General features: G+C 34.7%; 218 protein-coding genes, 37 pseudogenes, 3 riboswitches and 1 other annotated feature (1 of these 259 cut by a window edge). Of the genes and pseudogenes, 65 read left to right on the forward strand and 190 right to left on the reverse strand.

Annotated elements, in window-relative coordinates; translation table 11 throughout:
- The 11 genes from cuyA to QRE67_RS14325 form a co-directional block, all read right to left on the reverse strand.
- A protein-coding gene (gene cuyA, locus QRE67_RS14275; protein ID WP_286120821.1) for a D-cysteate sulfo-lyase crosses the window boundary here: on the reverse strand, nucleotides 1–368 show its beginning. Its footprint begins 628 nt before the window's first position; only the first 368 of its 996 coding nucleotides appear in the window; it begins with the start codon at nucleotides 366–368; its stop codon lies beyond the left edge, outside the window.
- Between the two features lie 339 nt (nucleotides 369–707).
- Nucleotides 708–1,286, reverse strand: a complete 579-nt coding sequence (locus QRE67_RS14280; protein WP_286120823.1) for a DUF4073 domain-containing protein — start codon at nucleotides 1,284–1,286, stop codon at nucleotides 708–710.
- Nucleotides 1,287–1,494: 208 nt separating this feature from the next.
- Nucleotides 1,495–2,166 carry an ABC transporter ATP-binding protein gene (locus QRE67_RS14285; RefSeq protein WP_286120824.1) on the reverse strand — a complete coding sequence of 224 codons (672 nt, stop codon included), beginning with the start codon at nucleotides 2,164–2,166 and terminating at the stop codon, nucleotides 1,495–1,497.
- Nucleotides 2,166–3,230, reverse strand: a complete 1,065-nt coding sequence (locus QRE67_RS14290) for an ABC transporter permease (RefSeq protein WP_286120825.1) — start codon at nucleotides 3,228–3,230, stop codon at nucleotides 2,166–2,168. The genes QRE67_RS14285 and QRE67_RS14290 overlap by 1 nt, the downstream gene beginning before the upstream one ends.
- 583 nt (nucleotides 3,231–3,813) lie before the next feature.
- Nucleotides 3,814–5,214, reverse strand: a complete 1,401-nt coding sequence (locus QRE67_RS14295) for a sensor histidine kinase (RefSeq protein WP_286120826.1) — start codon at nucleotides 5,212–5,214, stop codon at nucleotides 3,814–3,816.
- Between the two features lies 1 nt (nucleotide 5,215).
- Nucleotides 5,216–5,887: a response regulator transcription factor gene (locus tag QRE67_RS14300; protein ID WP_286120827.1), complete on the reverse strand. Its 672-nt coding sequence runs from the start codon at nucleotides 5,885–5,887 to the stop codon at nucleotides 5,216–5,218.
- Nucleotides 5,888–6,108: 221 nt separating this feature from the next.
- Nucleotides 6,109–7,356, reverse strand: coding sequence for a DUF1015 domain-containing protein (locus tag QRE67_RS14305; RefSeq protein ID WP_286120828.1), 1,248 nt, complete (start codon nucleotides 7,354–7,356; stop codon nucleotides 6,109–6,111).
- A gap of 13 nt (nucleotides 7,357–7,369) precedes the next feature.
- The gene (locus tag QRE67_RS14310) at nucleotides 7,370–8,542 is read right to left on the reverse strand and encodes a phosphoglycerate dehydrogenase (RefSeq protein WP_286120829.1); all 1,173 of its coding nucleotides are present in this window, start codon (nucleotides 8,540–8,542) and stop codon (nucleotides 7,370–7,372) included.
- Nucleotides 8,543–8,554: 12 nt separating this feature from the next.
- Nucleotides 8,555–9,637, reverse strand: coding sequence for a 3-phosphoserine/phosphohydroxythreonine transaminase (gene serC, locus QRE67_RS14315; RefSeq protein ID WP_286120831.1), 1,083 nt, complete (start codon nucleotides 9,635–9,637; stop codon nucleotides 8,555–8,557).
- Nucleotides 9,638–9,918: 281 nt separating this feature from the next.
- Nucleotides 9,919–10,110: a DUF378 domain-containing protein gene (locus QRE67_RS14320; RefSeq protein ID WP_286120832.1), complete on the reverse strand. Its 192-nt coding sequence runs from the start codon at nucleotides 10,108–10,110 to the stop codon at nucleotides 9,919–9,921.
- Complete coding sequence (locus QRE67_RS14325) at nucleotides 10,110–10,427, reverse strand: hypothetical protein (RefSeq protein ID WP_286120834.1); 318 nt, start codon at nucleotides 10,425–10,427, stop codon at nucleotides 10,110–10,112. The genes QRE67_RS14320 and QRE67_RS14325 overlap by 1 nt, the downstream gene beginning before the upstream one ends.
- A gap of 155 nt (nucleotides 10,428–10,582) precedes the next feature.
- On the opposite strand from QRE67_RS14325, the pseudogene QRE67_RS14330 reads away from it, so the two are divergent.
- Nucleotides 10,583–10,690, forward strand: a pseudogene (locus QRE67_RS14330) (IS1595 family transposase); the annotation flags it as partial.
- A 647-nt stretch (nucleotides 10,691–11,337) separates the two neighbouring features.
- Here QRE67_RS14330 and QRE67_RS14335 read toward each other — a convergent pair.
- The 35 genes and pseudogenes from QRE67_RS14335 to imm47 (QRE67_RS14505) form a co-directional block, all read right to left on the reverse strand.
- Nucleotides 11,338–11,775 (reverse strand): DoxX family protein, encoded by a 438-nt coding sequence (locus QRE67_RS14335; RefSeq protein WP_286120835.1) that lies wholly within the window; start codon nucleotides 11,773–11,775, stop codon nucleotides 11,338–11,340.
- A gap of 258 nt (nucleotides 11,776–12,033) precedes the next feature.
- Nucleotides 12,034–12,762, reverse strand: coding sequence for an endonuclease V (locus QRE67_RS14340; protein ID WP_286120836.1), 729 nt, complete (start codon nucleotides 12,760–12,762; stop codon nucleotides 12,034–12,036).
- 127 nt (nucleotides 12,763–12,889) lie between these two features.
- Nucleotides 12,890–13,330, reverse strand: a complete 441-nt coding sequence (locus tag QRE67_RS14345) for an immunity 22 family protein (RefSeq protein WP_286120837.1) — start codon at nucleotides 13,328–13,330, stop codon at nucleotides 12,890–12,892.
- Between the two features lie 65 nt (nucleotides 13,331–13,395).
- On the reverse strand, nucleotides 13,396–14,085 hold the full coding sequence (locus tag QRE67_RS14350) for an SMI1/KNR4 family protein (protein WP_286120838.1): 690 nt from the start codon (nucleotides 14,083–14,085) through the stop codon (nucleotides 13,396–13,398).
- A 26-nt stretch (nucleotides 14,086–14,111) separates the two neighbouring features.
- Nucleotides 14,112–14,630: a SecY-interacting protein Syd gene (locus QRE67_RS14355; RefSeq protein WP_286120840.1), complete on the reverse strand. Its 519-nt coding sequence runs from the start codon at nucleotides 14,628–14,630 to the stop codon at nucleotides 14,112–14,114.
- Between the two features lie 93 nt (nucleotides 14,631–14,723).
- Nucleotides 14,724–15,071, reverse strand: coding sequence for a DUF2185 domain-containing protein (locus tag QRE67_RS14360; RefSeq protein WP_286120841.1), 348 nt, complete (start codon nucleotides 15,069–15,071; stop codon nucleotides 14,724–14,726).
- A gap of 142 nt (nucleotides 15,072–15,213) precedes the next feature.
- The gene (locus tag QRE67_RS14365) at nucleotides 15,214–15,657 is read right to left on the reverse strand and encodes an SMI1/KNR4 family protein (protein WP_286120842.1); all 444 of its coding nucleotides are present in this window, start codon (nucleotides 15,655–15,657) and stop codon (nucleotides 15,214–15,216) included.
- A gap of 86 nt (nucleotides 15,658–15,743) precedes the next feature.
- Nucleotides 15,744–16,187, reverse strand: coding sequence for a hypothetical protein (locus QRE67_RS14370; RefSeq protein ID WP_286120843.1), 444 nt, complete (start codon nucleotides 16,185–16,187; stop codon nucleotides 15,744–15,746).
- Between the two features lie 181 nt (nucleotides 16,188–16,368).
- A pseudogene (locus QRE67_RS14375) lies at nucleotides 16,369–17,040 on the reverse strand (penicillin acylase family protein); the annotation flags it as partial.
- Between the two features lie 94 nt (nucleotides 17,041–17,134).
- Nucleotides 17,135–17,395: a SecY-interacting protein Syd gene (locus QRE67_RS14380; RefSeq protein WP_286120844.1), complete on the reverse strand. Its 261-nt coding sequence runs from the start codon at nucleotides 17,393–17,395 to the stop codon at nucleotides 17,135–17,137.
- A gap of 3 nt (nucleotides 17,396–17,398) precedes the next feature.
- The gene (locus tag QRE67_RS14385; RefSeq protein ID WP_483298706.1) at nucleotides 17,399–17,920 is read right to left on the reverse strand and encodes a SecY-interacting protein Syd; all 522 of its coding nucleotides are present in this window, start codon (nucleotides 17,918–17,920) and stop codon (nucleotides 17,399–17,401) included.
- Between the two features lie 99 nt (nucleotides 17,921–18,019).
- Nucleotides 18,020–18,226 carry a hypothetical protein gene (locus QRE67_RS14390; protein WP_286120847.1) on the reverse strand — a complete coding sequence of 69 codons (207 nt, stop codon included), beginning with the start codon at nucleotides 18,224–18,226 and terminating at the stop codon, nucleotides 18,020–18,022.
- A 64-nt stretch (nucleotides 18,227–18,290) separates the two neighbouring features.
- Entirely contained in the window at nucleotides 18,291–18,542 is a 252-nt protein-coding gene (locus QRE67_RS14395; protein WP_286125384.1) for a hypothetical protein, read from the reverse strand.
- Between the two features lie 135 nt (nucleotides 18,543–18,677).
- Nucleotides 18,678–19,520 (reverse strand): SDR family oxidoreductase, encoded by an 843-nt coding sequence (locus QRE67_RS14400; protein WP_286120848.1) that lies wholly within the window; start codon nucleotides 19,518–19,520, stop codon nucleotides 18,678–18,680.
- A gap of 545 nt (nucleotides 19,521–20,065) precedes the next feature.
- Nucleotides 20,066–20,464 carry an immunity 22 family protein gene (locus tag QRE67_RS14405; RefSeq protein WP_286125290.1) on the reverse strand — a complete coding sequence of 133 codons (399 nt, stop codon included), beginning with the start codon at nucleotides 20,462–20,464 and terminating at the stop codon, nucleotides 20,066–20,068.
- A 59-nt stretch (nucleotides 20,465–20,523) separates the two neighbouring features.
- Nucleotides 20,524–20,916 carry an immunity 50 family protein gene (locus QRE67_RS14410; protein ID WP_286120849.1) on the reverse strand — a complete coding sequence of 131 codons (393 nt, stop codon included), beginning with the start codon at nucleotides 20,914–20,916 and terminating at the stop codon, nucleotides 20,524–20,526.
- Between the two features lie 144 nt (nucleotides 20,917–21,060).
- Entirely contained in the window at nucleotides 21,061–21,612 is a 552-nt protein-coding gene (locus QRE67_RS14415) for an SUKH-4 family immunity protein (protein WP_286120851.1), read from the reverse strand.
- 67 nt (nucleotides 21,613–21,679) lie between these two features.
- Nucleotides 21,680–22,228 (reverse strand): SUKH-4 family immunity protein, encoded by a 549-nt coding sequence (locus QRE67_RS14420; protein WP_286125291.1) that lies wholly within the window; start codon nucleotides 22,226–22,228, stop codon nucleotides 21,680–21,682.
- Nucleotides 22,229–22,277: 49 nt separating this feature from the next.
- Nucleotides 22,278–22,634 (reverse strand): hypothetical protein, encoded by a 357-nt coding sequence (locus QRE67_RS14425; RefSeq protein WP_286120853.1) that lies wholly within the window; start codon nucleotides 22,632–22,634, stop codon nucleotides 22,278–22,280.
- Nucleotides 22,635–22,742: 108 nt separating this feature from the next.
- Nucleotides 22,743–23,099: an Imm3 family immunity protein gene (locus tag QRE67_RS14430; protein ID WP_286120854.1), complete on the reverse strand. Its 357-nt coding sequence runs from the start codon at nucleotides 23,097–23,099 to the stop codon at nucleotides 22,743–22,745.
- Nucleotides 23,100–23,189: 90 nt separating this feature from the next.
- Nucleotides 23,190–23,636 (reverse strand): SMI1/KNR4 family protein, encoded by a 447-nt coding sequence (locus QRE67_RS14435; RefSeq protein ID WP_286120855.1) that lies wholly within the window; start codon nucleotides 23,634–23,636, stop codon nucleotides 23,190–23,192.
- A gap of 151 nt (nucleotides 23,637–23,787) precedes the next feature.
- Nucleotides 23,788–24,279: an SMI1/KNR4 family protein gene (locus tag QRE67_RS14440; protein ID WP_286120856.1), complete on the reverse strand. Its 492-nt coding sequence runs from the start codon at nucleotides 24,277–24,279 to the stop codon at nucleotides 23,788–23,790.
- 157 nt (nucleotides 24,280–24,436) lie between these two features.
- On the reverse strand, nucleotides 24,437–24,922 hold the full coding sequence (locus QRE67_RS14445; RefSeq protein ID WP_286120857.1) for an Imm30 family immunity protein: 486 nt from the start codon (nucleotides 24,920–24,922) through the stop codon (nucleotides 24,437–24,439).
- Nucleotides 24,923–25,100: 178 nt separating this feature from the next.
- Nucleotides 25,101–25,466, reverse strand: a complete 366-nt coding sequence (locus QRE67_RS14450) for a hypothetical protein (protein ID WP_286120858.1) — start codon at nucleotides 25,464–25,466, stop codon at nucleotides 25,101–25,103.
- Nucleotides 25,467–25,709: 243 nt separating this feature from the next.
- Nucleotides 25,710–28,280 carry a type I pullulanase gene (pulA, locus tag QRE67_RS14455; protein ID WP_286120859.1) on the reverse strand — a complete coding sequence of 857 codons (2,571 nt, stop codon included), beginning with the start codon at nucleotides 28,278–28,280 and terminating at the stop codon, nucleotides 25,710–25,712.
- Nucleotides 28,281–28,777: 497 nt separating this feature from the next.
- On the reverse strand, nucleotides 28,778–29,473 hold the full coding sequence (locus QRE67_RS14460; protein ID WP_286120860.1) for a hypothetical protein: 696 nt from the start codon (nucleotides 29,471–29,473) through the stop codon (nucleotides 28,778–28,780).
- A 174-nt stretch (nucleotides 29,474–29,647) separates the two neighbouring features.
- Nucleotides 29,648–30,130 (reverse strand): hypothetical protein, encoded by a 483-nt coding sequence (locus QRE67_RS14465; protein WP_286120861.1) that lies wholly within the window; start codon nucleotides 30,128–30,130, stop codon nucleotides 29,648–29,650.
- Between the two features lie 72 nt (nucleotides 30,131–30,202).
- Entirely contained in the window at nucleotides 30,203–30,706 is a 504-nt protein-coding gene (locus QRE67_RS14470; protein ID WP_286120862.1) for an SMI1/KNR4 family protein, read from the reverse strand.
- A 68-nt stretch (nucleotides 30,707–30,774) separates the two neighbouring features.
- Nucleotides 30,775–31,317 (reverse strand): SecY-interacting protein Syd, encoded by a 543-nt coding sequence (locus tag QRE67_RS14475; protein WP_286120863.1) that lies wholly within the window; start codon nucleotides 31,315–31,317, stop codon nucleotides 30,775–30,777.
- A 78-nt stretch (nucleotides 31,318–31,395) separates the two neighbouring features.
- Complete coding sequence (locus tag QRE67_RS14480) at nucleotides 31,396–31,773, reverse strand: hypothetical protein (protein WP_286120864.1); 378 nt, start codon at nucleotides 31,771–31,773, stop codon at nucleotides 31,396–31,398.
- 132 nt (nucleotides 31,774–31,905) lie between these two features.
- Nucleotides 31,906–32,625, reverse strand: coding sequence for a pentapeptide repeat-containing protein (locus QRE67_RS14485; protein WP_286120865.1), 720 nt, complete (start codon nucleotides 32,623–32,625; stop codon nucleotides 31,906–31,908).
- 19 nt (nucleotides 32,626–32,644) lie between these two features.
- On the reverse strand, nucleotides 32,645–33,424 hold the full coding sequence (locus QRE67_RS14490) for a hypothetical protein (RefSeq protein WP_286120866.1): 780 nt from the start codon (nucleotides 33,422–33,424) through the stop codon (nucleotides 32,645–32,647).
- A gap of 167 nt (nucleotides 33,425–33,591) precedes the next feature.
- Entirely contained in the window at nucleotides 33,592–33,918 is a 327-nt protein-coding gene (locus tag QRE67_RS14495; RefSeq protein ID WP_286120868.1) for an Imm30 family immunity protein, read from the reverse strand.
- A 132-nt stretch (nucleotides 33,919–34,050) separates the two neighbouring features.
- On the reverse strand, nucleotides 34,051–34,548 hold the full coding sequence (locus tag QRE67_RS14500) for an Imm6 family immunity protein (protein ID WP_286120869.1): 498 nt from the start codon (nucleotides 34,546–34,548) through the stop codon (nucleotides 34,051–34,053).
- Between the two features lie 77 nt (nucleotides 34,549–34,625).
- Nucleotides 34,626–35,399, reverse strand: a complete 774-nt coding sequence (imm47, locus tag QRE67_RS14505) for an Imm47 family immunity protein (RefSeq protein ID WP_483298707.1) — start codon at nucleotides 35,397–35,399, stop codon at nucleotides 34,626–34,628.
- Nucleotides 35,400–35,653: 254 nt separating this feature from the next.
- Here imm47 (QRE67_RS14505) and QRE67_RS14510 point away from each other — a divergent pair, with 254 nt between their 5' ends.
- Genes QRE67_RS14510 through QRE67_RS14520 form a run of 3 tightly spaced genes read left to right on the forward strand, consistent with a single transcriptional unit; the run spans nucleotide 35,654 to nucleotide 36,969 of the window.
- Nucleotides 35,654–36,028: an HsmA family protein gene (locus tag QRE67_RS14510; RefSeq protein ID WP_286120871.1), complete on the forward strand. Its 375-nt coding sequence runs from the start codon at nucleotides 35,654–35,656 to the stop codon at nucleotides 36,026–36,028.
- A gap of 46 nt (nucleotides 36,029–36,074) precedes the next feature.
- Nucleotides 36,075–36,473, forward strand: coding sequence for a DUF2871 domain-containing protein (locus tag QRE67_RS14515; RefSeq protein ID WP_286120872.1), 399 nt, complete (start codon nucleotides 36,075–36,077; stop codon nucleotides 36,471–36,473).
- Between the two features lie 13 nt (nucleotides 36,474–36,486).
- Nucleotides 36,487–36,969, forward strand: a complete 483-nt coding sequence (locus QRE67_RS14520; RefSeq protein WP_286120874.1) for a CcdC family protein — start codon at nucleotides 36,487–36,489, stop codon at nucleotides 36,967–36,969.
- A 138-nt stretch (nucleotides 36,970–37,107) separates the two neighbouring features.
- Here the strand turns inward: QRE67_RS14520 and QRE67_RS14525 are convergent.
- From QRE67_RS14525 to QRE67_RS14535, 3 genes and pseudogenes are all read right to left on the reverse strand, one after another.
- Nucleotides 37,108–37,254: pseudogene (locus QRE67_RS14525) on the reverse strand (suppressor of fused domain protein); the annotation flags it as partial.
- 315 nt (nucleotides 37,255–37,569) lie between these two features.
- Nucleotides 37,570–37,818 (reverse strand): zinc ribbon domain-containing protein, encoded by a 249-nt coding sequence (locus QRE67_RS14530; protein WP_286120875.1) that lies wholly within the window; start codon nucleotides 37,816–37,818, stop codon nucleotides 37,570–37,572.
- Between the two features lie 29 nt (nucleotides 37,819–37,847).
- Nucleotides 37,848–38,864 carry a transposase gene (locus tag QRE67_RS14535; protein ID WP_286120876.1) on the reverse strand — a complete coding sequence of 339 codons (1,017 nt, stop codon included), beginning with the start codon at nucleotides 38,862–38,864 and terminating at the stop codon, nucleotides 37,848–37,850.
- 351 nt (nucleotides 38,865–39,215) lie between these two features.
- On the opposite strand from QRE67_RS14535, the gene QRE67_RS14540 reads away from it, so the two are divergent.
- Entirely contained in the window at nucleotides 39,216–40,088 is an 873-nt protein-coding gene (locus QRE67_RS14540; protein WP_286120878.1) for a YitT family protein, read from the forward strand.
- A 509-nt stretch (nucleotides 40,089–40,597) separates the two neighbouring features.
- On the opposite strand, the gene QRE67_RS14545 is transcribed toward QRE67_RS14540, so the two are convergent.
- The 19 genes and pseudogenes from QRE67_RS14545 to QRE67_RS14640 form a co-directional block, all read right to left on the reverse strand.
- The gene (locus QRE67_RS14545) at nucleotides 40,598–41,167 is read right to left on the reverse strand and encodes a suppressor of fused domain protein (RefSeq protein ID WP_286120879.1); all 570 of its coding nucleotides are present in this window, start codon (nucleotides 41,165–41,167) and stop codon (nucleotides 40,598–40,600) included.
- A 246-nt stretch (nucleotides 41,168–41,413) separates the two neighbouring features.
- Nucleotides 41,414–41,863: an SMI1/KNR4 family protein gene (locus tag QRE67_RS14550; protein WP_286120880.1), complete on the reverse strand. Its 450-nt coding sequence runs from the start codon at nucleotides 41,861–41,863 to the stop codon at nucleotides 41,414–41,416.
- A gap of 131 nt (nucleotides 41,864–41,994) precedes the next feature.
- Nucleotides 41,995–42,375, reverse strand: coding sequence for a hypothetical protein (locus QRE67_RS14555; protein WP_286120881.1), 381 nt, complete (start codon nucleotides 42,373–42,375; stop codon nucleotides 41,995–41,997).
- Nucleotides 42,376–42,460: 85 nt separating this feature from the next.
- Nucleotides 42,461–42,838, reverse strand: a complete 378-nt coding sequence (locus QRE67_RS14560) for a hypothetical protein (RefSeq protein ID WP_286120882.1) — start codon at nucleotides 42,836–42,838, stop codon at nucleotides 42,461–42,463.
- A pseudogene (locus QRE67_RS14565) lies at nucleotides 42,822–43,142 on the reverse strand (SMI1/KNR4 family protein); the annotation flags it as partial. The pseudogene QRE67_RS14565 and the gene QRE67_RS14560, both read right to left, overlap by 17 nt.
- 80 nt (nucleotides 43,143–43,222) lie before the next feature.
- Nucleotides 43,223–43,381 (reverse strand): DnaB-like helicase N-terminal domain-containing protein, encoded by a 159-nt coding sequence (locus QRE67_RS28910; RefSeq protein ID WP_483298681.1) that lies wholly within the window; start codon nucleotides 43,379–43,381, stop codon nucleotides 43,223–43,225.
- Nucleotides 43,378–44,238 (reverse strand): DnaD domain-containing protein, encoded by an 861-nt coding sequence (locus QRE67_RS14575; protein ID WP_286120883.1) that lies wholly within the window; start codon nucleotides 44,236–44,238, stop codon nucleotides 43,378–43,380. The genes QRE67_RS28910 and QRE67_RS14575 overlap by 4 nt, the downstream gene beginning before the upstream one ends.
- A gap of 293 nt (nucleotides 44,239–44,531) precedes the next feature.
- Nucleotides 44,532–44,876, reverse strand: coding sequence for a DUF2185 domain-containing protein (locus QRE67_RS14580; RefSeq protein ID WP_286120884.1), 345 nt, complete (start codon nucleotides 44,874–44,876; stop codon nucleotides 44,532–44,534).
- Nucleotides 44,877–45,043: 167 nt separating this feature from the next.
- Nucleotides 45,044–45,352: a hypothetical protein gene (locus QRE67_RS14585; protein ID WP_286120885.1), complete on the reverse strand. Its 309-nt coding sequence runs from the start codon at nucleotides 45,350–45,352 to the stop codon at nucleotides 45,044–45,046.
- 136 nt (nucleotides 45,353–45,488) lie between these two features.
- Entirely contained in the window at nucleotides 45,489–45,731 is a 243-nt protein-coding gene (locus tag QRE67_RS14590; protein ID WP_286120886.1) for a hypothetical protein, read from the reverse strand.
- Nucleotides 45,732–45,771: 40 nt separating this feature from the next.
- Nucleotides 45,772–46,578, reverse strand: a complete 807-nt coding sequence (locus tag QRE67_RS14595) for a hypothetical protein (protein WP_286120887.1) — start codon at nucleotides 46,576–46,578, stop codon at nucleotides 45,772–45,774.
- Between the two features lie 44 nt (nucleotides 46,579–46,622).
- Entirely contained in the window at nucleotides 46,623–47,231 is a 609-nt protein-coding gene (locus tag QRE67_RS14600; protein ID WP_286120888.1) for a hypothetical protein, read from the reverse strand.
- An 84-nt stretch (nucleotides 47,232–47,315) separates the two neighbouring features.
- Complete coding sequence (locus QRE67_RS14605) at nucleotides 47,316–47,603, reverse strand: hypothetical protein (RefSeq protein WP_286120890.1); 288 nt, start codon at nucleotides 47,601–47,603, stop codon at nucleotides 47,316–47,318.
- 18 nt (nucleotides 47,604–47,621) lie between these two features.
- Entirely contained in the window at nucleotides 47,622–47,864 is a 243-nt protein-coding gene (locus QRE67_RS14610; protein ID WP_286120891.1) for a hypothetical protein, read from the reverse strand.
- Between the two features lie 25 nt (nucleotides 47,865–47,889).
- Nucleotides 47,890–48,198, reverse strand: coding sequence for a hypothetical protein (locus tag QRE67_RS14615; protein ID WP_286120892.1), 309 nt, complete (start codon nucleotides 48,196–48,198; stop codon nucleotides 47,890–47,892).
- Between the two features lie 14 nt (nucleotides 48,199–48,212).
- Nucleotides 48,213–48,518: pseudogene (gene imm47 / locus QRE67_RS14620) on the reverse strand (Imm47 family immunity protein); the annotation flags it as partial.
- A gap of 481 nt (nucleotides 48,519–48,999) precedes the next feature.
- Nucleotides 49,000–49,413, reverse strand: a complete 414-nt coding sequence (locus tag QRE67_RS14625; protein ID WP_286120894.1) for a hypothetical protein — start codon at nucleotides 49,411–49,413, stop codon at nucleotides 49,000–49,002.
- 147 nt (nucleotides 49,414–49,560) lie between these two features.
- A complete protein-coding gene (locus QRE67_RS14630) occupies nucleotides 49,561–50,028 on the reverse strand; it encodes a DUF6985 domain-containing protein (RefSeq protein ID WP_286120895.1) in 468 nt (155 codons plus the stop codon).
- Between the two features lie 157 nt (nucleotides 50,029–50,185).
- Nucleotides 50,186–50,320 (reverse strand): annotated as a pseudogene (locus tag QRE67_RS14640) (DnaB-like helicase N-terminal domain-containing protein); the annotation flags it as partial.
- A gap of 38 nt (nucleotides 50,321–50,358) precedes the next feature.
- Between QRE67_RS14640 and QRE67_RS14645 the strand changes: the two are divergent.
- Nucleotides 50,359–50,580: pseudogene (locus QRE67_RS14645) on the forward strand (integrase core domain-containing protein); the annotation flags it as partial.
- 49 nt (nucleotides 50,581–50,629) lie between these two features.
- On the opposite strand, the gene QRE67_RS14650 reads toward QRE67_RS14645, so the two are convergent.
- Together QRE67_RS14650 and QRE67_RS14655 are read right to left on the reverse strand one after the other, a co-directional pair.
- Nucleotides 50,630–50,884 (reverse strand): hypothetical protein, encoded by a 255-nt coding sequence (locus QRE67_RS14650; RefSeq protein ID WP_286120897.1) that lies wholly within the window; start codon nucleotides 50,882–50,884, stop codon nucleotides 50,630–50,632.
- Nucleotides 50,885–51,055: 171 nt separating this feature from the next.
- The gene (locus tag QRE67_RS14655; protein WP_286120899.1) at nucleotides 51,056–51,727 is read right to left on the reverse strand and encodes a hypothetical protein; all 672 of its coding nucleotides are present in this window, start codon (nucleotides 51,725–51,727) and stop codon (nucleotides 51,056–51,058) included.
- 486 nt (nucleotides 51,728–52,213) lie between these two features.
- Between QRE67_RS14655 and tnpA the strand changes: the two genes are divergently transcribed.
- The 3 genes from tnpA to tnpB are packed head-to-tail and all read left to right on the forward strand — an operon-like array spanning nucleotide 52,214 to nucleotide 52,662.
- The gene (gene tnpA, locus QRE67_RS14660; RefSeq protein WP_286120901.1) at nucleotides 52,214–52,369 is read left to right on the forward strand and encodes an IS66 family insertion sequence element accessory protein TnpA; all 156 of its coding nucleotides are present in this window, start codon (nucleotides 52,214–52,216) and stop codon (nucleotides 52,367–52,369) included.
- 30 nt (nucleotides 52,370–52,399) lie between these two features.
- Complete coding sequence (locus tag QRE67_RS14665) at nucleotides 52,400–52,534, forward strand: hypothetical protein (RefSeq protein WP_286120903.1); 135 nt, start codon at nucleotides 52,400–52,402, stop codon at nucleotides 52,532–52,534.
- Nucleotides 52,531–52,662, forward strand: coding sequence for an IS66 family insertion sequence element accessory protein TnpB (gene tnpB, locus QRE67_RS14670; RefSeq protein ID WP_286120904.1), 132 nt, complete (start codon nucleotides 52,531–52,533; stop codon nucleotides 52,660–52,662). Before QRE67_RS14665 ends, tnpB begins: the two co-directional genes overlap by 4 nt.
- Here the strand turns inward: tnpB and QRE67_RS14675 are convergent.
- The 18 genes and pseudogenes from QRE67_RS14675 to QRE67_RS14760 form a co-directional block, all read right to left on the reverse strand.
- Nucleotides 52,649–52,789: pseudogene (locus QRE67_RS14675) on the reverse strand (pentapeptide repeat-containing protein); the annotation flags it as partial. The gene tnpB and the pseudogene QRE67_RS14675 sit on opposite strands and share 14 nt — an antisense overlap.
- Before the next feature lie 20 nt (nucleotides 52,790–52,809).
- A pseudogene (locus QRE67_RS14680) lies at nucleotides 52,810–53,271 on the reverse strand (hypothetical protein); the annotation flags it as partial.
- Between the two features lie 91 nt (nucleotides 53,272–53,362).
- A complete protein-coding gene (locus tag QRE67_RS14685) occupies nucleotides 53,363–54,076 on the reverse strand; it encodes a pentapeptide repeat-containing protein (protein ID WP_286120905.1) in 714 nt (237 codons plus the stop codon).
- Between the two features lie 19 nt (nucleotides 54,077–54,095).
- Nucleotides 54,096–54,875 carry a hypothetical protein gene (locus QRE67_RS14690; RefSeq protein WP_286120906.1) on the reverse strand — a complete coding sequence of 260 codons (780 nt, stop codon included), beginning with the start codon at nucleotides 54,873–54,875 and terminating at the stop codon, nucleotides 54,096–54,098.
- Between the two features lie 48 nt (nucleotides 54,876–54,923).
- Nucleotides 54,924–55,535 (reverse strand): ADP-ribosyltransferase, encoded by a 612-nt coding sequence (locus QRE67_RS14695; RefSeq protein WP_286120907.1) that lies wholly within the window; start codon nucleotides 55,533–55,535, stop codon nucleotides 54,924–54,926.
- A gap of 170 nt (nucleotides 55,536–55,705) precedes the next feature.
- Complete coding sequence (locus QRE67_RS14700) at nucleotides 55,706–57,175, reverse strand: TROVE domain-containing protein (RefSeq protein ID WP_286120909.1); 1,470 nt, start codon at nucleotides 57,173–57,175, stop codon at nucleotides 55,706–55,708.
- 869 nt (nucleotides 57,176–58,044) lie between these two features.
- Nucleotides 58,045–58,323: a hypothetical protein gene (locus QRE67_RS14705; protein ID WP_286120910.1), complete on the reverse strand. Its 279-nt coding sequence runs from the start codon at nucleotides 58,321–58,323 to the stop codon at nucleotides 58,045–58,047.
- Nucleotides 58,295–59,932 (reverse strand): SWIM zinc finger family protein, encoded by a 1,638-nt coding sequence (locus QRE67_RS14710; protein WP_286120911.1) that lies wholly within the window; start codon nucleotides 59,930–59,932, stop codon nucleotides 58,295–58,297. The genes QRE67_RS14705 and QRE67_RS14710 overlap by 29 nt, the downstream gene beginning before the upstream one ends.
- Nucleotides 59,908–61,014 (reverse strand): VWA domain-containing protein, encoded by a 1,107-nt coding sequence (locus tag QRE67_RS14715; RefSeq protein WP_286120912.1) that lies wholly within the window; start codon nucleotides 61,012–61,014, stop codon nucleotides 59,908–59,910. Before QRE67_RS14715 ends, QRE67_RS14710 begins: the two co-directional genes overlap by 25 nt.
- Nucleotides 61,004–63,310, reverse strand: coding sequence for a DUF5682 family protein (locus QRE67_RS14720; RefSeq protein WP_286120913.1), 2,307 nt, complete (start codon nucleotides 63,308–63,310; stop codon nucleotides 61,004–61,006). Before QRE67_RS14720 ends, QRE67_RS14715 begins: the two co-directional genes overlap by 11 nt.
- Nucleotides 63,271–64,377, reverse strand: a complete 1,107-nt coding sequence (locus tag QRE67_RS14725; protein ID WP_286120914.1) for an ATP-binding protein — start codon at nucleotides 64,375–64,377, stop codon at nucleotides 63,271–63,273. The genes QRE67_RS14720 and QRE67_RS14725 overlap by 40 nt, the downstream gene beginning before the upstream one ends.
- A gap of 15 nt (nucleotides 64,378–64,392) precedes the next feature.
- Nucleotides 64,393–67,821, reverse strand: coding sequence for a DUF4132 domain-containing protein (locus QRE67_RS14730; RefSeq protein ID WP_286120915.1), 3,429 nt, complete (start codon nucleotides 67,819–67,821; stop codon nucleotides 64,393–64,395).
- A gap of 387 nt (nucleotides 67,822–68,208) precedes the next feature.
- Entirely contained in the window at nucleotides 68,209–68,637 is a 429-nt protein-coding gene (locus QRE67_RS14735; protein WP_286120916.1) for an SMI1/KNR4 family protein, read from the reverse strand.
- 71 nt (nucleotides 68,638–68,708) lie between these two features.
- On the reverse strand, nucleotides 68,709–69,089 hold the full coding sequence (locus QRE67_RS14740) for a DUF2004 domain-containing protein (RefSeq protein WP_286120917.1): 381 nt from the start codon (nucleotides 69,087–69,089) through the stop codon (nucleotides 68,709–68,711).
- Nucleotides 69,090–69,384: 295 nt separating this feature from the next.
- The gene (locus QRE67_RS14745; protein ID WP_286120918.1) at nucleotides 69,385–69,741 is read right to left on the reverse strand and encodes a hypothetical protein; all 357 of its coding nucleotides are present in this window, start codon (nucleotides 69,739–69,741) and stop codon (nucleotides 69,385–69,387) included.
- Nucleotides 69,742–69,834: 93 nt separating this feature from the next.
- Entirely contained in the window at nucleotides 69,835–70,341 is a 507-nt protein-coding gene (locus QRE67_RS14750) for a hypothetical protein (protein WP_286120919.1), read from the reverse strand.
- 217 nt (nucleotides 70,342–70,558) lie between these two features.
- Nucleotides 70,559–71,065, reverse strand: a complete 507-nt coding sequence (locus QRE67_RS14755) for an ankyrin repeat domain-containing protein (protein WP_286120920.1) — start codon at nucleotides 71,063–71,065, stop codon at nucleotides 70,559–70,561.
- A gap of 250 nt (nucleotides 71,066–71,315) precedes the next feature.
- Nucleotides 71,316–71,837, reverse strand: coding sequence for an ankyrin repeat domain-containing protein (locus tag QRE67_RS14760; protein WP_286120921.1), 522 nt, complete (start codon nucleotides 71,835–71,837; stop codon nucleotides 71,316–71,318).
- A 462-nt stretch (nucleotides 71,838–72,299) separates the two neighbouring features.
- Between QRE67_RS14760 and QRE67_RS14765 the strand changes: the two are divergent.
- Both QRE67_RS14765 and QRE67_RS14770 read left to right on the forward strand, forming a co-directional pair.
- A pseudogene (locus QRE67_RS14765) lies at nucleotides 72,300–72,823 on the forward strand (transposase); the annotation flags it as partial.
- Nucleotides 72,824–72,886: 63 nt separating this feature from the next.
- Nucleotides 72,887–73,057: pseudogene (locus tag QRE67_RS14770) on the forward strand (transposase domain-containing protein); the annotation flags it as partial.
- 44 nt (nucleotides 73,058–73,101) lie between these two features.
- Here QRE67_RS14770 and QRE67_RS14775 read toward each other — a convergent pair.
- The 5 genes and pseudogenes from QRE67_RS14775 to QRE67_RS14790 all read right to left on the reverse strand — a co-directional run bounded on the left by QRE67_RS14775 (nucleotide 73,102) and on the right by QRE67_RS14790 (nucleotide 81,262).
- On the reverse strand, nucleotides 73,102–75,885 hold the full coding sequence (locus QRE67_RS14775; RefSeq protein WP_286120923.1) for a dynamin family protein: 2,784 nt from the start codon (nucleotides 75,883–75,885) through the stop codon (nucleotides 73,102–73,104).
- Nucleotides 75,886–77,031: 1,146 nt separating this feature from the next.
- Entirely contained in the window at nucleotides 77,032–79,647 is a 2,616-nt protein-coding gene (ppsA, locus tag QRE67_RS14780) for a phosphoenolpyruvate synthase (protein WP_286120924.1), read from the reverse strand.
- A gap of 384 nt (nucleotides 79,648–80,031) precedes the next feature.
- A pseudogene (locus QRE67_RS28915) lies at nucleotides 80,032–80,124 on the reverse strand (Rpn family recombination-promoting nuclease/putative transposase); the annotation flags it as partial.
- A gap of 138 nt (nucleotides 80,125–80,262) precedes the next feature.
- Complete coding sequence (locus tag QRE67_RS14785) at nucleotides 80,263–80,511, reverse strand: hypothetical protein (RefSeq protein WP_502873985.1); 249 nt, start codon at nucleotides 80,509–80,511, stop codon at nucleotides 80,263–80,265.
- 358 nt (nucleotides 80,512–80,869) lie between these two features.
- Nucleotides 80,870–81,262 (reverse strand): DUF3967 domain-containing protein, encoded by a 393-nt coding sequence (locus tag QRE67_RS14790; protein ID WP_286120925.1) that lies wholly within the window; start codon nucleotides 81,260–81,262, stop codon nucleotides 80,870–80,872.
- Nucleotides 81,263–82,049: 787 nt separating this feature from the next.
- Here QRE67_RS14790 and QRE67_RS14795 point away from each other — a divergent pair.
- Entirely contained in the window at nucleotides 82,050–82,580 is a 531-nt protein-coding gene (locus QRE67_RS14795) for an SMI1/KNR4 family protein (RefSeq protein WP_286120926.1), read from the forward strand.
- A 599-nt stretch (nucleotides 82,581–83,179) separates the two neighbouring features.
- On the opposite strand, the pseudogene QRE67_RS14800 reads toward QRE67_RS14795, so the two are convergent.
- The 5 genes and pseudogenes from QRE67_RS14800 to phaZ form a co-directional block, all read right to left on the reverse strand.
- A pseudogene (locus tag QRE67_RS14800) lies at nucleotides 83,180–83,254 on the reverse strand (LSm family protein); the annotation flags it as partial.
- 100 nt (nucleotides 83,255–83,354) lie between these two features.
- Nucleotides 83,355–83,570 carry a hypothetical protein gene (locus QRE67_RS14805; protein ID WP_286120927.1) on the reverse strand — a complete coding sequence of 72 codons (216 nt, stop codon included), beginning with the start codon at nucleotides 83,568–83,570 and terminating at the stop codon, nucleotides 83,355–83,357.
- 299 nt (nucleotides 83,571–83,869) lie between these two features.
- On the reverse strand, nucleotides 83,870–84,070 hold the full coding sequence (locus tag QRE67_RS14810; protein WP_286120928.1) for an NETI motif-containing protein: 201 nt from the start codon (nucleotides 84,068–84,070) through the stop codon (nucleotides 83,870–83,872).
- Nucleotides 84,054–85,250: an MFS transporter gene (locus QRE67_RS14815; protein ID WP_286120930.1), complete on the reverse strand. Its 1,197-nt coding sequence runs from the start codon at nucleotides 85,248–85,250 to the stop codon at nucleotides 84,054–84,056. The genes QRE67_RS14810 and QRE67_RS14815 overlap by 17 nt, the downstream gene beginning before the upstream one ends.
- A 127-nt stretch (nucleotides 85,251–85,377) precedes the next feature.
- The gene (phaZ, locus tag QRE67_RS14820; RefSeq protein WP_286120931.1) at nucleotides 85,378–86,280 is read right to left on the reverse strand and encodes an intracellular short-chain-length polyhydroxyalkanoate depolymerase; all 903 of its coding nucleotides are present in this window, start codon (nucleotides 86,278–86,280) and stop codon (nucleotides 85,378–85,380) included.
- A gap of 623 nt (nucleotides 86,281–86,903) precedes the next feature.
- Between phaZ and QRE67_RS14825 the strand changes: the two genes are divergently transcribed.
- The 4 genes from QRE67_RS14825 to QRE67_RS14840 all read left to right on the forward strand — a co-directional run bounded on the left by QRE67_RS14825 (nucleotide 86,904) and on the right by QRE67_RS14840 (nucleotide 91,348).
- Nucleotides 86,904–87,323 carry a MarR family winged helix-turn-helix transcriptional regulator gene (locus tag QRE67_RS14825; RefSeq protein WP_286120932.1) on the forward strand — a complete coding sequence of 140 codons (420 nt, stop codon included), beginning with the start codon at nucleotides 86,904–86,906 and terminating at the stop codon, nucleotides 87,321–87,323.
- 14 nt (nucleotides 87,324–87,337) lie between these two features.
- On the forward strand, nucleotides 87,338–88,537 hold the full coding sequence (locus QRE67_RS14830; protein WP_286120933.1) for an MFS transporter: 1,200 nt from the start codon (nucleotides 87,338–87,340) through the stop codon (nucleotides 88,535–88,537).
- 100 nt (nucleotides 88,538–88,637) lie between these two features.
- Nucleotides 88,638–89,900, forward strand: a complete 1,263-nt coding sequence (locus QRE67_RS14835; protein ID WP_286120934.1) for a serine hydrolase domain-containing protein — start codon at nucleotides 88,638–88,640, stop codon at nucleotides 89,898–89,900.
- A gap of 101 nt (nucleotides 89,901–90,001) precedes the next feature.
- Nucleotides 90,002–91,348 carry a short-chain fatty acid transporter gene (locus QRE67_RS14840; protein WP_286120935.1) on the forward strand — a complete coding sequence of 449 codons (1,347 nt, stop codon included), beginning with the start codon at nucleotides 90,002–90,004 and terminating at the stop codon, nucleotides 91,346–91,348.
- Nucleotides 91,349–91,675: 327 nt separating this feature from the next.
- Here the strand turns inward: QRE67_RS14840 and QRE67_RS14845 are convergent, their stop codons facing one another.
- The 4 genes from QRE67_RS14845 to QRE67_RS14860 all read right to left on the reverse strand — a co-directional run bounded on the left by QRE67_RS14845 (nucleotide 91,676) and on the right by QRE67_RS14860 (nucleotide 93,818).
- The gene (locus tag QRE67_RS14845) at nucleotides 91,676–92,284 is read right to left on the reverse strand and encodes a class I SAM-dependent methyltransferase (RefSeq protein WP_483298682.1); all 609 of its coding nucleotides are present in this window, start codon (nucleotides 92,282–92,284) and stop codon (nucleotides 91,676–91,678) included.
- Nucleotides 92,285–92,325: 41 nt separating this feature from the next.
- Nucleotides 92,326–92,691, reverse strand: coding sequence for a hypothetical protein (locus tag QRE67_RS14850; protein ID WP_286120938.1), 366 nt, complete (start codon nucleotides 92,689–92,691; stop codon nucleotides 92,326–92,328).
- Entirely contained in the window at nucleotides 92,688–93,263 is a 576-nt protein-coding gene (locus QRE67_RS14855) for an NAD(P)H-dependent oxidoreductase (protein ID WP_286120939.1), read from the reverse strand. The genes QRE67_RS14850 and QRE67_RS14855 overlap by 4 nt, the downstream gene beginning before the upstream one ends.
- A 294-nt stretch (nucleotides 93,264–93,557) precedes the next feature.
- Nucleotides 93,558–93,818, reverse strand: a complete 261-nt coding sequence (locus QRE67_RS14860) for a hypothetical protein (RefSeq protein WP_286120940.1) — start codon at nucleotides 93,816–93,818, stop codon at nucleotides 93,558–93,560.
- Nucleotides 93,819–93,926: 108 nt separating this feature from the next.
- A riboswitch (SAM riboswitch) is annotated at nucleotides 93,927–94,025 on the reverse strand.
- A 146-nt stretch (nucleotides 94,026–94,171) separates the two neighbouring features.
- On the opposite strand from QRE67_RS14860, the gene QRE67_RS14865 reads away from it, so the two are divergent.
- Nucleotides 94,172–94,363, forward strand: coding sequence for a hypothetical protein (locus QRE67_RS14865; protein ID WP_286120941.1), 192 nt, complete (start codon nucleotides 94,172–94,174; stop codon nucleotides 94,361–94,363).
- A 62-nt stretch (nucleotides 94,364–94,425) separates the two neighbouring features.
- Here the strand turns inward: QRE67_RS14865 and QRE67_RS14870 are convergent, their stop codons facing one another.
- From QRE67_RS14870 to QRE67_RS14900, 8 genes and pseudogenes are all read right to left on the reverse strand, one after another.
- Nucleotides 94,426–95,148: a YwiC-like family protein gene (locus QRE67_RS14870; RefSeq protein ID WP_286120943.1), complete on the reverse strand. Its 723-nt coding sequence runs from the start codon at nucleotides 95,146–95,148 to the stop codon at nucleotides 94,426–94,428.
- Nucleotides 95,149–95,629: 481 nt separating this feature from the next.
- Nucleotides 95,630–95,976: pseudogene (locus QRE67_RS14875) on the reverse strand (ECF transporter S component); the annotation flags it as partial.
- A 155-nt stretch (nucleotides 95,977–96,131) separates the two neighbouring features.
- The gene (locus tag QRE67_RS14880) at nucleotides 96,132–97,880 is read right to left on the reverse strand and encodes a DUF4430 domain-containing protein (protein ID WP_286120945.1); all 1,749 of its coding nucleotides are present in this window, start codon (nucleotides 97,878–97,880) and stop codon (nucleotides 96,132–96,134) included.
- Between the two features lie 121 nt (nucleotides 97,881–98,001).
- Nucleotides 98,002–98,255, reverse strand: a riboswitch (cobalamin riboswitch).
- Between the two features lie 308 nt (nucleotides 98,256–98,563).
- Nucleotides 98,564–99,049, reverse strand: coding sequence for a ribonuclease E activity regulator RraA (rraA, locus tag QRE67_RS14885; protein ID WP_286120946.1), 486 nt, complete (start codon nucleotides 99,047–99,049; stop codon nucleotides 98,564–98,566).
- A gap of 583 nt (nucleotides 99,050–99,632) precedes the next feature.
- The gene (ybaK, locus tag QRE67_RS14890; RefSeq protein WP_286120947.1) at nucleotides 99,633–100,109 is read right to left on the reverse strand and encodes a Cys-tRNA(Pro) deacylase; all 477 of its coding nucleotides are present in this window, start codon (nucleotides 100,107–100,109) and stop codon (nucleotides 99,633–99,635) included.
- 456 nt (nucleotides 100,110–100,565) lie between these two features.
- A pseudogene (locus QRE67_RS28690) lies at nucleotides 100,566–100,676 on the reverse strand (restriction endonuclease); the annotation flags it as partial.
- A 693-nt stretch (nucleotides 100,677–101,369) separates the two neighbouring features.
- The gene (locus tag QRE67_RS14895; protein WP_286120948.1) at nucleotides 101,370–101,567 is read right to left on the reverse strand and encodes a hypothetical protein; all 198 of its coding nucleotides are present in this window, start codon (nucleotides 101,565–101,567) and stop codon (nucleotides 101,370–101,372) included.
- Between the two features lie 214 nt (nucleotides 101,568–101,781).
- Nucleotides 101,782–102,678 carry a VanZ family protein gene (locus tag QRE67_RS14900; RefSeq protein WP_286125293.1) on the reverse strand — a complete coding sequence of 299 codons (897 nt, stop codon included), beginning with the start codon at nucleotides 102,676–102,678 and terminating at the stop codon, nucleotides 101,782–101,784.
- 166 nt (nucleotides 102,679–102,844) lie between these two features.
- On the opposite strand from QRE67_RS14900, the pseudogene QRE67_RS14905 reads away from it, so the two are divergent.
- Nucleotides 102,845–102,931: pseudogene (locus tag QRE67_RS14905) on the forward strand (SDR family oxidoreductase); the annotation flags it as partial.
- 376 nt (nucleotides 102,932–103,307) lie between these two features.
- Here the strand turns inward: QRE67_RS14905 and QRE67_RS14910 are convergent.
- The gene (locus tag QRE67_RS14910; protein WP_286120949.1) at nucleotides 103,308–103,400 is read right to left on the reverse strand and encodes a YjcZ family sporulation protein; all 93 of its coding nucleotides are present in this window, start codon (nucleotides 103,398–103,400) and stop codon (nucleotides 103,308–103,310) included.
- Between the two features lie 366 nt (nucleotides 103,401–103,766).
- Between QRE67_RS14910 and QRE67_RS14915 the strand changes: the two are divergent.
- Nucleotides 103,767–103,907: pseudogene (locus QRE67_RS14915) on the forward strand (histidine--tRNA ligase); the annotation flags it as partial.
- 82 nt (nucleotides 103,908–103,989) lie between these two features.
- Here the strand turns inward: QRE67_RS14915 and iscB (QRE67_RS14920) are convergent.
- The 8 genes and pseudogenes from iscB (QRE67_RS14920) to QRE67_RS14955 form a co-directional block, all read right to left on the reverse strand.
- Nucleotides 103,990–105,237, reverse strand: a pseudogene (gene iscB / locus QRE67_RS14920) (RNA-guided endonuclease IscB).
- Nucleotides 105,238–105,961: 724 nt separating this feature from the next.
- Nucleotides 105,962–106,609, reverse strand: a complete 648-nt coding sequence (locus tag QRE67_RS14925) for a hypothetical protein (RefSeq protein ID WP_286120950.1) — start codon at nucleotides 106,607–106,609, stop codon at nucleotides 105,962–105,964.
- A gap of 102 nt (nucleotides 106,610–106,711) precedes the next feature.
- On the reverse strand, nucleotides 106,712–107,470 hold the full coding sequence (locus QRE67_RS14930; RefSeq protein ID WP_286120951.1) for an SDR family oxidoreductase: 759 nt from the start codon (nucleotides 107,468–107,470) through the stop codon (nucleotides 106,712–106,714).
- Nucleotides 107,471–107,599: 129 nt separating this feature from the next.
- Nucleotides 107,600–109,255 (reverse strand): putative ABC transporter permease subunit, encoded by a 1,656-nt coding sequence (locus tag QRE67_RS14935; RefSeq protein WP_286120952.1) that lies wholly within the window; start codon nucleotides 109,253–109,255, stop codon nucleotides 107,600–107,602.
- The gene (locus QRE67_RS14940) at nucleotides 109,248–109,973 is read right to left on the reverse strand and encodes an ABC transporter ATP-binding protein (protein ID WP_286120953.1); all 726 of its coding nucleotides are present in this window, start codon (nucleotides 109,971–109,973) and stop codon (nucleotides 109,248–109,250) included. The genes QRE67_RS14935 and QRE67_RS14940 overlap by 8 nt, the downstream gene beginning before the upstream one ends.
- Before the next feature lie 223 nt (nucleotides 109,974–110,196).
- Nucleotides 110,197–110,391: a hypothetical protein gene (locus tag QRE67_RS14945; protein ID WP_286120955.1), complete on the reverse strand. Its 195-nt coding sequence runs from the start codon at nucleotides 110,389–110,391 to the stop codon at nucleotides 110,197–110,199.
- A 248-nt stretch (nucleotides 110,392–110,639) separates the two neighbouring features.
- Nucleotides 110,640–111,662 (reverse strand): tyrosine-protein phosphatase, encoded by a 1,023-nt coding sequence (locus QRE67_RS14950; protein ID WP_286120956.1) that lies wholly within the window; start codon nucleotides 111,660–111,662, stop codon nucleotides 110,640–110,642.
- A gap of 110 nt (nucleotides 111,663–111,772) precedes the next feature.
- Nucleotides 111,773–112,606 carry a hypothetical protein gene (locus QRE67_RS14955; protein ID WP_286120958.1) on the reverse strand — a complete coding sequence of 278 codons (834 nt, stop codon included), beginning with the start codon at nucleotides 112,604–112,606 and terminating at the stop codon, nucleotides 111,773–111,775.
- A gap of 127 nt (nucleotides 112,607–112,733) precedes the next feature.
- On the opposite strand from QRE67_RS14955, the gene QRE67_RS14960 reads away from it, so the two are divergent.
- Together QRE67_RS14960 and QRE67_RS28920 are read left to right on the forward strand one after the other, a co-directional pair.
- A complete protein-coding gene (locus QRE67_RS14960; RefSeq protein WP_286120959.1) occupies nucleotides 112,734–113,573 on the forward strand; it encodes a DUF2785 domain-containing protein in 840 nt (279 codons plus the stop codon).
- Between the two features lie 724 nt (nucleotides 113,574–114,297).
- Nucleotides 114,298–114,393: a hypothetical protein gene (locus QRE67_RS28920; RefSeq protein ID WP_483298708.1), complete on the forward strand. Its 96-nt coding sequence runs from the start codon at nucleotides 114,298–114,300 to the stop codon at nucleotides 114,391–114,393.
- Here QRE67_RS28920 and QRE67_RS14965 read toward each other — a convergent pair.
- The gene (locus QRE67_RS14965) at nucleotides 114,390–114,953 is read right to left on the reverse strand and encodes an undecaprenyl-diphosphatase (protein WP_286120960.1); all 564 of its coding nucleotides are present in this window, start codon (nucleotides 114,951–114,953) and stop codon (nucleotides 114,390–114,392) included. The genes QRE67_RS28920 and QRE67_RS14965 overlap by 4 nt on opposite strands.
- A gap of 517 nt (nucleotides 114,954–115,470) precedes the next feature.
- On the opposite strand from QRE67_RS14965, the gene QRE67_RS14970 reads away from it, so the two are divergent.
- Nucleotides 115,471–115,674, forward strand: coding sequence for a DUF1657 domain-containing protein (locus QRE67_RS14970; protein WP_286120961.1), 204 nt, complete (start codon nucleotides 115,471–115,473; stop codon nucleotides 115,672–115,674).
- Between the two features lie 1,503 nt (nucleotides 115,675–117,177).
- Here the strand turns inward: QRE67_RS14970 and QRE67_RS14975 are convergent.
- A complete protein-coding gene (locus QRE67_RS14975) occupies nucleotides 117,178–118,176 on the reverse strand; it encodes a tryptophan--tRNA ligase (protein ID WP_286120962.1) in 999 nt (332 codons plus the stop codon).
- 41 nt (nucleotides 118,177–118,217) lie between these two features.
- Nucleotides 118,218–118,427 (reverse strand) — a binding site (T-box leader).
- Nucleotides 118,428–118,661: 234 nt separating this feature from the next.
- Here QRE67_RS14975 and QRE67_RS14980 point away from each other — a divergent pair.
- Entirely contained in the window at nucleotides 118,662–119,123 is a 462-nt protein-coding gene (locus tag QRE67_RS14980; RefSeq protein WP_286120963.1) for a GNAT family N-acetyltransferase, read from the forward strand.
- Nucleotides 119,124–119,161: 38 nt separating this feature from the next.
- A riboswitch (cyclic di-AMP (ydaO/yuaA leader) is annotated at nucleotides 119,162–119,305 on the forward strand.
- 102 nt (nucleotides 119,306–119,407) lie between these two features.
- Nucleotides 119,408–119,551 (forward strand): hypothetical protein, encoded by a 144-nt coding sequence (locus tag QRE67_RS14985; protein ID WP_286120964.1) that lies wholly within the window; start codon nucleotides 119,408–119,410, stop codon nucleotides 119,549–119,551.
- 331 nt (nucleotides 119,552–119,882) lie between these two features.
- On the opposite strand, the gene QRE67_RS14990 is transcribed toward QRE67_RS14985, so the two are convergent.
- Nucleotides 119,883–120,452, reverse strand: a complete 570-nt coding sequence (locus QRE67_RS14990; RefSeq protein WP_286120966.1) for a CGNR zinc finger domain-containing protein — start codon at nucleotides 120,450–120,452, stop codon at nucleotides 119,883–119,885.
- A gap of 90 nt (nucleotides 120,453–120,542) precedes the next feature.
- Between QRE67_RS14990 and QRE67_RS14995 the strand changes: the two genes are divergently transcribed.
- Together QRE67_RS14995 and QRE67_RS15000 are read left to right on the forward strand one after the other, a co-directional pair.
- Entirely contained in the window at nucleotides 120,543–121,730 is a 1,188-nt protein-coding gene (locus QRE67_RS14995) for an MDR family MFS transporter (protein WP_286120967.1), read from the forward strand.
- Between the two features lie 59 nt (nucleotides 121,731–121,789).
- Nucleotides 121,790–122,413, forward strand: a complete 624-nt coding sequence (locus QRE67_RS15000) for a LysE family translocator (RefSeq protein WP_286120968.1) — start codon at nucleotides 121,790–121,792, stop codon at nucleotides 122,411–122,413.
- A 182-nt stretch (nucleotides 122,414–122,595) separates the two neighbouring features.
- On the opposite strand, the gene QRE67_RS15005 is transcribed toward QRE67_RS15000, so the two are convergent.
- The 4 genes from QRE67_RS15005 to QRE67_RS15020 form a co-directional block, all read right to left on the reverse strand.
- Nucleotides 122,596–123,141, reverse strand: coding sequence for a DUF2179 domain-containing protein (locus QRE67_RS15005; protein WP_286120970.1), 546 nt, complete (start codon nucleotides 123,139–123,141; stop codon nucleotides 122,596–122,598).
- Between the two features lie 462 nt (nucleotides 123,142–123,603).
- Nucleotides 123,604–124,926, reverse strand: coding sequence for a hemolysin family protein (locus QRE67_RS15010; protein ID WP_286120971.1), 1,323 nt, complete (start codon nucleotides 124,924–124,926; stop codon nucleotides 123,604–123,606).
- 123 nt (nucleotides 124,927–125,049) lie between these two features.
- Complete coding sequence (locus tag QRE67_RS15015) at nucleotides 125,050–125,457, reverse strand: MerR family transcriptional regulator (RefSeq protein WP_286120972.1); 408 nt, start codon at nucleotides 125,455–125,457, stop codon at nucleotides 125,050–125,052.
- A 283-nt stretch (nucleotides 125,458–125,740) separates the two neighbouring features.
- Nucleotides 125,741–126,097: an SH3 domain-containing protein gene (locus tag QRE67_RS15020; protein WP_286120973.1), complete on the reverse strand. Its 357-nt coding sequence runs from the start codon at nucleotides 126,095–126,097 to the stop codon at nucleotides 125,741–125,743.
- A 239-nt stretch (nucleotides 126,098–126,336) separates the two neighbouring features.
- Between QRE67_RS15020 and QRE67_RS15025 the strand changes: the two genes are divergently transcribed.
- Nucleotides 126,337–127,236 (forward strand): DMT family transporter, encoded by a 900-nt coding sequence (locus QRE67_RS15025; RefSeq protein WP_286120975.1) that lies wholly within the window; start codon nucleotides 126,337–126,339, stop codon nucleotides 127,234–127,236.
- Between the two features lie 241 nt (nucleotides 127,237–127,477).
- Complete coding sequence (locus tag QRE67_RS15030) at nucleotides 127,478–127,666, forward strand: DUF1272 domain-containing protein (RefSeq protein WP_286120976.1); 189 nt, start codon at nucleotides 127,478–127,480, stop codon at nucleotides 127,664–127,666.
- A 27-nt stretch (nucleotides 127,667–127,693) separates the two neighbouring features.
- On the opposite strand, the gene QRE67_RS15035 is transcribed toward QRE67_RS15030, so the two are convergent.
- The 4 genes from QRE67_RS15035 to QRE67_RS15050 are packed head-to-tail and all read right to left on the reverse strand — an operon-like array spanning nucleotide 127,694 to nucleotide 130,224.
- Nucleotides 127,694–128,179, reverse strand: coding sequence for a GNAT family N-acetyltransferase (locus QRE67_RS15035; RefSeq protein ID WP_286120977.1), 486 nt, complete (start codon nucleotides 128,177–128,179; stop codon nucleotides 127,694–127,696).
- Between the two features lie 45 nt (nucleotides 128,180–128,224).
- The gene (locus QRE67_RS15040; RefSeq protein ID WP_286120978.1) at nucleotides 128,225–128,797 is read right to left on the reverse strand and encodes an SGNH/GDSL hydrolase family protein; all 573 of its coding nucleotides are present in this window, start codon (nucleotides 128,795–128,797) and stop codon (nucleotides 128,225–128,227) included.
- Between the two features lie 21 nt (nucleotides 128,798–128,818).
- Entirely contained in the window at nucleotides 128,819–129,643 is an 825-nt protein-coding gene (locus QRE67_RS15045) for an MBL fold metallo-hydrolase (RefSeq protein ID WP_286120979.1), read from the reverse strand.
- 20 nt (nucleotides 129,644–129,663) lie between these two features.
- Nucleotides 129,664–130,224 (reverse strand): DUF7010 family protein, encoded by a 561-nt coding sequence (locus QRE67_RS15050; RefSeq protein WP_286120980.1) that lies wholly within the window; start codon nucleotides 130,222–130,224, stop codon nucleotides 129,664–129,666.
- 617 nt (nucleotides 130,225–130,841) lie between these two features.
- Between QRE67_RS15050 and QRE67_RS15055 the strand changes: the two genes are divergently transcribed.
- Nucleotides 130,842–131,051, forward strand: a complete 210-nt coding sequence (locus QRE67_RS15055) for a hypothetical protein (RefSeq protein ID WP_286120981.1) — start codon at nucleotides 130,842–130,844, stop codon at nucleotides 131,049–131,051.
- Nucleotides 131,052–131,110: 59 nt separating this feature from the next.
- On the opposite strand, the pseudogene QRE67_RS15060 reads toward QRE67_RS15055, so the two are convergent.
- Together QRE67_RS15060 and QRE67_RS15065 are read right to left on the reverse strand one after the other, a co-directional pair.
- Nucleotides 131,111–131,698 (reverse strand): annotated as a pseudogene (locus QRE67_RS15060) (PhzF family phenazine biosynthesis isomerase); the annotation flags it as partial.
- Between the two features lie 116 nt (nucleotides 131,699–131,814).
- On the reverse strand, nucleotides 131,815–132,333 hold the full coding sequence (locus QRE67_RS15065; protein ID WP_286125294.1) for an NAD(P)H-dependent oxidoreductase: 519 nt from the start codon (nucleotides 132,331–132,333) through the stop codon (nucleotides 131,815–131,817).
- Nucleotides 132,334–132,459: 126 nt separating this feature from the next.
- Between QRE67_RS15065 and QRE67_RS15070 the strand changes: the two genes are divergently transcribed.
- Together QRE67_RS15070 and iscB (QRE67_RS15075) are read left to right on the forward strand one after the other, a co-directional pair.
- On the forward strand, nucleotides 132,460–132,783 hold the full coding sequence (locus tag QRE67_RS15070; RefSeq protein WP_286120983.1) for a winged helix-turn-helix transcriptional regulator: 324 nt from the start codon (nucleotides 132,460–132,462) through the stop codon (nucleotides 132,781–132,783).
- 239 nt (nucleotides 132,784–133,022) lie between these two features.
- Entirely contained in the window at nucleotides 133,023–134,270 is a 1,248-nt protein-coding gene (gene iscB / locus QRE67_RS15075; protein ID WP_286120984.1) for an RNA-guided endonuclease IscB, read from the forward strand.
- 165 nt (nucleotides 134,271–134,435) lie between these two features.
- Here iscB (QRE67_RS15075) and QRE67_RS15080 read toward each other — a convergent pair whose 3' ends face one another.
- From QRE67_RS15080 to QRE67_RS15100, 5 genes and pseudogenes are all read right to left on the reverse strand, one after another.
- On the reverse strand, nucleotides 134,436–135,101 hold the full coding sequence (locus tag QRE67_RS15080; RefSeq protein WP_286120985.1) for an HAD family hydrolase: 666 nt from the start codon (nucleotides 135,099–135,101) through the stop codon (nucleotides 134,436–134,438).
- Between the two features lie 61 nt (nucleotides 135,102–135,162).
- Nucleotides 135,163–135,366: pseudogene (locus QRE67_RS15085) on the reverse strand (DUF5360 family protein); the annotation flags it as partial.
- 154 nt (nucleotides 135,367–135,520) lie between these two features.
- Nucleotides 135,521–135,808 carry a MazG nucleotide pyrophosphohydrolase domain-containing protein gene (locus QRE67_RS15090; RefSeq protein ID WP_286120986.1) on the reverse strand — a complete coding sequence of 96 codons (288 nt, stop codon included), beginning with the start codon at nucleotides 135,806–135,808 and terminating at the stop codon, nucleotides 135,521–135,523.
- A gap of 1 nt (nucleotide 135,809) precedes the next feature.
- Nucleotides 135,810–136,826: a C45 family autoproteolytic acyltransferase/hydrolase gene (locus QRE67_RS15095; protein WP_286125295.1), complete on the reverse strand. Its 1,017-nt coding sequence runs from the start codon at nucleotides 136,824–136,826 to the stop codon at nucleotides 135,810–135,812.
- Between the two features lie 62 nt (nucleotides 136,827–136,888).
- Nucleotides 136,889–137,734: a MerR family transcriptional regulator gene (locus tag QRE67_RS15100; protein WP_286120987.1), complete on the reverse strand. Its 846-nt coding sequence runs from the start codon at nucleotides 137,732–137,734 to the stop codon at nucleotides 136,889–136,891.
- Nucleotides 137,735–137,979: 245 nt separating this feature from the next.
- Here QRE67_RS15100 and QRE67_RS15105 point away from each other — a divergent pair, with 245 nt between their 5' ends.
- Nucleotides 137,980–138,270 (forward strand): DUF3784 domain-containing protein, encoded by a 291-nt coding sequence (locus tag QRE67_RS15105; protein ID WP_286120988.1) that lies wholly within the window; start codon nucleotides 137,980–137,982, stop codon nucleotides 138,268–138,270.
- A 41-nt stretch (nucleotides 138,271–138,311) separates the two neighbouring features.
- On the opposite strand, the pseudogene QRE67_RS15110 reads toward QRE67_RS15105, so the two are convergent.
- From QRE67_RS15110 to QRE67_RS15120, 3 genes and pseudogenes are all read right to left on the reverse strand, one after another.
- Nucleotides 138,312–138,407, reverse strand: a pseudogene (locus QRE67_RS15110) (VOC family protein); the annotation flags it as partial.
- 379 nt (nucleotides 138,408–138,786) lie between these two features.
- A complete protein-coding gene (locus QRE67_RS15115) occupies nucleotides 138,787–139,275 on the reverse strand; it encodes a DUF1648 domain-containing protein (protein ID WP_286120990.1) in 489 nt (162 codons plus the stop codon).
- A 294-nt stretch (nucleotides 139,276–139,569) separates the two neighbouring features.
- Nucleotides 139,570–139,761: pseudogene (locus QRE67_RS15120) on the reverse strand (glyoxalase); the annotation flags it as partial.
- Nucleotides 139,762–139,942: 181 nt separating this feature from the next.
- Between QRE67_RS15120 and QRE67_RS15125 the strand changes: the two are divergent.
- Complete coding sequence (locus QRE67_RS15125; RefSeq protein ID WP_286120991.1) at nucleotides 139,943–140,923, forward strand: ketoacyl-ACP synthase III; 981 nt, start codon at nucleotides 139,943–139,945, stop codon at nucleotides 140,921–140,923.
- Between the two features lie 363 nt (nucleotides 140,924–141,286).
- Here QRE67_RS15125 and QRE67_RS15130 read toward each other — a convergent pair whose 3' ends face one another.
- Nucleotides 141,287–141,535 carry a hypothetical protein gene (locus QRE67_RS15130; RefSeq protein ID WP_286120992.1) on the reverse strand — a complete coding sequence of 83 codons (249 nt, stop codon included), beginning with the start codon at nucleotides 141,533–141,535 and terminating at the stop codon, nucleotides 141,287–141,289.
- Nucleotides 141,536–141,862: 327 nt separating this feature from the next.
- Between QRE67_RS15130 and QRE67_RS15135 the strand changes: the two are divergent.
- From QRE67_RS15135 to QRE67_RS15150, 4 genes and pseudogenes are all read left to right on the forward strand, one after another.
- A pseudogene (locus QRE67_RS15135) lies at nucleotides 141,863–142,288 on the forward strand (IS6 family transposase).
- 286 nt (nucleotides 142,289–142,574) lie between these two features.
- Nucleotides 142,575–143,051: a DUF2975 domain-containing protein gene (locus QRE67_RS15140; RefSeq protein ID WP_286120994.1), complete on the forward strand. Its 477-nt coding sequence runs from the start codon at nucleotides 142,575–142,577 to the stop codon at nucleotides 143,049–143,051.
- Between the two features lie 10 nt (nucleotides 143,052–143,061).
- Nucleotides 143,062–143,283 (forward strand): helix-turn-helix domain-containing protein, encoded by a 222-nt coding sequence (locus tag QRE67_RS15145; protein WP_286120995.1) that lies wholly within the window; start codon nucleotides 143,062–143,064, stop codon nucleotides 143,281–143,283.
- Nucleotides 143,284–143,393: 110 nt separating this feature from the next.
- On the forward strand, nucleotides 143,394–144,185 hold the full coding sequence (locus QRE67_RS15150) for a DUF817 domain-containing protein (protein ID WP_286120996.1): 792 nt from the start codon (nucleotides 143,394–143,396) through the stop codon (nucleotides 144,183–144,185).
- Between the two features lie 744 nt (nucleotides 144,186–144,929).
- Here QRE67_RS15150 and colA read toward each other — a convergent pair.
- Entirely contained in the window at nucleotides 144,930–147,818 is a 2,889-nt protein-coding gene (gene colA / locus QRE67_RS15155; protein ID WP_286120997.1) for a collagenase ColA, read from the reverse strand.
- A gap of 1,107 nt (nucleotides 147,819–148,925) precedes the next feature.
- On the opposite strand from colA, the gene QRE67_RS15160 reads away from it, so the two are divergent.
- The gene (locus QRE67_RS15160; protein WP_286120998.1) at nucleotides 148,926–149,354 is read left to right on the forward strand and encodes a hypothetical protein; all 429 of its coding nucleotides are present in this window, start codon (nucleotides 148,926–148,928) and stop codon (nucleotides 149,352–149,354) included.
- 29 nt (nucleotides 149,355–149,383) lie between these two features.
- Nucleotides 149,384–149,506, forward strand: a pseudogene (locus QRE67_RS28695) (hypothetical protein); the annotation flags it as partial.
- A 227-nt stretch (nucleotides 149,507–149,733) separates the two neighbouring features.
- On the opposite strand, the gene QRE67_RS15165 reads toward QRE67_RS28695, so the two are convergent.
- On the reverse strand, nucleotides 149,734–151,170 hold the full coding sequence (locus tag QRE67_RS15165; RefSeq protein ID WP_286120999.1) for an IS4 family transposase: 1,437 nt from the start codon (nucleotides 151,168–151,170) through the stop codon (nucleotides 149,734–149,736).
- A gap of 311 nt (nucleotides 151,171–151,481) precedes the next feature.
- Between QRE67_RS15165 and QRE67_RS15170 the strand changes: the two genes are divergently transcribed.
- The gene (locus QRE67_RS15170) at nucleotides 151,482–152,054 is read left to right on the forward strand and encodes a histidine phosphatase family protein (RefSeq protein WP_286121001.1); all 573 of its coding nucleotides are present in this window, start codon (nucleotides 151,482–151,484) and stop codon (nucleotides 152,052–152,054) included.
- A 477-nt stretch (nucleotides 152,055–152,531) separates the two neighbouring features.
- Here QRE67_RS15170 and QRE67_RS15175 read toward each other — a convergent pair whose 3' ends face one another.
- Nucleotides 152,532–153,092: a GNAT family N-acetyltransferase gene (locus tag QRE67_RS15175; RefSeq protein WP_286121002.1), complete on the reverse strand. Its 561-nt coding sequence runs from the start codon at nucleotides 153,090–153,092 to the stop codon at nucleotides 152,532–152,534.
- Between the two features lie 850 nt (nucleotides 153,093–153,942).
- Between QRE67_RS15175 and QRE67_RS15180 the strand changes: the two genes are divergently transcribed.
- Nucleotides 153,943–154,317: a hypothetical protein gene (locus QRE67_RS15180; RefSeq protein ID WP_286121003.1), complete on the forward strand. Its 375-nt coding sequence runs from the start codon at nucleotides 153,943–153,945 to the stop codon at nucleotides 154,315–154,317.
- Nucleotides 154,318–155,055: 738 nt separating this feature from the next.
- On the opposite strand, the gene QRE67_RS15185 is transcribed toward QRE67_RS15180, so the two are convergent.
- A complete protein-coding gene (locus tag QRE67_RS15185; protein ID WP_286121004.1) occupies nucleotides 155,056–155,436 on the reverse strand; it encodes a BA_1872 family lipoprotein in 381 nt (126 codons plus the stop codon).
- Nucleotides 155,437–156,000: 564 nt separating this feature from the next.
- Here QRE67_RS15185 and QRE67_RS15190 point away from each other — a divergent pair.
- The 3 genes and pseudogenes from QRE67_RS15190 to QRE67_RS15200 form a co-directional block, all read left to right on the forward strand.
- Complete coding sequence (locus tag QRE67_RS15190; protein WP_286121005.1) at nucleotides 156,001–156,420, forward strand: GNAT family N-acetyltransferase; 420 nt, start codon at nucleotides 156,001–156,003, stop codon at nucleotides 156,418–156,420.
- 318 nt (nucleotides 156,421–156,738) lie between these two features.
- On the forward strand, nucleotides 156,739–157,377 hold the full coding sequence (locus tag QRE67_RS15195; protein ID WP_286121006.1) for a class I SAM-dependent methyltransferase: 639 nt from the start codon (nucleotides 156,739–156,741) through the stop codon (nucleotides 157,375–157,377).
- Nucleotides 157,378–157,510: 133 nt separating this feature from the next.
- Nucleotides 157,511–157,663 (forward strand): annotated as a pseudogene (locus tag QRE67_RS15200) (IS4 family transposase); the annotation flags it as partial.
- 119 nt (nucleotides 157,664–157,782) lie between these two features.
- Here the strand turns inward: QRE67_RS15200 and QRE67_RS15205 are convergent.
- The 4 genes from QRE67_RS15205 to QRE67_RS15220 form a co-directional block, all read right to left on the reverse strand.
- Nucleotides 157,783–158,277 carry a transglycosylase SLT domain-containing protein gene (locus QRE67_RS15205; RefSeq protein WP_286121007.1) on the reverse strand — a complete coding sequence of 165 codons (495 nt, stop codon included), beginning with the start codon at nucleotides 158,275–158,277 and terminating at the stop codon, nucleotides 157,783–157,785.
- A gap of 40 nt (nucleotides 158,278–158,317) precedes the next feature.
- On the reverse strand, nucleotides 158,318–160,624 hold the full coding sequence (locus tag QRE67_RS15210) for a glycoside hydrolase (RefSeq protein WP_286121009.1): 2,307 nt from the start codon (nucleotides 160,622–160,624) through the stop codon (nucleotides 158,318–158,320).
- 101 nt (nucleotides 160,625–160,725) lie between these two features.
- On the reverse strand, nucleotides 160,726–162,123 hold the full coding sequence (locus QRE67_RS15215) for a sensor histidine kinase (protein ID WP_286121010.1): 1,398 nt from the start codon (nucleotides 162,121–162,123) through the stop codon (nucleotides 160,726–160,728).
- Entirely contained in the window at nucleotides 162,116–162,763 is a 648-nt protein-coding gene (locus QRE67_RS15220) for a response regulator transcription factor (RefSeq protein ID WP_286121011.1), read from the reverse strand. The genes QRE67_RS15215 and QRE67_RS15220 overlap by 8 nt, the downstream gene beginning before the upstream one ends.
- Nucleotides 162,764–162,962: 199 nt before the next feature.
- On the opposite strand from QRE67_RS15220, the gene QRE67_RS15225 reads away from it, so the two are divergent.
- Together QRE67_RS15225 and QRE67_RS15230 are read left to right on the forward strand one after the other, a co-directional pair.
- Nucleotides 162,963–163,235: a site-specific integrase gene (locus QRE67_RS15225; protein WP_286121012.1), complete on the forward strand. Its 273-nt coding sequence runs from the start codon at nucleotides 162,963–162,965 to the stop codon at nucleotides 163,233–163,235.
- Nucleotides 163,236–163,277: 42 nt separating this feature from the next.
- Complete coding sequence (locus tag QRE67_RS15230) at nucleotides 163,278–163,964, forward strand: IS6 family transposase (protein ID WP_286121013.1); 687 nt, start codon at nucleotides 163,278–163,280, stop codon at nucleotides 163,962–163,964.
- Nucleotides 163,965–164,035: 71 nt separating this feature from the next.
- Here QRE67_RS15230 and QRE67_RS15235 read toward each other — a convergent pair.
- From QRE67_RS15235 to QRE67_RS15265, 7 genes and pseudogenes are all read right to left on the reverse strand, one after another.
- Nucleotides 164,036–166,446, reverse strand: a pseudogene (locus QRE67_RS15235) (PAS domain S-box protein).
- A 145-nt stretch (nucleotides 166,447–166,591) separates the two neighbouring features.
- Nucleotides 166,592–167,023 (reverse strand): annotated as a pseudogene (locus tag QRE67_RS15240) (IS6 family transposase); the annotation flags it as partial.
- Nucleotides 167,024–167,158: 135 nt separating this feature from the next.
- Nucleotides 167,159–168,066, reverse strand: a pseudogene (locus QRE67_RS15245) (Rpn family recombination-promoting nuclease/putative transposase).
- 176 nt (nucleotides 168,067–168,242) lie between these two features.
- Nucleotides 168,243–168,956 carry a class I SAM-dependent methyltransferase gene (locus QRE67_RS15250; RefSeq protein ID WP_286121015.1) on the reverse strand — a complete coding sequence of 238 codons (714 nt, stop codon included), beginning with the start codon at nucleotides 168,954–168,956 and terminating at the stop codon, nucleotides 168,243–168,245.
- Between the two features lie 372 nt (nucleotides 168,957–169,328).
- Complete coding sequence (locus QRE67_RS15255) at nucleotides 169,329–169,526, reverse strand: hypothetical protein (RefSeq protein ID WP_286121016.1); 198 nt, start codon at nucleotides 169,524–169,526, stop codon at nucleotides 169,329–169,331.
- A gap of 98 nt (nucleotides 169,527–169,624) precedes the next feature.
- Nucleotides 169,625–169,852 carry a hypothetical protein gene (locus tag QRE67_RS15260; protein ID WP_286121017.1) on the reverse strand — a complete coding sequence of 76 codons (228 nt, stop codon included), beginning with the start codon at nucleotides 169,850–169,852 and terminating at the stop codon, nucleotides 169,625–169,627.
- Between the two features lie 317 nt (nucleotides 169,853–170,169).
- Nucleotides 170,170–171,600 carry an IS4 family transposase gene (locus tag QRE67_RS15265; protein ID WP_286121019.1) on the reverse strand — a complete coding sequence of 477 codons (1,431 nt, stop codon included), beginning with the start codon at nucleotides 171,598–171,600 and terminating at the stop codon, nucleotides 170,170–170,172.
- 326 nt (nucleotides 171,601–171,926) lie between these two features.
- On the opposite strand from QRE67_RS15265, the gene QRE67_RS15270 reads away from it, so the two are divergent.
- Entirely contained in the window at nucleotides 171,927–172,277 is a 351-nt protein-coding gene (locus QRE67_RS15270; RefSeq protein ID WP_286121020.1) for a VOC family protein, read from the forward strand.
- 477 nt (nucleotides 172,278–172,754) lie between these two features.
- Here the strand turns inward: QRE67_RS15270 and QRE67_RS15275 are convergent, their stop codons facing one another.
- A complete protein-coding gene (locus QRE67_RS15275; protein ID WP_286121021.1) occupies nucleotides 172,755–173,015 on the reverse strand; it encodes a DNA-binding protein in 261 nt (86 codons plus the stop codon).
- A 65-nt stretch (nucleotides 173,016–173,080) separates the two neighbouring features.
- Here QRE67_RS15275 and QRE67_RS15280 point away from each other — a divergent pair, with 65 nt between their 5' ends.
- From QRE67_RS15280 to QRE67_RS15305, 6 genes and pseudogenes are all read left to right on the forward strand, one after another.
- Entirely contained in the window at nucleotides 173,081–174,502 is a 1,422-nt protein-coding gene (locus QRE67_RS15280; RefSeq protein WP_286121022.1) for an IS4 family transposase, read from the forward strand.
- Between the two features lie 510 nt (nucleotides 174,503–175,012).
- Entirely contained in the window at nucleotides 175,013–175,309 is a 297-nt protein-coding gene (locus QRE67_RS15285) for a hypothetical protein (RefSeq protein WP_286121023.1), read from the forward strand.
- A 92-nt stretch (nucleotides 175,310–175,401) separates the two neighbouring features.
- Entirely contained in the window at nucleotides 175,402–175,737 is a 336-nt protein-coding gene (locus tag QRE67_RS15290; protein WP_286121024.1) for an SH3 domain-containing protein, read from the forward strand.
- A pseudogene (locus tag QRE67_RS15295) lies at nucleotides 175,736–176,128 on the forward strand (hypothetical protein); the annotation flags it as partial. The gene QRE67_RS15290 and the pseudogene QRE67_RS15295, both read left to right, overlap by 2 nt.
- Nucleotides 176,129–176,188: 60 nt before the next feature.
- On the forward strand, nucleotides 176,189–176,512 hold the full coding sequence (locus QRE67_RS15300) for a hypothetical protein (protein ID WP_286121026.1): 324 nt from the start codon (nucleotides 176,189–176,191) through the stop codon (nucleotides 176,510–176,512).
- A 232-nt stretch (nucleotides 176,513–176,744) separates the two neighbouring features.
- Complete coding sequence (locus tag QRE67_RS15305; protein ID WP_286121027.1) at nucleotides 176,745–176,948, forward strand: hypothetical protein; 204 nt, start codon at nucleotides 176,745–176,747, stop codon at nucleotides 176,946–176,948.
- Between the two features lie 358 nt (nucleotides 176,949–177,306).
- Here the strand turns inward: QRE67_RS15305 and QRE67_RS15310 are convergent, their stop codons facing one another.
- Both QRE67_RS15310 and QRE67_RS15315 read right to left on the reverse strand, forming a co-directional pair.
- Nucleotides 177,307–177,762, reverse strand: a complete 456-nt coding sequence (locus QRE67_RS15310; protein ID WP_286121028.1) for a GNAT family N-acetyltransferase — start codon at nucleotides 177,760–177,762, stop codon at nucleotides 177,307–177,309.
- A gap of 461 nt (nucleotides 177,763–178,223) precedes the next feature.
- Nucleotides 178,224–179,594 (reverse strand): erythromycin esterase family protein, encoded by a 1,371-nt coding sequence (locus QRE67_RS15315; RefSeq protein ID WP_286121029.1) that lies wholly within the window; start codon nucleotides 179,592–179,594, stop codon nucleotides 178,224–178,226.
- Nucleotides 179,595–180,133: 539 nt separating this feature from the next.
- Between QRE67_RS15315 and QRE67_RS15320 the strand changes: the two genes are divergently transcribed.
- Both QRE67_RS15320 and QRE67_RS15325 read left to right on the forward strand, forming a co-directional pair.
- Nucleotides 180,134–181,018 carry a PhzF family phenazine biosynthesis protein gene (locus QRE67_RS15320; RefSeq protein WP_286121030.1) on the forward strand — a complete coding sequence of 295 codons (885 nt, stop codon included), beginning with the start codon at nucleotides 180,134–180,136 and terminating at the stop codon, nucleotides 181,016–181,018.
- Between the two features lie 113 nt (nucleotides 181,019–181,131).
- Nucleotides 181,132–181,758, forward strand: a pseudogene (locus QRE67_RS15325) (IS4 family transposase); the annotation flags it as partial.
- Nucleotides 181,759–181,761: 3 nt separating this feature from the next.
- Here the strand turns inward: QRE67_RS15325 and QRE67_RS15330 are convergent.
- The 3 genes and pseudogenes from QRE67_RS15330 to QRE67_RS15340 all read right to left on the reverse strand — a co-directional run.
- A complete protein-coding gene (locus QRE67_RS15330) occupies nucleotides 181,762–182,334 on the reverse strand; it encodes a YybS family protein (RefSeq protein ID WP_286125296.1) in 573 nt (190 codons plus the stop codon).
- Between the two features lie 257 nt (nucleotides 182,335–182,591).
- Nucleotides 182,592–184,022, reverse strand: coding sequence for a PQQ-dependent sugar dehydrogenase (locus QRE67_RS15335; RefSeq protein WP_286121031.1), 1,431 nt, complete (start codon nucleotides 184,020–184,022; stop codon nucleotides 182,592–182,594).
- 475 nt (nucleotides 184,023–184,497) lie between these two features.
- Nucleotides 184,498–184,671: pseudogene (locus QRE67_RS15340) on the reverse strand (Mu transposase C-terminal domain-containing protein); the annotation flags it as partial.
- Nucleotides 184,672–184,792: 121 nt separating this feature from the next.
- Between QRE67_RS15340 and QRE67_RS15345 the strand changes: the two are divergent.
- Nucleotides 184,793–185,197: a VOC family protein gene (locus tag QRE67_RS15345; protein ID WP_286121032.1), complete on the forward strand. Its 405-nt coding sequence runs from the start codon at nucleotides 184,793–184,795 to the stop codon at nucleotides 185,195–185,197.
- A gap of 415 nt (nucleotides 185,198–185,612) precedes the next feature.
- Here QRE67_RS15345 and QRE67_RS15350 read toward each other — a convergent pair whose 3' ends face one another.
- Nucleotides 185,613–185,714, reverse strand: coding sequence for a helix-turn-helix domain-containing protein (locus QRE67_RS15350; protein ID WP_286121033.1), 102 nt, complete (start codon nucleotides 185,712–185,714; stop codon nucleotides 185,613–185,615).
- On the opposite strand from QRE67_RS15350, the gene QRE67_RS15355 reads away from it, so the two are divergent.
- Nucleotides 185,701–185,946: a hypothetical protein gene (locus QRE67_RS15355; RefSeq protein WP_286121034.1), complete on the forward strand. Its 246-nt coding sequence runs from the start codon at nucleotides 185,701–185,703 to the stop codon at nucleotides 185,944–185,946. The genes QRE67_RS15350 and QRE67_RS15355 overlap by 14 nt on opposite strands.
- 831 nt (nucleotides 185,947–186,777) lie before the next feature.
- Here the strand turns inward: QRE67_RS15355 and QRE67_RS15360 are convergent.
- The 4 genes and pseudogenes from QRE67_RS15360 to QRE67_RS15375 all read right to left on the reverse strand — a co-directional run bounded on the left by QRE67_RS15360 (nucleotide 186,778) and on the right by QRE67_RS15375 (nucleotide 191,031).
- Entirely contained in the window at nucleotides 186,778–187,002 is a 225-nt protein-coding gene (locus tag QRE67_RS15360) for a hypothetical protein (RefSeq protein ID WP_286121035.1), read from the reverse strand.
- Between the two features lie 443 nt (nucleotides 187,003–187,445).
- The gene (locus QRE67_RS15365; RefSeq protein WP_286121036.1) at nucleotides 187,446–188,270 is read right to left on the reverse strand and encodes a VanW family protein; all 825 of its coding nucleotides are present in this window, start codon (nucleotides 188,268–188,270) and stop codon (nucleotides 187,446–187,448) included.
- A gap of 402 nt (nucleotides 188,271–188,672) precedes the next feature.
- A pseudogene (locus QRE67_RS15370) lies at nucleotides 188,673–190,627 on the reverse strand (M56 family metallopeptidase).
- 2 nt (nucleotides 190,628–190,629) lie between these two features.
- Complete coding sequence (locus QRE67_RS15375; protein ID WP_483298709.1) at nucleotides 190,630–191,031, reverse strand: BlaI/MecI/CopY family transcriptional regulator; 402 nt, start codon at nucleotides 191,029–191,031, stop codon at nucleotides 190,630–190,632.
- Between the two features lie 185 nt (nucleotides 191,032–191,216).
- On the opposite strand from QRE67_RS15375, the pseudogene QRE67_RS15380 reads away from it, so the two are divergent.
- A pseudogene (locus tag QRE67_RS15380) lies at nucleotides 191,217–191,456 on the forward strand (IS4 family transposase); the annotation flags it as partial.
- Between the two features lie 342 nt (nucleotides 191,457–191,798).
- Here the strand turns inward: QRE67_RS15380 and QRE67_RS15385 are convergent.
- Together QRE67_RS15385 and QRE67_RS15390 are read right to left on the reverse strand one after the other, a co-directional pair.
- Complete coding sequence (locus QRE67_RS15385; protein WP_286121038.1) at nucleotides 191,799–193,085, reverse strand: MFS transporter; 1,287 nt, start codon at nucleotides 193,083–193,085, stop codon at nucleotides 191,799–191,801.
- A gap of 12 nt (nucleotides 193,086–193,097) precedes the next feature.
- Nucleotides 193,098–193,706, reverse strand: a complete 609-nt coding sequence (locus tag QRE67_RS15390) for a TetR/AcrR family transcriptional regulator (protein WP_286121039.1) — start codon at nucleotides 193,704–193,706, stop codon at nucleotides 193,098–193,100.
- Between the two features lie 1,028 nt (nucleotides 193,707–194,734).
- On the opposite strand from QRE67_RS15390, the pseudogene QRE67_RS15395 reads away from it, so the two are divergent.
- Nucleotides 194,735–195,391 (forward strand): annotated as a pseudogene (locus QRE67_RS15395) (HAD family hydrolase).
- A 17-nt stretch (nucleotides 195,392–195,408) separates the two neighbouring features.
- Here QRE67_RS15395 and QRE67_RS15400 read toward each other — a convergent pair.
- Nucleotides 195,409–195,585, reverse strand: a complete 177-nt coding sequence (locus QRE67_RS15400; protein ID WP_286121040.1) for a D-alanyl-D-alanine carboxypeptidase — start codon at nucleotides 195,583–195,585, stop codon at nucleotides 195,409–195,411.
- 934 nt (nucleotides 195,586–196,519) lie between these two features.
- Here QRE67_RS15400 and QRE67_RS15405 point away from each other — a divergent pair.
- A complete protein-coding gene (locus tag QRE67_RS15405) occupies nucleotides 196,520–198,223 on the forward strand; it encodes a M4 family metallopeptidase (RefSeq protein ID WP_286121041.1) in 1,704 nt (567 codons plus the stop codon).
- A gap of 37 nt (nucleotides 198,224–198,260) precedes the next feature.
- Here QRE67_RS15405 and QRE67_RS28925 read toward each other — a convergent pair.
- Nucleotides 198,261–198,347, reverse strand: a pseudogene (locus QRE67_RS28925) (IS6 family transposase); the annotation flags it as partial.
- Nucleotides 198,348–198,557: 210 nt separating this feature from the next.
- Between QRE67_RS28925 and QRE67_RS15410 the strand changes: the two are divergent.
- On the forward strand, nucleotides 198,558–199,988 hold the full coding sequence (locus tag QRE67_RS15410; RefSeq protein WP_286121019.1) for an IS4 family transposase: 1,431 nt from the start codon (nucleotides 198,558–198,560) through the stop codon (nucleotides 199,986–199,988).
- Between the two features lie 221 nt (nucleotides 199,989–200,209).
- Here the strand turns inward: QRE67_RS15410 and QRE67_RS15415 are convergent, their stop codons facing one another.
- The 6 genes and pseudogenes from QRE67_RS15415 to QRE67_RS15440 form a co-directional block, all read right to left on the reverse strand.
- Nucleotides 200,210–200,896, reverse strand: coding sequence for an IS6 family transposase (locus QRE67_RS15415; protein ID WP_286121042.1), 687 nt, complete (start codon nucleotides 200,894–200,896; stop codon nucleotides 200,210–200,212).
- Nucleotides 200,897–201,051: 155 nt separating this feature from the next.
- Nucleotides 201,052–202,506 carry an aromatic-L-amino-acid decarboxylase gene (locus QRE67_RS15420; RefSeq protein ID WP_286121043.1) on the reverse strand — a complete coding sequence of 485 codons (1,455 nt, stop codon included), beginning with the start codon at nucleotides 202,504–202,506 and terminating at the stop codon, nucleotides 201,052–201,054.
- Between the two features lie 55 nt (nucleotides 202,507–202,561).
- On the reverse strand, nucleotides 202,562–209,572 hold the full coding sequence (locus tag QRE67_RS15425; RefSeq protein ID WP_286121044.1) for a non-ribosomal peptide synthetase: 7,011 nt from the start codon (nucleotides 209,570–209,572) through the stop codon (nucleotides 202,562–202,564).
- 33 nt (nucleotides 209,573–209,605) lie between these two features.
- Nucleotides 209,606–210,583: a SagB/ThcOx family dehydrogenase gene (locus tag QRE67_RS15430; protein ID WP_286121045.1), complete on the reverse strand. Its 978-nt coding sequence runs from the start codon at nucleotides 210,581–210,583 to the stop codon at nucleotides 209,606–209,608.
- Nucleotides 210,584–210,648: 65 nt separating this feature from the next.
- Nucleotides 210,649–210,897, reverse strand: a pseudogene (locus QRE67_RS15435) (hypothetical protein); the annotation flags it as partial.
- 317 nt (nucleotides 210,898–211,214) lie between these two features.
- Nucleotides 211,215–211,382 (reverse strand): helix-turn-helix domain-containing protein, encoded by a 168-nt coding sequence (locus QRE67_RS15440; protein ID WP_286121048.1) that lies wholly within the window; start codon nucleotides 211,380–211,382, stop codon nucleotides 211,215–211,217.
- Nucleotides 211,383–211,537: 155 nt separating this feature from the next.
- Between QRE67_RS15440 and QRE67_RS15445 the strand changes: the two genes are divergently transcribed.
- Nucleotides 211,538–212,494, forward strand: a complete 957-nt coding sequence (locus tag QRE67_RS15445; protein ID WP_286121049.1) for an alpha/beta hydrolase — start codon at nucleotides 211,538–211,540, stop codon at nucleotides 212,492–212,494.
- 197 nt (nucleotides 212,495–212,691) lie between these two features.
- On the opposite strand, the gene QRE67_RS15450 is transcribed toward QRE67_RS15445, so the two are convergent.
- Complete coding sequence (locus QRE67_RS15450; RefSeq protein ID WP_286121050.1) at nucleotides 212,692–213,378, reverse strand: IS6 family transposase; 687 nt, start codon at nucleotides 213,376–213,378, stop codon at nucleotides 212,692–212,694.
- Between the two features lie 388 nt (nucleotides 213,379–213,766).
- Between QRE67_RS15450 and QRE67_RS15455 the strand changes: the two genes are divergently transcribed.
- Complete coding sequence (locus QRE67_RS15455; RefSeq protein WP_286121051.1) at nucleotides 213,767–214,927, forward strand: transglutaminase domain-containing protein; 1,161 nt, start codon at nucleotides 213,767–213,769, stop codon at nucleotides 214,925–214,927.
- Nucleotides 214,928–215,175: 248 nt separating this feature from the next.
- On the opposite strand, the gene QRE67_RS28700 is transcribed toward QRE67_RS15455, so the two are convergent.
- Nucleotides 215,176–215,421, reverse strand: a complete 246-nt coding sequence (locus QRE67_RS28700) for a DDE-type integrase/transposase/recombinase (protein WP_353507040.1) — start codon at nucleotides 215,419–215,421, stop codon at nucleotides 215,176–215,178.
- A gap of 282 nt (nucleotides 215,422–215,703) precedes the next feature.
- On the opposite strand from QRE67_RS28700, the gene QRE67_RS15460 reads away from it, so the two are divergent.
- The gene (locus tag QRE67_RS15460) at nucleotides 215,704–215,847 is read left to right on the forward strand and encodes a helix-turn-helix domain-containing protein (protein WP_235605179.1); all 144 of its coding nucleotides are present in this window, start codon (nucleotides 215,704–215,706) and stop codon (nucleotides 215,845–215,847) included.
- Nucleotides 215,848–215,990: 143 nt separating this feature from the next.
- Here QRE67_RS15460 and QRE67_RS15465 read toward each other — a convergent pair whose 3' ends face one another.
- The 9 genes and pseudogenes from QRE67_RS15465 to QRE67_RS15505 all read right to left on the reverse strand — a co-directional run bounded on the left by QRE67_RS15465 (nucleotide 215,991) and on the right by QRE67_RS15505 (nucleotide 226,447).
- Entirely contained in the window at nucleotides 215,991–218,465 is a 2,475-nt protein-coding gene (locus QRE67_RS15465) for a LamG-like jellyroll fold domain-containing protein (protein ID WP_286121053.1), read from the reverse strand.
- A 678-nt stretch (nucleotides 218,466–219,143) separates the two neighbouring features.
- Nucleotides 219,144–220,088: a hypothetical protein gene (locus QRE67_RS15470; RefSeq protein ID WP_286121054.1), complete on the reverse strand. Its 945-nt coding sequence runs from the start codon at nucleotides 220,086–220,088 to the stop codon at nucleotides 219,144–219,146.
- Nucleotides 220,089–221,089: 1,001 nt separating this feature from the next.
- The gene (locus QRE67_RS15475) at nucleotides 221,090–221,299 is read right to left on the reverse strand and encodes a DUF1657 domain-containing protein (RefSeq protein ID WP_286125297.1); all 210 of its coding nucleotides are present in this window, start codon (nucleotides 221,297–221,299) and stop codon (nucleotides 221,090–221,092) included.
- A gap of 213 nt (nucleotides 221,300–221,512) precedes the next feature.
- Entirely contained in the window at nucleotides 221,513–222,646 is a 1,134-nt protein-coding gene (locus tag QRE67_RS15480; RefSeq protein ID WP_286121055.1) for an aminotransferase class V-fold PLP-dependent enzyme, read from the reverse strand.
- 233 nt (nucleotides 222,647–222,879) lie between these two features.
- Nucleotides 222,880–223,023, reverse strand: a pseudogene (locus QRE67_RS15485) (IS4 family transposase); the annotation flags it as partial.
- A 127-nt stretch (nucleotides 223,024–223,150) separates the two neighbouring features.
- Nucleotides 223,151–223,690 (reverse strand): GNAT family N-acetyltransferase, encoded by a 540-nt coding sequence (locus tag QRE67_RS15490; protein ID WP_286121056.1) that lies wholly within the window; start codon nucleotides 223,688–223,690, stop codon nucleotides 223,151–223,153.
- A 787-nt stretch (nucleotides 223,691–224,477) separates the two neighbouring features.
- Nucleotides 224,478–224,936 (reverse strand): tRNA (N6-threonylcarbamoyladenosine(37)-N6)-methyltransferase TrmO, encoded by a 459-nt coding sequence (gene tsaA / locus QRE67_RS15495; protein ID WP_286121057.1) that lies wholly within the window; start codon nucleotides 224,934–224,936, stop codon nucleotides 224,478–224,480.
- Nucleotides 224,905–225,648 (reverse strand): hypothetical protein, encoded by a 744-nt coding sequence (locus QRE67_RS15500; RefSeq protein WP_286121058.1) that lies wholly within the window; start codon nucleotides 225,646–225,648, stop codon nucleotides 224,905–224,907. Before QRE67_RS15500 ends, tsaA begins: the two co-directional genes overlap by 32 nt.
- 112 nt (nucleotides 225,649–225,760) lie before the next feature.
- Nucleotides 225,761–226,447, reverse strand: coding sequence for an IS6 family transposase (locus QRE67_RS15505; RefSeq protein WP_098929416.1), 687 nt, complete (start codon nucleotides 226,445–226,447; stop codon nucleotides 225,761–225,763).
- Between the two features lie 507 nt (nucleotides 226,448–226,954).
- Here QRE67_RS15505 and QRE67_RS15510 point away from each other — a divergent pair.
- Entirely contained in the window at nucleotides 226,955–228,400 is a 1,446-nt protein-coding gene (locus tag QRE67_RS15510) for a L,D-transpeptidase family protein (RefSeq protein WP_286121059.1), read from the forward strand.
- A gap of 474 nt (nucleotides 228,401–228,874) precedes the next feature.
- On the opposite strand, the gene QRE67_RS15515 is transcribed toward QRE67_RS15510, so the two are convergent.
- Nucleotides 228,875–230,089, reverse strand: a complete 1,215-nt coding sequence (locus QRE67_RS15515) for an MFS transporter (RefSeq protein WP_286121061.1) — start codon at nucleotides 230,087–230,089, stop codon at nucleotides 228,875–228,877.
- Between the two features lie 104 nt (nucleotides 230,090–230,193).
- Complete coding sequence (locus QRE67_RS15520; RefSeq protein ID WP_286121062.1) at nucleotides 230,194–230,643, reverse strand: MarR family winged helix-turn-helix transcriptional regulator; 450 nt, start codon at nucleotides 230,641–230,643, stop codon at nucleotides 230,194–230,196.
- Nucleotides 230,644–230,686: the final 43 nt, after the last annotated feature.

Below are 230,686 nucleotides of genomic sequence, written 5' to 3' on the forward strand. Positions count from 1 at the left end.
TTCTCAGCACCTAGTAAATGATATAAAAAGTAGTTACCGTTAAAATCTGGTTTTGAATCTTCTTCAAGCCCCTCTTCAAGTACAAGGATACACTTCATTTTTTCTTTTACAGCAGCTGCTAACGTTAAACGACAATGATTGGATTGAATACCCCCGCATGTAATTAACGTATCTGCACCTTTTTCCTGCGCATCAGCAACAAGGAACTCTAATTTTCTTGTTTTATTTCCACCAGCCGTCAAACCAAGTAGATCATCTCGTTTTAAATAAATAGAAGGCCCTCCAAGGACTTCAGAAAAATGATTTAATTTTTCGATTGGCGTATATGATTCTGTGTATTTTTTTCTAGGGAATTTCGCTAAATTCATAATAACTCTCCTTATTTACTCTCTATCTAAAATTAAAATGGTAATTCAAATATCCATCAGACATTATCTATTCACTGATAATAACTCTTACACTTTTCATTAGAAAAGTCTTCAGTAACCAAACAACCCCAATGGATTTTTAGCCTGAATTATTTTCAGGAAACATCTCTCAGTATACTGGATTCATTACGGTAAATCGACTCTTATGCTTAAAAAATATTTCTTTTACCTAACATTTAACGAATTCTTTTAGATACATATAAAAAAGAGCTTTATCAATATATAAAGCTCTTTTTATTTAGAAAATATACAGTACGATTTTCATACTACTTTTCAAAATTATTTATCAGCCGAAAAGCGAACAATTTGCGTTAACCCAGGCTGTAGATTCATTTCCCCTTTATGGCGTACATATACCGTTTGATCCCCTTCAAATTTCGGAAGGTTTGCCGGATTATATGTATGCCATTCGTTTGTTCCCTCTATAGAATATTCCATGTACTCCGTCGCACCGACAATAACATTCTTTTTATCGTCGGCTATAACATCCGGTGCCATTTGTGCAAGTGTACCGTCTGCTGTCCATTTCGGGGCGTAAAACTCGTGGTTCCCAACTGTTGACCATATATTTTGCGGATGTTTATTTTCGTTCAGCACACGCTTTACCCCATCATATTGAGATTGTAATCCTATCCCGGTAATATCTCCATTCATAATTAAAGCTCTAGAATGAGGTGTCACTTTATTCATATCTTTTAGTATGTGATCAAAATCTCCTAAATCTCCTTGAATATCGCTACTAACATTAAACATTGTCGCTGATTTTTGTTCCCGAACATGCTCCTCTGCCTGTGCACCTGTTGAAAATACAGGTAATAACGTAGCAATAGTCGCTATAGATAAGGCTGCCTTTTTCATACTTTCTCCCCCTAATAATATGATGTATTAACTGTCCTTGTCGTTTTTATTCTTAGATGCTTGTCCCTATATCATTGTAAAGAAGAAATGTAAACTATATTTAAATTAATCTTTAAGTATCTTTTAACAAATCATCCCCCCAGCTCATATCCACATCACTAAAAAAAGCACAGGAATTTTTCTCCTGCGCTTTTTACAAATGATTCCCCTATACTAATTTCCCATCACGTAACGTCAAAATACGATCACATACATCTAGCATTCTCTCATCATGCGTTATCATAATCGCTGCTTTTTGACTCTCTTTCACTTCACGCTTCATCATTTCTACAACTTCACGTCCGCGTTTTGAATCGAGACTTGCAGTTGGTTCATCAGCTAATATTAAATCTGGATTATTCATGAAAGCACGAGCAATTGCAACACGTTGTCGCTCTCCACCAGATAATTGATTTGGATAGTGATCTTTTCTCTGCGTTAAACCAAATACTGCTAATAAGTATTCAACACGTTTTACTGCTTCTTTACGATTTTCTTTTTTTAATTTTGCAATGTAAAGAAGTTGTTCTGTTACATTTAAATACGGCACAAGATTCGCAAACTGAAAAATGAATCCAATACGTTTCAAACGAATATCTGTCATCTCTTTTTCGGATAAATGTGTAATGTTTTGCTCTCGAATATAAATATCTCCTTTGGATGGGGATAAAAGTGCACCAGCAATCGATAATAATGTACTTTTTCCTGACCCAGATGGACCAACAATTCCGATAAACTCTCCAGCTTTCACATCGAGTGAAATCGGATGAAGTGCCGTCACCTCTGTATTTCCTTCTCCATACACTTTACTTACTTCAGCTAATTTTAATAGTGATGTCATTACATGCCACCTCCAATTGCTTCTAACGCATCAACTTTCAATACTTGATATAAGGAAATGAGTGTTCCAATTACACTGATAACAATAAAGATTCCTGCATATTGTCCAATCATCATTGTTGTTAATAAGAAAGGCATGCTTTCTGGCAAAATCTGTTGTAACCCTGCAACCAATCCTATGCTGATAACCATAGCGACAACAGATAAGAATAATGCTTGCACAACTAAACTATTTGCTAAATATGAATTTTTTGTCCCAATCGCTTTTAATACACCTAATTGCTGCGTTTTTTGCAATGTAATCACATAGAAGAATACACCAATTAATAAAGCTGCAATAACAAGTAAGAACGCAATAATCATTGTTAATGTCCCTTGTTCTTCTTTATATCCTGGTATACTTTGAAGAACTTCTTTTTTCTCAATCACATGTGCATTTTTCACTTCTTTATCTGTACGTAGTGCAATTGCACTATAATCCTTTTGATTTGGCTGGGCAATTTGACTCCACACATCTTGATTTACATAAACAACAGGCGTATGGCTAAACATTTGATCTTTCGTAAATCCAACTATTTTAAATTCTTTTTTGGACACTGGATCAATAATTGTATCTCCAATATCTATGCCTTTTTCTTTAATTGATTCGTCAGCAACCATTTCATCTTGCGCTGTGCCTAGTGCATTACCTTGCACAATCTTTGGTTCTAAAAATGTGTCACGCTCGCTTGCAAAAATTGCGATATCGACCTTTTTTGAACTATCCTTCTTTTCATACGTTGAAACTTTCACATGAAATGGTACAGCATCTTTTTGATCGACTTGCCCCATTACCTCATCAACATCTTCTTTCTTAATTTGTGAACGAAGTAACTTATTTTCCGCATCACTTGCTACTACAAATTTTGTCGCATCCATATTTTGAATGGAAGACGCATTATCATAAGATAACCCATTCGCTAATCCAGAAATAACAAGGACTAAAAATGATAATAAAATCATGATAAGTCCGATTAATCCATATCTTAATTTTGATTGTTTTAATTCACGCAGAGCTAAAAACATTTTGCTCGCTCCTTCCTACTTCTTTCTATGCCCTTATCTTAAAAAAGAAATATGAACGGAACATGAACAAAACATTACAAAAGAAGAGACCGCCTAGTAACCATCAAATAATACTAACAGGAAACCCTTTACTTTGTAAGCGTTTTCATTTATAATAAGAATGGGTTGGATGGCACGCGTGGCCATCAGGGTATTTGGCGTAGGTGGGGCCGGTACTATAGACAGAGTATAAACAATGTTCCTTTTATATACTATAAAACTCTACATATATTATAAAATCATAAAAAGAGGATAGATGGAAACCGGATATATTCCGCTCCACCTATCCTTATTTTTATACTATGCTTCATCTATATAAATCCATTTTGATTTTTCGACATATAGCCGCGGCTATAGATAACAAAAGGTGACCTGCACTCGTTTTCTCTCTTTGTTTTCACTATGTCTGGAGCAGGAAAAGGATCTGACCGCTTCTATCATGGCCAGATGCTCTCTCCCACCTAAAAAGAAGGGTTTTATGTCGGTTTTTTAATTTGTTTTTATATAGAAAAGTACAACAATCAAGAAAAAATCCATATTAATTTTACAGATTAGCAGCCTTCTCTTTCACTTTCGGCAGTTCAATCTGAAACTTTGTGCCTTTTCCTTTTTCACTTACCACTGAAATTTTACCCTGATGCAATTCAATAATTTTTTTTACAATGGATAAGCCTAATCCGCTTCCTTCTATGTTCCGTGCTCTTGCTGTGTCAACTTTATAAAAACGCTCAAAAATTTTTTCAATTTCTTCCGTTTCCATACCAAGACCATTATCAGAAATAGAAATAACTGCTTTATCTTCTATTTCTTCTACTTGAAATTCGATTGTTCCCCCACTGTCTGTAAACTTAATACTATTTGTAAACATATTTGTCCATACTTGATGTAATAAATTTTCATCACCAGTTATCGATATGCTAGGAACATCGAATTCAATTGCAATGTCTTTTTCACGCCAGTTCCACTCCATCATAAAAATGACATCCTTAATTTGTTTTTGCAGATTAAACGTTTTTCTTTGAAGCACCTTTTCTTCTTTATCTAGGGATGCTAGTGTTAGTAACTGTTTGCACAAACTAGACATCCGCTTACTTTCTGATTCAATAATCTTTAAGTAGTGCAATCGTTCATCTTCAGTCATCTTATCCGTCTGTAATGTTTTTGAAAATCCTTGAATAGAAGATAACGGCGATTGGAATTCATGAGAAACATTCGAAACAAACTCCTGCCTCATTTGATCTAAATCTTTTATACTCTTCGTCATTTTTTGGAAACTAACAGCTAAAGTACCAATTTCATCTTTGCGATTATGTTCCAGTTCAATATCGTATTCTCCACTTGCAATTTTTTGTGTCGCCTTCGTAAACTTTTGAATCGGATGTACAATAAACCGTGCTGCAATTGCAATACAAATCATGCTTAATCCCACAATAAAACCAAGCAACACCGCTAAGAAAATTCTCATTTCACCGAATTGCTGCTGAATATCAGGACGAATAAATAAGGCATATTGCTTATCACCATTTTTCAGTGGAACCCCTACACTATTAATTAATTCATTATCAAAAAAGCCAGTTATAAATAGACGGGTTGGATAAGTAGAAACACCATTGTATACCTTACCTTGTAAAACTTCATCAATTGTAGCATCACTAATCTTTATAGTCCGAAAAGCATTTCCAATCCGTTTCCCCTGTTTTTGATCATCTACTACATAAATCTCATAACCTAATTTCGCAATAGAATGTAAATACTCATCCTTCGTTTCCTCAGTCTGTTTTTCATATAAATATTTTACTTCCTCGGCGTAACGTAAAATCTTTTCACTATTATACGGTTTTAATTTCACTTGATAATAAACATTGGTTAATAAAAAACCAATGATGCTACTAAGAAGCATAATCCCCATGGTAATCAATACAAATCTAGAATAAAGTGATTTCATCTTATTTCAACTCCAACTTATAGCCAAGTCCGCGTACCGTTTTAATTTGAAAATCGTCTGTTCGTTTTGAAAATCGATCTCGAAGGCGTTTAATATGAACGTCGATTGTACGCTCATCCCCTTCAAAATCAATCCCCCAAACAAGTTCAATTAGCTCTTCTCTAGAAAATATTCTTCCAGGATAACTTGCAAGTTGTGATAATAATTCAAATTCCTTTAACGGAAGCAAAATCGTTTGCTCATTACATTTTACTTCAAAGCTTTTTCTGTCAATCGTTGTCCCATGCAACGTTATAACGTCCGCACTGAGCATCTGATATCGACGAAGCAATGCTTTCATTCGAAAAATAACTTCTGCAGGCTCAAACGGTTTTACAATATAATCATCCGTTCCAGAAATAAATCCCTTTTCTTTATCGACTAATTGATCTTTGGCAGTCAATAAAATGACAGGTATATCATAATATTTTCTAATTTCTTCACATAGTGTATACCCGTCAATAAATGGCATCATTATATCAACAATCGCAAGATGAATGTTTTCTTTTTCTAATAAGGATTGTGCTACCTTTCCGTCCTCAGCTCCAAAAACTTTATATCCTTCCTTTTGTAAATGGTACTGTAATAATTCTCGAATATGTTTATCGTCATCAGCTAATAAAATATGTATCATTTCAGTTAAGTCCTTCCTTGTTTATCCTTCTACACCATTACATTAAGAAATAATTTCGTATTTTGCAAGAAAAAGACGATTCGCATCACACTAAATCAGCATATAATCAGATTGAATAATACAAATATAACCACATAAAATGGTTAGTGAAACAATAATTACTAGCTGGATATTATCAAGTAAATAAGGCAGCACTGTATGTGCTGCCTTACTCTTTTCTTCTATTCTAAAGAATGTATGAAAAGTCCACTACGAAGCTTCGGTTCAAACCACGTTGACTTCGGCGGCATGACTTCTCCCGCATCTGCAATTTCTAATAAATCTTCCATTGATGTAGGATATAAGGCGAATGCTACCTTATAATCACCAAGATTTACAAGACGCTCTAGTTCTTCTAAGCCACGAATACCACCAACGAAATCAATGCGTGCGTCAGCACGTGGGTCATGAATTTGTAACACTTGACTTAATAAATGATCTTGTAAAATAGAAACATCTAAACATTTTACAACATCATGGGCATCAAATGTTTCTTCTTTCACAGTTAGTTTGTACCATAGATTATTCAAATACATTCCAAATGAATGTGGTTCGTTTGGCTTATATGGAGATACACTTGCCCTTTCCACATGAAAATATTGTGTAATTTGCTGTAAAAATTGTTCTTCTGATAAGCCGTTTAAATCTTTAACCACACGATTGTAATCCCAAATGGATAGTTCATCATAAGGAAATAGAACGGATAAAAAGAAATTAAATTCTTCGTTTCCTGTATAGTTCGGATATTGCTCTCTACGCATAAGCCCTACCTTTACAGCAGATGCTGAGCGATGATGACCGTCGGCAATATATAGAGAAGGAATATTCTCAAACGATTTTACCAATGCAGAAATCACATCATTTTCTGCAATCTTCCATATTACATGCTCTACGCCGTCGTCAGCAGTAAATTGATAAATCGGTGCATAATTCTCTTGCCAATTTGTAATTATCTTTGTGACTTCTTCTTTTGTACGATAGGTTAAAAAAATCGGACCTGTATTTGCATTACACACATCAACGTGACGAATACGGTCTTGCTCTTTTTCATGACGTGTTCGCTCATGCTTTTTAATCGTGTTATCAGTATACTCATCAATTGATGTACAAACGACGAGCCCCGACTGAGATCTTCCTTGCATTGTTAATTGATAAATATATAAACACGGTTCTTCATCTTGTACAAGTACGTTATCTTTCATTAATCCCTGTAAATTTTCTCTTGCCTTCTCATATACACGGTCATCATAAGGAGAAACAGAAGAGTCTAAGTCAATTTCTGCTTTATCAATATGTAAAAATGAATATGAATTCCCTTTTACAACTTTCCTTGCTTCCTCACTATTTAATACATCATACGGCAATGCCGCAACTTTCTCAGCTTTTTCTGACACTGGACGAATGGCCCGAAACGGTCGAATTGTTGCCAATATCCTCTCTCCTTTACACAATCATTCGAACGGCTACAACACCTGTGATTTGTTTTATATTTTCAACTACATTTTCTTTAATTATATCATCAATTCCATTATCAATATCAATCATTGTATATGCCCAAGACCCTTTACTACGATTAATCATATCAGCAATATTAATATGATGTTCTGCTAAACAGCCTGAAATTTGTCCGACCATATTTGGAATGTTTTGATGCATAATTGTAATTCGCTTCTTTCCTATATAAGGAAGCTCTACATTCGGATAGTTTACTGAATTACGAATATTTCCCGTTTCCAAATAGTCACGTAACTGACGTGCTGCCATAACTGCACAATTTTCTTCAGACTCATACGTAGAAGCTCCAAGATGCGGCGTTGCAGTTACATTTTTCATTTGTAACACTCGTTCATTTGGAAAGTCAGTCATGTAATGATTTATAACCCCTTCTTCTAGTCCTTTTTCTAACGCAATTTCATCCACCAGTTCACCTCTAGAGAAATTAAAGAGACGGACGCCTTTTTTCATCGTTTGCATGGCATGTTCTCCAATGATTCCCCTCGTTTGATCTGTTAGTGGAATATGCAATGTAATATAATCGCACGTTGCAAAAATTTCATCTAAACTAAAAGCACGCTGTACGTGTGTTGATAAACGCCATGCTGTTTCAACAGAAATGTATGGATCGTATCCTACAACATCCATACCAAGTGATAATGCATCATTTGCAACAAGTGCTCCGATTGCTCCAAGTCCAATTACACCAAGTCGTTTTCCAGCAATCTCTGAGCCAACAAATTGTTTTTTTCCTGCTTCTACAAGCTGCGGGACTTCTTCCCCTTGCAGTTCTTTCGTCCATCCCACTCCGTTTATAATGTTACGTGATGACATAATAAAGCTAGCAAGAATGAGTTCTTTTACCGCATTCGCATTTGCCCCTGGCGTATTGAAAACGACGATGCCTTGTTCTGTGCATCGATCAACAGGTATATTGTTTACACCTGCCCCAGCTCTTGCAATCGCCTTTAAATCTTTTGAAAATTCTTCTTGATGTAAGGAAAAACTTCTCAGCAAAATACCATCTGGGTACTCTACATTTTCTTCAACTTGATATTGATCGTCTCTAAAAATATGTAAGCCTTTTTCAGCAATTTGATTCAACGTTTGAATGTGAAACATTTCTCCATCCCCTTATTTATACTCGAGCTCAAATTCTTTCATACAATGAACCAGTTTCTTCACGCCCTCTATCGGCATTGCGTTATATACACTAGCACGCATACCACCAACAGAACGATGACCTTTTAACGTAACAAGTCCCAATTTCTTTGCTTCTTGTAAAAATTGTTCATTTAATTCTTTCGATGGTGTTGTAAATGGAATGTTCATTAGAGAACGATACGTAGGATTAACTGGTGAAGTGAATAACTTTGACTCATCTAAGAAATCATATAGAAGCGCTGCTTTTTGTCTATTTTGTTCTTCTATAGCGGATACGCCACCTTGCTCCTTTAACCACTCTAGTACAAGTTTCGTTACATAAATGCTGAAGGATGGTGGTGTATTATATAAAGAGTTATTTTTGCTATAAGTTTCATAGTTTAACATTGTTGGACAAGTAGACGGTGCACCACCAATTAAATCTTTCTTTATTATGGCGATTGTCAGTCCTGCTGGTCCTAAGTTTTTTTGAGCACCCGCGTAAATCAATCCAAACTTCTCTACATGGTACTCTTCAGATAAAATATTGGAAGACATGTCAGCGACGAGCGGAATATCCCCTATCTCTGGAATATCCACATATTTCGTTCCTTCAATTGTATTATTTGTTGTAATATGCACATAATCTAGTTCCTTTTGAATGTTTAACGCATCCACATGTGGGATTGTTGAAAAGTTTTCTGCTTCAGATGAAGCAATGACGTCAACTGTTCCAATTTTTTGCGCTTCTTGCAGCGCCTTTTTAGACCATGATCCTGTTTGTACATATCCAGCTCTTTTATGTTCTTTCATCAAATTAAATGGAACCATTGAAAACTGTAGCGATGCCCCACCTTGTAAAAATAAAACATCATAATTTTCAGGAATGTTCATCAATTCACGGAGTAGATCACTTGCTCCCTCTATAATATCTTGAAAGTGTGAAGATCGATGACTCATTTCGATAACAGACATACCTGCCCCGTTATAATTCAAAAGTTCCTTTTGCACTCGTTCCAACACCGGCAAAGGGAGTATAGATGGTCCTGCTGAAAAATTGTATACTCTTTCCATTACATGAACAACCTCCCTATTTCTATAATTATAAATTTTAAAACTTTCTGAATTATAACCCATATACAATATGTGGTCAATTTGTTTTGCTTCTTTCTGGTGTAAGACGCAATGGAACCGTTTGCAGATGCATTTTCATTCATAAAATGAAACTTTGATCAGTAGGAGTTTTCTTCATCCCTCACTGATTATTAGTCCTGACCAATCGGGCTTTTACGGGATAAACATACAAAAAGTGTTAAGCAAATTTGCTTAACACTTCAATCATAATCATATAATAGCTAATTGCTCGCAAAGAACCGATCATAGATTTGATAAATTGCAGAAAGACCAAAAAGCCAGTAAACAGTATCAACAAGAGCTGGTGTAGAACCGAAAAGCTTCTCTACTACATTGTAATCCAGCGCGACAAACAACCAATTCAAGCCGCCAAGAATCACCAAAATTGCTGTAAGGTAAGACAAAAATTTCATTATGATTGCCCCCTAGGTGATAAAATGGTGAAAGGCCTTTCACTAAAATATATGTAACAAATTCCCAAAATTGCATATTCATTAAAATTATTTTTTGTACCAATTATATATAACCGTTTCTGTTTATTTACACGACAGCTTAAAAAAATAGCTGCAATTTGGAGGATAAAAATTATAAACGGTATAATAAGCGCAAATGTTATTGCATTATGAATCGCCATAACAAAACCAAATATAATAAAAATTGCAAAACCCATTACTGTTCCTATTATAGAACCCACTAATCCAATAACTAATTCAGCTTTTCGTTGTTGCATGTTGCTGCTTCCTCCTAATATACAAAAAACGTAATAATCCAAAAAATATCATAGCAAACAAGACATTCCCATATTGTCATATCTTGTCGAACAAAAAACAAAAAAAGGGCCATTTTGCTCCCTTCTTTTCTTCTCATGTATACATGTAACGAAAGCGTAAACCTCGCAAACGTGGTGGAAAATCTAAACACAGAGGAATAAGTCACGAACAGGTTTGTGTTCTTGTTGCCAGAGACCGTACGAAAGCAACCGTCTCTAAAGTTTGTAGTTACTATTAGAAACTACATTAGCAACCAATCAAGTATCTATATAAGCTTTTATGGAAACGTTGGCCAATTAACTAAAGATGAATACTTCAAAAAGTAAAAAATAGTAATACCTTTATAAAGAATGTAATTACATGTTCATTTTTCATGAGGGTTTATCCAAAAATAAAAAGGTAGGTACGTACATATGGAAATACAGAACCTTTCTATTGCTAAAATATTTCACAATCCTCAAGTAGCAAATACAGGGCAATGCATACAAGGGGGGCCATCCTTTGTTTTATAATTTATGCAGATTTGTAAGAACTGTTGCTTTGAAATAAAGTTTGATCAAAGATACCTGGCAAGCCAGTATTTTACGATAAATAAAATGAATCCATTTTGAAAAAAGATTGATCAAAATGGATTCATATCCAGCAGATTTAAGTATCGGTTTTATAAAAAAGTTTAATCATTTTCTACCTGTGTTGCTCCACAATCGCTCCCTTTAATGGAATACCAAAAAGAAAAACACAGATGCAAATAAGCTTATTATCTTCTCTTACACCAGTAATTAGTTCACATACATTATTTCGCATTCTTTTGAAAATAAAGCCTCCTAGTTCTTTTATATAAAACTTTAATTTCTTGTTTGGGAGATTTGATTAACAATTTGGCTCAATGCCTCGTTTATTGGTGTAGAAGATGCGGCTTTGTGGTCTCAACGCCCATGAAGCGATATTGAGTGCAGCATATGAAAGTGGAAGAATAATATGAAACCCGTAATCACCATAATCGTTAGCAAACGCATGAGATAAAGCCGCACCAGTCATTAAAAAGAAGATACCCGCGTGAGCCCATTCTTTAAGCCGAGGAAAACCTGGCACAACGAGAGCGATGACTCCAAGTACTTTCCAAATCCCGAGAATGGTCAAGATGTATAATGGGTAACCAAGATTCGTCACTAACTCGACGTTTCCCCCATATTGCATCAGTTGCCCGATACCACTTAACATAATAGCTGCTGCGAGTAGTAATGTGACCGTCCAATAAGCAATCATTTTTCCTTTTGTTTTCATCCTTTGACCCCTTCCTTTAATCATTGATTTAAAAATGAAATACTATTACTGTGGTAGTTCCTTACAACTCTTCACATTCGTTAGGACAATCGGCTTAGCATTGTAAATCCGCATTTTCCTGACGGTTCCCCTATTATATTGCCTTTTCTTGAAATCTATTTTCATCCTCACGCTTTATTCCTGTTTCTTTAATATAGGATTCAATGTACTTGTTTAATTGACTATTTTCATCTTTCACTTCATTAAGAATAAACAACAGATTTTTTGACGCTTACCATGTAACTAAAATTCATTATTTTCAAATTCCTCACTCTTCTCTCTTCTTACCTTATGTGTTTCTAAATCTGCTAACCTAACTGGAATTGGTAATCTACTTTCTTTTCCTATTAGATTCGACACAATTTGAATACTCGTACCTAAATCTATATCGTTTCCACAAGAGACAAAAATAGGTTTTACATTTTCTTTCGTTCTTAAAGCCCTTCCATATACCTCTTCATCTATAATAATATCGCTAAAAGCAAACGACTTATTCTCTGGCATAGTAAAGTCAACATCCTTAATCTTTAGATAACTTTTTGCTACACCGATTGTAGGTTTATTTAAGAAAAAAGAAGCATGTGTCGCAATCCCCATATTCTTATAGTGTAAATAGCCATTTCCATCAAACATAAAAATGTCTGGATCAGAAGTAAGTTTTTTTGTTGCCTCTATTATTAAAGGTAACTCACGGAACGCTAAAAAGCCCGGTATATATGGCACTGTTACCTCACCATAACTATAAACCTTCTCTACTTCCTCTTTCGTTTGGTAATTGATAACAACAATACAACAAGTTCCATAGTGCTTATCATCTTTTTCCCAATAAGCTAAATCTACTCCGGCTATTAATCTTATATCTTCTAGATGAAAGTTATTTTTCAATTCAATTCTATGTATTAATTTATCTTGAATTCCAGAAAATTCTTCTTCTGATTTTAGATTAAATGAATGTACTTCTCTAATTTCCATGTTCTCATCCTCTTTTTATTATCATTTATCCCGCATTAACGGGCAGTAAGACCCCCACCTCAAAATTCAGCGAAAGCAAAGAAGTTAGGTGGGGAATCAACTGCTCATAAAAGCCCGATTGGTTCAACTAACCATCAGTGGGAGATGAAGAAAAAAAACCCACTGATGGAAGTTTCACTTTATACGAAACGGCTCCTATGTATCGCATTTCATAAAAGTTTCCATTTTTATTTGTTATTTCACCACTGTATTCATAGTTATATATCATAATAATTGTGTTGTATTTCATCTCTAGTATATTCGAAGCAAATCTTTTCATCTGTGGTATCACAACTTCTTCATAAGAACACCCTGCTAGTAAAACTTCTAGATTGTCACTTCTTTCTAAATAAAATTCTTTTTCAATAAAATCCTCATCAATATCATACATACAAATATGGAAGTCTTTTATAAATGGTGATGGTATAGAATCACCGTCGTCTGTGTATTGTATACTGAAATAATCCTCTAACAAGTCTTGTGATTCCATATTTCCTAGCCATAATGAAACCATACCTTCTTTTTCCATGCATACAAACTCCATTCATTTATCGTGTTTCAATCCACAAAAGGAATTCTTAAATCCTCTACATACTACGCTTCAAAACCAATCACGATCCATTCATCTACGACATTCCAAAAATTGATATTATATTCCGGCTGATCGTTTGTAAACCATAATGTAGCTTTATCATATTCGCAATTATTATAATCAATAGCTACATAACCGCCCATGCCACTTTTAAAAAATCCAAAAGTTGTTTTCAAATCAATTTGTAGGGGCTCTTCTAATTCTTCAATAATTCCCCACTCATCATCATCAAAATAAGTAACACATGCAAAAGGTACTAATCCCATAGCGCCGCTCGCATAATAATAAAATCCATTATGAACTTTTTCATAAAATTCTCGAACTGAAATAGGAATCCTGTCCCATGAAGCTTCTAGCACTTTATTATCAAATCTATCCATAGGATTTCCTGCTTCATAATACTCTATTTCACCATCCGACGTCTTCAGTGTGTATAACATCGAATATATATCGTTATTTTCTATTAATTCCACATTGATAAGGTGCTCTTCCAAATATACGATTGTGTTACTTAATTCTTTCTCTATGTATGTTCTCCAAATCTCTAAAACCATATCTATTCTCTTCTTGCTATCGTGTTCTTTAAAAACTTCGTGCCAAGTACTAGGTATTACTTTATCATCTATTTTATCCAGTGATAGAAGCTTTACATTTCTTTTATACTTTCTTAAAAATGCAAGTTTTGGTTCCATATAACCATCCCCTTTCATTTATACATTTAAAGCACTGAAATGAGTTCTGCTAAACTATTACTAATAACTTCAAAACTTCCTCTTTCATAATCTTCTATTTTCACTTGTCCATTTTCATTATCTACAACTACCAACAGCCCATTACACTCTATACCTATAGGAGTATTCTTTAACTCATTATGGTGCGCTTTTTTATAACCTTGTAAAGTGATATAAAAGTCTCGGAGTTCAATTCCTGGTATAACAGGATTTAGCTCCAGGTTATACTCTAAATAACTGCCTGCTAAATCTAAAAACCAATAAGAATTATAGTATTCTTTAATTGAATGATGTAGTTGTATTTCTAAATTCTTTTCTATATCTGAAAAATCATGAAGCACATCTTTTTCTATAGGCTTCCAAAAGATATATTCCTCTATATCTGGTTCCCCTTCATATATAAAAGAATCTACTTCTTCCATCCACGGAGCTTTTGGTAATGAATTATTATAGTCTTTCCACTCCTCAAGTAATGTATAAAAATACTGCTTCATTTCCTCTTTCATTTTTTACTTCTCCCAAACCATTATTTATTCTCTACTTAGTAGAAACCAATTCTTGCTTCCCTATAAAATACTTTTCTAGTTATGTATGTTATTTTAATGGTACAAAAAATTGATAACTTCTTCCGTTATATTATCAATAAAATAACACTTTCCATTCTCTACAACTAATTGTAGATCACTTCCGACTGGAAAGGAATAAACCGCTAAAATAGCAGGTTCAATTTGGGCTACTGTATTAAAATCACATACTACTAAGTTATTCGGATCATTTACGTAATCATCATCATCAATATCCGAAAAAAACCTCCAGCCATTATCAACACTATTTACAGATTCATCCCTAATCAACCATTTTAATTTTCCTTTTCCATCTAAAATATTTTTCGATACCATACAGCCGCCTGCATTTTTGATAAATTCCGTCTTTAAGTAATCGGACATATTCTCTCACCCTTTCTGAGATTTCTTTTATGGTTTATTCCCTTTATATCTATGTAAACAACCTTTACTCCGTTTTCAACATTCGTGCACCATAAAATTTTTCATATCATCCTATACATACTTAGAACACATTGATTATTATTTAACTTGGATTCTTTAAACCTTGTATAAACAAACTAAAACTATCTGCAATTTTATACGTGTTTTCCTCTTCATTTGATTGTTCAAAATAAAATGCATGGTCCCAATAATAAACACCATAATGTTCTAAATCAGTAATTAAAACAATGAAACCCGAACCAGGATCATCGCCAATTATTAAACTCTTCGGTAACATATCTTCCTCAAACTCGTTATGCCAGCTTGCTAAATTGCAGCTCCTATCTAATTCTATTCCATATAAAACATCTAGAGGAATCTCTTCATTCAACTCTTTCACAAAAAAAGTACTGTACCTTACCTTTGCAGTACCACCATTATATTTCCCCAAAAAACTTCTATAATCTTCCGGTAGTGAAAATCCTAAATAATCTTCTAGAGTATCAATATCTTCCTCTGTTACCGTCCCAAAAGGGTTTATATTCATTTCTCTTACCCCTCATTCATCTTTTAACTTTTTGTATAATATGTTTGTTGCTTCATCTAACACTATGCCTTTAACTGTTATTATTCCTATACACTCTCATGGATAATTTTGAATTCACTATACTCAATTAATGCCTTAAATACATCACTTCCTCCATAAGGCCATGCATAGGGATAAAATTCAATTCTTCCAATATTGTTTGATGCCTTTTCACAAGATATTAGTTCATATTCTCCACAAGCAAACGCATCGATCATAGATTCAAAATCCCATGGGGTCACAAGCTTAGGATCTGTTAAACGTTCTTCTACAGGGGTTTGTTCCCATAAAATTCGGTAGTTATATAATTCTTTTTCAGTCGGCCACCAAAACTGTTTTAATACATCTTCTTCAAAATACTCTAACCACATAGAATCACTACAATCTATCATCTCTTTTTCTTTCTCTTCCTTCAGTTTGTAAAAAAATTCTCTTAGTTTCTGAAAATGGGCCTCTTTGTGTATTACAAACTCAAAATAACAATTCGTCATGTACTCACCCCTATATTTGTATGACCATGAAACTATATTTCCCTAAATTATAACATTCCATAATTTGATTATGGTATACTATCGCTTTATTAAAAAGTTATTTCCACTTAAAGATTTTTATTATGTACTTATTCCGTATAATAATAATAAGACTCCTACAAGAGTAAGAGTCTTATTCACATTATTTAGGTGTTAAAGTTAATCTTTTTCCGTCTATTCCTTCTGTACTAAGCCTAGTAACATGATAGCTTCCATTTACCCAATCTTCTCTTTGATCATGGTACCAATCACTTTTAAAATGTCCTGATTGCCCTGGTCCCACTATATGATAGCCATTAGACATATCCTTTGCGTCTATAACAAATCGCCAGGATGCTCCGTGATTCACAATGCCATCATCTCCATAACTTGCCGCTTGAACAGTAATATTACTTCCTCCAACTGGTACAGGTTTTTCACGATTGAAAAAGAATGCGAGCAAATCGGATGATTTTGAAATAGGATGAGTAAAGGAAAGTTGATGATATTCTCCCCACTTCCATTTCGTTACATCTGATCCATATTGTTTTTCAAGCTTCTTCATTACCTTTGAATAGGATGTATGTAAAACTTCTGTGAAGCCTCCATGTTTAGAGAACCACACACTGTTTTCTCCATTCATTTGTTTACGAATTAATTCATCAATGACTTGTTGTTTGCCCTCAAATAATTCCATTACATCCTTTGGTATTTCCTTTGAAAATAAAGTATTAGATATTTCTTTCATCAATAAATGAAAGATTAATGGCACAGCTTTATCTTTATTACCGTAAAAATCCCAATTTATTAACTCTTTTACCCCTTGATTGCTCAATTATGTAATTAGACTTATCCTATCTCTATTAGATAGTAGAATCGAATAGAGGAACTGGCATTACAAATTGCCAATCCTTTTTTTCTATATTCAGTTATGCATTGACAGCTTCACTCCATATATTAATATCATTTTCATCTAAAACTGCTTTAATTCCATCTTTTTCAAGCTTTTGAAAATCATCATATTCATCCTTCTCTCTTGGCTTCCAAAATATATAGCCCTCCTCATCCTTTTCGCCAACATATAAATACTGATCAATCTCTGTATCGAATGAAACCTGTGGGAAAGTTCCATTCCACTCGCTCCATTTCAATAGGTAACTTTCAAAATAACGCTTCATTATCGTTTTCAAAACTTATCGCCTCTTCAAAATTAAATTCGAAATCAATTCTTGTATGCTCTCTGAAATGGTTTCAAATGAACCGCTTTCAAAATCTTCTAATTTAACTTTTCCATCTTCATTATCAATAACAACTAACATTCCGTTACCTTCAATACCTATTGGGATATGATTCAATCTATCTTGGTGGTTATCCTTATAGCCCTTTAGCCGTTCTTTAAATGAATTGAATTCAATATTTGGCAATACAGCTTCTAATTCAATATAATAATTTTTATAAAAACCATTTAATTCAGCAAACCAATAGGAATTAAAATACACAATAACCGTTTGATGAAACTGAACACCCATTTCTTGTTCTAAACAAATAAAATTGTGTACTATATTTTTTTCTATTGGTTTCCATAGAATATAACCTTCATCATCTATTTCCCCTTCATAAAAAATAGGATTAACTTCTTCAAGAGCTGGTGTTTTTAATAAAAAATCTAAACCTTCGTGCGCTAATTTTATTCTTAACTTAAAGTATTGTTGCATTGCGTTCTTAATAGACACACATATTCCCCTTCATTTCGCTTAATTGTAGACCCTACAACATCGCTATTTTTTATTTATTTCCTTTCTACAAACCCATCATCAAAAATGGATTTGAATCTCTTCTTTAAATGCCTTATGTAAATATTCTTCAAAATTAGAAGCGATCCATTCTTGTTCACCTGTATCCATATAAACTCTTATAATTTCTACAGCTAGTAATTTACAACCAATTAGATTTCCTGCACCATCTATTCCAATTGCAGCAAATCCGCTTTCTTTAATGTACTTCCCGAAAGAAGTCCCCATCTTCAAGCGCGTGATGGGCGATAGCCAAGCGATAAGGTGGGGATGAATTTCGGTTAGGCATCGCCTAACTGACTTGTAAGAATAACCAATTATGATTGTGGTGCATACATTCAACATCCGATATATTCACTTGTTTATAAGATTTAGCAGGATTTTGTATATAATGGCCGTCCAAATCTTGCACATACACCATCTTCCCTGTAAATCCTGTCACAAATCCTATTTGTCCAAACGCTTTCACCTTATCACCTAGATACATTGTGCCTACATACGGTGTATTTTTATTATTTCTTTTCGCTGTTCTATTGATTGCCATTCTAATCTGTTCTTCCATCATGTTTCAAGTGAGACATTTACTCCTTATGAAGAAGAAAAGAGGGTTGAGTGAATATAAGTTATGGGGGAAATACCCAGTTTGAATAATAACAATTAATGTTAGTTTTAGAAGTATTTAACCATTTACAATTTCTCCACCATTCACGTGCAAAATTTGCCCTGATATGTAAGATGCATCATCGGAAGCCAAAAATACATAAGCAGGTGCCACTTCAAACGGTTGACCGGCTCGCTTCATAGGAACATGGTCTCCAAATGTGGCAATCCATTCTGGAGGTAAGGAAGATGGAATTAATGGAGTCCAAATTGGTCCTGGGGCCACACCATTAACTCGAATCCCTTGCGATGCCAGTGACAATGACAGCGAACGTGTAAATGAAACAATGGCTCCTTTAGATGCCGAGTAGTCAATTGCATCTTGATCTCCGTGATAGGCACTAAGGGATGTTGTATTTATTATGGAGCTCCCTGAATTCATGTATGGCAAAGCAGCTTTCGTCAAAATAAACTGCGAAAAAACATTTGTGTGAAAGGTGCTTGCTCGTTGATTCGAATCTACATCAAGTAGACTGTTCCTTATGTATAGTACACCGGCATTATTCACCAAAATGTCAATACGACCAAATTGGTGAATCGTTCGCATTACAGCTTGTTGGCAATGCTGCTCATACCCAATATCACCTGGAATGGTAATGCAACTACGGCCGTACTTTTTGACATAGAACTCCGTTTCTTTTGCATCACTGTGTTCATTTAGGTATGAGATTGCAATGTCTGCACCCTCTTTCGCGAAGGCTACAGCGACAGCTCTCCCAATTCCACTATCCCCACCAGTTATGAGCGCTACCTTATTTATAAGCTTACCGGCTGGTTTGTAATTGGGATCATCAAATATAGGTCTGGGTACCATTAATGATTCAATGCCAGGTTTATTTTGTTGCTGAGGCGGGAAGCCCATCACATACACCCCTCTCGGCATTTTTCTATAATGTATTATGATATTCAGGAAAATATATCCTTTTCAAAAAATTAAATAGAGGAAGTGAAGGTGTAAAAATGAGTTTTTTCTACAATATGAAGCAGCTGTAGGAAGTAGTAATTATAAGGGGTTATACCAATTTTCGATGAGAGAAAATTTAATATGAATGAACGCTTGCCTTTGAATAGACGAAAAATGACCGTCTTCTTTGCCATCAATACTTAGAATAACCTCTCTCTGCTCCAAACATGACGATATTTATTTGACCACTCCAATACAAATCAAAAGATATTTCACCAAATAAATCATCATTTAATTTCTTCAATATTCCTTACGCCTCCAGTTTTCATGCGTCTATACTGTCCAAATATTTATAAACACTATTCATTCTATTTATTAAGAAATTGATCTTAATTTCAGCGAATTCATCTTCCAAACACTTCTGCATCCTTTTAAAGACACTTCATTACATTACAAACGCGGTATACTTCGATAATAAAATACAATAAACAATATTATTCTCCTCACTCTTCATAAACAACCGCACCAGCAAAAACAATGTGTCCATTTCCAACAACGTTTGCTTCTTCAACAGCTTCGTTATGTTCAAAATCATAAACTCTAATCACTGCGTTATAACTCTCTAACATATGCTCACCATAATGTTCTATGAATTGAGATACAACTATTTCATTATAAGACGCACCTTCTAATAACAGCTGTAAAGAAGCAGTTGAAATATCAATAAACGTTCTTTCTAATAAGTCTTCATTGTAATCGATAAAATCAATTTGAAAATCTCTCATAAATTGTGATGGGATTCTATCTCCCTTTTCATCAAATTTTATTTCCACATACTTTTGCAACATTTCTTTACTCTTGAAATTCCCTAGCCATAGAGACATTACACCTGGATTTTCGATGTTAACCCTCCTCAAACTTTACATTTTATAAAAACTATTTAGGACTTTCATAAAATACATCAGGAGAGTCCTGTTAAACCAGGGGTTATTTTTTCTATTTTTGCCCAACTAAATAAGCATTCAATTTGCATTTGATTTCTACATTTAATTTTTAATAGTCCTTCTTCTTCAATAGCATTTATTTCAAATTGATGAATTATATTGTCTGTTCCCAAACCTTTTATTATTAAATCTTGAATACAATAAAAAGATATCTCTATATAAATTACATCCCATTTATTCCATCGCTTCGGTTTATTTTCAACAGGTTCCTTTGTCATGAATCGGATAACTAAGGTCGGACCATCTCTTCTAAGATGAACATCTAATAACTCTGATTCTTCAAACTCCGGTATCATTCCAAAAATACTTATAAGAGCTTGAGGATTTAAAATTTTAAGTTGATTAATCATGTTTATATGCCTTACTTTCTACTGTTTATTTTCTTTTCAAAATAATAATAGGTCTTCATCTCAAAATTCAGAGAAAAATAAATAGAGAAACATCATTTATGAAATCCCTAAAGATGAAGTACATCATCAATAAAATGCACATCTTTATTCAGTAAGATTTTCAATTTCCTCAGACCAAAATGTATTCTTTTCTAAAGCCTTTGAATCGATACGCTTTAATTCATTTTCAAACCAGATACGTACTGATTCAGGAATTTCATTCTCTAAAAAAGCAAATTCACCATTTAAGTGTATCGCTTCATCAATTAACTTAGAAAACAATAGAAGGCTTTCTGCAAATTGATGGATGGAAGAATTAATGAAGATTTCTTCATAATTGTTGTCATGATGTAAATAAACTACTTTGTCTGTTCTCTCATCAATACAAAGAGGATCTCCAGAACCGTTTGAACCTATTAACCAATAAAACTCAAAATCTATTGGCATGCCAAATTTTCGAGTTACATTCTGCATCAGTTCAGTTGGGTTATCAAACTCTATAAATGGAGCTGCCGATTTCGGAAGACCAGCTTCACTTAAAAACCGTCTCGTATCAATAGATAAATTTGTATGCTGTAACATATCTCCATCCAATTTATTTAATGGCCCGTCCTTTTTTTCATTCCATCTATCACAAAATTCTTTAGGCGAAATCATCTAAATACCTCTTTCCTTTTTTCATCCCATAATTTACTCCTGCATATCCTCTTCATCTTTATAAGTTCTAATCTTTTTGAAAAAGATTTATTTCTTCATTCCAAAAAGTATTATAATTAAGACAATCCCCATCGATTTCAATTAACTTTTCTGTGATAACTTCTAAATCTTCCTTCTTACATTTTCTATTCAAATATGCATGTCTACCATTCACTTCTTTTATTCTCTTTATAAACTCACTATATTCCAAAATACATTCAGCTAATTGTGGTATGGATTGATTTACATATACTTCTTCCATTGTTTCATGATCTATACATACGACTATTCCTAAAGGCTCTTTAATGGATAAAATATTTCCTTCACCTGTAAATCCTAAATATATATACCTCTCATAACTTGCATCTAAATTATATTTTTCCTTTAAGCTTAATAAGCTACCTTTATTTGTTGATTCAAAATTCAAAAATGGTGCTGCAGATTCAGGCAATCCAGCTTTTAATAAAAAATGTTTACATGCTACAGGTATATCTAAATTTTTGAATTTATCTTCTTCATAATGAACGAATGGATATACTTTTTGGTTCCATCTTTTTCGAAATTCATTGGGGTTCATCAATTTAAGCCTTTCCTTCCATACAAATGTAGCTTTTCGTCTAGCAATATTACTTCTCTTCCATTCGATTAAAAATAATCATTTCCTTAATCGCGAATTCAAGCCACTCCCAAAAATCACCGAATTCCTTCCTCTGTTCAAATCCTTCCGTAGCGAAGTCATGAATCACTTGAACCTTTTGTCCTTTTCCAAATTCAAAGCAGGCAATATCATCATTATCATCTCTTCTAGCAAAAGGAACTAATTTTCGATTTGGATACCTTTCTTTCAAATCAAGAAAGCGTCTAGTTGCTTGTGCTGATTCCATCATATACCATAAATCAAAATCAACTAAATGTAATTCAATTGCTTTTTTATATGATTCTGGATATTCAAACCCATCTATCTTAATAAAATAGCTACCCACTCAAATTCCCGCTTTCTAATTTATTTTGAGCAAAACAATGATAAAGCTTTTCTACTACTCGTTTACCTTCAAATACTTCCTCTTCAGCACGAAAGAGAATACATCGCGTTATTCTGCTGAAGGATTATAATCAATCTCTACTTTTTCAAGACCTTCCAATACTTTATGTATTCTATTAGATAAATCTCTTATTTCTTCTTGAGTTAATTCCCCCACTGCGTCTAGTGGATTAAACTTGCTTAATCTCTTTGTTATACCTTTTATATATCCAATAAAAACTTTATCATGAGTTAACAATATTTCACCTACAGCTGTATCAGCAATAACGTCTTCTATTTTCCCTAGATTTATATATTCATCAGCAGCCCTTGCTATTGCATATCTATAGCCTCTATTTAATATTAAAAAATCATTATAGGCTTCTTTGATGTCTTCAAACAATTCGTTATATTCCCAGTCTTCCATTTCAGATTCCTCCATTAGACATTCATTATCATGGTAAATTTGAATCAATAGTTTAGAACTACAAAAGAATCTATATTATTGTATATATAATTAACCTTCACCTTCATATAAACTATCTAAAAACCCATTAAAACTATCCGCAAGAAAGAACATATTATCCATTTCTTCAGTAGATTCTAGATCATGAATCCAAAGGTATATTTTCTCATAATATATTCCATCTATGCCCAAACATATCTGATTACCCCCAGAATCATCTCCTATTGATAAAAAACAATCGGGTATTTCACCATTTAAAGAGTCAAAAACATTTGCTAAATCATCATAGGATTCATTTATATCTATGCCATATAATGTATTTACCACACTCTCTCCCTCTTTTTTAGAAATCTTGAAAACATTTGGTTTTACATTACCACCGTTAAATTCAAGTAAAAATTCTCGATATTGCCTAGGGATTTTAATATCGTGTTCTGCTTCAAATTTTTCTATGTTTTTTAGAGAAGTTTTTTTATGTGAACTATTTATAATCGTCATATTCATTCTCCTTTATATATATTTCTCGCATAACTTTGTGATTGTCTACCACTAAATCTTATAATCTTCTCGCTTTTCAAATCATAAAAAAACTTGAAAGACTTTATTCAATCAAGCTTTTTACTGTTGTTTATTTAAAGTTTTCGAACGGCTATGTTAGTCCATCATAAGCATCTCCGAGTAATACAAAATCACTCTGCATCCAATACTTCCCCTTATTATGTATAAGTCTTTCAAGTAGATCAGTAAACGATGTTGCAATGATTTGTGACTCCCCTACAATTCCATGACGATCAAAGAAGCTATCATAACATTTCCCCAGTCTATTTTGATTCAGGTCGATTGTTAAGTATTCCTCTTTTCCATCATTACATATAATGTACCAACTTGAAGTAATATCCTCTTCGCACAGCTCACCTATTATTACTGGATTTGCTAAAATAAATCCCCTTGGAGAGACAATATAAACTGGATACTCTTCATTCTCAAACAAAACTATCCCTCCGCAAAGACTGTAAAACTCCTTTACATCCTCAGGTAGAATATGCTTCTTCTCGTCAATTATCGGTAATCCTGCAGGCTCAAGGACACGACAATCCGATAAAGACTCTATTTGTGCAATGAGTTGACTCATTTTTTTCATTTCTATGACTCCTAAAGTTATATTCTCATTAGCAAATTTGAGTGCACTTTTACGGCATCGAATAGTTTTTAGTAAAACTACTTCCTTCCAGCCTCTTCCTAAATCCTATGGAATATAGGAACCATAGCACCGCCACTCAAATTTCTTTTATACAGTTTCAATTCACTTCATTGCTTGCGGAATGATGTAAAATAAAATCAACCTTTTCCGCAAATAAATCCGGCATCTCCCTCTTTACATTGCATAAAATATCTTTCACAATTTGTTTCGTATGCTCATTAACCTGTTGTAAAGCTTTACTGTACGGCAAAATTAACTCTTCTGAATTTAAAAGCGTTCGATGAATTCTATCTGCCCAAAATTCTGCCTGAGGTAACATATATGGAATTCCATTCGCTAACTGTACAAGTCCATCTTCTAATCCATTCTGGCTTGCAATATAAAAAATAGTTTCAATTACATAATCGTCTGCAGAAGGTTCCGCCACCTCGTCTTCAAATATTTTACAAAGACCTGGAATGACTTCATTTCCTGCATGAAATGATAATTCATTTAATATTTCTTCAAATTCTTCAATATCATCGCCTTCATTTTCCATAAAACGCATTTTATATAAAATAGCAAGTTGTTCTTTATAACTCATGATGTACCTCCCGATTTTATTCACAACGTTTTTTTACTGTTTAATCTTGCTCTACTTAATCCCCAATTGATTTTCTATATTTTATTAATACTCACTAGATACTAGAATACGAAACACTATGTAAACAATTATTATGTAAAAAAAACAGCAGAGTTTATAAAGTCTCTGCTGTTCTCTACTATTTAACTTCTAACGTGAACCAATTATTGATTGAATAAACAAGCGTTACCAAACAGCCGATTACACCAAACCAAATAACATTAGGACCAATCGTTGAACCAAATAACACCGCCATTAACGATACCATAAACAATAGCATCGCTATACCATTAATCTTAACTTCAACTATATCGCCACTTTTTACTTGTTTTTCTTTACTTCCGAAAAACAATTGATTTGCTTTTATCTTCGCTTCTTTTACATCAGAAGGGAGCGTGTACTCTTCATTATTTTCTAATTTCATTACAACTTCATTATCTACCTTTAAAGCCACTCTTGTAGCTCCGCCCATCATTCCTGTTGCCCTTATTACTTTTATACTCATTTTAAACTCCCCTTAAATTCTTGTTAGCCTAATAAAAATTCCCATACTTTTCAGTTCAAATAATTTTCTATAATATCCCAAATCATTTCCACAATATACATATTATCATATTTAGAGTTAATTTGTTGATAGTAATATGAACGTTTCTATCTTTTACTTTATAGTCTATGATAAGAATCCTGTTACTCTCCCGATATGATTAGTGGATTTTTCAAGCAAGATTTCCTTTTACATCATCTATTCTTATTTGATTGGTTTTTCTGTTTTTAAAACAAATGAACTTAATGCAGGAACCTTAATTTTATTATCATGGAAAACATAAAGCACTTTACTTCCTGCATGTTCACCATCTACTAGCACTTTCCAAGGACCTTTTGATGGAAGAGTAATTTCCACGGCTTCTCTATTCGCATTGTGAGCTACAACAAAATATTCGTTTTTATTACCATCTGCTTTGCCATCTATTGTATAAGCTGCAACATTTTTTGGCGCATCAATGAACGTTAAATGTTTTTTAATTTGTTCAGCAGATGTCATGCGAAAAGCTGAATGGTTGTTACGCAACTCTATTAAGCCTTTCATATAATCTACCTCTTTATCGAATGCTGCACGGCGCACCCAATCCATCTGGTTAATAGAATCAGGAGATTTGTAGCTATTATGATCACCATATTTTGTACGCATGAACTCTTGGCCTGCATGCAAGAATGAAACTCCTTGCGATGTTAATATGATGGAAGAAGACAACTTATGCATTTTTCTGCGTACTTCTTCACTGTCGCCAGGATTAGTCAACTCAAGCTTATCCCATAATGTATGATTGTCATGTGCTTCAACATATGTCAGAACCTGCTCAGGATCCTGATAAGTAGACACTTTTTTATCATAATCAACACCAGCCGTAATTCCTTTTTTAATTCGGTCTTCCATGTTTTGCATTCCGTTCACAAAACCATTATCCTTATCCCCAAATACGCTGCCTTTCAATCCATCACGAATATCGTCATTAAAATGAGCGATTCCTTTCATTTTCTCCGCATTTTTTTGATTTGCTTTTAACTCAGGCGCAAGAGGCGTATTTAAATCCCATCCTTCTCCATGAAGAATAATAGAAGGATCAATTTGATTAACGGCTTTACGTATCGCATTCATTGTTTCGAAATCATGGATACCCATCAAATCAAAACGGAATCCATCTAAATTATACTCTTTTGCCCAATACATGACGGAATCTACCATGAATTTCCTCATCATCTTTCTTTCAGAAGCCGTATCATTCCCTACGCCAGTTCCATTTGCGAGTGAACCATCCTCGTTGTAACGATAATAATAGCCTGGAACTAACTTGTGGAAATTGGATTCATCTGCATTGTACATATGGTTATATACCACGTCCATCACAACACGAAGATTATTATCATGAAGTGTTTGAATCATTTGCTTTAATTCAGTAATTCGAACAGTCGGCTCATAAGAATTAGTAGAATACGAGCCTTCTGGTACATTGTAATTTTTCGGATCATATCCCCAGTTATATTGTGGTTCATTTAAATTTTCTTCATTTACTGAAGCATAATCAAATATCGGTAAAAACTGTACATGAGTAACACCGAGATCCTTAATATGATCAAGACCTGTTTTTACACCTTCAGGTCCTCTCGTTCCTTTTTCTGTTACACCGAGATATTTTCCTTTATGTTTAATACCACTTTCAGGTTGAATGGAAAGATCACGTACTTGCAACTCATAAATAATTGCATCTTCCGGATTTTTAAATTTTGGTTTTTTATTCCCCTTCCAATTTTTCGGATTTGTTTCTTTTAAATCAACGACTGCACCTTTATCACCGTTCACAGAAGCAGCACGCACATATGGATCAACGGCCTCAGTCCATTTGTCACCAATCTTCACCTTATATGTATAAAGAAGGCCTTTCTGATCCCCTTTCAGTTTTGCCATCCAAGTTCCTTTTTCACCTTGTTCCATGTCTATTTCAGTACCTTTTTCATCATCCCATTTTTTATAAGTAACCAACTTTGCCTCACTCGCAGTGGGAGCCCACAAACGGAACTTTGTTTCTCGTGGCGTATATATATTACCTAAATCATTACCATCATAATAAAATAAATTATCAAATTCCTCGCTACGAATTACTTTACCAATTTCAGTATTAGCTTCAATGGAATTTCCCATTTTGATTTTGTATGTTTGTTTTAAATCAAGATTCTTTTCTGTAATTATTTTAACCTTATTGGTAATATCTCCATCATTTGTATCATAAGGACTAACTTTCTCAATGTTAACGCCCTCAATTTCAATTTTTTGCTCCTTAATATTGAATGGAGCATTGGTAGTCATAGTGATTTCATTGAAGCTATCAATGGTAGCCTTCTGAATAGAAAGTTCAGGGGAAGGCTTAGAATAATATACTTTATCATCGCCCGAAAGAACCCACACTTCAGCACGACCATCCTTAATATTTTCAATCCAACGATCACCACCATCTTTTTCCCATTCATTCGTACGAACTATAAATCCTACACGATTATAGTCACTATCTATTTTCACCTTAGCATACTTACCAAACTCATCTTCCCCAGTAAATTCATAGGGTTTACCACTTGCATTTTCAGTCCACATCCAAAGATTCCAGTCTTTTGTATTTCCAGACTTCTCCTTATAGTGAATGATAATTTCAGTTGTTTTCGTATTTGAATCTGCTTGTGCACTTTGAAAAGAAAAACCAGATAATAGCATAGCAATTACAGTAAGTAATAAAATCGTCTTGTTTATTAATTTTTTTGTAATATACACTCCATTCACCCTTTCTTAAAATATTACGAACTATTCATTATGAGTAACACTGTATACGTTAATCTAGAAATTGCTTTTATAACACCTCCGTATTTAATGTTTTTACTTATGTATTTCAATGATCTTTTAATAGAAAAATTAAAGATAGAAAGGAATAAGAAATCAACGAAAACGTTTGCATTAAACATCAAAAAAAAGACTTACTTATTCCTTGTTATATCCCTAAATATCAAAAGATCATGAAAAACATTCTAAAGAAAACGTTTGTTATCGCTTTCAATTTTATAGCACGAACCATAAAAAGGTCAATATATTATTAATTTTCTGTTTTTATTTCGTGAACATATTTCAAATTCTATTAAAATTTGGCTTTATTTTAAACTAATGTTGATAATTAGCTACAAATAAAGATTGTGAAGTATAATTTAAATTATACTCTTAAATTATATAATTAATAAAACAAACTACTTTGGCTCAATATTAATATTTATTTTCAGTTATAAAGAGGGAAAAACACATGCTGATATGTTCGACTTATACAATTGCTCTAATACCTTTTGGTTTTTACAATATACTATTGCATAATTATATTTACTTACTAAATCAATTCTTATAAAAATTGTTTCTTCGGTATTGCACCACCACTCAAAGTATTTATCTGAAAATGATTCTCTCTTAATTTTATTCAAAGCTTTCGTTTTTTTAAACTCATCAATTTCACTCTTTTTAGCACCGCGTGTTAGCCAATTATGATGCTTATTAACAATATAATATTTAATTGCTTCATCGTCTAAAAATTCTTCTATATTGTCAGCACTAATGAAAAAATATCCCATGCAGAAATGATATATTTTCCCATCCTCATCAATACACGGTCCAATATCTCCTGCATAATGATAATCCATACATTGAAAATAGTATTTTCCGTTTTCTTTTGTAAAAAATTTAAGTTCATATTTTGCTTCAAATTCATTGAAGTAAAACATATCCATTTGGAAACCTTCATAAAATTTTTCACCAATTTTATACCAAATGCCACCAAATGATACTTGAAAATCAATTACTTTATCAAAAAAAGGTATTCCTTCATTGGCAAATACTCTTTTAATTTCATCTTTATCTTTAATTGTATCAACTTTCTTACCAGATAATATCATGTCATTTACTGTCTCAGATAGAATTTTTTTCTCCATACTTTTCATACCTTTCATATGAATTTTTGTTGCGTATTTTATAACAACTATTAAACCACCTTTCTTATTGCTTGATTATCCGTCTACTCTAGCCATCTTACATAATTACTTCTAATAGAGATCATTCGTAAATTAAAAACTAAACACTCGAGAGCTTTTCTCAAAAATCATTACCTATTCTTTTTCATATAATGATATTAACTCCCGTTTAAAATCTTCATAAAGTACAAAAGCTTCTTCTAATATTTCTTCCAATTCTTCGTAACTACGGAAAACAGGCATTTTTATTCTCATACTTGGATTTATTAATAACCTCGGATAAATACTCCAAGGACTCCCTAATCGAACTTCGCCATTATAATAAGCAACCCAAATGAATTCTGTCATTCCATGTTCTAGACTAATATTAAACCAAATCATATATTGCGGTGAATGATGAACGACTCCTACTTTAAAAAATCTCTCTTTATAATCAAATGTTGCCTCGTATCCAAAATGTTTCAGTACTTCTATCACTTTTTGAATGTTGTAACTTCCTAATCTATCAACTAAATCGTTAGAATTCTCTCGAAATCGATTAGACATCGCTTGATATCTATCAATAAAATTTATTTTTTCTAAAACCTTTTTTATTTCTGGCTTCATTTCTATAGCCATACTTATTGTTCCACCCATCTCATTTCAATATTATATTTTTCATTACACATATTACTCTTTTCTTTCTCCAATTTATTCATCATCTTCATCAGCATATAATTTATTTAGAAATTCGGTAAATGATTGAGCTACATAAAATACATTTTCCCTCGCCACTTCCTCTGCCTCTTCTGCTGTGATTCCTTCACTTTCCATCAGCATTTCTTTTTCCCATGCACCTTCATGCTCCCAAAAAACGACTATTGGATTCTCTTCATGATTTTTATAATCAAAACAAATTAAGTTTCCTGCTGGATCAAAAGCAAACGGAATTAATCCATTTGGTAATGTATCATTGAAGTCATTATATACATCTACAATATACTCACCACTATTTTCATCAAAAGATAATAAAGTTCCAAATACTCTTTCTATTCCTTGGACGTCAAAAAGTTCTGGTTCTACATTTGCCCCATTATTTTTCGATACACACTCAACATACTCATGAGGAAAATCAACACCTAATTCTTTTCCAACTTTCTTTACATATTCTTCACTTACAGCTTCATCAGCAAATTGCCATTCTATTTTATTCATTTCCTTCCATCTCCCAACCACCTAAATCATTACTATTATGTATCTCTAAAATAACTAATTTCATCGTATTACTCTATTTTCATTTTTAAATTATTTATTAATTCAACAAGCGAATTAGTAAGCAGTTCATTTTCTTCTGTTTCAAAACTCTCTATGAATACCTGCCCTGTTTCATTATCAACCGTAATAGCCATATCTTCAGGAGAGATGAATCCCATTTGAATATATTTAAGTTGTCTCCCCTTATTTTCTTCGTATTGTTTCATCACTTGAAAAAATTCTAATAGACTTTTACCTGGTTCTACAGGTTCAAGATTAACAAGTCGCGAACCATAAAATCCTTGCAAATTTAGAAACCAATACGAATTAAAGTATTCCTTAATAGAAATATGAATTTTGAAACCAAGGGCCTTTTCAATTCCCGAAAAATCATCTAATCTAACTTTTTCAACAGGTTTCCAATACACGTATTCTTCTTCATCTGGATGACTCAAATATAAAATCGGATCTATTTCTTCATCCCAAGGCGCTTTAGGATGTGTGCCGTATTTCTCATTCCAAAAATGCAAAAGGTTATGAAAGTACTGTTCTAATGATTCTTTAATTTCCACGTTATTCTCCCATCTAACTTAAGCAATTAACACTTGAAACCGTTTAGCAGTCGTCTAATCTTCTTCTCTATACCTAACTTATTTTGATAAGTCGTATTCTAAGTACTCCTCATCCCATACAAGAACGTGATCATCTACATTCACGTGCCATTCAGCACCTAAAATGACACAACGAATTTGTGAAAGCAATGCATTCCAATGTTGAACACCCTCCCATAGTGCATCATCTCTGTTGACGGGTAACCTAGTTGAACCTGCGAATATTTCATCGTCTTCCATTAGATTCTCTTGATTATATACAGTAAAATCTTCCCAGTCATATCCTTCACCCGTATTATGATATTTCTCAATTTCTTTATCAACGGAATATTCCAAAATCAATTTATCAATGACTTCCTGTTCAGCAGTAGTAAGCTTTTGTTTACGGTTTGCAGAATAATAAATAGAAACACTCATTTTATAATCCTCCTTCATTCATATCATTTAAAATAACTGTAGGTCCCCGTTTAAAGTCTTCCAACGTTTATGATGCTTCTACTATTATTTTTTTACATTATTTCAAAACTTCCTTTTGAATGAAATAAAATCCTAAATCATGTTTAATACTTGCTTCTTAACATTTTCATCAAATTTAGCGCCTTCTACATTTGCTCCCTTCCAATCTACATTGTCAAGTGTAGCACCAGTAAAATCAGCCTCCATAAAATTTCCATTACAAAGGATACTTCCAGTCAAATCTGCACTTGTAAAATCTGCATTTCTAGCATCTACTTCTGATAAATATGCATTTTCCAAATCTGCTTTTTCAAATTTACCATTTATAAGATTGGCACTGCTGAAATCCGCTCCAGTGCATTGTGCTTGTTCCGCATCGATTCCTGATAAATTTGCATGGCGAAAAGTAGCATAAGTTAAAACTGTTCCAACTAGTTCTCCATATGAAAAATCAACTTCGTCAAAACATGTTTCGTAACAATAACTTATATTTATTTTTGCATATTTCATATTCGCTTTAGAGAAATCCGCTTCACCAAACCTACAATCCGCAATGTTGATTTCCTCTAAATTACAACTTCTAAAGTCAGCCAGCTCAAAATCACAATCACAATCACGAAACGCTGCTCCCATTAATGAAGAAGCTCTTAACTTAACTTGTTTTGCCATAATACGCTCTGCCATAACCTCTGACAAGTCTGAAAAAGTAAGGTCTAAATCACTCATATCTAACTGATCTATAATCTCATCATTGTATTGAGATCTATTTAATATTTCCATCACTCTTATTCTATCATTATTCTTCTCATTCATTATTACGATCTCCTTTCATTTAGCTTTTCAGATAGTCCTTCCAAGCAACATTTGGAGAATAGGTTACAACCATCCGACTTTCATGAAAACTCGGTATAGCCATTGCTTGAGCTGGTTCCAAATATTTCATTACATGTAACCAACTATCAAGTAACATGTCACTATCAGCCTGTAATGGGTTATTTAAAAGATCTATGCAAATACCACCCCAATTAAGTTCTGATACCACAGCTGGGCTATTTAATAACAAATTTCTACCAAACATGTCCAATATATGGCCCCCAAAATATGTTCTAGCTCTTAGCCCTAAGGGACCGTTGGGAAGAAATCTAACTGGTACAGGTTGAGAAGATATTTCCATCCACATATGTAAGCGTTCATGTTCGGTATTCCACGGATAGGATAAAGGCCAAAAAATTTGAGTTACTCCATAACGTGGTTTCGCAATTTCTGCGATTTGGTCAGATAATTCAAAAAAAGCTGGCCATAATTTTTTGGGTATAGACTTATGAAACTCAAACTCCAAAAATGAACGATGGCTCCAATTAACTTCAAAACTCCCTCTATAGTTCACAGATTTATCACGATAAAGGTGAACCTCTGATACCCTACGCTCTGAAATCACTTTTTCAAGAATTTCCTCACGATTATATTCTACCCGTACCGTTTCACAGTTGCCCCAATGAGTAGGAGCAAATTTTTCATTTGACTCAAACACGTCTAAAAGACGACTTAGTATCTCTTCCTTGTTCAAAGATACTGTGGGATACATTTCAATTAAAAAATAATTAGGTTTCATTTATATCCTCCTTACTCTTAAAAATAAAACGATCATAATTATCTCATTTAAAATGATTACTAACCTCTAGAATACCTTCCTATTAATTACCGCATCCTGTGTAATACTATGAAAATTACCAAAACGTAATTTAAAAGATTCCGTTCATCAATATCTCTACCCCAGTTTTATCTAATGTCCTTTAAAAACATATGTACCGAATTTGAAAACATCTCCGAATCTTCTCTCTCAATTTCTTTCATAATATCCTCAAAAAAGCTCTTCACTTTAACGTTATATCGCTTAACAACATGTATATAAGTTGGAAGAATATCCTTATTATTCAATATACGTATATTCATTATTTTTATCCACTCTATTGCATTACTCTCCATGTTGATCATAGCATCTATAAACTCTCTAAAATATAGTTCCTTCTTTGAATTGCTATAATACGATTCAATAGCGTGGACCAATCCAAACATTACTTCTTCATCTTCATAATCCTTTGACATAATGATATATAACCGTTATTATTTTCAGTCCTTATTATCTACTTTCCCCCATTCAATTCCCTTACAGATTTTATCCTATTATAATAAATTACAAATATTTGATACTCCATTTCAAACAAAGAAATTATTGATTCATCTAGTAAACAGAAAATGCATGATATCTTCTTTTTTCAGCGTATCGCTTGTAGTCAAATAAGAAATATAATTTGTGGCCATATCCTTATTCGTATCTTTTATCCTATAAAAACTATCTAAAAATTGTTGTACTAAATCTTCATCTACGTTTTCAATTGGAGCGGGTAGGTACTTTTCACCCCTATACTGATATGCTTTCCAGTCAGTAAAAGAAACTGCATCCACAATACAACTCCATACCAATTCCCACAATGGATCATTTTCGTTTTGCATTTGCATAAACAGTCCAGAAAATTCTGTTCCATCATCCAATAAATAATAAATTTCATCCCCAGAATACCGCTTGTTTTCCAACCATTCCCAACAAACTTTCAATGCATTGGTTACGTCCTCATATTCTAAAGAAGTTGATAACAACTCAACTATGGTTTCGCTTACTCCTAATAAAAATGCAACCTGTGCGTTTGACTCTAAAGATTTAAAGGTAACTAACATTGTATGCCTCCGAATATTCAACTCTTCCTGTTTTTCAAGTACTATAGAAAACAGGAATTTCATCCTTTAATCCACTACTATAATTTAAATCCATAAAAATATTTTTGGCCTCTTTCCCAACTTTTTTTCGAGAGACCATCTATATAGGTTACAAAATCCTTATAATTATCATTACTAATTATTGTATGATAATCAGCAGGTACTTTCTCACCCGTCCAAATTGATAATAAGGATGGTATCAACTCCATTTTTAATGGTTCTTCATTATTCGCTGTTCTTATAACTCTTTCAAAAAGTTTTTTTGTTAAATCTCCGGGAAACGCTAAGCTCTGATAGAAATAATACTTTTCCATATCACATTTTTCAGTGTAATTAAGATAAAATTCACCAATGTCGTTTACACTTACTTCTTCCCCGATAATATCTTGATAATTTATATAAAAATCAATTGAATCTCTTATTATCATCGAAGTATCTGTTATTTCATCCCATTCTTCAAGTAATACTAATAAATACGGGATAATCTCCATAGAAAGCGATGTAACAGCTGATGATGAAAATGTATCTACTGCGTATTCACTTGCTGAACCTAAAAATTTAAGATTATTAGAATTTCTAATATCTTCATGTGTAGCAATAGAGCAAAAAATTCGAATACATAAGTTTAATACTTGTTCATCATTCGTATAATTCATTAGTTGGATTAGCAATTGTTTTTGTGAAAAATCACCAGCCTTAAAAAGCTCTATTAAATTTAACAAAACTTCCTTTTCTGTTTTAGCACTCAAAATATTCTCTTTCAAAACTGAGATAGATTCAACTGGTTTATTTCCATACCAAATACTATTCATTAAATTTGTACTTGCAACCAATTTTTTCAACCTCCTCGAAATTATCTATTAATATATTATCCCCTATTTGACTAGGAGATAAGAAAGTTTTCTTTAATTAACAGCACATTTTAATTTTTTGTTTACGTTATAATCGTATTCTAATATAATAATTAAACGAGCTTTATATGCAATATTGTGTTCATATTCTATTCATAATTCTCATGTAACATGCTTTATATAAGGAAAATGACTGTTAAAAAGGAATGATGAACATGTTAGCATCTGCTATTACATTTATTACAGCTGCACTCATTTTTTATACAATCGGAGTATGGAGTGAAAAATTTCAAAAGACATTAAAATTGTGGCATGTCATTATTTTCTGGCTTGGATTAGTATGTGATACGATCGGGACCACATTAATGGAGAAAATGGCAGAAGCAGGATCTCTGTTCAGCTTCCATGGAATAACAGGCTTATCAGCAATTTTACTTATGCTATTCCATGCTGTTTGGGTAACAATTGTGTTAATAAAAAAAGATACAAAAATGATGACAACATTCCACACACTAAGCGTTATCGTATGGTTCATTTGGCTAATTCCATATATTTCCGGACTTATATACGGAATGACAAATAGCTTTTAATTAACCAAAAAATCACCATTGCTAAAACTACCTTAGGAGGTATATGATGAAAAAGTTATATAATGCATCGTTCACTTATTTAATTATCGGTTTACTATCAGGCATATTTGCAAGAGAATATGCAAAAGCACAGGGAATTCAAGGCACTACTCTGCTGAACCTTTTGCACACACATGTACTAGTTCTTGGATTTTTATTCTTTTTAATTGCCTTAGCCTTATCAAAATCATTTGCACTCCAGGAAGCAAAAAGTTTTAACATGTGGTTCACCGTCTATAATATAGGATTGATTTTAACAGTATCTTCAATGGCGGCCCGCGGACTTCTTCAAATCAATGGAACTGATTTTAAAGGATTAAGTCATATTGCAGGAATGTCCCATTCTATTATCGGTGTCGGTCTCGTTTGGTTTATGATTCTATTAAAAAAATCATACAAAGGATAAAAGGAGATCAAACATGAGCTTAGCTGTTCTATCAAGTATTATTGCTCTTTGTATGGCTGTTGGAATGATGTTTCTTCGCTTAAAATCAGCAAAGAAACCTGTAACACTTAAAAAAATTATACTCCCACCAATTTTTATGAGTACGGGAGCTTCCATGTACTTCTTACCAGAATTTCGATTAACAACAACAGAAATTCTAGAAGCAGTTATCGTTGGTTTATTTTTTTCTATTTTTCTTATTAAAACGTCAAAATTTGAAATACGTGGAAAAGACATCTATTTAATACCTTCTAAAGCATTTATATTTATTTTAGTCGGTTTACTTGTTGTTCGCATTGCTTTTAAATCATATTTAAGTCAATCCATTGATTTAGGACAATTAAGCGGTATGTTCTTCTTACTCGCCTTTGCGATGATCGTCTCTTGGAGAATTGGAATGTACCGTTCGTTTATGAAATTGCAGCGGGAAATACGGTTTGTAGACAAAAGTCTTTAATCAAAAAAGCACATCCCTAAATAACCTGAGTCCGATACAATATCGGACTCAGGTTATTTATTTTCCTTTGAAAACGTTCATGAATGTATAGAGGAGCTTCACATATACTTTCTATGCATTATCTTCCTATCATAAAAATTGTGAAGATGCTACATGCAGCCATGTTCCAAAGGGCGTCATCATGTTTAATCGCTCAATATCATTACCAATTAGTTCAACAACTCTTTCAGCATTGCCTAGCTTAATAGCTGAACGAATTTCTTTTGCAATGTTTATATTATCCATAACTTATTATCTCCTCTATTTCGCTACATTACCTATTTGTTTAACATTTTAACTTCCTTTTAATTCTTATATAGAAATTTATTATTATTGTTAATAAAAAACAATCATATATTATCATATAAATATTTTTAAGAGTTTATAAAATTAATTATATTACAAATATACTTAACTTGACCACTCCCACGGCTGAAGCCATGGGATTCTTTTTCGCAAACTTCTCACTTACTATGTTCCAAAGAAACAAGCAGCGGTGAGACTTGGGCGAACAACTCTCGATAGAAAAGTACGCTAACAAGAGGGCAAGGTCTGTGCCAACTACGCCATCCGACAGGCGATACTTTTTTTCAAAAACCTTTTATACCAAATCGGTTGTTTGTATACAACTGATACGATTGGCTGTACGTCCATCTCATGTATTTTACGCGCAATGTTTTGGGCGCCATTTACATCTCGATGGATTTCTGTTTTGTGAACAGAACATATAAAACGACGTCCGGTTGCTTTGTGTCTCCCACCACAAAATGGACAGTCTTGTGACGTATAACTTTCTTCTGTTTCTTCCACTTTGATACCTTTTAACTTTGCTTTATACGTTAACTTTTGTTTGATTTTCCCTTGATTCCAAAGCGATAATTGTTGTCGTCTTTTTTTGTTATTTTTTTGTTATTTTTTTGTTTCTTTTTTACATTTTGTTTTGTATTTTTTTCAATTCCTGATACATTTCCAATCACAAAATGTGTCACTTGTTCTTGTTCTAAAAATTGAACCACTTCTTTTGTTGTTTTATGTTCTAAATGTTCCATTTGATTTTTACTTTTTTGACGGATTCGATTTCGTGCTGTTTTGTATTTTTTCCATTGACGAGAACCTTTTTTACACCGAGACATTTTTTTACTAAGGTCTGCTAATGCTTTGGCACGAAATTGTGAAATACTACGTATGGCTCTTCCAGAAACCAATAAGGCTTTGTCCTTTGTTGCGACCGTTACTGCATGGATTTCACCTAGATCTCCGCCCGCGATTTTTTTCTTGTACTGAGATATATCTTTTTCTGGAACAGCCACTGAATAACAAAACCAATACGCACCATTACGCCAAACAATCTCTGCATAATTGCAATCTTTTACATCATCAATTGCTAAGTTGGGTATTACTACAAAGTTGTTTTTCTTTGAAATCGATTCGTTCCAATTTTTCTTCTTCTTTTTTGTTAATAAATTGACAAGGTTGACTTCATAATTCACACGTTTGATTTTAATGGTCATATCTGTGATTTCCATACTTGCCTTTTTTAATGGAATACAATAATAATATTTTTTTCGCCATGGATACTTTGCTTTTTTATCTGTTTTTCTTAATTTACGAATGGTTTCACGATTTGCTTCATATTTGTCCGCAATTGCCTGTACGGTTTGAGAGTGCAGGTTGTACGTTTGTTTGCGAACAGCTTGGATTTCAGACTTACTTAACCACTTTTTCCATGCGAAATAATAGCTCGTCGCTTCACGAACAATATCATTCCAAACAGAAGCTGTTTCTCTTTGCATGTTACGAAGTTCTTCGTATAATTCTTTTTCAAATGGAATTTGAAATGCATGTGTGACAAACATGTTGTATCCTCCTTTCTTCTTTATTTTTCCTTACGTTCAATATAACAAATAGAACAAAAACATGTGTCGTTTTTTATTCACTTTCATCCCACGGCTGAAGCACATGGGCTTTCCCGCTCATAAATTCTGTAATTCCACAATCGGGCTATTTTGTTGAATAACACCTTAAAAGAAAATTGGATATCTTTTTTACATTTCAGAAAATATTGTGAAGATTTCTACTTAAAGAGGCAAAATACTTCAAGAAGTATTTTGATGATAATGTGTTAGAATAGTTATTAGGAATGAGTCTAACTGATTTAAAAATGTGTAATAATGAAAAGAGAAAATAGTTTGAAATGAGGAAATTATATGAGTACAATCAAAAAGCACAAGCCCAATAAACTAAAAATCGTTTTACGAGCATTAATGATTATTATTGGGGCATTTATAACAGCATATGGACTAGAAGCGGTATTAATCCCAAACAACGTATCAGATGGTGGTGTGACGGGTTTAAGTATCGTTAGCTCACAACTATTTGGAGTACCATTAGGACTTCTAATTGCAGTCATTAACATCCCTTTTGTTTGGTTAGGGTATAAGCAAATTGGTAAAAGTTTTGCTATTTATTCGGTTATCGGTATTGCTTCACTAGCAATCGGTACTATCCTTATGCACAACGTACCAACTATTATTCATGGTGATACATTGTTAATTACCGTTGTTGGGGGGATTATCATCGGTTTTGGTATGGGGTTAGCATTGCGTAATGGTGGCGCATTAGATGGAATTGATATGTTAGCCGTATTACTTTCTCGAAAATTACCTTTTGGGACAAGTGACCTCATCTTATTTTTAAACATTTTTGTCTTTATTGTTGTCTCAACAGTATTTGGTCTTCAAGGGGCTATTCTTTCGGCAATTGCTTACTTTATTGCTTCTAAAGTAATTCACATCGTTGAAGAAGGTTTAAGTGGTTCTAAAACCTTTACAATTATCACAAAGGAACCTGAATTAATGGTAGAGACAATTCGAGATCGCTTAGGTCGAAGTGCAACGTATAAAGAAGCTTTCGGCGGTTATTCCAATGAACAATTTAAAGAAATCACTTGTGTCATTAACCGTTTAGAAGAAAGTAAAATGAAAGAAATCATTCATGAAATTGATGAAAATGCCTTTGTTGCGGTATATGACGTAGCAGAAGTAAAGGGCGGTAATTTCAAAAAACATGATATTCATTAATTACAACCTAGAAAATTTTAATATAGTTTCACAAAAAATCACCTTTTTAGTTTTACTAAAAGGTGATTTTTATACTGGATATTTATGTTAATGTTTTATAAAGGTTACGATGAAAAGTACTTAAACGGAGGCGTTAGCACAATAACTAAAGATCAATTTTTGAAGCTCTTTTAAATTTTTAGATATTCCGCAATTGAACGCGATTGTTGAAGAACCTTTAGATTTAAACGACTTTATTGTTATATTTTTAATTTAAGTGTCGTGAAGTATTATACATCAAAATTTAAACTTATTTTAACCCCGTCTTTACTCAGAACGGGGTTATGCGTGTTTTAGGTTTGAAAATTAAATAACATTATTGTCACTTTACAACATAACGTCATTTCCTTAAATAGGGTATAATTCCCCCAGTTTTTACAACACCTCAATCCAAGAAATCTTCCTATAGGTAGAACAAAAGCTAAATTGACTTTCATAAGATAAAGTATTGTATCAGCATTAGCTAGCCCTCAATTTATTGATTCTCTACTAACATGAAAAGGATCTACATTATTTTCTTCTAATAATTCCTCAAATTTCTCTGTTCCGTATTTTACAAAATATTCATATTCTGACTGTGAAATAAAAAATGCTAACAAAATTTTACCATGTTTTTCTGTATTTCCAGTAAGTACGTGGCCATATTCTTCTGGGAAAGCAAATGGTTCAGTAAAGTAAACTGCACTTTTATTGTATTTTTGAACAAAAGACTTATCGATGCTTTCAATGCCACTAATTGCTGTTCCTCGTCCTATTTCTATTTCATTACCTACACAATAAAATAAAGTATTTGCAAGAATATACCCTGTACTACGAAATGCTCCATCAACTACCATTGAAATTTCAACATTATCTCCTACTATTTCTTCATATTTACTAACTCCAAGTGTGTTAAAAACGAGGCATTCTTCAAATACATTTTCATATTTCAAAATTTGTATACTCGGAATATCCTCACTATTTTTAAACACTTCTCGATCCATTGGTTCACCTAAGTATTTACTATAATGGTCATAATAAAGCTCACCATAATTAATCATTCTTTGAATTCCCCTTTATACATCCCTGTTACATCTTTAATTAGTTGATTATACATACTTTTTTTCAACAAAATTATTGTTCTCTAATTTGAATGATGATACTTTGAATATTTTTGTGAAAATCTCTTACTATTAGTAGTTTTCGGATCAAGATTTAACTAACTATGAGAGTTTGGTGCTCCTACCAAAGTTGCACCTAAAACGTAATCGCCATCACCTTCTGTAAGTCTCCCCATCATGTCTGTCTTATTCGTCATCGTCTTCATATAAACTATTCAAGAATTCATCAATATCACTTGCTAAAAAATACATATTACTCATATCATCAGGATCTTCTGGTTCTTGCTCATGATCCCAAAAGTAAATCTTTTCATAATAGGGCTCTTTGGTTCCTAAGCATATCGTGTTTCCTGATGGATTATCTCCAATTGGAATAAATCCTTTAGGTAATCTCCCATCCATTATATCTATAAAATCTGTTAAATTATCATACCTTTCTCCGATTCCATAAAAAACATTTAATACACTTGGTCCTTGTTTATCCGATATGGCAAATAGATTTGGGCTTACTTTCCCACCATTCCATTCTAGCAAAAACCTCTTATATAGTTTTGTTAGCGTAATATCATTCTCTATTTCAAATTCCTCTATTTGTTCTAATGAAAGTTTATCGCGTGAACTGAAAATTTTCACCATATATCCTCCTAGTTATTTTCCATTAATAATACTAGCTCTAACCATATGAACTTTTCTAGCAATAAATTTATTCTCCAATATAAATATAGAATAATAACAAAAGCCCATTCATAAGAATCAGCTTTTATTTGTTAATCATATTTAATATAAACATCTTCTTCTTTAACTTTGGCTTGTTCAAGAAAATCAATCATATCTATGACTAACTCAGGTAATACCTCCTTTAAAGAACTTGAACTCCTCACTTTGTTAGGATCAAATATGCGAAATTGTTTTATAGTTAGACTAATATCCTTCACGTGCCATGGAGATTGATTATACCAACCCTCTTGATAAAAATATTCTTTAACAATACCTTCTTTTGGAACATCATGATCTAATAAATGATCTAAAATTGTTTCAAAATAACCATTCCATATTCTAAATGTAGATTCGTTTCCGTCCTGATCGTTCCTTACTAAATCAATTTCTACTTCCCCTTCAAAACCAACATAATATTTATCATTTATCATAAAATATTACTCCTCCCAATGTCCTTTATCTAGAATCTTTATCGGCTCAGGAGTAGCCCTTCCACCCTTTCTTAATTACATTAGCTTATGATAAATCTTTTAATATCATATTTTTATGATTAATAACATATATGAAATCTTCAATTCGCAATTTAAATCTAGTATATTTAAAATCATTTGAATATTCTTCTGATACTGAATCAATTACAATTGCTTCATGGCCTTCTTTTTTTATTAAATACTGATTACCATCCAGCAAAATTCCTTTATATTTATCACCATTATACAAGTATTTTTTTAACAAGTTTTTTTCTTCACCGTTTTTACTTTCTAAAAATTTATTTATATCTTTTAAAGTGGCTTCATCAATTTCAGATAATAAAAAATCCTTCAACTTATTTATAGCAAAATCTCCATTACTTTCTATAAATTTTTGCTTATTGAATTTATCCTTCAAATCCAATCACAATCCATTCATCTACCATATCCCAGAAATTAATATTGTATTCAGGTAGATCTTTAGCTGACCATAATGTCACATTGTCATTTTCACAATTTTTATAATCAATAGCTACATACGTTCCCATTCCATTAGAGAAAAAGCCAAATAATGTATGCAAATCAATTTGAAGAGGTTCTTCTATTTCATCTATGATCCCCCACTCCAAATCATTATCACCTAAAAATGTCACATTTTCCAAATCAACTAAACCCATAAAAACACTTGCATAGTAATAAAATCTGTTATGAACATTCTCAATCATGTTGACAAAATATGCAATACCACCAGTTTGTTCCCCAAAAAAGCAGGCTCCATTTTTGAAACAAGTGTAACAAGATCTAGCTACTACCCGTCTCCCTTTATTTTTCGTATCAACTTGAATATAGCTTGATGCACAGCCGTAGAAAAGTGCTGCTCGGTCAAGCGGCACTCCTTAATCAATTCACCATTAAGCAGTAAAGACCCTAATACCGTCTGTTCTGCCTCGACGTTTTGAATACTCATGGCCGCCACCCATGTTCCTGCAAGAACTTCTGTAATTCTTCCTCAGACGGTACGTTCTTCTCCCACTCTTCACACTCCTCCAAAAACTTCTCAGTCTCACAAATAACAGACGGTTCCTTCTTCCGGAATTTCGCTGTCGCTTCCTCTACTTCACTGAGCTTCGTATATCCCTTTCCATGCCAATCTCGTAAAATCCCCTTCACATAAGCAAGCGTTCGCTTATTATTTTCATAGGCAATCTGAAGTGCCTTTAGTACAAGCTCCTCTGATAAATCCGCAATCCATTCACTTAATTCCTCCACTGCATAAGACGACAAACTACCGAAGTTTTGTTCATAAAACGTGAATACATCGCTTCCTGAATCCACTTCTTCTACCTCTTCATCCGCTTCATAACTTGCAATAGGTTCTTGAGGAATCATATCAGACACTTCAACCGGTATGCCGAAATGCTCTAGCAGTAGCGGAATATTTAGCTCTTCCTCCAAACATTTTCGAAGAAACATATGTACAAACTCTTTACTTTTCACAGTCTTTAATTCACGTAACACGCATTTCTCCACATTCGTATTCGTAACTGGATTATAGCGCAACCAATTTTGTATGTATAACTCCTTCGTTTCTGCATCATATAGTATCTTTCCATATTCGATAAACCGCTGCAGTAATTTCTCAACAGTCTCCCTGTTGTAACCTGTTTCCATCTCTGCCAAACGCTTCGGCAACGGATAGATCCCGCATTGCGTCGTTTTCGAACACGTCAGCAAATAAATATAAAAGTATCGCTCCTCCGGCGTTAAATCCAAAACAAAATCATCCTGCCAAAAGTTCACCTGTACATTACGGTATACTGCCATGTTTATTCCTCCCGCCTTTTAGTGGTAAATATAGAATTGGTGATTCCTTAACATATATAGGGATGCAGGAGGGAATTTGGCAAATTTATTTTATATTTTTAAAAATTACTAGGATGTTATTTTTTGAAGTGATTCTTGTAGTAGTTTTTTTGTTTTTGTTTTTGTTTTTTTAATGATTTATTACTTAGGAGGGGCTTGAAAGGGGCTTAGAAGGGCATATAGGAAATCTTTTATTGCATACAATTGTTTATCATCTACTGAAGACATCATGAAATAGCACTACATGAAAAAAATTAGTTTTGTTTTATAATTTCATCAATTGTCACTTCTTTATCAGCGACTAAATCATAAAATCCTATGTGAACTCCTTCTTCATATAGCCAGCATAGATCCGTTCCATAAGGAGCTTCAAAAATCCCCATAATTACAGGAGCGATTTTCAAAATAGATTCCACACTTAAAATAATGAAATTCTCCGCATTATTCACATATTCATCAGTATCTTCTATAGAATAAAAATTCCAGCCATTTAATTGCGGGATAGAACTTTTTTCTCTAAATGAATATCTAATTGGTTTTCCAGCAAGAATATTCTTTGAAACTACAAAACCACCATACTCATTATTATTTATTTTCATCTCCAAACTCCTTAATATTATAATTGACAGCATGTTTTAATAAAATCCCATAAACTGGTTTCAACTTATCAGTAGGCAATTTATTGATTGTTATCGCAAAGTTAAAAGGAAGCACATTATGTTTATCTCATGCCTTAATATCAATTCCTTCTGAACTTAATTATTTTTCACTTCTTCTTTTTGTTATTTACAACTGCTGAACTCAATAAATCCAAGCCTAAATTCTTAATTTCTTTTCTTTTTTCATATACAAAAGTAAGTGTATTTGTGCTAAATTCCATCACTTGCTGCTCCTGTTTTAAAATTTTAACCAAGGCAACTTCTATAAGAGTTGCTGCGTGTATAGACTGCTTTATTTTATACTGAATGGATGTTAATTCATCTAGTATATTTGGAATGGATGCTAAAGGTATTTGCTTGGCTAGAGTAGAAAATGTTTGATTGTAAATTGGTAATTGCAAATACAACCCATACACATACTACCAGCTTGTATATTTTCATAAAAGTGTCCCTTGCTTTTTCTGGGAGAAATGTTTTGATATCTAGCCGCATTTGTTTTGTCATAATAAAATCTTCTCTTATGTACTTTAACATCTTTCAATCTCCTCTTACTTATTCTTGTCTGAAATAATAGCGTAAGTAGCGAACTAAATGAAAAATCATGAAGAATGCACTGATTGGAAATAAAAATTCCAAAAATGTGTTGACTACATCACCAAATACATTAAACTGACCAAACATAAGTACTAATAGACCATTCATAACTGTACTTAATATTCCAAAGCGCGCCCAAATGTATAGGCCTCCGTATTCCACGTTAGCCTTTTCTGTAGAATAACTTCTCTTTTTTTTCATACAATCTCCGCCTTGCATATTTGTCTTATTTTAGTGTAATTTATCGCGTAGCACTGATCCACCCTACTGTACTAGTGAATTTTCCCATTAAAATCTCTTTTGTCATTTGTCTCACTTCGCCATCGCTTATACCTCGGTTGACCCAATGTGACAGCGACCATTCTCCTTTTGTCCAGGTAAGTAATGACTTTATTCCTGATGATCCTGACTTTATTCCTGTTCCGAGTCCACGTACTCCTGGAATGGTACCTGCCGCATCTAATGCCACAGCCATGAAATCTTTTTTTCCCTGAGAATAGAGTAATCCATCAGCCGCCAATCCACCTATACCTGCTAATGTAGAAAGCCCACCCAATGTCGCCGCAAGTGGTGGACACCATACTGTTAAAATAGCTGCTGTCCCGAATGCTGCTGAGATATATCCGCAATAAGTAGATACATCTGATAGTAAGCCGTCTGGGTCTTTAACATAGTCAACAAATTTGTTTGCTAAATCTCCTGCTTCATCTACAAGTTCTTCTACTTCATGTGTTGCTTTATCAACGAGTTTTTTGGCGCCTCCTATCATTTTATCAAAAAATCCTTGTTCCTCTTTCTTCTCTTTTTTCGCTTCTTTCTGTTTTGCTCCAATCGGAACTGTTCCTGCTAATTCTTGCTCATCTGCTTTGGCAAATTTTTCGGCTGCCCGTTCAAGGGAGCGCGCTAAGTTATGCGCGTAGTGCATCGAATCGTTTATTTGTCTTTTTGCTTCGTACCATTGCTTGTCAACGAGTGATTTTGCTTTTACACTCCATGGAATAGATTGATAGTTTCTTTCATAGAAAAAGAGCATCCCCTTCTTAAGCACATAGGAATACTCTTTTTCTGTACAACAATCGGCGCCTATTATCATTACACCAATTGAAACGTATTTACAATTTGTAAAAATGAAGGCTCAAACGCTATCGCGTCATCTATATTTAGTGTAGAAAATGTAATACTGTAAACGTGCTGTTTTTCTAGCATTGGAATCAAAAATTGATTCGTACATAAAGTTAACTGTTCATCGGCATATTCTATCCCAGTAAAACTCCGTACATGCACGACATTACCAATGGAAAATGGTAATTCTTCAATCGAATGCAATTTATAAAAATCTGATTCTTTCTTTTTTAACAATTCTTCTATACTATGAATAGAAGAATACGCTTTCTGATACGGAAATGTGGAGATTGTAATATCCGAAAAATGCACTTTATTCTCTTCATCTCCAAGGACTTGTAGTGCAAATAAGCCTACTTTCATAGTCTCTAAATTTTGTAAAATATACTCTAATTGTAATTGAACAGGCTCACGGTTTTCACTAACAAATGGAAAGATTTCAGCTTGTTTCTCTAAAAACAAAGAAGTAAATTCTTCTACATGCTCAGGATCTGTTTCCATGAGTGTCCACGTGTCGGGAAGCGCAATTGAAATATGTTTATTCTCTAATGTATACCGATACCAAGATTCAAATTCCATAACCTCATCCCTTCTTTCTCGTAATTATGTTTCATCGAAAGTCTAAAATGTTCATTCTAACAGGAGCTCGAAAAAAAATAACGCTTACTTTCCTCTTCTCACATAGTAAAAATAACGAATGATATGAAACAGAATACAAACTGCCCCAATGCTGGCAATCACCACATTGATTGTAAACAAAGTATCATTAAATGGATGGTCTTTCCCAATCAGTTTATTTAAAATACACGTAATTGCAAATACAATCCATACACATACCGCCAGCTTGTATATTTTCATAAAAGTTTCCCTTGCTTTTTCTGAGAGAAATGTTTTGATATCTAGCCGCATTTGTTTTGTCATAATGAAATCTTCTCTTATGTACTTTAACATCTTTCAATCTCCTCTTACTTATTCTTGTCTGAAATAGTTGCGTAAGTAGCGAATTAAATGGAAAATCATGAAGAATGCACCTATTACAATTAAAAACCAAAGAAATAAAAGTACCACCAATCCTAGTTTATTATGTGGACCAAACATAACTACTAATAGAGCGTTTATAAATGCACCTATTACCGTAAAACGCATCCATATATACACACTCACATATTCACCCGAAGCTTTCTTCGGAAAATATTCCCTCTTTTTTTTCATACAATCTCCGCCTTGCATATTTGTCTTATTTTGGTGTACTGTCTCGTTTAGCACCGTACCACCCTATTGCACTAGTTCCTTTTCCTATTAAAATATCTTTTGTCATTTGAATCGCTTCACCATCGCTTGTACCTCGGTTGATCCAATGTGACAATGACCATTCTGCTTTTGTGTACCCAAATACTGATTTTACTGTTTTTCCAAATGTAGCCATTCCAGGAGCTACACCTAATGCATCTAATGCCACAGCCATTCCATCTGTTTTTCCCATAAAATAGAGTGACGTATCAGCAGCAAGTCCTGCTAATCCTGCTACTGTAGAAACCGTACCCAACACCCCCGCAACCGGTGGACACCATCCTCTGAAGCATTTGAAAGGAATTTCAATTTATTAGTGTCTAATAAGTCATCATGAGTAGCTATCGAGCAAAAAAGTCTTGTACATAAATTAAGAATAACCTCATCTTGAGTACTATTCATAAGTTGTATGAGTAATCCCTTTACAGAGAAATTACCTAATTTTAGCAATTCATTAATTAAGAGAAAGCATTCTTTCTCAGTCGTAACATCTTTTAGCTTAGATTTAAGATTTTCGATTTTATCATTTGGAATATCACCATACCAAATATCTTTTACCATACTTTCCAAATTCATGATCCCTCTCCTTTGTAATTATTCTCTCAAACCATTTCTCTCTGTCACTTTGTCACCCAGTAAAAGTTTATCCCGCTTAATTATCGTTCTTGTCACACTATCCTAGTATTAAAACAAAAATCCATCATGTGCAAATGCTTCTTTCGTGCTATCTAGTACTTTTACAAGTACCCTTTAATCATATAATGCAATTCCTTGATTTGTCTGCTAATTTACTGCTAACTTTCTCTTATTTTGTATAAAAATGCCCCTAAACAAATTCACTTGTTTAGGGACATTTCGTGTTACTATTTTATTTAATCACAAAATTTGTCGTTCTCCTGTATAAAATGTAAATCGAGTAGTAAGTGTGGTAATCTTTTATTTCTTTGTCACAGCAACCAATCTCGTACGAAGCTAGTTCAATGCAAAAAGATTAGCAATTATTTGCTAAAAATTTTAGTGTGTGAATTATTGGTTGTAAACAATAGATTTACATTTTTTAAGAATGAATCTTCATAAGAAAGTCTTCAAGTATTTTCTTTACTGATATGCTGGCTTTGGGCAATAGATCATTTACTCGATGCAGTATGGATGGATCGGCCAGTATCATTTGTTTACTTTCTAGAGTCGTAAAGCTTCTTAGAGTATCTATACATATCTCGAATAGTTCTTCATCTTCAACACTAAGCAGTGATAGTAATATTGTCAATTCATACATATTACAGTTACTATCCATACAGTATGCCAGTTTTTTCTGCCATTCTAACGGTTTAGTAAGTACTTTACTTGATAATTCCTCCCAATCTTTTGGGCTAAACTCTGTCAATATCTCACTTACAATTATACAACCATCGTCGTACCATGCGTCCTCAGTTGTTTCAGCAGATATAAAATCATCCAATTCCCTATACATTTTTTCACCACTTTTCAGTTTAAATATATCTTAAAAGCCTGATGAGCGAGGTGTATTTACTGTCCCTGTTGGAAAACCACTAGTTACATCATCACCAATTTTGATGGCATCAATCTCAACTCCACTATTTATATCGCTCCCCGATATTTAAATCGCAACATCCTGATAACCTACTTCGGTAACTTTTTCATTTACAAGAAGAAGACCTAACCCATTTTCCATGTCCCATGAACAGTCGAAGGTTAGTCCGATTCCTCGACCTTCAAAAATACCCGCATATGGAACAACAATTCCATCTAAACTTATCATTTCTAGTATTTGATCAGTTGTTTCAATTAAAGGGTAATTTTCATTAATCGCAACATCATAACCGAGTTCATGGCGTTTTTGTTTGTAATAGTCTAATATTGGTTGCAAAAAACTTTGTTGTAGTTGCTCCCAATTTTGCATTAATGAAGCATATGATTCATATTGTTCTTTATCAAACTTACCATCTTCTTCACCATCTACCATTAATGCTATTTCGACTTCATTTCCAAAAAAATTAATGGTAGTATCCTTAGACCAAGCATAATCATATTCAAGTTCACCAAAAACGGCATCGTTTATTGTCATTTTAAAATCTCCTTTTTCTATTTTGTAGCAAATCCTCCAGATTCCATCCCAAACTAGCGTGCTAATTCAGGCGATTTATTAAGCTGATTAGCCAATTTTTGATCTGCTTGAACAAAATTAGCTCGTCTAGCTGCTGCCCGTCTTCATCTATTTTTCATATCAACTTGAATATAGCTTGATACACAGCCGTAGAAAAGTGCTGCTCGGTCAGGTAGCACTTCTTAATCAGTTCACCATTAAGAAGCAAAGATCCTAATACCATTTGTTCAGCCTCGACATGTTGAGTACTCATGGCCGCCACCCATGTTCCTGCAAAAACTTCTGTAACTCTTCTTCAGGAGGAAGTGTCCGTATGATAACGCTTGCATTGAGTCGTTTCATACCATTTTAAAGAAAGAAGAAGTATACCGTACAAAATATGTCACAATTGAACAAGCAAACTTAGCACTATTTCAATACATTGAGAAATGGTATAACCGCAAGAGGATTCATAGTAGCATCGATTATAAAGCTCCTCAAGCAATAGAAGATCTGGCTAAAGAAGTCGCTTAGATTTAACTTTTTTGTGTCCAAGATATTAACTCAAATCCATGTAAATTAATTATAATTTACTTTTATCAACAATTGTTTTGCATGAAAGACACTCAACCGTAGATACATTTGTATCATCTAGCACACATTTATAAAAGTAGTTAGGACAACATAAAACTGTATGACTTATTTTGAATTCTATTGATTCTTTCATATATCGCTCATAATCTTGAGGGAACATATCTGCTAATGTACGAAATACGAAATACAAAATTACCATCACATTCACGTCCATTCCAATATTCTTTACCACCTTTATATTCAATCATATTTTATACATCCTCCTACAATTAATAATTTTAATATCGTAACTAAATACACAGAGAATCAAAATTCTCCTTTAAATCGTTTAATCTACTTTTGTCCTGCCTTGCTAAACTAAACCACCTTTACTTTAATAGAAAAAGGTGAATTCCAATGTAGATTTATGAGTAGTTTATCGTACCGATGACATATATCGGTTATATAAGTTAGAACATTCTTTCATACAATCCCTATATATATTTCTGATTTCCTCATTCGGACATAATTTTAGATAACCTTCACTTTCTAATATGGAAATAACAGGTTTCATTTCATAATAATATTCATAATTTTCCTCTTGTGTTAAAAGGTTTTTATAGCCTTCCAATATTTTAATATAATTGTTATCTATCAAACGATAGTTACATTTTGCTAACTCCGAATAATAAAACCTGTTTATTTCCCCTAACATATATTTAGAAAGAGATTTTTCGTCATTTCCTAAATAGGCAGGACTAGCTTGAGAGTAGTAACGATATCTACCATCCCTATACAGCTTTTTAAAAATACGGAATTTATGCCATTTTATTACTTCTTCATAACGAAATCCTAATGCGTTATATCCATTTGAAATCATAACAGGTTTACGTTTCAATACATAATCGAAAATGGCAACATTCAATTCACTTACATCAAGATGGGTAATCGAAGCCCAACAAATATAATTGTTATCCAATCTCCCTATAATACACACTTCTTTATCAGGGCTAACATAAATGTCAAAAGATACTTCTTTATCATCTATTTTATAATTAGGTTTAATACAATTATTTCGATTAACTAAATTATATTCTTCCATATCCAATATCTAAACCTTCCTTCGATTTAATCAATATCAACATTGATTATTAACAATATCTGTATCTTAAACTCTAACATAAATTGAGGTGAATTTGGACTGCTCTACCATTTATCCTCTTTTACTAAACTAATCCGTTAGTACAATAAGAAAAACAAAAATTTCTTTATTATTAATGATAAGGTATTTTGTTGGGTTCATCTTTTTTATAAACGATTTAACTTTTTTCAAAGCGGTGCAATTTTATTAAAAAGGGTTTAACTTTGTTTTAAAGATACATTATTATCCATACACACTAATAATTAATAAAAAATAAGAATTTCAACAACTAAAAAAGCATGAAATTTCACTGTCATGCTTTTTATCATATGTTTCACAACAAAATTACATTGGTATACAACTATGTTGTGTAAGCTTCAAATATTCCCCACCTACAATTTGTAAATAACCCATGAGATAATCTCCTTACATACTACATGTGGAGGTTTTTTTATGAAAAGACACCTATTAAAGAAAGAATGGGAAGCTTATATTCAAGACTATAAAAACAGTGGATTATCAAAAGCTGCTTGGTGTCAAAATCAGAACCTACCGGTTCATCGGCTATATTACTGGCTAAAAAAATTATCGCCTCAAACTGAAGATTAGAATAAAAATGAGCGTGCGAATTGGATTTCTATGAATGTCCCTGTCATAGAAGAAGAAATACATGCCACCATTCGAATTCACATTAAAGAAGCGACCATTGAACTAGATGTACCTTTTACCCCACAAGTGCTTCTACAAGTGATGCAGACGGTAAAACAACAATGATATCAGAAGTAGCGATTAAAAAGGTATATCTTGCACAAGGAGCAACAGATTTACGTAAATCGATTGATGGACTAGCGGCTATTGTAAAAGAAGAATTTGAGTTAGACCCCTTTTCTTCTTGTTTATAACCTCTGACAGGTCTGAAAAAGTAAGGTCTAAATCACTCATATCTAACTCATCTATAATCTCATCATTGTATTGAGATCTATTTAATATTTCCATGACTCTTATTCTATCATTACTATTCTCATTCATTATTACGATCACCACTCCATTTATCTTTTAAGATAATTCTTCCAAGCGACATTTGGAGAAAAGGATACACCCATCCGATCCTCATCAAAACTTGGTATAGCCATTACTTGAGCTGGTTCCAAATATTTCATTACATGTAACCAATTATCAAGTAACGTATCAATATCAGCCTCTAATGAATTATTTAAAATATCAATACAAAGGCCGCCCCAATCCAGTTCAGATACCACAGCTGGACTATTTAGTAATAATTCCTTATCAAACATTTCTAAAATATGACCGCTAAAGTATGTTCTAGCTCCTATCCCTAAGGGACCGTTAGGAAGAAACCTAACTGGTATTGGTTGAGAAGATATTTCCATCCACATATGTAAGCGCTCACGTTCGGTATTCCACGGATAGGATAAAGGCCAAAAAATTTGAGTTGCTCCATAACGTGGTTTCACGATTTCTGCGATTTGGTCAGATAACGCAAAAAAGCTCATTCCTCCTCATTGTTCAAGTTGGAATAAGCCTTCTACGTACATCCGTATAATCTGTTTGCCAAGTTTACTTATGGTTCAAAATAAACTTCTAGATTAGCTTTAATACTTGTTCCTTAACATTTTCATCAAACTTAGCGCCTTCTACATTTGCTCCCTTCCAATCTACATTGTCAAGTGTAGCACCAGTAAAATCAGCCCCCATAAAATTCCCATTACACAGGATACTTCCAGTCAAATCTGCATTTGTAAAATCTGCATTTCTAGCATCTACTTCTGATAAATTAGCATTTTCCAAATACGCTTTTTCAAAGTTACCATCAGTAAGATTGGCACTGCTAAAATCCGTTCCAGTGCAATCTGCTTCTCTCGCATCAATTCCAGATAAATTTGCATGGCGAAAAGTAGCATGATTTAAAATTGTTCCAAATAGTTCTCCATATGAAAAATCAACTTCATCAAAACAAGTTTCGAAGCAACTACTTATATTTACCTTTGCATATTTCATATTCGCTTTAGAAAAATCCGCTTCGCCAAACCTACAATCTGCAATGTTAATTTCCTCTAAATTACAACTTCTGAAATCAGCCAACTCAAAATCGCAATCATGAAACGCCGCTCTCATTAATGAAGAAGCTCTCAAGATGACCCGTTTTGCCATAATACGCCTTGCCATTACTTCTGACAGGTCTGAAAAACTAAGGTCCAAATCATTTATATCTAATTGATCGATAATCTCATCATTGTATTGGGATCTATTTAATATTCCCATCACTTTTATTCTATCATTACTATTCTCATTCATGATTACAATCACCTTTCATTTATCTTTTTAGATAATCCTTCCAAGCAACATTTGGAGAAAAGGTAACACCCATCCGATCCTCATCAAAACTTGGTATAGCTATAACTTGAGCTGGTTCTAAATATTTCATGACATGTAACCAACTATCAAGTAATATGTCACCATCAGCCTCTAATGGGTTATTTAAAAGATCCATGCGAATACCACCCCAATTCAGTTCTGATACTACAGCTGGACTATTTAGTAATAATTCCTTATCAAACATCTCTAAAATATGACCACTAAAGTATGTTCTAGCTCCTAGCCCCAAGGGACCGTTGGGAAGAAACCTGACTGGTATAGGTAGCGAAGATATATTCATCCGCATATATAAACGTTCGCGTTCCGTATTCCACGGATAGGGTACTGGCCAACAAATTTGCGCCACTCCATAACGTGGTTTCACAATTTTTGCAATTTGGTCAGATAACTCAAAAAAAGCTGGCCATAATTTTTTTGGTATAGATTTATGAAACTCAAACTCCAAAAATGAGCCATGGCTCAAGTTAACTTCAAAACTCCCTCTATAGTTAACAGATTTATCACGATAGAGGTGAACTTCAGATACTCTACGCTCCGAAATCACTTTTTCAATAATTTCCTCACGATTATATTCTACCCGTACCGTTTCACAGTTGCCCCAATGAGTAGGAGCAAATTTTTCATTTGACTCAAACACATCCAAAATACGCCCTAGTATCTCTTCCTGATTAAAAGATACTGTGGGATACATTGCAATTGAAAAATAATTAGGTTTCATTTATATCCCCCTTAATACTAAAAAATAAAGTTACATAACAATTTTTATTTATATTTTTATCCATATACCTCCACCAGGTAAATCTGGGTTCGCTTCCCATTTGCGAGTCACTTTTCCACTATTTGGATCAATATAGTAAATGTCACTCTTTTTCCCTAAAGGTTCACTTGGTCTTGGCTTAGGAGGAATCCCATTCAAATCAGGTTTGTCACTTGATATTGTCACAACATGACTTCCATTTTTATCTTCGAGCATTTCTTTTTCAGCTCGCATTTGCCTGTCGTTATGAACAGTTTGGTCTTTTTCACCCATTTGGTGTTTGTGCTCATGAACCAAATCAATTTCACCCTTATCATTACGCCCAATGCTGTCTGGACGCGTAAGATGCCCTTCACTAGATGTATACGTAACGACCTCACCAGCGTTATTGTTCTCTAATTGGCGATCTAGATGTTCTTCCAAAGCCTTTCTATCTTTTATTTCTTCTTCTCTTCCACGCTCTCTGTTCTTTCTGAAAAGTTCATTCTTAACATCCCAATCTTTGCGATCTAAAGGTTTTTCACTTTGTTTACAGTGACGTTCATATCTAGCATCATCCGCTGCCTTCTGATCTCCTCGCGCTTCTGCCTCATCATACGTTAAATTAACATATTTATCCAATTACTCTTAACTTCTAATATTCCCCAACCATATAGAGACCCTTTCTTGCTTCTCCATAAACAGCGCACTCCTATTTTAATCTTAACTCTTCTGGTAGTGATGAAATACCACCTTCCACTCTATAATTAACCCAATTATTCAGCCTTCTAAATAAAGATGTTGTAAAAAAATTATTGATAATTTTCGATAGCTGAGATAAGGGAATCTGTTCCTTCTTCTGCATAATGAATGAAGTCCAAGCATTTTTCACTCCAACCACCGATTAAATTTGTTTTCTCTCCTACGAATTGTTGGTTACCGTAACTATTTAAATTGAAAGAGTGAATCCAAACATCAGGATTAATTTCACGACGATATTTTTCAAGAAGAATTTGTGAAGAATTGCCTTCATATCTATCTCCGTACACTTGCTCATCAGAGAAGACAAGGATGCGGTCAACTTTGATTTTGTTATCTAATAAATATTGAATAGAAAGATATAAGTTTGTTCCATATCCTTGTTTATTAACTTCTGATAAAAATGTGTTCATATTCTCTAAAATGCCAGAACGAGTAGAAACATTTATCACTTTGAAATCAGTTGCGAATACAGATGTAATAGAATTATCACAGAAGGAGTGTGCCATTGCCATCATAAGTGTAGCAATATCTGCACATTTAACAGTTCCATCTTTTGAGACAGAACAATATGTCATAGAGCCTGAGATATCTGCTGTCATAAATGTTGTTCCTGATAATCTCGGCATGTTTGTAACAGATGCTTCAATTGCGTCATTCAATACATCTAACAATTTGCTTCCTGCTTGCGGTAATTTTTCTTGCACTACGCGATAGGCTGAGAAAAAGCGAAATGGTAATTGTTTTGATTTTTTTACTCTCTCAGGATCGCGAAGAATGTTATATACTGTGTCAACATTTGATGCACCTGAATTTACGATATTGTGAAGATTACGAAGTAAGGCCATATAACCCACTTTACCGCTATCAATTAATTCTTCCCATACTTCTTTTTTGTTTCCCTTTTGAGAAAGCTGTGTTTCCCATGTGTATGGTACTTGTAGTGTGTTTTCTAACAACCGTTTATAAAGTTCGTAACGTTCTGTTCCTTTTTTAGCAGATGGGCTGACTAAACGGAATACATCTTTCAATGTAACGTCTTTTCCTGTGCGATTGTATTTTGCTAATTGATATTCATCAAATGTAGAAAAGGCATCTGCTAACCCTTTTTTCAAAGAGTTTGGAATTGGATTTTTTCGACCATATACCCCTAGTTGATATGCCATCATTTCTGTTACATCATCAGGACGCTGTGCAATACGAGAAACCGTTTGACGAGCATATTTACGACCTTCAGGGTGGTTTGCGAGTTCCACTGCTAATACATGTGTAACAGAACGCATATAGAACACTTCACGTGCATACACCGCTAAACTCGCAACAAATTTAGGGTCTCTGTCCATGATTTGTTTTGCAATAGTAACTAATTCTTCGCTGTTGTCTCCATAAAATTTAAGCTCATTAAAAAAAGATGTTAATACCATCGTAACTAATTTATCTTTATCATACATTTTATAAGCTTTTCCGCCCTCTTTTGTATACGTTTGACGGCTTCCTTGAGAAGAATGATTAAACTTTGACATGATTATCTACCCCCCAGATGTTTTTTGACACGACTGGTTAAAATGCAAATAAAAAAGGCAACGTATATACGTTGCTCTTTTCACTCATTCCTAACACTTAAGAAATATTCGAAACAGGAACTGTTAAGCTACTTTACCATTTTACCTACTACCTGAGTTCAGACGGAGGAGACACGGGAGTCGAACCCCGCAAACATAGTCCCTATATGACGAAGTAACCTCTACCTTAGTGTTATGAATCAAAGAAAAGTACGAACTCGGTGCGAACCTTCTCGCATCGATGAGAATCGAACCTATAGCGTTTAACGAAGTATGAGCTATCTACACTGTTCCTGTTATATGTAATGTTTAAAGATTTGGGAGATAAGCGAAAAGGCTCATTACGTTGCTCTACCACTGAGCTACCTCCCAAGTTTGGGAAGGTGGGAGTCGAACCCACGACCTACGGCTTAGCAGGCGAAGAAATCCTTTTCTACACTGCCCAAATCTATAAAATATGAATTATAAGAAAAGAGAGATAGGCGGAAAGACTCAATACGTTGCTCTACCAAACTGAGCTACTCCCCTATGTTTATAAAACGACAGGGAAGGCAAGGACTCGAACCTGCGACCTACGGCGTGGAATGCGAAGAAATTCTTTCCTACACTGCCCTTTTCTTTTTATCACTTATCGCTCTCACTATTCTTATTATTATCATTATTCTTATTATACTTGTTAATCACAATTTTGGCAATTACTAGCACTTCCGGAAAATCAGTGCAATTTCCACCTTGCCCTACTGCGAACTTTTTAGTTTCTTCTTCATCATATTTTCAACGAAAACCTTTTTATCTAAATCCAATATTCATCTACTAGTCTAGCTATTTATTTATAAATGCAGCATTTCAGCCTTTACAACTTGAATATATTCCTGCAACTTACAAAACGCTTCCGTCAGTTTGCTTGTTTCTTCTTTATGAAGAAAGCGGGCCTTGTTTCGTTCTTCCTCTATGACAAGTAGCTGCGCGGCAGCATAAGAAAGACCGTACTTTTCGCATTCTCGTTTTATATTCTGAAAAAAAGAAAAAGGTACAGTCCCTGCTCCTGAGACAAGCATCTCATCTAGAACTTGTTCCAATTCATCGATTATGCGCACTAACTCTATCATAGAACGTTTCTCCTTCATTGAGTGTAATATTTAAAATCTCTCCTGCTTCTGTATATAAGATGACAGGTGTGACAACGAGCTTTGTACCTTCCTGATAAGAATGGACAAGCATTCGCTTTACGCTCAACGAGTCCATATACATTTTTATAAGTCTAATCATCCGTTCGTTTTCTGGTCGTTTCATCATTTGCATTTGCAATGTTTTACCGGTCTTATCGATAAGAGGAATGATCCATTTTTGTTCCTGCTGCTGAAACAGCCATTCTCCTATTTCAGCAACTTCTATACAAAATACTCCTTGCTTATTTGTCTCTAACCTCTGCCCCTTTACTTTTTTTAACAATTCTTCCCATGAGGTCAGAAAGAGAGAGTGCCACTCTGCCACATTTGTTGCCCCTTCCACTTCTCCTACCGTGTGTGAGCTAGATGACAATTGAAAATCAGCGTTAAGTTTTACCTGCTTCAATCGGAAAGATGAACGAGACAGTTCGTATCCTTTCCCCGCAATCTCCCATGGAGCTTGCTTTTCATGGAGTACTTCAGGAGTTGTGCTGCTTCCTTCATAAAACATCGGGCGCGACTGCGTGTATGTAATCCACTTTTCCTGCTCTCGATTATAGAAATAATACGTCACACCAACATAACCGGACTTCGTTTGCCAGCCGGATGCGCCGAAAGCGTACAAAGTAAGCGGTGGGACTTCATAATATTCCGAACGAAACGGACTCTCTTGCAGGCAATGGCGCTCTAACAACAAAATGTGTTCATAAATCGCAGACAGCGTTTGCCGATAGGATGCCATTTGAAAAGACGTATGTTTCATCCGATATAGCCCAATATCCGTCGCTAGCTTACGAAATAAATTTTCTAACTTTGCTAGTTTTAAAGAACGAGCTTTTACAGAAAGTTGTTCTATTTCATAGATTGTGTTTTCAGTAAGCCGCGTTAATCCAAAATGAACAACTTGCTCGATCATCTCTTTGAAAATGGATAGCTTTTCCGGAGCAATGATAAGAGGACGCATCTGTTTCATTTCATGCAAGATTCCTTTCTCTTTTTGATACCCATATACCGCTTCCGCCTTATGACGGCATATCCCATCTGCTTTGCACGTACAGATCGCATCAGCTACCGATTCAGCTGTCAGAAAGCGAACAGTTATATTCTCTTCTGGGAAGGACGCAATTAAAGCTGCCTCTTCTTCTAAAATGAACTTTGGCTGAAATGTTTCGCGGAACATTATTTCAGCCCACATCTTTTCCAAAACAATGCTGCGTACGTCCACATTCAAAAGAGCAGAGAAATCAACCTTCGTTTTCTCTTCTCCTTCGTACATCTTCTTAGCTTCCAGCAAAGCCATAATTACATGCTTGCAAATGGAGCGGGCATCACAAGTACAGGAATAACTACGTATATCACCTGTAAACGTTACAGTAATTTCGTCGTCAAATTGTATTTGCGCTGCATTCTCTTCTACGTCCATTTTGACATTTGATACAGCAGTCAAATCCTTGATCGCTCTCTTGTATGTTCCTTTGTTGGACATCGCGATCAAGTATGTTTCATCAATAGAGGAAAGAACATTTAAGAAATGATTGCTGCGATCCACTGTGCCAACCTCCCTGGTGTTAGCGCTGCTACATGAGCACCGAGCGCTGCCATTTTTTTTGCCGCCTGTTTATCATAAAAAGGCTGTGCAGTCGGATCAAGAGAAGTAAGTACGATAAGCTTTGCTCCTGATTCTACAATCTTCATCGCTTCTCGGTACATTTCAGCGTAACTGCCACCTTCATATAAATCCGTTACAAGCACGACAATTGTTTTGTACGGCATCTCTATTTTATTCGTTGCATAGCGCAGCGCCTGTGCAATATATGTCCCTCCTCCAAGCTGTACACTCATAAGCGTTTCCACTGGATCGTCAATACGATCTGTTAAATCGACAACGGATGTATCAAAGATGAACAAATCTGTCTTAATCGTCGGTAAACTTGCAAAAATGCCAGCCATAACTGCACTATGAATAACAGAATCAATCATACTTCCACTCTCGTCTACTGCGAGAATCACACGCCATGGGTTAACGTGTTTCGTTGCAGCATAGAAGTACGGTTTTTCAATATGGATGGTGTTCGTCTCCTTGTCAAAATGCTTCATGTTTTTTCGAATCGTTTTCTTAAAATCAAAGTTGCGCATCGTGCGTACACGGCTAGAACGGTTTCGATCCGGTCTACCACTTAAAGCGGGCTTCACTTCCTGCTCTAAATTACGACGTAACTCCTCAGCTACTTTGGCTACAATACGCTTAGCGGTGTCCAATACATCAGGCTTTACATGATCCTTAAATTGTAAGATGCATTTTAACAAATTCATATTTGGCTCCATTTTTTCAAGCGTTTGCTTATCCTGTAGCAAAGCAGTTAATTCATACTTTTCCAGCGCATGTTTTTCCATAATTTCAATTGTTTCTTTCGGAAATAACTCGCGCACTTTAGAAACCCAAGTGGGCACTGTTAGCTGCGAAGGATCCAGCGACCCGCCGCGTTCTTCCCCACGTTCCCGTTCGTACAAAAACTCCAGCGCCTCGTCCATCTCCCTATATACAGGGCTTTCTTCCTGAAATGTTATTTGATCATCCGCATATTTTCCAAGAACAAGACGCCATCGATTCAAAGAGATCTTATTCTCCATCTTCTAGCCCCCGTTTAATCAGAATCTCCTGTGCTTTCCGATCTAACTGCATTGCATACGTCAGCACAGCTTCCGAAATCACTTCTTCTTTTATCGCTTCTTCCGTTGTGTCATATAACCGAGCAATCTGTCTGGCGATCGTATCAACCTCAAGCGGAGTGAATTGACTGAACAAGAGGCGCAAATGCGGCAGCACTTGCAAAAATGTCTCTTCATCAAGTTCTTGCAGGACATGAGATATCCCGTCAAGCAGCGACTCGTTATATAGAAAAATATCTTTTGCACCAGCAAACAAACCATGCAAAAATAGAGGGGCTTGCTTTTGCATATCGCCACTTCCATAAAAGTATCCTTCTGCCGCTTGCATTACATCATCAACCGTCCTCTTCGCTAAGGAAGTTAACAGCCCAAATACTGCACCTTCTACCTGACTTTCCCGTTTCTCTTTTTGCAAATAAAGCTCCAATGCTTCAATAAACTGCTGATCTGCAGGCTGCAATGTATACAAATCGATAAGCTTTTCCGCAATAATTCCCGGTTCGCCGCCATCTAAAACAGAGAATAGCGAAAGCGATTTGCTTCGGGCGCTATCTGCCTGCTGATTTGCTTTCTCTATTTGTGATAAATAGTAAGCGCAATCTGCCATAGACACGAAGTCCCCATCTTCTTGTATTGCCTCATCTATGAAAGGGATGTACATGGCAAAATCGGAAAATAGCCCGCTTAAGTAGGCTTCCATCAATAAAAGAGCCACCTCTCCAGCACGCCCTTTCGCCTTATACAGCTTTGCTCGCAGCACCTCCTGCGCGGCTTCTCTCACCGTTCCGCCATACACAGATAAGTCAATGAGAGCACTTTCCACCTGCGCTGAGAAACGATATTTCCAAGTTTCTCGCATGAGATTGATGTTCTGCTTTCTGGCAAGGTTTGGACCGCGCAGCTTCTCACAAAACGGAACCCCTAAAAAAGCGAGACAATGAAAGAATTGGCTTAAATACTGGTGCCGTTCTTTCTTGTATATGTCAAGAATCGTTTCATGTGGTACAGTAGAACGGGCAGGAAGACGAAACGAACGAACAGAAGCACGAAAATCATGCACGAGCGGCGGCACATCCGCTTCTTTTGACAATTTGCCTCGCTTCGTCCCTTGCAGACTCGTCTGAAGCAGCGTCAAAGGTTTATCTATCGAAGATACCTCTCCTTTAACAAATGCGCTGCGCACCGCATCCATCAACTCATACAATCCAGGCTGCATCTTTCCCCGAAGCAGCGCGAGTTCACGTATCATTCGCGCAGCCTCAATCTCATCTGCCATTGATATCCCTTCTGTTTTTAACTGTCTAGCAACTCGTATCATAAATTGCTCTGCTGTCGCTTCATCCCTGTTCTCCCAAATATGTTGGTAAAAAGCAGGTGCAGGCATACCGCTCTCATAACCGCGCGTCTGGTCGCTTTCCAAAAAGGAGTACGGCATAAGATACGTTTTTGCATATGCCGCAGACAACGGACTTTTGGACAGTTTTTTCTTTTCTCCTTCCAATTCAAGAAGTCCCTTCACATGAAAGCCCCCGGTAATTACGAGCACCTTATCATATACTTTACGCGCTTTTTCAATTTCCTTTGCCATGTGCATCTCTCTGGCCACGCAGCCGTCTTCTGACAACATCTCCTGCGTATAGTCCGCGCGCGTGTAATAACAATAATCGAAGAGCTGCCGGATAAACTCCTCGCTCGTCATATGAAAACCTTGCAATTCAAAGTATTTCTCCCAAAATTCATGAAAGCTTCGGCAACCCGTTCTTTCTGAGAGCATACGGACATATTGACTGTGCCGGAAGTATTGTTCGCCATGTTTCCCGTGCTCTTCCTCGTTTTTCGTTACAAACAAATATTCCTTAAAGGGAAGATCAATAAATGAAACCGGAATGCCATGTGCAGCTCCTTCCCGAAGTGCGACTAGCTCCGGTGAATAGTCGAGAAAGGGATAGTACGCACGGTACTTTCCGCTCTCTCCTCTTTCAAGCACATCCGTTTTATCATCATAACTGCAATATATACAAATCGGAGCCTCGCTCTCTGCACTCACGATATGCGGAATAAGGGGGTTACAATCTATCGGTCCCTCTATAAGAATTGCATCCGGTTTATATAATTCAACTATTTTTTGTACATGAAAAGAGCATGCAGGACTATGATGGCGAATAGGCACATATACGACGTTATTGCTTAAATTGTAAGCTCTTTGAAACAATGAGTTTACTTCAGCTGATTGCGAGCTTCGAAAAACGACTTCCATGCCTCTCCTCCTACTTGACCTCGCGCCCTAACGATGCTTGTAAAGTAACTGCGCAGTTTTTCTAAATCATCCTTGTTTTCTTTCGCAATCGTTCCGGATAAGTATCGAACAAGTGCATCCATCTTCACCTGTCCGCTTCCATAATAGTACGCGTCCATTGCACTTTGATAATATACCGATACTGCTTCTGCGGTACTCATTACGGAAGAAGGCTGATCAATTCGTTTACCTTCAGCAGTCACGCCTTCTCGTAGTTCATGAAAAACAGTCGCCAATAGCTGAACAACCGTCCGGTCCACTTCTGGCGTGATGCCTGAGGCTCCTAATAAACGCGTTACTTGTGACTCTATTATTTTTGCTTCAAGCTTTACATCCTTAATTGGATGCACTGTTTCAAAATTAAAACGACGCTTCAATGCACTACTCATTTCATTCACACCACGATCGCGTGTGTTGGCAGTCGCAATAATATTGAATCCAGGCTTTGCCGTAAGAATTCCTTGCTCCCCAAACTCTGGAATGTTCAGTACCTTATCGCTCAGAATGCTGATTAATGAATCCTGTACTTCCTGCGGGCAGCGTGTCAACTCTTCAAATCTAGTTAATATCCCCTGTTCCATACCAGTGAAAAGGGGGCCTGGCACAAGCGCCTCTCTTACAGGTCCTTTCGCAAGAAGAAGTGCATAGTTCCACGAGTACTTAATCGTATCTTCCATTGTAGCGGCTGTTCCTTGCACAGTGTTACGGCTATTCCTACATATCGCAGCAGAAAGCAGCTCGCTTAGCATCGTCTTTGCTGTTCCCGGCTCTCCGATTAACATAAGTCCGCGATTCCCTGCTAATGTGACAATAGCTCGTTCCACAAGCGCATCATTTCCATAAAACTTACGACTAATTTCTACTTCTTTTCCTTCCCAAAGAAGCGGTTCTTCTTGTCCGATAATAAACGTACGAACGGCACGCGGTGACAATCGCCAATTAGGTGGTTTTGGAAACGAATCATTCGTTTCTAACGCATTCAATTCTATTTCATATAATTCTTCCATTAATGGTTTAATAGACTGCATATTTCATTTCCTTTCTTATCGCTTACTGCGCCAGTTTTCATCACGGCCGAGATTCGATTCTGTTACCCGTTTTATATCATATAAAATTTCGCTGAAAAAGCGTTCCGATACTTGTTTTGGTAAAACACGTCTCTCATGATCAATTTCGTCGTAATCATATGAACCGCGGCTCACCGTGCCTGCTTTGTAAAATTGAATTTCAAATACGCACACATCTTCCTCGCCTTCATATCCAACCGGTGCCCCCTCAAACGCAAGCTCCGCCCCTAATCCGGCGCGAGTATCTTCTTTATAGAATGTATAATATACACCGGCATCTTGAACCGATCCACGGCTCCAGCCGTACTTCGTCATCTTACCAAACAGCGAACGACCATTGATCTGAATACCAGCAAATCTTTCTACAGTTACTTCCTCATTGTCCTCCACCTGAAATACCTCACGAGCAATTTGCGGAAATGGCTGAGTCACCTCATAATCATCTAGCTGTTCCTTCCATAATTCCCTTTCGTCCGCGGACAATTCTAACGGATGAATTAAACCAATAACGGTATCTGGTGTAAGTTCATGCTCTTCTTCTTCAATCGTATTGAACGTGCCATCCTCCATATAGCGGAACATAGCAAGCAACTTTCCTTCCTTATACTCGCCCCAAATGAGTGAGATAGCAAATTGCTGCATAATTGGATTTTCCACAAACAGAGACTTCCATGTATTTTGTGACCAATAGCGATTAAGAGAAAGCGCTGTTTCAAGACGCTGCGTTTGCATCGTAATCATAGTTCGGAGCTGCTTCTTTATAGATGATAACTCCGCCTTAGCCTCCTCAGCTTTTTCCGCATCATCTTTTGCATTTGGTTTCGGAAGCGACTTCATTCGTTTTCCTTCTCCCGTTTTTAGCTCAATTTTCAAGTTTGGAGTTAAATAGGCAGTAAATGTTCTGCTGCCGTAATTAATTATCTTTTCACCGCGTTTATTAAAACCAAGGTCTGGGACAAGCTGATCTTCTAATTCTTCCTCTGTTATACCACGCGTTTTAGCAGCGAGATTCAGCGCTTCTTTCGCAGCATTACGCACTTGCTTATGTTTATACTTAAATGCCATCGCATGGATAGACATTAGCCCAATATGTGATTGGGACAACGCTAGCGCCTGAACGGACGCAGCAGCAATAGCTCCGCGCATGCCAAGTGCCCACTCATCAATCTGCTTTTTAAGCTGCAACGCCATTTCGTCATCACTGTAAATACCGTACAACGAAAGAATACCGCGTTTCTTCGATTCCGCGCCTTGAGAAATCCAAAGCTGATATATCGCTTGTATATTTTCTTTCAAATCTTGTTCGTTAAGAGCAGCACCTATTGCTTCCGCCGCTTCCTTCTTCTCAATGACGGAATCTGATATATACTGCTGAAAATATGCAAGAGGAATCATTGCATCTGCAATGGTATCGGAATCACGAAGGCGGATTTGCGGTTCAAATCCGAGCCACTGCACGAGTGCATTCCTTTTTTGCGGCGTTAAAATACGCATGCAAAGAGCTTCTATACTTCCTGATGCTCCTTCTAAGTCTCCGTCTTCAAGCAATGGAGCAAACTTCTCCATCAAAGAAGCGTTTTTCTTTTCTTGTAAAGCTTCCTGTACAAGCTTTGTATATTTGTCAGTTTTATAATATAAAAGTGTTTGCATTACATTTTCGCGTACAACTTTCTTTCTATGATTTAATTCCTTTGCTACATCCTCTGCAGCTTCCGCATCTTTTGTAAGAAGTTCTACTGCAGCCGTACGTACCTTTTTGGAGGAATCCCCAAGGCTTTGAATGAGAAGATCACGCGTCTGAGCCGCGTTATTCTTTGCCAGCTCATCCAAAATGAAAATTCGTTCATCCACAGAATACTCAGCAAATTTCTCTGTTACATATGCCCGTTCTTTTACAAACAAACGAACGAGCGCTTCTCTTGCCCTACTTCCTTTTTCATTACGCTCGGAAGCTTGTTCAACAGAATAGGTAATGAGCTTCTCTTTCGATAAACCATAGGAAAGAAGCTCATTCAACATTTGTTCCGGTGAATTTTCCATAGCAGCATACCGCTGCAGAAGTTCGTATAAACTATAGTTATAGGTTTTCCCGAGTTGAAGCGTAAGAACTGCTTCTCTCTTTGCCGCTTCCTCTATATCCCAAAGAAGCGCAATTTCTAAAACAGGCATTCTCCAGTAATTATTTCTATACTTCGAACTTTCGAACAGTTGCTTCATATCCTCAAATGATAAATTTCCTAATAAATAGTCCCGATATGTACCACGTATGTCAGATGATTTCGTTTGAAGAACAACCGTTAAAAACTCTTCACGTACTTTGTTTCTATGTAACTCGTACCCTTTTTCCGCTAAAAGCATTGATACAAAAAGGTAATGACTTTGACTTAAATATTGCAATGTACGCTTCACAAATTCCGGTTGTTCTTCCACCATACGAAGCAACAATTGGTATTCATATACGCGATCAAAATCAACAACACCTAAATGATGCTGTGTAAGGCGATATGCGAAAAATCTTTCCTCTGAAATACCGAATTGCTCGCACAAATCTCGGGTTGTTTCATACACTTGTGTATCAAAACTCTTTGTTTTTCTGTAATTTCCAGATTGATCAAGAGTATGGCACGCATGGGAAATCGCATAATTCATAAAATTTTTAACAGAACGTTTCGCTAACAAGTCCATATATCGTTTTGCGACATTCGAATACTTATAAACACGAAATAATAGCAGCCAAGTAAAATCGGGTAAAGACGAACCGACAGAAACTTCGCTGACAGATTCACCTCGAACGTACCTTTTTGCCGCTTCTATCTTCTCTTCTGCTCCGCTTAGTTTCAGTATAAACTCCGCATGCTCTTGCAATTCTTCCTCCAATAAGGAACTGTAAGTAAGAAATCTCTCATAATCTGCGTCGAACATAACTAGAAGCAAAAGCAGCTTTTGCTGACCTGTCAGTACTTGCAACTGTTCTTCTATATACTTCGGATTCTCCTGTATTAATTGTCTAAGAAAAACATCCGCTTCATTTACAGAACGCGAAAGATTTGTTAAATACTTACAAGCAGTTGCTACAAGCCTATCGAACGAAAGGCCGCTTTTTTCGAAATAAACCTTCATATCTGGAAAACTCACATGTGTAAAACGTACGAGAAGAACATTCAACAGTTGATCCTCAAGCAAATGATAAAACAACCGAAAATAAACTGAATCTTGCTTATACGTTTTCCTAAAATCATTCATGAACTGCCAAGCAAAATCACTTCGCTTATTTTCACGAATGGTCGTTTGTTCTATATGTTTTAAAACTTCTTCATCTCTCGTTTGCAAGTAACGTATTGCTACTTCCTCTTGCGCTCCTGTCATATTAAGATGTTGAAATAACTGATATGTACCGACTGCCATCTTCTCTGCCTCCCTGTTCATCACTGCAACTTATATTTGGTTACATAATAAATATGATAACGCTTATTTTTTCATATATCTGAAATTTCTCATTCCAAAACACTTAATTGTAATAAACCGTTTTATACAAGATGCGGAATATATTTACATTACTAGTATACCATATTAACCCATACACGAACATACGTTTCTTGTAAAAAGTTCCATATTGTATGTTTTAGAGATTTATGTTTCTCGAAGATTTTTAAAAAATATATGATGTATAACATCATCAGATTTCTATACTTGTAATTTATAACGATATGTTTCGTTATATATCTTTATATTTGTGTGTGAAGTTTAAAAGTTATAATACTTATGGGATCACTATAACAAATCTAGCTAACATTAACAGTTAAAATATTCTTTTAAAAACGCATAAAACGATGACCAAGTTTCCTTTAACTCTCCATTTAAAAGCAGCTCATCTCCGCCTTCAAAATTAACCGAGTAAACTTTATCAGTTACACTATCAAGCACTAGTACAGCATTTGCTGACATCTCACTTAAAACTAGATACTTTTTAGGAAATCCATGCTCATTTCGAGCAATAATTGTGTTTGATTCAATATTGTTCTCTTCATCTACAATATCTAGCAACTCGTAGGGAACGTACTCTTCCCAAAAAGGCCCGGCATACCGATGATAAAATTCACTGAATGTATCAGACACTTCTACACCTAGGCTAGTTAAGAACTCTTTCGCTTTTTCCTTATCTTCGCGTTTATAAATGTCTTCTCCAAGAACTTGGTCTAATTTATTAGGTAAAATATTCACTTTAAGTTCCTCCTGGGTTTGCTTTCCTCTTCGCAAGCGAAGCCTCAAGTAATAAATGAAATCGTATAAATTTAAATTGCCACATCCTGGTAACCTACTTCAGTTACTTTTTCATTTAATAGACGAATCCCTAGTCCATTTTCTATATCCCATGTACAATTAAATGTAATTCCGATATCTCGACCTTCAAAAATACCCGCATACGGAACAACAATTCCATCTAAACTTATCATTTCTAGTATTTGATCCATTGTTTCAACGAATGGATAATTTTCATTTACTTCAATATCATAACCTAGTTCATGTCGCTCTTGTTTGTAATAGTCTAATATTGGTTGTAAAAAACTTTGTTGCAACTGTTCCCATTCATTTACAAAAAAATGAATGGTAGTATCCTTAGACCAAACATAATCGTATTCAAGTTTACCGAAAACCGCATCATTTATTGTCATTTTAATTCTCCTTTTTATTTATTGGTAAATCCCCATACATAAACACAAGTGCATTAATTTCACCTACTCCGCCCAAATTTACTGTTTATCTCTGACGGTACAAGCCGCATCTTTACATCATTTAATTCATGCTATGTTAATTTGTTTTTACGTCGATATTCATTCACTTGTCTTATGTACTTTTGTGTTTTTAATTTTAGAACCCTGAGCTGTATGACTCTAACACAAGCTGTTAACATATGTTTTTTACAATACCAGTTATTAAAACTACTCCATAGCATTTAATCTTTTCAAATTAAACCTCGTCAGCCAAAGCGTCATCGTAATTCTGTAATTCTTCTATAATTTCTTTTAATTGGTCAATATTATTCATAAATTCTTGGTGAGAAATTTCTTGATAATCGAAAACCCCCTTGCTATATTCATCACTATCAAATATTTCTACTTCTGCACCTAACTTCAACAAATTATCAACTAATTCTTTTAAATCCTCCATTTCATCGGTATCATTCGCATCAGTTTCGGCAAAAAAATCTTTGTTTTCAATTTTATTTTTTATTTCTGTAATTCCTAAACTAGTATACTTTCTCAAAAGTACTATATATTTATTAAGTGAACCATTCGGGCTTATTCTAATTGCTACTTTACTCATCTATTATTCTCCTTTCTATATATTCTCTCGCTCAATTTATGTTCTCATTCAAACTATCCAATGTTAATTTCATATAGTTTTCATAACTATTATCTATTCCATCTCAGCCATATAAACAATAAAATTCCCTTTTGGATTCCCTTCAGAATACTCTCCATCCCATCCACATGGAAATCCACCAATTTTATAAATCTCCAAAATTTTCTCAAAAAAATTATTGCTTTTTCCATTTATTGCACGATTTATTGCACAATTTCTCAAATCAGCTACAACATCATGAAAAAAATCACTTAGTCCATTATCACTCTTTCTTACATGTTCATCTATCAAATCTGTAAGAGCATCTAATCCTGCTGGTCTTTCATCCTCATTTAAATTGTAGTAATCACCCCAAACTTCACTCATTTCTAATTCTCTAATATCATTCCAAGTATATTCATCGTCACCAAAAGTTGCTTCATAAGCCAAAAATGTCGCTTTATCAATGTCTTTTATCACTTTAATATCTTTTAATAATTCCTGCGTTAAACCAGAAAATTGAAACATCCTTGAAAATTGAATTACCTCTTCTACTTCTATACTATGAATGCCATAAGTCATTATTTATTAAACCACCTTTCCGAAAGATCCATTGTCGCTCGTCCGCCTCGATTCCATACAGGTTTAGATTTATCCATTGGAAAAACATCGTCAAGCAAATCATTTGATGAGGAGTTTAAAATACATCAACCAGTTAAAATAAAATTCATTCATTTTTAGGAGAATGAAGAATCTATATTGAATTGAAGGAGCTCCAACTGAGAATTACTAACTAGTACTACTTCTCTTCTAATTTTTTCTTTAGATATTCAGCAATTTCTGTTTGGCCAAATTCTCTAGCATATTCATAGGCATCCATATTCTTAATACTTTCACCAGTATATCTAATTGGAATTTCTATACCCTTTTCAACTAGAAACTCAACTACTTCTTTATGCCCGCCATAAATCGCTCCAAATAATGGATTTCTTTTTGCTAAGCTCACATCTAATTCTGCGCCAACTTCTATTAGATACTTTACCATCTCTAAATGTCCTGCTCCTGCTGCCACATTTAACGCAGAAGCATCGAATGTACCGCCTCTAGCATCAATATCTATCCCTTTTTCAATTAGATACTTAACTATTTCAAGGTGCCCTTTCTTTGCTGCTACATGCAACCATGTACCAAATGAAGTCATTGTGTTCAAAATTTCTTTTTCATTACCTATTAATTGTTTGACTTCATGAATATCACCAAGTTTAATCGCATTCCTTATTGCTTTGTTTACACTTTTTTTATCCAAAACAAGTCCCCCTTCATTTCAATTTATCTTCTACTAGCTAATTCTTCAAGAACTTCAACACCCTTTATTTGCATATCCCTAATCATAGACTTTATCTATTGATCCACCATTTACTTTTCCCGCTTTTCATAAAAATGCCCCTAAACAAATTCACTTGTTTAGAGGGATTTTGGATTACTCTATTTTTTTAATAGTAAATAATATCAAATTTTGTTATTAGGATATCTTTTTAAATAAAAAGTCTCTTTTTCTATTCTTTTTCATCCATCTTTCTCTTTAAATATTCAGTAATTTCTGTTTGTCCTCTTTCAATGGCGAATGCATAAGCATCCATATCTTTCATGTTGTCACCAGAGTATTCTATAGATATATCTATAGATATATCTATATTATTCTCAACTAACAATTTAACAACCTCAAAATGACCACCATATATTGCAGCAAACAAAGGATTTTTATCTGGTTCACTAGTATCAATCTCAACATTCTGGTTAATGAGATATTCCGCAATATCTAAATGCCCTTTTGTAGCTGCTCTTTCAAGGGCATTTGTAGAAAAAGTTCCACCCTGTGCATGAATATCTATCCCGGCATTAATAAGATATTCTATTATTTCTAAATGCCCATGAGCTGCAGCTACATGTAACCATGTACCAAAGGGTGTCATCCATGTTAACATTTCTGGATCTTTCTCAAGTAAATCTCTTAATGTATCCAATTGGCTACCTTTTATGGCACCTCTAATGTCTTTCGCAACTTGAGTCTTATCCATTTTAGTTTCTCCTTTAATTTTTATCTTCTAGAAGCAGCTTGTTTTCCAAGGTCTTCTAGTATTTCAACAATATCATCTAAGTCTCCACCTGCTGCATCCTAGCCTTTTATTTTTTAAGCTACGTAGCTAAATCATATGGTTTTGTATTTTATAGTTGGTCAAGTTTATTTACCAGTATACGTGCTATACATTCCACATCCCAACTATCACTTTTCTGTATCTTCGTATGGCTTTTTAATACAAGTGTTAAACCATTATCAATAAATTCCTTCTCAAAATTCTTTAGATTATGCCCACCAACAATCCCTACTTATTACTTTAATTAAAGGCTAAAGAATAAAGAAAATCCACAGTTTAAAAATCTTCTACTGTGGATTCTTACATTGGATTGGCTACACTTAGTTGGACAGAAAACTTAAGGTCAAGTAGACTACAGATCATAACACTTGAGGAGAATCTACGATGACTAAAAGAGAACGTCGAACATTTACTGATGAATTTAAAAATCAAATCGTTCAATTATATCAAAACGGTAAACCGAGAAAAGACATCATTCGCGAGTATGATCTGACCCCTTCTTCTCTCGATAAGTGGATAAATCAGAGTCAGCATTCTGGTTCATTTAAGGGAAAAGATAATTTAATAGCTGAACAAAAGGAATTGAATGAACTTCGCAAAAGAAATAAACAGCTAGAAATGGAAAATGATATTTTAAAGCAAGCTGCGCTGATACTAGGACGAAAGTAAATGTGATCAAGAATAATCAGCACAAATACTCGATATCAGCAATGTACCAAGTCCTGCACCTCCCAAGAAGCACCTATTATTATGAAGCAAGAGAAAAAATGGTAGAGGATGATATCACGTCTGATGTTTTTGAGATTTTCCATGCCAATCACCAAAACTACGGGCCACGTAAGATCAAACACGAATTACAAAAGCTTGGAAAGACTATTTCAAGATGTCGAATTTATTTATCTATGAAAATAACACTTTCACATTCAAATCAACCCACAATTGAATCACTTCAAGCTCAAGTAGAGGAACTCACCGCAAAAGAGAATAATCTAAGTCCCTATCATTATCTTTGTTATTTGTTTGAAACGCTTCCCAACATCGATTTAAACAATAAAGAGGAAATTGATAAAGTCTTGCCGTGGTCAATGGATTTACCATCTAGTTGCAGAGTACCGAAAAAAAGTGAAGCAAACAAAAAATAACTCCAAAATCAACTTTTATTGTATATTTTGGAGTTACTTTACATTTACTCTATGTTTGTTTCTAAAGTTAAATCTGTATAGGAATTATCCTCATCTATATTTAAGATTACTTCACATTGACGTAATCTCAATTCAAAGAGCGTTATAGAATCATGATAAACTTCAGGATTTGATTTCATTTTATGCAGTGTATCTTGTTTTTCTTGTATTTCTAAATGAGTGTTTTCTACAGCTTGTTCCAACGCGCCAAATGGATTTCTAAAGAACATATTAATATCCCGCTCTTGTGCGTTTTCAAATAGCTCAAATTGCAAGAAAAATTTGTTCATAATAGAAGCCGTTACATCGGTATAATCTTCATTTTCTAAATACTGTTTGTATTTGTTATATAGCATAGCTTTATTTTTAGGAAGAACTCCAAATAATTTACCGGCACTTTTCAGTAAAAATTGGGCTGGTGTAAATCGGCGTAAGATATTTACTTCTTCCATTTGTATTCTAGTTGTCATTCTATCAGTATCTCTGCGCCAGTCATCAAGCACTTTAAAGTCACATTCTAACTGTATTCGATTTTCTCCACATAAAGAATTAAGTCCTTCACTGATTTCTTCTAAGTACGATTGACTTTGAAGGAACTCGTTATTAGAAGTTGCAATCCAATTTTGCATAGAGCGAGCAAGATTAGGTAACACAGTTTGTTCTAGATATTTTTGAACTCTTTCGTTCATCGCTGTATTTAGTTCAATATCAATGTGCCCAAAATCGCTTTCTTCACTAATTAAATCAGAACAACTCTGCAATAGTTTCGGAATATGTTCTGTAAGATCATTAGCAATTTCGTTTTTCATTGTACGATATGATTCTGTAATTAAATGAATTTTTTCCTTCTCAAAAGCAGTAAGGTTATTAATAAAACCATTTAGTTTAACTAACATATCTTCATTCCAATTAATAGAATCCACTAGGTTATTTTCCCTCTCGACGCGTTTATCTAAAAGATATGTAATTGTTTTTCGAATGAAAAACAATAGCTTTTCAGTACGTTCTGCATCGATATTTTTATGGTTAAAGTTAAAATGAATAAACTCAGTTAAATCGTTTAGTTGTTGACTATTTGTATATAACGAAGAGTAAGGGAAAATTCTCGCATGCGGGAAATATGCGTTTATTCTCGCTTGCGTATCATGTATAACTCTTTTTGCTTCTGCTTCACTGTAAATGTTATCGATTTTATTTAATAAGAAATGAATTTGTAGATTTGGTGTATGTTTTTGAATGCTTAATAGAATGTCACGTTCTTTGTCAGTAAAAGGTGAATCCGCATTCAATACGAATAATAATTCGTCTACAGAATTTAAATATTCGTATGTCTCATCTCTAGTGTCGTTGTTCCTATTAAAGCTAGGTGTAACAACGAATGTAAGTTTATTTTTACTTAAAAATCTGCATGGTAATTTAAATTCAACACATGCTCTATCTCTATATGTTTGGCGGTGTAGAGACATCATGTTATGGTAATCAGAGAAATTCTCAGTTGTTGTAATTACCGAATCTGTTATAGCGTTAATTTCTGTATGAGCGTCATTTTTAAAGACAACTACATTTGAGATTGAGTTTTCTAATATATTTTCTCCTAGTATAGAGTTAATAAATGAAGCTTTTCCGTTTCCTGAAGTTCCAGTTACTAAAAGGCGATTTGTTCTTAAATCTGCAAGTTCGCCAACTAACCATCTAAATCGATGACCCATTTCTAAATCATGTTTTTGTGCCCACTGTGTAATAGATTCAAAAAGATGTAAACTATACTCTAAGCCATTCACATGATTAATAGAATATGACAGTAGGTTTTCCGCATGTTTTATATTTGCTGAATCTATTTTGGAAGGGAAAATCTCATCCCATGCCAATACTGCTGCAGATGGAAATACAGAATGAGACGGATTGGCTATCTTTAACCAATTTGTTAAAAGATTTGGAATGATATCGTGTAATTGTTTTAGCATATATTGACCTTGAATTAATTCAAAGTACGTTTCTTCGTAAAGAGAAGAAATTTTGTCCCATATATCGGACGAATGTATTTCGATATGTAAGAAAAATTCATTTATTGTTTTAAGCCATAATAAGTAATTTTGTTCATTTTTATAGCTGTGCCAAAGTGATGAAACAATTTGTGTAAATTGTACTTGATCTACATTATTTAATGTAACTAATACTTTATAAAAATAGTCTGGTGAAATATTTTTAGTAAATCCTTTATCGATATATTCTTTTAGAACCTCAAACCATGGAAAAGATTCTGTTCGAATTAACTCATTCACAGCAAGCTCTACTGCACTGTCAAAATCTTGCTGTTCTTCATAAAAGGAACGTGCAATTGTTGTGACGTTTGGATAATCGGGATTTAAAGAAACCGCTTCTTTAATAACAGCGAAAGCTGAATCAAGATTATTTTGCTCGATGTAAAGAGACAGTAATTGCAGTACAATTTCGGTCATAAGTATTTTGTTATCAGTAGTAATGGAAGTATAAACATTTTCAGCAACTGATAATTGGTTAAGTTCGAAGTAAGCATCCGCAATATTTTTTTGTGCCCATGGTGCTAATTCATTACTGACTTTCTCCCATTTAAAAATAGCTGATTCAAAATCTTGATGGTGATAATAAAATTCACCTTGTGCAAAACGAATATAAGATCCATCGGAAATCTCATTTTTTTGTTCGTTAAAATAAACTTCTCCAAGTACTTGAAGAGGTGGATGTGTTTCATTCTCTATTAGGAATGTTTCATAATATATCTTTTTTATTAATTGTTTTTCTAATCTCATTTTTTCCCCCACTATATCTTGAAGAATACATTTTTCTCCATGTGTCAACACTTTTTTTGTATTTATGTTTTTTATTTTAACAAAGAATTTCTTTTGGAAAATTTCATTTTTCTTTCATTTTTTAAGTAAGATTGAATTTTAATGAGAAAAGTTTCAGTTTTTTTTCAATTTCCTTTCAGTTGTGAAACAACATTAGATGTTCCTAATAACTTAATACGAATATAATATGCTACATTAAGTTATAATAATGTACTCTAAAATATGCATCTTCGATTAAAAGAGCGTTAGGTGAAATTTGGTTCATTATTACTACTTTGGCATATAAATCGAATATTTTTCCTGTCTATTCCTTTTTTATTTAGATATTCAATAAGTTCTCTTGTACATTCTCTAGCTCTCATATATAAGTTGTGCATTGATTATGTAGTCCAATACTTTATTTTAATAAAAAATCTTTGTATAAAATGAAATTTAGTCATCAGTCTACATCTTTATTTTATTAAACTTGAAACATAAGAATAGATAAATACAATTAAACCAATGATGTTTTAGTCTAAAACATTATTTTAACTGAACAATTTTAATTTGATTTAATGTGTATTTATAATTGGAATTCCTGCCATTTTCCAAATGATTTTGTTTTTAAGATATGAAAATGTAAATCTAAGGGATGCATCTTAATTATTATTTATTGGTGATGATGTTCGCCTTTATTGGAACACTATTCTCTAAGTACTAAACGATTTAAATATAAAATGTCCTTAGAATATAGATGAAGAAGGTCCTGTGCATATTGGCTTTTGGTAATGACACGAATATGCGGATACCAAGCCTGTTTTTTTGTGATATTATGAATTTATAAAATATTATGAAATGAGGCTGATATAACATTGACTAAGCGTTCGTCCCTTCTTTTAAACTACTCTATTCTTGGTATAGCAATAATTTATTTTTTATTTAGCTCATTTGCCTTTACTTACAATAGAATCACAGGAACCTCTATGGAAAAGACATTAATATCAATCTTCAGTTACTGCCCCCTTATATGTCCTAGTGACAGGGTTCTTACCATAGACCGCAAAGCACCATGATGTCAATGATTCTCCTAATTCGAATGCTCTTCTTTTATGATTTAAATGTAATGAATTATAGTATTTCTATATACCCTTCTGCTCCATTCACCCTGATCCTTTGTCCATCCTTGATCAGCTTCGTAGCATTCTCCACACCTACAACTGCTGGAAGACCGTATTCTCGGGCAATGACAGAACCATGGGTCATCAAACCACCTACTTCCGTAACCAAGCCTTTGGTAGATACAAACAGCGGTGTCCAGCTAGGATCAGTAAAGGCTGTAACCAATATATCTCCCTCTTCTAAATTCGCATTTTCCATATTTAAGATGACGCGTGCTCTGCCCTCTATAACTCCGGAAGAAACCGGTAGACCTACAATAGCTTCGGCTGGGAGATTTTCTCGTTTGTGTTTACCTACAATGATTTCACCATCAGACGTGATAACACGTGGGGGAGTTAGTTTTTCATATAGTTTGTACTCTTCTTTTCGTTTGCTGATGATCTGGTAATCCAATTTATTTGTGCGTACGACTTCACGAAGTTCCTCAAAAGTAAGATAGTATATATCTTCTTTTTCACGAATAACTTTGGCTTGTACAAGCTGTTCGGCTTCTTTCATCAAAGTCTGTTTATAGAAGAAGTAGCGATTAATCATGCCGTATTTTGGATACTCCCGATAACCGATGAAATTCCGGATCAGGCTGATCATTCGTTTTGTCTTTTCGGCTTTCCGTTTACCACCCGGTAATTGCTTCAATCGGTCGAATAACTCTTGTTCTTTTTTCAAAGCTTCCTGTCGCCCTTGCTCAAATTTTCGCTTGCTAGCATTAGGCTCAAAGTTTTTGATGTTACTGAGAATCATAGGGATGAGTGTAGTTGGTTTTTCGCTCCAACGAGGTTTAGTAATATCGATTTCTCCGGTACATCGCATTCCGTATTTGTTGAGATAAGCATTGATAGCGTCTTGGATTTCCTGTCCACCATCAAACTTAACCAGTTCATCCAAAAAGTTATCATCTTTTACATGTTGTAAATAATTGATTACTTCCGGGTAAGGACGAATCACATCTGCGACATCCAATAGCGCCAGACCCATTTCCGAAGTAATATTGTTTGGTACAGATAGAGAAAGCGTGTCTGCTACGTTTTTTTCACCTAACCATTTCTGCATTTTTTTATTGATCCAAGATGAAGCATTCATAGCAACCATAATCGTATCCAAACTTTGTGGGTTAAATAAAATCTTCTTTAATTGCTGGTAATCTTCTAGAATAAAATCAAATAAATCCAATCCTGATTTCGTTTGAATGTTTTGTTTTAACTCTTCTATTGATGTTTCACTACTCTTAATCAAATCAAGAACGATTGTTGGATCGTTTTGGAGGTTTTGTGCTAGAAAACCCCAAGACATACCTTTATTGCTTTCACTGAGACTCCGTACTTTTTTATTATTGGGTAACGATTTTATAAAATCTTCTCGCTCTACTATGGTCATAAGTGCGTCTTTCATGAGCGGATCGGATTGTTCCATTGCATTTAATAAAATTTTTCTGCTGATAGGTGAAGCAAGAATATGTGTGTGATCGATAAACATTCTCCCACCTGCGTGTCGCAACGGTTGATCATAGGTTAAATGAAAGAGGGACATGCCAAGTGGCTTAATCGGTTCCGTCATCATCTGCACATGACCGACAGATACATAAACACGATTCGCTTGATCATCTGCTTCAGGGACAGGGTATAAAGTAGTGATGGGACGACTTTGCACGATATAAAATGTCTCGTCAGCCAGACACCATTCGATATCTTGTGGGCAACCAAAATAAGCTTCAATCTCTCTGCCTATGCGTGCGAGCTGTAAAATTTGTTGTTCAGTAAGTGTTTGCGTCTTTTGCTGATCAGGATCGATCTGCTGTGTCTCTGTTCCGCCTTCTTTTAGTCCATAGATAGCCAATTTTTTGGTTGCTATCATCTTATCGATAATTTTATCTTCTTGCACCTTATAGCAATCCGCAGATACCAAGCCGGAGACAAGGGCCTCTCCTAGTCCAAAGCTAGCATCGATCGACAGCACCTTGCGGTTTGAGGTAACTGGATCAGCTGTAAATAGTATTCCGGAAGCTTGTGGAAAAATCATCCTTTGAATAACAACAGACAGATAAACCTTGCGATGGTCAAATCCGTTTTGCATTCGATAAATCACAGCACGATCAGTAAATAGTGAAGCCCAGCACTTACTAATATGTTGTAAAATTGCATCTTTTCCTTTGATGTTTAGATAGGTATCCTGTTGACCAGCAAAGGAGGCAAATGGAAGATCCTCGGCTGTAGCACTTGAACGAACAGCATATGCATGCTCGAAGCCAAAAGTTAAGAGACATCGATTGATATCTTCTTCGATCCCCTTCTCAATCTCGATCCCCTCAATCAGCTCACGAATCTTCCTGCTAATTTCACTAATTCTTTCTCGTTCGTCCACTTTTTGAACTGCTAGTTGATCCAGTAATTGATGAAGCTCCTTATTTTTCCCAATGACTCTTTTATATGCCTCAGTGGTAACACAAAATCCCTCTGGTACAAGTATTCCTTCAATCCTCGAACATTCGCCCAAATTCATCCCTTTGCCACCGACCACCATTTGTCTCGTTTTATCGATCTCCTGAAACTCTAGTACATATGGTTTCATTTCTTTCCCTCCCATTTATCGCTCAATACCAAGACGAATCATATGACAAAAATTGTTCATCTGATCAACCAATTACGCTGTCCACTCGTTCTTGCTCCTGGCGAAGTTCCATGTTCATATCAAACACTGTATGCGTAAATCTTTTGGATATCACTACTATCAGCGAAAAAAAGACGTGTGCTATTTGATGAAATTGTTTGGCCATACAACACAAGGGCAAACGTTGCGATACATTGGAATTGAAGCTGATGAAATTCGGAAAACGATGGAGGATTTTACACTATAAGAACTAGGGGAATGCTAACTGATTTGATGCCCACTGAAAGGAGGGATTATACGTGAAATACGTTGAATTTGAAGCCCTAAAAAATTACGGATCGTATGTTTCACCAGTTTTGGAATCTCTACGAAATGAATTTCAATGTCATTACTTAAGATTTGTTGTGTTTTCGTATTCCATAACTGTCCGATTGTATGAACGGTTTTTTGCACCAAAACTAAAGAGCCGCTTCTGAATAGATACAGGAGCGGTTCTTTGGATGTAGTTACTGGATTCATAGGATGGCTTTTTTCTATGAATCTTTCAACAATATAAGGCTTTTATAATTCCATGCATTATAATAATATCTTTCGGATTTCTTCTGTACTTAGACCTGTGAATTTCGCAATGTCTTCTAACGGCATACCATTCTTATGCATACCATGAATTAATTGAGTTTTGCCTTTTTCCATACCCTCTTGTTCATCAAGTAAAAGCTTTTCACGAGCTTCATATGCAAGTCGGAAAGAAGAATCATGACTCATAGTACCAAATAATTGTTTAAACGCAAAATCAATTCGTAAATTTACTAGCTTGTTGGACATGGATTCCCCTCTCCCTGTCGTTACTTTTCTTAGTATTATTGTACAAGATAAATCGATTTGTATGCAAATCCCTCTTCTGAAGTGTTATATTCGGTTTTAATTATTTTATCTTCTGTGTGTCCAGCATTTTCAGGTTGGTTATTTTTCGTATGCATCGGTAAAGTATATCTTAACTGATACCTGCCATTTCTAACATTTCGCGTATACATGGATTTGTGAAATCTTCCCTTTTACTCATTATATTTTTATTAGATTTCCGCGAAATAATCCAATTTTAAACAGCCCGTAAGTGAGTTATGTGGCGGGTAGTTCAAAAGATATTTGGTACATTACATAATTGCTTTTTAGAAAAAACTATTTACCATAATTTCCACCAAGGTTTCTTCTTTGTTGCGGCTGTCTCTAATAATATTTTCTTTTCTTCTTGTATCTCTCTTATCACACTCATAAACTGCTGATCGCGTCTCTCTAACTTTTCATCAATATATCGCTGTTGTACATCTAATTTATGTGTCAGTTTCTCTAGCAAATGGTTTTGCTGCTGAATCATTTCTTTCAGTTCATTATATCGCTCGTCATGTTGTTCGATTTCTATTATAACGGTTGTGTCGTCTTCTGATACATCTTTCTCTTTTATCCATATCATTACTGCGTTACAAGCCTGTTTTAATGTCATATCAAGATGTGATTTGATCTCAATTAACCGTCTCAGCGTGATAACATCTTGATCTAGGAATCCCCCTGTGGCCATGCTCATTCTTATGGAATGGATAGCCGGCTTCCTCTAGCATGCTACAGTACTTCCGTAAAGTTGACTCTCATCATCGCTACGTCCTTGCTAATATACACCAGCTGAGAGCTTCCTGTTTCATTGGCCATATCACCACCACCTCGCGTTATAGCATTCATGATGGTAGAAAGAGATTCCTTGTCTTCACCAAAACGCCCTATAAATAAAAATTAAAAAACCAACATAAACCCCTTCTTTTTAGATGGGAGAGAGCATCCGGCCATGCATAGAAGCGGTTAGATCCTTTTCCTGCCCAGACATAGTGAAAACAAAGAGAGAAAACGAGTGCAGGTCACCTTTTGTTATCCATAGCCGCGGCTTATATGTCGAAAAATCAAAATAGATTTATACAGTTATCTTAAGTAATATCATACATAGGTACAATCTAGTTTTGCTAGCATACCATTTATACGAATGGTCTATGTATTAAAATTATGTTTAATATATGAATTTTATTAGAAAAAGAGATCCGTTTAAAATAAACAGATCTCTTTTTCTATACTTGTTTAAGGTTAGGGTATAAACAATTTGGTATTAGCACACATGATGAAGCATGTTAGGAACTTCAAGATAAATTATAATAGATTTTCATACGTTTTTTCATGCAATATTGCATGAGGAAATTAAGAAATATGGTATAAAAGAAATGTATATTCTTAATTAGGTGAAACACATTTGGGTTATTCATCCACTTTTAGGGTGTATTTTAAATTAGATTTTTTTGAGATGTAATCGGAGGATAAAAGACATGATAAATCAAGCTGAATTGCTATGGAAACGTATAATTGAAAGAGGCTCAAGCCTTGAAGTAAACTTTCAAGAAACATTAAATCTCCAACCGGGTGCAAGAGATGAAGATTTTCAGCTAATTGAGGCTACACTGGGTATTACACTTCCTAAAGAAATGAAAAGTTTTTACAGGGTATATAACGGACAAAGTTGGGAACCAGGGGTTGAGTCTTTTGTAAGAAATCTGGTCCTTTCCCCTACTTCGCAAATTATAGACAATTGGACATTTCTACAAGATGAATTCGATCCAGATGATTTAGAATCGGATATTGAAAATGAACTTAAACCTGTTCTTTGGAATTCTAAGTGGATTCCAATTGCAGAAAATGGTGGTGGGGATTATCTTTGTATTGATACAGATCCATCAGAATCTGGAGTAGTAGGACAAGTGCTATATTTTTGGCATGATTGGGGAAAGCGTTCTATTGAGGCAAAGGATTTATTCGAATTCATAGAAATTTGTTTGAAAGAAGATAATAGAATTCAATAGAATGCAGTGTTCTAATGAAAATTAAAGTTATAAAAAAGGATGTGAATTACTTCGAATCAGTTGTATATCAATGAGATGTTTGTTTTTGTTCATAGAGTTTCTGGATTCTTTATTTATAGTATTTTGAATGTATACTTTTTTAGTCATTTTTGAGGAAAATGGGTAAAGTGCGATAAAATCAAGGAAATGAATGTAAACTAATATACTAAAGTTTACATTCGCTTTTGTTTGTAGGAAAAACAAAAAGAACTTGTAAGAAAATCACAAGTTCTTTTTGAAATAATGTAAACTGAAGGGCAAAACAAATTATCTTAACAGAAACACTAGGGATCACTATCTTGAAACTAATAGGACACCCTTATTGTATAACAGATATTAACATGTTTATAATTTATATTTTGAATATTATGTGAATTTTTATAATAAAAAAAAGAACCCTATTTATGAGGATTCTGCAACAGAGAATAACAAATATATAACAATAAAAAGAATTACTTATTATTATAGCTTATATATCTATAATATAATATTGAGAAATATTTACATAAATCTAGTATGTACTACTTAGCAATCGTTGAAATCTCTTGTTTATATACAAGTTACTGCTTACCATGAACCATCATAAGGACGGTGAATCTATCCATCGCGAGGTTCTGTCCAGGTATCCGTACCCCTTATAACAAAAACACTTCAAAAGGTATACCCTTTTTGTATGAATTATGAGAAATCCCAATTAATATTGTTTTAGCAATCCAATTATAAATTGTACATTTCTTATGTGTATACAATTAAACAAAAACCTATTATTATTACACCTACACATACTATGATACCAGTTGTATTTAATAAAAGGCTGACTATTATCAAAGCTATGGCTTTAAGTGCAAACACATTGCCCTTTTCTTTCCATTTTCTATAAAATACTATTATTAAATAGGCTAATGGAACCATGCCTCCTAGGATCATAATTCCTCCAATTAATTTTTCCATTTTCTCCCCCTTTATTTTATAGTCGGTTTCTCTCTCTTGTCATCGTACTGTACACAGCCGTTATAATCTATAACAAAAGGCAATTTTCATATTCGTATCCATCTAAAAATTTAACATTTAGTACACTAATTAAATAATCATGCATTTTTCAATTTTTATGCTGAAAACATAAAAAAGCACTCGTCGCCTATAATAGACAATCAAGCGCTTTAAGTTCATGAGTTTTCTAAGTTTATAAGTATCTGTAAGTTTTTTGTAATAACACTAAAACAAAAAAAGAGAGGTGATCACCTCTCTTCTTACTTTAACTTTCCTTCAAATATGATTTTCCGGCCACATGGCTCCACAATCATTTTCCCATCCTTTTTCACTTCATGAAAAATAGGCTCTTCCATACGACGAGAAGGGGCATACCCTTCCTTTTCCATGCGCTCTATACACTCTGTAATCGTTTCATTATGTAATACTTCGAATTTCTTCTTATTAGGTTGTTTCGTCATGCCCAAACCTACTTTCTATTTTTCTTGTTGCGGATTGACTTTTCATATACGTGATATAAAGAAGTGCAATAATTGCCATTATAATCATAACTGCTAGAAAAAAGCTTGTATACTGTATTTTCTCTATAAATACCCCGCCTAATACAGGTCCGATTATACTTCCTATGCTAAAGGCGATTCCCGATAATATATTCCCCGCAGGTAATAAGTGTCTCGGTAATAAATCTGCCATAAATCCAAGCCCTAATGAAAAGCATGAACCGATGACCATACCGGCTACTAACATACACGCAAACACAATCCAATAATATTGATCAAACACCGCCGCAAGTAAGAACACGATTGTACTTGCACTAAATGTCCATGTCAAAATACGATCTCTTCCTAAGCGATCACTTAATATACCAAGCGGAATTTGCGTGATGATTCCGCCTATTGCAAATGCTGGTAATAAAAAGGAAACGTCTGCAACAGACCAGCCTTTACGCATCGCATACACAGGTAAATTACTATTTAGCATTGCTTCTAATACACCATATGCTAAAGGTCCAATGAGTGCAATCCAAGCCATTCCTACTACTTGTTTATAACGAGAAAATGATGATTCATTTTCCTTTCGCATTTCATCTTGCTCTGGAAATGCATTTTGAGTTGGGAGTAATAGTAACCAACCTAATAAACAAAGAATAGTAGACACGATAAATGGCGTTGCAATGCCGTACTGAACCGTACTTGCCAAATATGGGCCGAGTGCAAACCCAATTCCAAAGAATGCTCCATAAATGGATACTTGTCTGCCAATTTTATTCGGGCTGGCCGTCGTTGTAATCCATGTCTGCGTTCCTACATGGAGCATATGATCCCCAACTCCCACGAAAAAGCGAAGCAGAAGCCATACCCAAAATGAAAATGTTTGTGTAAAGAAAAATAGCGAAACGACAACAATAAATCCTCCAACTACTATAATTGGCTTCATTCCAAATCGCTGCATCGGTTTTTCTAGCCAAGGCGAAATAAACAAAATCCCAATATATAATGCCGTTGCATGCATGCCATTAAAACTAGAACGAATTCCTTCTTGCTCAAAAATCATGGCAATTGCTGGTAAGAGCATTCCTTGAGATAATCCAGAAATTGCAACAATTCCGACCATAATCCAAAATGTATACCTTTTTGACATCCTCTTCCCTCTCCCTTTACATGCTCACCAATCTTCATTATAATCTTTTTTTCAACAATCATGCATGAAAAATAACATAAAAAGAAGTTAGAAGAATGGTCTTCTAACTTCTTTTTATGTGACCAATTTATTTATTTTCTAACCAAGCAAGAACGTGCTCCGTAAATACATCTAAACAATCAATAAAAGGTGAATGCCCACAATCATCTAAAATAACCAGTTTTGCATTTGGGAGATTCTTTGCTAATTCTTCTCCAACAACTTGTGGTACAACATAATCGCGATCTCCTTGTAAAACAAGCGTCGGTACTTGAATGCGATGAATATCACCATTTCCAGACACGATGCCATTATGTTCATCTGAAATATTAAATGTAACTAACGCATAGTTTACATCTACAAAATTACGCTGCGTGAGCATATCATCTAAATACTTTTCATAGCGCTCATTATCAGGTTTATTATGCGTATATATAAGCAAATTCCATACTGTTCGATAATACAACTTGTTCATATTTCTTATAGCATCTAATACAGGAGCAATCTGAACAGGATCCTGTGCAATTTCTTCTTTTGTTTTTAATAGTGTAGAAAGAATTGGCTGACCATTTATATCCTTTTTAAAAATAGGGTACCCTTTCATTCCTACTGATTCAACCAATATCAATTTTTCCACAAGCGCTGGATAAGAAGCTGTAAATTCCATTGCAACGCCCCCGCCCATGGACCAGCCCATCAATGAAAATTTCTTTAACTGTAATGCATCTACAACTAATTTCACATCACCTGCGAATTCTTGCAACGAGTCTATTGACTTATGATAGGTTGACTGACCGAATCCACGTAAATCAAGAGCATAAATATGATATTTCTTCTCTAATCTCTCAATGACTAAATCCCAGTGCTGTGAAGATGTCATATTCCCATGAATGAGTACAATTATTTCTGTATTTTGCTCTCCAACTTCTTGATATGCAATTGTTTCTCCATTTGATAACGAAACAAACTCCATTGTTGCAGGCTTAATCATCACACGTTCCCCCATTCAAATTTAGTAGAAAGAAAATTCAGAACCTACTTCTAGAATACCATGTAGAATGTATGTTCTCAATATAAAACCTATACAAAATTTTTACATAAGACAACATGTCTATCACTATATAAATCCATTTTGATTTTTCGACATATAAGCCGCGGCTATGGATAACAAAAGGTGACTTGCACTCGTTTTCTCTCTTTGTTTTCACTATGTCTGGGCAGGAAAAGAATCCTGACCGCTTCTATGCATAGCCGGATGCTCTCTCCCACCTAAAAAGAAGGGTTTTATGTCAGTTTTTTAATTTGTATTTATATAGTTTTTTCCATTCGTGAAATCAAATTACCTTTCATACTTCTATATATAAATCCATTTTGATTTTTCGGCATATAAGCCGCGGCTATGGATAACAAAAGGTGACCTGCACTCGTTTTCTCTCTTTGTTTTCACTTGGCATGGAGTAGGAAAAGGATCTGACCGCTTCTATGCATGGACGGATGCTCTCTCCCATCTAAAAAGAAGGGTTTTATGCCGGTTTTTTAATTTGTATTTATATAGACAATTATGTTAAAAAGATATATAGTTAGCTAGGTAACTAATTAGAAAGGATCAAATAAATGACCGAAAAACAGCATTTTTTCCACATTGTCAGCCAGACTTCTAGGAAATTCACCAAAAAGTTTAATGAACGCGTGTCACCAACAGGTTTATTCAGTGCACAATGGGCCGTTATTTTTCAGGTTCATCAAACTGGGCCATGTACACAAACTGAATTATGTCAATATTTAAATGTAGAATCTCCAACAATGACTCGTACGTTAACACGTATGGAAACAATGGGATGGATTATTCGAACAGAAGGAAAAGATCGCCGTGAAAAGCTGATTTCCTTATCACATACAGCGATGGAAATGATTCCAGTATGGCAAGAAGAAGTAGATGCATTTGAAGAAAAAACGTTGCAGAATGTAAGTGAAGAAGAACTACATCGTGCTTTTCAAGTGTTACAAACTGTTATTAAAAATCTAGATAATTAATTGGAGGGATGACGATGCAAAGTGAGAGACTTTGGACGAAGGACTTCCTTGGAACATGTTTTAGTAGTCTGTTTCTCTTTTTAACGTTTTACATGCTTATGACCACTTTACCAGTCTACGTAATTGAAGGTTTAAAGGGTAGACCCGAGGAAATAGGACTTGTTGCGACAGTCTTCCTTATTTCTTCCGTCTTATGCCGCCCGTTTACTGGAAAGTGGCTTGATGATTTAGGAAGAAAGAAAATTTTATTTATTTCTCTTTCCTTATTTTTAGCAGCAACCGTTATGTATTTTGGGGCACAGAGCTTATTTTTATTACTTGCTCTTCGCTTCCTTCACGGAATTGGTTTTGGAATGGCAACAACGGCTACTGGTACAATTGTTACAGATGTAACACCACCACATCGCCGCGGAGAAGCACTTGGATATTTCGGAGTGTTTATGAGCCTACCGATGGTAATCGGACCTTTTTTAGGTTTAACTATTATTTCTCGTTATTCATTTACTGTACTCTTTATCGTTTGTTCTATTTTTTCATTACTTGCATTTGTCTGTGGTCTATTTGTAAATATCCCACATGAGAAAAAGGCAAGTAAAAAACAAGGGGAACGAATGAAGTGGAAAGAATTAATTGAGCCTTCTACTATACCAATTGCTCTTACAGGCTTTGTACTTGCTTTTTCTTATAGTGGCATTCTATCCTTTATTCCTATTTATGCAAAAGAGATTGGCTTAGCAGATGTTGCAAGTTACTTCTTTATCGTATATGCACTAGTTGTTGTACTTTCTCGTCCATTTACAGGAAAGATATTTGATCGTTTCGGTGAAAATGTTCTTATTTATCCTTCTATCATTATTTTTACAATTGGTATGTTTGTTTTAAGTCAGGCCCAAACTTCATTTTGGTTCCTTGGTTCCGGGATGCTAATCGGCTTAGGGTATGGAACCCTTATTCCAAGTTTCCAAACAATTGCAGTTTCTGCCGCGCCAAATCATCGCCGCGGATCAGCAACAGCTACTTATTTTTCATTTTTTGATAGTGGTATCGGTATCGGTTCTTTCGTACTCGGTATTATCGCTGCTCAATCAAGCTATCATAATATGTATTTTATCGCAGCCATTATCGTGGCATTCACACTTGTAATCTATTACGGGTTACACGGTAGAAAGCAAAAATTCAAAAAGCATCATACGGATGGAAAATTATCAGCATAATGTCAATTAGGAAAGTAAACATCTCTGTTTACTTTCCTTTTTTTGTTTTTCTAAGAAAACGAGCGTATACTTATTTTAGAAATGATAAGGAGGTCCATGAATGAATGTAAGAAAATCTCCCCTTTTATTACTTATGCTTACACTTATATTTGTTATAACAGGGCTTGGTTTTGCATTTTTTAAGCAAAATAAAGTTCCACCTTCAAAACAATCGGTAACAAAAGCAAATTGGCTACAAGATCCATACTTACGGTGGTCGTATACGCATATGAAAGAACTTGCCTTAACAAAAGTAGTAAAAAAAGATACTCATCACGTTTCAACATTCCCTATTGCTCAGCAAAATTTAGATAATTTTTCTGTTGAACAGGAAAATGGGAATAATATTTCTTTAAAAGAACTATTAGATCAAAATAAAACAGATGCATTTGTTGTCGTGCAAAATGGAAAACTTGTCTATGAAAATTATTTAAATGGCTACAAACAAAACGAACCACATGGCATGGCTTCCTTAGCAAAAGTCTTTACAGGCGCAATCATTCAGTCTTTAACGGAAGAAAGTATCCTTGATAAAAATACAACAGCTGAAACATATGTGAAAGAATTACATAACACACCATTCGGTAAAGCAACGATTCAGCAGTTAATGGACATGCAAATTTCCGCTACATATCCTACCCATGGATATGTACAACGCGGGTTAGAAAATCAAGATGCACAGCTCTATTTAGCTAGTAATATCCTTCCTCGTGGTAAAAATTATGATGGCCCGATGAAAATTTATGACATGTTACTTGAAGCAACTGAAACAGCTCAGCCAGGTACTCAGTTTTCCTATAATAACGGCTCAGCTGAAACACTCGGATGGATTATTCGGACAGTAACTGGGAAATCATTAGCAGACAATGTGAGTGAACGAATTTGGGCAAAAATCGGTGCTGAAGAAAATGCCTATTATGTTGTCGATGAAACAGGAGTTGAACAAGCAAGTGCAGGTTTAAATGCAACAGCGAGAGATATGGCACGCTTTGGTCAAATGATATTAGACAATGGCTATTATAATGGAAAACAGATTCTCCCCTCTTCTATTGCAGAAGACATAAAAAGCGTACAACAAGATGAACTCTCTATTGGAGAAGGCTCATCCATTTCTTATCATAATCAGTGGTGCATTCCACATAATGAACACGGTGCTTTTGAAGTATTAGGAAGTTATGGGCAAAGGCTATATATTGATCCAAAAGCAAATATGGTCATTGTACATTTTTCATCAAATGCTGAACCTAGTGGTGACATTCATTCTACTTATTCAAATATGTATTTAAAAATCGCAAAACACCTGAAAAACCTTTCACATGAGTGAGAGGTTTTTTTTGTTTATACATCTGAATTTTCTGTCTTTGAAAGGTTATTCCTTAATGATATCGAATATTTTAATAAACAAAATTAAGGAGGTTGATAACTTTGTTTCGAACTTTTACAAATGGATGTGTCGCTCTTGTACAACGCTTTTTACCAGATCCCTTTATTTTATCCTGCTTTCTTACCATCTTTGTTATCTTCTTTGGTACTATCGCTACGCAGCAATCACCAGTTGCAATGATCGCTCATTGGGGAGATGGAATTTGGGGGCTTTTAGCCTTCTCCATGCAAATGGCACTCGTGCTTGTGACAGGTTCTGCTTTAGCCAATGCTCCCCTCGTTCGGAAAGGATTGGCTAAAGCTGCACAACTACCAAAAACAAGTGGACAAGGAATTATTGCTATTTCTCTCGTTAGCTTATTAGGTGCCTACATAAACTGGGGGTTTGGCATTATTGTTTCCGTCTTATATGCAAAAGAAGTCGCGAAACATATACAAGGGCTAGATTATCGACTTGCAATTGCTTCTTCCTATTCTGGCTTTCTTATATGGCACGCTGGCCTCTCTGCTTCGATTCCACTTACGCTGGCAACTGGCGGTGAAACATTAATAAAAACAACAGCTGGGAGTATTACGGAAGCAATTCCAATTACAGAGACTTTATTTTCTCCTTATGCAATTGTTCCTGTTATTATTTTCTTCATAACGATGCCTTTCATTAACAGAGCAATGCATCCTGATGCAAATCATACGATCACCGTTAATCCAAATGTTTTTCAAGAAGAAGCTGCAGCGCAAGAAGTTCATCATCATACATTTGCCGAGAAAATTGAAAACAGTATTTGGATTACAATTTGTATTGGACTGTTAGGTCTCATATATATTGTTCATTATTTTAGTACGAAAGGCTTTAATCTTACGCTCGATATTGTCATTTTTATGCTTTTAATTGCAGGACTTATTTTCCATCGTACTCCGATTCAATATATTCGTGCTTTTTCTGATTCTACAAAGAGTGCATCCGGAATTTTGTTACAATTCCCATTTTACGCAGGAATTATGGGCATGATGATTGGCGCAAATAGTGAAGGACTCTCACTTGGTGGCGCAATTTCTAATTTCTTCATTAGTATTTCTAATGAAACCACTTTCCCTCTATTTACATTTTTAAGTGCTGGAATTGTAAATATATTCGTACCTTCTGGTGGTGGACAGTGGGCGGTACAAGCTCCGATTATGATACCAGCTGGTGCCGAACTCGGCGTACCTGCTGCGAAAACAGCTATGGCAATTGCCTGGGGCGATGCTTGGACTAACTTAATTCAACCGTTTTGGGCATTACCCGCTTTAGCAATTGCTGGTTTAGGCGCACGTGATATTATGGGATTTTGCGTCATTAATTTACTTTATGCAGGCGCTGTGATTGGATTATGTTTTCTTTTTATATAACCCTCTGTTAATAAAGTGAAACTTTAATCAGTGGGGGTTTTCTTCATCCCACACTGATCATTAGTTGAACCAATCGGGCTTTTACGGGCAGTTTATCCCCCACCTAACTTCTTTGCTTCCTGCCGAAATTTGAGGTGGGGGTTTTACTGCCCGTTAATGCGGGATAAATCGTTCGAATACAAATATTGAAAAAAGCAGGCCTTGCAAGGCCTGCTTTTTGTCTTATCATTACCGTTATCCGTAGTAAAGAAATACGCACTCAACTGAAGTTCTTCCCCACTGTACCATGTATAAAAATAGTTCATTATCTTTCCAAATAATTTATGTTCATTTGCTACCTATAACACAAAGCCACCCTCTATTTTCATAAAATTGCACACTGTTATATCCAACTTTTTTTAATAAGTTCCCTAATTCTTCTTTGCTCTTATAATTCTTCATGTGATAATTTATTTTATAGACTTCAGCAACAATCATAAAGTGGCCATCTTGTTTTAACACTCTAAAAATCTCTTTTACATCATTCTCTAAATCCGTCCAAAAATAATGTGTTTGAAATGAAGTTATGACATCAAAAAAGTTATCTGGAAACGGAAGAGAAGACACGCTCGCCTTACTAATTGTGACTTTTCCTGTCTTTACGTCATCTCTATTAGTTCGTATAGAATTTTCTACTGCCTGTTCTGAATAATCTATACCGTATAATTTGCCGGATTTAATCATGTTGGACAGTGTGTGTATTGTTTTGCCACCGCCACATCCTATGTCCAGCGTTACCGCTTCTTCTCTTATGTTTATTTTTTCCAAAGTCCATTTTGTCATACCCGCATGAACCGTATTCATGATGCATAGCATTGATGATCCAACAAAGCCTTTAGGATTTTTGGCTTGCTCTATTAGTGTATCTAATAAATTCAACTCTAAATCACCCTTCATGAAACAGAATCATCTAATTACGTCTATTTCTCTGTATGTATTCACGTCAACAGCTCTTTCTCTATGCACGCCATTACATTCTCCCATTCTCTAGCTGAGAAATGTAACGCTTCATACGTAAATATATTCATACAGATATTTTCTATATATGACGGATTTCTCCGAAGAAAATCCCAATGTAATACTTTCGGGACGTAGTATACCTCATATTGTTCACTTTCTTGGATGAGCCCCTCCACTTCTCGTTCGCAAATTCCTCTTATTAAATAGTCGCATTTTAGTTCTCGCTGGACCTTCTGAAACGTTTCACTATGCTGTTTAATTTGTAGTAAACAAGAAATATAGGACTGAAACAAATCATCACTACGGTGACAGCATCTCATAATTTTATTTATTACATCGTTCATATGTTTTTTGCCATTTGCTGAATTTTTTCAAGCCACTTTTCTCGCTTTTTTAGTTCACTTTTTTGAACAGATTGAAAAACTGAACGTCTTATATGTCGTATCCCGCAAAAATGTAAAATCCCTTTTTTCATAACAACCCAGTCAGCCGAACGATACAGTAATGCAGCATACCATAGCGGAGAATCTAGCGTATTGATAACCCATGCTGATTTCCCTGTAAGCAACCCTTTTGGGATCAGTCCCTCATATTTATAAGCAAATCCAGTAACAAACACCCGATCAATAAATCCTTTCAAAATGGCTGGCATCCCCCACCACCATACTGGATAAATGAAAATAAATGAATCTGCTTCTTTAACTAACTTTCTATATTTCTCTGTCTCTTCTTCATACACTAAATCACGCCTTCTTTTTTCTTCATTAAAAATAAGGACTGGATTAAATTGCTCTTCATATAAATCAAGTGTTGTAACAGAATGATTCGTTTCCTGTAGTCCTTTTTGCACCTTCTCTAAAATAGCTGCGTTGAAACTAGATGGATTGGGATGTGCATATATGATTAATAGATTCATTACGAAGCAACACCTTTCCTTAAATTCCCTTTTGACTTTCATTCCTATCGCATGCTATTCTAATACTTGTCAACCGGCAAGCCCATTTGACAAAACAACTGACACCTACTCGGCGAAGGTGTCTCTTTTCGTTTCTAGCCGAAAAAAGTCCCTCTTTCAGGGCATATTCAACTTTTGACACTACACACTCAACACCATTCCCTTGTAAATAGGCTGCTCTTGCAGTCTTTTACACTACATACCTTTCTTTCAAACAGAATTTTCAAATAAATTATAACATAAAAAAAAGGAAGTCTAGCTCCCTTTTCTCGCTTTATAATACACACCTTTTTCTCCAAAGAGGTGCTCAGCTTCAGCTAAAGTAATCTTCCCATCCAGTTTCAGTTCATCTAGCAGCCGTGATAAATAAAATTGATGCAACATTTTTTTTGTGAATTTCCCCTCATGATGGGAAACGATATGTTCTTGAATATCTATAAGCGAAATCGGTTTATCCTGTTCAATCATGTATTCATACACTGCACTACGCAGTTTTATATACTTCTCAAGTGTCACAGTTATATTGCAACTCCTTTCTTCTCATTCTGTTCATCTCGTTTTCGGTTTTTTTTGCAATAAAAAAAACCTCTTCGATAAGAAGAAGCTACATATGTATATATCTTCATCTTATCTCCCAGAACAAATTTGTTCTGCTGGAATTAGCACCTGCATCGCGGTTGCTGGGTTTCATCGGGCCAGTCCCTCCACCTCTCTGGATAAGAAAATATTCACTTTATAGCCTACTATAATCCTTTTTATTTTAATTGTCAAATTATACAAAAATCATGCACTTAGACTTTTCAAAACAAGTTATATTTTCTTTCTTATCGCTCATACTACAAATGTATATACAAAAGGAGGTACGCAAAATGCAAAAAAATGCGCGTGGATATGTTCAAGATTCTTACCATTCTTTACATGAGGCAAAGCAATCTTTAGAAAACGCCTTACAAACAGTCGAAAAAAGCGATAATCGAAGACGAATTGAACAATCGCTACAAACTGTAGAAAGTGCACTAGAGCAATGTGACAGTACCGTAAATATGTTAGAACAAGAATGAATGCTCCCCGCCTTCTTCTTACAGGTGGTTTTTTTGATAAAAAAACACCCACATGGGTGTTTTTACATGGCATACTGAAATAGTATTGCCGTTGTGATTAGAAAATATACAGCATTCACAATTTCTAAAATACCTACTTTTAATATTGAAATTTTCTTCCCATACAATACAATCGCTCGAATTAGGCTTGGTATAAAAACTAACGAAAGCCATGGATTTACAATAAAGGACGCCGTGATTAAAAAGGTATGATAACCCCATGAAACATAGCGATAAGTCGGATTATGCTTTTCACGAATCATTGTTTTCACATAAAAAGTACTACCTAAAAAATAGAGAAAGGATACAATTGCAATACTCCAAGCTATTCCATCAATTGTTTTCATGGAGAAATAATAACTAATCATACCACCAATACAGAAAACAATAATTGCACAAATATCATTTACTAAAGCACGTTCTTTTTTTTGACGCGCATAATGCATATTCACAATAAATAACGGGATCATAACGACTGTAAATAAAAGAATCCGCCATTCATACATCAAAGCTATCATCCCGAAGACACATGCGATAACAAAATAAATGATTGCCCAGTGTAAATAATATTTTTTTCGCGTTTGCCTTATATACATTAAAAACGGATATGTTGCTAAGTAGATAAATAACCAAGCAATAAATAGTGGAATATGATAGAAAGTAGCTTTACCAAGTAAAACGCTTAGTAAAAACGGAATGAGCAGCATCCCCCAGGCACCATGCTGCTTTGGAACAACTGGCTTCATGAATATAACACCTCACCTATGAAAATATTTCCCATTTACTATTATATAAAATTTCCATGTTAAAATTTAAATATATTAAAACAATTTTTTGTCATTTTTACAGTAACGATTAATCAAACGTTCCATCTTTTAAAAAGAAATTTCACCCTGTATTCTCTTATGACTGAAATAAAGTGAGACTTTGATCAGTGGAAGATACTCCATCTCCCATCTATCTTCCTTGAATTCCTCATAATTTTGAGGTGGGCCCCTTACTACCCGCAAATAGAAATAAAAAATGCTCCTTACCTTTGGTAAGAAGCATTTAAGAGGCAAACGAATATGTAAGTCGCGACCCTACAGTATATAACTATGTTTTACGATACATACTTATGCTTTGTTTACTTGAGAAGTTCACGTGTTTCTCACCTTCTAAAATGCCATACATCTTTTTAGGTGGGAGAGAGCATCCGGCCATGCATAGAAGCGGTCAGATCCTTTTCCTGCCCCATAAGTTTCTCATTATAAGCGTATTCCGAAGTAAACCCGCTGTAAATCCCATCATCCACCATGAAAACATTTGCCACGGTATCCACGCGGTCCTTGTCCTAAAAATATATTAGACACAAGTGCTGCAGTAGCTCCAATGATAAAGCCTGTCTCACTTCCGAAAACAATAGCTGAAACAATAATTACAAACGAAGTTGGTTGTACACTTGGAATAATTGAAAATTGAAAACGGCTAACTGCTGCTATCGCTGCTAAAACAGCAACAATAACGATTTCACGTGAAACAAATGCTTTTTTTTCAAATTGAATATAGAATGGTAACATAATGACGATTAGCATAAATAAACTACACCAAATATAAAATTTATCCGTTTGACTACATCCAACAAGCAATCCGAATGAAAGGACAAATGAGATCAACCATTTCATCATACTCATATGTTTCTCACCTTGCTTAATAAAAATTAGGAGCAAATCATTGCTCCTAATTTTTATTAAGCTGCTTTTCGTCTCCATAAAACATATGCTGAAGCAATGCATAATACACCCATTCCTACTGGCATAGCAGCATCCCAACCTGACGCTCCTGTTTTAGGTAATTGACCATTTCCCGCAGTTTTTTCACGATTTACTGTTTTTTCTTTTACTACAACACGAGATGTTTCCTCTTTCGGTTGCTTTTGCTGCTTTTCTATAACTTTTACTTCATCTACTATCAGCTGCTTCGGTTCTACAACCGTTTTTGTTTCATTTTCAGTTGAAACGTTCGTCCAATCGTAAATGGAACCTTTCCCGTTTACATAGTCTTTATATTGTATAAGAGCTAATAGGGCTTGTTCAGTTGCCATACTACTACCTTCTTTTCCGCTTGACAACCATTTGAATTCACCATTTGCTAATTGATAGGATATTAAGTTTTGAACAGCATTATAATTATTTTTAATAAATGCATTGCTCGTCGGATTGATTCCTGCTGCAGCTAGACCAATAATAGCTTGCGAGACACTATTGGAATTTTCTTTACCGTCAGCTAAAAACCCACCTGTTTTTGTTTGTTTTTTTGATAAAAATTGTACTGCTTTTCCAATGGATTTCTTAACTTCTGGTTGCTGTTTATATGGCGCTAATGCCGATAAAACCATACCTGTTACATCAACATTACTAGCGTCCTTTTTACTGCTCTGAACATTGTAAGTCCAACCACCATCTGTATGTTGAGAAGCTAAAATTGCTTTTACTAATGTATCACGATTCCATTTTGCATCTACTGGTACTTCATATTTTTTTGTATCAAGTGCAATAAGACTAAGTGTATAACCTGTAATAGAATCTAATTTTTCAGATTGATAAAGTCTTTGAATTAAATTCTCCCCTGCAACATTCTTTGGGTTACCATTAACTGCTGTAACCGCTAAAATTGTTCGTGCTACATCGGTAGAATTGAATCGATTTATACGCTTTTCTACTTTTTGTGTTAAAGACTGTAAATAGCTTATTTTTACCTCTGTTGGTATACTTTGCTCTGAATGCCCAAGTGCAATTGCAATCCAATCACTATCCACTCCGTCTTTCAGCATCTTTTGAGAAGCTTTTTGAATTGCACGATCTACCTTTTTCATTAGTAATTCATTTTTTATTGATTCTTGTGGTTTTTGCTCATTTGGCTTTTGTCCATCTGGCTTTTGCTCATCTGGTTTTTGTCCATCTGACTTTTGTCCATCTGGCTTTTGCTCATCTGGCTTTTGTCCATCTGGCTTTTGCTCATCTGGTTTTTTCTCATCTGGTTTTTTCTTACAAGTTCCTATCTTATCAAGTACTTGTTGAAGTGTTTCCTGACTCATTTTGTTCCAGTCTACAACAAAACGAAATGCAACAACATCTCCAGCTTCTAATTTATAACTATCTGCTCCACCCATTGCCGCTTTATCATTTACATCATAAGTCCATCCACTTGTTTCCCCAGCCATTAAACCATCAATACTCTTTATATACATACCATATTTCGTATTTTCGGCTGTTACTTTGCCATTCATGACCTTTTGCAATAAACTATAGGCTGTTTCCCCATCTTTAATTGACACTTCTTTTGGACATAAAATGATTCCTTTTTGCGATTCCCCAATAATCGCAAGCGTTGCTGTTTTCCCTTCAGCAAACGCAATATGTACAGTATTTGCGAAAGAAACAAATACTAATGCAAACGTCATTAATGACGTTTGCAGCCACTTTTTCATCGTTGCCATCTCCATCCGTTCCTCCCTTTGCAAAAAACTTACATAAAAAAAGCCCTCTAAGGGCGTGCAAAAGTACTCTCCACTTGAAAGTGCAAAACAAAATGCACAACACCCCCTATCCTCGTAGGTAATGGTTGTATTTGCATAGGAAAGGTAACCTGACTTATGAATGATTTATCCCGCATTAACGGACAGTACGACCCCCACCCCAAGATTCTAAAAAATTCAAGGAAGATATGTGGAGGATAAAGAATCCCCCATTGATAAAAGTCTTACTTTATTGTTACATCATTCACTTACAGTGGCGGGACCGCATTGGATTTTCACCAATTTCCCCTCTTAAGTAATCAATAAATACTATACACCTATACAATTATTAACATTATGAATTTCTGTATTATTTTACTATTGACGTAGCTTTTTGTCTATGTTTTATCTGATTTATTTTCTAAGAATATTATAGAGTAAATGCTATATAAATCCATTTTGATTTTTCGACATATAGCCGCGGCTATGAATAACAAAAGGTGACCTGCACTCGTTTTCTCTCTTTGTTTTCACTATGTCTGGGCAGGAAAAGGATCTGACCGCTTCTATGCATGGCCGGATGCTCTCTCCCACCTAAAAAGAAGGGTTTTATCTCGGTTTTTTAATTTGTATTTATATAGTAATAGACTTTTATTGAATATATTTCACTCTTTCATATGAATTGGCTCATCACATACAATTACCCCGTCTTCATCGGCATACACATAGTGATCTGAAACCCAAGAAATTTCACCAAAGAACAAAGGTATTTTTCTTTCCCCTCTCCCTTCTTTCACACTTCTTTTCGGCATCGTCCCAATCGCTAAAATACCTATATCAATATTACGAAGCTCTGCACTATCACGAACACAACCATACACAATAATTCCCGCTAAATTCCGTTCCTTTGCAATGTTTGCTAAATTATCCCCAAGCAAAGCACAATTCGTAGAACCTTCACCATCCACCACTAATACTGTTCCCTCCGGTAAAGTTTGTAATGCTTGTTTCACTAACACGTTATCATCTTTCACTTTAACTGTTGCAATCTTCCCGTGAAACTGCTCTTTCTTTCCATAAGACTGAAAGATCGGACGGCATACTTGTACCTTATTTTCAAATGCATCACAAAGATCCGTTGTTCGCCACATCTTCTTTCCTCTTTTCTTTTTCGATATACGTTACGTATTCTTGTACTTTCGCCATTCCCCTGTCTTATTTTGCAAAATTTTATATACTATAAGAAGAATATATATAAGGAAGTGTAGCTTATGAGCAGTAAAACAAACTTTTATCGCCTATTAAATATAGCATAAAACCCCATATACTGAACAAACGGCTCAATTATATAAATCCATTTTGATTTTTCGACATATAAGCCGCGGCTATGGATAACAAAAGGTGACCTGCACTCGTTTTCTCTCTTTGTTTTCACTTGGCATGGGGCAGGAAAAGGATCTGACCGCTTCTATGCATGGCCGGATACTCTTTCCCACCTAAAAAGAAGGGTTTTATGTCGGTTTTTTAATTTGCATTTATCTATTCCATAGACGTGTTAGCAAGTTCGTTTGCAAACTTGTTAATTTCCGTACTTCTTCCTATATATAGGAGAAAACTCTTCGTATTTTTAAAATTTTCTTCATTAAGCTTCCTATTGTATATCTAGAGATACATGAGAGGGTATTTAGATAAAATCCGCCCTGCCGATTAGTCAGCAGGGCGGATTCTGATAAACTATTTTATTAAATCAGCAAAGTTTGCTTTCGTTGTCTGGATTAAGCTCTCAACCTTTAGTTCAATTTGCACACCAATTTTTCCCCCGCTGACTATAATTGTTTCTAATGATCGAGCGTTTGTATCTATAAAAGTTGGAAATAATTTTTTCATCCCCACTGGCGAGCATCCACCACGAACATATCCGGAGACTTTTGTAATATCCTTCACCGCAATCATTTCCACCTTCTTTTCACCAGCAGCCTTAGCAGCTGTCTTCAAATTGAGCTCAGTATCTACGGGAATAACAAACACATAATATGCTTTGCTAGCTCCTTGAGAAATAAGTGTTTTGTACACTTCCCTTGTCTCCCTTCCAATTTTTTTGGCAACAGAGATGCCGTCGATTTTTCCGTCCTCTGGACTATATGACATCATGGAATATTCTATTTTTTCTTTGTCTAATATACGCATTGCATTTGTTTTATCTTTTTTCATATTATCCTCCTATTAATGCTTCAACAAAAATTCATATCATTACATCTGGTACATTTATTTTTATTATACAACTTTGTCATTATATCCGAGTGAAATTTCCCCAATAAAATATCCTTTTTAAAATATCATATACCTCGTGTTTTTCTTGTTTTTAGAATTTTAGGATCATCTATATAAATCCATTTTGATTTTTCGACATATAGCCGCGGCTATGGATAACAAAAGGTGACCTGCACTCGGTTTCTCTCTTTGTTTTCACTTGGCATGGGGCAGGAAAAGGATCTGACCGCTTCTATGCATGGCCGGATGCTCCCTCCCACCTAAAAAGAAGGGTTTTATGTGGTTTTCTAATTTGTATTTATATAAATTGAATTGAATTAAGAACTATGAATATCAAATTTAAATTAATATACTTTCACTCAACAGAAGCAAACACAAAAAAGAAAACCCTGCAGATTAATTGCTAGCGGGATTTAGTACATATTGGGGTAGTGAATAACTTTCAATGGATTCCATATACATTTCTGCTAACCGTGATCCATCGATTAATTGAGCATTTAATTCTTTCACATTTAAATGAGACAAGCATATATTATCGTATAGGACCCCCACTCATAGAACCCACCGTAAAAAGAGCACTTTTATACAGTGCTCTTTTTCGGCATATAGAATTTAGATACCAAATAACGTTTTTGTTAACTACCTCTACTTTTATGTATTAAATTCATTTGTTTTGCAATGGACAATCTAATTTTTGTCCTATTTAGAATAAAATAATCCGTAATCTTCAATTTTGGAGAGATAAAATTTGAGACCATATTCAGGATATCACTATAGTACTATCCATTTATGTACTGATATGTGCGGCTATTGCTTTCCTCTCCCACCATCAGTAAAAGACGCTTGTCTTTCAGCTTGTATGAAAAAATGTTTTATGTAGCAATTTTATCAACACCCTCATATCTGGAGATAGTCCTATTAAAAAGTACAGAAACAAATTGTTACTGTACTTTTATTATTTTTTATCATCATTTATCCCAATTCATACTTATAATATACTTACTTTTTTCATACTGAGTAGACATAACATCACTTATCAGAAGTTGTTAAGTCCATTTTTTACAGATGGTCTCAATATTGTGTGTTATGTATTCAAGCACCTTCACCAATAAAGATATCCCTTATCCTCATTATTCCATATAGAGAGCAACACCCCTCTCTCCGTTAGAAGAGAGGGGTGTTGCTCGTTCTTAAAATCTTTTATTTTTGTTTGCTGTTTTTTCTAAGTAAGAAAAGCCCTGTAAAGGAAGCCCCAAATGTAATTACAATTGCAACAGCAAGGATTCCCCAGGACACAACATTGTTAGGAATTGACCTAGCAAAAGTCGATAAGAGTGCTCCTAAAGTTGCTAACCAGACTAAAGCTACCAGATTAGTCCAGCCTGTTTTTTTTGTCATGATTTATTCACCTCCCATTCTTTGATTATATCATTTGGAATAAGCGATTTATTTTATATTTTTGAATACAAAACGTAACAAAAACGAAAGTTTTATCTCTTCATAGTTGTCAATGAAAATTCAGTTCATTTTTTATTTTGGGGAACAATTAATTTCTTAAGTTGATGGGCATGTATAGTGACCCCTAGTATCTGAACTAGTGGATTTCAATTCATTATTTTTTCCATTCTGTAAGCTTAACATCCCATAGCAATGCATCTGTATCAATAAATTTAATACTAAGTTCATTTGCTTTATCCAACTCTATCTCAAAAGAACTTGTGGATGTAGATATGCTTTCTTCAGAGAATCGAATGGTTTGTACATCTTTTCCATCAATAGAAATAATTATCTTACCGGAATGTTTGCTAGCACCATCAGGGATACCGAGATATCCCGAAATTTTTGCATACTTACCTTTTAACAAGTATTTAAATTGCTGAGAATTTGTCCCTTTACTACTATACATATTTAATTTAGGTTCAATTTTTTTATGAGCCACTTCAAAGCTAGTGGAATTGTTAACTTTCGGTACATATCCAGTACTTTCTGTCAGTTGATTTAGCGCTATAACAGTTCCATTTTTTAGGGATTGTTGTTCCTTTTCTAATGATTTATTAATTTCACCTACAACTACAAGTACTCCTAATGTCAAGATAAATGCTGTTACACCTGTAATAATAAAGTTTTTCAAAGTATTATTAGAGCGAAATCCTATTTTATATGCACAAAATCCTATTGTAGCACCCATTGCATTCACAATTACATCATCAATGTCAAAGCCACCAAGAAAAGTAACCATTTGTAGGACTTCTAGTATAAGAATAGAAATACAGAATGAAGTAATAAATCTAATAAAGCTACAACGATATAACATAGGAATTAATACCCCAAAAGGTATGAATGCTGTTAAATTTCCAAAATTAAAAAACCATAGATTAAAATCTTCCCCATCTACCATATTTGGCAAGCCCAAAGGAATACTACTCGGAATTAACTGGAATTCATATTCATGGTTAATATATTTTAATCCCAATCTATCGAAACCAAGAAACATAAAGTAGAGGATCAGAACGGAATATATTCCTAATATTGCAAGGGTAATGTTACGATGTTTTCCTTTGATAATAAAACCTCCTATTACTAATAATTGTTCTTATTTATACTTTTGCAAATTCGTATATTTTAAATATAACAATAAAACCATGTCGGCGTAAGTAGTAATAATCGGTTCTGTTGCAAAAACCATTAAATTTCTTGTGAGTGAAGAAGCAGATTGGATTACAGGTCAGATTATTCATTCAAAAGGCGGATTTAAAAGATAAATTAAACAAAAAGGTTCTGGTTCTAGAGCCCTTTTGTTTTTAATTTTAAGGATATATCAATTGGTGTAAAGAAATTCACTTAAAGTAACGGGTACTAATATTTAACGACACGTACCAAAATGATTAATCTTTTTTATAAAATAAGTTGAAATTAGACCAAAGAAAGAGCATGTTTTAATTAATCTTTTTTCAAAATATGCTTTTTTTTGTCGTTTTTTTATCACGGTTAATAACATTAATTTGATCAAACTTTATTACAAAGTTATAACTTACTTACCCTATATAATTTTAGTTACCATAACCCCACTTATCGGTAGAAATTTTTTTATACAAAAAAAGACACTCGAATAGGTGTCTTTTCTAATTAATAACCATTTTAACAGAAACAGCTACATCCAATAATAATTAAAAGAATAAACAATACGATTAATAAAGCAAATCCGCCACCAAATCCGGCTTCAAAGCCCATATTTTTTCCTCCTTTTAAGAGGTAAAACTAATGAGTATACATGGTTTTCAACGGTTGCGTATCACATATTATGTTTTAATGTAAAATGTGAGCATGTTTTTATAAAAATAAAAAACTTGAACGCTAAAAAGATTGATAATTCAAACTTAATTTAGTATACTTTAAAAAAGCCTTAAGGAGTGATCTCTTATGTTTAGACGAAACACTTCTTTCCAACTTCATCATCATACATAAAGCCGTGTATTCCGAGGAATTTTTTCTTCGTGGGTACACGGCTATTCCTGTTAACCCACGAAGCCATTATAAAGCTATGTGGGTATTTTTATACCTGCATAGCTTTTTTTATTTTAAAAAGGAGTGATCATAATGAATGTACGCAATGTAAAAGGAACGAAAGATTATTTACCTGAAGAACAATTGTTGAGAAACCAGATTAAAAGAGTTTGCGAGGAAACATTTGAAGCATATGGCTGTAAACCGCTAGAAACACCTATTTTAACGTACTTCCCGAAAGAAGTCCCCCCTCTTCAAGCGCGTGACGGGCGATAGCCAAGCGATAAGGTGGGGATGAATTTCGGTTAGGCATCGCCTAACTGACTTGTAAGAATAACCAATTATGATTGTGGTGCATACATTCAATATCCGATATATTCACTTGTTTATAAGATTTAGCAGGATTTTGTATATAATGGCCGTCCAAATCTTGCACATACACCATCTTCCCTGTAAATCCTGTCACGAATCCTATTTGTCCAAACGCTTTCACCTTATCACCTAGATACACTGTGCCTACATACGGTGTATTTTTATTATTTCTTTTCGCTGTTCTATTTTTCGTTTTTCTTCCTTTTCTTGCAGTTGCTTCATGAAGAGAACGCTTTTTCTTTCTAAATTGTTTGATGCGAAACTCACCACTTTGCTGATATTCTTGTAATTGTTTCGGATTGGTAATCGCAATGGCATCATTATAATGTGTTTTTGATAATCTTAATTCTTTTCGCTTCGGTGTTGTGTAACTGCCATACGTGATCTCACAATCTAAACGCTTCATGATTTGAAGCCGCAAAATATTCATAAAGGCGGTCTCTTTATACTGTTTTGGTTCCTTAAAAACGTGTTTAATTTTTCCTTGATGGAATTTTTCATGGCAATCTTCATGTACTGTCACGAGGTTCTCTGCCATATCTGAACCACCCTTATGTCGCTCAATTAGATGGTGTGTGTGCAAAATGCCACCTTTTTTCTTACAGATTTGACATGTATAATGGTCCCTCGCAAACACATAGTATCTTGTATTCCAAAAGCCAAATGCGTCTCCTTGTTGGTACTCTTTCCCTTGTATATCAGGGTTCTTTAGTTTTTGGGCATCGAATTTGCCAACTTCTACAATGACTTTTAGTGAAGGTAGTAACGATTTGAATATTTCAATCCAATGAATGATGTTATCGGTTCGGCTTTGAATCGATGGTGGAAGCCAGCCATCTTTCTTTTTTCGATTGAGAAAGCGCGCTTTTCGGTAACGGGTTTTACGTTGTCTTCGGCTTCTACGTAATGTGGCTCTAAGAGTAAGGTTCTCTTTCACATCCTGACGTCATTCAATGGTTCCTTTCGCTAGTACTTTTTCCTCTGTTGTAATTGCGATCCCCACATATTTTGCACCGCTATCGACACCGATTGTAATAGGTTGTACTGTTTCACCAGTCGCATATTGCAATTGAATGGTAAACGGTGTGTAACCTATAATCTTAGCTTTTCCTTGTTTGAGAAGAAGCCGCGCCTTACGAGTACTGCAAGGCATGAGCGGTTCTCCACGTAAATTCTTGACAAATACACGCATGTTTTGTCCCTCCTAAGAGTTTGTTTCCCTTCGCCAATGTTTGTAGGTGTTAGCAACTTCTTATGAAAGAAGGCTTGTGGTTGACCGTTCCTTCCCAACCAGAACTGTTACAGCGCCACCATAGAGCCAAGAACTAGGGAATTATTCTTGGGTATGCAACCTACGAACGTAGTCTACAAAAGGCTGAGGCTAGACAACCAGGGCTTTTTACAAGCCCCCACTTCAAAACGCGTTAGCGTTTAAGTGGTGGGTAGTTGACATATGTATGAACTGATGTCTTATAAATATGGTGGTGGCGCTGAAATTTTAAAAGAATACTTATAGAATGGGCCGTCCTTACTCTGGACGGTTTTCTTTCCTCGATTGAGTATCCATACCTGCAAATTAGTTGACATAATAAAATTATGATATATACCATTGTGTTTTTCATCTAAATATAAAAGTACTATTTTAAATAGAAATAAATAAAAGAAGAAACGTATGTTGGTTTCTCCTTCTTTATATATAAATCCATTTTGATTTTTCGACATATAGCCGTGGCTATGAATAACAAAAGGTGACCGGCACTCGTTTTCTCTCTTTGTTTTCACTTCGTATGGGGCAGGAAAAGGACCTGACCGCTTCTATGCATGAACGGATGCTCTCTCCCACCTAAAAAGAAGGGTTTTATGTCGGTTTTTTAATTTGTATTTATATAAAATACTCTATTTAAAAATCAATTATTTTATGAAAGCTTATTTATAAGTTGATTTAAATCTTGCTTTGATTTTGTCGTTAACGATTTAATTCGTTTTACATCGATTTTTTGTTTCTCCGTTGCAACGATTAACGGATATATGCTTTGCCCGATTGTTTTATAGTCAGTTGGATGTGCCGTTTCTAATTCTTTTTCTACTACATCCCATTTCTCATTAATTTGTTTTCCGAGCTTGTTTACCGTATCCAATTTTGGGTTAGCCGCTAATTGTTTATCTAAGCTTTCAATCAATTGGACAACTTCTTTCACATTTGTTTTCACATTCAACTTCTGTTTTGGAGTTGTTGCTGTTGTATCTTTATTCGATGTTTTCCCATTTGTAGTTTGATCCGTAGTTTTAGCATTTGTCTCTTTACTAGTTTCTTCCTTATCTGTCGTTTCTTTTGAACTCTTTTGGTCATTACCTGATTTTCCAGTAGTAGTAGTTGTGTTTGTTTCTTTCCCCTCGCCTTTCGTCGCGCTCGTTTCGTCTGCACTCGTCGTTTTTGCATCTTCTTTCGCGTTTGTTTGTTCCTTTTTCATTTCTTGCCCCTGATCTGTGGAGGTACTACAAGCTGTAATGGAGAGCATTGTACCAATTGCTAATGAAGCAATCGTAATTTTTTTCATTTTCATAAAAAGCCTCCTATACTTACAAATTAAACCTCCCTAATACGATTCTATTTATTATTGAAAATTCCTTTTCACTCTATTTTTTGTAATAAACTGTAATATTTATCAATAAAACCCACCATTTGAATGAATCACTTGCCCGGTTACCCACGCTGCCTCTTCACTTATTAAAAATGAAATGAGACGTGCCACATCCATTGGTTCTCCAATTCTACCAGCTGGAAACCTTCCAATAAGAGATTCCTGTACTTCTTTATTCATCCACCCTGTTTGTGTCGGTCCTGGATCAACTGCATTTACAGTGATTCCTTTTTTTGCTGCAGCCGGTGCTACTGAATTTGTAAATGCTTCAATTGCTCCTTTTGTTGCTACATATGCAAGTTCATCTGGCATCGGTCCTAACGACTGTCCGGAGGTAAGATTAATAATTCTACCACCCGTTTCCAACGTATGATTTTTGATAAATAATGCACTTAATAGCATTGGCGCACGTACATTGACCGTATAGTGTCGGTCTAGCTCTTCTACATCCAATTCATCATAATTTGTATTTGTCGAATAAGCTGCATTATTGACTAGAATAGATGGTTCACCTAAACGTTCTGAAGCCATGTATAATAGACGGTTTGGTGCATATGACTGCGCTAAGTTCACTTCTGCCATTTCACATCGCACACCAAAATTTTCAATTTCTTTTTTTAATAAAAATGGTTCCTGATCGTTCATCCCCCATGGCATTGCTTTATCGTAACGAGGCCAGTATGTAAAAAAGATATCAATTCCTTTTTGAGCAAGTAGCTTGCTAACTGCTGCTCCAATTCCATCTAAACGTGTTGCTCCCGTAACAATTGCTATTCTCGTCACTCGCTTCTCCCCCTACACAATATAGTAAAAATTTCATCAGTGTCTTTCTCTATCCCCACTGGTGATTAGTTAAATCCATTGGGCTTTAACGGGATAAATCCTCTGCACAAATACAGAGGATTTATCATTTTATTTAATATTTGCTAAAATACGTTCTGCATCTAGTTGTAAACTGCGGGTTACAATTACATTTACTATCGTAAACACAATTAAAAGAATGAAAAACATTCCCCACATACCAATGCCGAAGTAATAGTATAAAGCAAACACACCACCAACAATAATTAAATCTACTAAAATATTCGCTAGGAAATTCCATAAAGTTGTATAACGGCCTTTAAACAATTTTTGTTCTGTATCCCAATTAATATCAGCAGTTTGTGCATCCCAACGTGCACCAATTAAGTTGTTGAACCATAGGCCATTTGCACAAAGTAAAAACCATAGCAACATAAAGAGTGGAGAAACACCAGCAACAAAGATTAAAACAAGACCAAAAATAGCTAAAATCGTTATATTAATAGACCAAGCTGTCAATACTTTTGCAAAAAATAGGTCTGCTGCTTTCACCGGTAAATAACGATTCACAAACCATGTACGTCCATCTCTAGAAAAAGATGTTGTTGCAATTACATTATTCCCCATTAAGAGTAGTCCTGCACAAAAGCCAATTCCAATTGCAAGACCAGTATATTCTGGATTTTCCACATAATTAGTCAGCCATGTTAAGTTGCCATTTTGCACAAAAATAACAAAGAACAACATGATTGGCATAATAAATGTTTGAACGATACAATTTAGAAAAAACTGAGGTGTTCGGAATAAAATACGAAACTCTTTTTTTACATATGCTTTTAAATGTGAACTTTGAATCGTTGCTTTATTAAAGCTCTCTGTTGAAATAACTTCCTTTTTCGCTGTGCTCGTTGAAAGGCCAATTACCCCTTTTAAATATGTACGCTGCGAAACATAGAAAAATAATACGAAAAACGCGAAAGAAATCGCTGCAAAAATAAGAACATACAAAATTCCTTTCCACGATGCATGTTCTACTAACCCCATTGCTCCAAAATACGATGATGGAAAGTAATTTGTCATTTGAACCAAAAGTGATGATTGATTGTCTGTAAAATAATTTGCCATCATATCACCAGATGCGACACTTTTGTTTTTCCATTGAATGAATAGATTGATTCCGACGATAAAGAATAAGGAAAGCATCCCAATAAAGATATTGCTGCGATCTTTATTTTTAGCAATATTTGTGTAACGCATAATGACTGTCATTAAAAGTGACGCAAGCACAAGTGGAATAATTGGGAAAAATAAGTAAACGAGTAAAGTATATAAATAGTATGTAATAAATGCACCGCTTTGCATGCCGTAAACAATAAAGATTGGAAGTATAACGAAAGATGCCATTACATATTGAGTAATTAATACAGTAATAAATTTTGCCGTAATAATATGTGATGGTTGTAATGGTAACGGTAATAACGTTTCAACATCATCGCTGTAGTAAAAAACAGTTAAAATGGTTGTAATACTAATAACAAATACCCAAATACTACCGACTGCTAATCCCATACCAATAATTGTACTTTCTTGGCCAATTGGCTTTAATCCATTGTACATTCCTAACGTAAGTGGACCGATAAACAGAAATCCACAAAATAAAAGTGCCAAAAATGAAAATACATATATCCAACGTTTCTTTTTATCCGATATAATGTCCGCATAATTTAATTTCAACAATACTTTTGTTAATATCCAAATTTTATTCATTACCTGTCATCTCCAAGAACATTTTTTCAAGAGATTCGTTTGATTTAAAATGATCTCTCATTTCATTTAAATTTCCTTGGAACTGCAGATTCCCTTTATTAATAATTGCAACGCGATCACATAATTTTTCAGCCACTTCTAATACATGCGTGGAGAAAAATACAGTTTTTCCTTTATCAGCATGTTCCCGCATCATTTGTTTTAAGATAAATGCCGATTTAGGATCTAGCCCTGTCATTGGCTCATCTAAAATCCACACATCTGGATCATGAAGCAAAACACCAATAATAATAATTTTTTGTCTCATACCATGTGAATAACTTTGAATCTGATCAGACAAGGCATTATACAAATCAAATCTCTCTGCTAGCGTACGAATCTTCTCTTGTCTTACTGCATTTGGAACTTCATATATATCTGCCATAAAATTTAAATATTCAATTCCTTTTAATCGCAAAAACATATCCGGGCTATCTGGAACATAGCCAAATGTTTTTTTTGCTTCCAACGGCTCTTCCGCAACATCTTTTCCATTGATTAAAATTGTTCCTTTATCGATGGAATGAACACCCGTTACCATTTTAATTGTTGTAGATTTCCCTGCACCATTTGGACCTAAAAAACCAAAAATCTCTCCACTTGGTATCATTAAACTCAAATCTTTTACAGCAAATGTAGTGCCATTATAACTTTTTGAAACATTCGAAATCTCGATCATATTATCCAACCTTTCCCTGTTTTACCAATAAACTATATTCCTATTATAACATAATTATATTTTTAGATTTTTAAATTCTTTCTGATTTTTCATTTTTCATTAGGATACTTTATAGTCAATTGTTAGACAGGGCATTAAATTCTAACGCTTTCCAAAAAGATTGGCGCATTCAGAAGAGAACATTTATAACGCAGTGCTTTTCTTCACTCAAACATATATTTCTTTAGCCCTGAAAATATATATACAAACCTACACCAACAAACAAAACGACCGCTAACAAAATATAAATCATCGTAAGTCTCGTAATATTCCCTTTCGTTGATCCATCATAATTTGCATCCGCACTCTTTCCGACAAAAATCGTTCCCGCAACTGTAATTACTACAAGCGATAGTGTTACTAGTACCAACACGAGCATAATGTCTCCCCTCCCTTTTCCATCATTTTACAACATTTTCACTGTTTATAATGTATAAATAGTTTTGTTTTTCTGAATTTTAAGTGAAATAAACTGAAACACTTCTGAAGTAAGGTACTTTAACAAAAAGGATAAAAGACCATTAGCCATTTAGAAAAAGGAAAATAGAATTAAAAAAATCTAGATAGAAACAGATATATGACACAAAAAGTCATCTTCTCTTCCACCTAGATTTTTTAAATTGAATCTTATTTTCCTTCTAATAATAGCGTTTTAATAGCTACTAATTGTTCTTTTGTAAAACCGATTCCTTTTTCTGCATATACTTCTACAGAACCGTATGTTCGAGTGATTTCATCTAGTGCAGCTTGTAAATACTCAGCACGTGCTTCAAACATAGCACCTAAAATTGCTCTGCTCTCTTCATCTTTGAGCTTTGCTCCTAAAAAGGCCATCATTTTTTGATTTAACTTTTCACGAAATCCGTTACTTAATAAATAATCTTGCATCACTGTCTCTTCTCGTACACCAAGAACAAGTAATAATAAAGCAGACGCAAAACCTGTTCGGTCTTTCCCAGCTGTACAATGATTAACAAGTGGTAAATTTTCTGGATCTTGCGCAAGTTGTAAAAAGCGTACAAACGCTTCATTATCTGTCACAAAGTCTTTATTCATTTTCACTAAATATTCACCAGGTTTTCCAAGCATCGATACATCACCAATTTCGAAAAACTCATTTATATTTAAATCTTTCGCTATATCTTGCATCACAGGTAAGCCAACTTGGCGAACACCATTCATTTCTGGGTTTGGTTTGTGTTTCACTTCAAAATCTGTTCGGTAATCACATACGAGCTTCAACCCTGATTGTTGTAAATACTGAATATCTTGTTCTGTTAGTCCTGCTAATTCTTCAGAACGATATAATTTCCCCCATTTCACTCTGCGGCCATCTGTCGTTTCATAGCCACCTAAATCACGGAAGTTAAATGCACCTTGCAAAGGTAATCGGCGCTCAGCTACTGTAATAGCTTGTCCTCTATTTGTTACTAATCGAAAATAAGGTCGCGCTTCACCGCTAGGGTCTTTTACCATGCAAGACGATGCACCTGTTACTTTTATTAGAAATTGTCCTTTTTCTTCAATATGTTCTGAAGAAGTGTTCCAATAAATATTTACTTCGTCTACTAAGTCGTCCCACTGTATATGTAGCATATTTTCATGATTTCGTTCTACTTTTGCCTGTAGCCAACCTCTTTGTTGCTCCATGATCTCACCAACACTTTCTCTATATAATCCTTACCAAACTCTATTGTATTATAATGATACCGCTCATGTCGTTACTATATTTATAACATTCTTTAATCTACTTTCTAAGATTAAGAAAAGATTTCCTTTACTTTCGCAACCGTTGAACAAGGTGTGCCACGAAATATATAAGCGATTTGTTCTTCTCCTAAATCTTGATACACAACTGTTCCCCGTTGAGGGTGTGTGTAAAATTCTAATCCATTAATCATTTGTACAGAACCATAATTTCTAATCCACGACGTAGTACGATAATAACTACGCTTAGAATGGCGACATACCCAAAGTGTATATAGCTGTTCTTTCAAATCCCAGTACACATACTGTATTTCATCACGCCCTAAACCGATCGATTCAAGTCGCCAAGACGAAAGAATTGTAATTGGTAAGGAAGAAAACTCTATTTCATTTGGTGAATACCAGTTACTGCACCGGCTTATTTCACCGCCAATTGGTACTCTTGCTTGAAAGCTCAATGTGTGAAACGGCTTATTGACTTGTTGCTTTGCTTTCTCTAGTTCTAACGGCTGTAAGCCTTCCAGAAACTGTTCCATTTCTTGTTGTTGCACAAACCCTTCATCAATTGAAACTTCGACTTGCGTTTTCCACTTGGAAATGACATAGCTATCTTTCCCTTTATAGTTAATACCTCTCCAATAAAAGAGTCCATTGTACTGAAAACATTCACCTTGTGCTTGATGAATACAGCTATCAGGAAATGTTGGCTCCATAATGTCTAGAAAAAACTCTTTTACCCGAAACGTTCCTGTCGGTGTGATAACTTGAAACCAAAGTGTTTCCCATTTTTCTCCTTCTTGACGGTCTGAAATATTTTCAATATGCCATCCATCAAATAATAAGACTGGATATAGCGAAATCATATGCTTAAACTTTTGTTTCAACATATATAGCCCCCTCCTTCTTGAATACTTCGTGGGTTTGTAGCATTTATCCTTGCACGAGAGGGATTGTCTTCGAATATATAGAATACTAGAAAATAAATTGTTATTAATGTACAGAGGAGGAGCATCTTTGGATATCATTACATTACAACAACAATTGGAGCTCATTCAGCAAAACGACTATACGCAAATGTATAACATTGATCTTAATGAGTTAAGTATACATATGCTTCAACATATCGGTACTACCGATGGTTATGTACGTGAAGAATTAATATATAATTGCTTTTCACATTTTATTCTTAATGAACTCCTTCCACAGACTCAATTAGAAAAGTTATTAACAACATGCCTCGATCAAAACTATTTATTTTGTGAAATTAACTGCCCAAATACGGATGGAGTTTTTACTCGTTCTTTTACAACATTATTAATCGCATTAATTTTAAAGTTCGATACCTCTCATTCTTTTTTATCTGTAGAAAAACTCAAAGAAATTAAAGAAAAACTTATTGACTATACGAACCGTGAAAGTGATTACCGAGGCTATGTAAAAGATAAAGGTTGGGCCCATAGTATCGCTCATGTATCCGACGCTTTTAATGAAATGATTCACAATCCAAAAATTCCACTTGAATGGTATGAGGAGATTGTTCATTGTATTTTAAATAAAATATTTATTTATTCGACTGTACATCACACCAGTGAAGATGAACGTATTGTAACACCTCTAATTACTATGCTTTGTCATGGACTCCCGAAAGGGCGGCTTTGTTATATTATTTATACAAAAATGAAACGATTACCAAGCTTTAAAAAAAGACTCCCTCTTTATGAGTATTGTAAACTATGTGCAAATGTCAAAACATTTTTACGAACTCTATTTTTCAGAACCAAAAGTGATCCCATCCTTTCATCTGTAGCAACCCAAACAGCTAAAATGTTGAACGAATTACCAAAATACTACTAATACAAAAGGAGTACATGATGAAAAACCGATTCGTACTCGAAGCGATTGAATCTAATCATTAGGATTATCCGATTAAGATGACATTTATCCTGTTATTCACTTGTTTTAAAATGCTCTTTAATGATTCAAAATTACATGGTTCTGCCCCAATCCTGCCCTATAACTTAATAAAGTGAAACTTTGATCAGTGGAGGTTTTCTTCATCCTTCACTGATCATTAGTTGAACCATTCGGGCTTTTACGGGCGATTTATCCCCCACCTAACTTCTTTGCTTCCTGTCGAACTTTGAGGTGGGGGTATTACTGCCCGCAAATAGCGGAATAAAGTGAAACTTTAATCAGTGGGGGTTTTCTTCATCCCCCACTGATTATTAGTTGAACCAATCGGGCTTTTACGGGCAGTTTATCCCCCACCTAACTTCTTTGCTTTCTGCAGAAATTTGAGGTGGAGGTATTACTGCCCGTTAATGCGGGATAAACAGAAACACCTCCATATATTCGTATCTAATTAAATACGATATAAGAGGTGTTTTTCCTTGTCTTATTCTATTGAGTCACTCTCTATATCGCTCTACTCCAATTAGGTTCTTTTATATTTAAGAATAAGCTATATGATAATATTTACATTATCCTGCTATTGATTATTCTTTTCTTAAATTTCTTCAGAAGGTTCTTTAGTTGAATCTGGTTCATCTTCATTTAATTATGAAGGCATTGCCTAGATATCTGTGAGTTTACCGTAAAATGTATTTCGAGAAAGAGTTACTTTAGTAAAAAATGTGCAAGATTATGTGCTGTGATTTATCAAAGATATCGTTAGGAATGTTTCAAATCCACAAAAATTAGTTTTCTATATATATTTATAATCCAGGTAACAAAAGAATTAAATAAATATGTAGTATTGTCAATAGCTATACTAGTTAACATTCCTATGAAAGCACTTCCTATTATATCAAATGGATAATGATGTCCTAGCCAAATACGTGAGAAACCTGTCAAAATTGCAAAAAACCACATGATTGAGCCAAATAAACGTTCGCGAAGTAAGATGGAAGTTGCTAAAGCAAACGCCACCGTTGTATGTTTACTGGGAAATGAAGAATTATTCTTTGATGGAATAAGTAAACGTACACGATGTATAACAAACGGACGAGGTTTAAAGTAAAAAAGCTGGATAAAACGGTTTATACATAAAGCGAACCCTACTGATACTCCTGCAAATAAAATAATTTTTTTGTAGGAATTACTTCTAAACCACATTAAAGCTAATAAAAAAATGTACAGGAATCGAGTCTTTTGTGAAATAAATATCATAAATGTATCCAAGGTTGAATTACGACCAGCTAGACGATTGATAGCCCTAAACATCTTGTAATTCATGCAGATGCTCTCCTTTATTTTTGAGAATTATATAGATATCATCCCCTCGCGAAAGAAAAATATGTAATGTGCATGCCCTTTCTTATTATTCTACTTAGTAAATAATATTCCTTTCTTCAACTATCCTGCCCCCGTTAGCGCAATAAGAAAAAACGAAATCCCTTCTTTATTAAGATAAGATATTTCGGTTCATCTTTTTTATAAAACTTTATTTTCTATGTTCATTTTATATAAATCCATTTTGATTTTTCGACATATAAGCCGCGGCTATGGATAACAAAAGGTGACCGGCACTCGTTTTCTTTCTTTGTTTTCACTATGTCTGGGCAGGAAAAGGATCTAACCGCTTCTATGCATGGCCGGATGCTCTCTCCCACCTAAAAAGAAGAGTTTTATGTCGGTTTTTTAATTTGTATTTATATATACAAATCATCTCCCCTAAAATTGGACTGTATACTTTGATACAAAGATAGATATCCTAAATTTTGAAGTTATATTTTTAAGGAGGAAACAATTTATGACAGTAGTCACTAAACTCAAACAAACCATTTCTGGTTTAAAAAGTGCGCAAGTATGTTTAGAAGAATTTGTTCTTGATACTGACAATCAGCAAGCAAAGCAACTGTATCAAAATGCAGCTCAGCAAACACAGACAATTATTGATTCTTTAGAACCACGCATTCAGGAGATTCAACAAGAGGAACCTCAATATAATCAATAAAATGCGGTGATTGCCAGACCTTTGGCACAAGTAGAATAATAGTTGGACTTATATATTTGGAAAGTATTTATACTCTTAGGCTAACTGAAAAAGGATGATTCAATATCATCCTTTTTCTTTAGGTGATTTCACATAATTTAAGAGAAATGGATGATATTTTTTCTTCCTTTCCTTTGAAATTTTTAGTTTTTAAAATGAAATTATCCACACATACTACCGTTACGCCTTCAACCTAGAATCACTTCTTTAGCTCAGGCTTTCGAGAACCTTCCAACAGGCTCGACAATTCGAGGACAGTTAATTCGTAAAGCTGTTTCCTCGTTTTTTCTTGTTTATCAATCTTTTATACAATTAACTTGCATAATTTTTTTTATATCGCAAACACTACCCATAAGCCGTTCGAACTAGCGGCTTCACTCTTTCAATGGCTAGGAAAACAAATTACCTTCCTAGTCAAACTCACGAGATCCACAGGCAGACAGCTTACATAGTTGTCTGCCAAATCTTAAGAAATCTTTTGTATATTTTGTAAATATTTATACATACTATCCTTAAGCCGCTTGGGCTGCGGTTGTATTCTATGTCAACTAGCAATCTCCGTGTTAAACGCTTTACTGGCAGGCAACTTTTTTAAGTTGTCTGCCAAACCATTAATGTTTTTGTATAATTGATGATATTTTTGTACATACTTTTTAAAGAGCTACCAATACTGACATTTCCATTCTCTCCCTGACGGACTCCCCTCCGTTACCCAAAGGCTTTAATAGCAGGCAACTTTTTAAGTTGTCTGCTATTTTTTGTATAATTCTTTTCATTTTACCCATACTATCTAGGAACCCTTTACCAATACGAGTCATTTTGGAACTACTTGGCTCCTCCTGAAGTTTTACTTTTGATAAGACAAGCGAAATCGCTTGTCTTATTCTTAAGTGAATGCCTCCAGCTTTTAATTCTCCTAAACGTTTTGCTACGAAAGATTGATCCTTATCGTATGGTAACGCTACTAGTGGCGTATTATAATAAAGTGAAACTTTGATCAGTGGGGGGTTTCTTCATCCCCCACTGATCATTAGTTGAACGAATCGGGCTTTTACGGGCAGTTTATCCCCCACCTAACTTCTTTGCTTTTTGCTGAACTTTGAGGTGGGGGTATTACTGCCCGTTAATGCGGGATAAATTGCCTCATTCACACTATTCATTCCACCGAGAGTAATAAACGACTGCAGCTTGCTAAAGAACTTGGTGCTAAACTTGCCAAGCTAGGCCGGGACATTCTGCATCCATCTTGAAATGGATGGACCTGAAAGAATATGAGACTTATTTACAATTTGCACGAAATACTTTTGGACAAAGTGGATAAATATATGGGATATATCGAAGACGATTCATCCCCACCTTACTTATTGGGCTGTGCCCTTCATATTCCTTGAGGATGGAGTGTTCTCGCCTATTTTTTGATAAAATAACAAAACATGTTAATAGACAAAAAAAATAAGGGAACGCTTATCGTTCCCTGTCATATCCAATCCGTTTTTTAATTTCGGCTAAATTCATCTTCGCAATTTCTCTAGCACGTTCCGCTCCACTTTCTAACGCTTCGTACAATAAGTGCGGTTCATCCATATACCTTTCATACTTTTCTCTTGGCTCTTCTAATTCACGGTTTACAACGCGAAATAATTCTTTTTTCACGTCTCCCCAGCCAATTCCGATTGCATACTGTTCTCGCATTGTTTGTACTTCCTCTTTCGTTGCAAATTCTTTATATAACATAAATAATGTTTCCGGTTCCTTCGGCTCATTTGGCAATGAAGAATCCGTTTTTATTTTAAAAATCAACTTTTTCAATTTTTCAGGTTGTGCAAAGAGAGGAATCACATTTCCATAGCTCTTACTCATTTTCCTACCATCAAGACCAGGCAAAATAGCTCCTTCTTCCTGAACAATATATTCCGGAAGCGTAAAAGTTTCTCCAAATGTATTATTGAAATACGTCGCAATATCTCTTGTAATTTCAATATGCTGGATTTGATCTTTCCCAACAGGTACATGACTAGACTGGAATAATAAAATATCTGCTGCCATTAAAATAGGATACGTGTACAATCCCATATTTACACCTGTATCGATATCAACACCTGCTTCTTTATTGTGCTCTACCTTTGCCTTATATGCATGCGCTCGGTTCATAATCCCTTTCGGAGTTAGACAAGCTAAAATCCACGCCAACTCTAAAATTTCGGGCACTTCGGTTTGCCGATAAAAGATAACATCTTCACCTAACCCTAATGATAACCACGTTGCAGCTACCTCTTTCGTATACTCACGAAACAGCTTTGGATCTTGCACAGCATTTAGCGCATGATAATCAGCAATAAAATAAAGCGCCTTTCCCTCCCTATTTTTAGACATTTCCAATGCTGGTTTAATCGCCCCAATATAATTTCCTAAATGCGGATAACCAGTCGGCTTAATTCCTGTTAACATCACTTTTTCTCCCATAATAACTCCTCCTTTGCAAAACAAAAGAGCCTCTCATCCTAGAAAAGGACGAGAGGCTCCCGCGGTACCACCTTTATTAGCTAATGTCATAGCTCACTTAAAACTTCATTAACGTGAAGTAAACGTCTTAGCCTACTCATTTCGGCTAGAAGCTCCAGAGTCCATTCCATATTCGTCTCTTACTGATTCACACCAACCATCAGCTCTCTATAAAGTTCCAAATATGTACTCTTCTCTATCATCGCTTTTTGTTTATTTTTTACATTATATCACATTTACATTTCTGATAAATATAAATATTCCGTTTTATTTTGCAGGTATTTTATTTTATATGTCTAATTATATAAAGGTTTGCAGAAAAGGATTATACAACTACAGAGGAATTATCATGGTAAAATACATTTCAATTCTTGGTTCAACAGGTTCAACCTGTTTTAACTATCCTTTATAATTATTATGACACATTTAGTAATGGAGGGATCCCAATGATTCGTCAGCTTTCACACACTTCAATCAAAGAAGCAAAAACCATTTTAGACATTCAAATTCCTGCTTATCAAGTTGAAGCAAAGCAAATTAACAGTTTGAGTATTCCCCGTTTATATGACACCGTACAAGATATTCAAAATTGTAATGAAACCTTTTATGGTTATTTTTCCGAAAATGAGCTTACTGGATTTATTTCTTTTATACAGGAAGAATCAATTATCGATATTCACCGTCTTGTTGTATCACCACGTTACTTTCAAAAAGGGATCGCAACAAAGTTATTAATTCATTTGTTCCATACTCACCCGTATGTAAAAAAATATATCGTGCAAACAGGTAAAGCGAATACCCCTGCACTTCTCTTATATAAAAAGCATGGATTTACTGAAACACAAGAAATTTGCCTACCTAATGGACTGATTCTCACAAGTTTACAAAAGTCAGAAAATAATAAATAGTTTGATTATAAAGTATAAATATGTTATCCTGTATTTTATAAAACCTTTTGCTGAATCCAAAATTTGGAACGGGGGAACCATTTCTGTGGCGTATGCTACTTGGGGCGAATCTTTTTGAAGTAGGGATACTCTCACATCCCGAGTCCGACAGCTAACCTCGTAAGCGTATTGGGAGAGGAAGGTGCTTTTTACCTATGATACACAGTATCCCTCCTTAACTATAAAGTATATGGTATCCATTTCATTAAAAAAAACCTATATTTATAGAAAAGGAGACTTGTCCAATGTTACGTTTATCAGATCATGAAATGAAAATGATGGAGCAGCGTGTTAGATTGGAACAACAACGTACGTATCAAGCAAATAAAATTGTAGACAGTTTACATCACAAATATTTTTTTCAGCATATTTTCCAGCCGAAAAGATGAAGTTGCATTCCCATTAAAACTAGATAAAAAATAATTAAATTCATGTCCCTTTTGTATAGGGGATGATATATAATGTTTTGCATTATATAATTTTATAGTATACCACTACATGTAGTGGTATACTTTTTCGTTTTAAAAATGATTACACTTTGCAATTCAATTTATCATGGTAAGAAGATTGTATGATGATGTCTTGATCTTTCAACTTCAAATTTGTATAAAATGGATGCTTCTAACTAAAAATAAAACTTCTGTTATTTTCCATTCTTCATACGACCAAGTAAAAAAACATGCTGTATCTTACTCAGATACGGCACGTTTTTTACATAAATCACATGATATAATTTGAACTTCCTTTTCTCTTCGCACGATAGTTTTTCACTTTTGCAATTGTACCACACGCTCTTCCTTCTCTTCCCCCAGCATACATGCCGCACCAACGTTTACTTCCATTACGCGAATGATCATAAAAGACCCAGCGACAATCTGGACATGCTTTCAACCTTCCCCAGTTCTTATTGGAGATTGCTGCCATAATTATTTGCAAAATCATCGTATATAAATTACGTTCCCCAATCGGTTCATATGTAATTGCATCCATACGCTCTGTTACGCCTACTTGTAACGGATATTTTTCAAACCAGCCATGTAATGACTTTTGCTGTTCAATTGCGTCACGGATCGCATCTCGAAACTGTTTTACTTCCTCTAATGTTCCAAACAATACCTCTTCGTTCCAATATTTTTCTATAAATAGCTTCACATCTTCCACCGTTTCCAGAGTATCTAATGGATTCCGTGTATCATTCGGAATTCTCCATGTATTTAAAAAGCTTCTTATAATCTCTAATTGATCCGGAGCTGTCTGATTTTGTTCCAAATGAACGCACCAACTTTCCATAATTTACTTTTTTCTTACATTGTGTATAATTATAATATAAAAACGTTAACCAGTAATCAATTTTAGTGGTTACACAAAAGGAGGAGTCAAATGAACACTTTTTCATCACCCATACGCTTTATACTTGTTTCTTCATTTTTCATGACATTGGGGCATTTTGCAGTGTATGCCTTTCTAGCAATCCATTTATCTACTTTTTTACACTTTTCTCCTGTACAAGTAGGAACGACTTTAACCATTATGACGATTACATCACGTGTCATTCCTTTATTCTCCGGTATACTAGCTGATCGAATGGGGTACATTGTCATGATGACGATCGGTATGATATTACGAGGAATTGGTTTTATTTGTTTAGGTGTATTTTCAGAGTTTCATACGATTTCTATTGCAGCGGCACTTATCGGTTTTGGAACCGCATTTTATGAACCTGCTGCACGTGCTATATTTGGATCACAGCCAGCTCATGCTCGAAAAGATATGTTTACATACTTAAATCTTGCTTTTAACGGCGGAGCTATCATTGGACCAATTGCAGGTGTTTTTTTACTCAAATGGAATCCATTATATCCGTTCTTGTTAACTGGATTACTGATGTTACTATTTTCATTTCTTATTTTTCTTCTTAGATCTCACTTCCATGTTGCTAAGGCAGAAACGGAGCTCTTATCAGGATTAAAAACCGCAGTGCAAAATAAGCACTTTCTCTCTTTCTCGCTCATTATGATTTTCTTTTATATTATGTTTACACAGCTTACCGTTGCATTACCACTCCATATGAACAACATAAGTCACAACCAGAATTTAGGCGGACTCGTCATTACAGTTAACGCACTCACAGGTGTGATTTTTATGATATCGTTTAAGAAAATCTTTCACAAATACAATACAATTTCCATTGTAAAATGCGGCGTTCTATTAATGGGAATTTCATTTTTATTGATTCCCTTCTTTTCTCATCCGTATTGGTTATTCGGTTGTGTTATCTTATTTACGATTGGCGAAACACTTGTATTACCAAATGCCGACATTGCTGTAGCAAACTATAGTAACGGTACATATACTGCAACCTATTTTGGTTTTTATCAACTGTCACTAGCGGCTGGATTTATTATTGGTAACTATACAGGAACATGGTTTACAGCAAAACTTCAAGACATGTATACACCTTGGATCTTTTTTGGCGTTATTGGGATCATCGGTTCATCTTTCCTTCACCTTTTAAAGAAATCTACACAAAAATATACAGAAGAATTATGTATAAAAACAAATTCATAGCATTACAAATCATATAATCTATGATAAAATAAGGAAAATTTTACTAAAGGGGTGGATATATGGATCTTTCAAATCTAATTGCTTTTGTCTTTGCAGCCATGCTATTAACATTAATGCCAGGGCCTGATATTTTATTTGTCCTCGCACAAAGTATGACGCAAGGTAAAAAAGCAGGGATTATGACGGCGCTTGGGCTTTGCACGGGTATTACCGTACATACGTTAGCGGCTGCACTTGGAATTTCCGCTATCTTATATCATTCTACAATCGCTTTCCAAATTTTAAAGTATGTCGGAGCTATTTATTTGTTATATCTTGCTTGGCAAGCATTCAAAGAGCGCAATGAAGGAATTGGAGAACAAGCCGCCATTACATTAAATTACGGTGCATTATACCGTAAAGGGATTTTTATGAACATATTAAATCCAAAGGTCTCTCTTTTTTTCTTAGCCTTCTTACCACAATTTGTAACACCAAGTACCGGTCAAGTACCAATGCAAATGATTATTCTTGGCATTTTATTTATGCTACAAGCCATCGTTGTCTTCTCCATTATCTCCTTCTTATCTGGTATAATCGCAAACAAATTACTAAAAAATCCAAAGGTTGCGAAAGGCGTCAATCTATCTAAAATAGGAATTTTTGCTATTTTAGGAATCCGTTTAGCACTAACAGAAAAATAAAAGGAGAAGCTTCTTTCAGCTTCTCCTTTTTCTTCCCCCGCACTAACGGACAGTACGATCCCTATTTCAAAATTATGAGAATTCAACGTAATCAGGCGAGGGATCAACTGCTCATAAGAGCCCGATTGGTTCAACTAACCATCAGTGGGAATAAGGTCCTCTACACTGATGGAAGTTTCACTTTATGATGCATGGTCATTCTTTTTCATTAATGCTCGTTTTTTCATTGCTTTTGTTAAGTAGCCACCTTTAAAGGAACGAATCTCGTACGAAGACATAAATGCTTTCGGTGCAATTCGATTAATAACCTCTAGAAGCTCCTTTTCACGCGAACGCTTCGCAAGAATATCTAAACGGTAACGAATGGAGTTAATCCCTTCACCTTCAAACACAGTTACACCAAATCCTGCATGTCTTAGTTCATCAACAAGTTCATTACAACGATCTAGTAAACTAACTTGATACGTAATATATCCAATTGCCAATTTATTTTCAATATAACCACCTAATAGAAGTCCAGCACTAAAGCCAATGACATAGGCTACAATATTCATCCAATTCGATAAGTCTTGAAATACAATCCCTAAACTAACAATATAGATCGCACCTTCTAACAACCCTACACCGGCAGCGGACTTCGTTTGATTTTTTACAAGCAAAATCGTACGAATCGTTAAGGTTGGAACATAAATAATTTGTAGTAAAAAAATAAGCAGCGCTTGTAACATTTGCATCCACCTCTTTCAAAAAGTCTTTTGTCATAATAACATATTTACGTATAAGAAAGCGATGGATTTTTTCAAAATTTTCATCCGTTTCCCAGGGGAAATTTTGAAAACGGATGAAACAACGAAAAAAAAGAATTCCTTGCTACAAAGATAGAACTACACAAGAAAAAGGAACCGTTTTTCGGTTCCTTTTGTTACTTTTATAAAGTGAAACTTTGATCAGTGGGGATTTTCTTCATTCTCCACTGATCATTAGCCCTCACGAATCGGGCTTTTACGGGCAGTTTATCCCCCACCTAACTTCTTTGCTTCTTGCAGAACTTGGAGGTGGAGGTATTACTGCCCGCAAATAGCGGGATAAAAGTATATTTTACTATTTCAATAGAGGTAGGTAACGCAACTTGAATCAAAATATCCGCTCCTAATTCCCATTTTTACATTGAGCAAAAAAGAAGCAGCAACTTAAACAGTTGCTGCTTTCTCTTGTTGATGATCAATTTTTCGAATTTCAACGCGTTTAATTTGATATGCATCTTTTTCAAGAACTTTAAACTCATAACCTTCCGCTTCCACACATTGACCTTCTTCAATTTCATGATTTTGCATCATAATCCATCCACCAATTGTATCTACATCATCTTCTTCGATGTGTAAACCAAATAAATCTTTCACTTCCGTAATCAACACTTTTCCATCTACAATTTTGTGATTGTCATTTATGTGTTGAATTGGTGGACTTTCATCTTCATCATATTCATCACGGATTTCGCCGACGATTTCTTCCAATATATCTTCAAGCGTTACAATTCCGGCTGTACCTCCGTACTCATCATATAAAACAGCCATTGGAATTCGCTTTTTCTGCATTTGCAGAAGTAAATCATGAATTGGAGTAGTTTCCATAACTTCAATAATCGGACGCATATACGTGCGAATAGATGATAAATCTTCTTTATCGTTGTTCATGTATCGAATAAAGAAATCTTTTACGTTGACCATACCGATAATATCATCTTTATCTTCTCCAAAGATTGGATAACGTGTATATCTTTCACCTTGGATAATCTTCATGTGTTCTTCTACTGAATCTTCGAGATAGAAACCAACGATCTCTGTACGCGGTACCATAATTTCTTTCGCAATGCGGTTATCGAATTCAAAGATATTATTTACATACTTATATTCCGCTTGATTAATCTCTCCGTTTTCATAGCTGTCTGAAAGAATCAATCGTAATTCTTCTTCAGTATGAGCTACTTCATGCTCAGAAACTGGCTTCAAGCCGAATAATCCAGTTACAACACGCGCTGAACTGTTTAGTACCCAAATAAATGGATACATAACTTTATAGAACGTCATCAAAGGTCCAGCAAATAGTAAAGTTACTTTTTCAGCCTTTTGAATTGCCATTGTTTTCGGTGCCAATTCACCTACTACAACGTGCAAATAAGTCATTGTCATAAACGCAAGACCGAAAGTCAAAACTTGTGAAATGGAAGGATTTAAATTCCATTTTTCAAATAATGGATGCAATAATTTCTCGATTGTCGGTTCACCTAACCAACCAAGTCCCATTGCTGTAACTGTAATTCCTAACTGACATGCAGATAAATATTCATCTAAATTCGTTGTTACCTTTTTTGCTGCTAACGCACCGCGTTTTCCTTCCGCAACAAGCTGATCAATGCGACTTGTACGTATTTTAACAATCGCAAACTCTGCTGCTACGAAAAATCCAGTAAATGCGATTAAAATCGCAACCATGACTAAATTAAATATTTCCAATGAATCCCCTTAGTAAAAAAAACTAAGGTGTTCACCTCCTGTATACTATAATGTTTTCTTATTTTTGTTTCATTAGAAAACATAGCGCTATACAGAAATTAAAGGGGCCGGATACAGCTTATATTATAAAAGTAGTATAAGTGTTTGTATTAAAGCTGTCGTTTGACCAGATAAAGACTTCGATATTTTGTCACGTTGTGAATCTGTTAACCCATCTAACAGAGGTTTCAACTGTGTTAACTCTGTTTCTAATCGATGGATATGGTCTGTCACTTCATTCACTTGTCTCGAAACGTGTTCATTGATACCGAGCAGCTTCTTCTTCTCCTCGATCCTCTCTTTAATCTCACAAAGCGGCATATGCATTTCTTTGCACTTCTCAATAAATTGTAATGTTTCAAATGCTGTTTCGTCGTAATAGCGATAATTAGATTGAGATCGCTCCGCTTTTAAGATACCTAGATTCGTATAATAATCAATCGTTCGTTTCGATACATGAGCCAAGTGAGCCAACTGTCCGATTCGATACACCTTCCCAACGATTTTCCCCCCTCATTTATATTAATAACATCATACAGCACATAAACTGTACAGTCAAACGTGACGGTTAATTACATTGTAAAAAAAGATCCGCTTTATGATGCAGATCTCTATTTCGATTGTTGTATATTCCATTATTTTTTGACATATCATTTGCAGTATAATGAGTAATGAGAGTAATTAGAAACAACAAGATATACAAGCACTCTACAACATTATAATACGTATTTAATACATATAATGAGTTCATGAACTGTATACTCCAGTAAGCCTTCTACTTCACTAACCTTACGTTTTGTTTTGGGACCCATCCAGCCTGTTCATTTTTTATTTCTTCACACCAAATCCAACCATTTAATCCCTTCAAACCAATAAGAACATCTCCTATTTCTACATCTAATTCTTTCGCTGTATATGTTTCTAGCACAATACCGACATCATTTTTATCACGTATTATAATTTGCTCTGGAACCCACCCTTCCCGACCATCATGCTCTGCACGACAATATACCCAATTCTTCCAGTTTTCTGGACCTGAATATGTATTCCCGATTAATACTTGATCCCCTTTCTCTAATCTAATCGGCTCTGGATAATTACTTATATGAGACTGAATCACTACATATTTCATATTAACCCTCCGATAATCTGAAAATTAAGTTATAATTTCATTATAAACTTATTCATGAGAAAGAAATACAAAACATAGAAAGGAGGATATTTATGTACTACAAACACTTATTCGAAAACGACCAACCAGTAGTCCGTCTATAATCTAAGACGGGCATACGTATCCTTTACGAAATAAACATGCCTCGTCTTAGGATTCCATAATATATAATCCTAAAATAGACGGAGGTTACTTTACTTATGAAGCAAACACTTTTAGGCGCAATCTGTTTATCACTCGCAGCGAGTATTTGGGGCGGTATGTACGTTGTCAGTAAATATGTATTAGACTTTGTTCCCCCACTTACACTCGTTTGGCTTCGTTTTATAATTGCTTTTGTAGTTTTATATGTAATTCTAAAAACTACAAAACGGAAACAAAAAACTACGCTACAAATTAATAAAAGAGACTGGTTACTCTTTGCTTGGATCGGTTTCATTGGTTATTTCATCTCAATTACATTTCAATTTGTTGGGACGAAATTATCAGATGCTCACACGGGCTCTTTAGTTACAGCAGCTACCCCGGCATTTATGGTCATATTCGCAGCCGTGATATTAAAAGAAAAGCTAACTGCTCGTAAAATCATTTCTATCGTCCTAGCAACAATAGGTGTCATTATCGTAATTGGATGGGATATAGAAATCGGGACCTATTTTGTTGGCACAGTCATTTTAGTTGGTGCTGCAATTACGTGGGCATTACTATCGATTTATGTCAAAATTGCTTCTAGTCGTTTTTCTTCCTTAACCATTACAACGTATGCGATATTCTTTGCGCTCCTTTTCATTACACCTTGTATGATTTGGGAGCTACAATCTAATCCGATTGGAAATATAAACGCCTATATCGTCTTAGGCATTCTATATTTAGGTATTATTTCTACTGCTGGCGCCTTTTTTCTTTGGAATAAAGGTTTGGAGTTAATGGACGCTAGTATCGGTTCCCTATTTTTCTTTTTCCAGCCCATTGTTGGATCATTACTAGGGTGGCTACTTTTAAATGAGAGGTTAAATATTAACTTTTTTATTGGCGGTGCTTTGATTGTGGTAAGTGTTATCGTTGTAACAATAGAAAAGAAAAATGCAGGTTCTATATAAGAACCTGCGTTTTTTCTAAGTAAATATTCTATCCTGAACCTTTCCACCCTTTTCTAATCGCGTAAAAAGATAGACAGTTCATACATAAATCATCAAATTATCAATTCATAAATAAATAGAGATAATTCATTTCAAGTGCTACATCATTCTACCAATTCCGTTTCACATACAAAGGTAATTCTCATCGTTTTCAATTATGATTGAATTATGAAAACACATTCAAACAATAGGGGGAATTTACATGGCACTAGAAATGAAAACAAACTGTCAAACCTGTAGCACTGCTCTTCAATCGGATTCAGAAGCGTACATATGTGTATATGAATGTACATTTTGTGCACCGTGCACAGAAAAAACGTATCAGGTTTGCCCAAATTGCGGTAGTGAATTAGTACGAAGACCGAGAAAGAAAAAAAGAGCAAAATCCTAAATATTAGGTTTTGCTCTTTTCTCTTCACTATGAATCCATTAATAACTCCATTCGATATATTTTTGGCTTAAATCCTTGTTTCTTATAAAAACTAAGCGCTTCTTCATTTACTGCATATACACCAAGCTCTAAAGCATCTGCCTCTGTTTCTTTTGTATAAGAGACAGCATGTTCTATTAATTGTTCTCCAATTCCTTGCCCCCGATAACGCTGATCGACACTTAAATGATACATATCAACTACTTTTCTATTCATGTAAATGTCTAAATTTGGTGACTGTACAATTTTTAACAAAGAATAGGCGATAATATCCCCATCACTTTCTTCTTCCATAACAAACACTTTTGATTCTTCACTATCAATTATTTCTTCATAATATTTTGGATCTAATGCATTTGTTGTCACCGCATAAATATCAGGTCGTCTTTCAGCATGAAGTTTCTGCACTTGTTGCGTAAGTCTCGCAACTGCTTCAAAATCATGTAATGTCGCCTCTCTTATATTTCTTTTCACACTCCATCCCCCTTCTATAGCACATACGGTTATATAATTGTTACTCTAGAAACTATGTATTTCCTTCAACTTATTTCCTATTAATTCAGATGAATATTCATAACCAGCTATACTAAAATGCAGCCCATCACGGTCTTCATTATCTACAAACTTCTTATAATCTGATTCTCGAAACATGTGAGAATACAAATCTAGAAAATGGCTTCCAGTTTGTTCTGCTACTTCTTCCATTGCCTTCGCATACTGTTTTAAGACCTCATTTCTTCTTGCGTGCTGCCTTTCCTCATCTACTGGTGCTGGACTAATAAGTAGTACTTTTTCTGGTGAAACTGTCCTTACAAACTCTTCTAAATTTTCTTTATATACTTGTAGTGATACTTGATCAAAAGACACTGCATCATTTGTACCAAAAAAGACAGTTACAAATGTTGGCTTATAAGATAATACATCTTCTTCTATTCTTTGCAAAGCATCACACGTATTATCACCAGGAACCCCGGCGTTTATCACCTTCCAATTTGGAAATAAAGCTTGTAATCTCGGTGTTAATCGATATGTTCCATCCCAAAATGTCTCATCAGCTGTAATACTATCTCCAAAACATACTAATGTTTTCATCGTTTTCCTCCGGTAATTTTCTTATGTATGAAACAACTTTCCTTCCAACGCTGCAATATAACGTTCTGCTGACCGTTGAACAGCTTCATTCGCATCATTTTTTACCATTCGATGAAATGCATTATATAAGCGATTGAACGGTAGTGTTTTCACTTTTCCCGCCATCTCTTCTACTTTTCTTGCAGGTAATGGAATGAGATTTGGATAGCTGTACATAAAACTTACCCAGTACTGATCAGCCACAACTTGAATGATATCACCTGTTAATAAAATTCCTTTTCTATCATTTCCTTGTTCCCAATGTAAAACTGAGCCACCTTTAAAATGTCCACCTAAACGATGTACAGTTAACCCCTCAGCTAATTGCAATGACTCACCCGTCCAAAAAACAATACGCTTACTTGGACGCATTACCCATTGTTGGTCATCCTTATGTATATAGATTGGTACATCAAATCTTTCTGCCCATTCTACTTGTGTAGAATAATAGTGTGGGTGGGATAATGCGATAGCATGCAGTCCACCTAAAGATTCTACTTCCCGAATTGTTTCTTCGTCTAAGTATGAGATACAATCCCATAACAAATTAAATGATTCCGTTTGTACGAAATAAGCCGTTTGACCAATCGCAAATTCTGGTTTTGTTGTAATGCTATGTAACCCTTTTTCTTCCTCTATCACTGCATTTTTATATGTACTACCTTCTTGTAATTGCTCTAATGTTGTCCATGATTGGCCTTTTGGGTTTATATATTGTCTTTCCTCATTGCAAATTACACAATTTACTGGTTCTTCTACACTCGCTGCATATTGTACACCACACGTCATACAAACATAATTCCCCATAAAAATTCCCACATCCCTATTTACTGTTCAATTTCATTCTGATGTGTTACTATACTCTTATTTTCCAGTGATAAACTCACAAGTGTTACAAGATAGACAATTGTAATCGCAATTGGTGTTGCAACATACCCTTTCTCAGCAAAAAAAATCCCGCAGACGGATGCCGCTACAATCGTACCAATCGACAACAAACCATAACTCTTACTATCATATATCCAAACATATGGTAAAAAATGAACACCTACTAATACCGCAACTGTAAATGGTAACCACTCTGGCATTTGAAAATACATTAACAATACAAGCGGAATATTTAGAACATTCATCGCGCCAATTACACCGCCTAAAGCTCCCATCGGATTCCCTTTTGCAAACATATCAATTTTTAATAATGCTGCTAACATTAAACCAAATGGAAAAACACATCCCATTCCAATTAAATATACCCACACTGTTTGCTTCTCTTCTAATAATATCCCTGTCACACTAGCAATAATCCAAAATACAAAACCAGCTAATACGACTGGAATCCCCTTTTTCGTTTTTCGTGCTAAATCTCTTTTTGCGTCGATAACGTTCATCTTTCTCCCCCATAATATTACTATGATTTGTAGTATATTCATTTCACTTTGTTAATCTTTTAAAATAAAATATTATAAAAAAGTGAAAATTAATGTGCAACAACATTATTATTTGACATACAAATGAAAACCCCTCTAAAAATCTTTATATTAAAAGCATTTAATTATCATTTCATAATTATATAAATCCATTTTGATTTTTCGACATATAAGCCGCGGCTATGGATAACAAAAGGTGACCTGCACTCGTTTTCTCTCTTTGTTTTCACTTCGCTTGGGGCAGGAAAAGGATCTGACCGCTTCTATGCATGCGCCGGATGCTCTCTCTCCCACCTAAAAAGAAGGGTTTTATGTCGTTTTTTAAATTTGTATTTATATAACTAAGACATATTCACAATTTGAATACGTCTTAATTAACAAAACTTTCCATACCAAATATTTCTCTAAATAATAACGTACAAGTTCCAAATCGCACAAAAAAACTTCTTAAATTAGTGGGATTACGTAATAATGCTTTCTTGTAGCAAGTAAAAGCAAAAACGAATAAAAGCTTTTACTTTTTACAAACAAGGGAATGATATAAACGACTAATTAAAACATTATAGGAGGACATATACATGAAGCCCGATTTTTTACAAGCTGTAAATAAAGCGATCGGTAATATGGAACATATACACATCGAGGAAAGCGGAGCAGATAGCTTACTTATTCATCATGATGATGTACAACAGCTAGAGAAGGTTGCTGAGGTGCTGGAAAACAAGCAATTTCATTCTGTAATTAGGCAAAATGAAAACACATCCTTTATTGAAGTTACAAATAGATGAAAAAGAGATTCTGCTAAAAAAGTTCGGTAGCGTACCGAACTTTTTTTTGTGTAATAACCTTAAAAAGAAATCTGAAACTCCTCTACATACACAGCATTTCCAGAAATCTCAATTTGTAATGGGTCATCTTTCTTATTCTTTGTTACATATACAGTAACGCGACCATCTTTATCAATTTCTTGTCCTTGTTCAATGATTAATTTCATTTCACTATCAAAATTTTGTTTCAGAAATGTAGCATAATAAGCTCCCATCACTCCAGACGCGGTTCCTGTCACTGGATCTTCTATCGTTCCAGAATAAGGTGATGAGAAATGACGTCCGTGCATATGCGCTAAATTATCATACGTCTCTAAACAAAATGGATGAATAGATGCCTTTGGTATTTCTTTTAGAATAGATGGAAATTCTTTATTATTTGGTTTCATTTTCCGGCATGCTTCCAATGTTTTAATCGGTACTAGTAAAGTCCAGATCCCAGTATTACCATATATAATTGGCAAACTCTCATCTAAGTCATTGACATGAAGACCAATTAAGTGAGCTAAGTCTTTACGAGAACCGTAAAACATTTGAAATTGTGGCGCTACTTGTCTCATCTTTATGTATGGTTCACCATTATCATTTACATCTCTTTTTATTGGTAAGTTTCACTTTGTGTTTTTGGGTTTTTATTCCATTTAATTAATTGTTAATTTAATTAATTAATCAAAAATAACCCGATACCTATAAAAGTCAGGTTATTTTTGATTATATATAAAGATTATTTATTACTCATAACATATGTAACATACTGGGCTGCACTTTTTTCAATGTCTTCATTCTTTAGTTGATACTCTGCCCCATATAAAGTAAATGTAGGTATAAACTTCATACCAGTGTATAGACAAGTGGCTTGAAATGGTTTTGTTAGTTCGTTCATAGTAAGCCCGGCTTGATACTGAGTTTCTAATCCTCCTACGGAAATCGCCAAACCAAATTCTTTATCACGTACTTTATCTCCTGTAGAACCATACGCAAAACCATACGTCAGTACATCATCAAACCATTTCTTTAGTAATGGTGGTGAACTATACCAATAGAACGGAAATTGAAATATGTAACGATCATGTTCTAATAATAGCCTTTGCTCATAATCAATATCAAATTCCCAATTAGGAGATGTTTTATACAATTCATGTACTGTTATCTCATCAGAATATTTTTCTAATTCTTCTACCCATCTTTTATTAATTCGTGATTTTTCAATATCAGGATGTGCTACAATTACAAGTGTCTTCATCAATTACCTTCCCCCTTATAAATAAATGAAATCCTTTAATATTAGTATGTGTTAGTTACATATAATTGAAAAGTACGTACTTTAAGGTGCTATAGGAACCTTGAAGTACCTATGGAGGTGTATAAAATGAATCAGAATAATAACTTCCCTATTTCTACTACTCTTGAGGTCATCGGCGGAAAATGGAAGACTAATATTTTATGTATTCTAATGACCGGAAAGAAACGGACAAATGAACTGAAACGTGCTATTCCAGATATTACACAAAAAGTTCTGACGCAGCAGCTACGGCAACTTGAAACTGATGGTATTATCCATCGTATTGTATATCAAGAAGTTCCACCAAAAGTTGAGTATGTAATAAGTGAATACGGAAAGTCTTTAATTCAAATTATGAATGAGATGTGCGAGTGGGGAAAAGATCATCAAGGTCAACTACCCACCACTTAAACGCTAACGCGTTTTGAAGTGGGGGCTTGTAAAGAGCCTTGGTTGTCTAGCCTCAGTCTTTTGTGGGCTACGTTCGTAGGCTGCATACCCAAGAATGATTCCCTAGTTTTTGGCTCTATGGTGGCGCTGTAACAGTTCTGATTGGGAAGGAACGGTCAACCACAAGCCTTCTTTTATAAGAAGTTGCCAACACCTACAAACATTGGCGAAGGGAAACAAACTCTTAGGAGGGACAAAGCATGCGTGTATTTGTCAAGAATTTACGAGGAGAACCGCTTATGCCTTGCAGTACTCGTAAGGCACGGCTTCTTCTCAAACAAGGGAAAGCAAAAATTATAGGTTACACACCGTTTACCATTCAATTGCAATATGCGACTGGTGAAACAGTACAACCTGTTACAATCGGTGTCGATAGCGGTGCAAAATATGTGGGGATCGCAATTACAACAGAGGAAAAAGTACTAATCAAAGGAACCATTGAATTACGTCAGGATGTGAAAGAGAACCTTACTCTTAGAGCCACATTACGTAGAAGCCGAAGACAACGTAAAACCCGTTACCGAAAAGCGCGCTTTCTCAATCGAAAAAAGAAAGAGGGCTGGCTTCCACCATCGATTCAAAGCCGAACCGATAACATCATTCATTGGATTGAAACATTCAAATTACTATTACCTTCTCCAAAAGTCATTGTAGAAGTTGGCAAGTTTGATGTACAAAAACTAAAGAACCCTGATATACAAGGGAAAGCGTATCAACAAGGAGACGCATTTGGCTTTTGGAATACAAGATACTATGTGTTTGCGAGAGACCATTATACATGTCAAATCTGTAAGAAAAAAGGTGGCATTTTGCACACGCACCATATAATTGAGCGACATAAGGGTGGTTCAGATATGGCAGAGAACCTCGTGACAGTACATGAAGATTGCCATGAAAAATTCCATCAAGGAAAAATTAAGCACATTTTTAAGGAACCAAAACAGTATAAAGAGACCACCTTTATGAATATTTTGCGGCTTCAAATCATGAAGCGTTTAGATTGTGAGATCACGTATGGCAGTTACACAACACCGAAGCGAAAAGAATTAAGATTATCAAAAACACACTATAATGATGCCATTGCGATTACCAATCCGAAACAATTACAAGAATATCAGCAAAGTGGTGAGTTTCGCATCAAACAATTTAGAAAGAAAAAGCGTTCTCTTCATGAAGCAACTGCAAGAAAAGGAAGAAAAACGAAAAATAGAACAGCGAAAAGAAATAATAAAAATACACCGTATGTAGGCACAACGTATCTAGGTGATAAGGTGAAAGCGTTTGGACAAATAGGATTCGTGACAGGATTTACAGGGAAGATGGTGTATGTGCAAGATTTGGACGGCCATTATATACAAAATCCTGCTAAATCTTATAAACAAGTGAATATATCGGATATTGAATGTATACACCACAATCATAATTGGTTATTCTTACAAGTCAGTTAGGCGATGCCTAACCGAAATTTATCCCCACTTTATCGCTTGGCTATCGCCGGTCACGCGCTTGAAGATGGGGACTTCTTTCGGGAAGTACGTTAAAAAACCAACAAAATAGAAAAAACTTGGCATATAGCCAAGCTTTTTCTATTTATATACTCTCTAGACTCTACTTCAATCTTCAAAAATAAACCTCTCAAACTCTTTCACGCTCTCAAAATAATAATCTGATTCCTCTTTCATCTGCTTTCTAATTTTCGGAATATGATGGGACCAACCTGCTGCAGCAAATGTAACGTTACAGCTCTTCGCCATCTCCAATGCTGGCTTTAAATCATCTAACACAATGACGTCATCCTCATGTAGATTAAACATAGACAGAATTTTTTTCACCGGATATGGATGCGGCTTTCTTTGATTCTCTTCTAACTCCCATCCAAACACTGCATCAGGAACGAACCCACAGTGTTTTTCATAATCTCTCTTAATACGACTACTCTCAGAATGTGAAACAACCGTTACAATTCCACCTTGTTCTTTGAACTCCTGTACCATTTCTACAAATCCCTCATAGAAATCTGGAATTGTCGACTCTGTATACTTCTTCCAAACCATTTGTTGATGTTCCTGTTCTTCCGGAGTAAAACCAATAATATCTTTACACAGGCTCATAAAACCTGGATAAAAACAATACGAAACAAACTCTTCTAATGATAGCGTTTTTTCATCTGGTCTTAAGTTTTGCAACGCTTCAACAAAGGATGGGTAATGTATATCCGGCGTGCTTTTCACCGCTGTATCATCGTGATCTAATATTAAACATTTATATTTTAAGTTCATCCTCTTCCTCCACTACTATCATTTATACTAAGTTATTATCTCGATTCTATAATCTCATTTATTATCGCACGCTTTCCCTGTACCATCCACATTCTTTCCAAATACCTTTTAAGAAAAAACACGGATAAATTAATAAATACAAATTAGGAATCCACCAAGAAACATCAAAATCTAAACGAATTGTCCAAAATGCTATAGCTTGTAGGCCTGAACAAAAAGTTAAGATTAATGATATGAAAGCGAATTGGCTCCATGAATTTTTTTGTGCTTCATTTTACAGAAGGTCCAAAAAGTGGACTTCTTCCAGATGAAAATGCCGCGAAAAAATTTCGAAAACTATTACATTTAAATCTATAAATTGAAAAGCACGGATAATACCTCCGTGCTTTTCAATCAACTACTCTATTTAAACAAAACTCTTACCACTCACGATCTTCATTGATTTTCATCTTCTCTTGAAACGCTTTTTCTAAATCGATATCTAATTTATTTGCTAAATCACATAGATTCCAAATGACATCAAACATCTCTAAACCTATTTCCCTTCTTGCCTCTTCATTCTCTCTATCATTTCGTTTTAGTATCGCTTCTGTTAATTCGCCTAGTTCTGCCATCAAATACATTGTGCGTGTTTCAATTGATGTATTCTCAAATCCTTTTTCCTTACTAAAATTCGATACATATTGCTGAAATTCAGAAAGATTCACTTTATATCCCCTTTTCCTTTTTATGAACTTCTTCTAGTAACCTTTTATCCTCTTTGTATTTACAACGGTTCGGTTGCCCTTCCGCACGATTAATTCTTAAATCATTCAACTCATATATAACCGAATACAGCGTACCAAAATTATATTTTTTCAAATTTAAGCAAACATATTCTTTACTATTAGATAAAATACGCTGGGCAATCTCTTGATTAAGGTATGGATTTCTTCTTAATTGCTCTTCCATATACGTGTATCTATTTTGAGATTTGCTCCAATCATTGTTCATATTTTGTTGTAAAGCTATCATCTCTTCGCTTACAAAATGATTTGCACATACAATGAAATGTTCATTTTCTTTTGGTCTACGCACAACCATGTTTTGTGGTGCCTTTTCTACAACAGCCATGTTTCCTGAATGATCTGCTAATAAGTAATTATTACATATCGAGGACGGAAATTCTCTTAAAATATGTATTGCCTCTTCTATCGTACTTGCATTTTCTAATATTTTGCGAACTGCCACATAAAAATTCAATCCCGCTTCTTTACATTCACTTTGTACAAGTGTAATAGCTACGGCAAGTCCTTGTTCATTTATCCCATCTACTTTCCCTAGAAATACATCCGAATGTCCCACATAGCAATATTTATCTACCGGGCAAATTAATGAACTTTCTGTAAATTGTTTCAGGTCAAAAATCAAATCGTAGTTTCTTCCCATAATTACTTCTGATCCGTTATACGAGGCAAATATACTACATTGTGCTTGTGATTCGAAAACACCGATACTCAGTAAAAAAGAACTTACTTGCTCATATGTTACATGACACCCTTCGGCAAACCCTTGTATTTCTTCAATTAATTCTGGATAAAAATCCTTTAATAATGCGTTACTTTGTTTTCCAAAAGCTAATTTTTCTTGTGAAACCTCTGGAAAACGAAATCCATTTTTATATAGTATACTTGCGTAATGTTTCCCCATTTCATAATGCGTCCCTCGTAGTCTTGGATGATACATATGAACCTCTCCCTTTTCTGTTACTATGGTCATAATAAAGCCTCCTGTAACGGGAGGGTCAATTACGAATAAACTGGGAAACACACTTTTGTTATAAATTTTAAGGGATCACGATTTGTATCTGGTCGAACCTTTTTGTAGTCTAGTTGTTCTGAAACCAACCCCTGTTCATACACTTCGAAAGGAGATCCACTTACTATATATGACCTTTGTTCTATGTAACTTTTTATTTTTATATATGCAGCCCCTAACTCCGAATATGGACCTTTCACAATCACACACACATGTTCTCCACCTTCTAAGTAACGAATATTGTGAAGCGTTACATTTGTTTCTTTTATAGGTATACAAACCTCTAAATCTACTTGCGAATCTTGCTGATAAAATTGGTGAAAAATCGTCATCATCTTTCCATTTGCTTCTAAACCGTATGCATATAACCTTTCAAATAATTTTTTTACAACAAAATCAATCTCCCGTATAGATGTCATTTCGCGAATACCATAAATCAATTGTCTTTCTCGTTGTTCTTCAAAACAGTCCGTTATATTGGAAACGGATAGGAACGGTTGGTTTTGGTTCACATCATGGATAGAGCGATTGATTTCTTTTAAAGTCTGCTGCATTTTCACAATCTTTTTCTCTAATTGTACTGCTTTTCCGCGCAATCGATTCTCTAAATCTAATTCACTCTGATCTTGTATTATTTCTTTAATTTCTTGCAATGTAAAACCAAATCTCTTTAATTTCCCTATATATTTTAATATTTTTATTTGATCATAATCGTAATATCGATATCCCGTCGCAGGATCAATATGTAAAGGTTTTACAAGATGAATTTCATCATAATGATGTAATGCCTTAACTGATACATCACATATTTTCGAGAACTGCCCAACTGTATACACGCTTTATCCCAACCTTTATTTTCATCTTCCTTTAAGTATACTATAAGCAATGCAAATCTATATTTTAATAACCATGAGCTTGCATTAGAATACAGTAAAACCGCTTCAATCATGTACTTACAACTTGTTGGATTCCAGCAGAAATACTATAATTTAAATAAAATAGACATCTTCAAAACAAATACTTTCTCAGACAGCTTATAATGTATGAAATCATTCCTCAAATATTTTTGGGAGGTGTAATTATGACGCTCTTCGCTTCTCCATCGCTAGTATTCTTAGCTATTATTTCTTTCACATTATCTTATTTGATAGGTGTAAAACAATACACTTGGCTCTTGTCTGGATTTAATCAACAGCGTGTAAAAGACAAAGTAAAATTATCAAAAATGATTGGCCTCTATAACTTAGCTGCTGGTGTCGTTGCTACGATTGGCAGTGTCTTTACTACCCCTGACACACAAATAATTATCCCTATTGTTATAATCGGGCACGTCATCCTCGCTGCTTATGTAAATACGAGAATGGTTCATTAGTTTTTTTAAAATAACAAAAAGATAAGCACCTATTTATGTGCTTATCTTTTTTCATGTTCCGCATTCCATTCACTCAAATAAGATGCATATTCAAGCTCATCTGGTTCATCATTTAATACAGAAATAAATTGCCCTTTCTAAATCCCTTACATGTAAATGTGTTTCATATATGTTCTGTATCACCACTCACATTCCTTCCTTGATAGTAACTTAAAAGGCTTTCATACTGATATCTTTTTGTTACTATTAGTATATGAAAAGATATGTCTTTCAACATCCCACTGCTGTATCATCTTTTTTCGTACTTTTTCATACGCAAGTATAAGAAAAAGCCACCCGATCGGACAGCTTTTGTTCACATATATTCATTTCCCCTTATAAAGCGAAACTTTGATCAGCGGGGTTTTCTTTATCCCCCACCTAACTTCTTTGCTTTTGCTGAATTTTGAGGCGGGGGTATTACTGCCCGCGAATAGCGGGACAAAATTAAATATCTAGTTCTCTATAATATTCTGTCTATATACGGCGGAATTGAATTATATACATCACAATTGTTCCTAATAAAATAATGATAAAACTCGGTAAAAACCAAACACCCAATCCTTCCGTCCATCCGAATATAGTCTGAATTTCCAACCATGTACCTAAAGCAAAAAAGAAGATAATTTCAAAATTCAAAGTGGTCAACATTTTTCTTCCTTTTAAATATAATTGTGGTAGCTTTTCTTCCGGCACATTATAAGGATAATTGAATAGATGAGGTGCTTTACATAACATATACAGAAGAAAGAATATAATAAGACCTATGATTGGTAAAATCCATATGCTTTCCTTTCCGTTCCAAGCATCAGGTGTTCCAGACCCATCAAAATGGGATGGTATCTTTTCTGGTAAATCACCCCACATATAAAATACATATAAGAATGTACCGCATAACAAAATAACAGAAAGTATATCTAAAGCTTTCTCGAACTTTGTTTTTGGTATCGATAATCCTAAATTCATACCTCCACCCCCTTAGGTTTATTTTACCATGTATAGTATTTTATGTATATTTTACACAAACCGTTCTGCATACAACATATAAAGGAGGAGTACTATTGAATGATTTCATTAGATCTCTAATAGAAACGATAAAGGTTATAGGATTCTATATTATTGGGGTTATAGTTACTGTCTATATTTTAGAGCCTATTTACAATTTAGCTAATGTGAAGTTTCAAAGGAGTGTATGCTCTAATCATTATAGTATGTTTAAACAAAAGGATGAGGTTGTTTATCTTTCACTACAATCATTTTCTATTGTAAACTAAACAATTGAACAGTTCCTTTCGCATCTAGTTCTATCCGTTTCCTTTTATCAATTTCTATTACTAACGGGTGAACTTCTGCGTCTTTATCAGAAAAGAACCATCGACGTTTTTGTGGCCCTAGCAGTAAAAACGCTCCCTCTTTCCCCATAAAATTAAAGCCTTCACTTAATTCCCTCTGTTCTCTTACTGGGTTACTTTATTAATAAACATTTCAATTTCTCCTTTTCTTTAACATTAATTGTATGAAAAGTGTATCTCACGACCTTTAATTTCACAAACAATTAGACTTTTCATTTAAATTGGTATTAAGTATTAATAACAAGTGTTAAAATAAAAGAAAATGGAAAGGTGGAATTTAAATGAATTCAAAAGCAAGGATCACAGCGGTCGGAACTTATGTCCCAAATAAAGTGTTATCCAATGAGGATTTATCACACCTTGTGGAAACGACAGATGAATGGATTGTGCAACGAACTGGCATGCATGAACGAAGAATTACTTCTTCAGATGAATTTTCCACAACATTATGTATCCGCGCCGTTCAAAATTTAATTGATCGCTTTCACGTTTCTATTCATGACGTTGACTTAGTTATTGTCGCAACCGCTACACCTGATTACATGTTTCCAAATACTGCAAGCCAGGTACAAGCACATTTTGAGATTCCACATACAGGAGCAATCGACCTTAGCGCAGCTTGCGCAGGTTTTGTGTATGGTTTAATTGTTGCAAATGGTCTCATAACTTCCGGGACAAATAAAAAAATACTTGTCATTGGTGCCGAAACACTTTCAAAGATTACAGATTATAGCGATCGTACCACTTGTATTCTATTTGGAGATGGTGCAGGTGCAGCACTCGTAGAATACGATGAAAAAAATCCAAGCTTCCTAGGTTCCCATATGGGATCCAAAGGTTCTGGTGGTATCAACCTATACCAAACTGCCTTGTCAAAAACAATGAATGGTACCCCACTACAAGACACACCGTTTCTCGTACAAAATGGAAGAGCTGTATACAAATGGGCTGTAAACACTGTTCCTCAAGGAATACAAGAATTACTAGAAAAAAACCATCTAGACATTTCAAATATTGATTGGTTTATTCCTCATAGCGTAAATTTAAGAATGCTTGAATCGATATGTGAACGAACTAACATTTCTATTGATCGTACGTTAATGAGTCTTCAATATTGCGGAAATACCTCTGCTGCTTCCATTCCATTAGCACTTGATATTGGACTACAAGAGGAGAAAATTAAAAACGGAGATACATTACTGCTGTATGGATTTGGTGGTGGGCTTGTACATGCTGGTTTGATTTTGAAGTGGAATTTATAAAGGTTTTTCTTTTCAAACCATAATTAAAAGGCTACATAAAAGCTGGATCCAATGTTGCTAAGTTCTAATTACAAAATTCTATATTTATTGCAGAAAATGAATAAGGAAAAGTGATGGATTCTAAAAATTTCGGTATTGGTGGATCTAAGTTACCAGCAGTTGCTGACGGATGGAAAGAGAATAGCTCGGTATTCTCATAAAGTGAAACTTTGATTAGTGAGAGTTTTCTTCATCCCCCACCTAATTTCTTTGCTTCCTGCCGAACGTTGAGGTAGGGGTATTACTGCCCGCGAATAGTAGGATAAATAACAGCTATATTTCAGCAAACAAAAAGAACTGGTTCAAATACCAGCTCTTTTTGTTTTATATAATATTTTTAGCTACAATTTTAAGGTGTTCAGGTGAAATAATTTCTTTTACACTTTCATGAAAATCTTCCTGAAGCATTTCCTCAATATGCTCTAAAGAAACTTCTAACGCTGTACACTCCAAAGTGTCAATATTTAACAAAGAATAATGGTCCTTTTTCTTAATTACTAAATATCGATGCTCTTCTGTGATCAGTAAAGAACCTAATCGAATTCCAAGAATACGACAATCATCAAATTTCATATGAGACACTCCCTTTCTTAATTAATTACAACTATCGTTCCAAAACTATCACCTTATCTAAATACTATACCGACTTAACAGTAACAATATTTTTACAAAACGGAATAAATATGTATATATTATAAATTTACCATAATCTATATCTAGTAAATACATAAAAAACCAAAAACATTTAATTTTTATATACTTATGTAAAGATGCACTCACCTTTGTTCGTATTGAATTCCTAATAAATGGTTCTGGTGCAAAAACTTCAGGACAATTGCAAGGAATCTATAAATCTTGGACATACTGATACTATTACTCTAAAAAGGGTGCGTGATTGGTATGGAAAAGGAAAATGTATTCAAATGGAAGCATTACCAGCCTGAGATTATCCTTCTTACAGTGAGATGGTACCTACGGTATAATCTCAGCTTTCGTGATTTGGTGGAAATGATGGAGGAACGGGGCTTATCCATTTCTCATACAACGCTTATGCGTTGGATTCATCAGTATGGTCCTGAATTGGACAAACGAATTCGTCGTCACCTCAAGCAAACCAATGACTCTTGGAGAGTCGATGAAACATATATCAAAGTTAAAGGACAATGGATGTATCAGGTACCGTGCTGTTGATTCGAAAGGAAACACAATCTTCTTTCTGGAGTAGAAGCCATGCATATGATTAAAAAAGAACAGATTGATTTATGGGACCAGTCTGTCCAAAAACAGAAAGAATTCATCCATCAATTGTTTGAACTTGCAGTATAAGATACGATTCTGTTAGGAATATATGCATTTTATTCTCTTTTTGCACCAAAACCTGAAGAAATGTACTCATGCGAACGGAGCAGGTTAGTATGTACAAGTTATAAATTGAATAGTTTTAAAGTTATAGAGCATTCCTTTGTAATGAGGAATGCTTTTTATCTTTGTCTAAAATTAAAAGGATATTTCCATAACAATAAAAATATAATTAAAATAGATAATAATTTATTGTAAAACGATAAAACGAGTGTTAAAATCAAATTTACACTAAATAAGTGAGGTGCTTTTTATGAAACGAGGTTCAACAATCTTTTTAAAAATAGCTGTTTTCCTTATCGGAACACCAGTTCTTGCTTTGTGTATATTTGGCTTACCTTGGTTAGCTAATAATCCAGTAAATCCAGATTATGCCCATATACTATATCCCATTTTAATCATTATGTATGTATCAGTGATACCGTTTTTTGTTGCGTTGTATCAGGCGTTCCGACTTCTAAGCTACATTGACAAGAACAAAGCTTTCTCGGAATTATCTGTAAGAGCTTTAAAAAATATAAAATACTGTGCAATCACAATCAGTATTTTGTATGTGGTAGGCATGCCACTCTTTTATCTCATGGCGGAGATAGACGACGCCCCAGGTATTATATTAATCGGATTGGTCGTTATTTTTGCTTCAATGGTGATTGCAGTCTTTTCAGCTGTTCTTCAAAAGTTATTAAAAGATGCTATAGATATAAAATCAGAAAATGATTTAACGGTCTGAGGTGAATAACATGGCAATTATAATCAATATTGATGTGATGCTGGCTAAAAGGAAAATGAGCGTAACAGAACTTTCGGAGAGGGTTGGAATCACAATGGCTAACCTTTCTATATTGAAAAATGGAAAGGCAAAAGCAATTAGGCTTTCAACTTTAGAGGCAATTTGCAAGGCATTAGAATGTCAACCCGGAGATATTTTAGAATACCGAATTGATGAAGATACCCAAGATTAATAAAGTGAGGATATTTAACATTAAAAGGAAAAGAAAGATTTCTTTTTCAGTTATTTCATAAAAGGAGAGTTACTCATGAATTTAACCATTCAAAAATGGAGGCACAAATTATGAGAGCACTAAAACAACTCGTTCGTTTTGGTTGGGAGCAGGCCCTATCATGTTTGTTTCCTGTCGTTATTTTTGCCTCTTTGGCTTTTACACAATTCATGCCACTTCCCTTCCTACCACGTTATGACTGGCTGCTCATCATCTGCCTTCTGATGCAGTGGTGGATGGTGCGTTCTGGGCTTGAAACACGGGATGAACTAAAGGTTATCACATTGTTCCACCTTATTGGACTTGCTCTTGAACTTTTTAAGGTACATATGGGCTCCTGGTCTTATCCAGAGGAAGGATATTTCAAAATTTTTGGAGTGCCTTTGTATAGCGGATTCATGTACGCAAGTGTTGCGAGTTATCTTTGCCAGGCGTGGAGAAGGTTAAAGATTGAACTGGTTAGGTGGCCACCGTTTTTGGTAGTTGTACCTCTCGCAGCTGCGATTTATTTAAATTTTTTCACCCACCATTATTGGATTGATGTTCGTTGGTGGTTATCTGGACTTGTAATTATCGTCTTTTGGCAATCATGGGTCACATACGAGGTTGATGGAACTCGTTACCGTATGCCACTCGCACTTTCTTTTGTGCTCATCGGATTTTTTATATGGATAGCCGAAAATATCGCAACATTCTTTGGAGCTTGGGAATATCCAAACCAAACCGATGCATGGAGTCTCGTTCATCTAGGAAAGGTAAGTTCATGGCTCTTATTAGTCATTGTTAGCTTTCTTATAGTAGCGACGTTAAAGCAGGTTAAGGGGAAAAATTCCACTAGGATAGGTGCTAGTCAATTTTTATAACTGTTAAGAACCTTTTTTTAGGTTGAAGTTCTCCTAGCGTACAAAATTCCGAATAAGATAAATTGGAAAAAGCAACGTTCAAATTGTTGCTTTTTTCTTTATAAATAGCTTTTGATAATACTGCTGGAATGCATTTATTAGGGGTTCTTGTGAAAATATTCACTTAAACTATAGGATAGCTTTAGTTCAACAGGCTAAATAAAAAATCGATTCCTATATGGTACAGGAAATCAGTTTTTTTATACGATAAAACTTCCTTAGCGTTGTAAATTCGCATTTTCCTGACGATACCCCATCACCATCAAGCTAAGGTTTTCATATACCACATGCCCATCAAGCTAAGGTCTTGAAGTACCCCCTAAACGAAAAAATTGTACATTTTCACCTGGAGATGCCAATTTTCTCGCCTTGGGGTATTTTCTTTTCTTAGCTTGATTGCGATGTGGCGGTACCCCGTTATTACATTTTATAATCAAGAACGTTTTCAAAAAAACTTCACGGCCTTTTCCAGATAGAATATCGGGAAAAGGCCGTGTTATAAAACTCTTTTTATTGTTGTCTACTTGACGGGGAGATGACCACAGGAACTATCAAAGATTCTTCGTCTGTTTAACCTCTTACAGTGAAATGGACGAAAGAAAACATTACAAGATAGACTCCTTAAAAAACAACCATCATATCGTATATCTATACAATGAAAAATTTCAAATAAAAATTTAAATTTACATATGCATTAGAATAGATTTATTTTACTAATAATGAATATGTTCCCTTTCTATTTTCCTCTTCAAAAAATGCAACTACGTAATACTTCCCAGGTTTCGCTTCAAATTTCCCTTTTATATTATTTCCATCCGCTTGACCTGTAGCGACAGGGTTTCCTAGCTCTGATTCGTGAAACACATCCCACTTTATCCCAATTTGTTGTTCATCTATAACAGAAATATCTACTTCTTTTGGAGATGTGACATTGAATGTGTACATATACGCCATATTAGGCATATCCATATTTCCTTTGAAAAGCTTGTTAAAACGAATTACCTTTGCACTGTCAAATCCATGACCTGCTGGCTCATCCTTTTTTACAGTAACCGTTGTTTGTCCTCGGCCTACTTTTCCTTTATTATCTTTCACTGTTAGCTTTGCAGTATATGTCCCCTCTTTTCCATATACATGAGTAGGATTTGCTTCTGTACTTGTTGTACCATCCCCAAAATCCCAGAGATAAGAAACAATTTTTCCACCTGTGCTTTCTGTACCATCGCTATGAAACTCAACTTTTTCATTTAACATCTCATTGTACGGTCCATTCATGTTTACTTTAATCGTCTGTTTTTCTTCTTCTCCCGTTGCAACACCATGGAATACAACATCGTATTCAAATTGATTTTTCGCATTAACACGATGATTCACAAAATACGCTGTAACTGTTTTATAGCCGCTCCATTCTTTTTGCGCTAACTGTTCTAAAGATTGATTGATTTGCTTGCTCATCGCTTTCCAATCCTCAGATTCTCCTTTTGTTACGCCGCCTGTATATGTTCCTTCTAATGTAAACGTATCAAAGAATTGAGACTTATGCTTTGTCATTGTTGTATCTTTTATATGTGCTACATCTTCAATTTCTTTCCTTACATCAGCTAGTGGCTTTGGTGCATGTTCAGCTAAATAATCATCTGATACTTGTGGGGTATTATATGTATCTTGATTAGCAATTAATTGTTTCATATATTCTTGGTATTCTTTATTTAAATTTGGATCCTTACTTAAAGCTTCACGACATGCATCATAACTCTTCACATCATTTGCGCGAATTAAATCTTGAATCTTATCGAAAGTTTCAAATTGATGAGTATATAAGTAAGACTGCAGTGCAAAAGAATAATTATAAAAGTCCCATGATCCATATTTCGAAAATAATGTTCGTTCTGCTGTATAGCGTTCCGCAGGATTAGATGATAATCCTTTAATTACACTTTTGCGCGGAACAACGTTATTCGTACGAGTAGATCCCGCAAAAAATTCTGCATTTCCTTCATCAAACCAAGTCATACGTTCATTTTGATATAATTCTCCTTGTCCCCATGATCCTGGAACTTCGTATCTTGCCTGTAAATAGTGTGTAAATTCATGACGGAACAATTCTTCTAAAGTATAGCTACTTTGCTGCGGTGTACGTTCATATGTAAAGAACGTTCCTTTTCCTTCAATGTAAATGCCACCATTATTCGTGTCATATCCATATAATTGGCTATTTCGTTTATATTCATCTGGATTATTATAAATGACTATTGTCAGTACATCATCAGCTTTCCCTGCTTCTAACGCTGCATCGTTTCCAATTACACGATGATATTGCGCTTTTACTTCTTTAGCAGCCCAGTACAGTCTCTTAACCTTTTCTTCCGTTACTTTATCTCCTGTTTTAAATACGATAGAACCGTCATCGAATGTATACGTTTTTGGTAAGTACTGCTGTTGACCTTCTTCACGGATTTTCTTTAAATCTACTGTATTTCCATTATAATCTTTTCCATCATAGCTTGTTGAAATTTGCTCTACTGCATTAAAATAAGCTTCACTTAAACGAGGATACATATGCATTGCTTGTGTAAGTACTTCTAAAGGTTTATTTGGATTACTATGGAATTTCCCTAAACGGCCAGCATAATACACACCATTATTAATTAACCAACTATTTTCTGGTGTTACATGATTCAGAAGAGCCATTCGACTGATTTCATTTATGAAACCATCCATTTTCCCATACCATATTGTTTCATCCGCTTTTTTCCGTGTACCATTCAAGTAAGACTGTATATCATCATCAATCCCTTGTATAAGATTATACAAGGCGTCCCCTTTATTCTTGTCACTTACATACGTAGAAATATTATCGTTATATTGTTTTAATATATTACCTGCATATTGAACTGTTTCAGCATCACAAGAAGCATTTCTAATTAATTTACCGTACGCAGATACCACTTTATCTTGTTTATCTGTACCAAGTTTAAAATTCGGATTTTTTGCAATTGCTTTTAATGCCGGTAAGCATTTATCATGGAAGGTTCGCTCATTTAAATAGTTTAACTCTTTATTATTAAAACCTAAATAAAAACCGCAATATAATACTTCAACAAACGTCTCAATCCCTTTTGTATCATCTTTTGTAAATGTGCTTCCGCGACGACCTAATTCATCAATAATAACCTGTATTCGCTCTTTATTTTGATAAAACACTTTTGTTTCTTGATTAAATTGAGATAAATCTGTAATTTGATCCCAACTAACATTTGCCAATGTATCAATTAATTCGTCATCACTCATTCTATTCAGCTCTGCCACAGAATACTTTTGCTGAAATTGTTTTGCCGCTGCTCGTTTCACGACCGGAGTCGGACGTTGTGAAAAATCGCCTACTTTTAAACGTTCTTCATAAGACAATGTTTCGTCTACTTTTGTAGAATGTGCAATTTCATCTGTTGAAGTTTCTATCCCAATTGGTTTCTTTTGTAACACATTATAAGGTGTATTTTCTTCCGCTGATACTTGTGTTTGAATACTTCCAAATGATAAGGCCACTGTACTAATACCCAGCATCATTTGAGTAAATTTTGATTTCTTGTTCATAACATTTCCTCCGTTTAAAAGTTTCATAAAACAACATGCTATCATGATAAATTAATATAAAGTAATTCATATTACTTCTTTGCATATTTCTATACACAGGAATACCATATCAAAAAGAACATGATACCTTTTGGTGCAATTTAAACACAAAAAGCACTCTAATGAGTGTCGAGTGAGTGCTTTTTACGGTTTAACTTGAATACGCTAAAGGATAAACATTTTGTAAATCATTTGAGCCTGTTATAAAATATTTGATCCTATAGATTTAGTGTGGACAGGTTCATTGTAATAACATAAATCCACAATATTATATCTGTGTGAGAATCTACCAAAGTAATAATAGAGATTTCTATATGCTAGTAATAATGAAACTGAGCTTAATTTTTCTGTTTTTTACTTAGATGTAAGAGTTAATAAAATACCTACTGGATAATCATATGTTTTTCTTAAATTAGATTTATGCAACCTCTCCCTTTCTTTCATCATTTCTACAAGATTATAAAAAATGAAATTATACTGTACATTGCTTATACTTTTTACTTCAGATTAAAATAAAAACACCTTCGATATACTTATCTTAGTATATATATATTTCAATTTGCTTTCATAAATGTTACAAAAGTCTTTCAAAGGTCTGACTTCTTTCCTGATGAAACTAATAAACAAAAAGGGAAACCTGCATGTTCATTATCTTTATAGCTACTTTTTAAGTTATATATATATAGATTATTTATTAATATGTAATATTGCATATTAGGGTCACCTGTAGCTTTATAATAAAGTTTGATTAAAAATACTTCTCAAACCTATATAGGGGTCCCACCCCACATCCATCAAGTTAAGATTCCATAATGCCCCCAAAACAAGATTTTTGTACATTTTTACCCCAGAGCTATCAATTTTACTGTTTTGGGGGTATTTCTTTTTGTTAGCTTGATAGCGATGTGGTACTACCCCAAAAATGTTAAAACGCGCGTTCCCTATATTATGGTATAATTTGAAGTGGTTGACAGTTACTCATCTATGTTCTACGCTAACGGGTTGGGAATGACAATTCATTCCCCTGCTGACGACTGACGAAATCGAGACTTTTTGGGGGATGATCTTATGAAAAAGATAATTGGATTAAGTTTTATTCTATTTGCTAGTATCACATTATCCGGATGTTCCGGTATGATAGAAAATTCTTTAGATTCAAGTGATAGAGCTGATTATGAAATTGCTACTAAACAAGATACTGGAAACGGAAGTATTGAATTATTAACACCAACAATTACAACAAAAGATAATCAATTAGAATTTATAACTGATGGAATTGATGAAAATAAAATGACCTTTATCGTTGTTGCCAATAAAAAAGTATTTGAACAAAAAATAAAAAATGATGAATCCTACAAACTTAACATTAAGGGTATCAAAGATGCTCATAGGACGGACTACAAGCCAAAAGTTCAACTTATGCAAACTAAAGATGATACTGAAAATGGAGACATAGTAACCTTTAAACAAGTTAGATATACAGTTGAAAAAGATTAGTTTTATAGTTATTTAATTCCCATCCTATTAAAGAATTATTGAAACATCTTTCTCCATTAGGATGGGAACACATTAATTTTCTAGGAGAATACCGATTTAGTAAAAAAGAAATTGCATCATTAGACTCTCTACGATCACTACAAACAACTTAACAGTAAGAAGCTGCTTATTCCCTTAGCGTACCGGAAATCGGCTTTTTCTTTATGAAATTTTGCTTAGCGTTGTAAATCCGCATTTTCCTGACGCTACCCCATGCCCATCAACTTAAGAATGGAAACAAAATGAACTTTCGTTCATATGAATTAAAAAACGCTTAAAATATTTTATGTCTTTAAAAATGAGCATGCCAAATAAGCCTCAATAGGCCTACTTTTAAAAATTATGCAGCTTTCTTTTGCTTTCTCAATCCATTATACTCATAGACAACACCCAAAATATCAAAGACTGTTTTCTTCTCATATCGATGAGATTTCCGCCCATTCTTCTGTAGGAGGTGGAACAGGCGGATTAGGATCTTTGTTATTTCTTGGGTGTTTTGTTGTATGGCTTGATACAAAAGGTATAAATGGTCTTGAATCATTCCAATTGCTTTATATTCGCTTAATTCCTGTTGTTTCTTTTTTAGAATCAATTGTCGCATTTTGAACATAGTAGAAGAACATAAAAAAATGGCAATGAGTTTTCCATAAACATGACATTCTAATCGCTCTTGTTTAATATTTTGCCAATGATGGATTTGAAAAAGTGATTTCCAAGTTTTAAAGATAATTTCGATTTGCCAGCGAAGGGAGTAAAAATCATGTATTTGTTCCATCGGAACAGTCTCCCAAGGTGTATTGGTAACATATATGTTTATGCCAGTTAATCGTTTGCTTTTTTCTGAATACGTAATGCCCTTCTTACTTTCTGTATACATTTGTTTTTTCCTACGTTCACGAAGTTGTTTTTCGGTTAATCGATACATAATCACTCGCGTGAATAGTTTTTTATCTTTTCCAATATAAGCATCTGTGATTTCATAGACCTGCCCTGGTTGTAAAGCATTCATAATGTTTTCTAAATCGACTTTGATATATTCGGACTGTTTTTTTATCGTCCCATTTCGAAAGTATTCAGGAAATTCATTTTTGATATATACCATATTGTTTAATTTTAGCCGTGATATATAATACACACCACGTTGGTTCATTTCATCTAAATCGTCCAGCGAATAATAACCTAAATCTCGAATACATAGGTCTCCGGGGCGTAAAGTAGCTAAACATTCTGTTCCAAAGGTCTTATCATTGTTTTTCCCTGGTTCAACTTGAAAATTTAAAAACTGTCCACTATGTAAATCATATTCTAGTTGAATTTTTATACCCGCTGTTTGTGCACAACCCCCTGAACCTGGATACACACTAGCTAAATGTTTCGGTACTTGGAAAATGGTTGCATCTAAAATACGAATTCGTTGAAAATAGGTTAGTGAAGAACTTGGAATTACTGATTTTGCACAAATTTCATTTTTTAATAATGCAGAGAAAATATGTTTTAAAAAGCAAACAGCTTTTTTATTGAAACGTTTATTTAGTCCTTCTGGACTCATAAGAGTTCCTGTAACGGAATGAAGCCTACTACATAATCGAACCAAGGGATCACTTGCTACCCGTTGACTCATCCAAATACAAATACCAGCTAGGTCTGAGCCAGAAAACTTGCGTTTTCTCTTTACAAACCCAAGTTCTCTTGCAAGCTTTTCTAAAAATGAAGGGGTAAGATATTGATGTAATTCTTCAGCAAATAATTGTAGTTCATCTTGAATCGAAAGATTCATAAAAAACATCATCCTTTCTGAGCTAGCTTGTTTAGAAAGAATAACGTTTTTTTATACCTGGGGATAGTGAAAACTTCGCGTCTTTCTTACAAACATCGTGACTCTATTTCAAATTCACAGTTTTCTGTTCTTTTTAAGGAAACCAAATTGGATATATATGTTAATATAGAAAAAATTGTAAAGAAACGTATTTAAGATATCGCATGCAGAAGGATTTATAGTGAGTATTAGTTATGGTCATTGGGAAAGTTCTTTTTAATTAATATAAGCTATATATGGAATAAAGAAACCTAAAAAAATTGGAGGGAATTATGAAAACTTTCATATATATGGTGAGACACGGAGATTCACCAAAAGATGGAAACGAAAGAACAAGAGGGTTAACTGAAAAAGGAAAATTAGAAATTCAACGAATAACAGATGTATTACAAGGTGAGGGAATTCACGTTGTTATCTCAAGTCCATACAATCGTTCAATTCTAACTGTTCAGCAGTTAGCGAAGCAAATAGGACAAGAAGTTTTAGTATTTGAAGACTTAAAAGAGAGAATGTTTATTGCTGAAGAGGAACGAATGTCGGATAAAGAATTATTCCCTTTGTTAAAAAAGTCATTCTTAGAACCCGACTTTACTTTAACGGGAGGAGAGTCTAATGTCGACTGTCAGAACCGTGCTATAAAAGTCTTAAAAGAATTATTAAATACCTATCGAGGACAGAAAGTAGTATTAGGCACTCATGGAGCTGTTATGACTTTGATGATGGGGTATTATGACAGTAAGTATGATTTGAATTTTTTACTACATACATCAAAACCAGATATATACAGAATGGAATTCAATGGGCAGGAATTGGTGGAGGTTAAAAGATTGTGGGAAATTTCATAGATTGACTTTATTCATCCCTAGCTTCTCCCGATGACGTGTATTATAAACAATAGGGTTACTGCGGTAACTCTTTTTCTTATGGCACTAACGGGGGATTGAGTTCAACAATCTAAAAAATTCGGTTCCTTAGCGTACAAAATTCGCGTTTTGTTCTTGCTACCCCGAGATGAAGAAGATAGTCAAGGAATTAAAAATAACAAACAGGGTGTGTAGAGATAATAAAGTTGCTAAATTTTGTTCTTAGAAATACAATAATCGCCTATCCATAAATTTGATAGGCGATTATTAAAGTTGTTTGAAAAATAATAAAATCCTTTCAAAAATAAAATAGTTGTTTAAAAAGATGGAGTTAAATTGGATTTTTATTTCTATTATTCCTTTGTATAATAGAAATAAAAATATTTCGATATTAGTTAAGTGTCAAAATGGGCAGAAAAAAGCATTAATCCAAGAAAACTTGAATTAATGCTTTTTTAATTAATTGATTTGTAGGTTGTTCCAATCTTCTCTTAATAAGCCAAACACATATACGTCATGGAATTTGCCAAATCTAAAAATTTCATTGCGTAAAGTACCTTCTTTTACAAAGTGACATTTTTCGTATGAACGAATTGCATTAGTATTGAAACTAAACACTTGCAGTTTAATTTTATTAATGTGAATGTAATTAAAAATAAACGATATTAAAGTGTTCATAGCGTCTGTACCAAAGCCTTTATTTTGCCATTGTGTTCCGATAGAAATGCCGACAAAACAAGTGCTATTTTTCCAATTGATTGTGAAAACACCACATGATCCAATCAGTTCATTCGATCCCTTATCAAAAATACCCCAAAAAAATTCTTCCTTTTTGCTACTAATACCATTGAAAAAAGTTGTGTTGTCTTCCAACGTCGTTGGAAATGGAATGTCATCGTTTGCAAGTAATAGCGTACCTTTTTCATTTTCCATTTGAGCAAAACGCTCAAGGTAGTTTTGTTCCATTTGTTTTAATATAACCGTTTGACCTGTCAAAAAGTGATTAAAAAACTGTTCCATGTTATTCTCCCTTTATTAAGGGGTGCAGTCGGAGGTACAACCCCTTAGATTTTTTGTTGATTAAACAAAACATCTACTGCAATTTTCACAAACATATTCACAACTCCTCTTAGTTAATACTTCAATTATATCTTATAAATATATATTTGAAAATTATGTATTATATTTTTGTTAAAAATAGGGGGCTATATTCAACGATTCGCCTTCTGAAATGAAACAACTTTATTATCCTTGAAATAACGTTTTATGAAAGCAGTAAAGCAATTTTTAAACAACTTTTTTATTTGTGTACATAGGGACGTATAAATGTAATAAACCGTAAGTGAGGTATCGCCATATGCCTATCAAACTAAAAGAACTAGTTACCCCAAAACAATAAAAAAGAGCAAAATGCACAAAATTTCCGTTTTGGGGTATTAAAATCTCTTAACTTGATGGGCATGTGACGCTACCCCTATAGGGATCACTATATCATTCTGGGAAAATTGTACGCTAAGGACTACAAAACCTTATCGTGACAGCATTTTGTAAGATACATACATGTTCAGAAAGATAAAAACCAGAGGTTAATTGAACATTGAATTGTTTACACACTTTATAAACATGATTATAACTAGAAAACGTTGATATTATTGAGTTGTATCCTCTGTTCATAAACATAAGGATTTCTGAACACAACCTTAGCGTATATTTTCCGCGAAAAGATACTTGAACCCCACCTAGAAAGGATAATGTTCAACTGGACAAACTAACCATGAGATTGTTTCAACATTTTCCCTTGTTTTTTTTATTTAAATCAATAAATACTAAACATAAAACATGTAATTTTTCATAATACAGAGGTTAAAAAATGGATATTCGGTTAGATTTTAAACCTACTAAAAATGATGAGGAATTTAATGCATTAATCGAAAGTGATGCCAAAAATTTAATTCGTTCAATGGATCATTGGAATGATTTTTTAAACCTACATCCATTAGTTAGTTGTGATAAAGAAACAATTCAAGAATTCACAGAAAATTTAGCATTCAAAGATGGTGCACTAGCAGAGGCTAAATATGATGTTCTAACAGATAAATTGCCCCCCGACCAAATTAAAACACTTTTCCAATTCTTTGGTATCGATGATTACCAGGAAAAAATTAATTACAGATGTGACAACTGTGGTGGTGAAGCTACATGTTGTACGCCTGCCGTAGGTTATATTTGTACCGATCATTGTTGATTCAAAGATGTTGAGGAACTATTTTTCTTCTAAAACATTATCGATCTAAATTCCCTCCGCAGATGCGCTTAACCTTACCCTTCCATCGTCCAATGAGATGCTGGGGTTAAGTACTACTACGGAGGAAATTTAACTCTTGTTATCGCTAAGCGCTTAGTATGCAAGTTTTCCATCAATAAGGTTTCATTTTCTTCAACTAATGGCCATTTAATTTGACAAGGTTTCTAAATGTCATATGAATACTTTATACAAATTCAGTTGACATAATTGTAATTTTAGGAAGTAGCTAAAAAAGCCAAACCCATGTGTATCAGGGGTTTGGCTCTTAGTCGTTTTTTACGGTACCCCTTCTATACGTCTTTTTCGATGAAAAAAAACGACAAAACAAATGAAAAATAACAGTAATAATATACGTGCAAAATAGCACTTAAAATAAGTGCAAATTATCACCTAAAGTAACAGAGAAAATCGCTTTATATTCGATTGTCCCAAAAATAATCGTTTTTGAAGCGATATAGAATTCCTTCAGAAAATCCAAAAGGGATTCAATGCACCAAAAGGTATACCTTTTGGAACAAGAAAGAAGAATCCTTTAACAATAAGGATTCTTAAACAGGAAATTACAATTGTATATTTTGGAGTTACTTTACGTTTACTTCTTAAATTGATGAGCATGTGTTGTGCCAGAACCAACTGGAAATGGAAACGGCAAGCGGGTACACTCCGCTTGCCGATTTTTCATAGCTTCGTATGTATTTGAATTCCTTTCGCTTTCTCTTCTTCACCCTTCACGCGTACAATTAAATCATATGATCCGGATTTTGGCGCTTCAAAAGAAAGCAAACCTTCTTTTTGAGAAGTGACTTCTTCTTCATAAATGACCTTATCGTCTTTTGTGACTTGTAATAAAATCGTACCTTCTTCAACGGCTGCCTCATAAGGAATTTCCACATTTCCTTTTTCAGCTTTAATCGTTTGCACATCGTGATACCCTTGCAGGGATCCAATTTTTAAAGTCGTTTCGCCATTTTCTTGAACCTTTGTGACTTTTGTTGCTGTATTGCATGCGCTTAACAATACAACAAGAGTGAGAATGAGAAATGAACGTAGCAATTTCATAGAGATTCCCCTTTCTTTTTTATCATTATAAAATTTTACCATTGCGGTAACTATTTTATCATTTTTTGATAAGCCAACATACTCATCAAAATTAAAAATTGTTATTTACTGATAACCTGTATGACATCCGCATCCTTTCAGCCTAATAAACTCCCGTAAATTTACTTAATCTACATTTCTTTTTGTAAATTTTAATACAGATTCTCTTGAACGTTCGATTTCATTTTTATTTTCATTATAGGGGTCCCGCCCCATCGCTATCAAGCTAACAAACTAAAATACCCCCTAAAAGGAAAAAATGCGCTATTCTTTCTGTAGAATCATAGAGATAGGAAGCGCTTTTTATAGCTATTTCAGATCTGTATCAAATAAACAAATGTAGTTTTATAAAAGAAATTGATCATTTAAAACAAAGTTCGATAATTTATAATAAAGTTTGATTAAAAATCCTGCTTTTTAGGATTTTTTTCTTTATCTATAGGGTCAGGAAGCTGAAGAAGAGGATTAAATAAAACGATGTCGAATTTATTTATTTGGTGAAGTTAAGATATTGGAGGAAACATTATGAAAAAATATAAGATAGAAAATAATATTCCAACATTGGAAGAATACAAATATATGTGCGAGTCTGTAGGATGGACTAATTATATAAATTTTGAAGTGGCGGAAACATCACTAAGGAATTCTATTCTCTGCATCACAGTCAAAGATAATGAACAAATCGTGGGCATGGGGAGAATTGTTGGCGATGGAGCTATTTATTTTTATATCCAAGATATAGTAGTTCATCCAGATTACCATAATAATGGTATTGGTAGAGAAATAATGAATCTTTTGGTTGAATACTTAAATGAAAATGCCCCTGATAAGGCATTTGTTGGTTTGTTTGCATCCCAAGGTAAAGAATCGTTCTATGAAAAATATGATTTTAAAAACTTCTCACCCAACATGACGGGGATGTTCACTGTAATTTCAAAAAAATAGACGTAGAAGAAATCAATCAAAATTAAAACAAACGTTCTCCAAGTAATCATTTTCTGTATTAAGCTAAAGCGTGATTTAGTGCAATAAGAAATGATCAAACTTTATTATAATAAATGATATTTAATTAAACAGAAAACCGTCATTTTGATCAATCTTTTTTTCAAAATAACGGTTTTAAAGTTGTTGTTATATAAAGAATTGAAGGAAGTTTTTTATCGATCTTTATTTTAAAGCTACAACAAATGAATGTAAAGACTGTTTTTTCTTTTTATTAGGAATATAATTAAGGGAATTTATGGGAAAGGAATGTTGCCACATATGAATAAACAGCAAGAATACTGGAATGGAGTAGCAAATGAAAAAGAATTCACGACACCTTTTCAACTTGACTTATTCTTAAAATATGTAAATAAGGATGCACCATTATTGGACTATGGCTGCGGGTACGGAAGAACATTACTCGAATTAAAAAAACAACAATTTACGAATCTATATGGTGTGGATTTTTCGGAAGAGATGATTAAACGAGCTAAATCAAATGATGTGGTTATTGATTTTAATATTGTTAAAAGCGGAAAACTTCCCTTCCCAGATAATTTTTTTGATTCAGCTTTATTATTTGCAGTTCTAACCTGTGTACATCTAAATCAAGAACAGGATTCTATTTTAAATGAAATTAAAAGGGTATTAAAACCAGAGGGTATTATTTATATTAATGATTTTTTACTAAATGAGGATGAAAGAAATAAAGCACGCTATGAGCAGTATCAGGATAGGTATCGTACATATGGTGTATTTGAATTACCTGATGGGGCTGTTTTGCGACATCATAGTGAAAAGCGTGTAAAGGAATGGACAAAGCATTTCGAGAAATTAGAGTATGAAAAAGTAGAATACGTAACAATGAATGGTAACCGTTCTAACGGATTAGTGTATATAGGTAGAGTAAAGCAGTAGAATAACTTCATTGTAATGTACTTATAGTGAAAAACAATTAAAAAAGTCTACTTATATGCAATTTAAAATGTCCAAAAAATAAAGAATACGTTATTCTTTCTGTAGAATCATAGGAAAGGATGGCGTTTTTTGTATGTCTGTTTCTATATCTGACGAGTTACAATTATTTGCACAGGAGATTCAGAGTCTTTTATCTCCAAATATCTTACATAACATTGCTAGAGATGTTGGGTTTGTACAGCGAGCTAGTAAGGGGGTCTGTGTAGCAATGGGACCAAATCACGCAATAAGCATTAGCGGACATTGATCACATATACCATAAAGACCCTCCCATTGGGGAAGGTCTCCTGACTTTATAAATGGATTTTTACAGCGACTGCTGAAATACATAAACTCCTACAAATTTTAGCTGGAAGTTATAGCAAAGAACGATTCCGCCAATCCCTTATTGTATTTTGTATTTTCATCTGTCCATTTTGTTCCTAGGTTACCGGGCCAACCCGAAGTATTTGCGACGTATCGGAGGAGCTCCAATCCTTCTAACCCTTGTTTTACTCCCTTTCTATATGAATCTGCCATATGAGACACCGCAATTTTTGTGTTCACTTCTGGATTTTTCAGTTCCTCATCGGTCAAGTGTGACGGCGCCAATCCGCCACGATGCAATTGAAATAGACCAAATGATGTGCCGCCGTCTCCTACAGTGTTCGGATTAAACCCACTCTCATGCTGAGCAATAGAAAGCGGGATCCATGCCGGTATATCATACTGCTTTGCTATATGAGTGATTGTCTCTTTTACTTTCTGCACTTCCCGTTTATACATGCATTCTTCATAGATTGCGTGAAAAGCCACTATGCCCGCAATAATCAAGACCAAAACAGGCACAATTTTTTTCAAGGGTATCTCCTCCTTCTCTCCTTGCAAGAACAATATTATTCTAGTATTTTGATGCATCCCATACTTTTTTCGAATGCCCGTCATATATAACGGCTGTTTTCCCTTTTATCTCTTCGTTCTTATACTTAAACGATTTGTTCGAAAAGTTCACGATGACTTTCATGTCTTCTCCAAACTTCGTGCATTGAACCGAACGATCTTCAGAAAGAATCTTAAAGTCTGTCATCGGCTTTGTCACCGCTTTTTGATGGAAAGCGGACCAGATGTTTACGTAGGAAACAATCATATCCTTATTAGTTTTCCACACATCCTTGTCGATATGGTATAACGGTGGAACATTATATAATAATTCGGACAGCATTCTATTTCCAACTTCATCTTTGATTTTCATGCTCCCCCATTCCCAATGATGCGTCGTAATCACCGAATCATTGTATACAAGTTTATATAGAGGAAGAGAGTATGCTGGGTCTAGATAAATATGTTGGTACAAAGGTTTGATTGGCACAGTCTTGCTGTAACGTTCAGGGGTTGTACCATTTGACGACCAATAGCTTCCTACATAATATGGACTCGTTTTGTTCTTTCTCATGTCCTCGTCATCCCATTTGATGACAGGTGTTTCAATGCCATGCGCGAAAGTAATAACATTACTTGCGAAATCATTACCGCCTTCTGAACCGATCACCATGCGTTTTTCTTTTCCGATATAGTCCATTCTTTGCAACCTTGCCTTCAAATCCTGTTCTTGCGTTGTAATATGGTCTGGAGAATAATCATCATACACTTCACCGGTCGCGTCACAATCCACAAACCAGGAATTGAACGGAATGCCGTCCTGTAAAATGCTGTCTGTACGCTGCTTCACGCTAGGCAGCGATAGAGTAGGGTTCAACTTTCTTCCTCTTCCTAAGAAGCCTTTTATTTTTTCTCCATGCTCATTCGTAATGGTCGCCTTTTCATATAAGCTTTTATCCACAAAGGAAGCGGTGTTCCAATCCTTGCTTGCGTTTTCCTGAATGGAGTGATAAGAATCATAAGGACCGATGAGATACCCTGAATCACTTGCTTGTTTCACCATGCTGGGGTTCATCAAACCGTTCGACCAGTTTGGCAAGCCAATCCAAGCATGTTTGATTCCCGACTGGCGCATGTCCTCTATTAGATTAGTTGAGTCTTGTTTGCCCCAATTCTCGATATCGTCTGTCGCATCCTTTAGCTTACTTTTCAGAAGTCGTTTATTCAACGTGTACAACTCTTGTTCACTTAAATGAGAAATTCCTTTCTCCAGCAGCTTCTTCGATTCTCGGTCCATATCTGGGAATATCGCATCATTATAGAATTCATCCAGCTTCAGTACTTGATTAAGTGCGCGAACGATTACATTCTTTTGATATTTATCAAAATAGTCTTGTTTATTCAATTCATTAATGACTGTTTCAAACTCCGTGGATCCGTCTTCTGTATGCTTCAGCAATTGTTCCATCCAAGCGGTGAAAGGTTCATCCAACTGCTTCTTCAGCTGGTCCCAACGAATATTCTCTGATGTAATCGCGTCTTGATTCCATAAGTATATATGAGGAGCACCATACAGCTTTTTGATGTTCGGATTTTCCTTCGCTTTCTCCTCAAGCGTTTTGAACTCTCCTTTCTCCTTTATATAGCTCTTATACACTTGTGCGATTTGAGAAGGGTCAGGATTCGTCACATATAATCTGAATCCGTACTCTTTATTTTGGTTAATCGATGGAAAATTATGGGTGAAGCTAAATTGTATATTAGTATCCGTATTGAAACGAATCGTATCGTTAAACATATTGTCCGCGATATATACAATCGAATATTTTGGTTTATCCAATGCAAAGAACCTCATGGAAAAACTTTCAATAAAGGAAAACTCTTCATCTTTCAAAAACTCTTTCCAATGCGGATCATTAGCCGGTATTCGCTTACCTTCCCATAGAGGCAAAGTATAGCTGTCTGCACTTACCTTCGGCCATTCGAATTGCCTTGCCCCATCCGATTTCAGCGTAATGTTTAAATAATATTTCTTTTTCTCTACCTTGATTTCCATCTTATCGTCTGGATAACTCCACGATACGAAATTGTCTGTCTTTTTTACATCCGCAACCTTTTTCTTTGGAAAAGGAAGAGAAGCACTCTCCTTTACACCATCTTTCTCCACAACAATTTCACCAGTTTCCGGTGTAACGTCAAATGAAAAATCACTGTATTGAAAGCTGTGCGCCTCATTTATATTTTTGTTTCCAATCTTTGCATAATACACAGCGAGCAGTGTGACAAGCAATGAAATGGAAATAGTTGCATAAAAAATTGTTTTTTTCATTTTGTAAACCTCCTTCTGTCACCTACTATAAGTCCGCATTGTGACACCAATGTTACAAATTCGATGAAATAACAAAAAAGCAGCTAGCCATTCAAATATGGCTAGCTGCTTTTTGTATTGGAGGCGACGCTCTTTGGAAAGGAAACATAAAATTGAATGATACCTTCACATAAGATTACGCCGTAATCAAATTGATGACGGTTTAGGATAGACTGGACAATCGTCAATCCTAGTCCGGTGCCAGACCTATCCTTACTCCGCGAAGCTTCCGTCACGTAGAAAGGTTCCCAAATTTTGTTGATTTCCGTCTCTTTTATATTCGTACCATTCTCCACTGTAAAAAGAATCTCATGTTCTTTTTCTTCAAACCGTATACCAATTTTCTTATTCTGTGTGTATTTAATGGCATTGCTAAGCAAATTGTTTAGCACCTTCTCAATCTTACCGCGGTCTGCTGTGATCCATAATGGCTTATCTTCTTGTTGGATCGCAAGATGAATTCCTTTGAGTTGGATTTCAATTTCATGCTTCGCCAAACAATGTTGAAACAAAGCTAGCAAATCGAATGACTCCTTGTGCAGTTCTTCCCGCTCTATCCTTGAAAATTCGAGCAATTCGTCTAGCAGCGCGGATATATTATCCGTTTGCTTCAATATTGTATGAACATACGTGCCATCATCTAAGCCGTCTTGAATACCTACGGAATATGCTTTAATCAAAGATAGGGGTGTTTTTAGCTCATGTGTAATATCTGACATGAACCGCTTTAAATTTTTATTTTTCCTATTCAAATCCCCATGCGCGGCCTTCAGTGCATCACTCATCGTATTAATACTATTGGCCAGCTCCTCGAGCTCATCATTTGTCCGTATCTCCGCCTTCTTAAAATCCAACATAGCAATATTTTTAGAAACATCCGCCAGCTCCTGTAAAGGACTTGTAATCTTTCGCGACCATACCCATACCAGTACAACAAGAACAAGAATAGCAAAACCAAGGACATACAAAGTAAATGTATTAATAATATAGGCCGTTTCATGAAAATGGACGATAGATACTCCCACGACGATAAACAAGCCATCCTTCTCTACAAAACTTGCTAAAAAACTCGACTTCAATTTCCCTTGATCATACAGCTTATTTACACGGGTTCCACTTTTCACGTCCCGTAATGTTTCCTTCGTAACCCAAAACTTATTCAATGTCATTCGCTTTTTTGCTAGCTGTTCACGCAACGACCAGTTGAAACTTGCCTCATCACTACTGATAGGTTCATATACAATCGTCAAGTTATACTTTTTCTCAAGGTCGGCCACGGAATTTATGAAATCGTTGTATCCCATAGATGTAATTTCTTTTGAAATGGCATTCAAATCCTGTTTCACTCTGTATACATAATAGCGAGGCAGAAAATAGTTGGTAATCAACATAGAGAACGTAAAAATACAAATGATACAAACAGAGATGGTAACGGCAAATTTTCTCCCGAGCCTATTCATGCTCCTTCTCCATGCTATATCCCATACCCCTATGCGTCTTAATTAAATCCGCACCTATTTTTTCTCTCAATCGTCTCACATGGGTATCCACCGTTCGTTCTTCGCCGAAATAATCAATCCCCCATACAAGATCTAATAAATCCTTGCGCGACAAAATACTGCCTTGATTCCGTAAAAAGCAGCTCATAAGCTCAAACTCTTTCTTCGTCACTTCTAAATCTTCATCATCTTTATAAATTTTCTTCGCTTGCATATCAATTTTAATATTGTGTATATATATGACCTTATCCTCTTTCAGTAGTTTCTTCGCCCTCGTTAGCAAAATGCCGGGATGAAACGGCTTTTTTACATAATCATCCGCACCTGTGTTCAGCGCTGTCAGCTCGTCTTCATGTTCGCTTTTCGCTGTCAGTATCAATACCTTCGTATTACTATGCTTCTTCACTTCTTTACACACACTGAGCCCGTTGACACGGGGCATCATCCAATCCAAAATTACCAAATCTATTTTCGTTTCGTAAAATATATCAAGAGCCTGCGCCCCATCTTCAGCGAGAAACACATGATAGCCCTCTCGCTCAAAATAAGCTTTTAAAATTCGTAGCATATCTTTTTCATCGTCTACAATCAGTACGTTCATATTTCCTCCGTCGATATAACATATAAAATTTCGTACCATGTCTGATTTTTAAATTTCAATTCAGTACTTTTTAAAATGTCCGCTAATTAATATTAGTGGACATGAAATGCGAAAAAATAAACGTTTGATGTCCGCTAACATAACTGAAAGATCAAATTAGCATGTCCGCTAATATAAGTCAATATCAGAGGAGGTATATATGACATCTACAAAAATAATTTCTATCCAGGGAACAGCTTTCATTTCAGATTTTATTTCTAGCTTATCTCTAGAAGGAGATTTGCATACAAAAACACTTACACAATATACAAGTGATCTCAAAGACTTTATATATTGGTTTGAAAATGTGTGGGGGAATCATGCAGAAGATACTATTTTCTATCCGACAAATGTCACTGCTCGAACGATTACAAGGTATCGAGAACATATGCAAATTAACAGATCTCTGAAGATTCTGTTGCAAAGTTTTTGAAACAAAGTTACACTCTAGAAAAAATGAACTGGAGCATGATAAATGAGATACTTTAAAGGAAAACAATTCAAAAAAGATATTATTTTGGTAGCTGTAGGCTACTATTGTCGTTTTTCTTTAAGTTATCGTGATGTATCTGAACTCTTGAGGGAACGTGGGGTGTCGATTCACCCAACAACTATTATGCGCTGGGTTCATGAATACGGAAACCTGATCTATCAAATCTGGAAGAAGAAAAACAAAAACCTAAGATTATCTTGGAAAATGGATGAAACCTATATAAAAGTTAAGGATAAGTGGTGTTATTTATATCGTGCGATTGATAAAGAAGGCCATACGCTTGATATTCAACTTCGCAAAAGGCGAGATACTCAAGCGGCATATGCTTTCATGAAAAGATTGGTTCAAACCTTCGGAGAACCAACGGTTCTGACGACAGATAAGGCGCCTTCTTTACTTTGTACATTAAAAAAGTTAAAAGAGAAAGATCTTTATAAAAACACCGTGCATTATACAGCTAAACATCTAAATAATCGTATCGAACAAGACCATAGACACGTGAAACGCCGTTTTGCTAGATCCTCAAGATTTCAAAACATTCGTCATGCCTCACGTACAATAAAAGGAATCGAAACCATTCACGCCCTATATAAAAAAAGACGGAGTCTTCAACCAAACTCCGTTTTTTCGACGTATAATGAATTACAGAAATTATTGATGCCTGCATAAAATTTGTCTTCTTCAACCACAGATCTTTTACATTTCAGCTAACTTTGCAACAGAACCCAGTTTCTAATTCATTAGGCTATCCTTGTAGTTCCTACGGTCGGGAGAGTAATTTCAACTGTTGTTCCTTTATTCACTTCACTCTCAATAAATATCTTTCCGTGATGTGTTTCAATAATTTTATAACAGATCATTAATCCTAAACCAATACCATCTTCTTTAATACTATAAAAAGGTTCTCCAAGGTATGGTATACGTTCTTTGGGAATCCCACATCCTTGATCAATAAAACGAATGCCTATTTGATCATTATCAAGTTTATCGATTTGAATCAGAATTTCTCCCCCCATTGGCATGGATTCAATTGCATTTTTTAAAATATTAACAAATACTTGTTTTAATTGATTTGCTTCACAGGGTACCAATGGAATGCCAGGTGTAAAATCTGTTCTAATTTGTATATTATTCATCATTGCTTGAGGTTGAAGTAGTATTAAAACTTGATCAATTAGCAAACTAATATCATTAGGTTGTATCTTTACCACCTGTGGCTTGGCTACTGTCATAAATTCATTGGTGATATTTTCTATACGCTCAATCTCTGATGATACTATATTTATATAACGCTGATTATTTTCATTTTCCGTTGATTTTAATAATTGCATAAACCCTTTCATTGCGGTTAATGGATTCTTAATTTCATGAGCTATTGCAGTGGCCAATTGTCCTACCACAGCAAGTTTTTCAGATTTCCGTAATAATTCTTCTGTTTCTAACCGTTCAGTGATATCACGAGAGATACTTAAGAAAACTTTTTTGCCATTCAAGTTAAAAATACGAACACTAAACTCAGTAGTTATTTTTTTCCTGTCGGAAAAATATGTTCATCTTGCAAAGTGAAAGAAGTCTGTCCCTCTCTAATTTTTTCTAACAACTGTATGATAATTGGAGAATCTTGTGGTACAGTATTGGGAAATGGCATTGAGAGAAGCTCTTCTCTACTATATCCAAATCTGTTACACCCAACAGGATTCACCTCAATAAATCGACTTGGAACTTGATCCTCATTCAGCTCTACAACATATACTGCATCAGTTGCTTGTTCGATTAGTGCACGATATTTCATTTCACTATCTCTTAATTGTTGATGTAATCTATGCCGTTCTCTTTCTGCTTGTTTTCTTTCGGAAATGTCTCTACATATTGCAGATAAAGCTATCACATTCCCCCTTACATCTAGAATAGGTGAAATTGTCAGACTGACATCAAGAAGACTTCTATCTTTACGTTGTCTAACGGTTTCTAATCTAGTAACTACAGATTCGCCTGTGAGAATTTTCTGAATATTATCCAATGATTCGTCCATTAAAAAATCAGGCACACAAGGCAATCTCTTACCTATGATTTCGTGTGATGACCAACCAAATATCTTTTCATAAGCTTTATTAGCTTGTAAAACATGTCCTTCTCGATCAGATATGGTGATAGCATCTGCGTTGTGATTTACAAATGATTCCAGCAATTCCTTGGTCGCTCTTAATTCTGATTCTATCTTTTTCCTTTCAGTTATATCGACTGTAGAACCAACAACTTCAATAACTTGTCCATTTCGTTTAATTGGCCTAAGCGCAATGAGAATAATAGTTTTATCATTTGGCCAGGGTAATTCGAATATAATTTCTTCCCCTTCCCATGCTTGTAGATAATACTTCATCAATTGGGGAACTAAATGGGAAGGAATAATAGAAGCATCAATGGTGCGTAAGCTTTTTCCTACCACTTGTTCGGAATAAAATCCTTTTTGATAATAAAACTGTCCATCACACAAAGTGTGTATAAAATGTTTATCCACTTTTTTAAACTTAAAGATACCTCCTTGAAGTTCATGTACGGTATCTTTGAGTTCTTGCTTCGATTTTTTTAATTTTTGATTCATTTTAGATAAATCCTGTGTTAAGTAATATAATCTTTGGTAAGCTTCCATAAGAAAAAGCCCGATTAAAAGTCCTAAAGCTATATATAATAAGCCTGGAGTGTAAAGCACTGTAGTTATAAAGAATACACCTACTAACAACTTCATACTCACAAAAACAGAAAAATATAGAGGTGCACTTTTAAAAGGATGAAGGCTTTTGAAATATGTTTTAAAAATAGTAAATAGAATACCCATACCTAAATAAGCAATCACAGGTGGTTCCCAATACCCTCCAATGTAAAAGATGCGCATTATAATAATACTCATTAATGTAATCCAACCCGCAGTGCGACCAAAGTAAATAAAAGAAAGAATAAGAGGAACAACACGGAGATCGTATGAAAATCCCATGTACGGAAAAGAAAAGAACATCAAAATAACTGCGATAATTCCTCCATAGAATTTTTCGAAATATTTCCTGGAATTAATTATAAATACTTGAGTAAATATGGCTGCGCTAACTAGTAAAGCAAAAATAGAAAGATTAATAAAATAGTCTTTGATAATCATGTAATGTCCCTCCTTACATTAAGCATATTCGACAAAAAAGAATACAATCCTACAAATAGCGTAAACGGTTCTGGTACAGCTAGCGATAAGGTTCTGTTGCAAAGTTTTTTTACACATAGAGACATGGGAAGATTGTGGTCAAATTTTATGAAACCGTTAACAAATTCTGTAATTCGTTATACGTCAAAAAGACGGAGTCTGATTGAAGACTTCGTCTTTGTTTGTATATGGCATGAAGCGTTTCTATCCCTTTTATCGTACGTGAGGCATGACGAAGACTTTGAAATCCTAAGGAACGAGCGAAACGGCGCTTCACGTGTCGATGATCTTGCTCAATGAGATTATTGAGATATTTTGTTGTACGATGAAAGGTATTTTTGTAAAAGTCTATCCTCTGTAATTTTTTAAATGCGCAAATTAAAGAAGGAGCCTTATCTGTAGTCAGAACCGTTGGTTCTCCATAAGTTCGAACCAGTCTTTTCATAAAAGCATATGCCGCTTGTGTATCTCTCTTTTTACGCAGTTGAATATCAAGCGTTTGCCCCTCTTTGTCAATGGCACGATATAAATAACACCATTATGGTGTCTTTTATTTTAAGAATAAATATTTTTTTATCAATTGTTCTAATGATCGTCTAATTTCTTCTATACGCTTGTTCATGGATAGAATTCAAATTTGTATCTAACACAAGTTCTGTATGTTTTTAGGTACTTACTTTAATTTCAAAATACGTTCTACTTCCTCCACACTTAACTTACTTGCTTTTGCAATTGTTTCAAGTGGTACACCAAGTTCATGCATACCTTGAATCATTTGAATTCCCCCCTGTTGCACGCCTTGTTCCATTCCTTTTTGAAGCCCTTCTTGAAGCCCTTCTTTGCGCGCATGAGCAAACTTTGCCGCTTCATCCATTAAAGCTTTTTCCCTTGCTTCATAAGCTTGGCGGAAAGAAGAATCTTGACTCATACGCTCCCATTTATTCATTGCTTTTTGTAAAATAGGATCTTGGTTCATGGCAATATCCTCCAATATTTGAGTTAAATGCTCATCTTCATTTGCTGGTAATAGTAACATCCAACGGACAAAAGAATCTTCCTACGGGTTAACCTTTTCTTCACGCCACTGTTGCATCAATTTTGGAATCTCCACAACATGTACTTCTATGTCATCGCTGAGAGGTTTTTGTTGCTGTATGTTCCATAGTTTCCCTGTGGTATGAAAATCCTCGTATTCTTGAAACATCACGAAGTTTAGTAAGTTGATGGTAATTGTTTTGTGAAGCGCACTGTATGGCATACCTTTTTGTAGTTGTGAGGTGTATAGTTTCCCCCAATAATACAAACTACGTTTGATCATATCGTGATTATTATTTAACTGAATTTCGACATTTACTTTGTTCCTGTATCTAATGTGGCTGATACGTCCAAAATCGAAAGTTTGTCATCTTCATGTTCACGGTGTAAATGTGGGTCTTCTAATTGCAGTGAAGCAATAGGTGATTCTAAAGAATCCGCTAACATAGCATTTAAAAATGTAAGTAAGATATCTTCACTACCATTTGTACCAAATAATTGTTTAAAGGCAAAATCAATTCGTAAATTCACTAATTGGTTAGATATGGGTTTCCTCTTCCTGTCTATATCATCTCTTTTTCTTATTGTACATAAAAGCGGATGGAACATGCAAACAGGCTCTTATGCTATTCCACATATATAATAATCATCAAATTTCCACATGCACTTTTGGAATATGTTTTTGGGGACATTTTTATGAATTATCTTGTTAAATTTTTTTGCTATTCAGTAATTTTTTTCATAAATAAGGCTGTCCATAGTGCAGAGACACCAAATACTTCATTCGATTGTTTTATTTCTTGCATCTTACGTATTTCTACTTCAGAAAAGTCTTTAAAGATAGTTCTCAGCTTTTCATCTGTAAAACCTAAGCCCCCTTTAAGACTTTGTAGTCTGTACACTTCCCAATCTGTTATATCTGCCCCACCTAATTCTCCACCTTGAACAAAACAAGTGATTGCAAAATAACCACCTGGTTTTAAAGCCTTTTCCACCAAATTTATATAACTCATTCTTCTGTGTGGAGCAATATGATGAAAGCATCCTGAATCATACACAATATCGTATGTACCCTCTTCAATTTGTAAGTTAAAGATATTGTTATAAATAAAATTTACATTTACATTTTTTTCTTTTGCCCGTTCGATTGCCCATTGAATTGATTCCTGTGATAGATCTACTGCATCAACTAAGCATCCTTTTTCAGCAAAGTAAATTGCATTCCTGCCTGGACCGCATCCAAGTTCAAGAACTTTTCCTGGATTAAGTAATTTTTTCTCGAAATAATTAACTAAGTTCTCATCTGGTTTATTAGTAAAAAAGGGAACTCCTTTTTCACGATTAGAATAAAAATCATCCCAAAATTGAGTTGGTTCACGCAATAATGAATCTAACATATCCAATAAATCTTCATAACTACTAATTATTTCTTTCACAATAACCCCTTCTTTCCAATTAAATCTTACATTCTAATTGTACTAACAATTAGAATGATTCGTGTTTCATCGGGGTTAACAATACTTTAAATCCAAATAAGTTTGAACTCTCTACATATGCCTATTTATGCTAATTTAACACGCATAAAGGTACCTAATTTTCCTTTTATATTATTTTAAAAGTATTTACCTTACTCTTTCTGAAAATCCAACCAAACGCTTAGAGATACAGTTAGAATTAAAGCTCAATTTCTATTTCTTAAAACTATTATTACGAATGTTACAAAAATATCACGAAGAAAATAGCTACTCGTTCTTGTTAAATAAACCTGCTCCTTTAGTGGTTTACATAATTCTCGTTAGCGGAAGTTGTTATCTATTCGTTTTAAAATACTCTGGGTATTTTACTTTCATAGATAAAATGGTACCGCACTCTGTACAAACATCAGCAATAACTCTTGAAAACTGACCAAAGTGTTTACCTGTATTACTCGGTCTTAAACATGCCTGCGCATCTAATGAACCTTGTCCAATCTCTTTAGATCCACAATTAGAGCATACCTCAATCATTTGTAATTCCTTCTTTCTAAAAATTTAGTTCCTATAAACCTTTTATTTAAATACAACAACCCCCTCCCCTGTTCGGAGAGGAGTGTAGTCCACACCCACTAATCATTCTCACCTGAATACACTTTTAAGTGTTCCATTGCTATGGCTATGGCATGTTTTTCTGTATCAATTAACGATAATCCCTGCTTAATAGGAGCCCAATACTCATATCCGTAATCCTCAAACCACGCAAAAACTTCTGTAGTGAAAAAACCATCATTTCGTTTGATAACTTGAACTTTGTATCTTTTGCTTGGGGAAACAATCTCTTTAATGATTTCTTCCATTGTCTATCTCCCTCTACCTTTTATCCAGATTGTACCACATCAAGAATATAAATGATGAAAGGTATTTTGATTGCATAAGGTATTCATGTTAAGTTTACATAACGCTTCATTATCAGTAGTCAACGATGCATAAAATTTTCGTTATGGGGGTAATAAAAAATATTAGCTTGATGGGCATGTGGCTGTACCCCACATCCATCAACTTAAGGTATATTTTTATACAAAACGCGGTTTTTTCACGTAGTATTTTATTATCGTTTATAGATGTTATAAAAGTAGGCATATCAAATAAACCCTGACGGGTTTGAATTTTTTTACTATGCTACCTGATGAGTAGAAGTGGTATACTCATACACAACACCCAAAATATCAAAGACTGTCTTTTTCTCGTATCGATGAGATTTTCGTCCGTTGCGCTGTAGGAGGTTAAACAGACGAAGGAGAACCTTTGATAGCTCTTGGGTGTTTTTGTGTAATGCTTGGTAAAAAAGTGAAAAATAATCTTTAATTATGTACATCGCTTTATATTCACTTAGCTCTTTCTGTTTCTTACGTAACAGGAGTTCTCTCATCTTAAACATTGTAGAAGAACATAATAGGATACTAATGAGTTGTCCATAAAGATGACATTCTAATCGCTCTTGTTTAATAGATTTACAACGATGAATTTGAAACCAGGATTTCCATATTTTAAATAACAGTTCAATTTGCCAACGTAGTGAATATAAATCATAGATTTTCTCTTTTGGTACCCATTCCGTAGGAATGTTTGTCATATATACCGTAATTCCTTGTAAAAGTTTCGTACGCTCTGTATATGTAATTCCTTTTTTCTTTTCACGAATAGCTCGATCACGTAGGCGTTTTTGTTTTTGCTCCTCCGTACATTTATAAACCACAATGCGAGTAGGTAGTTTGTCTTTGCTCCCTACATATACATCATGTAATTCATACACTTGGCCAGGTTGTAATTGGTTCATGATGTCTTCCAAATGAATTTGTATATATACCGGCCTCAGTTGAGCGGGTTTTGTTTTAAACACGACTGTTTCGAATTCTTTTCTATATATCTTAGTTGGTAACTTAAGACGTGATAAATAATATCCTTGCTTATCTTGAATAGACTTAAAGTCTTGTAAACGAAAATATCCTAAGTCACGAATATATAGTTCATTCTTTTGTGCCATGCCTGTTCGAGTCGCACCATACGCCTGATCACTTCGTTTTCCTGGTTCAATTTTCACATCAGAAAATTCTCCACTCAACAAGTCATACTCTAGTTGAATTTTCACACCAGCTTTATGACTACATCCTCCGGCACCAGGATAAGTAGATACAAATCGATCCGGCACTTGAAATGTTGTAGAATCAAGGATAAGAATACGCTCAAAGTAAGCAGAAAGAGAATGAGAAATCTTAGATAATCCCCCAATTTTAGCTTGTAGAAGTGTAGTAAATACAGTTCGAAAGAAGGCTACAGAAGCCGAGTTAAATCGTCGATTAAGTCCCTCAGGACTTAATAAAATTCCTGTTGAAGTTTCTAATTGACTACAAAGTTGAGTAAGAGAGGTAGTAGCGATTTGTTGATTTAACCATACACATAAAGATAAAAAATGGTGCCCATGGCATTTCCGTTTTCGTTTCATTCCGCCTGCTTCTATAGCTAATTGATTAAGTGTAGCGGGAGACATATATCGATATAACTCTTCAGCAAATAAAGACAACTCTTGTTTTTGATGCATATTCATAAAAAGCACGTCATCCTTTCTCATTAACATAAGAGAATAGTAACGTGCTTTTAACTTCAAGAATAGTCTAAATCCTTAAGTTGATGGATGTGTGGCGGTACCCCTACTTAAAGAACTATAAGGACTATGTTTTTATTTAGTATAGTTAATACACGTATCTCGGCTGAACCCCGTTATAATTAAATCGGTCCCTTTTCGCCATTTATTAAACTAACGGGCAGGATGTGTTAATCAATTCGCGAATACTTTAAATAATCATTAGCAAAGATTCTGCATGAACCATAAAAAATGGTATCCTTAAAAAAGTGAAGGGGCAGCATAGCCTTATGAAACTAGGACATATAATGATTTTCGTCAATGACATGACAAAGGCGAGATGGTTTTATTCTGAATTGCTGGGTTTGCAAACATTGTTAGAGCAAGAAAATAAGCTTGTATTTGCCCTTGACGGCTGTCAGCTTATAGCTTTTAAGTGTGAAAAGACCAAAGAAATTGGAGATTATTCAAACGAGGCTAGAACAGTTTTGGTGTTTGAGGTCGTATCTGTTGAGCAAATTTATAAGGAAATGAAGGAAAAGGGTATTCAATTTTTGCATGATAAACCAACTCAAGGGCGATATGCTGCTTTCGTTGATCCGTTTGGTAACGTGCATGAAATCGCTGAATCGTTCGAATGAGAGTCGTTAACTCTGTTACAAACAACGTGGTGAAACATATTACAAAGGTATTGCACTAACGGGACACGATAGTGCAAAGATTGATTGCAATCAAAGTTAGACCGAAGATTAAGATCGTGGTTTGATACTGAATTAGTCCGGGGGTTTCGCGACCCGGTCTTTTTTTATTTGTCAGCGTCACAAAGAGCCATATCGTCGCGACATAAAGCTCCACAACACCAAGAGGGTGCCAGTTAAGGAAATCAAATTTGAATACGTGATCAAAACGATAGATTGTGTATATTCAGTTGTTCGCTATACAGACGGCACAAGCGAAATCATAGAAACATTGATTACTGCGTCCTAATTGGGTGTGGATTTGAAATAAAGTTTAACCGGTTGTAATAAAGTTTAACCGTTTTGGGGGTATGTGAACATCGCCATCAAGTTAAGAAAAACGAGATACCCCCAAATCGAAAAAAATGAGGGTATCTTGTTTTATATATCCAGCTCAATTTCTTTGTTCATACAACAAAACTTGTACCTCTTCCCACTGTTACATGAACAACTCTCATAAATATTTGCTGGCCTTGAGCAATCTTTGATTGCTTTTTTTAAATCCGTCACATCTTCGTTGAATTCTAGTCCAACTATGTAGTAAAAATTGTATGCCTCACAAATCGCAGCCACTTTCTCTGCTCTTGCTTTAGACGAAACCTTTACGATGATAGGACGTTCTTTAGAACCTAGTGGATACATGTCTGCTTCCCTCTTTCCTTTTTCTTTCTATTGTATAAAATTTAAGAAAAAGCGGAGGGATATTTATGAAAAAACTATCTAGTTCTCAAGTGTTTCGACTGCTTTCAGAGGAATTACAACGCGTCTTTTCACCACAAGCATTAACAGAGCTTGCCAAACAAACTCAGTTTGTTCAACGTAACAGTAAATTCAGGGCACAAGATTTATCTGCCTTATGTATTGGGATGGGACAAGACATTGCGAGTTATTCTCTGGCTAGACTATGTGGAAATTTGGAATCAGAAACCGGCGTCCTGATGAGTCCAGAAGGACTAAATCTAAGGTTGAATGCACAAGCAGTGGAATTTTTACGCTCTTTATTCTCACAGTTATTACAAAAACAATTGTTATCCATGACATCTCTCTATTCCTCTTTTTCAGCATATTTTCGTCGTATTCGGATTTTAGATGCCACCACGTTTCAAGTCTCGGATCAACTTGCGACGGCTTATCCTGGTTCAGGAGGAAGTGGAAAGGCTTCTGGCGTAAAAATACAGTTAGAATACGATTTGCTGAGTGGGCAATTTTTACATGTTGAAGTGGGGCCAGGTAAACAAAATGATGTGAATTATGGGAAAGAGATTCAACATACTGTTGATTTACAAGATTTATGCATACGAGATTTAGGGTATTTTAGTTTAATTGATTTAGATGCAATCCAACAAAAAGGGGCGTACTATTTATCTCGATTAAAAATGAACACCAAAATATTTCAAAAAAATGAGCATGTTCTTACCTTTAAAAACGGATCCATTAAGAAAAAATATCAATACACAATGATTGACTTAGAAGCCATCATGAATCAGTTACAGCCGGGTGAATGTTATGAAATTCCTGTTGTTTATATCGGTCGGAGTTATGGACTTCCAGCACGAGCCGTGATTTACAGACTAACCCCTGAGCAAGAAGCACAACGTAGAAAAGATCGTGCATACAAAGAGAAAAAGAAGAATATGACTTTTAGCGATCGAACCAAAAAACTGCAAGGAATCAATGTGTACGTTACCAATATTCCATCGGAATATGTCTCAAAAGAAGCCATTCATGAATTCTACTCCCTTCGTTGGCAAATCGAAATCATTTTTAAAACATGGAAATCTATTTTTCATATTCATCACAATACAAATGTAAAAAAGGAACGGTTAGAGTGTCATATCTATGGAAAGTTAATTGCGCTCTTATTATCCTCTACTGTGATGTTTCAAATGAGGCAATTATTACTGGTCAAGAAACAAAAAGAGTTAAGTGAATGGAAAGCCATGTATATGATTCACGATTACTTTCGAACATTATATCGCCATATACAACTTCAATCGATCCAGTTAACAAAAAGTTTTCTTCGCTTGTTCCATTTACTTGATAAAAATGGACGGAAATCGCATCGATATCGAAAGAAAACGGTGTTTGATATTTTAGGTATTGCATACGAACAACATCTATCCAAGTAAGAAATGATATATTTTAAAAAATCTAGCCCGTAAGGGTTATTTATCATGCAGTTTTTTTCGATTTTTTATTTTTTCAGGGAGTAACAAGCAATTTTATAAATATACCTGTATTTATTTCTCGTTAACTTGATGGCGATGGGGTATGTGAACGATTCAGAGAATGAGGTACCACTCTGGAAATTAAATCCAAATCAAGGGTTACACAGTTGATTTTCATTAGAAAACCCAACATGGGGTACGGAAACGATTCGTATACTGACCCGCCACATCTGTAAAAAATAGAATCCCTGTATTTTTCTTACTTTTTTGAAGCGAAAACACTCTAATTGAACTGTTTTTTATATGGTATCTATTTAAAATCTAAGACTCTTCGTCTCAATTGAGTACACCCTATTGAAGCGATGGACACGATTTAATATTACTAAATTTATATATGTTAAAATAAATTTAGTAATATTATATATAATTGTAAGACTATAACAATTATATATTTCAAAAGGAGATGAATAAATGAGGAAGCTTACAGGTATTATACTTTCGTTATTTTTATTATGTTCTACATTTGCTCCCTCTCTTGCATTCGCAGCAGAGAACTTTGATTCAAACAAGATTGGCTGGGTACAAGAAGGAAATGAAAAGTACTACTTCGATAAACCAGGCGTCAAACATACTGGCTGGTTAGAGCTTGAGGGGAAAAACTATTACATTGATAGTAGTGGAAAATCACTCTTTTCTTATCAAATCATTAATGGGAAAACACATTATTTGGATGATTCAGGAACAGCAAGAACTGGCTGGATACAGTAGATGATAAGTTTTATTTAAGTACTAACGGAGAAATTAAAACAGGACCTCTGACATATAAGGGAAAAGAATTTCATTTTAATGAGTACGGGGAAATGGATAGAGGATGGATCATCTTACAATCTTTTATTAAGAGAGTATATCCTAAACCAGAAACTAAATTTATTGTAGAATCTAAGCGTGTTAAAGATGGCGAAGTACTTGAGGTAATTGAAAAGTATGGTATGTGGTATAAAGTTAAGTATCAGGGGGAAGTGGGATATGTTAGAACAACAGATTCTCTCATATTTGATCAAAAAGTACCCAGTTCAATAGAATTATCGAGAAACAAAGCCCTTTTCACTCATTCTTTTCTAAATTTATATCAAAAAAATCAAGAACTAGTATTTCCTCCTAACCAACTAAAAAATTTGAAGGAAGCAATAAGCTAAAAATCTAGAAAAAGCAACGAAAGGAACTTCTGGTATAGGATGGAGTATGCCAAGAGGAGGAGGCTCTATCAATGGCCGTAAGTACTCTGAGCATGCTTTAGAAAGAATGGCTCCCGATACTATAGAAGTTAGAGCGGAACTTACTAAGAGAGCGCGTGAAAGAGCTGAAAAAAAAGGATATAAGTTTGGGTCAGATAACTACATGGAGGAATTATCTAAGGTTGATCCTCGTGGTATGATCCCTAATGTAGTTGAAGATATTATCAAAACTGGTTCTCGTGTTCCAGGTGACAAGCCTGGTACGTGGAAGTATATTAGAGAAGATGGTTGCGTTGTTATTAATGATAAAGGGGATGTTGTTACAGTTGTTCCCGCAAAGAAAAAACAATAAAAACTATTATATTCTAACAGTACAGCTATAACATTCTGGTGCAGAAAGTAGGTTGAAAAATTGGATATTAAATATGATAAATATGAGTTATTAGAAATATTTGAGAGTGAACCTGAAGATTTTATTATTCCTGGTGCTGCTGTATATAAGTATAGTAAAGTGGATAATTTAGGATTTGAATTAGTAATGATTATGTCAGTCTATGAAAATACTGTTAATTTAAAAATGCTCTATGAAGACAGACGTATATTTGATACTAATATGGAGTCTGTGGAACGAGTCTATTCTCGTAATGATACGCTTCATATTCAATGTATAGAAGAAAAAAAGGCTATTGAAGTGAGATTTAAGCCTCATTTTGCAATTAATATTAGAGAATTCTAATCACAAAATCGTAGGACTTATCAATTCCTACAATTTTTATTATTGAATATTTTTCCAAAGTGGCCCCTCATACCCTGAATCGTTTCCGTACCCCTATATTGTTTGAACTCCTCCTTATGCTAATCTCATTTTAACTTTTAATCACTCTCTTCTATTTACAACTCTTTAAATTCTATATATTTAAATGTATAATTGTATAGAAATAATAAAATTTTGAACTGAGGTGACAATAATGAGAAGTTTAGGTTCATTAGTAACGTCTACTATATGTTCAGTAATCCTTATAATTTGGAATGCCTATACCTTCTATGACAAATTCACGACGGGAAATACATATTTTTGGATTAGCGGAATCATAGGTGTATTATTCATTCTATTCTTTATCAGAGACATGCGAGATATCATCAATAAAAACTATAGAACTTCTAAAAATTAGAGGGTGGATCTACATGTGGGGGTCACTATACATGCCCATCAACTTAAGAAATTCGTTGTACCCAAAATTTAAAAAAATGAGCTGAATTTTTTAAAATAACTGTAGCTAGATAAAAATTTTCATTTAGGGGGCACTTCATAACCTTAGCTTGATAGTGATGAGCGGTACGCCTGTAAGGAAAAAATTAGTAATAAAAAAGCCTTCTTTCAGACTTTAAATTTTATATTTCAAAAGTTACTTTGCCATCTATGACAGCAATCCTGTTACTCACTCATCTATGTTTTTAATAAAATATTGTAAGCGTAAAAAGAAAGGAACCATTTTGGTTCCTTTCTTTTGTCTTTCTCGAATTATCTTATTAGTCTTTTATATTTTTGATAACAGCCATTTCTTTTCCAAATCTATCACCATTATCAACAAATCCTAAACTTGAATATAAATGATGAGCTGCCTTATTCTCTGGGTTATAACCTACAATAATTCTTTTCGCATCAAGTAATTTAGCCATCTCTAAGATCATTAACTTAGTTGCAACTTTACCTATACCCTTACCTTGAAAATCCTTATCAACCATTATTCTATATACCCAATAACCATCGAGTTCTTCTCTTACAGAATTATACATTAAAAAACCTACTATTTTTTCTTCGAAATAGATAGCATAAGGTTTTAATGTTGCTTCAAACTTTGATTGAGCTATTGAAATTGCATTTGGTTCAATATAATTTTTTTGTTCCTCTGATAATTCTAATTTACAACATTCATACCAGTTTTCTGAATTTAATTCTTCAAGTTTCACATTAACGTTATTCAAAAATATTCCCCTTTCGAATTTGGGGAAACGCTAAACATTTTTTATTAATTAGGCGTTATCCCCTCGTAATTAAACATATTAAAAACATTTATATTTGTCATAATGAACGCCTCCCTTAACAAAGATTCCTCGATTTATAGAGTGAATTTTCAGACTCTATAAATATACCATATTTTCCTATATAATTCTCCCTTTTTTCTTTATTTTTTTAAAGTTTTCTTCTCCGAAAGTCCTTATAGTGATAGTGTGTTCCATCACAAACCTACACTATCACTTATTCCATTAAATGATCCAATTGGGGTCACCTTACATGCTCCTCAACTTAAGAGATTTTAATGAAACACCATCCTTACCCTGATTCACTCAGGGCTTCTACATACACGGCATGGAATAAATACATTCTTCTAAATGATTTGTATAAAAAAGTGCGCCATTGAGATAAGATGGCGCACTTTTTTATTTTACTTGATCCGAGAAGGTGTAATATGTTCTAGCCATAGAATGCCATCATACTGTTGATTTGGAATCATAATTTCATCCGTATTTCCCCAATGTTGTGCAATTATTGGCGTATACATCCAAGATGTTTCAGGACGATTTTTCTCACCTTTTAAATTTATAAATACTTGTGGATGTTGCGCAACTTTCAAAATTTCTTCGATACTATTGGATTCATGTTTCTCCTTTACATACACAATTGTTTTATTATCCTCAGAATTTAGGCTACTCCCGCTATACGCAAATAAACCAATGGCATACATCTGATCCTTTATATGTTTTGGTAGGTAATCTATCATATTGGGGCCTACAAATCCGTATTTATGAGTATTACTAATATCCTGTATCATTTTAGAATTTTGTTTTCGAATATGATAATTATGACCCCATACCATTATTTTTTTACCTGTATATTGTATTTCACTAAGCCATGCTAGGTTTTGAGCCATCTTTTGGTCACGTGAATATAATGAGTAATTATTGTAAATAGTGTAGTCAAATGGAATGCTATACGTCTCTTTCATTTGATTTGACATATATGTTTTAAGCGAATCAATACGAATACTAATTGTCTTTTCTAAAAGATTTACATCATATGATGATTTAGGTGCCACTTGTCGTAATTCATCCTTATGTTGTTGGATAAATTCTTTTATCCTTTCATATTTGTCTATAAGGGGTGTCTGCATTGCTTGAAACTCTTTATAGGAAGACACAGAATGATATTTAAAGATGTCACCTTCAGCTTCTGTAAGTAAATTAGCTACTTCAGGATTCAACTTCTCAATCCATTCGTAAGCAAAGGTTGCAAATGGAAAATTTTCAATTTCATACGGGATTTGTATGTCAAACCCCGTTAACATAAGGGGTGTCCCTTTTTCCTTTTGTTCCTTTATGTACTGAAATAATTCTTCCACGTCTTCTGTAGACCATACATCAGAAATAGATTTCTTCATCGCTTGTTCAGCTGTTAAATTATCTAGGTTTTGATACACTGTATTCATTTCTGCAAATCCTGATTCAAATGCAATTACATCATAACCCATTTCTTCATGTAAATACTTGATTATACGAATCTTTGATTGGTTCATTTCTGTTGAACCATGTGTTGATTCACCAAGGAGAACAAAACGTTTGTCTTGTATCGTTTCTTTCAAGAATGATAAATCCTCATACGTATGAGCAGTTGGTTCCTTTAATTTTTTGGCATGCCCCCCAACCCATTCTTGCCATTTTGGCTGATCCACAGGTTTTTCTTCAGCGGATACCGCCGCTGTAAATGTCGTTAGTGCAAGAATTGATGCTGTAATTCCTACTTTCCACTTTGATAACACACATACCCCTCCTGTATTTGCTAGATTCTCATCCATCTAGGAAAATAATTTTCTACAACCAATGTATGGGCTTAGATAATTATTTTCCTTATATTTATATTAATAAATGAAAATGGTGTGCACAAGAAAAAAATCATAACATTCATTTTAATCAGAAAATACAAAAGCATTTTCCTAGGACTGCATCGCTATCAAGCTAAGGTTAGGAAAGGTCAGTTTCAGAAGAAAATTTTTTCTTTTTCTAAAAATCAGTGTAGATCATTGGAAATTTTGCATATCAAATAAACCCTAACGGGTTTCACTTTTTTATTAAGCTGCTTGATTGTCCGACACGGTACAATTGTAAACGACACCTAATAGGGGTCACCATACATGCCCATCAAGCTAAGATTTTGGATTCCCCCCAAACGAAAATTTTATAATTCTACTAGTATGTACAGGTTCAGAAAATTCTTTACAATAATTTAGACCATTAAAACAGGAATTAGTTTATATTAAAATTAGTTTTATAGATTAAATATTGGAGGTATAGAATTAAGTTGGAAAAAGAATTTATGGTAATCAATAGCTTTTCTGGTGAAAATTTAACTGGAAATCCCGCTGCTGTTTTTTTAAATCCCAGTGGTTTAGATAATAATACTTTGCAAAACATCGCTAAGCAGATAAACCTTGTGGAGACAGTATTTGTCTATCCCTCTTATAATGCGGATTTTCTATTTCGTTATTTTACTCCTAATAAAGAAGTATCGCTTGCTGGACATCCAACAATAGCAGCATTTATGGCACTAGTGAATTCAAAGAAAATTGATCCTAGTAAAAAGAAAATATATCAAATTGAAACTCAAAATGGAATACGTGAAGTTGTTATTGAAAACGTTAGAAATCAAGTGCTTGTAAAAATGAAGCAAAGCGCTCCTAAGTTTATTTCACCAATAATAAACAAAAAGACAATCGCTAATACTTTGGGAATTAATGAAGCAGATATTGTTTTCAATTTTCCGATTCAAACGATTGACTTAGGTGTGAAATATTTAGTGATAGCGGTAAATTCTTTAAGTATATTAATGTCAGTTAAACGTGATGTTCAATTGTTACAAGAGTTGTGTGAGAATTTGGGTGTTCGTGAAGTGCAAATATTTACATTTGATACTTATGGAGAAGATTTTGATTTCCACACTAGAAACCTGTGCCCTAGGGAAGGTATGGAAGATCCTGCTTGTGGAATGGGGAACGCTGCTGTTGGAGCATATCTTGCCAAAAATTATTATAATGAACAAAAGTGTATTCATCTTCGAGCTGAGCAAGGTACGATTGTAAAAATGCCTTGTTTAATAGAACTGTTTATATCTAAAAAAGAAAAAGATATAGAACTTTATATTGGTGGTACTGGTAAAAAAGTAGTTGAAGGTAAGTTCTTTATTTAAATTATAATAGAGGTATCGTTACATTCCCGTCACCCTAAGATCAATTTATACCCATACTTAGCAAAGAACGCTATACTTTTTGTAGAAATATATAGAAAGGATGGCGTTTTTATATGAATCTATCGATTCAAGACGAGTTTCGCTTATTGGCCGAAGAATTACAGAGATATCTGTCTCCACATATTCTTAAACAACTCGCACGAGAGACAGGTTTTGTAAAACGTAAAAGTAAGTATGGAGCATGAGATTTAGCTGCTTTATGTATTTGGATCAGTCAACATGTAGCAAGTAGTTCCCTTACTCGATTATGTAGTCAGCTTTATGCAAATACAGCTACACTTATGAGTCCAGAAGGACTTAATCAACGTTTTAACCGATGCGCTGTTTTATTTCTACAGCGTGTATTTTCCCTTTTAGTCAAAAGTCAACTAAACGATTCGTCTCAAATCCGAAACCGATATACTTCTTATTTTCAACGTATACGTATTTTAGATGCTACTATTTTTCAAGTCCCCAATCATTTGGCTCCTATTTATCCTGGTTCAGGAGGCTGTGCACAAACAGCCGGTATTAAAATTCAGCTAGAGTATGATTTACATAGTGGAAAATTCCTCAATTTTCAAATGGAGCCAGGTAAAAATAATGATAAAACCTTTGGTACAGATTGTTTGGATACCTTACGATCAGGAGATTTATGTATTCGAGATTTAGGATACTTTTCTCTAAAAGATTTTGCTCAACTTTTAAGGCAATGCCTGACACAATCTATTCATAAGTATTCTACAAAGCTCCGCGAAGATCCAGCAGTAAAGAAAACTCAATATAAATGTTATTGCAATAACATTTGAATCCATAGTTGTATCAACAGTAGGGCCTAGCACTGGAAAACGGAATACATACAGAATCAGCATAATACCCGTAAGTAGACATATTGATGAAAAGGAAACAACCACAATTCTCCTCTTCCATTGTAAAAAGGCCACACCCATCGCTATACCTAATAAACCTGTTGTAAAGGGAAAGATAATTAGTTCACTCGGCTGAATAATAAATAAAAGGAAAATCGTAAGGGTATAAGAGAGGATTCCTTGACGGATAGAAAAGCAAGTAGCTAAAAAAATTGGTAATGTCGCTAGAAAACTAATCAGAAAGCCTATACCAGGCATAAAGCCCCCCGCTGATTGAAACATAGTGGCAAATGTACTCAATAAGGCTGTAATAACTAACTTGGTTGCAAGGGTCATCTTTCTTACATGAACATAGTTTACATCTGTCTCTATCATCGATTGATACCAATAACGAACAAACCGATTGATTAAAACACCCCCTAAAATATCCAATTCGTCACTTTCTATACTATTCATTCCCTTGCGTTTTATGCGGCATTGCCTGTTAGTAATCAATTGGAATGAGGACTTCTCCTCTATGAATATTTAAAAATAGAAGCTTTTTCTAGGGGGGATACGATGTATCGTACTGATACAATTGAAAGAATTTTAAAGCCAGAAGATATCTTGGTTCCATTAGGATATAAATGACAAATACTCCAGCCGTCGAATTTTATAGTTATAAATCATGGAACAATTTCAAAAACAGTACCTTGGTTAAAATCAGTCACTTTCATAGAGCCATAAACCCCTAAATATAGTCTGGTTTGATCCAGATTCGTTCCCAAATTAACATAATAAGCTGATTGAGACCCAAAATTATAATCGGTTTCAATAACACTAAAATCATTTGGTTTACAATCTGTACTTACCCTGGTATAAGCTAAAACCCCTCTAACCGGAGGTCGAGATTCTTCATTCTGGGCAAGATCGGTAAACACGACGCTTCCCGTTAAATTGGGGATTCCATTCCCCATATATGACTGGACTCCTGTAAGTGCAGTTCCTCCAAACTTATCGGGTCGGGGATCTTTATGAAAATAACTAGTTAAAGGCTGAAGACGCCTCACTGAAGTTTTTACTGATTCATTGTAATAAGCAATTGTTTTCTCATCCAAAGTCGGATTTGCAGAACAGCCCCTTATAAACGAAGTAGGAAAAGCACCTTCCCACCCTCGCCAGCCAAAGTTAATAAATCCTTCTTGGTCAGGTTTAGATCTCATTAAAGAAGCTTGAATAAGCTGAGTAACCGGTATTGGTTTATAATGAACGAACGAAAAAATCGACTCTACCAAATCTTGTCCGACATTTCCCACATATTTGATATACTGATTATAAAACCTTTGAAATGAAATGCCTGGTATATTGCGAACCCCTTTGGCAATTACCGTAAGCGTTTCCTGAATAGGTGCGGGAAGTTCATTAAAACGTGTGACTACGGGGGGATTATAGATAAATGTATTCTTAACTACATCAATTTCAATTATTTTACCAGCTATCTCCATATCGTCCTGACTTAAATTAAATGGATCATAGCCTGCTCCACCATCTCCGGTTGTTAAAACAAGTTTTCCGGTTTCAGGTGAAAAGTTTAAGCTATTGACACCATTATGATTAAAAAATGGTCTTCTTATGTTAAGTAATGTCCGTCGTTTTTGAGGTTGACCATTCGATTGTAAAATCCATTCTTCAACTGTATCAATATGATCATATTGAGTTTCTCTATTTATCCACCTTAGGTTTAAAGTTCTGGGATCACACGGGTTAGGCTTAAAAGATTCAGGAAGAGCCCCTGGACCTTGTGTTGCAGCTACTGAATAATGAAGATAAAACAGACCGTTATAATAAAATTCTGGATGAAACGCTAGCCCTAGCAATCCCCGTTCATCATATCCACTACCAGAAACACCTAGTTCAGAATTACCTAATTTTATGATTCGCGGGCGAATATCTAAAAAAGTCCTTATAACTCCGTTTCCTATGTAAAAGATCTCTCCTACCTGGGTTGCAATAAATAATCTTTCAATTGAGTCACCCGGAAGTATAGTTGTTTTCAAAACGGTGGGTAAATTTATCTTACTTACAATGGGTCGTAAACTAACCTTAACTTTTATCAACTAACTTTACACCCCTTTTTATTGTTTTCTATTATAAGAATATGATTAGAACTGTTCTATTAGTATCAAATTAGGGCCAGGGAATTGGGGAAATTCCCTTTTAATTTATCAAACTTTTTTATATTCAATTGAATCAAGATTTATTAAGTTAATTTAATCAAACTTTATTCCAAGGCTACAGTTGTTAAAAACGGGAGAATCGTCTTGAAAATAAGCTTACCGTTGTAAATCCGCATTTTCCTGACGGTACCCCACATCCATCAACTTAAGATTTTGAAATGCAACAAAACGAATTTTTTTCTTTCTACATTTATGAGAATTAAGTTCACTTTTTTCGCTTTAGGGTACAACCAATTTTTTAACTTGATGGCGACTCTACCCCTTTATGAACACATAAATATCCTCTAAAAACGCTGTCATAGTAAGGGTTTTTAGTCCTTAACGTACAATTTTCCCAGAATGATATAGTGACCCCATCTAGCTCTTTAAAAGTAAGTAGAGACTCGTTCGTACCATTCCCTAAATAACCAGGTAAGTCCTGTAAAAATAATTGGTTGATACTTAAAAAGAATCGCTTGATTTTTCCTCTACCTCTTGGAACACCCACTGCTGAAAATACGAGGTTGATTTTTAAATCAATTGCAACTTGTTATCGAATAAAGAACTAATGTTCGGTTATAATATCAGTGTGCTTGTTCAAGTAGGTTAAGAAGCTTTTGTAATTGAAGCACCAAAGGTAACCTATACTATTTAAAGAAGGAGACGGTAAAATGATTAAACCCTATTTAATGTTTAATAGAGAATGCGAAGAGGCTTTTAAAATGTATCAAAAAGCTTTTGATGGAGAAATGGTTGCTATTCAAAAATATGGTGATATGCCGCCTAACCCTGAATTTCCTGTTAATGAAAGTGATAAAAACCTTGTTTTACATGCACATTTGAAATTAACAGAATCAGGATATATTATGGGTTCTGATGGGAATCGAGATTTTCAAGATTCTGAAAAAGTGTGCATCAGTGTGGATCTTGATTCTGAGGAACGTGCTATTAACGCATGGAACATACTTAAAGAGGGTGGAGCCATTCGTAATGATCTCCAACCAACATTCTTTTCTAAACTACATGGTTCTGTGAAGGATAAATATGGAGTTACTTGGATGTTTACAGTAAATTAGAAACAGCCCATTCCACTACATTAAGGAAATTCTAATATTAAAAAGCCCAATTTCTCAGTATTAAAATTGAGAAATTAGGCTTTTTTCGTTGCTTCATTAAGAGGTACGTGAACGATTCTAAGTTTCATGGGCCACACTTCAAAAAAATGTAATTTGAACGTCTGTTATAGGCGATTTTATAGCTTCTAGGGGTTACCGCCCCATCACCATCAAGTTAAGAAATTGGTTGCTCCCCAAAACGAAAAAAATGAGTTGCATTCTCATAAATAACTATAAAATAATAAAACTTTCGTTGTGAGGACACTTCAAAATATTAGCTTGATGGGTATGGGGGAGTACCCGCGAAGCTGACACCACACGCAAAATAGATAGTAATAAAAGTAAAACCTCGTTGAATGTCAACGAGGTTCGTGATTTATATATTTGAGTTTGCTTTTCGATAGAGAGTCATTCGTGATATTCCTGCTTTTTCAGCGGCTTCAGAGATGATAGAGCCTTGATCAATGTTTGGAAGCACGGAAAACGCCGTGTTTAACCAGCTTTATGCGACGCTTCTTCTTGCGTATATTGTGCTGAAAACCTTACATGAAGAGCGTCATCAATACCTGTTGATTCAAGGAACAAGCTTCATTCGTTTTACTCGTCAGTTGTTGGAAACAGAACTCGGCGTAGAATGGCAGCTTATTTTTCAAACGTTCCTAAGAAACTACAAACGTTTATATGGGTGTGATTTGTCTGAAACTGAATAATCAACACCTGTGTAAACGTATGAAAAAGGACGAATAAGGTTGTCTGTGTCCAAACGATGGGGGCTAATCCGGTAGCATTTCGGCCATACAGAGTAAATCTTTTACTTTAACATCGAGATTTACTTCTCGCTACATGTTAAATTGTTTTTCCATATAATCACCATTTTTATTGTCACCGGTCACTTTTGTATTAACAATTATGCGTAACAAGTTGAATCAAGTCCTTCTTTTTCTTTTCTATTATGTTATGTAACCTTCTCATCTCCATATCAATAAATAAACTCTCCTATATCTATAAAATTACTCAGAGTAGTATACACCATTTCCATATATAGGGGTAAGAGTATAATAAATATAAATTAAACATTTTTAGGGATTTAAGAGCAAAAGAAATAAGATCGAGATTCTCGATCTTATTTTTCGCATAGTTAGGAGAAACCAGAGTGATAACCAGTTTACAGTATTTATCATATACTACACATTCAAAATATGGATATTAAGCAAATAAAGATGAATATAAACTTTAGTATATTAGTTTACATTCATTTTCACATAAGCATTAACCTCATCCCAATCCCCCTGATATCTTCAAAGTTTGCAAGAAAAGTATACATTCAAAGCATTATCAATAAAGGGGTATCGTCAGAAAAATGCGGGTTTACAACGTTAAGCATATTTTTAAGACGATTACTTCTCGACAAACAATATAGATTAATATGATATAATTTACCTAAAGCGATATTATTAAAATTAAAGTGGTTTCAAGTCAAAGAGAGGCACTCATGAGGGTGTCTTTTCTTTATGAAAAAATCCCTACACATTATGCAGGGACTAGGAACAACAATATATTGCCTTGTTAAAGGCATCCTCAGGAATATATACTTTATTATCCTTAACTTTATATGGAATGTTATTTTCTTCAAGTATATCTGTATTAACAGAATTTACAGTGTCACCCCATCGTATATATTTGCCACTGTACCCTTTTTGGGAAATATATAATATTAAAAGAATAGAAAAACACAAACATAGAATTACTATTCGTTTCTTTTGCAAATTTTTCACCTCCTCCTTTAACAATAAAGCTATATATGATTCCGAAAAGTGTTAAATATAGGTGAATTGTACATTTCTTTATTGTTTACTTTTCCTTTTCATATAATCATTCTATTCTGATGATTTAATTTTACACTATGTAAATAAAATTCAAATGAATTTCATTCTAGTATATCTTAAAACATAATATTCATATTCAGTTAACATAACACCACTTATCAGTAGTCAATGTATCTAGAGACCTATGAAAGTCCCTTCAGATCTTGGTCTTACCCTAGGGCCCTTGCTATTGCGATGTGTGAAATAATACTTACTGCTTACATTCGACTTAGTATTTTTATAAAAAAATCCACTTCAACCATATTTTTTTGCCTTGGAAGATTTTATTTTAAAATTATCTACGCAGTTTTTTCAAATATCTTTAGATGAGTGAAAATCCTTGTCTATAAAGAACCCACAATTTTCTCATCATCTACTTCATATTTTACTAAGCAATCATTTTCCATGACTAGCTCTTTGTCAACTAAGTTACCTGTGACACGATCAACTATTTTTTTATAAACTTTATTTTGTCTGTATACTTGACCATCTACTTTTTTTACAAAATGATGATCTTCTTCAACGATAGAATACTTATATGGAGGATACTGAGATGCCCTAATTTCTCCGTATATATATTCTTCGTCAAGATGTAGATTGACTTGATAGGAAATATTTGAATTGTTTCTCAATTTGAGATCAATAATACCATTCATCAAAGTGGCGCCTGTTCCAAATGGAATCACACGTCCATAGTCAGGGAATGGGTCGAAACTATGACGATATCTTTCCACTGTTTCCAATTCTGAATGAAGAAACATCCAGTAGAGAAGATTCCCTAACTGACAGAGACCACCGCCTATTCCCTTTATCGCTTTGCCATTCATTAGAATAATTCCTTCTTTATATCCAGCCTTTTCACTAGAATTACCAACAAGATGCCAAAATGAAAATGTTTCTCCCGGTTTAATTACAACCTGGTTTATTTTGCAGATGGCTAGCTTTAGATTGGTGATTTTGTTATATTGTAGCTGTATATCCGTATCACCTAACTTTCTAATAAGCAAAGATTTATGTTTATAAATCCTGTAAGGTAATGGATTTTGCTCAAATGTTTTTGAAAATTTATAACCTTTAAGACGGTCACTTATTTTTTTAAACAGCCTACGTTGTCCGATTCTAATAGGAATTAAAAAAGGAAATCTTTGTGTTAATAATTTTCTTGCCATTGAGAGTTGAGCTCCTTTATATATTATTCATCTATATATTGTATTCAGATTTACACCTTATTCATCATCACTAAGCAAATGATTCTGGTGCAAAAACTTCAGGATAATTGCAATGAATCTATAAATCTTGGACATACTGATACTATTACTCTAGAAAGGGTGTGTGATTGGTATGGAAAAAGAAAATTTGTTCAATTGGAAGGGCTATCAAATGATTTTTGCACCAGAACCACTTAAGAAAACAAGTCACATCCAAAACGAAAAAATGAGCATAATTCTCATATATAACTGTCGAGAGATAAAGTTTTCGTTTTGGTGGTGCTTCAAAATATTGGCTTGATGACAATGCACCAGAACCAGAAAAGGTGTTCTTAAGATATAAACCTTCAAAACACCTTTTTATTATTTCAGCATTGAAAGCATTATTTTTTCCAGTTCCGCTTTGTTTACATTACTATCAAACACTGCTTCCCCCGGATTGTCTAAACTATGATTTATGATGACTATCTGATATGCACTATTCTTTCCTTTTGCAGGAACGATCATCTTCATACCTTGTAAGTTTTTATGTGAAGTGTGAGTACTATAGAATACCTGATTTCCTTCTAATTCATACTGTTCTATATTTTCTTCCACAACGAATAGGTGGCCGAATGGGTCTTTACTTTTCCCAAAAACTTGCGATTGATAAATTGTATAACTACCTTTTCCTTTAACATATTCTGATTTGATAATTAATTCCGGCTTTCTTTTGAGGAAATAACTAACATCTTCTGTCTTTAGCGTATAACCTTCAATTGTATAAGCTGGCTTTTTAATTTGGAAGTCCACATGATTCTGAGCTTCCTCTACAGTAAACTTTAAAGATTCAGCCACTCTATCTTCAAATGGTTTTGATTTTCTATGAAGCTCTTTTAGCCTTTCAAGATCAGCTTGACTTAAACGTTCCTCCTTAAACCATTTTGTATCTCCTTCATAATCCTCGGATACATTTCTCTTAACCATTGCTTTTTTCTGAATCGCACGAGTTTCCTTGAACAATTGTACGTACTGTTCAAATTCCTCTTTTATTAAACATTTTTCAGCAAAGTATAAAAAATCTGTATCCCTTTTATATGATTCTTCTGACATGCCCCACTCTTTTCTCGCATTTTCCGGTGTACCCTGTATTGTTTCTACAGCCTTTTGAACCGTATCATTAGATTGTTCCTTCTTTTCTATCGCTTGCCCCTTCTTCCTTTCCTCTCCTTCCGTTGTGCTTGCATTTAGTAAAGAAACAGACGCAACGGCAACTATAGCAATAATTCCAAGTGCAGACCAGCGATAGGATTTCTTTTGGAATTGCGTAATCATAAGAATTCTTTTTTTAGCGTTCGTTTATTTCTATTTAAATTAGCTAGATTCGGTGCTTGATAATAACTTGAATAATGTTCTAAAAGAGTAATAATTGTATGTCCATATGCAATTTGTTCCTCTGATTCTATAAATGTAAGCGCAAATGCATCACAGGCTAGTTCTTGATCTTCTCGCATACATGAATAGGCATACCAAAGAATCGGATTAAACCAATTTAAAATAATTAAACTATACATAAGCCAATTTACAGCTATATCTCTTCGTTTTATATGAGATAGCTCATGGTAAAAAATATATTGTAGTTGTTGCTCATTCAATACTTTCATATGTCTGCTTGACAATAATACTCTCGGGCGAAAGAATCCAAAAACAGTCGGACTTGAGATTTTTCCAGCCAACCGTAATGGAATTTGCTTCTTAATTACCATAGATTTTTTACAGTTCTCAAAAATCCCAACAATTTTTTCATCCGTAATATTTGGTTGCTTTTTTATGTAAGAAAATAACCGTCTATTCATAATACAAGTTATCGTTGCTAGAATGACAACTCCAAAAAGCCAAGTATATAAAGTGACTTTATAAACGGAAAATGTAGTATCTTCTTTCTTTTTATTACTGTCTGTTTGGTCACTCTCTTTCATTACATTTACGGAGCTAGATTTGTAACTATCCTCTTTTGTAGTTACTGTATGATTCGTTTTATCTTCTGACACGCTTTCTTTTGGTATAGCAGGAGTAGTATTCTTTTGAAAAATCTCAGACACACCAGAGCTATATGAAAGAAGGGAATAAATACTGTAGGAACTATCTGGTGACCATGGTAATAGAAGTCTTACAATTAAAATCATCCATAACATGTACTGCCATCGTGGGGTTAACTTGTTTCTAAGCAAGACTTTGACACATAAGATTAAACCAACTAATATACTGGCCATAATTGAGGTTTCTATCACCCAATCAAAAAAGCGAGGTAGATAGACGTTTACAAATATATCTATCATTATTATCTATCCTTCCTCTGATTTTCCTCAGTCTTCTCATCCAGAATACGTTTGAGTTCGTTAATGTCTTCTGAAGATAGTTTTTCTTCTTTTAAGAAATTCACAAGTAAAGGTTTAAATGCTGCACCATAGAAACGTTTAAGTAAGGATTTCGTTTCTACTTGTAGATAACTATCTTGCGACACTAAAGGATAATATGCATACATACGTCCTGTGTCTTGATGGTAAGAAACAGCTTTTTTTTGGACTAATCGATTAATAAGCGTTCGAATCGTTTTCGGTTTCCAGTCCATTGTTGCCTCTAGCGCTTCAATCACTTCATTCGCTGTTTGAGGAGATTTTGACCAAAGAACTTTCATGATTTCCAATTCAGCTTCTGATATTTTAGGTAATTCTTTCATTATATAAAATTCCACCCCTTGTATTACATTTGTAATCTATAAAATAATATTACAAATGTAATCCTTAATTGTCAACCATATTTTGGGTTTAAAAATACATTCTCATGAAACTTAAGAAATTAATCCAAAAAAACAATGAAAATACGCTATTCTTTTTGTAGAAATATATAGGAAGGATGGCGTTTTCTATGCGTTTTGCTGTTTCAGATGAATTGAACCTCTTTTCTCAAGAACTTCAAATCTACTTTTCTCCCTCTTCTCTTCAACAACTAGCTAAAGAAGTTGGTTTTGTTCAACGTATAAGTAAATATCAAGCACAAGAATTAATTGCTTTATGTGTATGGCTTAGTCAACAGGTTGCAAGTACGCCACTTACGCAATTATGTAGCTGTCTCGAAGCATCTACAGGTGTCCTTATAAGTCCTGAATGACTTAATCAACGATTTAATGGTTCAAGAAGTTCTATATGATAACAACCAATATTTGCTGAAGAAAATGACTCCTGAAGATTTTAGAGGACTAACACCTTTATTCTATAACCATGTGAATCCTTATGGAACCTTTCAACTCAATATGGATCAGCGAATACCTATTAAGTTGAAAGTATCGTAGTTTTCATCATTTCGATTGATGACAAAAAACCAGCTAATATCCTGTTGTGATATTAGCTGGTTTTTAGAAATGAACATCTAGTTACGAAAAAAGCGCCCGATTGCGGAAGATCGTTTTCCAGTTAGTTTCTTTTCATGCATTAGTGGAAAAACAACCCTTTAATAAGAAACAGGTACTTTTCTTTCATTCTTTTCACTAACTTTAGAGTCTAGCGTTTTTGTTATTATGTAGTACAAAAATGTACCAGTTAATCCTAGAATAAGAAGCAATCCCCCCATATATATGGGACGAATCCACTCTCCAACGATGATCAACAACGAAGATACAATCGTTGCTCCGTAGAAAGTCAAGCTATAAAAAGCCATATAGGTGCTACGAGCGTTAGGTGGTGCAAGTTCCCCTATCATCGCCTGTTTAATAGGAACATACATCAGTTCACCAATTGTTCCAATAAACATGGCAATAAAAAGAAACAACACGCTATTTGTAAAAGCAAAAACACTAAAACATATAGAAAAGATCAACATCCCTGTAACTAGAGTCCAGCGATCACTCCACTTTTCAAATAAGAATAATACAACACTTGATAGGAGAACTACAAGAATTGTATTCTCCGTTCGGAGAAAACCCAGCATCTTTGTGCCATCAAGCATGAAATCTATTCCAAACAATGAAGCTGAATGATGGGGTATATCTTTTTCAAGACGAATCCCAATATAGTTTGTTAAAGACTGTTCCAAGGAAAAGATCAAGATCGCTCCGAAAATATAAAACATAAACAGCTTATCTTTTAAAACGGTCGAATAGGTTTGAAACATCTCTATTGATGAAAATTTTTTCTTATAATTAGAAGACTTAGATGAAGGTTCCGGTGTATAGGTTTCTGTGATGAAGAATACGGTCATGAATACAGATAACAAAGAGATGAGTGAAATCCCAATAAATAACTCAAACAAGTGGTTTTTAAAAAGAAATGCTCCAATGATTCCTCCAATAGCAGTTGATAAATTCCCCAACCAGTAGCTAATTGTAAATACGAGCTTTCTCGATTCGGAATTAGTAACATCAATGATCATAGCTTGTGCTGCTGGCTGAAACATTCCTCCACAAAACATATTGATGATAAAGAATGCTACGGAAATATAAGGAAGGTTAAACCAAGGAGAATTACAAAGTGCTATAAACAGATACGAAAGCAATATACCAAGTTCAGAATAAATCATTATTTTTCTCCGACCTATTTTGTCTGAGACATGACCCCCGATAAAACCTCCAATGACCCCACTAATCACAATTATTATAAGAATAATACCCGTTTCAGTAGCTCCGATTTTCTGAGAAAAATAGATTGCCAGAAAAGGTATAACAGCCATGGAAATAAGGCTGCCTAGAAATTGCATGGCCAGGTGAAGTTTGATGTTGGGATGGATATCTCTCAATTTCATATAAATCACTCCTTATTTATTAGAGATAGGTCCAAATAATCTCAGGGCTTGTATCGTTATATCCTTCCACATCAAGTTTGTATAGTCATCAATAAACGTTAAACGCATTCCGTTTAAGATGGATAAGTACGACTCAGCAACTAATGAAGGTGATTCTTCATAAAAGTAACCCAGCCTTTGCCCTGCTTCAATAACCGGATGAATACAGTCTATAAATACTTTTACGAAATCGTTTAGTTCTTTAAAAAGCTTTGGAAATCGATTAGGTCTCGCAAGAACCTGCTGAATTAGACGTAGGTATTCACTTCTCATTGAAAAGAGTTGTACATGGCAATCTATCATTTCCTTCACAACTTCAAGAGGCTCACCTTTAAAGTGTTCTTCTATCTCAATAAAATATGGTTTAATTTCCTCCAATGGCTCCAAAATCGCTGATTCATAAAGTGCTTCTTTTGAATCAAAATACGTAAATACGGTACCAAAGCTAACCCCTGCTTCTTTTGCTATTTCGGCAACTTTTGTCTCTGCAAAACCATTCTCACTATATAATTTAATTGCGGCGTTTAGGATAGTAGATCTTTTTCTTTTCTTTTTTTCATCATTAGTAAGTCCAGGTTCCATTTAGATACTCCTTTCACAATAAATGATTGATTAATCAATCATTTATTGTAATTTGTTTCCATTGTCAATATGATGAAGGAATTTATTTTCATATTTTTACAGTTAGTTATATTCGAACTTCGTAAACGAATAAATTTATTTCAAAAGTCGTTATTCCATTAAATGACCCTATTGCTGTATATAAGAAAGGAAAATCTCTTATCAAAAACGAATGTATTTGATAAACTTAACTTTTTAATTTTTTATTCGTAAAATCCTTGATCAGTCTTTATCAAAACTATTATCAAATTGACCTTTTCTGGCGAATATTAAGTCTACTTGCATTGCATACTAATCTCTAAATCCATATACATAAAATGATAAATTTAATAATCTTACATTTGCAATTTGTCTGGCAAATAAATTGAGATCATCAAACAATTCTTGAATTTCTTTATTCATCATAATCCCCACCCCTTCTTCCTAGAGTTCTGATATTTTGATTATTGATGTTTAACTAATCTGCGTCGTTAGATCAATAAGAAAAACGAAGTGTAAGTAATTCCGGTTAATCCTTTTTATAAACGGTGCATCTTTGTTTCAAACCGACACTAAGCGCTGTAATTGTATATATGTTCATTAGCACTAGTAAAGCTAATTTTCCAGGTATTTTTTATGTAAAACATTGATATTACTGTGGCTTTGGAATGAAGTTGGATAATTCTTCTTCAACTATCGCACGTTCGTAAAAAAAGCGTTTAAATTTGCTAAACTCTCCTGTAAAAAAGTTTGATGCTTTTCGTAACGGGTTCAGTTTTGGAGTAGAAAAACTCAATTCGCACACAAATTTGCATCTTAATTATCAATCAAAATCTAAGTAAATTCACACCCGAAAACGCACAGTATTTAGTTCGCTGTGCGTTTTTTGTGTTTTTTTGGTATATTTATGTGAATGTTCCGAAGATTTTATGGGATTTTATGTTAAGCTAAAAATAAGGAATTTGTGAAGGTTAGAAAGGCTGTGAAGTTATTTGAGAGGTTATAAAGCAATGCTATTTGATTTAGATGATACCTTACTTAATAGGGATAAGGCAGTAGATAAAATGTTTTTAATTATTTTAGAAAAGTGTTATGAGAATGTTAAACATTCAGCAAAAAACGAAATGTTATAAAAATTCAAAGGATATGATAATAGAGACTATGGCTATAGTGATAAAACAAAAGTTTTGGAATCATTTTTTGATGAATTTCCACCAAAATATAGATTGCCACGCAATTACATTCAAGATTTTTGGAATAATAATTTTCCTAATTGTTTTTCTATAAACCAAAATACTATAAATATCATAAATACTATAAAGATGCAAATTAAAGTTGCAATTATAACAAACGGCTCAACTCAGAGACAAAAAGCTAAAATAATTAACACTAATTTAAATAGTTGTTTTGATATAGTAATTATTTCAGAAGAAGTGGGATTTAGTAAACCTGACAAACGCATATTTGAATTAGCATTAAATAAGCTTAATGTGCAACCGGAAGACGCATTATTCGTTGGAGATGACATAGAAAAGGATATTGATGGTTGTCAAAACGCAGATATAAAGGGCATATGGTTCAATCCTTATATGATTAAGAATGATACCGAAATAAAACCATATGCCGAGATTAATTCTTTTGATAGATTATTAAGTTATTTTACATAATAAACATTATCGGTAGTTTAATTTATATTGTTTATCTGTTTTTTAATTTCATTTTTACCAATTTGATAACCTGAAATTGCCCCTAGTATCAATAAGAAAAAGACACTCCAATCAGATTTACCTGTAACAAAATTAAATACTAAACTACATACAAATGCCCCAATAATAAATAAAAATAATTGATTAAATTTCATCATCAACGCTCCCTTTTAATTAACAAATCAAGAACATAAGTATATTCTTGATAAAAGTAAGGAAACCCTTTTATATAACGTGTTTTTACCAAGTTAACATAACCCATCATGATCTGTAGCAAAAATGTTAATGCCGTAATTACATAAAGAAAAAGAATCCCTTATGATTTCTGGGATTCTTTTTCTTGTTTAAAGTTTGCTCACACAAATGATCTGCACATCAATTCATTCTTGATATACAGATCATTTGTATGATATTTTTTTACATATAATTGCAATTGCGGAATAATGAGCTTACATTACTGCTTTTAAAAGCTCTCCTACTAATGGGATTATTGAACCTAAGAATGATAAAACTGCCATTGCGATTGCCATATTATTTCCTCCTCCTATTTTGTATAGTAAGATAATGAACTTACATTACTGCTTTTAAAAGCTCTCCTACGAATGGGATGATTCCACCTAAAAATTTTAAAACTGCCATTGCGATTGCCATATTATTTCCTCCTCTTATTTTGTATAGTAAGATGTTGTAAATCTTTATACCCTTATTATAGTAAGCGCTTACATACATATCAATACATTTTAATATGCAATATTACATAAGCTTGTTTTATTGCTATAAGGGGTCACTATACATGCCCATCAAGCTAATATTTTAAAGTATCCTCAAAACGAAAATTTTATCTCTTTATAGTTATCTATAGGAATTCAGTTCGTTTTTCTCGTTTTGGGGAACAAAGAATTTCTTAACTTGATGGCAATGGGGCGTGACCCCTAGAATAATTGAATTTAAATAACTAATCATCGACTTTAAATTATGTAATTTTGCATAACGTTACATAAATTCAGCATTTTCTCTTTTTTTCGACAATAATAGACAGTATACTTTTTACAAGTTTAATATTTCAAAAAACTATGCGAGGTGGAAAACATGAAAAATAAAAAAACATTAGCTACAGTTGCATTAACAACAGGATTAGCTTTAACAGCTGTAGCGCCATATGGAGTAGGGCATGCAGAGGAAACAGATCAATTACAAGTTCAAATTCAGGAGGATTCATTCCGTACAGGTGAACTTACACAACCATCACAAAAGGCACCAGAGAATGTAGTAAAGGATGCTCTTAAGGAGAAGACAGAGCAAGCTTTGTCTCCAAAACAAGTGAATGGAGAATCGGGAGTAGATTATAAGATTCTTCAAAAACGTGGTTCTTATGATGGAACTACACTTGTGCGTATGCAACAAACATACAAAGGAAAAGAAGTATATGGGCATCAATTGACTGCGCACGTAGATAAAAAGGGTGTTATTAAAAGTGTTTCAGGAAACAGCGCGCAAAATTTACAACAAGATGATTTAAAGAAGCCTATCAATCTATCACAAGAAGAAGCAAAACAATATATCTATACAAAGTACGGGAATGATATTAAGTTTATTTCTGAACCAGAAGTAAAGGCAGTTATTTTTGTTGATGAAAATAATGGACAAGCCAGCAATGCATACCAAGTTACATTTGCTGCTGCAACACCAAACTATGTATCTGGTACTTATTTAGTGAATGCTCATAATGGTGATATGTTAAAAAATATGGTACAAGAATCAGATTTAAAAGCAAGTGAAGAGCTTGTTGGAGCCTTAAAGGAAAGTAGAAAAAGCAATCTTACATCATTAACTGGAAAAGGAAAAGATGATTTAGGTGTATCTCGTACATTCAGTATTTCTAAACAAAGTAACGGGAAATATGCACTTGCTGATTATACACGAGGGAAAGGAATTGAAACATATGATGTGAAGTACAGAGATATTAATAAAGAAGCCAGCTATTACCCTGGTACCCTAGCAACGAGCACTTCAACAACATTTAATGATCCAAAAGCGGTAAGTGCTCATTACTTAGCAACAAAAGTATATGATTTTTATAAAGATAAATACAAGCGTAATAGTTTTGATAATAAGGGACAAAAAGTAGTTTCCGTTGTACATGCCTGGGATTCTGAAGATACAAATGATCCGAAAAATTGGCAGAATGCAGCAAGTTATAATAATGGTAGCATGCTTGTATATGGAGATCCGATTGTAAAGGCATTTGACGTAGCGGGACATGAGTTTACACATGCGGTTACATCAAGCGAATCCAATCTTGAATATTCCGGAGAAGCTGGTGCGATTAACGAGGCGTTATCTGATATTATGGGAACAGCTATTGAGAAATATATAAACAATGGGAAATTTAATTGGACAATGGGAGAACAAACTGGATCAGCGTTCCGTGATATGGCAAATCCATCTTCAGTTCCTTCTTCAACTGGAGTACCGTATCCAGATGATTATAGTGAATTCAACGATTTTAATGGATGGGATAATGGAGGTGTTCATTTCAACTCAAGTATTATTAATAAAGTTGCGTATTTAACTGCAAAAGGTGGTACTCATAACGGTGTAACCGTAAAAGGTATTGGCGAGGATAAAATGTTTGATATTTTCCATTATGCAAACACTGATGAATTAAACATGACTTCTGATTTCTCCGAATTGAGATCGGCATGCCTTCGAGTTGCAACAAATAAATATGGGGCGAACTCACCTGAGGTTCAAGCAGTTCAAAAGGCTTTTGATGCAGCAAAAATTAAGTAAGTGAGAAATATAGTTCTTATCCGTATTGATGAACTCAGCACATAATGGTTGTATAAGCAAGAGATAGGCCAGGTTCTGCCATTGTTTCGACAACATTATGGAAAGTTAGATAGTACCTTAGGTACTATCTAACTTTTTACAAAATAAAATGTCGAAATATTTACTTTTATCATAATATAAGCTTAGCTTGATGGGCATGGGGTACTTCAAAATCTTAGCTTGATGGCAATGGGGTAGTACCACACATCCATCAACTTAAGGATTTAGACTATTCTTGAAGTTAAAAGCACGTTACTATTCTCTTATGTTAATGAGAAAGGATGACGTGCTTTTTATGAATATGCATCAAAAACAAGAGTTGTCTTTATTTGCTGAAGAGTTATATCGATATATGTCTCCCGCTACACTTAATCAATTAGCTATAGAAGCAGGCGGAATGAAACGAAAACGGAAATGCCATGGGCACCATTTTTTATCTTTATGTGTATGGTTAAATCAACAAATCGCTACTACCTCTCTTACTCAACTTTGTAGTCAATTAGAAACTTCAACAGGAATTTTATTAAGTCCTGAGGGACTTAATCGACGATTTAACTCGGCTTCTGTAGCCTTCTTTCGAACTGTATTTACTACACTTCTACAAGCTAAAATTGGGGGATTATCTAAGATTTCTCATTCTCTTTCTGCTTACTTTGAGCGTATTCTTATCCTTGATTCTACAACATTTCAAGTGCCGGATCGATTTGTATCTACTTATCCTGGTGCCGGAGGATGTAGTCATAAAGCTGGTGTGAAAATTCAACTAGAGTATGACTTGTTGAGTGGAGAATTTTCTGATGTGAAAATTGAACCAGGAAAACGAAGTGATCAGGCGTATGGTGCGACTCGAACAGGCATGGCACAAAAGAATGAACTATATATTCGTGACTTAGGATATTTTCGTTTACAAGACTTTAAGTCTATTCAAGATAAGCAAGGATATTATTTATCACGTCTTAAGTTACCAACTAAGATATATAGAAAAGAATTCGAAACAGTCGTGTTTAAAACAAAACCCGCTCAACTGAGGCCGGTATATATACAAATTCATTTGGAAGACATCATGAACCAATTACAACCTGGCCAAGTGTATGAATTACATGATGTATATGTAGGGAGCAAAGACAAACTACCTACTCGCATTGTGGTTTATAAATGTACGGAGGAGCAAAAACAAAAACGCCTACGTGATCGAGCTATTCGTGAAAAGAAAAAAGGAATTACATATACAGAGCGTACGAAACTTTTACAAGGAATTACGGTATATATGACAAACATTCCTACGGAATGGGTACCAAAAGAGAAAATCTATGATTTATATTCACTACGTTGGCAAATTGAACTGTTATTTAAAATATGGAAATCCTGGTTTCAAATTCATCGTTGTAAATCTATTAAACAAGAGCGATTAGAATGTCATCTTTATGGACAACTCATTAGTATCCTATTATGTTCTTCTACAATGTTTAAGATGAGAGAACTCCTGTTACGTAAGAAACAGAAAGAGCTAAGTGAATATAAAGCGATGTACATAATTAAAGATTATTTTTCACTTTTTTACCAAGCATTACACAAAAACACCCAAGAGCTATCAAAGGTTCTCCTTCGTCTGTTTAACCTCCTACAGCGCAACGGACGAAAATCTCATCGATACGAGAAAAAGACAGTCTTTGATATTTTGGGTGTTGTGTATGAGTATACCACTTCTACTCATCAGGTAGCATAGTAAAAAAATTCAAACCCGTCAGGGTTTATTTGATATGCCTACTTTTATAACATCTATAAACGATAATAAAATACTACGTGAAAAAACCGCGTTTTGTATAAAAATATACCTTAAGTTGATGGATGTGGGGTAGTACCACATCGCTATCAAGTTAACAAAATCAAGGGTTCTGTTGCAAAGTTTTTTTACACATAGAGACATGGGAAGATTGTGGTCAAATTTTATGAAACCGTTAATAAAGTCTGTAATTCGTTATACGCCGAAAAGACGGAGTCTGATTGAAGACTTCGTCTTTGTTTGTATATGGCATGAAGCGTTTCTATCCCTTTTATCGTACGTGAGGCATGACGAAGACTTTGAAATCCTAAGGAACGAGCGAAACGGCGCTTCACGTGTCGATGATCTTGCTCAATGAGATTATTGAGATATTTTGTTGTACGATGAAAGGTATTTTTGTAAAAGTCTATCCTCTGTAATTTTTTAAATGCGCAAATTAAAGAAGGAGCCTTATCTGTAGTCAGAACCGTTGGTTCTCCATAAGTTCGAACCAGTCTTTTCATAAAAGCATATGCCGCTTGTGTATCTCTCTTTTTACGCAGTTGAATATCAAGCGTTTGCCCCTCTTTGTCAATGGCACGATATAAATAACACCATTTTCCTTTGACTTTAATATAGGTTTCATCCAAACGCCAAGATAACTGTACCGTTTTGTTTTTCTTTTTCCAAATCTGATACATCAGATTGCCATATTCATGTACCCAGCGCATAATCGTTGTGGGATGAACTGAAATACCACGTTCCTTCAGAATTTCAGACACATCACGATAGCTTAGAGAAAAACGACAATAGTAGCCAACGGCTACTAAAATGATATCTTTCTTAAACTGTTTTCCTTTAAAATATCTCATCTTGTCGTGCTCCTACTCATTTTTCTAAAATGTAACGTGGTTTAGAGAACTTTGCAACAGAACCGGTAAAACAATCACCATGCCAACAAGGGGTAGCGTCAGGAAAATGCGGATTTACAACGCTAAGCAAATTTTCCTGACGATTTCCCAGCATATCAAAGTTGCGGAACTGAGATAAGATGTTTGTACGATGTGCTTACTTCCTCTGCCAATGCTTTGATTTTCATCATGATTTGGAGCATTTCTTCTGTTGTCGTCCTTGGGTTGATGGAACAAAGTCGAATAACCACTTGCTCTTTCAATTCGGTCGTACTTAACATAGCAAATCCTCTGTGAGTAATTTCTTCCACCAGTTTTTTGTTTATTTCATTGATTGTATCTGTTGATGCTAATTCACAAGGGATATAACGAAAAGTAACAATTCCTAACTGGGCAGGTGTTACCACCTCCCAATCTTTCGCTTTCCCTAAGAACGCTTCAACTTGTTCAGCCAACATGATGCCATGATCAATTGCCTGGCGAAAAGCTGCGACTCCAAACACTTTAAAAGACAGCCACACCTTTAACGCCCTAAATCTGCGCGAAAGTTCAATTCCACATTCTCCAAAATTGATTTCTTCTTCTATATTGGTTTCCGTATCCTTGATATACTCTGGGATCATACGAAATGTTTTGCTTAAGTATTGGCTGTTTCTAATGAGTACACAGCCCACATCATAAGGCTGAAAAAGCCATTTATGAGGGTCCAACGTCAAGGAATCGACACGATGAATTCCTTGAAGCAAAGCACTTCCTTTTTCACTGAGAATTGCCGGGGCACCATAGGCTCCATCCGCATGTAGCCATACATCTTCGTCATTACAAAGATCAGCCAACTCATTGAGGGAATCAACCGCTCCGCAATTAGTTGTTCCAGCATTAGCAATGACACAGAATGGTTTTTTCCCTTTTGTTCGATCTTCTTTTATTTGCTTTTTCAAAGCACTGACTGAAATTCGTAAATGTTCATCCGTTCCGATTCGGCAAATTTGATGGTGTTTGAAACCCAATACTTTTAGTGCCCGATCCACAGAAAAATGAGTCTGGTCGGAAAAATAAACAACCGCATTTTCTATGTCATTATTAAGCTTGACCTGTCTAGCCACATTAAGCGCGGTTAAATTAGCCATGGAACCTCCGCTTACAAATAGCCCTTCAGCCGAATCAGGGAATCCTAACATCGATTTTAACCAATTGATTGTCGTTAATTCGATTTGCTCAGCGCCTGCGCCTACTATCCAAGCTGTCGGAAATACATTAAATCCACTTGCTAAAAAATCTGCTACTACTCCAACATAATTATTGGGACCCGGCACAAAAGCCATAAAATGAGGATGATCCACATGGGTAATCTGATTAAACACGTTCCTATTAAGAAAATGAAGGAGCTCTTTCGGATCGGATCCGTTTTCTGGGATTGATTCAGTCAGCTTGTTTCTGAGAATATCACTATCAATCGTTTCAGATACTGGTTTGCTTTTCAAATGATTCATATGATCAATGATCATATCAACCGCTTGATATCCTAACTGACGCATCTCTTCGGCTGATAACTGCAGGTTTTCCGTCACTTGTTTCACTCCTATTCTATTTTAAAAGGCGAGTTGTTGCTCGCCTTTTCATTTTTTATAATTGGTAATCACCGATTGTCTGTGTTGGATTATGTACAATCGTTTTAATTAACGTATGGAGGTGATTCAATATTTCCTGTACTTGCTCCGCTTCATAGATATTTTGATCATATCCAAACTTCATTGTAAGTTTCTCTTCAGGGAAGCACATAATTCCGTACTTCACATGAGGCTCATCAACGACTTGGTAATCTGTGATGGCAAAATTTCTGTTCTCATTTGAAGAGAAAATGGATGGGTTAGTTGGATAGTTTTCAAACACCCAAAGATGGTCGGTCAACTGATCGTTCAACTCACTTTGTTTTTGAATCTCAACAAATGAATAGTAAGCATACTCATTACATTTCAATGTTTCTTGTTGAACTTTTTGCAGGAGATCCACAAAAGATTGCGTTTCTGCCCAGGCTACTCGGATAGGCAAAACATTTGTGAACAGACCAAACATATTTTCAATCCCTTCCACTTTGGGAGGTCTGACTGATACCAGATTGGGTAATACTACTTCTTTCGTTCCATTGTATTTGCCAAGCAATATACCCCATACAGCTAGTAAAGCCGAATTCATGGTTACATGGTGTTTGGTTACAAATGTCCGTAACTGATTGGTCAGATCCTCATCTAACGTTAAATCCATAAATGTGAAGCTTAACCCTTTACTTTGAGTTGGTACTTTCTTTTTGGGAATGCTGATTTTCCGATTGTACCCTGATAAATAATCGCGCCAAAAATGGCGTGCTTTCTCATGATCTTGCGCTAAAGTCCAGTCAATGAATGCTTGAAAAGGTTTTGCTGGAGGTAATTCCACTGTAGTTCCCGCATTTTTTGCTTCATAGAGTTGGAATAATTCGTCTAATAAAATACTGACACTCCAACCATCACACAATAGATGATGGGCACTCCAAACTACCTTATACTCGGCATTCCCTAGTTGAAATACACAGAGACGGGTCATGAGTTCGGCATTATTGAATCCTCGATCTAAATTTTCACTCATCCACTGGTCCAAGCATTCCTGCTGCTCTTGTCTCGTCATCTCAATCAAGCTTTGTACCTCTGAAATCATTTGAACATCATGTAACACAGCTTGCCAAGGTTGTTCTTGTTCATCTTGCACAATGATCGTTCTTAGAGAATCATGACGATCAACTAATTGTTGAAAACACTGAATAAAGAGATCTACATCCAGCTTCCCCTCAAGTGTCCAAAGCGTTTGTTCAAAATACGCTTTGGTATCAGGTTCAGCTACAGCATGTTCATAAATAACTTGTTGGAAAGGTGCCAATGGATAGATTCGTTCTATTTTTATATCCGGCATTTTTTCTTGTATTTTGTTAAGCGTATGTTGATTAAGCTGTTTATCTCTAACATTCAATGATGTAACTTTATTTTCTTTCTTTTTGTTTATATCATCTGTTTGTGAGTGTGAAGGATGGTCTAGTCTCTTAACAAAATGAACCATGTCACCTAATACAGGGAAGTCAAATAGATTTTTTGGTTCTAACTGAAATCCTTGTCTATAAAGTCGTACAGAAACTTGAATGGCCTTAATCGAATCGCCACCCAAGGCAAAGAAATGATCATTTACTCCGATTTGGTCTACTTTGAGCACTTCTTGCCATACACTGATCAATATTTTTTCCATTTCAGTTTTTGGAGCAATATATACCTCATTTTTTTGTTTCTCCGGAGCAGGAAGCGCCTTTCGATCTAATTTTCCATTAGGGGTCAAGGGTAGTCGCTCCAAATAAACAAAATAAGAAGGGATCATGTACTCTGGCAAGTGGTCTCGCAAATGTTTTCGTAGTTCTGTTGTACTGATATCTTGCTCAGTTACCACATATCCGACTAAAGATTTTATCCCATTCTCATCTGTCTGGTCAATCACTACAGCTTGGTCTACTTGTTTGTAAGTGAGAAGGCAATGGGCAATCTCTTCTAACTCTACTCGATACCCTTGAATTTTGACTTGGTAATCTTGACGTCCTAAAAATTCAATATACCCCTCGGGATGTATCCTGCCACAATCCCCTGTTTTGTAAATAAGACCAAGGTCTGGATGTGACACAAACACTTCGTTCGTTTTCTCTTCATCATTTAAATATCCTTGGGCCAGACCCACTCCCCCAATATATAAATCACCTATCACACCAACTGGGCACATTTTCTTATCGTAGTTCAGCACATAATACGTTTGGTTTGCCAAAGGCATCCCATATGGAATGCTGTTCCAGTGTGCTTCCACCTGTTTGACTGGATAATAAATCGACCAAATTGATGCTTCTGTTGCCCCTCCCAGTGAAATTACTTCCGCGATCGGGAAATGTCGTTTTATTTTTTCTGGTAAAGGGAGTGGAATCCAATCCCCACTAAGTAAGACCAAACGCAAGGAAGAATTTTCAAAATGAGAACCTACCTGATCCAATGCCAAATCCATGATTTTAGGTACTGTATTCCAGATTGTAATTCCTCTGCGTTCGACCGTACGAATCAGTTCTTGCATGTCTCTCGGATCACGAATCATTACCAACATTGCACCTGTACTTAACGCTCCAAAAATATCGTATACAGACAGGTCAAAACACATGGAGGAGATACCGATAATGCGATCGTCTTCATTCACCTGATATTTTTGATTGATATCTTGAATGGTATTTGCAACCGCTTGGTGAGTAATGATCACTCCTTTTGGTTTTCCGGTACTTCCTGAAGTATAGATAATATAGGCAAGATCTTCCGGACCAGCAATGGTAGGCCGATCTTCGGTTGCATATGATGACAAATGTTTCTCTTCATAAAGACCAGGTTCCAACAAAAGTTTGCATGAGCTATTTTCTAAGATATATGTTTGTCGATCTGGTGGATGATCGGGATCGATTGGTACATAAGCAGCACCCGCTTTTAATATCCCTATCATATTAACAATCGTATCTACCCGTCTCTGTGCCAAAAGGCCAACTCTGTCACCTAGACCAATCCCTTGTTCTTGCAAATAGTGAGCAACTTGATTGGAGCGTTGATGAAGGTCCAAGTAAGTCAACCACTCTTGTTCAAAGACCACTGCCACTTGATCTAGTGTACGTTGTACTTGGTTTGCAAACAATTGATACAGCGTAGTGGAAGGTATTTTTTCTGTTGTCTGATTGTACTGCTCAATTAAAGTCTGATCCGATTTTTTCACTTGCAAAGAGGTTACGTCTCTTTGTTTCACCAATTGTTCCAACAGATCGACAAATTGGGAAAACATTGCTTCCATCACATCAACATCAAACAATTCTTCTACATAGTTCCAGCTAATCAATAACTCTCCATTTTTTTCAATTACCACATTATCCAAATACACTTGTGGAGTCCGAGCGTGAATATGGCGGAGAGAGCCAAGCTGCTCCCAAGCAAAAGCACCCGCGCCTGCTAGCATCGAGGTGAAAACAATTGGCATGACTGCTTTTGGTCTCATTTGGTGATATCGAGTAAAATCTCGAATAAAGTTAACTCCATCATAATGACGATGTTCAAGTCCATCTAACAAAGTCGATTGAGTTTGCTCCACTCTGGTAAAGAAAGATTGCTCTGGATTCACATCCACGTCCAACAAGATGAGTGACGTGAAATCTCCCACAATCTGCTCTACTTCTTCATGAACAGGATAACGGTTAAATACAGTCAGATTAATTGCCAATCGACGTTGATTACTCCAATATGCCAACACTTCTCCATATATCGTACAAAGAAGGGCGGAAGAAGTTACTTCTTTCTCTTGTGCCAGCTTCCGTAACTTCGTCCATTTGTCTTTGTCCAAGATCTTAGTAAGTGATTGAAAGTTAGGGGTAGCAATCTCTGCTGGATCCTTTTTTAACGGCAGAGAAGGAGCAAATGGAAAGTCAGGCAGCTTGCTTGTCCAATACTCTTTTGCTTTTTTATATTCTTTGCTTTGTTCCATTTCATCATAGATGAACATGTAATCTTTAAAATCAAAAGAAAGAGATTCCAATCTTTGATCTGGTTTGTGATAATAATGCAACAAATCATGTCCAACGATGTTCATGCTTGCCCCGTCCATCAATAAAGCATCATATCGAAAACATAACAAATAAGTGTCTTCTTTTAAAAGAAAGGCTTTCAATTCAAACAAAGGCCATTGCCCCAAAGGAAATACATGGTTGGTCATTCGAGAACGTTCTTCTTGCAATCGAACATTTTGTTTCCCATCATCTAAACCAATGAGATTTTCAATTTCAATCTGATAATCAGGAACGTCTTGTAAGATTTGCTGTTTTCCCTCTGGCAAGATCACAGCTCGTAACATAGGATGGCGCTGAATTACCTTTTGGAAACTTTGTGAAAGCCGATTGATATCCAATTTTGTTTCATATTCATAATACGATTGAGGTGAAATGCCGCTTAATTCAAACTGCGGATTACGCCCTAACATGTAAGCTGTCTGAACTTCTGTTAAGGAAAATGGCTTGGACATATCTTTAACACGGGTTGGTGTTTTATCTAGGCTTTCTTCTTTCTGCTCCACTTCTACACAAGAACTAAGTTGAGCAATCGTGGGATGTTTAAAAATATCCCTTGTACTTACTTTCAGATGGTCTTTTCCTAATAAATTGATAACTTGTAGTGCCTTAATCGACTCTCCTCCTAAGGCAAAAAAGTTATCATGAATACCGATCCGCTCGATCTCCATCACTTTTTCCCATGCTTGCACCAATTTCTGTTCGATTTGATTTCGTGGGGCGACATATGGGATGGATATTTGATCTGTTTGAGTTAAATCCAACAACCTTTTTCGATCCACTTTCCCATTTGGATTCAGTGGAATCTCTTTTACCTGAATCATTTTTTCGGGAATCATAAACTCAGGCAATTTATTGCTTAGATATTTTCTGAGCTCTTCAAAAGGGATCTTCTTATCCGATATATAGTAAGCAGCTAACAATTTTCTGTTTCCATCTACCTGATCAACAACAATAGCTCGGCTTATCTCTGAATGTCTCTTTAGCTGAGCCTCGATTTCCCCTAATTCAATCCGATATCCTCGTATTTTCACCTGATGATCCATTCGACCGAGATAATCAAGTTCTCCATTAGGTAACCATCGGGCGAGATCACCAGTACGATACATTATTTCTCCCGCCACAAAAGGATTCGGGACAAATTTTTCATCTGTCAATTTAGATTTGCCAAGATAACCCCGAGCTACCGCCACTCCGGCAATACAGAGCTCTCCCGGCATTCCCCAAGGTTTCATTTGACTATATTTATTCAATACATAAGAACGATAATTGGGGTTAGGTTTCCCGATCGTCACTTCTTTGGCAGTACTCAAATCTTTTGCTGCTGCACAAAGGGTTGTTTCTGTCGGACCATAGATATTTAAAATTTGCGCTTCGCTGATGCTTCGAATTTTTTCAATCAGATCAATCGAAAATGCTTCTCCTGCTAACAAAATGGCCTTTAAATCTCTTAGAAACTCTGCCCCTTTTGGATCACTCAAAATCAATTCCATTCGCGATGGGGTCGATTCCCATAAATCCACCTTATGTTCTTTGACCAAATGAGCCAATTCTTTTGTTGCAAACTGTCCCTCTGTAGCAATGACTACCTTCGAGCCTTGAGTTAAAGGGATACATGTTTCTAACATAGATATATCAAAAGAAACACTAGCAAGAAACAAGAACGACTGATTATCTTTTAGCTTTTCTCTCATAATGCTTAAGAAATGGACGAGGGATCTCTGTTCCACCATTACGCCTTTTGGATTTCCTGTTGATCCTGATGTGTAAATAATATAAGCCAGATCATTAGGTTCACTTTCTCGATCTAGATTGCTTTCTTCACCTTGGAAGAGATGTTCTTCATCAAGATACAACACCTCACCGGCAAATTGCGGCAATCCTTTTTCTGTTCGCTTGCTCAGTAACCATTTTGCTTGACTATCTTGTAACATATATTCAATTCGTTCACTAGGATAGTGAGGATCGATTGGTAGATAAGCCCCTCCGGCTTTTAAAATCCCCATCATGCCAATAATCAATTCCAATGATCGATCTACCATAACCCCAACAATACTTTCTTTGGATACACCCTTACTTTGAAGAACAGAAGCCAATTGATTTGCTTTCTTATTCAATTCTCTATATGTCAAAGATTGATCATTACAAATAACAGCAATTTGATCTGGGGTTTTCAACACTTGCTCCTCAAACAAATCGTGAAATGTTTGAGACAAGTCTATGCCCATCTGAACTTGATTAAATCCTTCTAGCAACTCTTTTTCTTCTTCCGAAATGATACAGATATCTTTCACAGCCAGATCAGGATTTCTCAACACTTGCTTTAAAACATAAAGATAAGATTTGGCAAACTGTTGCAAAGGAAAAAGAGAATGAGACTTGCAAGAAATTTGAAATTCAAATTCATTATGTTTTTCATTCCATTTTCTTTGTATCCAGACGGCTAATTCATTCTCTGAGCATTCTTCTATTGAACTCTTATTATGTAATCCTTCCATCCCCAAAACGATTTGAAATGGAGTTGAATGGAGCTTCGCTAATAATTCAGAGAGTGGATAGTGCTGATTTTCATAACCAAGTAAAGTCGTTTGTTGGACCTGCTCCACTAATTGCTTAAAGGAGTGATGGGGATGGATTTCAGTTCCTATAGGAAGCAAATCATTCAGATTCTCTCTTTGTTCGTGATCTTTTCCGATTACAGGAACCCCGATTGTAATCCTTTCTTGGTCTGTATAATGTACCCAGCAAACCCTTAAAGCTGCCTGTAACCAGCTAAATAAAAATAAATCCTGTGACTTACTTATTTTTCGTAAAATTTGACTAAGCTCTGCATCCATTATGACCTGAACATGGTCGCATGGATTGTCTTTATTCATTTGATAATCGCTATTAAATAACGAAAAATCGGGTACACCGGAAGATAATTGCTCTTTCCAAAACGATTCTGCCACTTTATACTCATGAATCGAACTATGATCTTTGATTTGCATTTTTATCTTCAGCTCCTTAACATTAATTTCCATCTATTCGCTAATTTTTAACCCAACTTCAATCCCATGGAGAAATACTTGATGGTTATCCAAACTTAAAAAGCGATGAATATCCTCAAATTTCATATGCCCAACCGAACAAACTCCCAAGTTTAATGTCTCAGCCACCATATTTAACGTAGCAGTGATGATGCCTGATTCAATGCAAGCAAATAAATATCCATCTGAACCATATTTAGGCATGGAAGCGCGCGCATTATAGACTAGATAAACCGAAAAGGCAGACTGGGTAAATAATTCCTGGTTAATCATCTCATGATCACTCTCGATTACTTGGTCAATGTTGTTTACAAGCAAAAGACTATTCTCTGATGGGCTATAATAATAAAAACCAGCTTTCATACCTTCTACACGTTTCGGTTTTATATAGACAAAAATATCAATGGGATAAACTCCACCCGCACTGGCGTAATGGTAGTAGATTTTTTCTTCTTTCCTCTGTTTGAAAGTAGAAAACAGTTGCGCGAATTCTGAAAAAGGTACGGGATTTTTCATATCAAATTGGCGGCAAGATCTACGCTCCCTGATCATGGCGGGAAGCTCATCTTTTGTTTTAAGTTGAATTCCAGTTGACCGCGCAGCAGGATGCATTCGATTTAATTGTTCACTGATATACTTATCTAGATCATCTTTAGAGAAGCGAATCTGATCGCTATATGGATTCGGAAAAATTTTTTCTTGTGTGGAGAATACTTCTCTTGGATGTAATATGTTACTTACTAACACCCGATTCTTTATCATAAGTTCTACTATTTTTTGTGCCTCTTCTTCATTCCCTAACGAAAAGTGCTCTAATAGCTGACTGATCGTCACTCCCTTTTGGGCAAGAAAATAAAACTCAGGAAACCACTCAGACATAACTCCTGTATATCTCGTTTCCCCTATCAAAACTTCATTATGCAACTTCTCCCAATGCTTAATAGGAGACCAATAATAAATTTGCTCGCTCATATTCCCCTCCATAAAAGGTTAATTTATTTTAAAAATACAATCTTCCAATCCACAAAAAACAACCTTTATATAGTACATAATTGTTGAAATTCATACCATTTGTCATTAATAAGTTTCCATCCTGTTACCATTTGGCCTTGTTCACTACCAGCTGTGGGTGTGAAATAATACCAAGTCCCTTTAATGGATTGCCAACCAACTAGCATAATTCCTGATGAATCAAAATAGTACCAAGCATTATTAATAGATTGCCAATCTTTTTGCACAAGTCCATTCCTATAGTAATACCACTTTCCATTATCTTGATACCACCCATCTGTTGGAGCGGCTTAAACTGATTGCCTTACAAGTTTACTAGAATTTGTTGCAGTTTCAGCTGAAGCTATTCCATTGATAGACGTCAACAAAATAGTTGACGTACATAATACAGATAAAGAACGTCTCATACAATAGACCATTCCCCTTCTCTTAGATTTTTTCGAAAACTTGCAATAATAAGAATAATATATAAGTATCCAAATGTCAGTGAGAAAAAGTGAAAATATGTTGAGAATAAAATATCAGAATGTTCAATTTTAATACCACATACCCCTATATCTGCCTCCATGAGATTTCACATAGTCAGCGTATACTATAGCTTTGATAGTATCTTTCGAACAAAGGTTGGGTCTTCTCCCAATCGTTCAGCTATATAATGACTTTTTAACATACTCTCTGAGGAAGCAAGTAAGACGAGAGTTCTTAATGCGACATGAAACCACTTTGGTCCTAAATCACCTGCTTGTATAATTAGTTGCATGAAACTTCCTCCTAAAAGAAGATGTATTTTTTGAATATTCTGTTGACAATTATAACATATCCACTTTACAATTTAATTGTGATGATTTTATCACAATTAAACTACTTAGAATGCACTTCACTTATTTGAAAGCGATTACAGATAGGGGTGTTAAAATGAAGAACCGAGTAAATCCAGAGTTATTACCAGGATTAGAAATGTTTCAAGACCTCGATTTACGCCCAGAGTACTTGCAAGCAATCAGAGAAGGAATATCGCAAATGAGACCACCTACCGTTGTTGATGAATCCCTTTCATTAACAGATGAAGTCATTGTAGGACCTGATGCTAATCCATTACCATTAAGAATTTATCGTCCAAAATCAAATAATGAATCCTTACCTGTCCTGTTATGGATACATGGTGGCGGTTATATCTTAGGGTCTATAGATGATAATGATGATACTTGTATGAGGTTTGTAAAAGAAGCCAACTGTGTGGTCGTTTCTGTAGACTACCGTTTAGCTCCTGAACATCCTTATCCAGCACCAATTGAGGATTGTTATGCAGCATTAAAATGGATTGCTGATAATGCAGAGCCATTAAACATTGATTCGAATCGAATTGGTGTTGCAGGAGCGAGCGCTGGCGGTGGACTAACAGCAGCATTGACATTATTAGCCCGCGATCGACAATATCCTTCTATTTGTTTCCAAATGCCACTCTATCCAATGATTGATGACCGAAATAATACACCTTCTACGAATGAAATTAAAGAAGGATTTGTTTGGAATCAAAAGACAAATGAAGCTGGCTGGAAAATGTATTTAGGAGAAATATATGGAACGGATAATATTCCTGCCTATGCAGCCCCTGCTCGAGCAGAGGATTATAGTAATTTGCCATACACCTACACATTTGTTGGTCAATTAGATCCATTCCGCAGTGAAACATTAACCTATGTAACCAAACTTGCGCAAGCTGGTGTTGATGTCGAATTTCATTTATATCCTGGGGCCTATCACTGGTTCGAAGGATTAAATCCAAATGCCGACGTATCTATTCACGCTGTGAATGAATATATACAAGCAGTAAAGACTGGTTTCGAAAGAGTAGCTAAGGTAGAGGCTTAATCTCTTTACAAAAGAAACACTCACAAATAGTACACATTTGTGAGTGTTTTTACCTTTCAAACATGTATCAATTTGTTTTCAAGATACTTCCAGAATTGCTGATGCTATCATTTTTATCTCCTAACTAATATAATAATTCTGGTTCTCTTGCAAAGTTTCCGAAGACATAAAGAGATGGGGAATATTGCGGACCAGTTTTATGAAACTATTAATAATTCATGTAATACGTTATACGTCGAAAAAACGAAGTTTGGTTGAAGACTTCGCTTTTGTTTGTACATGGCATGAACAGTTTCTATACCTTTAATAGTACGTGAGGCATGGCGAAGACTTTGAAAGCCTAAGGAACGGGAAAATCGACGTTTCACATGTCGATGATCTTGCTCGATGATATTATTGAGGTACTTTATTGTACGATGAAAGGTATTTTTGTAAAGACCTATCTCCTTTAATTTTTTGAATGCGGAAGCTAAAGAAGGAGCCTTATCTGTCGTCAGAACCGTTGGTTCTCCAAAAGTTCGAGCGAGTCTTTTCATAAAAGCATATGCTGCTTGTTTGTCTCGTTTTTGACGAAGTTGAATATCAAGTGTTTGTCCCTCTTTATCAATTGCTCGATATAAATAACACCACTTTCCTTTAATTTTGATATAGGTTTCATCCAAACGCCAAGATAACAATGTGTTTTTGTTTTTCTTCTTCCAAATTTGATAGATAAGATTTCCATATTCATGAACCCAGCGCATGATAGTTGTTGGATGAATAGAAATACCACGTTCTTTGAGAATTTCAGACACATCGCGATAGCTTAAAGAAAAACGACAATAGTAGCCAACGGCTACCAAGATAATATCTTTCTCGAACTGTTTTCCTTTAAAATATCCCATTTGTTACGCTCCTTGTTTGTTTTTTACAGAGTTTAGCTTACTTTAGAAAACTTTGCAACAGAACTGGAAATCTTATATCTAATTGTTCATCAAAAAGTTCCACTCTTCGATATCCAGCGAACATTACATCATTCTTTCCTATTTCTTCATTCATCAAATTCAGTTCCTATTAACCTTAAATTATTTATCCTCATAACCTTATTCAATAATGCAGTAGCAATTAGTTAACTTACAATTCCAAGTTGAACTATCTACTTTTTACTCTTCATTATCTTTTTGCACCAGAACTAAATATGCATAATTACATATTTTCTTTTGGAAAATTGTTATATACTTAAATTTATGTGAAAATATTTACATATAATTTTAAGTAGGAAGATGTGACAAGATGAAGAAGACAAACAAGTACTTAAAAACGGCCGTACTTTGTTCGACGATAATGATTGGTGGTTTACAAATTCCGGCTGTTTCTTATGCAGCTACAAATCAAAAAGTTGCAGCTCCACAAGGGGATGCAAAACTATTACAAGGATTTCAACAAGAAATAAAGAAGCATATTGATAATCGTAAAGAGAACATTACCATTACATATAAAACAAAAAATAATAATATTAAAGAAGTTATGAATACGCTTGTTAAAGCGTACGACAAGGTAGTAGATTCGGATGAATACTTAAAATATAATGTAGCAAGTACAAACTATTCAATTCGTGGTATACCAGGAAACTATACATTCACATTGAATATCAAATACCGTGAATCAAAACAACAAACTCAATATGTAAAAACACAAACAAAATCAATTGTAAATTCTATTGTTAAGACTGGAATGGATGGACATGAAAAAGTAAAAGTAATTCATGATTATATAGTGAAACATGTTTCATATGATACTTCATACAAAGCTTATACGGCATATGAAGCATTAGCAAATCGTTCAGCGGTTTGTCAAGGATATGCATTATTAACCTATCAATTGCTAAAAGAAGCAGGAATAGAATCTCATATTGTAACAGGAACTGGAAATGGACAAGCTCATGCTTGGAATCTAGTGAAAATTGAGGGGAAATGGTATCATCTTGACACAACATTCGATGATCCAATTCCAGACAAGCAAGGACGAGTAACATATTCTTATTTTAATATGTCTGATGAACAATTGGGAAAAGACCATCAATGGGATCGTAGTAAATATCCAAAAGCAATAACAACCTACTATAATGAACTAACAAATAAGATAAAAGCAGGTAGCCCAAAAGCATTAACATATCAGCAAATGCTAAAGGATACAAACCTTGTTTATTTATCTGCACAATATGGGGCGAATAATTATAATGAGTTCAAGAAAAAATTGCAACAGCAATTTGCATCAAAACCAAAAAAAGTAGAGGTTCGTTATAAACAATCTATGGATGGAACGATGCAAGACGTAAAGAAAGTATTGAATGAAATTTCTTGGCCAAAAGGTGCAAAAAAAGTATCTTACCAAGTAGCACCTTATAATGCACAAGCTGGATATTCATTGGCGACAATTACATTTACATACTAAAATATAAAAAGACACCTTTTATCGACTTAATCCCGTCAAGTAGACAGCTTTAAAAAAAAGACTAGACAGCCATCGAGATTCGATATTCAATCGGAGCTCAATGGTTGAGTCGTTTTTGGAATCGTTTGTAGTTATAATGATAGATCTATGTTTCAATTGCTTGAATCAGTTCTCCTTTTGTTTGATAATAATTGAGATAAAACATTTCGGATTTAAAATGAGAGAAGAATGATTCAATGCCAGCATTGTCATGGCAGTTTCCTTTGCGAGAGTGGCTTGCCGATGGCACCTAGCTGTTGAAGCCTACGATGATAAGCATGAGATGTGTATTGGCATCCTTGATCTGAGTGGATGATGGTTCCATACACATCTCTTTTTTGTATTGCTAAATCAAGTATTTCTAGAACAAGTTGTAAATCATTGCGATGTGAGAGTTTCCAAGCAACGATTTCATTATTGGGTGTTTTTGCCCATATAGTGGATTTGGAAAACAAAAGAAAGCTGCATAATTTTTAAAAATGATACCTATCTAGGTTTATTTAGTATACTTATTTTTAAGACCACAAAATATTTTAAGAGTTTTTTAGTTCATATGAACAAAAATTCATTTTGTTTCCGTTCTTAAGTTGATGGGCATGTATAGTGACCCCTAATAGGCCTCAAATAATTCCATCTCCATTAAATGTAAAAACATAATTATATAACTGTCCTCTAGTGAGTAGCTCAAAAAAGAAGGAATTCTTGCCGTGCCCCAAAAAGGAGTGTATAGAGGAAGATTGAAGAAATACACGGATAAGCATCCAGGTATGAATCATGCGATTGAATTACGGAAGCATACCAATAAAACCGTTAAGGAAATATGCCAAATTACAGGAGTGAGTCAAGCCGCTCTGTATCGTAGATTAAAAGAACTTGAATAAAGTTCTTTTTTTATATTTGTAATTAAATCCCAGAGTGGACCCTCATACCCAGAATCGTTTCCGTACCCCTATATTCTACTTCCTCAAGTCCCGAATGATCCTCACGCAAAAGAGACTTGTCCATGACAAGCCTCTTCCCCGCCCTATTTGTTTATACTTTTCTCAGCAGGCCCTATGGCATCCTCTAATGCACGTTGCATACTATCTGCACGTTGGTCCGTCATTTTTTGATCACGTACAACTGCTTCGGCTACTTGTATTTTTTGCTCTAATGCTTTCACTGGTTCATGCTTGTATTGCCCTACCTCTGTTCCTACTTGTATCTTTGTTAAGAAATCTTTTGCTCCATTAATCTTTACTTGAAGCTTTTCTTTCGCCGTTTGTGGTTTTTCTTCTGCCACTTTAGAATTTAAAAAGGTTTGATGTACCGTTTGTAATGATTGATACATTGTAACGATTTCTTCTTTTGTTACCGTCATTCTTTCAAACGTTTCTTTTGCACCGTTATATGCTTTTTGTAATTCAGCAAACGCTTTTTGTGAATATTGACCAGGTTTCTCTCCAAATTCGTAAGTACGTGCCAATGTTTCTTTTACCTTATTCATTTCTTCATATAAGTTTTGGATCTCTTCTATTTTTATGCGATTATTAAACTCATGATAAGCCGCTTTCACTTCAGAAGGCGTTAGTGCCTTACTATATAGTCTTGCAAGTGCAACTTTCCCATTTAACGGAACATTACCATTACCAGCGCTTGCTGGATCTGCTCCAATCGCAAATGGTACGTTTGGATGATACACTTTCCCCGTTACTCGCTGACTATTTGCTTTTTTTCCATCTACATATACTGCAAGTTCACTTCCATTATATGTTCCTGTTAGATGGTATGTTTTATTAGCTTCTAACTGTACACCAATATGTTTATAACTGCCACCAATATGCGCCCATAATTCTACATAACCAGAACCTGTTGATTCAAATCCAATTCCACCGCTTTCGGTATTTTCCATAATTGCTTGATTGCGAATTTGATTCATAGAAAACGTTGCTTCAAGTGTAAAGGAATCCTTTACCTTTGCTTTTTGCTCATTTGAAAATGGAATATATCCATATGTATTATCCTGTCCACTTAATTTCATTACGTGTTTCTTTAAAGGTTTCTCATACTCAATTGCTACATTTCCTTTTACACTTCCATTTGCACCAAATGATGAATAGTCTTTAAAAGTACCATCTAAAAAGTTCACATCGAATACATCTGCTTTCGGTACTTTCGCATTCGGATCAATTACTTCTGTATTCGTTTCAAATTCTTCGTGCAAAGGAGCACTATTTTCATTTCCAAATGAATCTAATGCTGTTACTTCTATGTTATATTCCGTATTAATATCGAGTCCACCTAATGTAAATGTCAGCTCTTTAGGCACCGGATCCCGGTAGAACTCAGAGAAGGCTAAAAGATGGTTTTTCACCTTTCCTGTTGCTATCTCTTTTGCTTGCAAACGGTATGAGTGAACGAGTAAATTATCTACAGCTTGCGGAAATGTTGCTGTCACAGATGTCTCTGTTATATTCGAAAGTTTCAGCTTTGCATCTTGTAAAAATGCCGGCTTTTCCTTATCACGATCTTCTGTATACTTGAAAGATTCTTTCTTTGCTGGAAGCTCAACTACCCACGGCTCACCTGTCCAAGAATTATTATGAAAATCACGGCGATGAATCGTCACTTTTTGATCGTCTACTTCTACCAATAAACCTTGGCTTAATGTTTCAGCTCCCGGCGGAATATTTCCTTGTACTTTTCCGCTTTCTACTTCCATATAACTAACTGATGATGTCCCAACAGACGTAAAGTCTTTTTGGTGAATTGACCTTGGATCATCAAGTGGATAATGAGAGTGACCAGAAAATGTTACAGCTTGTGGATACTCTTTTAAGACTTCATTAATTTTGGCACTATCATTTGTCCCCCATTCATGACTCCCGTACACTGTTCCTTTAATATGCTGATGTAAAAAGACAAAGATTGGCTTACTTGAATCAGCTTGCTTCGCTTTTACTAATTCCTGCTTCAGCCAATTAATTTGTGTATCTGAATAATATCCATGTGTCACTCCATTTTCCGGGCTCATCACAAGAAAATGATAGCCTTTTACAACTTTGTGATAATAGATAGATTCCATTCCTGTTTTTTTGAGAAAACGTTTCTGTGCATCATGTGCCAATAATCCGTTCCAATAATCATGGTTACCTAAAGCATACATAGCAGTTGCATTTTGATTTCCATATTGCTTATAAGTTTGGAAGAAACGATCATACTGCTGCGTCGAGCCACTGTCTGTAAAATCACCAACAACTACAAAAGCATCTTGTCTTGGAGCTACTGCGTTTAATTGCTGCAGCGCTCTTTGAAAACGAAACGTATCATCCGTTCCACTATTTTTAATGTGTACATCACTTAACACCGGAAAAACAATCTTCTTCTCTGACGATTCTTTCTCTGTTTTTTCTTCTTTTGTTTCCGCAAAACTAGTCCAAGAAAAAGATGTAAATACTAAAAAGAAAACTGCTAAAAAACCAATAAGACCTTTCACTTTACACAACATCTTTTTGATCACAAAAATCCTCCTCGCATATATTGTAAAATACAAGAATATTTTAGCGAAACGTTATTAAACTAGTATAAATTAAAGGTAAAAAATGTTAAAAATTTGTAAAACAAAGTAAAAACCGCCGAAATAAGGCGGTTTTCTTATCGACATTCTCTTCTATTTTTTTCTTAATAAGCTTGTACATAACGACCCCAATTAAGAAAACAGCTATAATTCCGGTTCTGGTGCAAATATATGAAGAAGAACATGGATGATAGTAGGGGTTCAGCCGAGATACGTGTAAAACTAGGTCATAGTAATACATTATTTACCAAACGTTGTTTATCGGTGATATTTGTAACATAAACGTTCGTTTTTGTTACGTTTTGTATTTGAACATATGAAATATCCTAACCGTTGAATTAGTTGTAACAAAATACTGTATCAAAAATAATCCGTAACATTATTAATAAAATGCCTTTTTGTTACACAGAAATCTGATAATGGAAATAAAATACAGCCTATGACCCGAAATTATATGTATCTCGGTTGAACCCCAATAGGGTTTACTCTATTGGGATAAATTTAAAATATATATCTAATAAAATATATATATTCTATTTTTTACAGATTTGACAGGTTAATGTACAAATTGTCTCCATATAGATGAGATATTAAAAAGCTAGCATTTTGCTAGCCTTTTAATTATTTCGAAGTAAGAGCAACTAAGACATCTACTGGATAATCAACTGAGGTTTTCACTTTATATTCCGTTGGACTTTGCACACCTAACTTACCAAAAAGATTATCCCAAACACCACTTTGTTCAGACATCCATTTTTGCAATTTTTCCCCTGGAACAACTGAATATGTTGCTACCTGTTGATATAATGCAGTTCTATATTGATCATATGCATAATCAGTAGGCTTTGGATTAAAGTCAAATGTTTTTGTAACGGTACTTTCTGAATTTAGAGTAACACCATAACCAAAACTTGCAGTTAATGATTGATTTACTGTTGCAACCCCCTCAAGACCTACTTCCATCCCAATTGTATAAGATAATCCTACAGTTACATTATGTGAAATACCACTTGTAACTGCTTTGCTCCAATGATATCCTGAATTTTTATCTACTATATTTGAATCAATTAATTTCCAATTTACGTCTTTTTTCAATTTAGTATCTTCTAAGATTGGATCAGTTTTAGGAATTGCTATTGTATATAATAATTCTCCTTTGTTACCTGTTTTTTCATATTCTTCTCCAATTTTAAGCCAAGTGCCATCAGCTTTTAAAATCTTATATTGAGAATTAGCATCCATTTTTAATCCATAAACTCTTGCTCCATTACTTTTAGCAACAACATCTACATATACATAATCAATTAACTTTCCATCTTCTGTAGAAACATGCCATTCATTAGGAAATTCTTCATAAGGACCTGTAGGAATGTAAGGAAGTTGAGTACCATTTTTAGCAACCTGAGCTGCTGTCATAGGTGCTTTTCCTTCTTGAGAACTGATTACCACTGGAAGATTTCCTACCTTCGTAGAAGTATCAGTAGCCGCAGAAGAAAATCCTGGTGCTACAAATAAAGCTGTACTTAACACAAATGCTGCGGGAATTATTTTTTTCATACGTTTCATGCTATTTCTCCTCCTTTTTCATCATTTCTATAAGATTACAAAAATAAAATTATACTGTACATTGCTTATACTTTTAATGTGGAATAAAATCACCTTCGATAAAATTATCTTATTATAAATATCTTTCAATTTACTTTCGTAAATGTTACAAAAGTCTTTCATTGATTTTAAAGTCTTTGAAATCTCTAAAATAGACTTATCAAACTAAAATGATAGTTATTTACTCTCAGAGTGACCCTTGAATTCAATAGTTGGTTCCGTTCTACTTGGGGTACAGCCAACGTACTAATATAAAACCCATGCTAAGGGTTATTAGTACCGTAACAATAATGAACGTTCGTTTATGGGGCACGGCAAGAATTCTTACTTTTTGGAGCCATTCAAGAATAAATTGAGAAAACCACCAATTTAAATGATATTTGCTGGGATTTTTTAACGTTAAATTCATTTAATCGAATTATACGACACTTTTTCTTGATGTTAATCATTGTTAATTCATCATTTTTCATCAAATTAAAATGAAAAATGACGCAGAACACTAATTCTACGTCATTTTTATTTGAGTGGCTCAAAAAAGAACGAATTCTTGCCGTGCCCCAATTGCATTTGCTGTACTGTTCATTTTTATCGAAATATACATGACAATCGCCGCAACAGCAAGCAAGAATAAGAATACTGCCCCATTCATTTGAAGAAGAGCCCACATCCCTTCAAATATTGATAATTCTACCTTGCCATAGCTAGGCTGTTACAGTATAAATTGTTCTCCTAGACCAAACAAATGAGAACCGCTTATAATGGGTGTTCTATAACACACCCAAAACGAAAAAATGTGCATCTCCAGATGAAAATGTACATTTTTTTGTTTTGGGATACTTGCTTTTCTTATCTTGATAGTGATGTGGTGAGACCCTTTAATTGTAATCATCATTTTGATAATCGTTATCTAAGCTGAGCACTCTTCCATTTGGACGATATTCTAAGTGAAAGGTATTATGTTATTATTTGTACTGAGGCTCTTCTTGTTCAATTTGCTGAAGACGAGGATTTAAAAATTCAATAATTTCTTGAGTTTGTTGTGCTGCACCTTTATATAATTGTTTTGCTTGCTGGTTATCAGTATCAAGAACAAATCCTTCTAGGCATGCTTGAGCACTCTTTAATCCAGCGATAGTTTGTTTAAGTTTAGTGCTGTAGCTTTGAAATAAAATTTGATCAAAAATACCTCGCAATCCCAAGTTTTACGATAAATAAAAAGAATCCATTTTGAAAAAAATTGATCAAAATGGATTCCTCTTCAGCAGATTTAAGTTTGGTTTTTATAAAAAACTTTGATTATTTCTACCTATGTTGTTCCACAATCGCGCCCTTTAGCAGAATAACAAAACAATCCTCAATTCAGGTTTGTTTGAGTAAATATTTACTTAATTCCCATTTGTTAAGATTGCAAGCTCATCTATTGCGTATTTTATTTCATCTTTAATGTTATAGAAATGAGGGGCAATTCTTATTACATCTTTTCTTGCAGAAACAATGATTTTTTTGTCTCTTAACATCCCTTCTACTTTTGATGCATTTTCAACATGAAAAGACATTAGACTTGTTCTATTATCAGTAGATAATGGTCCAATGAGATGCAATCCTTTTTCTTTTCCATAATGTATGGTGAATTGGGTTAGCTCTTTTAAATAGAATTCAATATTACCTATCCCAACCTCAAGTAGTAATTTTAGTGCATCATAAGCTGCATAAATACTTATAAAAGAAGGCGTACCCGTTTCAAATCGACGCGACCCCATTGCAAAAACAGGATTATAAATGTCAAATGAAGATGCTTGGTCTTGTCCCAGCCATCCCGTAACTCTTGGTTTTAATTGCTCTGCCAGTTCTTTTTTTATATACAAAAATGCTACACCGGGAATTCCTAACATGTATTTACGAGTTCCCGTTGCTAATATATCAATCTTCATCTCTTTCACATCAATCGGAATATGTCCTGCTGATTGATAAGCATCGACGAATAAAAGCGATCCTTTTCTATGCACAATATCAGCAATCTCTCTAACGTTTTGCTTATATCCGTTGTAATAATTCACATGGGGAATACATGTAATAAGCGTATCATTTGTTATTTCTTTTTCATATTGTTCCAGAGGTATTTCCCCATTGGAAGAACGAATTACGGAAATATTATCCTTAAACGGTTCTTGTGCAAACCATATATGACCTACAGTTGGAAAATCTATATCCGTAAACACGACTTTATTTTTCTCTTGCTGATAAGGGAGGGAAGTTGCAATAGCAGAAATAGCATCAGAAACAGAACATAATACAGCAACCTCATCTGTTTCGGCTCCAATAAGTTCAGCAAATTTCACCCTAGTCTCATCCACTTTACTTATCGCTTCATTCCAATTACTCCCCGACAGAAGTAGGCTATTATGATATTCCTCAATAGCTTTTGAAACAGACTTTGCCAATGCACCTTGGGAGCAACTAGCTAGATGTGTATGAGTAGCTAATATAGGAAATAATGCGCGATAAAAATCATGGTTCAATTCCTTTACCCCCTTTTCTTCACATCAAATAATTCTGTATGTGAATTTTAAAATCCTTCTTCCACTATTTGGCCCTTTAGTGGAGTAACTTTATTGCTAATCAACAGTTCCTTAATCCGCCTTTCAGTTCAGATCTTTTTTTCACTTTTCACTATAAAAACACCCCTTTAGATAAACAGATCCAAAGGGGCAAAACATCGCGTCTTTTTATAAACACCTTGACTTTATTTAAAAGCAACTAACTCCTGTGCTTGATATTTACTCTTTCGCTGAACAAATCCTTTTTCTTTGGCTAGGTATTCTAGAACATGAGGAGATATATGTCGTTGTAATTCTTCAGCAATCGGTTGAAGTTCATCAAGAATCGAAAGATTCATAAAGAAACGCCATCCTTTCCTATAATTCTACAGAAAGGATAATGTCTTTTTTGTTTTATGGATAGTGTGAAACCTTAGCTTGATGGCGATGAGGTAGGACACCTTTTTCAACTAACGTACCTCTAGTCTAATAAAGATAGCCTAATAAATCTAACTCTCCATCCTGCCATTTTACATTTCCCAGTTCCTTAATCATAAGTTCGTTTATAACTTCACTTCCTATGCTGAAAGTAGTCTGATTTTGTTCATCTATTTTAAGCCACTTGCATTTATTCTCTACCGATTTGTATCCTTTTTTTAAATACAAGCTTTTGTTATCGGCAAATAAGAGTAGAAAGTCAATAGACTTACCCTCGCAGAAATTCTCTATTTCCGAAAGCAATAAGGTTCCTATTCCTTGAGAACGAGCTTCTCTTGATACGCATAAATCAATAATTCCAAGAACTCTTATAGGCATACCATTTAAGTTCATCACTCTATAATCCAAACCTACCTGACCAATAAGTTGATTTTTCTCAGTTAAAGCTAATAATCTAAAATGAGGGAGTTGTTTAAAATAGATTCTTTCCCGAGGGTAACTTTCTTCAAAACACTCTACTAATAATCTTTGAATAGCCAGCCTTAACTCTTGATCCATTTCATACTCAAAAATCTTTTCTATGTTCAAGTTATCTTCTCCTCACGACTAAGTTTTCTACAAAAATTTCGTCAGCATTAAACAGTAATCCTTCTAGCGGTACTTTATATATTTAGTTTAATGGGTATAGGGACTGCTGCATAGCCATTAAGTTGATATCTTAGATGCCCGCGGAACAAATATTTTTACCTTTTATAATAATTAAGCTTATTTCTATCGTTTTGAAGTACCCCCATTGCCATCAAGCTAAGATTTTGAAGTACCCCCCAAAACGAAATTTTTATCTCTCTACAGCTAAATATGAGAACTAAGCTTATTTTTTTATTTAGGATAGGAAATTATGATTTCAAAGTTCATACAAAAAATGAATGTAAACTTTTGAATATTTGTTTACATTCAAATCCCCGAAAACATTGACTTCATCTCAATTCCCCTGGTATCATCAAAATTAGCAAGAAAAGTATACATTCAAAACATTGTAAATAAAGAGATTATAAAACCTATTCGAAGTAAAGAACTACTTAATTGAAATGATTTAATTAATCAAAAATCTCATGATTATGATAATATATTGTTTAACAGATATTAAAAAGGAGGACATAATAATATGACTGATTCCAAACAAAAAACACCCCTTTGGGAATGGTTTGCTTATCTTGGAGCAACCGTAACAATCATAAAACTTGTATATACATATTTGTTTTAAAATCAAATATATACTCTCTACACAACCAAAGTTAACATAACCCCACTTAACGGTAGTAAAAAAGCTAGCTCTATGCTAGCTTTTTATCATTATTCGTATTAAATAAAGAAATTAGAAATAATTTCTCATTAATTCTTTCATCCATACAGGAACACAAGTATCTTTTCTTGAATCAAACTCTGGTATATAAGGTTTAATGTCTAATACTGGTGTCTTATTATTAGCATCTAATCCTTTTACAGTAATTACGTTATCATCAATTGATAATATCTCAACTGTAGAAATCCCAATAGGATTAGGACGATACTTTGTTCTTTGTGCAAAACAACCCTTCTCGACTAAAGTTTCAATTCCTCTTGGTTTTCTAATCCAAGATTGATTCTTTTCTTCTTTAAATTGATCCATGAAAAAGATAACCATAGCATGCGAATATTCTTCTAACCCAATTAGTCCTTCTTTATATTCTGGATTAATTATGATAGTCGAAACAATTTCACCCCATTTTTCATATACCTTTTCATCAATAATTGATGTTACTTCACCTATAGAAGACACATTTATTAAACTCAAATTTTATTCCTTCTTTCTTTACATAATTTCCGTTAACGGTAGTAGAAACCTTACCATTTAACATTCCCCATTCAAAATCATCATAAGGACTTAAATTTTCCTCTCCATATTTATCTTCTACTCTTTTAGCCGCTTTTAAAGCCCTTTCCCAAACTTCAGGATCAACTGTTTCTAATTCATTTTCAATTTTGTATTTTAATACTTGATGTCTGTCATACCAAATTTCATCAAATAATTCTTCAATAATTTCTGATACCATCTCTATCGTTCTGATTTCAAATAAATCTGATTCTCTAATATAACCTTCTTCTGAAATGTCGATATTGGAAATAATCTTTTCTAGCTTTTCTAATTTGCTTGTTATCAGATCATACTTTTTATCACGCTCAGCAAAATATGCTAACTGTTCTTCAATTGTTATTTCAATATCAAGAAATTCTAATCTAACTCCGTAATTGTCAGGGCTGTTTAATAAATTAACTACTCTTTCTAGATGAAAAATATCAACCTCATAACCTGTTAACTTTGTTAATTCTGACCTTTGAGATAAAGTTAATTCTTGATTAGTAATAAACGCTAAACCATCAACGCTATTTCTTTCAATTCCCTCAAGATCATGCGAAAATTTATCTTTAATTTCTCTAAAAGTTTGTTGACCCCTAGGAAAATAACAAGCTCCAATCCATTTAATACCACCTTTAATACAAACCATATCTTTAAGCCCATCTCGTCCGCCCAACGGATGTGATGGGTCAATTGATTTATATGGTTCTGTTGCAAAGTTTCCGAAAACATAAAGAGATGGGGAATATTGCGGACCAGTTTTATGAAACTATTAATAATTCATGTAATGCGTTATACGTCGAAAAAACGAAGTTTGGTTGAAGACTTCGCTTTTGTTTGTATATGGCATGAACAGTTTCTATACCTTTAATAGTACGTGAGGCATGGCGAAGACTTTGAAAGCCTAAGGAACGGGAAAATCGACGTTTCACATGTCGATGATCTTGCTCGATGATATTATTGAGGTACTTTATTGTACGATGAAAGGTATTTTTGTAAAGACCTATCTCCTTTAATTTTTTGAATGCGGAAGCTAAAGAAGGAGCCTTATCTGTCGTCAGAACCGTTGGTTCTCCAAAAGTTCGAGCGAGTCTTTTCATAAAAGCATATGCTGCTTGTTTGTCTCGTTTTTGACGAAGTTGAATATCAAGTGTTTGTCCCTCTTTATCAATTGCTCGATATAAATAACACCACTTTCCTTTAATTTTGATATAGGTTTCATCCAAACGCCAAGATAACAATGTGTTTTTGTTTTTCTTCTTCCAAATTTGATAGATAAGATTTCCATATTCATGAACCCAGCGCATGATAGTTGTTGGATGAATAGAAATACCACGTTCTTTGAGAATTTCAGACACATCGCGATAGCTTAAAGAAAAACGACAATAGTAGCCAACGGCTACCAAGATAATATCTTTCTCGAACTGTTTTCCTTTAAAATATCCCATTTGTTACGCTCCTTGTTTGTTTTTTACAGAGTTTAGTTTACTTTAGAAAACTTTGCAACAGAACCAGATAAAATATAAGAAAAAACACCCGCCTAAATTGGAAAAATTTTCGGTTGTGGCGGGTTATTCTTCGAATCGTTTCCGTACCCCATCGCCATCAAGCTAAGATTTTAAAATACCCCTAAACGGAAATTCTGTGTTTTTTATAGTACCGAAGTTCATTTTTATCGTTTTTTGGGCAACCTGTTCTGTTAGATTGATAGGCAATTTTTGTAATGATTTATTACTTGTAAGGGGCTTGGGATGGGCTTATAAGGGACTATTCAGTGTGAATTGAAAAAATTATCTACCATTTTTATGTGTCGTTCTATTAAAAAATCCAAATTTGGCCAATTTAATGCGATAAAATCTGGTCAAAGATAATGAAATTCTAAGAACAATAAGGTACACTAGTCAATGGCTTTAGTTTAAAATCTATTGACGTTGATGTATACGGAGGAAAGATTGATGAACAACAATACAATAAATGAGTCAGTTGAAGAAGTTGATAAAAAACGAGTAAGATCAAGCAAACGTTTTACAAATTGGAAGCTTATCGCAGCGGGTGGCGGTATAATTGCACTTCTCATTGGGGGAATGAGTTATTATCAGGCAACCCACTTCAATTCAAATGTTACGATTAATGACACAAAAGTCGCTGGTCTGACCGCTGATCAAGCAATACAGAAATTAAAAACATCTGGACTAGAAAACAAAGTCTATGTCGGTCAACAACAAATTTTAGATGAAAAAGATACGCAAACGGAACTTACGGAAAAAGATTTGCCTCAAGTTAAGAAACTATTAAAAAGCCAGTGGACATTTTTCCCTTCCTCAAAGGAAAAAAAATATTCACTGCTACCGGAAAAGGCGGATCAGTATCGTAGCGAAACGATGAAAAAACTTGTAGAGGAAAAGCTCGTCTCTATGAATAAAAAATTAAAAGCGCCTCAAGATGCTATGGCGAAGCTCGAACAAGGAAAAGTTGTTATCTCGAAAAGCGTTGACGGAGAACAGTATGACGTTACTAGTCTATTGAAAGATTACGACAAGCAGAAGTATAAAAGCGAAATTCATCTGAAATCTGCATACATACAGCCTATTAAAGAAGATAATCCGATTGTCAAAAAAGAGAAGAAAGCACTACAGGATCTTCTTCAACAGTCCGTTGATTATAAGGTACAGAATGAAGTTTATCCTTTAAAAGCGAAAGATTTAATTCAAAATGCCTCTATGTCAAAGGATATGAAAGTTACAATCGATGCGAGCGACATTAAGAATAAGATTGCTGGAATTAATAATACTAAATCAACATTAAATAAAGACTTCACATTTAAAACACATTCTGGTTCGGTCATATCAGTAAAAGGACAAGGCTATGGCTGGGCACTGGATGTTGAAAAAGAAACAAAGCAAGTCCAACAAGCCTTTGAAAAAGGCGAAAAATCGCTTTCTGCTTCTAATATTCACGGAAATGGCTGGAGTAATGAAGGCATCGGTTATGAAACAACATCGAATAATGGCATCGGAGACACGTATGCGGAAGTTTCAATTGCAGAGCAACAAATTTGGATTTACAAAGATGGAAAATTAGCAGTCACAACAAATGTAGTAACTGGTAAACATAGCACGAGTGAAGATACATCACCAGGTGTGTGGTACGTCCTTTATAAACGATCACCGTACACACTCAAAGGCAGCGCAGTAGGTAAACCTGATTATTCCGTTAAAGTAGATTACTGGGCTCCGTTCACAAATAGCGGCCAAGGATTCCACGATGCCGGCTGGCGAACAAACTGGGCAAATAATGCTTATTTAACGGGGGGATCGGGCGGATGTGTTAACCTTCCTCCTAGTATTGCTAAAACTGTGTATGATAATTTAAGCACTTATGAACCGGTTATCGTGTACTAGTAAATAGCAATCTCGCGTGAAGCGATGTATGTATCAAGAACTTAAATTTATAAAAAAAGCAGGAAATCGCGAGTGATTTTCTGCTTCTTTTTTATTATTTATGCTATGCATTTCTCGTGTGCGGGGTGGAAAAACAGTTATATACGTTAACGTAAATACATAAAGTCATAAAATCATAATTTCATGGCTTGTAAAAAAAGAGCATTACGTGGTGAGCTGTTAAAAAGAAAATAGCCTAATAGGGGTCACCATACACATCCATCAACTTAAGAAAACAAATCCACCCCAAAACGAAAAAATGAGCTTTTTTATTACAAGTTAGCACAAAATTTCGTTCTGGGGGTAGTTGTATCTTCTTAGCTTGATGACGATGTGGCGGTACCTCTTCTTTTTACAAGAAGAATTGGTGTGTTAACATAGAAAAAATGTTTAAATAAATAATTTCGACATATACATGTGGATTATTTATCCTTACTACTTTACTTGAGTTTGTTGTCCGTCTACTATTGTTGCTGTACTATCTTTCACTAAAAAATGAACAATCGGTAGTACTAGAAAACTAGCCATTGCACATAATATGCCAATAGATAAGAATGTCTGTCCGTGAACTAATAGCCAGGAAGCACTTGCAGATGCAAACATCATTCCAATATACATCGCTGAGCTATTAAGAGCCATTACGGTACCCCTTACCTTTGGACTTAACTCTGAGATTAAAGCAGTTAATGAAGATTGTCCAAACCCAATTGATGTACTCCATACTACGTGTACAATAATTGCAGATATTAAATGTTCAGTTAACAATGAGAAACTAATAACCCCAATTGCAGCGATAATAGTAGCAATTGAAATAACTACTTTTTTACCGATTTTATCTGCTAATTTACCACCTATGACGTTGCCTATAATACTACCTGCTCCCGCCAAAAAAATTACCATTCCTGTTTTTTCTACACTAAAATCAAAATTTTCTTTGTAATAAACTCCAATATAAGAAAACATCCCCTGTAAACCAATAGTCCACAAGAAAGTAGATAATAATGCAAAGAATATAGATGTATTTGTAAACGCAGTTTTAATCGCAGACACCATTGCCACTGGTGCAGACACTGGAATTTGATTAGTTGGTGGCGTTTTAGGCAACATGATCATTACAATAATTGCAACCAGCATTGCTAAAATCCCTATACCATAAAAGGTCCATTGCCAGTTACCAACAGAAGTTAAGAAAGCCCCAATCGGTACTCCTAAAACTGTTGAACCAACCATTGCCCCCATTACCATTCCCATTGCCATACCACGCATTTTATAAGGTATTTTATCACCTATCAATGCAAATATACTTGGCATAATCATAGCTCCTGATAACCCTGTTAATGCACGGAAAACTAAAATCTTGTTAAAATCTTGAGTTAGTCCTGTACAAAAAGTTCCTATTGAAAATATAAACATTCCTGTTACAATCATTTGTTTACGACCAAATTTATCAGAAATCGGTCCGAAAAATGGAGCTGTCAATCCATAAAATAAAGCGTAAGAGGTAATTAACCACCCTCCTTTTTCCATCGGTGTTGCAGTGGATTTGGCGATATCAGGAATTAAAGGTGATACCACTAAAGAATCCATTCCAACAAAAAATGCTACAACTGCTAGTAGAAACAACATAGGTTTAATTCCTTCGTCATTCACTTAAATCTCTCCTTGTCTTTCGATTTTATTTCACATATGAAATATATATCCAAACATATACTTCATATGTGAAGTATATGTTTAAACAAAAGTGTAACTATTAGTTACACTTTTGTTATTCCTTTTTCAACATTTAATAAATGGAGTTTATGATCTTTGAGCATTTCTGATAAAGTTATAAATTTTTCTTCATCAAAATAAGAAAAGTTTTCTTTAAGAAATACCTTATATTGAATATTTACTTTTTCTTTTGTTTCTTTACCTTTTTCAGTTAAATATACCAGGGTTTCTCTTTGATCAGCTGGATTTTTAGTAGTTGTTACAAAACCATCTCTCTTCATTCGTTGAATCATAGTAGTAACATTACTAGGAGCGCAACCAATTTTTTGTTTTAAATCAGACATAGAAGTTTTTTCTGAATCTGATAACACTTGTATTACTCCAAATTGAACTATACTGATGTCGAATTGTTCTAATTGATTTTCCAGATTATTTTGTAATTGGTGATATACATCTCTAATTAAAGTATATAATTCTCTTTCCGCTATTTGCATAGAAAACACCCTTTCTTCAGAGAATGAAGTCTACACTAGACAA

The sequence above is a fragment of the Bacillus sp. DX3.1 genome (assembly GCF_030292155.1).
Taxonomy (GTDB): domain Bacteria; phylum Bacillota; class Bacilli; order Bacillales; family Bacillaceae_G; genus Bacillus_A.

Coding starts and splice junctions, on each gene's coding strand:
- QRE67_RS14280 (WP_286120823.1), bottom strand. CDS start 1,286: ATGAAAAAGGCAGCCTTATCTATAGCGACTATTGCTACGTTATTACCT.
- QRE67_RS14285 (WP_286120824.1), bottom strand. CDS start 2,166: ATGACATCACTATTAAAATTAGCTGAAGTAAGTAAAGTGTATGGAGAA.
- QRE67_RS14290 (WP_286120825.1), bottom strand. CDS start 3,230: ATGTTTTTAGCTCTGCGTGAATTAAAACAATCAAAATTAAGATATGGA.
- QRE67_RS14295 (WP_286120826.1), bottom strand. CDS start 5,214: ATGAAATCACTTTATTCTAGATTTGTATTGATTACCATGGGGATTATG.
- QRE67_RS14300 (WP_286120827.1), bottom strand. CDS start 5,887: ATGATACATATTTTATTAGCTGATGACGATAAACATATTCGAGAATTA.
- QRE67_RS14310 (WP_286120829.1), bottom strand. CDS start 8,542: ATGTTTCACATTCAAACGTTGAATCAAATTGCTGAAAAAGGCTTACAT.
- serC (WP_286120831.1), bottom strand. CDS start 9,637: ATGGAAAGAGTATACAATTTTTCAGCAGGACCATCTATACTCCCTTTG.
- QRE67_RS14320 (WP_286120832.1), bottom strand. CDS start 10,110: ATGAAATTTTTGTCTTACCTTACAGCAATTTTGGTGATTCTTGGCGGC.
- QRE67_RS14325 (WP_286120834.1), bottom strand. CDS start 10,427: ATGCAACAACGAAAAGCTGAATTAGTTATTGGATTAGTGGGTTCTATA.
- QRE67_RS14335 (WP_286120835.1), bottom strand. CDS start 11,775: ATGATTAAAGGAAGGGGTCAAAGGATGAAAACAAAAGGAAAAATGATT.
- QRE67_RS14340 (WP_286120836.1), bottom strand. CDS start 12,762: ATGGAAATTAGAGAAGTACATTCATTTAATCTAAAATCAGAAGAAGAA.
- QRE67_RS14345 (WP_286120837.1), bottom strand. CDS start 13,330: ATGGAAAAAGAAGGTATGGTTTCATTATGGCTAGGAAATATGGAATCA.
- QRE67_RS14350 (WP_286120838.1), bottom strand. CDS start 14,085: ATGGAACCAAAACTTGCATTTTTAAGAAAGTATAAAAGAAATGTAAAG.
- QRE67_RS14355 (WP_286120840.1), bottom strand. CDS start 14,630: ATGAAAGAGGAAATGAAGCAGTATTTTTATACATTACTTGAGGAGTGG.
- QRE67_RS14360 (WP_286120841.1), bottom strand. CDS start 15,071: ATGTCCGATTACTTAAAGACGGAATTTATCAAAAATGCAGGCGGCTGT.
- QRE67_RS14365 (WP_286120842.1), bottom strand. CDS start 15,657: ATGAATATAAACCCTTTTGGGACGGTAACAGAGGAAGATATTGATACT.
- QRE67_RS14370 (WP_286120843.1), bottom strand. CDS start 16,187: ATGACGAATTGTTATTTTGAGTTTGTAATACACAAAGAGGCCCATTTT.
- QRE67_RS14385 (WP_483298706.1), bottom strand. CDS start 17,920: ATGCAACAATACTTTAAGTTAAGAATAAAATTAGCGCACGAAGGTTTA.
- QRE67_RS14390 (WP_286120847.1), bottom strand. CDS start 18,226: ATGGGGACTTCTTTCGGGAAGTACATTAAAGAAAGCGGATTTGCTGCA.
- QRE67_RS14395 (WP_286125384.1), bottom strand. CDS start 18,542: ATGGCAATCAATAGAACAGCGAAAAGAAATAATAAAAATACACCGTAT.
- QRE67_RS14400 (WP_286120848.1), bottom strand. CDS start 19,520: ATGGGCTTCCCGCCTCAGCAACAAAATAAACCTGGCATTGAATCATTA.
- QRE67_RS14410 (WP_286120849.1), bottom strand. CDS start 20,916: ATGATTAATCAACTTAAAATTTTAAATCCTCAAGCTCTTATAAGTATT.
- QRE67_RS14415 (WP_286120851.1), bottom strand. CDS start 21,612: ATGATTTCGCCTAAAGAATTTTGTGATAGATGGAATGAAAAAAAGGAC.
- QRE67_RS14420 (WP_286125291.1), bottom strand. CDS start 22,228: ATGAACCCCAATGAATTTCGAAAAAGATGGAACCAAAAAGTATATCCA.
- QRE67_RS14430 (WP_286120854.1), bottom strand. CDS start 23,099: ATGGAAGACTGGGAATATAACGAATTGTTTGAAGACATCAAAGAAGCC.
- QRE67_RS14435 (WP_286120855.1), bottom strand. CDS start 23,636: ATGACGATTATAAATAGTTCACATAAAAAAACTTCTCTAAAAAACATA.
- QRE67_RS14440 (WP_286120856.1), bottom strand. CDS start 24,279: ATGAAAAAAATGAGTCAACTCATTGCACAAATAGAGTCTTTATCGGAT.
- QRE67_RS14445 (WP_286120857.1), bottom strand. CDS start 24,922: ATGAGTTATAAAGAACAACTTGCTATTTTATATAAAATGCGTTTTATG.
- QRE67_RS14450 (WP_286120858.1), bottom strand. CDS start 25,466: ATGAGTATAAAAGTAATAAGGGCAACAGGAATGATGGGCGGAGCTACA.
- QRE67_RS14460 (WP_286120860.1), bottom strand. CDS start 29,473: ATGGAGAAAAAAATTCTATCTGAGACAGTAAATGACATGATATTATCT.
- QRE67_RS14465 (WP_286120861.1), bottom strand. CDS start 30,130: ATGGCTATAGAAATGAAGCCAGAAATAAAAAAGGTTTTAGAAAAAATA.
- QRE67_RS14470 (WP_286120862.1), bottom strand. CDS start 30,706: ATGAATAAAATAGAATGGCAATTTGCTGATGAAGCTGTAAGTGAAGAA.
- QRE67_RS14480 (WP_286120864.1), bottom strand. CDS start 31,773: ATGAGTGTTTCTATTTATTATTCTGCAAACCGTAAACAAAAGCTTACT.
- QRE67_RS14485 (WP_286120865.1), bottom strand. CDS start 32,625: ATGAATGAGAAGAATAATGATAGAATAAGAGTGATGGAAATATTAAAT.
- QRE67_RS14490 (WP_286120866.1), bottom strand. CDS start 33,424: ATGAAACCTAATTATTTTTTAATTGAAATGTATCCCACAGTATCTTTG.
- QRE67_RS14495 (WP_286120868.1), bottom strand. CDS start 33,918: ATGTCAAAGGATTATGAAGATGAAGAAGTAATGTTTGGATTGGTCCAC.
- QRE67_RS14500 (WP_286120869.1), bottom strand. CDS start 34,548: ATGTTAGTTACCTTTAAATCTTTAGAGTCAAACGCACAGGTTGCATTT.
- imm47 (WP_483298707.1), bottom strand. CDS start 35,399: ATGAATAGTATTTGGTATGGAAATAAACCAGTTGAATCTATCTCAGTT.
- QRE67_RS14510 (WP_286120871.1), top strand. CDS start 35,654: ATGTTAGCATCTGCTATTACATTTATTACAGCTGCACTCATTTTTTAT.
- QRE67_RS14515 (WP_286120872.1), top strand. CDS start 36,075: ATGAAAAAGTTATATAATGCATCGTTCACTTATTTAATTATCGGTTTA.
- QRE67_RS14520 (WP_286120874.1), top strand. CDS start 36,487: ATGAGCTTAGCTGTTCTATCAAGTATTATTGCTCTTTGTATGGCTGTT.
- QRE67_RS14535 (WP_286120876.1), bottom strand. CDS start 38,864: ATGTTTGTCACACATGCATTTCAAATTCCATTTGAAAAAGAATTATAC.
- QRE67_RS14540 (WP_286120878.1), top strand. CDS start 39,216: ATGAGTACAATCAAAAAGCACAAGCCCAATAAACTAAAAATCGTTTTA.
- QRE67_RS14545 (WP_286120879.1), bottom strand. CDS start 41,167: ATGATTAATTATGGTGAGCTTTATTATGACCATTATAGTAAATACTTA.
- QRE67_RS14550 (WP_286120880.1), bottom strand. CDS start 41,863: ATGGTGAAAATTTTCAGTTCACGCGATAAACTTTCATTAGAACAAATA.
- QRE67_RS14555 (WP_286120881.1), bottom strand. CDS start 42,375: ATGATAAATGATAAATATTATGTTGGTTTTGAAGGGGAAGTAGAAATT.
- QRE67_RS28910 (WP_483298681.1), bottom strand. CDS start 43,381: ATGAGTATTCAAAACGTCGAGGCAGAACAGACGGTATTAGGGTCTTTA.
- QRE67_RS14575 (WP_286120883.1), bottom strand. CDS start 44,238: ATGGCAGTATACCGTAATGTACAGGTGAACTTTTGGCAGGATGATTTT.
- QRE67_RS14580 (WP_286120884.1), bottom strand. CDS start 44,876: ATGAAAATAAATAATAATGAGTATGGTGGTTTTGTAGTTTCAAAGAAT.
- QRE67_RS14590 (WP_286120886.1), bottom strand. CDS start 45,731: ATGAAAAAAAAGAGAAGTTATTCTACAGAAAAGGCTAACGTGGAATAC.
- QRE67_RS14600 (WP_286120888.1), bottom strand. CDS start 47,231: ATGGAATTTGAATCTTGGTATCGGTATACATTAGAGAATAAACATATT.
- QRE67_RS14605 (WP_286120890.1), bottom strand. CDS start 47,603: ATGTTAAAGTACATAAGAGAAGATTTCATTATGACAAAACAAATGCGG.
- QRE67_RS14610 (WP_286120891.1), bottom strand. CDS start 47,864: ATGAAAAAAAAGAGGGAATATTTTCCGAAGAAAGCTTCGGGTGAATAT.
- QRE67_RS14625 (WP_286120894.1), bottom strand. CDS start 49,413: ATGTATAGGGAATTGGATGATTTTATATCTGCTGAAACAACTGAGGAC.
- QRE67_RS14630 (WP_286120895.1), bottom strand. CDS start 50,028: ATGACAATAAACGATGCCGTTTTTGGTGAACTTGAATATGATTATGCT.
- tnpA (WP_286120901.1), top strand. CDS start 52,214: ATGAAAAGACACCTATTAAAGAAAGAATGGGAAGCTTATATTCAAGAC.
- QRE67_RS14665 (WP_286120903.1), top strand. CDS start 52,400: ATGAATGTCCCTGTCATAGAAGAAGAAATACATGCCACCATTCGAATT.
- tnpB (WP_286120904.1), top strand. CDS start 52,531: ATGATATCAGAAGTAGCGATTAAAAAGGTATATCTTGCACAAGGAGCA.
- QRE67_RS14685 (WP_286120905.1), bottom strand. CDS start 54,076: ATGAATGAGAATAGTAATGATAGAATAAAAGTGATGGGAATATTAAAT.
- QRE67_RS14690 (WP_286120906.1), bottom strand. CDS start 54,875: ATGAAACCTAATTATTTTTCAATTGCAATGTATCCCACAGTATCTTTT.
- QRE67_RS14700 (WP_286120909.1), bottom strand. CDS start 57,175: ATGTCAAAGTTTAATCATTCTTCTCAAGGAAGCCGTCAAACGTATACA.
- QRE67_RS14705 (WP_286120910.1), bottom strand. CDS start 58,323: ATGATAGAGTTAGTGCGCATAATCGATGAATTGGAACAAGTTCTAGAT.
- QRE67_RS14715 (WP_286120912.1), bottom strand. CDS start 61,014: ATGGAGAATAAGATCTCTTTGAATCGATGGCGTCTTGTTCTTGGAAAA.
- QRE67_RS14720 (WP_286120913.1), bottom strand. CDS start 63,310: ATGGAAGTCGTTTTTCGAAGCTCGCAATCAGCTGAAGTAAACTCATTG.
- QRE67_RS14725 (WP_286120914.1), bottom strand. CDS start 64,377: ATGCAGTCTATTAAACCATTAATGGAAGAATTATATGAAATAGAATTG.
- QRE67_RS14730 (WP_286120915.1), bottom strand. CDS start 67,821: ATGGCAGTCGGTACATATCAGTTATTTCAACATCTTAATATGACAGGA.
- QRE67_RS14740 (WP_286120917.1), bottom strand. CDS start 69,089: ATGACAATAAATGATGCGGTTTTCGGTAAACTTGAATACGATTATGTT.
- QRE67_RS14745 (WP_286120918.1), bottom strand. CDS start 69,741: ATGAGTAAAGTAGCAATTAGAATAAGCCCGAATGGTTCACTTAATAAA.
- QRE67_RS14750 (WP_286120919.1), bottom strand. CDS start 70,341: ATGACTTATGGCATTCATAGTATAGAAGTAGAAGAGGTAATTCAATTT.
- QRE67_RS14760 (WP_286120921.1), bottom strand. CDS start 71,837: ATGGATAAGACTCAAGTTGCGAAAGACATTAGAGGTGCCATAAAAGGT.
- QRE67_RS14775 (WP_286120923.1), bottom strand. CDS start 75,885: ATGAGATTAGAAAAACAATTAATAAAAAAGATATATTATGAAACATTC.
- ppsA (WP_286120924.1), bottom strand. CDS start 79,647: ATGAAACCATATGTACTAGAGTTTCAGGAGATCGATAAAACGAGACAA.
- QRE67_RS14785 (WP_502873985.1), bottom strand. CDS start 80,511: ATGTCCAACAAGCTAGTAAATTTACGAATTGATTTTGCGTTTAAACAA.
- QRE67_RS14790 (WP_286120925.1), bottom strand. CDS start 81,262: ATGGCCACAGGGGGATTCCTAGATCAAGATGTTATCACGCTGAGACGG.
- QRE67_RS14795 (WP_286120926.1), top strand. CDS start 82,050: ATGATAAATCAAGCTGAATTGCTATGGAAACGTATAATTGAAAGAGGC.
- QRE67_RS14805 (WP_286120927.1), bottom strand. CDS start 83,570: ATGGAAAAATTAATTGGAGGAATTATGATCCTAGGAGGCATGGTTCCA.
- QRE67_RS14810 (WP_286120928.1), bottom strand. CDS start 84,070: ATGACGAAACAACCTAATAAGAAGAAATTCGAAGTATTACATAATGAA.
- QRE67_RS14815 (WP_286120930.1), bottom strand. CDS start 85,250: ATGTCAAAAAGGTATACATTTTGGATTATGGTCGGAATTGTTGCAATT.
- phaZ (WP_286120931.1), bottom strand. CDS start 86,280: ATGATTAAGCCTGCAACAATGGAGTTTGTTTCGTTATCAAATGGAGAA.
- QRE67_RS14825 (WP_286120932.1), top strand. CDS start 86,904: ATGACCGAAAAACAGCATTTTTTCCACATTGTCAGCCAGACTTCTAGG.
- QRE67_RS14830 (WP_286120933.1), top strand. CDS start 87,338: ATGCAAAGTGAGAGACTTTGGACGAAGGACTTCCTTGGAACATGTTTT.
- QRE67_RS14835 (WP_286120934.1), top strand. CDS start 88,638: ATGAATGTAAGAAAATCTCCCCTTTTATTACTTATGCTTACACTTATA.
- QRE67_RS14845 (WP_483298682.1), bottom strand. CDS start 92,284: ATGAAGGGTGATTTAGAGTTGAATTTATTAGATACACTAATAGAGCAA.
- QRE67_RS14850 (WP_286120938.1), bottom strand. CDS start 92,691: ATGAACGATGTAATAAATAAAATTATGAGATGCTGTCACCGTAGTGAT.
- QRE67_RS14855 (WP_286120939.1), bottom strand. CDS start 93,263: ATGAATCTATTAATCATATATGCACATCCCAATCCATCTAGTTTCAAC.
- QRE67_RS14865 (WP_286120941.1), top strand. CDS start 94,172: ATGCAAAAAAATGCGCGTGGATATGTTCAAGATTCTTACCATTCTTTA.
- QRE67_RS14870 (WP_286120943.1), bottom strand. CDS start 95,148: ATGAAGCCAGTTGTTCCAAAGCAGCATGGTGCCTGGGGGATGCTGCTC.
- QRE67_RS14880 (WP_286120945.1), bottom strand. CDS start 97,880: ATGGCAACGATGAAAAAGTGGCTGCAAACGTCATTAATGACGTTTGCA.
- rraA (WP_286120946.1), bottom strand. CDS start 99,049: ATGTGGCGAACAACGGATCTTTGTGATGCATTTGAAAATAAGGTACAA.
- ybaK (WP_286120947.1), bottom strand. CDS start 100,109: ATGAAAAAAGATAAAACAAATGCAATGCGTATATTAGACAAAGAAAAA.
- QRE67_RS14895 (WP_286120948.1), bottom strand. CDS start 101,567: ATGACAAAAAAAACAGGCTGGACTAATCTGGTAGCTTTAGTCTGGTTA.
- QRE67_RS14910 (WP_286120949.1), bottom strand. CDS start 103,400: ATGGGCTTTGAAGCCGGATTTGGTGGCGGATTTGCTTTATTAATCGTA.
- QRE67_RS14925 (WP_286120950.1), bottom strand. CDS start 106,609: ATGAAAATGAAAAAAATTACGATTGCTTCATTAGCAATTGGTACAATG.
- QRE67_RS14935 (WP_286120952.1), bottom strand. CDS start 109,255: ATGAATAAAATTTGGATATTAACAAAAGTATTGTTGAAATTAAATTAT.
- QRE67_RS14940 (WP_286120953.1), bottom strand. CDS start 109,973: ATGATCGAGATTTCGAATGTTTCAAAAAGTTATAATGGCACTACATTT.
- QRE67_RS14945 (WP_286120955.1), bottom strand. CDS start 110,391: ATGCTCGTGTTGGTACTAGTAACACTATCGCTTGTAGTAATTACAGTT.
- QRE67_RS14950 (WP_286120956.1), bottom strand. CDS start 111,662: ATGGAGCAACAAAGAGGTTGGCTACAGGCAAAAGTAGAACGAAATCAT.
- QRE67_RS14955 (WP_286120958.1), bottom strand. CDS start 112,606: ATGTTGAAACAAAAGTTTAAGCATATGATTTCGCTATATCCAGTCTTA.
- QRE67_RS14965 (WP_286120960.1), bottom strand. CDS start 114,953: ATGAATTACAAGATGTTTAGGGCTATCAATCGTCTAGCTGGTCGTAAT.
- QRE67_RS14970 (WP_286120961.1), top strand. CDS start 115,471: ATGACAGTAGTCACTAAACTCAAACAAACCATTTCTGGTTTAAAAAGT.
- QRE67_RS14975 (WP_286120962.1), bottom strand. CDS start 118,176: ATGGGAGAAAAAGTGATGTTAACAGGAATTAAGCCGACTGGTTATCCG.
- QRE67_RS14980 (WP_286120963.1), top strand. CDS start 118,662: ATGATTCGTCAGCTTTCACACACTTCAATCAAAGAAGCAAAAACCATT.
- QRE67_RS14985 (WP_286120964.1), top strand. CDS start 119,408: ATGTTACGTTTATCAGATCATGAAATGAAAATGATGGAGCAGCGTGTT.
- QRE67_RS14990 (WP_286120966.1), bottom strand. CDS start 120,452: ATGGAAAGTTGGTGCGTTCATTTGGAACAAAATCAGACAGCTCCGGAT.
- QRE67_RS14995 (WP_286120967.1), top strand. CDS start 120,543: ATGAACACTTTTTCATCACCCATACGCTTTATACTTGTTTCTTCATTT.
- QRE67_RS15000 (WP_286120968.1), top strand. CDS start 121,790: ATGGATCTTTCAAATCTAATTGCTTTTGTCTTTGCAGCCATGCTATTA.
- QRE67_RS15005 (WP_286120970.1), bottom strand. CDS start 123,141: ATGTTACAAGCGCTGCTTATTTTTTTACTACAAATTATTTATGTTCCA.
- QRE67_RS15020 (WP_286120973.1), bottom strand. CDS start 126,097: ATGAAATATGTAGTGATTCAGTCTCATATAAGTAATTATCCAGAGCCG.
- QRE67_RS15025 (WP_286120975.1), top strand. CDS start 126,337: ATGAAGCAAACACTTTTAGGCGCAATCTGTTTATCACTCGCAGCGAGT.
- QRE67_RS15030 (WP_286120976.1), top strand. CDS start 127,478: ATGGCACTAGAAATGAAAACAAACTGTCAAACCTGTAGCACTGCTCTT.
- QRE67_RS15040 (WP_286120978.1), bottom strand. CDS start 128,797: ATGAAAACATTAGTATGTTTTGGAGATAGTATTACAGCTGATGAGACA.
- QRE67_RS15045 (WP_286120979.1), bottom strand. CDS start 129,643: ATGGGGAATTATGTTTGTATGACGTGTGGTGTACAATATGCAGCGAGT.
- QRE67_RS15050 (WP_286120980.1), bottom strand. CDS start 130,224: ATGAACGTTATCGACGCAAAAAGAGATTTAGCACGAAAAACGAAAAAG.
- QRE67_RS15055 (WP_286120981.1), top strand. CDS start 130,842: ATGAAGCCCGATTTTTTACAAGCTGTAAATAAAGCGATCGGTAATATG.
- QRE67_RS15065 (WP_286125294.1), bottom strand. CDS start 132,333: ATGAAGACACTTGTAATTGTAGCACATCCTGATATTGAAAAATCACGA.
- QRE67_RS15070 (WP_286120983.1), top strand. CDS start 132,460: ATGAATCAGAATAATAACTTCCCTATTTCTACTACTCTTGAGGTCATC.
- iscB (WP_286120984.1), top strand. CDS start 133,023: ATGCGTGTATTTGTCAAGAATTTACGAGGAGAACCGCTTATGCCTTGC.
- QRE67_RS15080 (WP_286120985.1), bottom strand. CDS start 135,101: ATGAACTTAAAATATAAATGTTTAATATTAGATCACGATGATACAGCG.
- QRE67_RS15095 (WP_286125295.1), bottom strand. CDS start 136,826: ATGTATCATCCAAGACTACGAGGGACGCATTATGAAATGGGGAAACAT.
- QRE67_RS15105 (WP_286120988.1), top strand. CDS start 137,980: ATGACGCTCTTCGCTTCTCCATCGCTAGTATTCTTAGCTATTATTTCT.
- QRE67_RS15115 (WP_286120990.1), bottom strand. CDS start 139,275: ATGAATTTAGGATTATCGATACCAAAAACAAAGTTCGAGAAAGCTTTA.
- QRE67_RS15125 (WP_286120991.1), top strand. CDS start 139,943: ATGAATTCAAAAGCAAGGATCACAGCGGTCGGAACTTATGTCCCAAAT.
- QRE67_RS15130 (WP_286120992.1), bottom strand. CDS start 141,535: ATGAAATTTGATGATTGTCGTATTCTTGGAATTCGATTAGGTTCTTTA.
- QRE67_RS15140 (WP_286120994.1), top strand. CDS start 142,575: ATGAAACGAGGTTCAACAATCTTTTTAAAAATAGCTGTTTTCCTTATC.
- QRE67_RS15145 (WP_286120995.1), top strand. CDS start 143,062: ATGGCAATTATAATCAATATTGATGTGATGCTGGCTAAAAGGAAAATG.
- QRE67_RS15150 (WP_286120996.1), top strand. CDS start 143,394: ATGAGAGCACTAAAACAACTCGTTCGTTTTGGTTGGGAGCAGGCCCTA.
- colA (WP_286120997.1), bottom strand. CDS start 147,818: ATGAACAAGAAATCAAAATTTACTCAAATGATGCTGGGTATTAGTACA.
- QRE67_RS15160 (WP_286120998.1), top strand. CDS start 148,926: ATGAAAAAGATAATTGGATTAAGTTTTATTCTATTTGCTAGTATCACA.
- QRE67_RS15165 (WP_286120999.1), bottom strand. CDS start 151,170: ATGAATCTTTCGATTCAAGATGAACTACAATTATTTGCTGAAGAATTA.
- QRE67_RS15170 (WP_286121001.1), top strand. CDS start 151,482: ATGAAAACTTTCATATATATGGTGAGACACGGAGATTCACCAAAAGAT.
- QRE67_RS15175 (WP_286121002.1), bottom strand. CDS start 153,092: ATGGAACAGTTTTTTAATCACTTTTTGACAGGTCAAACGGTTATATTA.
- QRE67_RS15180 (WP_286121003.1), top strand. CDS start 153,943: ATGGATATTCGGTTAGATTTTAAACCTACTAAAAATGATGAGGAATTT.
- QRE67_RS15185 (WP_286121004.1), bottom strand. CDS start 155,436: ATGAAATTGCTACGTTCATTTCTCATTCTCACTCTTGTTGTATTGTTA.
- QRE67_RS15190 (WP_286121005.1), top strand. CDS start 156,001: ATGAAAAAATATAAGATAGAAAATAATATTCCAACATTGGAAGAATAC.
- QRE67_RS15195 (WP_286121006.1), top strand. CDS start 156,739: ATGAATAAACAGCAAGAATACTGGAATGGAGTAGCAAATGAAAAAGAA.
- QRE67_RS15210 (WP_286121009.1), bottom strand. CDS start 160,624: ATGAAAAAAACAATTTTTTATGCAACTATTTCCATTTCATTGCTTGTC.
- QRE67_RS15215 (WP_286121010.1), bottom strand. CDS start 162,123: ATGAATAGGCTCGGGAGAAAATTTGCCGTTACCATCTCTGTTTGTATC.
- QRE67_RS15220 (WP_286121011.1), bottom strand. CDS start 162,763: ATGAACGTACTGATTGTAGACGATGAAAAAGATATGCTACGAATTTTA.
- QRE67_RS15225 (WP_286121012.1), top strand. CDS start 162,963: ATGACATCTACAAAAATAATTTCTATCCAGGGAACAGCTTTCATTTCA.
- QRE67_RS15230 (WP_286121013.1), top strand. CDS start 163,278: ATGAGATACTTTAAAGGAAAACAATTCAAAAAAGATATTATTTTGGTA.
- QRE67_RS15255 (WP_286121016.1), bottom strand. CDS start 169,526: ATGATTGAGGTATGCTCTAATTGTGGATCTAAAGAGATTGGACAAGGT.
- QRE67_RS15260 (WP_286121017.1), bottom strand. CDS start 169,852: ATGGAAGAAATCATTAAAGAGATTGTTTCCCCAAGCAAAAGATACAAA.
- QRE67_RS15265 (WP_286121019.1), bottom strand. CDS start 171,600: ATGAATATGCATCAAAAACAAGAGTTGTCTTTATTTGCTGAAGAGTTA.
- QRE67_RS15270 (WP_286121020.1), top strand. CDS start 171,927: ATGAAACTAGGACATATAATGATTTTCGTCAATGACATGACAAAGGCG.
- QRE67_RS15275 (WP_286121021.1), bottom strand. CDS start 173,015: ATGTATCCACTAGGTTCTAAAGAACGTCCTATCATCGTAAAGGTTTCG.
- QRE67_RS15280 (WP_286121022.1), top strand. CDS start 173,081: ATGAAAAAACTATCTAGTTCTCAAGTGTTTCGACTGCTTTCAGAGGAA.
- QRE67_RS15285 (WP_286121023.1), top strand. CDS start 175,013: ATGAGGAAGCTTACAGGTATTATACTTTCGTTATTTTTATTATGTTCT.
- QRE67_RS15290 (WP_286121024.1), top strand. CDS start 175,402: ATGGATAGAGGATGGATCATCTTACAATCTTTTATTAAGAGAGTATAT.
- QRE67_RS15305 (WP_286121027.1), top strand. CDS start 176,745: ATGAGAAGTTTAGGTTCATTAGTAACGTCTACTATATGTTCAGTAATC.
- QRE67_RS15345 (WP_286121032.1), top strand. CDS start 184,793: ATGATTAAACCCTATTTAATGTTTAATAGAGAATGCGAAGAGGCTTTT.
- QRE67_RS15355 (WP_286121034.1), top strand. CDS start 185,701: ATGTTTGGAAGCACGGAAAACGCCGTGTTTAACCAGCTTTATGCGACG.
- QRE67_RS15365 (WP_286121036.1), bottom strand. CDS start 188,270: ATGGCAAGAAAATTATTAACACAAAGATTTCCTTTTTTAATTCCTATT.
- QRE67_RS15385 (WP_286121038.1), bottom strand. CDS start 193,085: ATGAAATTGAGAGATATCCATCCCAACATCAAACTTCACCTGGCCATG.
- QRE67_RS15390 (WP_286121039.1), bottom strand. CDS start 193,706: ATGGAACCTGGACTTACTAATGATGAAAAAAAGAAAAGAAAAAGATCT.
- QRE67_RS15400 (WP_286121040.1), bottom strand. CDS start 195,585: ATGAAATTTAATCAATTATTTTTATTTATTATTGGGGCATTTGTATGT.
- QRE67_RS15405 (WP_286121041.1), top strand. CDS start 196,520: ATGAAAAATAAAAAAACATTAGCTACAGTTGCATTAACAACAGGATTA.
- QRE67_RS15410 (WP_286121019.1), top strand. CDS start 198,558: ATGAATATGCATCAAAAACAAGAGTTGTCTTTATTTGCTGAAGAGTTA.
- QRE67_RS15415 (WP_286121042.1), bottom strand. CDS start 200,896: ATGAGATATTTTAAAGGAAAACAGTTTAAGAAAGATATCATTTTAGTA.
- QRE67_RS15425 (WP_286121044.1), bottom strand. CDS start 209,572: ATGCAAATCAAAGATCATAGTTCGATTCATGAGTATAAAGTGGCAGAA.
- QRE67_RS15430 (WP_286121045.1), bottom strand. CDS start 210,583: ATGAGCGAGCAAATTTATTATTGGTCTCCTATTAAGCATTGGGAGAAG.
- QRE67_RS15440 (WP_286121048.1), bottom strand. CDS start 211,382: ATGCAACTAATTATACAAGCAGGTGATTTAGGACCAAAGTGGTTTCAT.
- QRE67_RS15445 (WP_286121049.1), top strand. CDS start 211,538: ATGAAGAACCGAGTAAATCCAGAGTTATTACCAGGATTAGAAATGTTT.
- QRE67_RS15450 (WP_286121050.1), bottom strand. CDS start 213,378: ATGGGATATTTTAAAGGAAAACAGTTCGAGAAAGATATTATCTTGGTA.
- QRE67_RS15455 (WP_286121051.1), top strand. CDS start 213,767: ATGAAGAAGACAAACAAGTACTTAAAAACGGCCGTACTTTGTTCGACG.
- QRE67_RS15470 (WP_286121054.1), bottom strand. CDS start 220,088: ATGAAACGTATGAAAAAAATAATTCCCGCAGCATTTGTGTTAAGTACA.
- QRE67_RS15500 (WP_286121058.1), bottom strand. CDS start 225,648: ATGGTTTGTATTAAAGGTGGTATTAAATGGATTGGAGCTTGTTATTTT.
- QRE67_RS15505 (WP_098929416.1), bottom strand. CDS start 226,447: ATGGGATATTTTAAAGGAAAACAGTTCGAGAAAGATATTATCTTGGTA.
- QRE67_RS15510 (WP_286121059.1), top strand. CDS start 226,955: ATGAACAACAATACAATAAATGAGTCAGTTGAAGAAGTTGATAAAAAA.
- QRE67_RS15520 (WP_286121062.1), bottom strand. CDS start 230,643: ATGCAAATAGCGGAAAGAGAATTATATACTTTAATTAGAGATGTATAT.